Origin of the sequence: Klebsiella sp. C239, assembly GCF_048822715.1 — a bacterium.
Classification (GTDB): domain Bacteria; phylum Pseudomonadota; class Gammaproteobacteria; order Enterobacterales; family Enterobacteriaceae; genus Klebsiella; species Klebsiella quasipneumoniae.
This window is the reverse complement of the sequence record NZ_JBMEZK010000001.1, coordinates 742,814-971,316: the sequence shown is the minus strand read 5'-3', so window position 1 is coordinate 971,316 and position 228,503 is coordinate 742,814. Positions and strand designations below refer to the sequence as shown.

General features: G+C 59.0%; 206 protein-coding genes, 2 tRNA genes, 3 other RNA genes, 11 pseudogenes and 1 other annotated feature (2 of these 223 running past the window's edge). Of the genes and pseudogenes, 74 read left to right on the top strand and 148 right to left on the bottom strand.

Features of this window, described 5'->3' with window-relative positions:
* Positions 1–68 carry the final stretch of a winged helix-turn-helix transcriptional regulator gene (locus tag ACOI6Z_RS04590; RefSeq protein ID WP_023290003.1) on the top strand. Its footprint begins 394 nt before the window's first position, so the window shows 68 of its 462 coding nt (coding positions 395–462); its start codon lies off the left edge, out of view; the stop codon is at positions 66–68.
* A 253-nt stretch (positions 69–321) separates the two neighbouring features.
* Positions 322–1,539: an MFS transporter gene (locus ACOI6Z_RS04585; protein ID WP_065812957.1), complete on the top strand. Its 1,218-nt coding sequence runs from the start codon at positions 322–324 to the stop codon at positions 1,537–1,539.
* Between the two features lie 59 nt (positions 1,540–1,598).
* Here ACOI6Z_RS04585 and ACOI6Z_RS04580 read toward each other — a convergent pair whose 3' ends face one another.
* Entirely contained in the window at positions 1,599–2,507 is a 909-nt protein-coding gene (locus ACOI6Z_RS04580; protein WP_044523663.1) for a DUF535 family protein, read from the bottom strand.
* Between the two features lie 289 nt (positions 2,508–2,796).
* On the opposite strand from ACOI6Z_RS04580, the gene ACOI6Z_RS04575 reads away from it, so the two are divergent.
* On the top strand, positions 2,797–2,937 hold the full coding sequence (locus ACOI6Z_RS04575) for a hypothetical protein (RefSeq protein WP_002908189.1): 141 nt from the start codon (positions 2,797–2,799) through the stop codon (positions 2,935–2,937).
* Positions 2,938–2,982: 45 nt separating this feature from the next.
* On the opposite strand, the gene ACOI6Z_RS04570 is transcribed toward ACOI6Z_RS04575, so the two are convergent.
* Entirely contained in the window at positions 2,983–3,873 is an 891-nt protein-coding gene (locus tag ACOI6Z_RS04570) for a LysR family transcriptional regulator (protein WP_023290006.1), read from the bottom strand.
* Between the two features lie 140 nt (positions 3,874–4,013).
* On the opposite strand from ACOI6Z_RS04570, the gene ACOI6Z_RS04565 reads away from it, so the two are divergent.
* From ACOI6Z_RS04565 to ACOI6Z_RS04540, 6 genes are read left to right on the top strand one after another with little or no spacing between them, the layout of a single operon-like run.
* Entirely contained in the window at positions 4,014–4,721 is a 708-nt protein-coding gene (locus ACOI6Z_RS04565) for a CoA transferase subunit A (RefSeq protein ID WP_023290007.1), read from the top strand.
* A gap of 1 nt (position 4,722) precedes the next feature.
* On the top strand, positions 4,723–5,379 hold the full coding sequence (locus ACOI6Z_RS04560; protein WP_021312467.1) for a CoA transferase subunit B: 657 nt from the start codon (positions 4,723–4,725) through the stop codon (positions 5,377–5,379).
* 9 nt (positions 5,380–5,388) lie between these two features.
* The gene (locus ACOI6Z_RS04555) at positions 5,389–6,570 is read left to right on the top strand and encodes an acetyl-CoA C-acetyltransferase (protein WP_065805060.1); all 1,182 of its coding nucleotides are present in this window, start codon (positions 5,389–5,391) and stop codon (positions 6,568–6,570) included.
* 11 nt (positions 6,571–6,581) lie between these two features.
* Complete coding sequence (locus tag ACOI6Z_RS04550) at positions 6,582–7,505, top strand: 3-hydroxyacyl-CoA dehydrogenase family protein (RefSeq protein ID WP_049014245.1); 924 nt, start codon at positions 6,582–6,584, stop codon at positions 7,503–7,505.
* 44 nt (positions 7,506–7,549) lie between these two features.
* Entirely contained in the window at positions 7,550–8,944 is a 1,395-nt protein-coding gene (locus ACOI6Z_RS04545) for a GntP family permease (RefSeq protein WP_197743183.1), read from the top strand.
* 23 nt (positions 8,945–8,967) lie between these two features.
* Entirely contained in the window at positions 8,968–9,738 is a 771-nt protein-coding gene (locus tag ACOI6Z_RS04540; protein ID WP_023290011.1) for a 3-hydroxybutyrate dehydrogenase, read from the top strand.
* A gap of 19 nt (positions 9,739–9,757) precedes the next feature.
* Here ACOI6Z_RS04540 and ACOI6Z_RS04535 read toward each other — a convergent pair whose 3' ends face one another.
* The gene (locus tag ACOI6Z_RS04535; RefSeq protein WP_004145376.1) at positions 9,758–10,630 is read right to left on the bottom strand and encodes a LysR family transcriptional regulator; all 873 of its coding nucleotides are present in this window, start codon (positions 10,628–10,630) and stop codon (positions 9,758–9,760) included.
* Between the two features lie 106 nt (positions 10,631–10,736).
* Between ACOI6Z_RS04535 and budA the strand changes: the two genes are divergently transcribed.
* Genes budA through ACOI6Z_RS04520 form a run of 3 tightly spaced genes read left to right on the top strand, consistent with a single transcriptional unit; the run spans position 10,737 to position 13,999 of the window.
* A complete protein-coding gene (gene budA, locus ACOI6Z_RS04530; RefSeq protein WP_420686992.1) occupies positions 10,737–11,516 on the top strand; it encodes an acetolactate decarboxylase in 780 nt (259 codons plus the stop codon).
* 9 nt (positions 11,517–11,525) lie between these two features.
* Positions 11,526–13,205 (top strand): acetolactate synthase AlsS, encoded by a 1,680-nt coding sequence (gene alsS, locus ACOI6Z_RS04525; protein ID WP_023290012.1) that lies wholly within the window; start codon positions 11,526–11,528, stop codon positions 13,203–13,205.
* Between the two features lie 23 nt (positions 13,206–13,228).
* Positions 13,229–13,999: a (S)-acetoin forming diacetyl reductase gene (locus ACOI6Z_RS04520; protein WP_004151179.1), complete on the top strand. Its 771-nt coding sequence runs from the start codon at positions 13,229–13,231 to the stop codon at positions 13,997–13,999.
* 173 nt (positions 14,000–14,172) lie between these two features.
* Here the strand turns inward: ACOI6Z_RS04520 and ACOI6Z_RS04515 are convergent, their stop codons facing one another.
* The 15 genes from ACOI6Z_RS04515 to ACOI6Z_RS04445 form a co-directional block, all read right to left on the bottom strand.
* Entirely contained in the window at positions 14,173–14,535 is a 363-nt protein-coding gene (locus tag ACOI6Z_RS04515) for a TonB family protein (RefSeq protein WP_074423654.1), read from the bottom strand.
* Positions 14,536–15,314: 779 nt separating this feature from the next.
* Positions 15,315–15,704 carry a hypothetical protein gene (locus tag ACOI6Z_RS04510; protein WP_049013568.1) on the bottom strand — a complete coding sequence of 130 codons (390 nt, stop codon included), beginning with the start codon at positions 15,702–15,704 and terminating at the stop codon, positions 15,315–15,317.
* Positions 15,705–16,043: 339 nt separating this feature from the next.
* A complete protein-coding gene (locus ACOI6Z_RS04505; RefSeq protein ID WP_048297685.1) occupies positions 16,044–16,517 on the bottom strand; it encodes a GNAT family N-acetyltransferase in 474 nt (157 codons plus the stop codon).
* A 1,336-nt stretch (positions 16,518–17,853) separates the two neighbouring features.
* Positions 17,854–18,696, bottom strand: a complete 843-nt coding sequence (ccmI, locus tag ACOI6Z_RS04500) for a c-type cytochrome biogenesis protein CcmI (protein WP_065812956.1) — start codon at positions 18,694–18,696, stop codon at positions 17,854–17,856.
* On the bottom strand, positions 18,693–19,139 hold the full coding sequence (locus tag ACOI6Z_RS04495; RefSeq protein WP_072096566.1) for a cytochrome c-type biogenesis protein: 447 nt from the start codon (positions 19,137–19,139) through the stop codon (positions 18,693–18,695). The genes ccmI and ACOI6Z_RS04495 overlap by 4 nt, the downstream gene beginning before the upstream one ends.
* An 11-nt stretch (positions 19,140–19,150) precedes the next feature.
* On the bottom strand, positions 19,151–19,705 hold the full coding sequence (locus ACOI6Z_RS04490) for a DsbE family thiol:disulfide interchange protein (RefSeq protein ID WP_032453183.1): 555 nt from the start codon (positions 19,703–19,705) through the stop codon (positions 19,151–19,153).
* A complete protein-coding gene (locus ACOI6Z_RS04485; RefSeq protein WP_065812955.1) occupies positions 19,702–21,654 on the bottom strand; it encodes a heme lyase CcmF/NrfE family subunit in 1,953 nt (650 codons plus the stop codon). The genes ACOI6Z_RS04490 and ACOI6Z_RS04485 overlap by 4 nt, the downstream gene beginning before the upstream one ends.
* On the bottom strand, positions 21,651–22,109 hold the full coding sequence (gene ccmE, locus ACOI6Z_RS04480) for a cytochrome c maturation protein CcmE (RefSeq protein ID WP_032453185.1): 459 nt from the start codon (positions 22,107–22,109) through the stop codon (positions 21,651–21,653). Before ccmE ends, ACOI6Z_RS04485 begins: the two co-directional genes overlap by 4 nt.
* A complete protein-coding gene (gene ccmD / locus ACOI6Z_RS04475) occupies positions 22,093–22,323 on the bottom strand; it encodes a heme exporter protein CcmD (RefSeq protein ID WP_048297689.1) in 231 nt (76 codons plus the stop codon). Before ccmD ends, ccmE begins: the two co-directional genes overlap by 17 nt.
* Complete coding sequence (locus tag ACOI6Z_RS04470; protein ID WP_032453186.1) at positions 22,320–23,057, bottom strand: heme ABC transporter permease; 738 nt, start codon at positions 23,055–23,057, stop codon at positions 22,320–22,322. The genes ccmD and ACOI6Z_RS04470 overlap by 4 nt, the downstream gene beginning before the upstream one ends.
* Before the next feature lie 49 nt (positions 23,058–23,106).
* On the bottom strand, positions 23,107–23,766 hold the full coding sequence (gene ccmB / locus ACOI6Z_RS04465) for a heme exporter protein CcmB (RefSeq protein WP_065812954.1): 660 nt from the start codon (positions 23,764–23,766) through the stop codon (positions 23,107–23,109).
* The gene (gene ccmA / locus ACOI6Z_RS04460) at positions 23,763–24,386 is read right to left on the bottom strand and encodes a cytochrome c biogenesis heme-transporting ATPase CcmA (RefSeq protein WP_023290027.1); all 624 of its coding nucleotides are present in this window, start codon (positions 24,384–24,386) and stop codon (positions 23,763–23,765) included. The genes ccmB and ccmA overlap by 4 nt, the downstream gene beginning before the upstream one ends.
* Positions 24,387–24,469: 83 nt before the next feature.
* A complete protein-coding gene (locus ACOI6Z_RS04455) occupies positions 24,470–25,810 on the bottom strand; it encodes a c-type cytochrome (RefSeq protein WP_072096551.1) in 1,341 nt (446 codons plus the stop codon).
* Between the two features lie 10 nt (positions 25,811–25,820).
* Positions 25,821–27,605 (bottom strand): GMC family oxidoreductase, encoded by a 1,785-nt coding sequence (locus tag ACOI6Z_RS04450; protein ID WP_002908285.1) that lies wholly within the window; start codon positions 27,603–27,605, stop codon positions 25,821–25,823.
* A gap of 2 nt (positions 27,606–27,607) precedes the next feature.
* The gene (locus ACOI6Z_RS04445; RefSeq protein WP_004175724.1) at positions 27,608–28,363 is read right to left on the bottom strand and encodes a gluconate 2-dehydrogenase subunit 3 family protein; all 756 of its coding nucleotides are present in this window, start codon (positions 28,361–28,363) and stop codon (positions 27,608–27,610) included.
* Positions 28,364–28,864: 501 nt separating this feature from the next.
* Here ACOI6Z_RS04445 and ACOI6Z_RS04440 point away from each other — a divergent pair.
* Positions 28,865–29,236 (top strand): VOC family protein, encoded by a 372-nt coding sequence (locus ACOI6Z_RS04440; RefSeq protein ID WP_044523731.1) that lies wholly within the window; start codon positions 28,865–28,867, stop codon positions 29,234–29,236.
* Between the two features lie 7 nt (positions 29,237–29,243).
* On the opposite strand, the gene ACOI6Z_RS04435 is transcribed toward ACOI6Z_RS04440, so the two are convergent.
* The 3 genes from ACOI6Z_RS04435 to ACOI6Z_RS04425 all read right to left on the bottom strand — a co-directional run bounded on the left by ACOI6Z_RS04435 (position 29,244) and on the right by ACOI6Z_RS04425 (position 33,239).
* On the bottom strand, positions 29,244–30,314 hold the full coding sequence (locus tag ACOI6Z_RS04435) for an ABC transporter ATP-binding protein (protein ID WP_002908292.1): 1,071 nt from the start codon (positions 30,312–30,314) through the stop codon (positions 29,244–29,246).
* Complete coding sequence (locus ACOI6Z_RS04430) at positions 30,307–32,076, bottom strand: ABC transporter permease (protein ID WP_065812953.1); 1,770 nt, start codon at positions 32,074–32,076, stop codon at positions 30,307–30,309. Before ACOI6Z_RS04430 ends, ACOI6Z_RS04435 begins: the two co-directional genes overlap by 8 nt.
* Before the next feature lie 74 nt (positions 32,077–32,150).
* Entirely contained in the window at positions 32,151–33,239 is a 1,089-nt protein-coding gene (locus ACOI6Z_RS04425; RefSeq protein ID WP_023290032.1) for an ABC transporter substrate-binding protein, read from the bottom strand.
* Positions 33,240–33,542: 303 nt separating this feature from the next.
* On the opposite strand from ACOI6Z_RS04425, the gene ACOI6Z_RS04420 reads away from it, so the two are divergent.
* The gene (locus ACOI6Z_RS04420; protein ID WP_065812952.1) at positions 33,543–34,622 is read left to right on the top strand and encodes a malate/lactate/ureidoglycolate dehydrogenase; all 1,080 of its coding nucleotides are present in this window, start codon (positions 33,543–33,545) and stop codon (positions 34,620–34,622) included.
* A gap of 246 nt (positions 34,623–34,868) precedes the next feature.
* Positions 34,869–37,019 (top strand): formate dehydrogenase subunit alpha, encoded by a 2,151-nt coding sequence (fdhF, locus tag ACOI6Z_RS04415; protein WP_023290034.1) that lies wholly within the window; start codon positions 34,869–34,871, stop codon positions 37,017–37,019.
* Between the two features lie 47 nt (positions 37,020–37,066).
* Here the strand turns inward: fdhF and ACOI6Z_RS04410 are convergent, their stop codons facing one another.
* Entirely contained in the window at positions 37,067–38,224 is a 1,158-nt protein-coding gene (locus tag ACOI6Z_RS04410; protein WP_065812951.1) for a M20 aminoacylase family protein, read from the bottom strand.
* Between the two features lie 296 nt (positions 38,225–38,520).
* On the opposite strand from ACOI6Z_RS04410, the gene ACOI6Z_RS04405 reads away from it, so the two are divergent.
* The 3 genes from ACOI6Z_RS04405 (at position 38,521) to ACOI6Z_RS04395 (ending at position 40,703) form a co-directional block, all read left to right on the top strand.
* Complete coding sequence (locus ACOI6Z_RS04405; protein WP_044523748.1) at positions 38,521–39,720, top strand: MFS transporter; 1,200 nt, start codon at positions 38,521–38,523, stop codon at positions 39,718–39,720.
* Positions 39,721–39,834: 114 nt separating this feature from the next.
* Positions 39,835–40,269 (top strand): VOC family protein, encoded by a 435-nt coding sequence (locus tag ACOI6Z_RS04400; protein ID WP_065812950.1) that lies wholly within the window; start codon positions 39,835–39,837, stop codon positions 40,267–40,269.
* Positions 40,270–40,310: 41 nt separating this feature from the next.
* On the top strand, positions 40,311–40,703 hold the full coding sequence (locus tag ACOI6Z_RS04395; RefSeq protein WP_032453198.1) for a VOC family protein: 393 nt from the start codon (positions 40,311–40,313) through the stop codon (positions 40,701–40,703).
* 129 nt (positions 40,704–40,832) lie between these two features.
* Here ACOI6Z_RS04395 and ACOI6Z_RS04390 read toward each other — a convergent pair whose 3' ends face one another.
* From ACOI6Z_RS04390 to ACOI6Z_RS04350, 9 genes and pseudogenes are all read right to left on the bottom strand, one after another.
* Positions 40,833–41,420, bottom strand: a complete 588-nt coding sequence (locus ACOI6Z_RS04390) for a DUF1062 domain-containing protein (RefSeq protein ID WP_072421789.1) — start codon at positions 41,418–41,420, stop codon at positions 40,833–40,835.
* A gap of 299 nt (positions 41,421–41,719) precedes the next feature.
* Positions 41,720–42,442, bottom strand: coding sequence for an amino acid ABC transporter ATP-binding protein (locus tag ACOI6Z_RS04385; RefSeq protein ID WP_004189541.1), 723 nt, complete (start codon positions 42,440–42,442; stop codon positions 41,720–41,722).
* Positions 42,429–43,193, bottom strand: a complete 765-nt coding sequence (locus ACOI6Z_RS04380; protein ID WP_004151161.1) for an amino acid ABC transporter permease — start codon at positions 43,191–43,193, stop codon at positions 42,429–42,431. Before ACOI6Z_RS04380 ends, ACOI6Z_RS04385 begins: the two co-directional genes overlap by 14 nt.
* 63 nt (positions 43,194–43,256) lie before the next feature.
* Positions 43,257–44,024, bottom strand: a complete 768-nt coding sequence (locus tag ACOI6Z_RS04375; RefSeq protein ID WP_008804504.1) for a basic amino acid ABC transporter substrate-binding protein — start codon at positions 44,022–44,024, stop codon at positions 43,257–43,259.
* Positions 44,025–44,116: 92 nt separating this feature from the next.
* A pseudogene (locus tag ACOI6Z_RS04370) lies at positions 44,117–45,050 on the bottom strand (MurR/RpiR family transcriptional regulator).
* Positions 45,016–45,993 carry an ABC transporter substrate-binding protein gene (locus ACOI6Z_RS04365; RefSeq protein ID WP_072413321.1) on the bottom strand — a complete coding sequence of 326 codons (978 nt, stop codon included), beginning with the start codon at positions 45,991–45,993 and terminating at the stop codon, positions 45,016–45,018. The pseudogene ACOI6Z_RS04370 and the gene ACOI6Z_RS04365 overlap by 35 nt, the downstream one beginning before the upstream one ends.
* Positions 45,983–47,035 (bottom strand): FecCD family ABC transporter permease, encoded by a 1,053-nt coding sequence (locus ACOI6Z_RS04360; RefSeq protein WP_065812947.1) that lies wholly within the window; start codon positions 47,033–47,035, stop codon positions 45,983–45,985. The genes ACOI6Z_RS04365 and ACOI6Z_RS04360 overlap by 11 nt, the downstream gene beginning before the upstream one ends.
* The gene (locus ACOI6Z_RS04355) at positions 47,032–48,057 is read right to left on the bottom strand and encodes a FecCD family ABC transporter permease (protein ID WP_232554062.1); all 1,026 of its coding nucleotides are present in this window, start codon (positions 48,055–48,057) and stop codon (positions 47,032–47,034) included. The genes ACOI6Z_RS04360 and ACOI6Z_RS04355 overlap by 4 nt, the downstream gene beginning before the upstream one ends.
* Entirely contained in the window at positions 48,054–48,875 is an 822-nt protein-coding gene (locus ACOI6Z_RS04350; RefSeq protein ID WP_232554061.1) for an ABC transporter ATP-binding protein, read from the bottom strand. Before ACOI6Z_RS04350 ends, ACOI6Z_RS04355 begins: the two co-directional genes overlap by 4 nt.
* A gap of 505 nt (positions 48,876–49,380) precedes the next feature.
* On the opposite strand from ACOI6Z_RS04350, the gene ACOI6Z_RS04345 reads away from it, so the two are divergent.
* Entirely contained in the window at positions 49,381–51,453 is a 2,073-nt protein-coding gene (locus tag ACOI6Z_RS04345; RefSeq protein ID WP_072421557.1) for a TonB-dependent siderophore receptor, read from the top strand.
* A 257-nt stretch (positions 51,454–51,710) separates the two neighbouring features.
* On the opposite strand, the gene ACOI6Z_RS04340 is transcribed toward ACOI6Z_RS04345, so the two are convergent.
* The 7 genes and pseudogenes from ACOI6Z_RS04340 to ACOI6Z_RS04310 form a co-directional block, all read right to left on the bottom strand.
* The gene (locus ACOI6Z_RS04340; RefSeq protein ID WP_050533327.1) at positions 51,711–52,499 is read right to left on the bottom strand and encodes an ABC transporter ATP-binding protein; all 789 of its coding nucleotides are present in this window, start codon (positions 52,497–52,499) and stop codon (positions 51,711–51,713) included.
* Positions 52,493–53,488: an ABC transporter permease gene (locus tag ACOI6Z_RS04335; RefSeq protein ID WP_023290053.1), complete on the bottom strand. Its 996-nt coding sequence runs from the start codon at positions 53,486–53,488 to the stop codon at positions 52,493–52,495. The genes ACOI6Z_RS04340 and ACOI6Z_RS04335 overlap by 7 nt, the downstream gene beginning before the upstream one ends.
* Complete coding sequence (locus tag ACOI6Z_RS04330; RefSeq protein WP_023290054.1) at positions 53,469–54,506, bottom strand: ABC transporter substrate-binding protein; 1,038 nt, start codon at positions 54,504–54,506, stop codon at positions 53,469–53,471. The genes ACOI6Z_RS04335 and ACOI6Z_RS04330 overlap by 20 nt, the downstream gene beginning before the upstream one ends.
* Entirely contained in the window at positions 54,503–55,477 is a 975-nt protein-coding gene (locus tag ACOI6Z_RS04325) for an ABC transporter substrate-binding protein (RefSeq protein WP_101867056.1), read from the bottom strand. The genes ACOI6Z_RS04330 and ACOI6Z_RS04325 overlap by 4 nt, the downstream gene beginning before the upstream one ends.
* Before the next feature lie 5 nt (positions 55,478–55,482).
* Complete coding sequence (locus ACOI6Z_RS04320) at positions 55,483–56,634, bottom strand: acyl-CoA dehydrogenase family protein (protein WP_065881363.1); 1,152 nt, start codon at positions 56,632–56,634, stop codon at positions 55,483–55,485.
* A pseudogene (locus tag ACOI6Z_RS04315) lies at positions 56,621–57,716 on the bottom strand (LLM class flavin-dependent oxidoreductase). Before ACOI6Z_RS04315 ends, ACOI6Z_RS04320 begins: the two are co-directional and overlap by 14 nt.
* Before the next feature lie 144 nt (positions 57,717–57,860).
* On the bottom strand, positions 57,861–58,754 hold the full coding sequence (locus ACOI6Z_RS04310) for a LysR family transcriptional regulator (RefSeq protein WP_050533322.1): 894 nt from the start codon (positions 58,752–58,754) through the stop codon (positions 57,861–57,863).
* A gap of 106 nt (positions 58,755–58,860) precedes the next feature.
* Here ACOI6Z_RS04310 and ACOI6Z_RS04305 point away from each other — a divergent pair, with 106 nt between their 5' ends.
* Both ACOI6Z_RS04305 and ACOI6Z_RS04300 read left to right on the top strand, forming a co-directional pair.
* Positions 58,861–59,463: a cysteine dioxygenase gene (locus ACOI6Z_RS04305; protein ID WP_232554060.1), complete on the top strand. Its 603-nt coding sequence runs from the start codon at positions 58,861–58,863 to the stop codon at positions 59,461–59,463.
* 5 nt (positions 59,464–59,468) lie between these two features.
* A complete protein-coding gene (locus tag ACOI6Z_RS04300; protein WP_232554059.1) occupies positions 59,469–61,049 on the top strand; it encodes a rhodanese homology domain-containing protein in 1,581 nt (526 codons plus the stop codon).
* Between the two features lie 12 nt (positions 61,050–61,061).
* Here ACOI6Z_RS04300 and ACOI6Z_RS04295 read toward each other — a convergent pair whose 3' ends face one another.
* The 8 genes from ACOI6Z_RS04295 to ACOI6Z_RS04260 all read right to left on the bottom strand — a co-directional run bounded on the left by ACOI6Z_RS04295 (position 61,062) and on the right by ACOI6Z_RS04260 (position 69,424).
* Positions 61,062–61,787 carry a polyphenol oxidase family protein gene (locus ACOI6Z_RS04295; protein WP_023290058.1) on the bottom strand — a complete coding sequence of 242 codons (726 nt, stop codon included), beginning with the start codon at positions 61,785–61,787 and terminating at the stop codon, positions 61,062–61,064.
* Positions 61,788–61,889: 102 nt separating this feature from the next.
* On the bottom strand, positions 61,890–63,086 hold the full coding sequence (mhpT, locus tag ACOI6Z_RS04290; RefSeq protein WP_232554058.1) for a 3-(3-hydroxy-phenyl)propionate transporter MhpT: 1,197 nt from the start codon (positions 63,084–63,086) through the stop codon (positions 61,890–61,892).
* A 71-nt stretch (positions 63,087–63,157) separates the two neighbouring features.
* Positions 63,158–64,174, bottom strand: a complete 1,017-nt coding sequence (gene mhpE, locus ACOI6Z_RS04285; protein WP_072419996.1) for a 4-hydroxy-2-oxovalerate aldolase — start codon at positions 64,172–64,174, stop codon at positions 63,158–63,160.
* Positions 64,171–65,121, bottom strand: a complete 951-nt coding sequence (gene mhpF, locus ACOI6Z_RS04280) for an acetaldehyde dehydrogenase (protein WP_232554057.1) — start codon at positions 65,119–65,121, stop codon at positions 64,171–64,173. Before mhpF ends, mhpE begins: the two co-directional genes overlap by 4 nt.
* Positions 65,114–65,920 carry a 2-keto-4-pentenoate hydratase gene (gene mhpD, locus ACOI6Z_RS04275; RefSeq protein WP_101989400.1) on the bottom strand — a complete coding sequence of 269 codons (807 nt, stop codon included), beginning with the start codon at positions 65,918–65,920 and terminating at the stop codon, positions 65,114–65,116. Before mhpD ends, mhpF begins: the two co-directional genes overlap by 8 nt.
* 9 nt (positions 65,921–65,929) lie before the next feature.
* The gene (gene mhpC / locus ACOI6Z_RS04270) at positions 65,930–66,796 is read right to left on the bottom strand and encodes a 2-hydroxy-6-oxonona-2,4-dienedioate hydrolase (RefSeq protein WP_217220007.1); all 867 of its coding nucleotides are present in this window, start codon (positions 66,794–66,796) and stop codon (positions 65,930–65,932) included.
* Positions 66,797–66,813: 17 nt separating this feature from the next.
* Positions 66,814–67,758, bottom strand: a complete 945-nt coding sequence (mhpB, locus tag ACOI6Z_RS04265; RefSeq protein ID WP_023290064.1) for a 2,3-dihydroxyphenylpropionate/2,3-dihydroxicinnamic acid 1,2-dioxygenase — start codon at positions 67,756–67,758, stop codon at positions 66,814–66,816.
* Between the two features lies 1 nt (position 67,759).
* Positions 67,760–69,424: a bifunctional 3-(3-hydroxy-phenyl)propionate/3-hydroxycinnamic acid hydroxylase gene (locus tag ACOI6Z_RS04260; protein WP_104467213.1), complete on the bottom strand. Its 1,665-nt coding sequence runs from the start codon at positions 69,422–69,424 to the stop codon at positions 67,760–67,762.
* Between the two features lie 177 nt (positions 69,425–69,601).
* On the opposite strand from ACOI6Z_RS04260, the gene ACOI6Z_RS04255 reads away from it, so the two are divergent.
* The gene (locus ACOI6Z_RS04255; protein WP_048297725.1) at positions 69,602–70,414 is read left to right on the top strand and encodes a DNA-binding transcriptional regulator; all 813 of its coding nucleotides are present in this window, start codon (positions 69,602–69,604) and stop codon (positions 70,412–70,414) included.
* Positions 70,415–70,501: 87 nt separating this feature from the next.
* Here ACOI6Z_RS04255 and ACOI6Z_RS04250 read toward each other — a convergent pair whose 3' ends face one another.
* From ACOI6Z_RS04250 to ACOI6Z_RS04240, 3 genes are all read right to left on the bottom strand, one after another.
* The gene (locus tag ACOI6Z_RS04250) at positions 70,502–71,338 is read right to left on the bottom strand and encodes a shikimate dehydrogenase family protein (RefSeq protein WP_032453232.1); all 837 of its coding nucleotides are present in this window, start codon (positions 71,336–71,338) and stop codon (positions 70,502–70,504) included.
* Between the two features lie 15 nt (positions 71,339–71,353).
* Positions 71,354–72,676 (bottom strand): MFS transporter, encoded by a 1,323-nt coding sequence (locus tag ACOI6Z_RS04245; protein ID WP_232554056.1) that lies wholly within the window; start codon positions 72,674–72,676, stop codon positions 71,354–71,356.
* Between the two features lie 71 nt (positions 72,677–72,747).
* On the bottom strand, positions 72,748–74,601 hold the full coding sequence (locus ACOI6Z_RS04240; RefSeq protein WP_420686981.1) for a bifunctional sugar phosphate isomerase/epimerase/4-hydroxyphenylpyruvate dioxygenase family protein: 1,854 nt from the start codon (positions 74,599–74,601) through the stop codon (positions 72,748–72,750).
* Between the two features lie 126 nt (positions 74,602–74,727).
* Between ACOI6Z_RS04240 and ACOI6Z_RS04235 the strand changes: the two genes are divergently transcribed.
* Positions 74,728–75,366 (top strand): TetR/AcrR family transcriptional regulator, encoded by a 639-nt coding sequence (locus ACOI6Z_RS04235; RefSeq protein ID WP_023290070.1) that lies wholly within the window; start codon positions 74,728–74,730, stop codon positions 75,364–75,366.
* Positions 75,367–75,383: 17 nt separating this feature from the next.
* Here the strand turns inward: ACOI6Z_RS04235 and fumD are convergent, their stop codons facing one another.
* Both fumD and ACOI6Z_RS04225 read right to left on the bottom strand, forming a co-directional pair.
* Positions 75,384–75,596, bottom strand: a complete 213-nt coding sequence (fumD, locus tag ACOI6Z_RS04230) for a fumarate hydratase FumD (protein WP_004203074.1) — start codon at positions 75,594–75,596, stop codon at positions 75,384–75,386.
* Positions 75,597–75,832: 236 nt separating this feature from the next.
* Entirely contained in the window at positions 75,833–75,964 is a 132-nt protein-coding gene (locus tag ACOI6Z_RS04225; RefSeq protein WP_032428887.1) for a hypothetical protein, read from the bottom strand.
* Here ACOI6Z_RS04225 and ACOI6Z_RS04220 point away from each other — a divergent pair.
* The 3 genes from ACOI6Z_RS04220 to ACOI6Z_RS04210 all read left to right on the top strand — a co-directional run bounded on the left by ACOI6Z_RS04220 (position 75,909) and on the right by ACOI6Z_RS04210 (position 78,063).
* Positions 75,909–76,094: a hypothetical protein gene (locus tag ACOI6Z_RS04220; protein ID WP_418133804.1), complete on the top strand. Its 186-nt coding sequence runs from the start codon at positions 75,909–75,911 to the stop codon at positions 76,092–76,094. The genes ACOI6Z_RS04225 and ACOI6Z_RS04220 overlap by 56 nt on opposite strands.
* Before the next feature lie 7 nt (positions 76,095–76,101).
* Positions 76,102–77,514, top strand: coding sequence for a pyruvate kinase PykF (gene pykF, locus ACOI6Z_RS04215; RefSeq protein ID WP_023290071.1), 1,413 nt, complete (start codon positions 76,102–76,104; stop codon positions 77,512–77,514).
* 312 nt (positions 77,515–77,826) lie between these two features.
* The gene (locus ACOI6Z_RS04210; RefSeq protein ID WP_002908860.1) at positions 77,827–78,063 is read left to right on the top strand and encodes a major outer membrane lipoprotein; all 237 of its coding nucleotides are present in this window, start codon (positions 77,827–77,829) and stop codon (positions 78,061–78,063) included.
* A gap of 61 nt (positions 78,064–78,124) precedes the next feature.
* On the opposite strand, the gene ldtE is transcribed toward ACOI6Z_RS04210, so the two are convergent.
* The 7 genes from ldtE to sufA all read right to left on the bottom strand — a co-directional run bounded on the left by ldtE (position 78,125) and on the right by sufA (position 84,735).
* Positions 78,125–79,111, bottom strand: a complete 987-nt coding sequence (gene ldtE, locus ACOI6Z_RS04205) for a L,D-transpeptidase LdtE (protein ID WP_023290072.1) — start codon at positions 79,109–79,111, stop codon at positions 78,125–78,127.
* A 99-nt stretch (positions 79,112–79,210) separates the two neighbouring features.
* Positions 79,211–79,627: a cysteine desulfuration protein SufE gene (sufE, locus tag ACOI6Z_RS04200; RefSeq protein WP_023290073.1), complete on the bottom strand. Its 417-nt coding sequence runs from the start codon at positions 79,625–79,627 to the stop codon at positions 79,211–79,213.
* Positions 79,628–79,638: 11 nt separating this feature from the next.
* Positions 79,639–80,859, bottom strand: coding sequence for a cysteine desulfurase SufS (gene sufS, locus ACOI6Z_RS04195; protein WP_023290074.1), 1,221 nt, complete (start codon positions 80,857–80,859; stop codon positions 79,639–79,641).
* The gene (gene sufD, locus ACOI6Z_RS04190) at positions 80,856–82,130 is read right to left on the bottom strand and encodes a Fe-S cluster assembly protein SufD (RefSeq protein ID WP_065812938.1); all 1,275 of its coding nucleotides are present in this window, start codon (positions 82,128–82,130) and stop codon (positions 80,856–80,858) included. Before sufD ends, sufS begins: the two co-directional genes overlap by 4 nt.
* Positions 82,105–82,851 carry a Fe-S cluster assembly ATPase SufC gene (gene sufC, locus ACOI6Z_RS04185; protein ID WP_048335957.1) on the bottom strand — a complete coding sequence of 249 codons (747 nt, stop codon included), beginning with the start codon at positions 82,849–82,851 and terminating at the stop codon, positions 82,105–82,107. The genes sufD and sufC overlap by 26 nt, the downstream gene beginning before the upstream one ends.
* A gap of 16 nt (positions 82,852–82,867) precedes the next feature.
* A complete protein-coding gene (gene sufB, locus ACOI6Z_RS04180; RefSeq protein WP_002908877.1) occupies positions 82,868–84,355 on the bottom strand; it encodes a Fe-S cluster assembly protein SufB in 1,488 nt (495 codons plus the stop codon).
* Positions 84,356–84,357: 2 nt separating this feature from the next.
* Positions 84,358–84,735, bottom strand: a complete 378-nt coding sequence (gene sufA / locus ACOI6Z_RS04175) for a Fe-S cluster assembly scaffold SufA (RefSeq protein ID WP_004143232.1) — start codon at positions 84,733–84,735, stop codon at positions 84,358–84,360.
* A gap of 515 nt (positions 84,736–85,250) precedes the next feature.
* On the opposite strand from sufA, the pseudogene ACOI6Z_RS04170 reads away from it, so the two are divergent.
* Positions 85,251–85,450: pseudogene (locus ACOI6Z_RS04170) on the top strand (SOS response-associated peptidase family protein); the annotation flags it as partial.
* 286 nt (positions 85,451–85,736) lie between these two features.
* Here the strand turns inward: ACOI6Z_RS04170 and iolE are convergent.
* From iolE to ACOI6Z_RS04150, 4 genes are all read right to left on the bottom strand, one after another.
* Positions 85,737–86,633 (bottom strand): myo-inosose-2 dehydratase, encoded by an 897-nt coding sequence (gene iolE, locus ACOI6Z_RS04165; protein ID WP_044523822.1) that lies wholly within the window; start codon positions 86,631–86,633, stop codon positions 85,737–85,739.
* Between the two features lie 78 nt (positions 86,634–86,711).
* The gene (locus ACOI6Z_RS04160; protein ID WP_420686978.1) at positions 86,712–87,491 is read right to left on the bottom strand and encodes a TIM barrel protein; all 780 of its coding nucleotides are present in this window, start codon (positions 87,489–87,491) and stop codon (positions 86,712–86,714) included.
* 10 nt (positions 87,492–87,501) lie between these two features.
* Positions 87,502–88,509, bottom strand: a complete 1,008-nt coding sequence (locus ACOI6Z_RS04155) for a Gfo/Idh/MocA family oxidoreductase (RefSeq protein ID WP_023290082.1) — start codon at positions 88,507–88,509, stop codon at positions 87,502–87,504.
* 32 nt (positions 88,510–88,541) lie between these two features.
* Positions 88,542–89,993, bottom strand: a complete 1,452-nt coding sequence (locus ACOI6Z_RS04150) for a sugar porter family MFS transporter (protein WP_044523823.1) — start codon at positions 89,991–89,993, stop codon at positions 88,542–88,544.
* A 203-nt stretch (positions 89,994–90,196) separates the two neighbouring features.
* Here ACOI6Z_RS04150 and ACOI6Z_RS04145 point away from each other — a divergent pair, with 203 nt between their 5' ends.
* Positions 90,197–92,185 carry a sigma-54-dependent Fis family transcriptional regulator gene (locus ACOI6Z_RS04145; RefSeq protein ID WP_064158382.1) on the top strand — a complete coding sequence of 663 codons (1,989 nt, stop codon included), beginning with the start codon at positions 90,197–90,199 and terminating at the stop codon, positions 92,183–92,185.
* 32 nt (positions 92,186–92,217) lie between these two features.
* Here the strand turns inward: ACOI6Z_RS04145 and ACOI6Z_RS04140 are convergent.
* A pseudogene (locus ACOI6Z_RS04140) lies at positions 92,218–92,535 on the bottom strand (DUF4113 domain-containing protein); the annotation flags it as partial.
* 327 nt (positions 92,536–92,862) lie between these two features.
* A complete protein-coding gene (locus ACOI6Z_RS04135; protein WP_004203090.1) occupies positions 92,863–93,060 on the bottom strand; it encodes a hypothetical protein in 198 nt (65 codons plus the stop codon).
* Here ACOI6Z_RS04135 and ACOI6Z_RS04130 point away from each other — a divergent pair.
* Positions 93,059–93,148: pseudogene (locus ACOI6Z_RS04130) on the top strand (hypothetical protein); the annotation flags it as partial. The gene ACOI6Z_RS04135 and the pseudogene ACOI6Z_RS04130 overlap by 2 nt on opposite strands.
* Positions 93,149–93,438: 290 nt before the next feature.
* Positions 93,439–94,623 (top strand): FMN-dependent L-lactate dehydrogenase LldD, encoded by a 1,185-nt coding sequence (gene lldD, locus ACOI6Z_RS04125; protein ID WP_072413334.1) that lies wholly within the window; start codon positions 93,439–93,441, stop codon positions 94,621–94,623.
* A 49-nt stretch (positions 94,624–94,672) separates the two neighbouring features.
* Here lldD and ACOI6Z_RS04120 read toward each other — a convergent pair whose 3' ends face one another.
* The 4 genes from ACOI6Z_RS04120 to ACOI6Z_RS04105 all read right to left on the bottom strand — a co-directional run bounded on the left by ACOI6Z_RS04120 (position 94,673) and on the right by ACOI6Z_RS04105 (position 100,662).
* On the bottom strand, positions 94,673–97,774 hold the full coding sequence (locus ACOI6Z_RS04120) for an efflux RND transporter permease subunit (RefSeq protein WP_072413335.1): 3,102 nt from the start codon (positions 97,772–97,774) through the stop codon (positions 94,673–94,675).
* Complete coding sequence (locus ACOI6Z_RS04115; RefSeq protein WP_044523828.1) at positions 97,771–98,880, bottom strand: efflux RND transporter periplasmic adaptor subunit; 1,110 nt, start codon at positions 98,878–98,880, stop codon at positions 97,771–97,773. Before ACOI6Z_RS04115 ends, ACOI6Z_RS04120 begins: the two co-directional genes overlap by 4 nt.
* Positions 98,881–98,954: 74 nt before the next feature.
* A complete protein-coding gene (locus ACOI6Z_RS04110) occupies positions 98,955–99,569 on the bottom strand; it encodes a TetR/AcrR family transcriptional regulator (RefSeq protein WP_032453245.1) in 615 nt (204 codons plus the stop codon).
* Between the two features lie 97 nt (positions 99,570–99,666).
* Entirely contained in the window at positions 99,667–100,662 is a 996-nt protein-coding gene (locus ACOI6Z_RS04105) for an NAD-dependent epimerase/dehydratase family protein (RefSeq protein ID WP_420686975.1), read from the bottom strand.
* A gap of 96 nt (positions 100,663–100,758) precedes the next feature.
* Between ACOI6Z_RS04105 and ACOI6Z_RS04100 the strand changes: the two genes are divergently transcribed.
* The 5 genes from ACOI6Z_RS04100 (at position 100,759) to ACOI6Z_RS04080 (ending at position 105,868) form a co-directional block, all read left to right on the top strand.
* Complete coding sequence (locus tag ACOI6Z_RS04100; RefSeq protein ID WP_023290091.1) at positions 100,759–101,670, top strand: LysR family transcriptional regulator; 912 nt, start codon at positions 100,759–100,761, stop codon at positions 101,668–101,670.
* Positions 101,671–101,827: 157 nt separating this feature from the next.
* Entirely contained in the window at positions 101,828–102,826 is a 999-nt protein-coding gene (locus tag ACOI6Z_RS04095) for an ABC transporter substrate-binding protein (protein WP_044523833.1), read from the top strand.
* Positions 102,826–103,863, top strand: coding sequence for a FecCD family ABC transporter permease (locus tag ACOI6Z_RS04090; protein WP_023290093.1), 1,038 nt, complete (start codon positions 102,826–102,828; stop codon positions 103,861–103,863). Before ACOI6Z_RS04095 ends, ACOI6Z_RS04090 begins: the two co-directional genes overlap by 1 nt.
* A complete protein-coding gene (locus ACOI6Z_RS04085; protein ID WP_023290094.1) occupies positions 103,863–104,624 on the top strand; it encodes an ABC transporter ATP-binding protein in 762 nt (253 codons plus the stop codon). The genes ACOI6Z_RS04090 and ACOI6Z_RS04085 overlap by 1 nt, the downstream gene beginning before the upstream one ends.
* Before the next feature lie 11 nt (positions 104,625–104,635).
* Positions 104,636–105,868, top strand: a complete 1,233-nt coding sequence (locus ACOI6Z_RS04080; protein ID WP_044524068.1) for an MFS transporter — start codon at positions 104,636–104,638, stop codon at positions 105,866–105,868.
* A gap of 64 nt (positions 105,869–105,932) precedes the next feature.
* On the opposite strand, the gene ACOI6Z_RS04075 is transcribed toward ACOI6Z_RS04080, so the two are convergent.
* The gene (locus ACOI6Z_RS04075; protein ID WP_023290096.1) at positions 105,933–106,964 is read right to left on the bottom strand and encodes a methionine synthase; all 1,032 of its coding nucleotides are present in this window, start codon (positions 106,962–106,964) and stop codon (positions 105,933–105,935) included.
* Between the two features lie 23 nt (positions 106,965–106,987).
* Positions 106,988–107,968 carry a DUF1852 domain-containing protein gene (locus ACOI6Z_RS04070; RefSeq protein ID WP_032453251.1) on the bottom strand — a complete coding sequence of 327 codons (981 nt, stop codon included), beginning with the start codon at positions 107,966–107,968 and terminating at the stop codon, positions 106,988–106,990.
* Between the two features lie 598 nt (positions 107,969–108,566).
* Here ACOI6Z_RS04070 and ACOI6Z_RS04065 point away from each other — a divergent pair.
* Positions 108,567–108,887 carry a hypothetical protein gene (locus ACOI6Z_RS04065; protein ID WP_072419985.1) on the top strand — a complete coding sequence of 107 codons (321 nt, stop codon included), beginning with the start codon at positions 108,567–108,569 and terminating at the stop codon, positions 108,885–108,887.
* A gap of 98 nt (positions 108,888–108,985) precedes the next feature.
* Here the strand turns inward: ACOI6Z_RS04065 and ACOI6Z_RS04060 are convergent, their stop codons facing one another.
* The 3 genes from ACOI6Z_RS04060 to ACOI6Z_RS04050 form a co-directional block, all read right to left on the bottom strand.
* Positions 108,986–109,234 (bottom strand): GlsB/YeaQ/YmgE family stress response membrane protein, encoded by a 249-nt coding sequence (locus tag ACOI6Z_RS04060; protein WP_004203110.1) that lies wholly within the window; start codon positions 109,232–109,234, stop codon positions 108,986–108,988.
* Between the two features lie 203 nt (positions 109,235–109,437).
* Positions 109,438–109,848, bottom strand: coding sequence for a 1,4-dihydroxy-2-naphthoyl-CoA hydrolase (gene menI / locus ACOI6Z_RS04055; protein ID WP_023290099.1), 411 nt, complete (start codon positions 109,846–109,848; stop codon positions 109,438–109,440).
* Positions 109,845–112,901: an FAD-binding and (Fe-S)-binding domain-containing protein gene (locus tag ACOI6Z_RS04050; RefSeq protein ID WP_348852963.1), complete on the bottom strand. Its 3,057-nt coding sequence runs from the start codon at positions 112,899–112,901 to the stop codon at positions 109,845–109,847. The genes menI and ACOI6Z_RS04050 overlap by 4 nt, the downstream gene beginning before the upstream one ends.
* A gap of 218 nt (positions 112,902–113,119) precedes the next feature.
* Between ACOI6Z_RS04050 and ydiK the strand changes: the two genes are divergently transcribed.
* Complete coding sequence (gene ydiK, locus ACOI6Z_RS04045; RefSeq protein ID WP_072421547.1) at positions 113,120–114,232, top strand: AI-2E family transporter YdiK; 1,113 nt, start codon at positions 113,120–113,122, stop codon at positions 114,230–114,232.
* A gap of 190 nt (positions 114,233–114,422) precedes the next feature.
* Positions 114,423–114,530: antisense sRNA RprA (rprA, locus tag ACOI6Z_RS04040), an RNA gene on the top strand.
* Positions 114,531–114,615: 85 nt separating this feature from the next.
* On the opposite strand, the gene ppsA is transcribed toward rprA, so the two are convergent.
* A complete protein-coding gene (gene ppsA, locus ACOI6Z_RS04035; protein ID WP_004203115.1) occupies positions 114,616–116,994 on the bottom strand; it encodes a phosphoenolpyruvate synthase in 2,379 nt (792 codons plus the stop codon).
* A 75-nt stretch (positions 116,995–117,069) separates the two neighbouring features.
* Here ppsA and ACOI6Z_RS04030 point away from each other — a divergent pair.
* From ACOI6Z_RS04030 to hemP, 4 genes and pseudogenes are all read left to right on the top strand, one after another.
* A pseudogene (locus ACOI6Z_RS04030) lies at positions 117,070–117,186 on the top strand (hypothetical protein); the annotation flags it as partial.
* Positions 117,187–117,333: 147 nt separating this feature from the next.
* The gene (ppsR, locus tag ACOI6Z_RS04025) at positions 117,334–118,167 is read left to right on the top strand and encodes a pyruvate, water dikinase regulatory protein (RefSeq protein ID WP_002909061.1); all 834 of its coding nucleotides are present in this window, start codon (positions 117,334–117,336) and stop codon (positions 118,165–118,167) included.
* Between the two features lie 154 nt (positions 118,168–118,321).
* Positions 118,322–119,368 (top strand): 3-deoxy-7-phosphoheptulonate synthase AroH, encoded by a 1,047-nt coding sequence (gene aroH / locus ACOI6Z_RS04020; protein ID WP_032453261.1) that lies wholly within the window; start codon positions 118,322–118,324, stop codon positions 119,366–119,368.
* A gap of 155 nt (positions 119,369–119,523) precedes the next feature.
* Positions 119,524–119,703 carry a hemin uptake protein HemP gene (hemP, locus tag ACOI6Z_RS04015; protein ID WP_086076121.1) on the top strand — a complete coding sequence of 60 codons (180 nt, stop codon included), beginning with the start codon at positions 119,524–119,526 and terminating at the stop codon, positions 119,701–119,703.
* A gap of 29 nt (positions 119,704–119,732) precedes the next feature.
* Here the strand turns inward: hemP and selO are convergent, their stop codons facing one another.
* The 4 genes from selO to ACOI6Z_RS03995 all read right to left on the bottom strand — a co-directional run bounded on the left by selO (position 119,733) and on the right by ACOI6Z_RS03995 (position 123,135).
* A complete protein-coding gene (gene selO / locus ACOI6Z_RS04010; RefSeq protein WP_044523837.1) occupies positions 119,733–121,175 on the bottom strand; it encodes a protein adenylyltransferase SelO in 1,443 nt (480 codons plus the stop codon).
* Between the two features lie 113 nt (positions 121,176–121,288).
* A complete protein-coding gene (locus ACOI6Z_RS04005; protein ID WP_002909082.1) occupies positions 121,289–121,753 on the bottom strand; it encodes an NlpC/P60 family protein in 465 nt (154 codons plus the stop codon).
* An 81-nt stretch (positions 121,754–121,834) separates the two neighbouring features.
* Positions 121,835–122,584, bottom strand: coding sequence for a vitamin B12 ABC transporter ATP-binding protein BtuD (gene btuD / locus ACOI6Z_RS04000; RefSeq protein ID WP_023290105.1), 750 nt, complete (start codon positions 122,582–122,584; stop codon positions 121,835–121,837).
* Positions 122,584–123,135 (bottom strand): glutathione peroxidase, encoded by a 552-nt coding sequence (locus ACOI6Z_RS03995; protein WP_004203124.1) that lies wholly within the window; start codon positions 123,133–123,135, stop codon positions 122,584–122,586. The genes btuD and ACOI6Z_RS03995 overlap by 1 nt, the downstream gene beginning before the upstream one ends.
* Before the next feature lie 236 nt (positions 123,136–123,371).
* Between ACOI6Z_RS03995 and ACOI6Z_RS03990 the strand changes: the two genes are divergently transcribed.
* Positions 123,372–124,172, top strand: coding sequence for a MetQ/NlpA family ABC transporter substrate-binding protein (locus ACOI6Z_RS03990; RefSeq protein WP_065812933.1), 801 nt, complete (start codon positions 123,372–123,374; stop codon positions 124,170–124,172).
* Positions 124,173–124,217: 45 nt separating this feature from the next.
* Here ACOI6Z_RS03990 and btuC read toward each other — a convergent pair whose 3' ends face one another.
* Together btuC and ACOI6Z_RS03980 are read right to left on the bottom strand one after the other, a co-directional pair.
* The gene (gene btuC / locus ACOI6Z_RS03985) at positions 124,218–125,195 is read right to left on the bottom strand and encodes a vitamin B12 ABC transporter permease BtuC (protein ID WP_023290108.1); all 978 of its coding nucleotides are present in this window, start codon (positions 125,193–125,195) and stop codon (positions 124,218–124,220) included.
* Positions 125,196–125,316: 121 nt separating this feature from the next.
* On the bottom strand, positions 125,317–126,750 hold the full coding sequence (locus ACOI6Z_RS03980; protein ID WP_023290109.1) for a H+/gluconate symporter: 1,434 nt from the start codon (positions 126,748–126,750) through the stop codon (positions 125,317–125,319).
* A gap of 276 nt (positions 126,751–127,026) precedes the next feature.
* On the opposite strand from ACOI6Z_RS03980, the gene ACOI6Z_RS03975 reads away from it, so the two are divergent.
* From ACOI6Z_RS03975 to ACOI6Z_RS03965, 3 genes are read left to right on the top strand one after another with little or no spacing between them, the layout of a single operon-like run.
* A complete protein-coding gene (locus ACOI6Z_RS03975; protein ID WP_049014384.1) occupies positions 127,027–127,941 on the top strand; it encodes a LysR family transcriptional regulator in 915 nt (304 codons plus the stop codon).
* A gap of 37 nt (positions 127,942–127,978) precedes the next feature.
* The gene (locus ACOI6Z_RS03970) at positions 127,979–129,244 is read left to right on the top strand and encodes a D-amino acid dehydrogenase (RefSeq protein ID WP_373863380.1); all 1,266 of its coding nucleotides are present in this window, start codon (positions 127,979–127,981) and stop codon (positions 129,242–129,244) included.
* Positions 129,241–129,594, top strand: coding sequence for a RidA family protein (locus ACOI6Z_RS03965; RefSeq protein ID WP_072419980.1), 354 nt, complete (start codon positions 129,241–129,243; stop codon positions 129,592–129,594). Before ACOI6Z_RS03970 ends, ACOI6Z_RS03965 begins: the two co-directional genes overlap by 4 nt.
* Positions 129,595–129,646: 52 nt before the next feature.
* On the opposite strand, the gene ihfA is transcribed toward ACOI6Z_RS03965, so the two are convergent.
* The 10 genes from ihfA to ACOI6Z_RS03915 all read right to left on the bottom strand — a co-directional run bounded on the left by ihfA (position 129,647) and on the right by ACOI6Z_RS03915 (position 138,508).
* Positions 129,647–129,946, bottom strand: coding sequence for an integration host factor subunit alpha (gene ihfA, locus ACOI6Z_RS03960; RefSeq protein ID WP_002909098.1), 300 nt, complete (start codon positions 129,944–129,946; stop codon positions 129,647–129,649).
* A 4-nt stretch (positions 129,947–129,950) separates the two neighbouring features.
* Positions 129,951–132,338 carry a phenylalanine--tRNA ligase subunit beta gene (gene pheT / locus ACOI6Z_RS03955; RefSeq protein ID WP_023290113.1) on the bottom strand — a complete coding sequence of 796 codons (2,388 nt, stop codon included), beginning with the start codon at positions 132,336–132,338 and terminating at the stop codon, positions 129,951–129,953.
* A gap of 15 nt (positions 132,339–132,353) precedes the next feature.
* Positions 132,354–133,337 (bottom strand): phenylalanine--tRNA ligase subunit alpha, encoded by a 984-nt coding sequence (pheS, locus tag ACOI6Z_RS03950; RefSeq protein ID WP_002909105.1) that lies wholly within the window; start codon positions 133,335–133,337, stop codon positions 132,354–132,356.
* 63 nt (positions 133,338–133,400) lie between these two features.
* Positions 133,401–133,525 (bottom strand) — a sequence feature (Phe leader region).
* Positions 133,476–133,520, bottom strand: a complete 45-nt coding sequence (gene pheM / locus ACOI6Z_RS03945) for a pheST operon leader peptide PheM (RefSeq protein WP_001386830.1) — start codon at positions 133,518–133,520, stop codon at positions 133,476–133,478. Its footprint overlaps the feature before it by 45 nt.
* Positions 133,526–133,643: 118 nt before the next feature.
* Positions 133,644–134,000, bottom strand: coding sequence for a 50S ribosomal protein L20 (gene rplT, locus ACOI6Z_RS03940; RefSeq protein ID WP_000124850.1), 357 nt, complete (start codon positions 133,998–134,000; stop codon positions 133,644–133,646).
* A 50-nt stretch (positions 134,001–134,050) separates the two neighbouring features.
* Positions 134,051–134,248 carry a 50S ribosomal protein L35 gene (gene rpmI / locus ACOI6Z_RS03935; protein WP_001124225.1) on the bottom strand — a complete coding sequence of 66 codons (198 nt, stop codon included), beginning with the start codon at positions 134,246–134,248 and terminating at the stop codon, positions 134,051–134,053.
* A 92-nt stretch (positions 134,249–134,340) separates the two neighbouring features.
* Positions 134,341–134,883, bottom strand: coding sequence for a translation initiation factor IF-3 (infC, locus tag ACOI6Z_RS03930; protein ID WP_004189469.1), 543 nt, complete (start codon positions 134,881–134,883; stop codon positions 134,341–134,343).
* A gap of 3 nt (positions 134,884–134,886) precedes the next feature.
* Positions 134,887–136,815 carry a threonine--tRNA ligase gene (thrS, locus tag ACOI6Z_RS03925; protein ID WP_017900777.1) on the bottom strand — a complete coding sequence of 643 codons (1,929 nt, stop codon included), beginning with the start codon at positions 136,813–136,815 and terminating at the stop codon, positions 134,887–134,889.
* A gap of 431 nt (positions 136,816–137,246) precedes the next feature.
* Positions 137,247–137,480: a hypothetical protein gene (locus tag ACOI6Z_RS03920; protein ID WP_023290114.1), complete on the bottom strand. Its 234-nt coding sequence runs from the start codon at positions 137,478–137,480 to the stop codon at positions 137,247–137,249.
* Between the two features lie 269 nt (positions 137,481–137,749).
* The gene (locus ACOI6Z_RS03915; RefSeq protein WP_004203142.1) at positions 137,750–138,508 is read right to left on the bottom strand and encodes a DUF481 domain-containing protein; all 759 of its coding nucleotides are present in this window, start codon (positions 138,506–138,508) and stop codon (positions 137,750–137,752) included.
* 355 nt (positions 138,509–138,863) lie between these two features.
* Between ACOI6Z_RS03915 and pfkB the strand changes: the two genes are divergently transcribed.
* From pfkB to ACOI6Z_RS03900, 3 genes are all read left to right on the top strand, one after another.
* Entirely contained in the window at positions 138,864–139,796 is a 933-nt protein-coding gene (gene pfkB, locus ACOI6Z_RS03910; RefSeq protein ID WP_023290115.1) for a 6-phosphofructokinase II, read from the top strand.
* Between the two features lie 93 nt (positions 139,797–139,889).
* Entirely contained in the window at positions 139,890–140,174 is a 285-nt protein-coding gene (gene ghoS, locus ACOI6Z_RS03905) for a type V toxin-antitoxin system endoribonuclease antitoxin GhoS (protein ID WP_101977403.1), read from the top strand.
* Positions 140,175–140,279: 105 nt separating this feature from the next.
* Positions 140,280–141,152 (top strand): fructosamine kinase family protein, encoded by an 873-nt coding sequence (locus ACOI6Z_RS03900; RefSeq protein ID WP_069602893.1) that lies wholly within the window; start codon positions 140,280–140,282, stop codon positions 141,150–141,152.
* Positions 141,153–141,195: 43 nt separating this feature from the next.
* Here ACOI6Z_RS03900 and tonB read toward each other — a convergent pair whose 3' ends face one another.
* Positions 141,196–141,936: a TonB system transport protein TonB gene (gene tonB / locus ACOI6Z_RS03895; protein WP_117133768.1), complete on the bottom strand. Its 741-nt coding sequence runs from the start codon at positions 141,934–141,936 to the stop codon at positions 141,196–141,198.
* A 210-nt stretch (positions 141,937–142,146) separates the two neighbouring features.
* Here tonB and ACOI6Z_RS03890 point away from each other — a divergent pair, with 210 nt between their 5' ends.
* The gene (locus ACOI6Z_RS03890) at positions 142,147–142,443 is read left to right on the top strand and encodes a YciI family protein (protein WP_002910042.1); all 297 of its coding nucleotides are present in this window, start codon (positions 142,147–142,149) and stop codon (positions 142,441–142,443) included.
* A 684-nt stretch (positions 142,444–143,127) separates the two neighbouring features.
* Positions 143,128–143,775, top strand: a complete 648-nt coding sequence (locus ACOI6Z_RS03885; RefSeq protein ID WP_074442545.1) for a YceI family protein — start codon at positions 143,128–143,130, stop codon at positions 143,773–143,775.
* Positions 143,776–144,051: 276 nt separating this feature from the next.
* Here ACOI6Z_RS03885 and ACOI6Z_RS03880 read toward each other — a convergent pair whose 3' ends face one another.
* On the bottom strand, positions 144,052–144,225 hold the full coding sequence (locus ACOI6Z_RS03880) for a YciY family protein (protein WP_023290120.1): 174 nt from the start codon (positions 144,223–144,225) through the stop codon (positions 144,052–144,054).
* 143 nt (positions 144,226–144,368) lie between these two features.
* On the opposite strand from ACOI6Z_RS03880, the gene cls reads away from it, so the two are divergent.
* Positions 144,369–145,829, top strand: a complete 1,461-nt coding sequence (gene cls, locus ACOI6Z_RS03875; protein WP_023290121.1) for a cardiolipin synthase — start codon at positions 144,369–144,371, stop codon at positions 145,827–145,829.
* A 34-nt stretch (positions 145,830–145,863) separates the two neighbouring features.
* Complete coding sequence (locus ACOI6Z_RS03870; protein WP_002910079.1) at positions 145,864–146,193, top strand: HI1450 family dsDNA-mimic protein; 330 nt, start codon at positions 145,864–145,866, stop codon at positions 146,191–146,193.
* 63 nt (positions 146,194–146,256) lie between these two features.
* On the opposite strand, the gene ACOI6Z_RS03865 is transcribed toward ACOI6Z_RS03870, so the two are convergent.
* From ACOI6Z_RS03865 to ACOI6Z_RS03830, 8 genes are all read right to left on the bottom strand, one after another.
* A complete protein-coding gene (locus ACOI6Z_RS03865; protein WP_048297756.1) occupies positions 146,257–147,084 on the bottom strand; it encodes an ion transporter in 828 nt (275 codons plus the stop codon).
* Positions 147,085–147,138: 54 nt separating this feature from the next.
* Positions 147,139–148,143, bottom strand: a complete 1,005-nt coding sequence (oppF, locus tag ACOI6Z_RS03860) for a murein tripeptide/oligopeptide ABC transporter ATP-binding protein OppF (protein ID WP_002910083.1) — start codon at positions 148,141–148,143, stop codon at positions 147,139–147,141.
* A complete protein-coding gene (locus ACOI6Z_RS03855; protein ID WP_241515438.1) occupies positions 148,140–149,153 on the bottom strand; it encodes an ABC transporter ATP-binding protein in 1,014 nt (337 codons plus the stop codon). The genes oppF and ACOI6Z_RS03855 overlap by 4 nt, the downstream gene beginning before the upstream one ends.
* 11 nt (positions 149,154–149,164) lie before the next feature.
* Positions 149,165–150,073, bottom strand: coding sequence for an oligopeptide ABC transporter permease OppC (gene oppC, locus ACOI6Z_RS03850; protein ID WP_004145396.1), 909 nt, complete (start codon positions 150,071–150,073; stop codon positions 149,165–149,167).
* 14 nt (positions 150,074–150,087) lie between these two features.
* Positions 150,088–151,008 carry an oligopeptide ABC transporter permease OppB gene (gene oppB / locus ACOI6Z_RS03845; RefSeq protein WP_002910089.1) on the bottom strand — a complete coding sequence of 307 codons (921 nt, stop codon included), beginning with the start codon at positions 151,006–151,008 and terminating at the stop codon, positions 150,088–150,090.
* An 85-nt stretch (positions 151,009–151,093) separates the two neighbouring features.
* Positions 151,094–152,728 carry an oligopeptide ABC transporter substrate-binding protein OppA gene (oppA, locus tag ACOI6Z_RS03840; protein WP_023290124.1) on the bottom strand — a complete coding sequence of 545 codons (1,635 nt, stop codon included), beginning with the start codon at positions 152,726–152,728 and terminating at the stop codon, positions 151,094–151,096.
* A gap of 744 nt (positions 152,729–153,472) precedes the next feature.
* Positions 153,473–154,120 carry a YchE family NAAT transporter gene (locus ACOI6Z_RS03835; RefSeq protein ID WP_002910095.1) on the bottom strand — a complete coding sequence of 216 codons (648 nt, stop codon included), beginning with the start codon at positions 154,118–154,120 and terminating at the stop codon, positions 153,473–153,475.
* A 183-nt stretch (positions 154,121–154,303) separates the two neighbouring features.
* Entirely contained in the window at positions 154,304–154,519 is a 216-nt protein-coding gene (locus ACOI6Z_RS03830; protein ID WP_032428896.1) for a hypothetical protein, read from the bottom strand.
* Positions 154,520–154,596: 77 nt separating this feature from the next.
* On the opposite strand from ACOI6Z_RS03830, the gene adhE reads away from it, so the two are divergent.
* Complete coding sequence (gene adhE, locus ACOI6Z_RS03825; RefSeq protein ID WP_023290125.1) at positions 154,597–157,272, top strand: bifunctional acetaldehyde-CoA/alcohol dehydrogenase; 2,676 nt, start codon at positions 154,597–154,599, stop codon at positions 157,270–157,272.
* Between the two features lie 146 nt (positions 157,273–157,418).
* Here adhE and tdk read toward each other — a convergent pair whose 3' ends face one another.
* Complete coding sequence (gene tdk / locus ACOI6Z_RS03820) at positions 157,419–158,036, bottom strand: thymidine kinase (RefSeq protein ID WP_032429180.1); 618 nt, start codon at positions 158,034–158,036, stop codon at positions 157,419–157,421.
* Positions 158,037–158,043: 7 nt separating this feature from the next.
* On the opposite strand from tdk, the gene ACOI6Z_RS03815 reads away from it, so the two are divergent.
* Together ACOI6Z_RS03815 and hns are read left to right on the top strand one after the other, a co-directional pair.
* Positions 158,044–158,175 carry a hypothetical protein gene (locus tag ACOI6Z_RS03815; protein ID WP_032428897.1) on the top strand — a complete coding sequence of 44 codons (132 nt, stop codon included), beginning with the start codon at positions 158,044–158,046 and terminating at the stop codon, positions 158,173–158,175.
* A gap of 422 nt (positions 158,176–158,597) precedes the next feature.
* Entirely contained in the window at positions 158,598–159,005 is a 408-nt protein-coding gene (gene hns / locus ACOI6Z_RS03810) for a histone-like nucleoid-structuring protein H-NS (RefSeq protein ID WP_002910103.1), read from the top strand.
* Positions 159,006–159,127: 122 nt separating this feature from the next.
* On the opposite strand, the gene galU is transcribed toward hns, so the two are convergent.
* From galU to rssA, 3 genes are all read right to left on the bottom strand, one after another.
* Positions 159,128–160,030 (bottom strand): UTP--glucose-1-phosphate uridylyltransferase GalU, encoded by a 903-nt coding sequence (galU, locus tag ACOI6Z_RS03805; protein ID WP_048297758.1) that lies wholly within the window; start codon positions 160,028–160,030, stop codon positions 159,128–159,130.
* A 197-nt stretch (positions 160,031–160,227) separates the two neighbouring features.
* Positions 160,228–161,241, bottom strand: a complete 1,014-nt coding sequence (gene rssB / locus ACOI6Z_RS03800) for a two-component system response regulator RssB (protein ID WP_032453277.1) — start codon at positions 161,239–161,241, stop codon at positions 160,228–160,230.
* Between the two features lie 89 nt (positions 161,242–161,330).
* The gene (gene rssA, locus ACOI6Z_RS03795) at positions 161,331–162,233 is read right to left on the bottom strand and encodes a patatin-like phospholipase RssA (RefSeq protein ID WP_004203175.1); all 903 of its coding nucleotides are present in this window, start codon (positions 162,231–162,233) and stop codon (positions 161,331–161,333) included.
* Between the two features lie 112 nt (positions 162,234–162,345).
* Between rssA and ACOI6Z_RS03790 the strand changes: the two genes are divergently transcribed.
* The 6 genes from ACOI6Z_RS03790 (at position 162,346) to ACOI6Z_RS03765 (ending at position 164,408) form a co-directional block, all read left to right on the top strand.
* Positions 162,346–162,804 carry a YchJ family protein gene (locus ACOI6Z_RS03790; RefSeq protein ID WP_032428898.1) on the top strand — a complete coding sequence of 153 codons (459 nt, stop codon included), beginning with the start codon at positions 162,346–162,348 and terminating at the stop codon, positions 162,802–162,804.
* A gap of 42 nt (positions 162,805–162,846) precedes the next feature.
* Positions 162,847–163,689 carry a formyltetrahydrofolate deformylase gene (purU, locus tag ACOI6Z_RS03785; protein ID WP_004203178.1) on the top strand — a complete coding sequence of 281 codons (843 nt, stop codon included), beginning with the start codon at positions 162,847–162,849 and terminating at the stop codon, positions 163,687–163,689.
* 159 nt (positions 163,690–163,848) lie between these two features.
* Positions 163,849–163,933, top strand: a tRNA-Tyr gene (locus ACOI6Z_RS03780).
* A gap of 39 nt (positions 163,934–163,972) precedes the next feature.
* A tRNA-Tyr gene (locus ACOI6Z_RS03775) sits at positions 163,973–164,057 on the top strand.
* A 44-nt stretch (positions 164,058–164,101) separates the two neighbouring features.
* Positions 164,102–164,233, top strand: a non-coding RNA gene (locus ACOI6Z_RS03770) — RtT sRNA.
* Between the two features lie 43 nt (positions 164,234–164,276).
* A non-coding RNA gene (locus ACOI6Z_RS03765) (RtT sRNA) lies at positions 164,277–164,408 on the top strand.
* A 116-nt stretch (positions 164,409–164,524) separates the two neighbouring features.
* Here the strand turns inward: ACOI6Z_RS03765 and ACOI6Z_RS03760 are convergent.
* A complete protein-coding gene (locus ACOI6Z_RS03760) occupies positions 164,525–164,968 on the bottom strand; it encodes an Lrp/AsnC family transcriptional regulator (protein ID WP_023290130.1) in 444 nt (147 codons plus the stop codon).
* Positions 164,969–165,075: 107 nt separating this feature from the next.
* Between ACOI6Z_RS03760 and ACOI6Z_RS03755 the strand changes: the two genes are divergently transcribed.
* Positions 165,076–165,972, top strand: a complete 897-nt coding sequence (locus tag ACOI6Z_RS03755) for a DMT family transporter (RefSeq protein ID WP_072421535.1) — start codon at positions 165,076–165,078, stop codon at positions 165,970–165,972.
* Here the strand turns inward: ACOI6Z_RS03755 and narI are convergent.
* The 5 genes from narI to ACOI6Z_RS03730 form a co-directional block, all read right to left on the bottom strand.
* Complete coding sequence (gene narI / locus ACOI6Z_RS03750; RefSeq protein WP_002910189.1) at positions 165,969–166,646, bottom strand: respiratory nitrate reductase subunit gamma; 678 nt, start codon at positions 166,644–166,646, stop codon at positions 165,969–165,971. The genes ACOI6Z_RS03755 and narI overlap by 4 nt on opposite strands.
* Positions 166,646–167,356, bottom strand: coding sequence for a nitrate reductase molybdenum cofactor assembly chaperone (gene narJ / locus ACOI6Z_RS03745; RefSeq protein WP_348852818.1), 711 nt, complete (start codon positions 167,354–167,356; stop codon positions 166,646–166,648). The genes narI and narJ overlap by 1 nt, the downstream gene beginning before the upstream one ends.
* Positions 167,353–168,888: a nitrate reductase subunit beta gene (gene narH, locus ACOI6Z_RS03740; RefSeq protein WP_023290133.1), complete on the bottom strand. Its 1,536-nt coding sequence runs from the start codon at positions 168,886–168,888 to the stop codon at positions 167,353–167,355. Before narH ends, narJ begins: the two co-directional genes overlap by 4 nt.
* The gene (locus ACOI6Z_RS03735) at positions 168,885–172,628 is read right to left on the bottom strand and encodes a nitrate reductase subunit alpha (protein ID WP_348852816.1); all 3,744 of its coding nucleotides are present in this window, start codon (positions 172,626–172,628) and stop codon (positions 168,885–168,887) included. Before ACOI6Z_RS03735 ends, narH begins: the two co-directional genes overlap by 4 nt.
* A 405-nt stretch (positions 172,629–173,033) precedes the next feature.
* Positions 173,034–174,422, bottom strand: a complete 1,389-nt coding sequence (locus ACOI6Z_RS03730) for a NarK family nitrate/nitrite MFS transporter (RefSeq protein ID WP_023290135.1) — start codon at positions 174,420–174,422, stop codon at positions 173,034–173,036.
* A 311-nt stretch (positions 174,423–174,733) separates the two neighbouring features.
* Between ACOI6Z_RS03730 and narX the strand changes: the two genes are divergently transcribed.
* Together narX and narL are read left to right on the top strand one after the other, a co-directional pair.
* Entirely contained in the window at positions 174,734–176,512 is a 1,779-nt protein-coding gene (gene narX, locus ACOI6Z_RS03725; RefSeq protein WP_050533294.1) for a nitrate/nitrite two-component system sensor histidine kinase NarX, read from the top strand.
* A gap of 10 nt (positions 176,513–176,522) precedes the next feature.
* Positions 176,523–177,173, top strand: a complete 651-nt coding sequence (narL, locus tag ACOI6Z_RS03720; protein WP_002910198.1) for a two-component system response regulator NarL — start codon at positions 176,523–176,525, stop codon at positions 177,171–177,173.
* Here the strand turns inward: narL and ACOI6Z_RS03715 are convergent.
* The 7 genes from ACOI6Z_RS03715 to nasR form a co-directional block, all read right to left on the bottom strand.
* Positions 177,170–178,552, bottom strand: coding sequence for a YchO/YchP family invasin (locus ACOI6Z_RS03715; RefSeq protein ID WP_110243403.1), 1,383 nt, complete (start codon positions 178,550–178,552; stop codon positions 177,170–177,172). The two genes, narL and ACOI6Z_RS03715, sit on opposite strands and share 4 nt — an antisense overlap.
* A gap of 153 nt (positions 178,553–178,705) precedes the next feature.
* Positions 178,706–181,312 (bottom strand): nitrate reductase, encoded by a 2,607-nt coding sequence (locus ACOI6Z_RS03710; protein WP_243816892.1) that lies wholly within the window; start codon positions 181,310–181,312, stop codon positions 178,706–178,708.
* A complete protein-coding gene (gene nirB / locus ACOI6Z_RS03705; protein ID WP_348802418.1) occupies positions 181,312–185,379 on the bottom strand; it encodes a nitrite reductase large subunit NirB in 4,068 nt (1,355 codons plus the stop codon). Before nirB ends, ACOI6Z_RS03710 begins: the two co-directional genes overlap by 1 nt.
* A 10-nt stretch (positions 185,380–185,389) precedes the next feature.
* Positions 185,390–186,178, bottom strand: coding sequence for an ABC transporter ATP-binding protein (locus tag ACOI6Z_RS03700; protein ID WP_032453294.1), 789 nt, complete (start codon positions 186,176–186,178; stop codon positions 185,390–185,392).
* A 9-nt stretch (positions 186,179–186,187) separates the two neighbouring features.
* Complete coding sequence (gene ntrB, locus ACOI6Z_RS03695; protein ID WP_023290141.1) at positions 186,188–187,072, bottom strand: nitrate ABC transporter permease; 885 nt, start codon at positions 187,070–187,072, stop codon at positions 186,188–186,190.
* Position 187,073: 1 nt separating this feature from the next.
* Positions 187,074–188,330, bottom strand: a complete 1,257-nt coding sequence (locus ACOI6Z_RS03690) for a CmpA/NrtA family ABC transporter substrate-binding protein (protein WP_032453296.1) — start codon at positions 188,328–188,330, stop codon at positions 187,074–187,076.
* 243 nt (positions 188,331–188,573) lie between these two features.
* Positions 188,574–189,755 (bottom strand): nitrate regulatory protein NasR, encoded by a 1,182-nt coding sequence (gene nasR / locus ACOI6Z_RS03685; protein WP_044523872.1) that lies wholly within the window; start codon positions 189,753–189,755, stop codon positions 188,574–188,576.
* Positions 189,756–189,823: 68 nt separating this feature from the next.
* Between nasR and ACOI6Z_RS03680 the strand changes: the two genes are divergently transcribed.
* Together ACOI6Z_RS03680 and ACOI6Z_RS03675 are read left to right on the top strand one after the other, a co-directional pair.
* A complete protein-coding gene (locus tag ACOI6Z_RS03680; protein ID WP_002910380.1) occupies positions 189,824–190,177 on the top strand; it encodes a DsrE/DsrF/TusD sulfur relay family protein in 354 nt (117 codons plus the stop codon).
* Between the two features lie 238 nt (positions 190,178–190,415).
* Positions 190,416–190,658: a DUF1883 domain-containing protein gene (locus ACOI6Z_RS03675; protein WP_002910387.1), complete on the top strand. Its 243-nt coding sequence runs from the start codon at positions 190,416–190,418 to the stop codon at positions 190,656–190,658.
* A gap of 56 nt (positions 190,659–190,714) precedes the next feature.
* Here the strand turns inward: ACOI6Z_RS03675 and ACOI6Z_RS03670 are convergent, their stop codons facing one another.
* Positions 190,715–191,395, bottom strand: coding sequence for a gamma-glutamylcyclotransferase (locus ACOI6Z_RS03670; RefSeq protein ID WP_023290144.1), 681 nt, complete (start codon positions 191,393–191,395; stop codon positions 190,715–190,717).
* Between the two features lie 136 nt (positions 191,396–191,531).
* A complete protein-coding gene (gene chaB, locus ACOI6Z_RS03665; protein WP_064154432.1) occupies positions 191,532–191,762 on the bottom strand; it encodes a putative cation transport regulator ChaB in 231 nt (76 codons plus the stop codon).
* Positions 191,763–192,025: 263 nt separating this feature from the next.
* On the opposite strand from chaB, the gene chaA reads away from it, so the two are divergent.
* Positions 192,026–193,126: a sodium-potassium/proton antiporter ChaA gene (gene chaA, locus ACOI6Z_RS03660; protein ID WP_004203207.1), complete on the top strand. Its 1,101-nt coding sequence runs from the start codon at positions 192,026–192,028 to the stop codon at positions 193,124–193,126.
* 87 nt (positions 193,127–193,213) lie between these two features.
* On the opposite strand, the gene kdsA is transcribed toward chaA, so the two are convergent.
* Genes kdsA through hemA form a run of 6 tightly spaced genes read right to left on the bottom strand, consistent with a single transcriptional unit; the run spans position 193,214 to position 198,545 of the window.
* Positions 193,214–194,068, bottom strand: coding sequence for a 3-deoxy-8-phosphooctulonate synthase (kdsA, locus tag ACOI6Z_RS03655; protein ID WP_002910393.1), 855 nt, complete (start codon positions 194,066–194,068; stop codon positions 193,214–193,216).
* A gap of 39 nt (positions 194,069–194,107) precedes the next feature.
* A complete protein-coding gene (gene sirB1, locus ACOI6Z_RS03650) occupies positions 194,108–194,920 on the bottom strand; it encodes an invasion regulator SirB1 (RefSeq protein ID WP_017899847.1) in 813 nt (270 codons plus the stop codon).
* Positions 194,921–194,923: 3 nt separating this feature from the next.
* On the bottom strand, positions 194,924–195,316 hold the full coding sequence (gene sirB2 / locus ACOI6Z_RS03645; protein ID WP_008804389.1) for an invasion regulator SirB2: 393 nt from the start codon (positions 195,314–195,316) through the stop codon (positions 194,924–194,926).
* The gene (gene prmC, locus ACOI6Z_RS03640) at positions 195,316–196,164 is read right to left on the bottom strand and encodes a peptide chain release factor N(5)-glutamine methyltransferase (RefSeq protein ID WP_101976569.1); all 849 of its coding nucleotides are present in this window, start codon (positions 196,162–196,164) and stop codon (positions 195,316–195,318) included. Before prmC ends, sirB2 begins: the two co-directional genes overlap by 1 nt.
* A complete protein-coding gene (gene prfA, locus ACOI6Z_RS03635) occupies positions 196,164–197,246 on the bottom strand; it encodes a peptide chain release factor 1 (RefSeq protein ID WP_004203214.1) in 1,083 nt (360 codons plus the stop codon). Before prfA ends, prmC begins: the two co-directional genes overlap by 1 nt.
* 42 nt (positions 197,247–197,288) lie before the next feature.
* Entirely contained in the window at positions 197,289–198,545 is a 1,257-nt protein-coding gene (hemA, locus tag ACOI6Z_RS03630; RefSeq protein WP_023290148.1) for a glutamyl-tRNA reductase, read from the bottom strand.
* A 271-nt stretch (positions 198,546–198,816) separates the two neighbouring features.
* Here hemA and lolB point away from each other — a divergent pair, with 271 nt between their 5' ends.
* The 4 genes from lolB to dauA all read left to right on the top strand — a co-directional run bounded on the left by lolB (position 198,817) and on the right by dauA (position 203,337).
* Positions 198,817–199,428 carry a lipoprotein insertase outer membrane protein LolB gene (lolB, locus tag ACOI6Z_RS03625; RefSeq protein WP_023290149.1) on the top strand — a complete coding sequence of 204 codons (612 nt, stop codon included), beginning with the start codon at positions 198,817–198,819 and terminating at the stop codon, positions 199,426–199,428.
* Entirely contained in the window at positions 199,428–200,276 is an 849-nt protein-coding gene (ispE, locus tag ACOI6Z_RS03620) for a 4-(cytidine 5'-diphospho)-2-C-methyl-D-erythritol kinase (RefSeq protein ID WP_072413462.1), read from the top strand. Before lolB ends, ispE begins: the two co-directional genes overlap by 1 nt.
* A gap of 183 nt (positions 200,277–200,459) precedes the next feature.
* Entirely contained in the window at positions 200,460–201,407 is a 948-nt protein-coding gene (prs, locus tag ACOI6Z_RS03615; protein ID WP_002910407.1) for a ribose-phosphate diphosphokinase, read from the top strand.
* A 250-nt stretch (positions 201,408–201,657) separates the two neighbouring features.
* Entirely contained in the window at positions 201,658–203,337 is a 1,680-nt protein-coding gene (gene dauA / locus ACOI6Z_RS03610; protein WP_064157472.1) for a C4-dicarboxylic acid transporter DauA, read from the top strand.
* Here the strand turns inward: dauA and ACOI6Z_RS03605 are convergent, their stop codons facing one another.
* Positions 203,338–204,384: a MerR family transcriptional regulator gene (locus ACOI6Z_RS03605; RefSeq protein WP_048297769.1), complete on the bottom strand. Its 1,047-nt coding sequence runs from the start codon at positions 204,382–204,384 to the stop codon at positions 203,338–203,340.
* A gap of 221 nt (positions 204,385–204,605) precedes the next feature.
* The gene (gene ychH, locus ACOI6Z_RS03600; protein ID WP_002910437.1) at positions 204,606–204,881 is read right to left on the bottom strand and encodes a stress-induced protein YchH; all 276 of its coding nucleotides are present in this window, start codon (positions 204,879–204,881) and stop codon (positions 204,606–204,608) included.
* 272 nt (positions 204,882–205,153) lie between these two features.
* Here ychH and pth point away from each other — a divergent pair, with 272 nt between their 5' ends.
* The gene (pth, locus tag ACOI6Z_RS03595) at positions 205,154–205,738 is read left to right on the top strand and encodes an aminoacyl-tRNA hydrolase (RefSeq protein WP_004180389.1); all 585 of its coding nucleotides are present in this window, start codon (positions 205,154–205,156) and stop codon (positions 205,736–205,738) included.
* Between the two features lie 117 nt (positions 205,739–205,855).
* Positions 205,856–206,947 (top strand): redox-regulated ATPase YchF, encoded by a 1,092-nt coding sequence (gene ychF, locus ACOI6Z_RS03590; RefSeq protein WP_002910443.1) that lies wholly within the window; start codon positions 205,856–205,858, stop codon positions 206,945–206,947.
* 87 nt (positions 206,948–207,034) lie between these two features.
* Here ychF and ACOI6Z_RS03585 read toward each other — a convergent pair whose 3' ends face one another.
* The 21 genes and pseudogenes from ACOI6Z_RS03585 to ACOI6Z_RS03485 all read right to left on the bottom strand — a co-directional run.
* The gene (locus tag ACOI6Z_RS03585; RefSeq protein WP_044523884.1) at positions 207,035–207,364 is read right to left on the bottom strand and encodes a DUF1869 domain-containing protein; all 330 of its coding nucleotides are present in this window, start codon (positions 207,362–207,364) and stop codon (positions 207,035–207,037) included.
* 83 nt (positions 207,365–207,447) lie between these two features.
* Positions 207,448–208,362, bottom strand: coding sequence for a sugar ABC transporter substrate-binding protein (locus ACOI6Z_RS03580; protein ID WP_023290154.1), 915 nt, complete (start codon positions 208,360–208,362; stop codon positions 207,448–207,450).
* Between the two features lie 131 nt (positions 208,363–208,493).
* Positions 208,494–209,909 carry a VasL domain-containing protein gene (locus ACOI6Z_RS03575; RefSeq protein WP_087824111.1) on the bottom strand — a complete coding sequence of 472 codons (1,416 nt, stop codon included), beginning with the start codon at positions 209,907–209,909 and terminating at the stop codon, positions 208,494–208,496.
* A gap of 19 nt (positions 209,910–209,928) precedes the next feature.
* Positions 209,929–210,372, bottom strand: a complete 444-nt coding sequence (tssE, locus tag ACOI6Z_RS03570; protein ID WP_044523886.1) for a type VI secretion system baseplate subunit TssE — start codon at positions 210,370–210,372, stop codon at positions 209,929–209,931.
* 1 nt (position 210,373) lies between these two features.
* A complete protein-coding gene (gene tssJ / locus ACOI6Z_RS03565) occupies positions 210,374–210,910 on the bottom strand; it encodes a type VI secretion system lipoprotein TssJ (RefSeq protein ID WP_086075653.1) in 537 nt (178 codons plus the stop codon).
* Positions 210,891–211,907 carry a type VI secretion system baseplate subunit TssG gene (gene tssG / locus ACOI6Z_RS03560; RefSeq protein WP_072096561.1) on the bottom strand — a complete coding sequence of 339 codons (1,017 nt, stop codon included), beginning with the start codon at positions 211,905–211,907 and terminating at the stop codon, positions 210,891–210,893. The genes tssJ and tssG overlap by 20 nt, the downstream gene beginning before the upstream one ends.
* A gap of 29 nt (positions 211,908–211,936) precedes the next feature.
* The gene (tssF, locus tag ACOI6Z_RS03555; RefSeq protein ID WP_420686955.1) at positions 211,937–213,700 is read right to left on the bottom strand and encodes a type VI secretion system baseplate subunit TssF; all 1,764 of its coding nucleotides are present in this window, start codon (positions 213,698–213,700) and stop codon (positions 211,937–211,939) included.
* 134 nt (positions 213,701–213,834) lie between these two features.
* Positions 213,835–217,245 (bottom strand): ImcF-related family protein, encoded by a 3,411-nt coding sequence (locus ACOI6Z_RS03550; protein ID WP_420686953.1) that lies wholly within the window; start codon positions 217,243–217,245, stop codon positions 213,835–213,837.
* Complete coding sequence (locus ACOI6Z_RS03545; protein WP_104467196.1) at positions 217,229–218,386, bottom strand: type VI secretion protein; 1,158 nt, start codon at positions 218,384–218,386, stop codon at positions 217,229–217,231. The genes ACOI6Z_RS03550 and ACOI6Z_RS03545 overlap by 17 nt, the downstream gene beginning before the upstream one ends.
* Before the next feature lie 3 nt (positions 218,387–218,389).
* On the bottom strand, positions 218,390–218,656 hold the full coding sequence (locus tag ACOI6Z_RS03540) for a PAAR domain-containing protein (protein ID WP_004175522.1): 267 nt from the start codon (positions 218,654–218,656) through the stop codon (positions 218,390–218,392).
* Between the two features lie 297 nt (positions 218,657–218,953).
* Entirely contained in the window at positions 218,954–219,196 is a 243-nt protein-coding gene (locus tag ACOI6Z_RS03535; protein ID WP_101867042.1) for a DUF6392 family protein, read from the bottom strand.
* 65 nt (positions 219,197–219,261) lie between these two features.
* Positions 219,262–219,399, bottom strand: a pseudogene (locus ACOI6Z_RS03530) (DUF6392 family protein).
* A gap of 114 nt (positions 219,400–219,513) precedes the next feature.
* Positions 219,514–219,742: pseudogene (locus ACOI6Z_RS03525) on the bottom strand (DUF6392 family protein).
* A gap of 133 nt (positions 219,743–219,875) precedes the next feature.
* Positions 219,876–220,769, bottom strand: a complete 894-nt coding sequence (locus tag ACOI6Z_RS03520) for a formylglycine-generating enzyme family protein (protein ID WP_420686950.1) — start codon at positions 220,767–220,769, stop codon at positions 219,876–219,878.
* 21 nt (positions 220,770–220,790) lie between these two features.
* On the bottom strand, positions 220,791–220,907 hold the full coding sequence (locus ACOI6Z_RS03515; RefSeq protein WP_004217423.1) for a hypothetical protein: 117 nt from the start codon (positions 220,905–220,907) through the stop codon (positions 220,791–220,793).
* A 45-nt stretch (positions 220,908–220,952) separates the two neighbouring features.
* The gene (locus tag ACOI6Z_RS03510) at positions 220,953–221,843 is read right to left on the bottom strand and encodes a formylglycine-generating enzyme family protein (protein WP_104467194.1); all 891 of its coding nucleotides are present in this window, start codon (positions 221,841–221,843) and stop codon (positions 220,953–220,955) included.
* Between the two features lie 21 nt (positions 221,844–221,864).
* Positions 221,865–221,945, bottom strand: a pseudogene (locus ACOI6Z_RS03505) (hypothetical protein); the annotation flags it as partial.
* A gap of 248 nt (positions 221,946–222,193) precedes the next feature.
* A pseudogene (locus ACOI6Z_RS03500) lies at positions 222,194–223,223 on the bottom strand (hypothetical protein).
* Positions 223,224–224,144: 921 nt separating this feature from the next.
* Positions 224,145–226,631: a DUF2345 domain-containing protein gene (locus ACOI6Z_RS03495; RefSeq protein ID WP_104467193.1), complete on the bottom strand. Its 2,487-nt coding sequence runs from the start codon at positions 226,629–226,631 to the stop codon at positions 224,145–224,147.
* 150 nt (positions 226,632–226,781) lie between these two features.
* A pseudogene (locus tag ACOI6Z_RS03490) lies at positions 226,782–226,906 on the bottom strand (hypothetical protein).
* 186 nt (positions 226,907–227,092) lie between these two features.
* Positions 227,093–228,503, bottom strand: the 3' portion of a protein-coding gene (locus tag ACOI6Z_RS03485; RefSeq protein WP_087824117.1) for an OmpA family protein. The gene runs 287 nt beyond the window's last position; only the last 1,411 of its 1,698 coding nucleotides appear in the window; the start codon falls outside the window, past its right edge — the gene reads right to left on this strand; its stop codon occupies positions 227,093–227,095.

Below are 228,503 nucleotides of genomic sequence, written 5' to 3'. Positions count from 1 at the left end.
TCGTCACCGCCAGCGGCAGCGTGGCGAATCCCGCCGCGCTGCAGATCGTTAAAGCAGACGAACGCTGATAGCCCCGCGGCGCAGGCTGCGGCGCGGTTGCCCCGTTACAGAACTTTCGTAGACCTCTGGCGGAAGCCGCGACGAGCAGGTATGTTGCATTGCCACGTTACCCGAAGACAGCGGGATATTTTGCTTTCATCGAACGGTGCGATAAAGGATGACGCTCTCTGCCGGGTCCGATCCCGACCATTATCCGTGGCGCACGCCATGACCGCCCTGGTCCGCCGCTGATCCGCGGATCGCTCATGCTAAAGGTAGAAAATGTCGCTTCGTTCACTGCGGGCTTTATGTTTGACCAGCTTCTTTATCGCCGACGTTCGCGACGGCCTCGGGCCGTTTCTGGGGATCTTTCTCACCCAGCGTCACTGGCAGGCGGAGGATATCGGCCTGTTGATGACCATCGGCGGCGTTGCTGGCCTGCTGGCGACCCTGCCCGCCGGCTTCATCACCGACACCTCGCGGCATAAGCGCGTGCTGCTGGCCGTGGTCTGCCTGGTGATAACCCTGACCACCCTGCTGCTTTGGTTCAGTCAGAAGACCAGCGTGGTGGCGCTTTCGCAAGTCGCCAGCGGGATCTGCGCGGCCTTTGTCGGACCATTAATCGCTGGGATCACCCTTGGGCTGACCCGACAGCGCGGCTTTAGCGCCCAGATGGGCAAAAACGAAGCCTTCAACCACGCGGGGAACTTCTTCACCGCGCTGATTGCCGGGGCCATCGCCTGGTACTGGGGCATCGGCGGCATTTTCATTCTGATGGCCGGTACCACCCTGTTCACCCTCATCGCCCTGCTGGCGATCCGCGGCAGCGATATCGACGATGACGCCGCCCGCGGCCTCGAGTCGGCCGTCCCGCCCTCTCTGCCTGGGTTTGCCATCCTGTTCCGCCATACGCCGCTGCTGATCGCCGGGGTGACCCTGATGCTGTTCCATCTCGCCAACGCCGCGCTGTTGCCGATGCTGAGCATGCGGATCGCCGCCGCGCCGGGACACCTCAATCCGGGGCTGTTTGCCGCCGCCACGGTGATTATTTCGCAGGTGGTGATGATCCCGGTGGCCATTCTGGTCGCCGGCAGCATCGACAAATATGGTTACTGGCGATGCATTCTGCTGGCGCTGCTGATCATGCCCATCCGCGCGGCGCTGGCGGCCTCCAGCGACGCCCCGGCGATGATGGTCCCGGTGCAAATTCTTGATGGTCTGGCGGCAGGGATTTTGGGGGTGGCGGTGCCCAGCTTTATCGTCTCGCTGCTGCGCGGCAGCGGGCACGTCAACGCCGGACAGAGCGTGGTGATGCTGATGCAGGGGGCCGGGGCGGCAATGAGTCCGGCGTTAACCGGCGCTATCGCCGGACGCTACTCCTTTGCCACCGCCTTCGGGGTGCTGAGCGTTATCGCGCTGGTCGCGCTGATGGTGTGGTGGCGCAGCGCCCCGCTGCTCGCCGCCTCCGCGTCGCCGCCGGTCGGCGAAAGCGGCCAGTAAAGAAAGGATTTCGTCAGGCGGACAACAGCCCCTGCTGTCCGCTTGACGTATAAGAGGCGTTAATTCACCCGCGAACGCAAGGTGATTTGCCGCAGGGCGTTGGCCATATCGAGCTGAATCAGCTCTTTAATGCCTTCGCGCTTAATAAACTGGCTGCGGTGTTTACTTTTCACCTCTTCAATACTTTTTTTGATCTCTTGCGCCGGCAGTTTATACCAGCCGCGAGCCTGTTTCTCACCGCCCATTTCCAGCCACAGCGATGAGTAACTGGCTTTCACCAGATCGCTTTTCACGTGGTAATCGGAATCGATCGCGTAGACCGTGGTGATGTTGAAATAGCCTAAGAAACCATACAGCACGCTCATGATGATATTTTTCGGCCGCGCGCCATGCAGCTCTTTGGTCAGCGCCTTCACCTCTTCGTTGGTGATATCTTTTCCGCCCTGAATACCGCCGATATAGGCGCGGCCATCGTCGGTACAGGAAAAACAGACGCTATAGACGCGACGGTCGCCGAGAAACAGCTGCAGCATCAGTTCACCCTCCTCCTGAAACGGCGACGCCAGCAGCTTAACGTCAAGCTTATCGCCATTTTTCAAAGGAATAGCAAACATCGCCCGGCCAAAATCCGCCACGTTATAGAGCTGCGGCAGCACATCCGGCTGAAATGTTTTCTCGATAAAATTCAGCGAACCGTGGGCAATATCCAGCTTGCGCCGTTTTGACATCCGTTTATTAAGATAGGCCTTAAAGGGTTTATCCTCGAAAGGCACCAGCCCCTGGGTTACGGCGGTCAACCGCGCGCACTGATATTTGGCGCAAAGTCCTTGATATTCTCTGTACTTACCTCCTGCGAGCGAGAGCTCTCTGCATTTTCGTAAAATTTTTTTATAGTTTATTTTGACCTGACCGATCACTTTATTATGTTTACGCCATTCTTTGATGGCGCCTGCAACAGTATGTCCCATTGATTAAGATCCATAGATTCATCCATAATCGCGGCCATATTAACATAAAAGATATTCGTCAACGCTTAATTACACCTTCGTTGTCCTTTCATTTAATATTGCGGCAGGAAATTGTTCTGCCGACGATAATTAAAATTAACGCCATCCTGTCAACGGTTAATTATGGTAGGTGACGCCCGCCGCCCAGCGACTTAACGCTCTGTGCGTTCGGCGCGAAGCGCGGGTACATCCGCGGGCGGTTTTACCCTATACTTGACGCTGATCCAAAACCAGCAACGATAGGTAACTTATGGAAATTGATCTCGACAACCTGGTCTTCAGCGGCCTGGATGAAGCGGAAGAGCGCAACGCGGAGCGTCTGGAAGAAGCGGACAAAAAAGCCCAGGCGATCGTTGCCGATGACGATTGCGGCGACGCCTGCAAAATCTGATTATCAAACCGGCCCGCGGGCCGGTTTTTTTTGCCTCCCGCTCCCTCAGCTGGGTAAAAACCCTTTCAGCGTATCCAGCAGCGCCTGCGCCGCCTTCGACAGCGGCAGATGTCCGGCATAAATCGCCCCAACGCACTTTTCAATCGGCGGATCGCTAAGCGGAATGCACACCGCCCCCAGCGAGGCCATCTGCGTTTTGCATAGCGCTGGCACCGCGCTGCCCCCCAGCCCGCTGGCCACCATTCTCCCCACCGTCACCAGCTGATGGCTCTCCAGGGCCACGTCCAGCTGACGCCCGCTGCGCGCCAGCGCCTCCTCCAGCATCAGGCGCACCGCCGAAGGGCGCTGGAGGGTAATAAAGTCGAGGGTTAACAGCTCCTGCCAGGTGAGCTTTTTTTTCTTCGCCAGCGGCGATTGCCGGGGAACGATCGCCACGAAGCGGTCCACCGCCAGCGGGGTAAACAGCAGGTTGTGGCTGGGCGATGGCTCGAAAGCGATACCCATTTCCACCCGCCCCTCGCGCACCATCTCGATCACCTGCTCATTTATCACGTCATGTACCGTGACGTTCACCCCGGCATAGCGGTCGCGGAAGGCTTTCAGCGCCTCCGGCAGAACGTTGGCGGCGAACGACGGCATCGCGGCGACCGAGATTTTGCCCCGCTGCAGGGTAAAGCTCTGACGCATCGCCTCCTCGACGTTATCCCAGTCGGCCAGCAGCTGACGGGCCATCGGCAGAAAGAGTTCCCCCTCCTGGGTGAGGGTCACTTTGCGGGTGCTGCGCTGCAGCAGCGCGCCCCCCAGCGCCTCCTCCAACCCTTTGATGGTCAGGCTGAGAGCTGGCTGCGACAGATTCAGCCTTTCGCTGGCGTGGGCGAAATTGAGAGTGTGAGCTACCGCTAAAAACGCGCGTAACTGTTTGACACTCATTCTCATTTTTCATCCTGTTAACTAATTGAAAGAAATTAGTTAACAGGAAATTAATAAGATTTCCAAATGAGTGGGTCACAAATTCAAAATTATCAAATCAGTCGCCAGCGCCAATGATAAGGCTATCGCAAGGCAGGAGAGACAAGATGGCAGGACTGGATAAACGCGTCGCCAGCTACGAAGCGGCGCTGGAAGGGTTAACGGACGGCATGACGCTGCTCGCCGGCGGCTTCGGCCTGTGCGGTATACCCGAAAATTTGATCGCCGAAGTGAAGCGCCGCCAGGTGCAGGGGTTGACGGTGGTTTCCAACAACTGCGGCGTCGACGGCTTCGGTCTCGGCATGCTGCTGGAATCGCGCCAGGTCAGCAAAGTGGTGGCCTCTTACGTCGGGGAAAACGCGCTTTTTGAACAGCTGGTGCTGAGCGGCGAGCTGGCGGTAGAGCTCACCCCGCAGGGAACGCTGGCGGAAAAAATCCGCGCCGGCGGCGCCGGGATCCCCGGCTTTTACACCGCTACCGGCTATGGCACCCCTGTCGCCGAAGGCAAAGAGGTGCGCCAGTTCGACGGTAAAAATTACATTCTCGAACAGGCCATTCGCGGCGATTTCGCCCTCGTGAAGGGCTGGAAAGCTGACTGGTACGGCAACGTGGTTTACCGCCACACCGCGCAGAATTTCAACCCGCTGATGGCCACCGCCGGGCGCATTACGGTGGTGGAGGTGGAAGAGATCGTGCCGCCGGGCGAACTGCCGCCCTCCGCCATTCACACCCCGGGGATCTATGTCGACCGGCTGATCGTCGGGCAATTCGAAAAACGTATTGAACAGCGCACCCTTCGCGCCGGAGGGCACTGAGATGCTAACCCGTGAACAAATGGCGATGCGCGTCGCCCAGGAGCTGCGCGACGGCGACTACGTTAACCTCGGGATCGGTATCCCGACGCTGGTGGCCAACTATATCCCCGCCGGTATTGAAGTGATGCTCCAGTCGGAGAACGGCCTGCTGGGGATGGGCGAATTTCCCGATGAGGAAACCATCGACGCCGACATGATTAACGCCGGCAAACAGACCGTCACCGCGCAAACCGGGGCGGCGATCTTCGATTCCGCCCAGTCGTTCGCCATGATCCGCGGCGGCCACGTCGATCTTACGGTTCTTGGCGCCTTTGAGGTCGACGTCGCGGGGAATATCGCCTCATGGATGATCCCCGGGAAAATGGTTAAGGGGATGGGCGGCGCCATGGACCTGGTGGCCGGCGCGCAGAACATCATCGTGGTGATGACCCACGCCTCAAAGAACGGCGAATCCAAACTGCTGCCGCAGTGCACCCTGCCGCTCACCGGCGTGGGCTGCATTCGCCGGGTGCTCACCGACCTGGCCCTGCTGGACATTGTCGACGGGGCGTTTGTCCTGCGCGAAGTGGCTCCGGGGGTCAGCCCCGACGAGGTGATGCGTAAAACGGCGGGACGGCTGATCGTCGCCGACGACGTACGCGAAATGCGTTTCAGCTAAGGAGAGACCATGACCGATATTGCCATTGTTGCTGCAGTACGCACCCCGGTCGGCAGCTTTCGCGGCGCCTTCGCCCCGCTTTCCGCCGTCGACCTCGGCGCGACGGTGGTGCGCAGCCTGCTTGAACGCTGCCAGCTGCCCGCCGCGGCGGTCGATGAACTGATTTTCGGCCAGGTGCTCACCGCCGGCTGCGGGCAGAACCCGGCGCGCCAGACCGCGCTGCGGGCCGGCCTGCCGGTGGACACCCCGGCGGTCACCGTCAATCTGGTGTGCGGCTCCGGGTTGAAAGCGGTTCAGCAGGCGGTGCAGGCGATCCGCTGCGGCGACGCCGGGATCGTTATCGCCGGCGGCCAGGAGAGCATGAGCAATGCTCCCTATTTGATGCACGGCGCCCGCGACGGCCTGCGTTTCGGCCACGCCAGCCTGCAGGACAGCATGATCCAGGACGGCCTGTGGGACGCCTTTAACGACTACCACATGGGCATTACCGCCGAGAACCTCGCCGATGCCTTCGATATCAGCCGCGAGCGCCAGGACGCCTTCGCCGCCAGCTCCCAGCGCAAAGCGGCGGCCGCTATCGCCGCCGGACGCTTTCGCGAGGAGATCGTCCCGGTCAGCGTTCCGCAGGGCAAAAAGCCGCCGCGTGTCGTGACCGACGATGAACAACCGCGCCCGGAGACCAGCGAGCAGCAGCTGGCCCAGCTGCGCCCGGCGTTTCGCCCGGCTGACGGCAGCGTCACCGCCGGGAATGCCTCATCCCTGAACGACGGCGCCGCGGCGGTCCTGCTGATGAGCGTCGATAAAGCGCGCGAGCTTGGGCTGCCGGTGCTGGCGCGCATCGTCAGCGCGGCGGTCGCCGGGGTCGACCCGTCGGTGATGGGCATCGGCCCGGTGAGCGCCTGCCGCAAAGCGCTGCAGCGCGCCGGCTGGACGCTGGACGAGGTGGATCTTATCGAAGCCAACGAGGCCTTTGCCGTCCAGGCGCTGGCCGTCGGTCAGCTGCTCGAATGGGACAGCGAGAAGGTCAACGTCAACGGCGGCGCCATCGCCCTGGGCCATCCCATCGGCGCCTCCGGCTGCCGGATCCTCGTCAGCCTAGTGCATGAGATGCAGCGCCGGGGCGCCAGCAAAGGGCTGGCCACCCTGTGCGTCGGCGGCGGCCAGGGCATCGCCATGACCCTTCAACGTTAACAGGAGCCACTATGTTTACACCACGTCTGGCGGTACTCGGCGCGGGACTGATGGGCGTCGGCATCGCCTGTCATTTCGCCCGTCACGGTCACGCCGTCCGCCTGTATGACACCGATCCGCAACGTCTTGCCGAGGTGCCCACTGTGGCCGGGGCGATCCTGCGCGAGCTGGAGGCGAGCGGTCAGCAGGATCCCGCCGACCGCGACGCCGTGCTGAGCCGTTTAACCCCCACCCCGGCGCTGCAGGCGCTGGCCGACGCCACGCTGCTGATTGAAGCGATCCCCGAACGGCTGGCGCTGAAGCACGCCCTGTATGCCGAACTGGAAACGCTGATCGCCGACGAGGCGATTATCGCCAGCAACACCAGCGGCCTGCCGCCGGATCGGCTGGCGCAGGGCATGCGCCTTCCGGAACGCCTGCTGATCGCCCATTTCTGGCATCCGCCGCACCTGATCCCGCTGGTGGAAGTGGTGCCCGGGAGCGCCACGCTGCCCCATCTGGCGCGCCAGGTAAGCGACTTTTGCGCCGGCTGCGCGCTGGAAGCGGTGGTGCTCAACCGCGCCGCGCCGGGCTTTGTCGGCAACCGACTGCAGTTCGCCCTGCTGCGCGAAGCGCTGCACATCGTCCACAGCGGCATCGCTTCCCCGGAGGTGGTGGACCAGGTGATGCGCGCCTCGCTGGGCCGTCGCTATGCGATGGTCGGCCCGCTGGAGGCGGCGGACATGACCGGCCTGGCGACGGTCCAGGATATCTGCCAGCACCTGCTGCCGGAGCTGGCCAGCGGTACGGAGATGATGTCGCTGGTGGCGGAGAAAGTGGCGCAAGGCGACACCGGCGCCCGCAGCGGGCAAGGCTTTTACCGCTGGGACGAGGCGCGGCGCCAGCGCATCCAGTCGCGCCGGGAACACCAGCTGCGCTTCGCCCTGAAACCCTAGTATCGCGTTCTGTACCCCTACAATAACAATGAGAGTGAGACGTCGTGATGAGTGTGATAATAGCCCTGGCCGCGCTGGCGTTACTGATGCTGGCAGCCTACCGTGGATACAGCGTGATCCTCTTTGCGCCGATCGCCGCCCTCGGCGCGGTGCTGCTCACCGACCCGGGCGCGGTCGGCCCGGCCTTTACCGGCCTGTTTATGGAAAAAATGGTCGGCTTTGTGAAGCTCTATTTCCCGGTGTTTCTGCTGGGCGCCGTGTTCGGCAAGCTGATTGAGCTGTCGGGATTCTCACGGTCGATTGTCGCCGCCGCCATCCGCATCCTCGGCCGCCGCCACGCGATCCCGGTGATCGTGCTGGTGTGCGCCCTGCTGACCTACGGCGGGGTGTCGCTGTTTGTGGTGGCCTTTGCCGTTTACCCTTTCGCCGCCGAGCTGTTTCGCCAGAGCGGGATCCCCAAGCGGCTGATCCCCGCCACCGTCGCCCTCGGCGCGTTCTCGTTTACCATGGACGCCCTGCCCGGCACGCCGCAGATCCAGAATATTATTCCCACCAGCTTCTTCGGCACCAACGCCTGGGCGGCCCCGTGGCTGGGGCTTATCGGCTCGCTGTTCATTATCCTCTTCGGTTTGCTGTGGCTGGAGCGCCAGCGCCGCAAAGCGCAGGCCAGCGGCGAAGGCTATGGGACCGATCTGCAAAATGAGCCGGAGACCCCGGATGACATCGACCTGCCGCATCCGCTGATCGCAATCGCCCCGCTGCTGCTGGTGGGGGTGCTGAATCTGCTGTTTACCCACTGGATCCCGCAATGGTACGGCGCCAGCCATGAGCTCACCCTGCCGGGTCTGGCGAAGCCTGTCGTCACCGAGGTGGGGAAAATCACCGCCATCTGGGCGGTGCAGGCGGCGCTGCTCTCCGGCATTGTGTTGGTGCTGGTCTGCGGCTATCGCAATATTCGCGGCCGGCTGGCGGAGGGGAGCCGGACGGCGGTGGGCGGGGCGATTCTCGCGGCAATGAACACCGCCTCTGAGTATGGCTTCGGCGCGGTTATCGCCGCCCTGCCGGGTTTCCTGGTGCTGTCGAAAGCCCTCGCGGCCATTCCCAATCCGCTGTTAAACGAGGCGATCAGCGTCACGGTGCTGGCCGGGATCACCGGCTCGGCCTCCGGGGGAATGAGCATCGCCCTGGCGGCGATGTCCGAAACCTTTGTCGCCGCCGCCCACGCCGCCAATATTCCGCTGGAGGTCCTGCACCGCGTCGCCGCCATGGCCAGCGGCGGCATGGACACCCTGCCGCATAACGGGGCGGTGATCACCCTGCTGGCGATCACCGGCCTGAGCCATCGCCAGGCCTACGGCGGCATTTTCGCCATCACGGTGATCAAAAGCCTCGCGGTGCTGTTTGTCATTGCCACGTTCTATGTGACCGGCATTGTCTGAGACCCGATTGAAGGAGTAATAAAATGAATTTAGACGGTAAAACGGCGCTGGTCACCGGCTCCACCAGCGGCATCGGCTTAGGGATCGCCAAAGTGCTGGCGCAGGCAGGCGCCCAGCTGGTGCTCAATGGCTTCGGCGACAGCAGCCACGCCCGGGCTGAAGTCGCCGCGCTGGGCAAGATCCCCGGCTATCACGACGCCGACCTGCGCGACGTCGGGCAGATCGAGGCGATGATGCGCTATGCCGAAAGCACCTTCGGCGGCGTCGATATCGTGATCAATAACGCCGGTATCCAGCACGTCGCCCCGGTGGAGCAGTTCCCGGTGGACAAATGGAACGACATCATCGCGATCAATCTCTCCAGCGTCTTCCACACCACCCGCCTGGCGCTGCCAGGCATGCGTCAGCGCGACTGGGGGCGCATCATCAACATTGCCTCAGTGCATGGCCTGGTGGCGTCGAAAGAGAAATCGGCCTATGTCGCCGCCAAGCACGCGGTGGTCGGCCTGACCAAAACCGTGGCCCTGGAAACCGCGCGCAGCGGCATCACCTGCAACGCCATCTGCCCCGGCTGGGTGCTGACCCCGCTGGTGCAGCAGCAGATCGATAAGCGCATCGCCGAAGGGGTCGACCCGCAGCAGGCCAGCGCGCAGCTGCTGGCGGAAAAACAGCCCTCCGGGGAGTTCGTCACCCCGCAGCAGCTGGGCGAAATGGCGCTGTTTCTGTGCAGCGACGCCGCCGCCCAGGTGCGCGGCGCGGCGTGGAACATGGACGGCGGCTGGGTGGCGCAGTAAACCGCAGGCGTCGCGACGATCAGAACATCGCCAGAAAGCGTTTCACCGTGCGCGAGCGCTCGAAGCGCCGCCAGGCGATGGCGATATCGGTCTTCAGCGGCGCCCCGCTGAGCGGGTGATAGCTGACGTTCGGCTGTTGAATGCAGGTCATCGACTGCGGGACCAGCGCGAAGCCGAACCCGGCATTGACCATGCTCAGCGATGACGAAATCTGCGACGACTGCCAGGCGCGCTCCATATCGATGCCGGCGCGCAGGCAGCTGTTGTACACCAGCTCATACAGCCCCGGGGCCACCTCCCGCGGGAAGAGGATCGGCGCCACGTCGCGCAGCTGCTCCAGGGCCAGGGTCGGCTGCGTCGCCAGCGGGTTATCGCGCGGCAGCGCGATAACCATCGGCTCCTCATCGATAATCCGCAGATTAAAGGCTTTACTGCTCTCGCACGGCAGACGGACAAAGGCGATGTCCAGCTCGGCCTCGCTCAGGGCGGTCATCAGATTGGCCATATTGTCTTCCATCTGGTGCAGGGTCACCCCGGGGTGATCGAGCTGAAAACGGTGCAGCAGCGTGAAGATTTGCGGGTGGAAAGCATCAGAACTGGTAATGCCTAGCGACAGGCTGCCGTTCATCCCGCGGGCAATGCCCTTGGCCTTCTCCAGCGCCGCATCGCTCATGGCGAGGATCTGGCGGGCATCCTCATAGAACGACTCACCGGCCTCGGTGAGCTCCACTCCGCGGGTCAAACGCCGAAACAGCGGGGTCCCCACCTCGCGCTCAAGCCGCTGAATTTGCTGACTTAACGGAGGCTGTGAAATACCCAGTTCCTTGGCGGCCTGGGTGAAGTGCCGCGTCCTGGCGACGGCGACAAAATAGCGAAGATAACGAAGTTCCATATCGAAAACGTCTCAAACCAGCATGGTTTCTATATTGGAACTGTGAGCTGAATCGGGTCAACATTTATTTAACCTTTCTTATATTTGTTGAACGAGGAAGTGGTATATGAATCATTCTGCTGAATGCACCTGCGAAGAGAGTCTGTGCGAAACCCTGCGGGCGTTTTCCGCGCAGCATCCCGAGAGCGTGCTCTATCAGACATCGCTCATGAGCGCCCTGCTGAGCGGGGTTTACGAAGGCAGCACCACCATCGCGGACCTGCTGAAGCACGGCGATTTCGGTCTCGGCACCTTTAATGAGCTGGACGGGGAGCTGATCGCCTTCAGCAGTCAGGTCTATCAGCTGCGGGCCGACGGCAGCGCGCGCAAAGCCCAGCCGGAGCAGAAAACGCCGTTCGCGGTGATGACCTGGTTCCAGCCGCAGTACCGGAAAACCTTCGACCATCCGGTGAGCCGCCAGCAGTTGCACGAGGTGATCGACCAGCAAATCCCCTCTGACAACCTGTTCAGCGCCCTGCGCATCGACGGCCATTTCCGCCATGCCCATACCCGCACCGTGCCGCGCCAGACGCCGCCGTACCGGGCGATGACCGACGTCCTCGACGATCAGCCGGTGTTCCGCTTTAACCAGCGCGAAGGGGTGCTGGTCGGCTTCCGTACCCCGCAGCATATGCAGGGGATCAACGTCGCCGGGTATCACGAGCACTTTATAACCGATGACCGCAAAGGCGGCGGTCACCTGCTGGATTACCAGCTCGACCACGGGGTATTGACCTTCGGCGAAATTCACAAGCTGATGATCGACCTGCCCGCAGACAGCGCGTTCCTGCAGGCCAATCTGCATCCCGATAATCTCGATGCCGCCATCCGTTCCGTAGAAAGTTAAGGGGGTCACATGGACAAACAGTATCCGGTACGCCAGTGGGCGCACGGCGCCGATCTCGTCGTCAGCCAGCTGGAAGCCCAGGGGGTACGTCAGGTGTTCGGCATCCCTGGCGCCAAAATCGACAAGGTATTCGACTCACTGCTGGATTCCTCCATTCGCATTATTCCGGTACGCCACGAAGCCAACGCCGCCTTTATGGCCGCCGCCGTCGGGCGCATTACCGGTAAAGCGGGCGTGGCGCTGGTCACCTCCGGTCCGGGCTGTTCCAACCTGATCACCGGTATGGCCACCGCCAACAGCGAAGGCGACCCGGTGGTGGCCCTGGGCGGCGCGGTGAAACGCGCCGATAAGGCCAAACAGGTCCACCAGAGTATGGATACGGTGGCGATGTTCAGCCCGGTGACGAAATACGCCGTCGAGGTGACCGCGCCGGACGCGCTGGCGGAAGTGGTCTCCAACGCCTTCCGCGCCGCCGAGCAGGGCCGGCCGGGCAGCGCTTTCGTCAGCCTGCCGCAGGATGTGGTCGATGGCCCGGTCAGCGGTAAAGTGCTGCCGGCCAGCGGGGCCCCGCAGATGGGCGCCGCGCCGGATGCCGCCATCGACCAGGTGGCGAAGCTTATCGCTCAGGCGAAGAACCCGATCTTCCTGCTCGGCCTGATGGCCAGCCAGCCGGAAAACAGCGCGGCGCTACGCCGTTTGCTGGAGGCCAGCCATATTCCGGTCACCAGCACCTATCAGGCCGCCGGGGCGGTGAATCAGGATAACTTCTCTCGCTTCGCCGGCCGGGTCGGGCTGTTTAACAACCAGGCCGGGGACCGTCTGCTGCAGCTCGCCGACCTGGTGATCTGCATCGGCTACAGCCCGGTGGAATATGAACCGGCGATGTGGAACAGCGGCAACGCGACGCTGGTGCATATCGACGTCCTGCCCGCCTATGAAGAACGCAACTATACCCCGGACGTCGAGCTGGTGGGCGATATCGCCGGCACCCTCAGCAAGCTGGCGCAAAATATCGATCGCCGGCTGGTGCTCTCTCCGCAGGCGGCGGAGATCCTCCGCGACCGCCAGCACCAGCGCGAACTGCTGGACCGCCGCGGCGCGCAGCTGAATCAGTTTGCCCTGCATCCGCTGCGTATCGTTCGCGCGATGCAGGATATCGTCAACAGCGACGTCACGCTGACCGTGGACATGGGCAGCTTCCATATCTGGATCGCCCGCTACCTTTACAGCTTCCGCGCCCGTCAGGTGATGATCTCCAACGGCCAGCAGACCATGGGCGTCGCCCTGCCCTGGGCCATCGGCGCCTGGCTGGTCAATCCTGAGCGCAAAGTGGTCTCCGTCTCCGGCGACGGCGGTTTCCTGCAGTCGAGCATGGAGCTGGAGACCGCCGTCCGCCTGAAAGCCAACGTGCTGCACCTGATCTGGGTCGATAACGGTTACAACATGGTGGCCATCCAGGAAGAGAAAAAATATCAGCGCCTGTCCGGCGTCGAGTTCGGGCCGATGGATTTTAAAGCCTATGCCGAGTCCTTCGGCGCCAAAGGGTTTGCCGTGGAAAGCGCCGAGGCGCTGGAGCCGACCCTGCGCGCGGCGATGGACGTCGACGGCCCGGCGGTAGTGGCCATCCCGGTGGATTATCGCGATAACCCGCTGCTGATGGGTCAGCTGCATCTGAGTCAGATTCTGTAAGTCATCACAATAAGGAAAGGAAAATGAAAAAAGTCGCACTTGTTACCGGCGCCGGCCAGGGGATTGGTAAAGCTATCGCCCTTCGTCTGGTGAAGGATGGATTTGCCGTGGCCATTGCCGATTATAACGACGCCACCGCCAAAGCGGTCGCCTCCGAAATCAACCAGGCCGGCGGCCGCGCCATGGCGGTGAAAGTGGATGTCTCCGACCGCGATCAGGTGTTTGCCGCTGTCGAACAGGCGCGCAAAACGCTGGGCGGCTTCGACGTCATCGTCAACAACGCCGGCGTGGCGCCGTCCACGCCGATCGAGTCCATTACCCCGGAGATTGTCGATAAAGTCTACAACATCAACGTCAAAGGGGTGATCTGGGGCATTCAGGCGGCGGTCGAGGCCTTTAAGAAAGAGGGTCACGGCGGGAAAATCATTAACGCCTGTTCCCAGGCCGGCCACGTCGGCAACCCGGAGCTGGCGGTGTATAGCTCCAGTAAATTCGCCGTACGCGGCTTAACCCAGACCGCCGCTCGCGACCTCGCGCCGCTGGGCATCACGGTCAACGGCTACTGCCCGGGGATCGTCAAAACGCCGATGTGGGCCGAAATTGACCGCCAGGTGTCCGAAGCTGCCGGTAAACCGCTGGGCTACGGTACCGCCGAGTTCGCCAAACGCATCACCCTTGGTCGTCTGTCCGAACCGGAAGATGTCGCCGCCTGCGTCTCCTATCTTGCCAGCCCGGATTCTGATTATATGACCGGTCAGTCATTGCTGATCGACGGCGGGATGGTATTTAACTAATAAATAATAAGCTCTGACATGGCTTGCCCCTGCTGATATGCAGGGGCTTTTTTTGTTTGAGAGTAAGCATTACGGTAAAACGAACCCTCTATTGATAGGTAGAGTCCGCTCCAGGCGCCCAGGGGATGTTAACGGCGTAGACGTTGCGTCAGGCGACTAGTCATTAAAAGTGCTTACTGCTTATTTGCGGGACCGCCGTCTGATTTGGGTGGGATCTTGACGACTAATCTTTGAGCTATTCCCGGTTTGCCCTTTTCAAAGCGCCATTTTTTAAGCATTTTATCAATGACTTGATGTTCCAACTCCGGAGTCGTTGTCGATTCAAGTATCTTTACATTCTGAACTCTGCCATCTGAATCAACATCGTACTGAATCCGCAGGAAACTCGGCAGTAGGTTTCCGTTCTTATCACGAGTGGTAATTGATGTGTTTGCTGAGGAAATGCTGCCTGAAGGTGTGCTGGCGCTGGCCTCTGTGCTGGCGCAGAGTGTCAGTAACAATGGCAAAATTAAAGTGAATAGTCTGCTAGTTTTCATTAATCGTCTGAGTTCCAAAGTTAACCATGAATATTCACGTTACCAACGGCGCGAGTGACAGGTTACCAGATGAGATGATCCGTGAACACCGCGTCTTCAGTGGCAATCACGTTGACCCCCTGACCCGGCGCTTCGTACTACATCCTTTCCCGAGGACGTTTGGCTATTAGGACAAGTGGGCGCTGAGCGACTATATCAACGACTCTTTTGCCAGCTGTCGGCAGCGCGATCCGGTTCGTCGGGGAACATGGGCGAGCTAAAACCCTCAAGTGATTAGCATGGATTCGCGTCCCGCGCTGAAGACCTTTAGCTAATCCTTTTTAACTCCGGTGCCGGGGATCTACCGCGCTTGCAGCGTTAAGGGAGGGATCTCCGGGGCCTAAGCGGCAGCCTGCTGCTGATGCTAAGGGGGATGTACTTCAGTGATTCATGCGACACCTGAAACTTAACACGGAAGCGGCTGAGCATAGCGCCAGCAGGGAGAATCCCGGAGAGCGATGCGTGACGCCTTGTCCCGGCTACGCTGTTGGGCCGTATTTGTGCCGTATTTTTGCCAGGTGGCGGCTGCGCCTTACCCGGCCTACAAAAACTCGCTAGCTAACTGACTGGCTTGCGCCGCGTTGAGTGGTACCTGGTGATGTCAGCGCTTTCCGCTCCTGGCATCAAGCGGACAAACCAGGTGAACCCAGGTCCGCCATGAGCGAGGAGCGGAAGTTTGCAACTCCCACAACTACGTTACTAACATTGAGGTGTCGTAATCAACGGAGAGCAGGTCAAAGTCATTTTAGCTGCTTCAAGGGATAAGAGTTCGTGGTACTGGAACCGTCACTATAGAGCTCGGTAATAATTATTTTTTTACCATCAATAGAATATTTGACTGTACTGTCCGCAGGATCATCCCGCCAGCGACCGGTGCTGTCAGGGTTATCAGATGCCCACATAACCTGATCACCTATAAGTTTGCACTTTATTGCCCAACGGGTGCCATCGTTCTGTCGGATATAATGTACGTAGGCAATACCTGATTCAACTTTATCCAGTTTCATGATCTTATGGTCACGGCCAAACATCGCAGCAGAAGTAGCCTTGCAAATCTGACCTACCGTGACTTCAGAAGCCTGTACCGGCGCAGTAAACACCAGCGGAAAAAGAAGTAAAAGTTTTTTCATACGGCTCAATCCATTTTGTTTATTTTCAGGGATTACGTTAAATGTATATGTCGGCAATCTAAAGCGTTTCTTGAGGCTAATTTAGTGTTGCGATGGCAGGACTGATTTTAGTCCCTAGCGAAATCTCAAGCTCTGCCTGATTGCCAGCTTGACTCCTTTGACACGCTCCCCGTTGCACCACACAGAATGTTGTAACCACTTCCGCACTTGGACACAGAAGAAATTCATGCTAAGCAAGGTCCGGACGGTGCAAAGTACGGATGTTAATTTTTGAAGCTTTTAAGAACTATCTGCAGTGGTTACTGGCTATAGTGATCATTGCGATTAGACAGCGAACTACTATCCCAGGAGATTTATAGACATTTCCATGCAGCGCAGTTCAGCCTGCGCCAAGGCAGAGGGATACATGCTTTCCTGCATAAGTTTGAAACCATGCTTCTCATAAAAAGTCTGGGCATTAGGTGTTGAGGACAAAGTCAATTGCTCAAATCCACGTTCACGAGCTTCACTTTTGATGGCTTCAATAATCTGACTACCTAACCCTTTACCTGTATATCGAGGTAACGTAAATACAGCCTCAATACTTCCTGTAGATAGATCAAGATAGCCTGTAGCTAATAGTCTGCCATCAGCCGCAACAACGAAAAAAGGATTCGCTACAATGACATTCCTGTAGCTTTCAGGCATTTTTTCCGGTGTCCAGGCTGCAATAACCGCATCATCATAACTATTCTTACATCCGTAACGTATAGCCTGATTTCGAATGTTCCAGCATTCTTCTGCCTCTACAGGCACAGCTAGTCTGATCTTCATAGCTTTTCCTTGTACGTTTTATTCTGCGAGCTATTTACATCTACCATAAAAGTTCTAAAGCATCCCCATCAAATTTGAGTGAGGCGACAATGTCCGCTCCTGGCACACAGCAGACGTGAAATTCTGCAATAGCATTCGTACCCTTACAATATCAAGTAGCTTCTGGATACCGCGTCAGCGGCATGACAGCGCCAGATGATGTCCATGTGGCTGTTCCAGCCAAATGGTGCCGAAGGCCCGGTGTAGCCGGTTGTTGGATTATAAATTCTGCCGGTTCCCCTGCCCTGATTAGCCTTAACTCGCGTTCCGCGCTGAAGCCCCTTTTAACCTCGTTGATCGAGTTCTACCGCGCATGCAACCTTAAGATAGTGTTCTCCGGGGCCTAAGCGGCAGCCTGCTGCTGATGCTAAGGGGGAGATTCTTCAGTCATTCCTGCGACACCAGGGAGCTTAACACGGAAGCGGCTGCGCATAGCGCCAGCAGGGAACCCCGGAAAGCGATGCGTGACGCCTTATCCCGGCTACGCTGTTGGGCCGTATTTGTGCCGCTCTTGTGCCGTTTTTTTGCCGGGTGACAGCTACACCTTACCCGGCCCGCGATTTGGTGCTCTATTCGCGCCCTTCGTAGGCCCGCGCAAGCGTAGCGCCGCCGGGCAAGGACAGCGGGCACGGAGCCGATTTTGTGCCGGGTGGCGGCTGCGCCTTACCCGGCCTACAGGGTTCGTGCGACCTGTCGTTAATATATTCACCATGGTTGCTGAAACTGCCGGTGCTGGCGGCCTCAAAATCGCTGAGACGTTCCCGGAAGGCCGGGGCAGCCCGCATGGATGCGGGCTGAGGGCCGTGTTTTGCACGGACGCTGCCTCGGCCCGACCCGAAGCCTGCAGGGATAAGTCGAAGGGACCACGCAGTGGCGATTTTGCTGGCCGGAGCCCGGGGGTACAGGGGGCGGCGGCGACTGGCCGCCCCCTGTGCGCTCCCTGCGCCATGCCAGACATAACGCAGACGATTAACCGGGAGCGCAAACTACGCTGAAGTCACGCGTGATAAACGCTTTCCCCGGGCTGAGAACCTGTAAAACCGATAACAGCCTCCCCCGCCGCCGGGCAAGATATCGCTCCGTGCCCGCCATGTTGCCGGGTGGCGCTTCGCTTACCCGGCCTACAAAGGCCTCCCGTCAGCTCATATCCCCAGGCCCACGCTAACACAGCGCCGCCGGGAAGGTATCAGGCTCCGAGCTCAACATGTTGCCGGGTGGCGCTTCGCTTACCCGGCCTACAAAGACCTCCCGTCAGCTCATATCCCCAGGCCCACGCTAACGCAGCGCCGCCGGGCAGTTACTGCGCCTGCTGCTGCGCCTGCGCCAGCTGGCGGACAATCGCCTCGCGCCGCGCATCCCCTTCCGGCAGCCGGGCCAGCAACGCCTGCAGGGCCGCCACGGCTTCGGGGTAATCTTCATTACGTACCGCGCTCAGGGCTAGCATCTCCAGCACCGGCAGGCTGGTCGGCTGTCGCTGATGCAGGTCGCGCAGCAGCAGCTCGCCCATCCGGACCTGACCGCTATCCCCCGCCCGCACCAGCGCGCTGGCATAATCGAAAGCCGCCGCCGGGTCGTCCGCCGCCAGCGCATGCGCCCGGCCAAAGGCGCCGATCGCCGTCTCGCCATCGTTCAACAACAGGCCCAGCCGCCCAAGCAGCTGCCAGCCGGCGAGGTCGTGCGGAGTATTCTGCAGATGGCTGCGCAGGCCAAGCCGCAGCTCCGCCAGCTCATCCATACGCAGCGGCGGCGCGGTCGGGTCCTTAACCTGCTGCAACAGCGCAGGATAATGCCGCTCCGCCTGCTGCCAGAGCAGCACCTGGCCAATATCGCTGGTTTTCAGATACAGGCCCAGGCTCAGGACCACCAGCAGCAGCGCGCCCGGAAACAGCGCCCAGCGGCTTAGCGGCCGTTCGCCAGGCTGTACCTGGGGCGGGATATCCGTCAGCAGCGTGCGCTGCAGCTCGACGACCAGCGCCGGGTTGTCCTCGCCGCGCTCCTGCGCCAGCTCCTGCAGGCGCGACTGATACAGGGCGCGGTTGAGGGTATCGCGGTCCACCGCCCCTTTGCCCGACCACGGGAAGTACAGCAGCCCCAGCGCGCCAGCCAGCAACAGCCCGGCGATAACCACCAACAGGCTCATCGTTCTTTTCCTTCTTTCAATAATGCCGCCAGCCGCTGGCGCTCTTCGACGCTGAGCGCCGCGTCAGGAATATCGCGACGACGCGCGCGGGCGATAATCACCCCCGCGCCCGCCAGGACGAACAGCCCCGGCCCCAGCCACAGAAGCACCGTGCCCGCGGTCAGCGGCGGCTCGTAGCTGACAAAATTGCCGTAGCGGGCCACCATATAGTCAACGATCTGCCCTTTCGTTTTCCCCTGCTGCATCAGCTCGTACACCTTCTGCCGCATATCGGCGGCAATCATCGCGTTCGAGTCGGCGATGCTGTTGTTCTGGCATTTCGGGCAGCGCAGCCGGGAGGTGATCTCGCGGAACGCCTGCTCCTGGGCCTCGTCTTTAAACTGCCAGGTGTCGATGGCGGCCCACGCCTGGCCGGTCAGCATCAGCGCCAGCAGAATGCCTATGACACCTCTCATCAGCCCGCCCCCCGGTTGTATTGATTCCACAGCGGCTGGAGCTCCTCGCGCCACACCCGGTCGTTCAGGTCGCCGGCGTGCCGCCAGCGGATGATGCCCTGACCGTCGATGAGAAACGTCTCCGGCGCGCCATAAACCCCCAGATCCAGGCCGAGCATGCCGTTGCCGTCGTACAGGCTCAGCCTGTACGGATTACCCAGGCGCTGCAGCCAGCTGATCGCCTTCTGCCGATCGTCTTTGTAGTTCATCCCCACCACCCGCACGCCCTGCTGCGCCAGGCCGTTGAGAAACTGATGCTCGGCGCGACAGGTTGGGCACCAGGTGGCCCAGACGTTAAGCAGCAGCGGCTTGCCGTCAATCAGCGTCCGTCGGTCCAGCGTCTGGCCGGGGGTATCCAGCGCTTCAAGGCGAAATTCCGGCAGCGGTTTGCCAATCAGCGCCGACTCGAGGGTCGTCGGGTCGTCGCCATCGGCGTTACGCATCAGCTGCCAGAACAGCGCGGCGGCCAGCGCCAGAAACAGCACCAGCGGGATAAACAGCAGCTTCCGGTTCATGAGGCCTCCTGCAGTTTCTTACGCATCCGGTAGCGCGGGTCGAGCATGCAGCACAGACCGCCGAGGGCCATCAGCACCCCGCCGTACCAGATCCAGCGAACGAACGGTTTGTAGTACAGACGCACCGCCCAGCTGCCGTCGCTCAGTTCTTCCCCCAGCGCGGCGTACAGATCGCGGGTAAGCCCGCCGCTGATCGCCGCCTCGGTCATCATCATCCGGCTGGCGGTGTAAAAGCGTTTCTCGGCATACAGCGTCGCTTCCGGGCGGCCGTTGCGGGTCACGGCAATAATGCCTTCCCCGCCGGTCCAGTTGGGGCCGACGATATTGCGCACGCCGTTAAACACGAAGTGATAGCGGTGGATATCGATACTGTCGCCGGGGCGCATCCGTACATCGCGCTCCACGCTGTAGTTCTGGCTAAAGGTGATGCCGATAACGGTCACCGCCACGCCGACGTGACCGAGCACCATCCCCCACTGGCTGCGGGTCAGCGTCCGCAGGCCGCGCCAGAAGCCGTGGCGATGGGTGGCCCGTTCGTGAACCTCCATCAGGGCGAAGATCAGCACCCACAGGGCCATCATCAGACCAATGACCGCCATCGCGGTGATACGATCCTGCAGCAACCACGGCAGCGCCAGAGAAAGTGACAACGTCACCACCAGGGCGACCACCAGGTGCTTAATCTGCCTGGCGACGTCATCGCGCCGCCAGCGGATCAGCGGTCCCAGCCCCAGCAGCAGCGCAAACGGCGCCATCAGGGCGGTGAACATGGTGTTAAAGAACGGCTCGCCGATGGAGATGCTGCCGAGGCCCAGCTCTTTATGCACCAGCGGCAGCAGCGTTCCGAGGAGCACCACCAGCATCGCGGCCATCAGCAAAATATTGTTGCCCAGCAGGAACGACTCGCGCGACCACAGGGTATGTTCCACCCGCGCGCGCACCCGGCCGCCCTTCAGGGCGTACAGCAGCAGCGACCCGCCGATGGCGACAATCAGCAGCGCCAGAATGAACAGCCCGCGCGACGGATCCGAGGCGAAGGCATGCACCGAGACCAGCACCCCGGAGCGCACCAGGAAGGTGCCCAGCAGGCACAGGGAGAAGGCGGCGATGGCCAGCAGCACCGTCCAGGCGCGGAAGCTGCCGCGCTTCTCGGTCACCGCCAGGGAGTGCAGCAGCGCGGTCCCTACCAGCCACGGCATAAACGAGGCGTTTTCCACCGGGTCCCAGAACCACCAGCCGCCCCAGCCCAGTTCGTAATAGGCCCACGCCGAGCCCAGCACGATGCCGAGAGTGAGGAACATCCACGCCGCCTGGGTCCAGGGACGCGACCAGCGCGCCCACGCGGTGTCCAGCCGCCCCGCCAGCAGCGAGGCGATGGCGAAGGCGAAAGCCACCGAGAAGCCGACGTACCCCATATAGAGGATCGGCGGATGAAAAATCATGCCTATATCCTGCAGCAGCGGATTAAGGTCGCGGCCGTCAATGGGGTACTGCGGCAGGCCGCGGCTGAACGGGTTGGAGGTAAAGAGGATGAACAGCAGGAACCCAAAGGCGATCATCCCCATCACCGCCAGCACCCGGGCGACGGCGTCGAGCGGCATCCGGCGGCTGAAGAGGGCGACGGCGAAGGTCCAGACGCTGAGCAGCAGGACCCACAGCAGCAGCGAGCCCTCGTGCGCCCCCCAGGTCGCCGCGACCCGATACCACACCGGCAGCGCGCTATTGGAGTTTTCCGCCACGTAGCGGACGGTAAAATCGTTGACCACGAAGGCGTGCACCAGCAGCAGGAAGGCGCCGCCGATGCAGGCGAACAGCCCACAGGCCAGCGGCCGGGCCAGGGCCATCAGCCGCCGGTCCTGCCGCGCCGCGCCCCACAGGGGATAGACGCTCAGGAGCAGCGCCAGCCCCGCCGCCAGACACAATAAAAAGTTGCCCAGCTCCGGCATCATGGCTGCGCCTCCGCTTTCGCCGGCGTCATGGCGTTTTTCACCTCCGGCGGGGTGTAATTTTCATCATGCTTGGCCAGCACCTGCTGAGCGGTGATATGCCGCTCGCCGTCCAGAACGCCCTGGGCCACCACGCCCTGTCCTTCACGGAACAGGTCCGGCAGAATGCCCTTATAGCTGACGTCCACGACCCCGCGGGCGTCATACAGCTTAAAGCGCACGTCGAGGGTTTGCGGGTCGCGCTGCAGGGAGCCGGGCTGAACGTAGCCCCCTACCCGCAGGCGCTGCCCGGTATGGGGCAGCGCCCGGGTTTCCGTTTTACCGTAGATAATTTCCCCCGGGGTGTAGAACAGATCGATATTGCTGCTCAAGGCGTACAGCGTCAGGCTGACGGTCAGCCCAAGGCCGGCGAGCACCGCCAGCACGATATACAGCCGGGTTTTACGACGCGCTTGCATCCGCGGCCTCCTTGTCATGTTCGCGAGCGGCCGCGATCCGCCGCTCGCGCGCCTGCTGGCGTCGCACCTCATGGAATAGCGCCCGCCGCGCCCACAGGGTATGAACCGTCAGCAGGCCAAAGGCGGCGATGGCCACGGCCACCGCCAGCCAGACGTACAGGGCATAGCCGCCCATATTCAGGAAGGCGGCGAACGAAGAAAAAGCGGGGCTCATCGGGCGGCTCCTTTGTTAGCCAGCGCCATCACCCACGGCCGACGACGTTCCAGCTGGAGGATCAGGTTACGCAGGCGCATCAGGGTCAGGGTGACCGACAGCGCGAGGAAAGCAAAAATGCAGATCCGCAGCGGCAGACGCATGCTCGGGTCGATGGTTTGCTGCAGGTTGGTCGAGCCCTGGTGCAGGGTGTTCCACCAGTAAACCGAGTAATGAATGATGGGCAGATTGACCACCCCGACCAGGACGAGGATCCCCGCCGCGCGCCCGGCCAGGCGGCGGTCGTCAAAGGCGTGCCACAGGGCGATGACGCCGGCATACAGAAACAGCAGCACCAGCTCCGAGGTCAGGCGGGCGTCCCAGATCCACCAGGTCCCCCACATCGGCTTGCCCCACGCCGCGCCGCTGACCAGCGCCACCAGGGTGCAGACCGCCCCCACCGGCGCCAGGGCGGCGATCGCCAGGTCGGCCATTTTGATCTGCCAGACCACCCCGACGAAGGCCGCGACGGCCATCGCCAGGTACAGCCCCATCGACCACATCGCCGCCGGGACGTGAAGATACATGATCCGGTAGCTTTCCCCCTGCTGATAGTCCGCCGGGGCGAAGCCAAATCCCCACCCCAGGCCGATGACCAGCAACAGCGCGCTCAACGCCGCCAGCCAGGGGATCCAGCATCCGCACAGGCGGTACAGCCGCTCGGGGATCGCCAGTTGATGTAACGCTTTCCACATAGACGCTTACTCACACGGTTATGATGGCCGCGCCCGCAGGCGCAGCGAATTATTGCACGGTCAGCCGCAGCGCGGCGGCGGTGGCGAACGGACACAGGGTGGCGCTGGCGGTTAAGAACGCCGCCAGCATCGCCAGATAGCCGCTGACCGGGAGCCCGGCGGCCGCCGCCTGGCAGGCCGCGGTGGCGAAAATCAGCAGCGGCACCGCCAGCGGCAGCAACAGCAGGCTCAGCAGGACGCCGCCGCGCTTCAGGCCGACGGTCAGGCCAACCCCCACCGCGCCAAGAAAACTGAGCGTCGGCGTGCCAAGCAGCAAGGTCAGCGCCAGCACGCCGGCGTCGTGCAGATTCATCCCCAGCAGCAGCGCCGCCAGCGGCGAGACGATCAGCAGCGGCAGGCCGCTCATCATCCAGTGAGCGACCACCTTCACCAGCACCACCGCCACCAGCGGCGTCGGCAGAAGCATCAGCTGCTCCAGGGAACCGTCCTGCCAGTCGTCGCGAAACAACCGATCCATCACCAGCAGCGCCGCCAGCAGCGCGGCGACCCACACCACGCCCGGCGCAATCTGCGCCAGCAGTTGCGGCGCGGCGCCAACGCCGAACGGAAACAGGGTGATGACGATCAGAAAGAACCATAGCGGATTGAGGATCTCTGCCCCGCTGCGCCACGCCAGGCGCAGTTCCCGGGCCAACAGCGCTCTCATCATTGCCGCCTCCCGCCGTCGTCGCCGAGGCGCAGGGTGCGCAACGGGCAGCCCAGCGGCCGCAGCGGCTGATGGGTGGTGAGGATCGCGCTTCCCCCCTGCCGGGCGTGCTGCTCCAGGCGACGGGTCAGGGTTTCTATCGCCGTGGCGTCGAGGGCGGTGAACGGCTCATCGAGGATCCACAGCGGCGCGTCGGTTAACCACAGGCGGGTCAGCGCCACCCGGCGCTGCTGCCCGGCGGAGAGCTGGCTTAAGGGGAGATCTTCATAGCCCGCCAGGCCGACGGCGGCGAGGGCGCTTTCCCGCTGCTGAAGGCGGCTGGCCGGAAAGAAGAAACGCAGGTTTTCATCGGCGGTCAGCGCCGCGTTGACGCCGGGCTTATGGCCCAGCCACAGCAGCTGCCGGTGAAATGACTCCCGCACCTGGGCCAGCGGCTGGCCCTGCCAGCTCACCACCCCGCTTTCCGGGCGCGCCAGGCCGCAAAGGATCCGCAGCAGCGAGGTTTTCCCCGCGCCGTTATCACCGGCGACCTGCAGCAGCTCGCCGGCAGCAAGGGATAGCGTCAGCTCCGCAAACAGCGGTCGATCGTCAACGATGCAGGTCAGTCGCTCTGCATGCAGCATGAAGGCAAACTCCTTGATTCAGACAGTATTTTACGTCCTGGCTAAGTCAGGGTTGCGCCGCGCGGGCGACGCAACCCTGACGGTTACTGTCCGGCCCCCGGCAGCTTCGAGATATCGGCGTTGCCTAACGCCTTCTCATCGTGCGCCGCGGTCTCCTTACGCACCTTCGCCACATCGCTGGCGCTGACCGCCGGCGCGTTGTTGCCCCAGCTGGTGCGGATGAAGTTGACCACATCCGCCACCTGCTGGTCGTCCAGACGCCAGCCAAATGACGGCATGGTCAGGTTGGAGACCGCATCTTTCACCGCCGGCGTGGTGCTCCCGGTCAGAACGATGTGGATAAGCGAAGTGGCATCTTCGGTCTGTACCACCGGGTTGCCCTTCAGCGACGGGAAGGCGCGCTGGTAGCCCGCGCCGTCGGTGCGGTGGCAGGCGGCGCAGTTATCGACATACAGCGCGGCGCCGGTTTTGCTGTCGTTACCCTTCCACAGATCTTTCGCCACGCTGTCTTCCACCGGGGCTGGGGTCTGTTTGCCGCCGCGCGGCGGGAGCGACTTCAGATAGCGGGCGATGGCGGTGATGTCGTCATCAGAGAGATACTGCAGACTGTGCTCCACCACATCGCTCATGCCGCCGAAGACCACCGATTTATCGTTACGTCCGGTTTTCAGGAACTCAGCCAGCTCGGCTTCGCTCCAGGTCCCCAGACCGTCGCGATTTTCGCCGCGCAGGCTGGAGGCGACCCAGCCGTCAATCGGCGCATTGCTGCCCGCCAGGTAATCATCGCCTTCGCTTTCGCTGAGCGCTTTTTCCTGCATCGTCAGGCTACGCGGGGTATGACAGGCGCCGCAGTGGCCCAGGCCTTCCACCAGATAGCGACCGCGCTCCAGCACCGGGTCAACCTGCGGGTTGGCGACAAAGTCGCTCGGCGTCGGGGCGAAGATGCCGCGCCAGAACGCCAGCGGCCAGCGCATCGACAGCGGCCACGGGATGTCGGTGTCCTTGTTGGCGACATTCACCGGCTCCACGCCATGCATAAAGTAGGCGTACATGGCGCGCATGTCCGCTTCACTGATCCGCGCGAATGAGGGATACGGCATTGCCGGATAGAGCGTGGAACCGTCTTTCCGCACACCCTTGCGCACCGCGTCGTCGAACTCTTCGAAGGTGTACCCGCCGATGCCGTGTTCTTTATCCGGCGTGATATTGGTGGAGTAGATGGTGCCGATCGGCGTCTCCATCGGCAGACCGCCGGCGAAAGGTTTGCCCGCTTTGCCGTTGGTGTGGCAGGCGACACAGTCCCCCGCCCGCGCCAGATACTCCCCTTGCTTAATCAGATTGCTGTCCGCAGGCGCCTCTTCGGCGAAGGCCGCGCAGCTCAATGCCCCAAGCACCAGGGCCGATAACCATTGCATTTTCATCATCTGCCTTCCTTTATGCCTGCACCAGGGGACCCGGATTTTTCAGATACTGCTCGCGGATCGCCTTCGCTGACCAGTACGCCAGCGCGGCCACCGTGCCGGTTGGGTTATAGCCCAGCCCCTGCGGGAAAGCGGAGGCGCCGATGACGAAGACGTTATGCACGTCCCAGCTTTGCAGATAACGGTTAACGGCGCTGGTTTTCGGATCCTCCCCCATCACCGCCCCGCCGTTCATATGGGTGGTCTGGTAGGTGGTGGTATCAAAGTGGCTGTTGGCGTTTTTCGGGCTGCCGAGGATATATTTCGGCTTCATCGCTTTGGCGATCGGCGCCATCTTATCGAACATAAACTGCGCCATCTTGATGTCGTTTTCCTGCCAGTCAAAGGTCATGCGCAGCAGCGGCTGGCCAAAGACGTTTTTGTAGTTCGGATCAAGATCGAGGTAGTTCTGCCGATAGGACTGGTGCGCGCCGTGAGCATCCATCGACAGGTGATGGGTGTAGGTATCGGCCACCGCCGCTTTCCATTTGCTGCCCCACGCCGGGGTGCCAGGCGGTACCGGGAAACCGGAGATGGGCTTGGTCCCGGCCTGGTTGACCCAGAACGGCGAACCGCCGACAAAGCCCGCCGCGCCGTGGTCGAAGTTGTCGGCGTTGAAGTCGTCGACGCCGACGCCGTTGCCGCCCGCGCCGATAAACGGGTTGGTGTAGGTGTCTTTGTCGAAAATGGCCTTAATGGTGGTCATGTTCTGGTAGGCGAAGTTACGCCCCACCACCCCTTCGCCGGTCTCCGGATTGTAGGGTTTGCCGATCCCGGAGAGCAGCATCAGGTGCACGTTATGGAACTGGAAGGCGCCGATGATCACCAGGTCCGCCGGCTGCTCCATTTCGCGCCCCTGGCCGTCGACGTAGGTCACGCCGGTGGCACGGGATTTGTCGTCGGTCAGGTTGACCTTCAGCACGTTGGCGTTGGTCCGCAGCTCAAAGCGTTTTTCCTGGCGCAGCGCCGGCAGAATGTTCACGTTCGGCGAGGCTTTGGAGTACATGTAGCAGGCGTAGCCGCTGCAGAAACCGCAGAAGTTGCACGGGCCCATCTGCGCGCCGTACGGGTTGGTATAGGAGTCGGAAGTGTTGGCCGACGGCAGGTTGTAGGGATGGTAGCCCACCTCGAGCGCCGCTTTTTCAAACAGCTGCGCCGACCAGGTGTTTTTCTGCGCCGGCAGCGGGAAGTCATCTGAACGGTCCGGGGCGAAGGCGTTGCCGCCGCGGCCTTTACCGACGACCTTGCCTTTGATCGACCAGGCGGTCCCGGAGGTGCCGAACACTTTCTCCGCTTTATCGAAGAACGGTTCCAGCTCGTCGTAAGTGACGCCGAAATCCTGGATGATCATATCCTGGGGGATGAAGTTTTTGCCGTAGCGCTCTTCATAGTGGCTGCGCATCCGCAGTTCGATGGGATCGACGCGGAAATGGACGCCGGACCAGTGCAGCCCGGCGCCGCCCACGCCGGTACCCGGCAGGAAGGCCGCCAGCTGGCGATACGGCACCGCCTGCTGGCTGGTGTTATGCCGGATGGTGACGGTGCTTTTCGACAGGTCCTGGAACAGCTTGCGGCGGATGTTGTAGGTCAGCTCATCAATCACCTGCGGATAGGCGCCGTCCGGCCAGGTGTCGCGCATCGGGCCGCGCTCCAGCGCCACGACGTTGAGCCCGGCTTCGGTCAGCTCTTTGGCCATGATCGCCCCAACCCAGCCGAAGCCGACGATCGCGACATCGGTTTTTTTCAATACGGTGGCCATGATTACGCCCTCTCCCCATTAATTGATACCGGTGGGAAGGGGTAGCGTTCGCCCCGTTCAACCCAATCCATAAAGTCGGCGCGCGCGCCGGGAAAATTAATCAGCGTCCAGCCGACCATGCCTTTGTTACCGCCATGGATCGGGTCGCTGAAGAAGCCTTCGCGGGTGTTCTGCAGCAGATAGGTGAAGAACAGCGAAGCCGGTAGCTGTTTGAACTCGGCTTTGCCCGATTCCCACAGGCCGAGCGCCTCGTCCTGCTGCTCGCTGCTCAGTTCAGCAAAAGTCTTGTGATACTTGTCCTGACACCAGGCCTCGGCATCGGCGATCCCGAGGTTATAGATCTGTTTGGGCACCAGCGGCAGCTGATAGCCCATCTCTTTCGGCACGTCGGGGTTGAAGGGCCCCTGCATATACCAGATGGAGCCGGTGGCGTAAGGGGTATTGAGCTGGCGGTCGATAAACTCCGGCACGCCGGCCTCTTTAGCGCCGGGGCCAAGTTCATCCGCCGGGATTAAGCGAGCGACGGCGGCGTTGATAAACGCCCACTCACGATCGTTGAAGAACTGCGGCTTCCAGTCGCTGGCCGCCGCCGTGTTCCCGGAGGCTGGCTCTGAAGCGGGGGCCGCCTGCGCGGTCGCGCTGGTGGCCACGCCAATGGCCCCTGCTCCCGCGCCGCCGATCACCACCGTCGGGATCAGCGCCATCGATTTCACCAGGAAATCACGCCTGGAATTGTTAGTTTTCTCGCTCGACATCATCACATTCCTGTCATTGAAAATTACTGTTTTTGTCGCTGACAAAACCAGTGAATGTCGTGCTGGAACCGATACCATTGCGCTTTTAAACCGCTTAGCGTCTGGCCCGGACCGGCAAGTCGGATAAAACATCGCCAGAGGCGATATCATTTATAGGGTTATCGTTTGGATAGTAGACGATTCTCAACGAAACGCGGGAAATCGGAGAGAAATTCACCGGAATGTCATCGTGAGAAGGGTGCTGCCATAACCTTGAGGCGGTAAACCGGCGGCGTTCACACCGCGCTGAGCTTACCCATGCGCCAAAAAAGAGTGACTTGTATCACAAATGTTATTTTTTGTTTATGGTACATGGCAGATTAAACGTCTGTAAATACTCGTATTAGGAATAATTAAACATTTTGAGCTGTTAAAAAAGTTACTACCCGTTGTTAACTATTTTGCATCTATTTCCCGGCTAACGCGTTCGGCTGGCGATACCCCGTCCACAGGAGAAGAGAAGAGATGTTCGATCATGTGAAATTCGGCGTCAGTGACTATGCCGCCAGCAAAGCGTTCTTTTTACAAGCCCTTGCACCGCTGGGCGTAACGCTGGTCGGCGAAGGCGATCCGACCTACGGCGCAGAGCTGGCCGGCTGCGGGGATGTCTCTTTGTGTCTCTATCAAAGTGCGGACAACCCTGCGCCGCTGCATATCGCCTTTCGCGCCGACAGCCGCGAGCAGGTAGACGCCTTCTGGCAGGCAGCGCTGGCCGCCGGAGGAAAGGACAACGGCGCGCCGGGGTTACGGCCCAACTACCACGCCGGGTACTACGCCGCCTTTGTGATCGCGCCAGACGGGCACAATATTGAAGCCGTGTGCCATCTGGCGTCTTAACAAACGGTTACCGCTGCGGAAAAATCCACACATCCTCCGCCGGAAGCGTCAGATGGCAGTGTTCAGCATCGCGCAGCGCGGTTCCGTAGGCGCGTAGCGGAAAGTCGTCGCCCTCGGTGCGGAACAGGTACTCCCAGCGGTCGCCGAGGTACATGCTGGTCAGCAGCGGTAGCTGGAGACTGTTATCCTGCGCCGCGCCGTCAAGACGCAGACGCTCGACGCGGATCACCGCCGTCGCCGGCTCGCCGACGCTGACCCCCTCGCCCGCTCGCCCCCACAGGCTCCAGCTGGCGCCTTCGATGCGCGCCCTGCCGTTCTCCAGCGCCATCACCTTGCCGTGCAGGCGGTTATTGCTGCCCATAAACTCGGCGGCGAACAGCGTCGCCGGGCTGCCGTACATCTCCTGCGGCGTCCCCTGCTGCTCGATGACGCCATTGTTCAGCAGCAGAATACGATCGGAGATGGCCATCGCTTCATTTTGATCGTGGGTGACCATCAGCGCCGAGAGGCCCAGCTTGATGATCAGCTCGCGCAGAAACACCCGCGCCTCCTCGCGCAGCTTGGCGTCGAGGTTAGAGAGCGGCTCATCCAGCAGGATCACCGGCGGGTTGTAGACCAGCGCCCGGCCAATGGCCACCCGCTGCTGTTGGCCGCCGGAGAGCTGGTGCGGATGGCGGTTGCCAAGATGCCCCAGCCCCAGCTGATCCAGCACGCGCTGCACCCGCTCTTTTATCTCCCCGGCGGCGACTTTACGCAGCTTCAGCGGATAGGCCACGTTGTCGAACACCGTTTTGTGCGGCCACAGGGCATAGGACTGGAACACCAGGCCGAGGTTACGCTCTTCGGCCGGGATTTCGCTGCGCGGCGTGCCGTCGTACACCGTGCGGTTGCCGATGGCGATCCGCCCGCTCGTCGGTTTTTCCAGCCCAGCCACCGCCCGCAGCAGCGTGGTTTTGCCGCTTCCCGAAGGCCCCAGCAGCGACACCACCTCTCCCCGGCCGAGCGTCATCGACACCCCTTTCAGCACCGGGTTGTCGCCATAGGTGAGATGCAGATTTTCTACCGATAACTCAATCATGTAATTTCACTCCAAAGCGCAGGGCGATGCCAAGGCCAATCACCACCAGCAGAATATTGATAAAGGAGAGCGCCGCGACGATATCGATGGCCCCCGCCGCCCACAGCGACACCAGCATCGAGCCGATGGTTTCGGTACCCGGCGACAGCAGATAGACGCCGGTGGAATATTCGCGCTCAAAGATCAGAAACATCAGCAGCCAGGAGCCAATCAGCCCATAGCGCGACAGCGGGACGGTGACGTGGCGGGTGATCTGCCCCCGCGAGGCGCCGGTGCTGCGCGCCGCCTCCTCCAGCTCCGGTCCCACCTGCAGCAGCGTCGAGGAGATGAGCCGCAGGCCATAGGCCATCCATACCACGGTGTAGGCCAGCCAGACGCTGAAGATGGTATTGCGCAGCGCGCGCAGCTGCACGATAAGGTGCTCCCGCAGCCAGTCCGCCACCGGCAGCGCCGAGAGCCAGCCATGCTTCAGCGACTGATCGAGCCACATCGGCACAAACAGGAACACCCACAGGAAGGCCAGACCGGCCAGCAGCCCCGGCACCGCGCGCGGGACCAGCACGCTGTAGTCAAGAAAGCGGGTGACGTTGTCCGCTTTGCGGTGCATGGCGATGCCGACAAACAGATAGCAGATCACCGCCAGCGCGCCGCCGACGATGCCGATAGCCATCGAGTTGACGATCGCCCGCAGCAGGTTGGGCTGCTGCCAGATATTGTGGAACGTCGTCAGCGACAGCTCATCCCACAGCGACACGCCGACGCCCCAGTTGGAGATAAAGGCGCGCAGCGCCACGCCGAGCAGCGGCACGCCGATGGTCACCGTCAGCCAGGCCACCACCACCGCCCCGGCCACCCAGCGCCATTTGCCCAGCGGCAGCGCCCGCGCCTGCGACGCCTTGCCCTTCATAGTGACAAAGCGGTTGGCGGTGCGCATCAGCCGACGCTGGAGCATGACCAGCGGGATGGTGATGCAGATCAGCACCACCGCCACCGCCGCCATCAGATGGTAGGAGGGGGTGCCAAGCTTATTGGTCAGCTTGTAGAGATAGGTCGCCAGCACCATGTTGCCCTCGGGGTCGCCCAGCACCAGCATCAGACCGAAGACTTCCAGACCAAGGAAAAAGAGCAGCACGCAGGCGTAAAGAATGGAGGGCCGCACCATTGGCAGACTCACCGAAGTCATCACCTGCAGCGGCGTGGCGCCGACGGTGCGCGCCGCCTCTTCCACATCCGAGCCGACGCTGCGCAGCGCCGAGGAGATATAGAGATAGGCGTGCGGCACGTGGGTTAAGCCGGCGATGACCACAATGCTGAACATCGAGTAGATATTCCACGGCACAAAGCCGATCAGCTGCTGCGCCCACTGGGAAAAGAAGCCTACCGGCCCGGCAGCCACAACGTAGCCAAAGCCCAGCACCATCGGCGAGACGAAGATCGGCACCAGGATCAGCGGCTCAATGAACCGCCTGCCGGGTAAATCGGTGCGTACCATCAGAAAGGCCAAAATACCGCCCAGCGGAATGGCGATCATCACCAGGCCAAAGGCCAGAATAAACCCTGACCTTAACGCCAGATAAAAATCCGGGTCGGTAAAAATAAAGGCGAAGGCTTCCAGACTCCAGGATTTGGAGCGGGAAAAGAACGGCGCGGAGAGAAAACTCTGCACCACAATAAATAACAGCGGGACGTAAATCACCAGCGCCGTGATGCACACCACCACGCCGCGCGGCAGCCCCTGCCACTTTCTGCGTAATACATTCATGGTTCATCCCTTTGGTCAGGTGAATAAACCCGCCGGGTGTGAATAAGGGGCATCGGCGATGCCCCGGGGGAGGATTATTTCGCGGCGGCGCTGCGCCATTGTTTAATAAACTGCAGACGTTTTTGCGGCTGTAAATAATCCAGCAGCGTTTCGTTGACCGGGATCGGTTTTAACGCTTTGCCCAGCAGCGTGGTCATGCCGTCGATATCATTTTTGCCTTCAATATCGCGACGAAGAGAGGGAATATCCGCCTGGCTGGCGAGGATCTGTTGGCCTTTTTCCGACAGGACATAATCCAGCCACAATTTCGCCGCATTGGGATGTTCGCTCTCCTGGCTAATAAACGAGACGCGGGAGAGCACCAGCACGTAATCTTTCGGATAGGCGATGCCTAAAGAGGGATCGTTTTTCGCCCGCGCTTCGGCATAGGAGCCAAGAATGTTATAGCCGATCAGGTTTTCGCCAGAGGAGACGCGCTCCATCATCGTGCCGGTGGAAGACTGCACCGTCAGGCCGCCTTTAGCGATATTCGCCAGATCGGTAAAATAGTTCGCGTCGGCCTGGCTGTCCTGGACCGCCAGCATAAAGCCGAGGCCCGATTTTTCGATATCGTAGGTGGTGACTTTGCCTTTAAATTTATCGGCCTGGCTGGCGATCAATTTGGCCAGCGCGGTGTGCGAGTCCGGCACCTCATTCTGCGGGATCAGCCGTTTGTTATAGATAAATACCACCGGCTCGTAGGTGGTGCCATAGGCTTTCTGCTGCCACACCGCCCAGTCGGGTAATTGCTTCACCTCCGGCGAGGCATATTGTTCCGCGTACTCGGTGGCTAATTTCAGCGCGGTATCCATCGATGAGCTCCACACCACGTCCCCGCTGCCGCCCCCGGCGGCCTGCTCGCTGATATAGCGGTTATACAGCTCGGTGCTGTTCATGTCGTTATATTCGACTTTTACGCCCGGATATTGCGCTTCAAATCCTTTAATTAACGGCCCGGCCGCTTTGGTATCGGTTGTGGAATAGATCACCACCTTGCCCTCTTTGACGGCGGCATCAACCGTTTTTTGATAATCCGCCGGATAGCCCGCAGGCACCTCCGCCCAGGCGGCACAGGCGAAAACGGCCGTCAGTGAAACCACTAAACCACTTATTTTCTTATACATGATACCAACCTTTAATCATCAATTAATAAACACAAATTTAACATATAGTGGTATCAGCTCCCCTTGCAACGCCGGGGCTGGCTTTTTTCTGGCTTTTGTGACAGTGGCAGAATTTAAAAATGTGGTGTTTATGACGTTAATTAAAACGCGATCCCGGACCGGTTTTTTATCGTCTGTCGTATAACCCAGGCGCTGGCGCAGTGGCCTGTCGCCGGGAGAGTCCGCCCTTGACCTTCTGCGCCGGGCGGCGCAGCATAAAACGGCAAACATAACAAAATAACAACAGACTACAGGAGAGAATCAGTGCCAACAGGACACCGCTTTCTGGCGACGGATCTGCATCAGTTTGTCGTCTCACTGTTTACCCATCTCGGCAGCCGCTCAGAAGAAGCGACGCTGGTCGCCGACCATCTGATCGCCGCCAACCTGGCCGGGCATGACTCCCATGGCGTCGGGATGATCCCAAGCTATGTCAAATCCCACGCCGGCGGCTTTCTGCAGCTCAACCGCCACGCCACGGTCACCAAAGACGCCGGCGCCGTGGTCACCCTCGACGGCAACGCCGGCTTCGGCCAGGTGGTCGCCCACGAAGCGATGCAGTTAGGCATCGAAAAGGCGAAGCAGCACGGCATGGCGGCTATCGCCCTGCGCAATGCGCATCACGTCGGACGCATCGGCTACTGGGCGGAGCAGTGCGCCGCCGCCGGGCTGATCTCCATTCACTTCGTCAGCGTGATCGGCGACCCGATGGTCGCCCCGTTCCGCGGAAAAGACAGCCGCTTCGGCACTAACCCGCTGTGCGTGGTGTTTCCCCGCGCGGGCCATCCGCCGCTGCTGCTGGACTACGCCACCAGCGCCATCGCCTTTGGTAAAACCCGTGTCGCCTGGCACAAAGGGGAAGCCGTGGCGCCCGGTTGCCTGATCGACGCCGAGGGGCTGCCCACCACCGACCCGGCGGTGATGCAGACCTCGCCGCTGGGCGCCCTGCTCACCTTCGCCCAGCACAAAGGCTATGCCCTGGCGACACTGTGCGAAGTGCTCGGCGGCGCGCTCTCCGGGGGGCAAACCACCCATCAGGAAAGCCTGCAGACCAGCGTCGACGCCATCTTTAACTGCATGACCACCGTGATCCTGCGCCCGGACGCGTTCGATGCCCCGGACAGCCAGGCGCAGACGGAGGCCTTTATCGCATGGTGTAAACAGTCGCCGCACGATCCCGATGCCCCGGTGCTGGCCCCCGGCGAATGGGAGGCCGCCAACCGCGAAGCGCGCCTGGCCGAGGGGATCCCGCTGGATGCGGGCAGCTGGCAGGCAATCTGTGCCGCCGCGCGCGACGTCGGCCTGAGCGAGTCGCATATCGCCCGCTGCCGCCCTCTCGCGTAGCGGCATTATCCCCTGCAGAGCGTCTGACGTCGGCGCTCTGCGTCATCGTCATTAGTGACGAGGTTACGCTCCCGTCATCCTTCCCCTGTTATTTTTCATTGTAAATCAATAAATTAAATTCTGGCACGAGACCTGCATAGCGCAGCGGGCCTGCGTCCGCATCACCACCAGGCGATACCGCGATCGTTGCCCGTCGGGCCCGGCGCGACAGCGATCCTCTGTTCACTGTTAACAGGTCTGTTACTGATGAAAAAAATCACGAGCGTGTGCCCCTACTGCGGGGCGGGTTGCAAACTTAAACTGGTTGTCGACAACAATAAAATCATTCGCGCGGAAGCCGCCGACGGCGTCACCAACCAGAACCAGCTGTGCCTGAAAGGCTATTACGGCTGGGATTTTCTTAACGACACGCAGCTCCTGACGCCCCGTCTTAAACAACCGATGATCCGCTACCAGAAAGGCGGCGCTTTCACGCCGGTCAGCTGGCAGGAGGCGATTCGCTATACCGCCAGCAAGCTCAGGGAGATCAAAGAGAAACATGGCCCGCGCGCCATCATGACCACCGGCTCCTCGCGCGGCACCGGCAACGAAACCAACTATGTGATGCAAAAGTTCGCCCGCGCGGTGCTGAACACCAACAACGTCGATTGCTGCGCCCGCGTCTGCCATGGCCCTTCCGTCGCCGGGCTGCAGCAGGCGCTGGGCAACGGGGCGATGAGCAACTCGATAAGCGACATCGAAAACTCGAAGTGCCTGTTGGTCTTTGGCTACAACTGCGCCGACTCCCATCCCATCGTCGCCCGCCGGGTGATCAAAGCCCGGGAAAACGGCGCCAAAATCATCGTCTGCGATCCGCGACGCATTGAAACCGCACGCATAGCCGACCGTCATCTGCAGCTTAACAACGGCAGCAACATGGCGCTGGTGAACGCCTTCGGCTATGTATTGCTGGAAGAAGAGCTGTACAACAAAGCCTATGTCGAACGCTATACCGAAGGGCTGGACGCCTACCGCGAGGCGGTGAAAGATTACGCCCCGGAAGCAGTGGAAGGGATTGTCGGGGTCAGCGCGCAGGCGATCCGCGAGGCAATGCGCATGTTTGCCGCCGCCCCTTCCGCCACCATTATGTGGGGCATGGGGGTCACCCAGTTTGGCCAGGCGGTGGACGTGGTGCGCGGCCTGGCAAGCCTGGCGCTGCTCACCGGCAACCTGGGACGGGCGAACGTCGGCGTGGGCCCGGTCCGTGGGCAAAACAATGTACAGGGCGCCTGCGATATGGGCGTGCTGCCGAACCTGTTCCCCGGCTATCAGGAGGTCACCGACCCGGCCGTGCGGGCGAAATTCGCCGCCGCCTGGGGGATCGACCCGGCGCAGATGGATGACCAGGTCGGCACCCGCATCACCGAGGTGCCGCATAAGGCGCTGACGGGCGAGATCAAAGCCTACTACATCATGGGCGAAGATCCGCTGCAGACCGAAGCCGACCTCGGCCTGGTGCGCAAAGGCATCGAGGCGCTGGACTTCGTGGTGGTGCAGGATATCTTCATGACCAAAACGGCGGAGATTGCCGATGTCCTGCTGCCGGCCACCTCCTGGGGCGAGCACGGCGGCGTCTTCACCTGCGCCGACCGCGGGTTTCAGCGGTTTGAACAGGCGATCCCGCCGGCGGGGAATGTGAAGCGCGACTGGGAGATCATCAGTCTGCTGGCCAGCGAAATGGGCTATCCGATGCACTATGAGAGCAACCAGCAGATCTGGGACGAGATGCGCGAGCTCTGCCCGCTGTTCTACGGCGTGACCTGGGAGAAAATGGGCGATATGGGCCATGTTCAGTGGCCATGCCCGACCCTCGACCACCCCGGCACGCCGTGGCTGTATAAAGACAACCGCTTCGACACCCCATCAGGTAAAGGGCAGCTGTTCGCCACCGCCTGGCGCGCGCCGGCGGAGCGTCCGGATGATGAATGGCCGCTGGTGCTCTGCACGGTGCGGGAGGTGGGGCACTACTCCTGCCGCTCGATGACCGGCAACTGCGCCGCGCTGCAGTCGCTGGCCGACGAGCCGGGACGGGTGCAGATGAATCCCGTGGATGCGCAACGGCTGGGGATCGCCGACAAACAGCTGGTGTGGGTAAGCTCCCGGCGCGGAAAGGTCATCACCCGCGCCGACCTCAGCGATCGCATCAACCCGGGCGCGGTCTATATGACCTATCAGTGGTGGGTGGGCGCCTGTAATGAGCTGACCCAGGATAACCTGGATCCGATCTCCAAAACGCCGGAGACCAAATACTGTGCGGTGAAAGTGGAAGCGATTGCCGACCAGCAGTGGGCGGAGCGCTATGCCTGGACTGCCTACAGCGACATGAAGGCGCGACTGAAAGCCGCCGCCGACGTCTGACCTCAGGGAGCGCGCGCGCTCCCTTCCCTCCTGCCGCTGCCGGCGGGTTACGCCGCCGGCAGCTGTTTCTCCACCAGCGCCACCCACATCGCCACCCCGTGGCGAATCAGCGCGTCGTTAAAGTCATAGCTGGCGTTATGCAACGGCTTCGACGGCGTTTCGCCATCGGTGCCGATCCAGAAATAGGCCCCCGGACAGACCTCCAGCATGCAGGCAAAATCCTCAGAGGCCATCGACGGCGCCTGGTTCCAGCGCACCGCCTCCGCGCCGAGGGTGGCGACCGCCACCTCGCGCAGCAGCTGCGCCTGCGGCGCATGGTTTTTGGTCACCGGATACCCGGGAAACCAGCTAATCTCGCCCCGGACATCGGACACCTGCGGCTGGGTGGCCACATAGCTTTCGATAAGCTCCCGCACGCGGGCGCGAACGCGATTGCTCAGGCAGCGGAAGGTGCCACGCAGCACCACGGTGTCCGGCAGGACGTTTATCGCCTCGCCGCCGTTTATCTGGGTGATGCTGACCACTGCGGAATCCTGTGGCGACAGGCGACGGGAGGGGATGGTCTGCAGCGCCATAATCAGCTGCGCCGCGGCGACGATGGGATCGGCCCCGCTCTCCGGCATCGCCGCATGGCAACTTTTGCCGCGCAGGGTGATCTCGAAGGCGTCGAGGGAAGCCATCATCGCGCCATCGCTGAGCGCCACTTCGCCGAGGGGGATCCCCGGCCAGTTATGCAGTGCGTAAATCGCATCCATCGGGAAGCGTTCGAATAACCCCTCTTCCACCATTTTGCGCGCGCCGCCAAGGTTCTCTTCCGCCGGCTGGAAGACAAAGTGGACGGTACCGCTGAACTGGCGGGTCTGCGCCAGATGGGCCGCGGCCGCCAGCAGCATCGCGGTGTGGCCATCGTGGCCGCAGGCGTGCATTACCCCGGCGCGGCGCGAACGGTAGCTGACGCTCCCCAGCTCGGTGATCGGCAGGGCGTCCATATCGGCGCGCAGGCCGATAACCGGCCCGGGGCCGTTTTCCAGCGTCGCCACGACGCCGGTGCCGGCCAGCCCGCGATGAACCTGCAGGCCAAACGAGACCAGCAGCTCGGCGACGCGGCGCGAGGTCTCCTGCTCCTGATATCCGAGCTCAGGCGCGGCGTGAAACTCACGTCGCCAGCCTGTGGCTTCGGCGATCAGTGACGGCGATACGGCCATGTATTACTCCTTTCCTGCATAGCGTAATGCTGAATAATTGGGTCATGCGCTGCGTTTTTCCCCGTCGCTCACCGGCGCCGGGTCGCTGCCGCTCCCTCCGTTATATCCTGTCGTTAACACGCTGACAACGTCACGAAATGCGGCGGCGGCGCGGCGTACACGCCAGCCGCCGCCGGGCGGACCTTTTTTGGTAGTGATTTCAACGGTGACAACGGCCAGGCGATTAATTATTATGCAACTCAGGACGGCAATTTGCCGAAGGATCCACTACTGACCTCTCCGTCATCGGAAATAAAATGTTTAACCCAGACCAGAATCGTCTTGCCCCCACGCTGGCGATGATCATGGCCGCGTCGCTCGTGGGATTTATCACCGGCTATACGGTGCCGTTAATCAGTCTTGAGCTGGCGCAGCAGCAGGTTGCGCCGCTGTACGTCGGCCTGCTGGCCGCCCTGCCGCCCGCCGGTATGATGATCTCCTCTTTCCTCTCTCCTGCGCTGTGCCGGCGCGTTGAGATGGGCGTACTGCTGAGCGGCAGTCTGATCCTGCTGGCGCTGGCGACCATCGCCTCATGCATGACCACCGATATGACGCTGCTTCTGCTGCCGCGCCTGCTGACCGGCCTGGCCTCCGGGGTCATTATCGTACTGGGCGAAAGCTGGATCACCGGCGGCGCGGCGGGCAGCCAGCGCGCCACCCTCACCGGCATCTACGCCTCGGCCTTTACCGGCTGCCAGCTGGCCGGACCGCTGCTGATCTCCGTCGGCCCCGCCTGGCAGGCCTCGGCGCTGATGGCGATCGTCGCGGTCACCGCCGTCTGCCTGCTGATGCTGCGCCATCTGCCCACCGGCACCCGCGAAAGCCTTGGGGAGCGCGCCAGCTGGCGCAGCCTCGGCGCCTTCCTGCCGGTACTGGCCTCCGGGGTCTTCTGCTTCGCCTTCTTCGACGCCAGCATCCTCGCCCTGCTGCCGCTGTACGGCATGGACAAGGGGCTTAATGAAGGAATGGCGGTGCTGCTGGTGACCGTGGTGCTTACCGGGGATGCGATGTTCCAGACCCCGCTCGGCTGGCTGGCCGACCGGGTCGGCATTCGCCGCGTGCATCTGGCCTGCGCGGTGGTCTTCAGCCTGTCGCTGCTGGCCCTGCCGCTGATGCTCGGCTCACGCATTCAGCTGATGGCCATTTGTCTGCTGCTGGGCGCCGCGGCGGGGGCGCTGTATACCCTGTCGCTGGTGCGGGCGGGGAAAACCTTTAGCGGACAGAAGCTAATTATGATTAACGCCCTGTTCGGCTTTTTCTGGTCCGCCGGCAGCGTCGCCGGACCGGTAGTCAGCGGCATGCTGATCGGCATCACCGGCTACGATGGCCTGATCGCCACCCTGGTGGCCAGCGGCGGGCTGTTCCTGCTGATCCAGTGTCTGTGTAAAAACGAGAAAACCCTGCTCGCCAGCGAGCAGGAAGAGGACATGGACGAAGCGACGGAGTCCGCGCAGTAGTCCTGACGGCTGGCCTGGCGCCAGCCTTTTTTATGGCCCTTACCGGAGGGCATCCTGTTTTTGCTGGCTCACTGCTGTTAACCATTGCCGGCCCCCCTGCCAGGAGGAAATCATATGGAAAGTAATACGTTACATCGTGGCAGATTGATCGATCATATTCTGCTGGTTGTCGAAGACTTTGCGGCAAGCAAAAACTTCTATACCGCCGTACTGTCGGCGCTGGAGATCCCGGCGATCGCCACCGCCAATGAATACTTGCTGGCTGACGAACTGGTGGTGGCCTCACGCCACAGCCAGGAGGCCGCCGGGAAACTGACAGGGCGCCACCATCTGGCGTTCCAGGCCAGAGATCGCCACATGGTGGACGCTTTTTACCATGCAGCGCTGACCCATGGCGGCCGCGATAACGGCGCGCCTGGCGAACGACACTATCATTCTGGTTACTATGCCGCTTTTGTGCTGGATCCGCAGGGGAATAATATTGAGGCGGTGTACCATGGCGAGGCTGAGCGCAGCGCCGGGTCTGTTGCCATCCGCTTCACGCAGTAAGCGGGCGAAAGTCACCTTTTTGCCCGCAACAGGAGGACACTATGTTTTCATACATTATGCTGGGAACGAACGATCTACCACGCGCCATCGAGTTCTATGACCCGTTAATGGCATTGCTGGGGCACGCCAAAGCCGGCCGTAACGAACAAGGCGCCTCATGGGGCACCTTCAACGGAAACCAGACCTGCGGGCTGTGCGTGGGCGTCCCCTTTGATCAGCAGCCTGCCGGGGTGGGCAATGGAACGATGGTGGCGCTTAACGCCCGCTCCGTCGAACATATTGCGGAACTGCATGCCCTCGCCCTGCAACTCGGCGGACGTGACGAAGGCGCGCCCGGTCACCGTCCGCAGTATGGCGACGGCTTTCACAGCGCCTACGTCCGCGATCCCGACGGCAATAAGCTGGCGTTTGTTTATTATGCGTCGGCAGCTTGAATGGCTGCTGCGGTAGTGCCTTTTTCAGGCAGTAATGAGTAATTCAGGACGGCCGACTTCGCCGTCCTGATTTCATTGAGAATAACGAAAAACCGCGGTTAAAGCGCTACGGCTTATCTTCCCGACGAGTTATCTACGGCGAAGTGATAACGTAATCCGGCGTCGCGCATACAGCGTTTCCGCCGCCAGCTGAAAATGATATTCCATCGCCTTCAGCTTTTTCGTCTTGAGCTGTTTTAGTGGGATACCTTTGATCTGCCCTGTCGCGACCAACCACCGGATATCAGCCGTACTCAGCTTGAGCTGCTTTTTCAGTATTGATAGCAGGCTGACGCGAAAAGGCTGAAGGACCCGAACGCGCACCATTATTTGCGGGCAAGCCATCAACCTGACCGACCAATGCTCCTGAATACGAAAATCAGGTTGCCCCGACGGCTCGGCGCCGTTGCGCTTCAGCGTCGCGAGGTCAGCGGCATAATAGCGAACCATGGCAGCATCGTTCTGCCTCAGGCGCTGAAGCTGTTCGCGGTTAATCTTGCTGACGTGCAGCCTGGAAAACAGGGCGATATTCCAGGTGTAATCGCAGTGCGTGCATTTATAGATGCTCCAGATATCCAGCAACTTCTTTTGCGAATTCACCCGGATGGCGCCGGAAGGCGCGAAGTCGCGTTTTACATTGCAGGAGGGGCAGCGTTTGGCAATGTGCTGATACCCCACGGGCGTGACCGTCCATGTAACTGTCATAACATACCTTTTTTAACCCATACGAAACCGAGTCCGTCATTAACGGACCATGATTTTTGGCGTATGAAAAATAGTTAGTCGCTATTTTTCAGTGGGTTAAAAAAAGATTTCCAACGTTATATTCCTGGTGAAGCCCAAAGCGATACCCGGAGATTAACAAAGGAGTCGTCGCGGGATTTATGAGTTCAGTCAATGTTTATACTGATGATGAAAAATATCATCAATATATCTGACAACACTCAGCGGGCTGGCCTGGCGCCAGCCCGCCCGGTTTACAGCACCTTGCTGAGGAACGCGGCGGTGCGTGGGTTGGTCGGCGCGCTAAAGATCTGCCCCGGCTTGCCCTCTTCCTGAATCACGCCCTGGTCGATGAAGATCACCCGGTCGGCCACTTCGCGGGCAAAGCCCATTTCGTGGGTCACGATCACCATGGTCATCCCCTCGCTGGCGAGGTTTTTCATCACCTCCAGCACGTCGCCCACCAGCTCCGGATCCAGCGCCGAGGTGGGCTCATCGAACAGCATTATCGACGGCTTCATCGCCAGCGCGCGGGCAATCGCGACGCGCTGCTGCTGGCCGCCGGACAGGCTCGAGGGCCAGGCGTCGCGCTTATCGCTTAAGCCCACCTTCGCCAGCAAGGCTTCCGCCAGGTCGACCGCCTGCTGGCGCGGCATATTGCGCAGATTCATCGGCGCCATAATCAGGTTTTCCAGCACCGTCATGTGCGGGAACAGGTTAAAGCGCTGGAACACCATGCCGACGCTTTCGCGCATCTTGTTGAGGTCGGTAGTGCGGTCGTGGGCGGCAAAGCCGTTGACCACCACCTCGCCTTCGCTGACCGTCTCGAGGGCGTTCATACAGCGCAGAAAGGTACTTTTCCCCGAGCCGGAGGGGCCGATGATGCACACCACTTCCTGCGGTTTAATGTCGCAGCTGATGCCGCGCAGCACGTGGCTGTCGCCGAAGCGCTTATGTAAGTTATTAATGTGAATCACTTTTGCCAAACCTCTTTTCCAGACGGTTAACCAGCTGCGCCAGCAGGAAGGTGATCACCCAGTAGACCAGGGAGATGGTCAGGTAGGGTTCCCAGTAGGTGGCGTAGGCGCCGGAGACGGTGCGCGCGGCGTAGGCCAGATCGGCCAGGCCTATCGCCGAGGCCAGCGACGAGTCTTTGACTATGGCGATGGCGTTGTTGCCCAGCGGCGGCAGAATGCGGCGAAACGCCTGGGGCAGGATCACCTTGCGCATGGTTTTCCACCACGGCATGCCCAGCGCGCGGGAGGCCTCCATCTGCCCTTTGTCGATCGACTGGATGCCGGCGCGGAAAATCTCCGACACATAGGCGCCAGCGTTAAGGGTGATCGCCACAATGCACGAGAGGAACGCCCCGTAGCTGGCGCGCAGCTCGCGGGCAAAGTCGGCGCTCATCAGGCCGCTGGTCACCAGCAGGCCGTCGCGCGGGTTAATAAACAGCGGCACCAGCGCAAAGTGCACCACCATGATCTGCACGAACAGCGGCGTACCGCGGAAGGCGCTAACGTAAAAGCGCACCGGAAACTGCACCAGGTAGCGGAGAATATATTTCCATGGCCCGTGCTCGGCCTTCGCCATCCGTCCGAGACCGAGGGTTAACCCCCACAGCGTCCCGAGGATCACGCAGATAATGGTACATTTAATCGTCATCAGGGCGCCGTCCACAAACAGCGGGCCGTACTCCTCGATGATCTCCCAACGGAATCCCGTCATAGTCCTTCCCTAAAAAATACGGCTATCGCCTGGGCGATAGCCGTGGTCACTGAAAAAGGTGGGTTATTGCGCTGGCAGCGTCGGCACGTTGTCGTCGAACCAGGTTTTATAGATTTTGGCGTAAGTTCCGTCGGCAACAATCTTCTGCAGACCGGCGTTGATTTTGCCCAGCAGTTCGCTGTTGCCTTTCGCCACTGCGATACCGAAATACTGGCGTTCAAATTTGGCATCCGGCACCAGCTTGAACTGCTTCTCCGGGTGCTGTTTGATGTAGTACTTCACCACCCCGACGTCACCCACCGCGGCGCTGACGCCGTCCTCGAACAGCTCCTGGAGCATCAGCGGGGTATTGTCGAAGCGCTTGATCGCCGTGCTGTTTTTGCCCAGTACCTCAGAGACCACGATATCGCCGGTGCTGGAGTTCACCACCCCGACCTTCTCGTTTTTCAGGGCCGCGAGGGAATCGACCTGCGAATCCTGGGCGACGACGATAGACTGCTCGGCCGGGAAGTACGGCGCGGAGAAATCGACCATCTGTTTGCGTTTATCGGTGATGGTGATCCCGGAGATGATGATGTCGCGGTCGCCGGTGTTCAGCGTGGCGAAGATACCTTCCCATGGGGTATTGACCAGTTTGACGTCAAAGCCTTCGGCTTTGGCGATGGCTTTGATGATGTCGATATCAAAACCTTCCAGCTGTTTCTGGCTGTTTTCAAATTCAAATGGCCGGTAGGTGCCGCCGGAGCCGACGGTATAGGTTTCCGCAGCCGCCTGTCCGGCTGCCGTCAGCGCGGCCATCATGAAACACGCTTTGAGCAAATTCTTAACCATGAGATATCCTTTTTATGCATTTATTTTGCATAAAAATACACACACTTACTTTTGTATGCAACCGGAAACCTTCCCGCTGGTGAATTATCTTATCAACTGGCCCGTTTACCGCCGGATTTACCGATGGCCCGGTGCAGGTCGTTGATTCGCTTCAGGGATTTCACCGTTTTTTGTGGCGTGGTCGAGGCCACCGACAGGACAATCATCTCCAGACAGACCAGCACCGTGCCGTGCAGCGGCATCCGGCTACTGTCCCCGCCGCGCGGGACGTCGATCACCACCTGCGCCTCCTGGCTGAAGCGCGAGTCCACCGCCTGGGTCAGCAGGATAGTCGGAATTCCCAGCCGCTTCGCCTCGCGCAGGGTGGTCATCCCTTCGCGATGGGGGGATTTTTGCCCCATCATGATCAGCACATCGCCGCGCTGCAGGCCGATAAGCTGCTCGGCGAGGCTAAAGCCCGTGCGGTTCATCACGTAAGCCGGCAGGCCAATGCGGCTGAACAGCCGGGCGGTGTACTCGGCGAGGATCCCCGAGGCGCCGATGCCGAAGATCCCCACCTGGCGCGCGTCGCTGAGCAACGCCACCGCCTGGGCCACCGCCGCGCGGTTGTCGGCCCGCGACAGGACCTCGCAGACCCGCTGGTGCCCTTCAAGCACAAAATCAATACTGGAATTGACGTCGCTGGCGAGTGCGGTGACTGTCGAGCGCATCTTTTCCGCCGAGGTGACCGAGGTGCCGAACCAGCGCTCCATAGTCTGCTTAAGCTCGCGCAGCCCGGCGAAGCCCAGCGCCTGGATGGCGCGCACCACCGTGGCGTCAGAGGTCTGGGTCGCGGTGGCGATCTCCATCGCCGTCTGCTCCAGCACCACCTCGCGGTTGTCGTTGATATAGCTGACCACGGCCCGCAGGCGGGGAGAGAGCTGATGCGCCCGGGCGCGATAGCGTTCGCCGAACAGGTCGACCCGCCCCTTCTCTTTTTTTACCGCGCTTTTCATTTGGCCACCGCCGGGATCGGCCTGCCGGCAATATGCGACTGCACCTGGGCCACCATCAGAGAGAGCGCGGCGTAGGAGTTGGAGATCACCTCCTCCCGCGGCAGCAAAATATAGCGCCCGGTGCGGCAGGCGCGCATAAAGTCGCACCAGCCGGGCATCACCCCTTCCATCGCCTGCAGCTCATCCTGCGGCTTACCGCCGGTATCCGACCGCCAGGTGGCGAAGACAAAATCGGCGTCCAGCTCCGGCAGCTGTTCCGCGCTGACGTCAATTCGCTGGCCGTCGGGGATCCGCTCAATCAACGGCGGAAAGCGGAACCCGGCGTCGCGCAGCACCCGGCCCAGCGCGTGGTAAGAATGATGCACCGTGACCTTGCCGTTGTTCGCCTGGATCACCGAGACGCTGTACTGCGACGGGTTAACCATCGCTTTCAGCTGCTTGATTTGCTCCTGATAGCGGCGCTCGAGGATCGCCAGCCGCGGCTGGGTGCCGGTCAGCTGCGCCAGCTTGCGGTAAATCTCCGGGGCGCTGCCCTGCAGATGGTCGATGCTCACCGTCGGGGCAATCTTCTCCAGCTGCTCCACCGACACGTGACGGCTGGGCTCGGTGATGATCAGATCCGGCCTGGCGGCGGCCACCGCTTCCAGATCGATATCGGCGGTGCCAATAAAGCGGATATCGCTATTGTCGAAATCGACGCCGGTGAGCTGGGCGCTGGAGCGCAGATAGTGGCTGCCGTCCGGCCGCGTCCGGCCGTGGCTGGCGATGGGCGGCGCCCCGAGCTCAATCAGCGGAATGGTAATGTCGAGATCGTGCATCGAAACGATACGCTGCGGATGGAGCGGGACGGTGACCGTGCGGCCTAAATCATCGGTAAAAGTCTGAGTTTGTGGGTCGGCGGCGCTGACGGCCCCCGTCAGCAACAGCAGCAATGAGACGAACCAACGCATAATACCTTCCTGGTTAAAGGGCATCGCGGCGACGCCAGAGTAAGACAACAAAAAACGGGCAGCCCACCAGGGCAATAACAATCCCCGCCGGGATCTGCAGCGGCGCAAACGCCAGCCGGCCAAGGGTATCGGTCACCAGCACCAGCAAGGCGCCAATCAGCGCGCTTCCGCTCAGCAGCGATACCTGGCCGCCGCGCAGCACAAAACGCGCCATATGCGGCGCCATCAGGCCAACAAAGCCCAGGCTGCCGACGCAGGAGACACTGGCCGAGGTCAGCAGCACCGGGGCGAAAAAGCGCAGCAGCGTGAGCTGCTGCAGACGCACCCCAAGGCCGATGGCGGTCCGGTCGCCCAGCAGCGCCGCGTCCGCCGCCCGGGCGGTACAGAACAGGATGATGGCTCCGGGCAGCGCCCAGCAAAAGGCCACCGCCAGCAGCGACCAGGTGGCGGCCTGCAGGCTGCCCGCCAGCCAGATCATCGCCGTCTGCACGTCGCGAACGTCGGCGGTGGTCATAAAGATGCCGACCGCCGCCGCCAGGGTCCAGGAGACGCCGACGCCAATTAAAATAAAGCGCGGTCGCGAGCAATCGCGCGCCAGCGTCAGGACCAGCAGGGCCACCGCCACGCCGCCGACCATTCCCGCCAGCGGCCGCCAGACCAGGCCTACCGCCGGGAAAAACAGCACCAGCGCCAGGACCACGATGCTGGCCCCCTCTTTGACGCCGATCAGCCCCGGGTCGGCCAGCCCGTTGCGGGTGATGCTCTGCATCGCCGCGCCGGCCAGCCCCAGCATAGCCCCGCACAGCAGCGCCATCAGGATCCGCGGCAGGCGGATATCAAACAGAATAAAGCGCGGCTGCTCGCCAATCTCCTGCGGCGCCAGCAGGGCCCGCGCCAGCGTCGACGCGGGCAGCGGATAGCTGCCGCGACTGAGGCTGTACAGCCCCAGCGCCAGCAGCATCAGCAGCATTAAGGCGGCAATGTTAAGCGCCGCCGGGCGCAGCAGCAGCTGGCGGGAAGCGAAAACCAGCGGCCGAAAACCGGCCCGATGGACGGCGCGCATCATTTAAAAAACCTCGCGGCGATAAAGATAAACAGCGGCGCGCCCACCAGGGCGGTCATCGCCCCGGTGGCCAGCTCCTGAGGGGCGACCAGCGTCCGGGCGGCGATATCCGCCAGGAGCAGCACCAGCGCCCCCACCGGCGCCGCCAGGGGCAGCGCCAGGCGGATATCTTCCGTCACCAGACGGCGCACCACGTGCGGCACCACCAGCCCGACGAAGCCGATCGGCCCGGCCACCGCCACCGCCGCGCCGCAGAGCAGCGCAATCGCCAGCAGGCCCAGGAGCCGGGTCTGGACGAGGTTCACGCCGAGGCCCAGCGCTACCTTATCCCCCAGCGCCAGCACGTTGAGGCGCGGGGCAAGGAACAGCGCAACGCCAAGGCCGATCAGCGCCGGGACCAGCGCCGTCCGCAGCGTGCTCCAGTTCAGCCCGGCCAGATCGCCCGCCAGCCAGGTGCGCATCGCCAGCAGCGTTTGTTCATCGAGAATTAATATCGCCGCCGTCACCGCCGACGCAAACGCCGACAGCGCTACCCCGCACAGCGTGATGCGCAGCGGCGTCGCTCCGCCGCGACCGGCAGAGGCCAGCGCCATCACCCCGCCGAACAGCAGCGCCGCGCCGCAGGCGGCGGTCAGCGGCCGCGCGGCGGGGAAAGCGCCGAAGGAGAGCCCCAGCGCAGAGGTCGCCACCACCGCCAGCAACGCGCCGGCGTTAAGGCCGAGGATATGCGGCTCGCCCAGCGGGTTGCGGATCACCGTCTGCAGCAGCAGCCCGGCGACGCCGAGCGCCGCGCCGGTCAGCAGCGCCGCCGCCAGCCGCACCAGGCGCAGTTCGACGATTATCCGCTGATCGAAGTTACGCGGGTTGTACTCCAGCAGCGCCTGCAGCACCGTCTGCGGGGCGATCCAGCGGGCGCCCAGGCCAAGATGCACCAGCGAGCCGGCAATAAGCAGCAGCGTAAGCAGGAGCAGCGCCAGCCGGGGACGGGCGCGCCGCCGCGCGGGATGCAGGGTAACCACGCTCATTGTGCCGCCGCCTGGCGGGCGCGAAACGGCATAAAGAACGGTTTGCCGGTTTGCGGGTTAATCGACATCTGCACGTCAACGTCAAACACGCGTTTAATCAGCTCAGGGCTACAGACTTCAACGTCGCTAATCGTCCCGGCGATGCGCCCCTGTTTAAGGAATACCAGCAGATCGGCATAGTTGACGGCAAAGTTAAGGTCATGGAGCACCGTCACCACCGTACGGCCATGCTCGCGGGTCAGGGTCTGGAGCAGTTCGAGAATATCGACCTGATAGCGCAGGTCGAGCCAGGTGGTCGGTTCATCAAGCAGAATCGTGGCCGTTTGCTGGGCCAGCGCCATGGCGATCCAGCAGCGCTGACGCTGGCCGCCGGAGAGGCTGTCCACCGGCAGATGAGCGAACTCGCGGGTGCCCGTTAAGCGCAGCGCCTCTTCCACCGCCAGCTCATCGGCGTCGGACCACTGGCGCATCAGCCCCTGCCACGGGAAGCGACCGCGCGAGACCAGTTCGAAAACCGTTAACCCTTCCGGCGTCAGCGGCGATTGCGGCAGGATGCCGAGCTGGCGCGAGACGGCCTTCGTCGGCATCTGATGAATGGCTTGCCCTTCCAGACGCACGCAGCCGCCGAGCGGTTTCAGCATCCTGGCGATGGTCGACAGCAGCGTGGATTTGCCGGAGCCGTTCGCCCCGGCCAGCACCGTCATTTTGCCGGTGGGGATGGTCAGGTTGATGTCGTCAACGATCAGGGTCTGGCCGTAGCCGGCCGACAGGGCATCCAGTACGATCCCCTGCTCTGCAGGTGTCACCCGCTGTGGCATAACTCGCTCCTGCGCCGCAGCGTTCCAGGCGATGGCTGGACATTCTGCAGTCAAATCAAAATAAATCTCATTCTCTTTTGATCATGACGGGGATGAATGTAGTAGTCAATAGTCGCCATCGTCTTCAGGCGCGGACGATGACTACAGCGAGGCCGCGCCAATGCAATAGAATTAAAATAAAATAATATCAAATAGATAACCACAGGATATTCCCTGATGGAGGTGTTTAAAACGCCCTGTTCCCCGCCGCTGATTTTTTATCTTGTATAACGTTTACTACTACATTCCTTCATGATTGAATGATTCTCAATTACACGTAGAAAGGCGCGTTCAGACGCTAAATCGCGTGTTTTTATTATTCAGGGCAATGATTTTATTGGCTTTATCTGACCGCAAAGGCAGATTCGTTCACGAGAAAAAGATAATGACTCAACCCCATGTCGCCTTAACCTCATTGCAAGGGCGGGCGCTTTTTTCGCTTCTTTTTTTAGCCTCACCGGGATTAATGGCCGCGGAAAATAACGCGGCGAAAGGTAACAACGACGCGGAAGAGACCATCACCGTGGTGGCCGATGGCGCCCAGCAGAGCGCCACCAGCGGCTATCAACCGCTCAGCTCCTCTACCGCGACGCTGACCGCGATGCCGCTGCTGGATATTCCGCAGGTGGTGAATACCGTCAGCGACCGGGTTCTCGAAGATCAGCACGCCACCTCGCTCGACGAGGCGCTGTATAACGTCGCCAACGTGGTGCAAACCAACACCCTCGGCGGCACCCAGGACGCCTTTACCCGCCGCGGCTTCGGCGCTAACCGCGACGGCTCGATCATGACCAACGGTCTGCGCACCGTTCTGCCGCGCAGCTTTAACGCCGCCACCGAACGGGTGGAAGTCCTGAAGGGACCCGCCTCGACGCTGTACGGTATTCTCGACCCCGGCGGGCTGATCAACGTCATCACCAAACGTCCGGAGCGGCAGTTCTCCGGTTCGGTTTCCGCGACGTCCTCCAGCTTTGGCGGCGGTACCGGCAGCGTCGACGTCACCGGCCCCATCGAAGGCACGAATCTGGCGTACCGGCTGATTGGGGACTATCAGAATGAAGATTACTGGCGCAATTTCGGTAAAAACAAAAGCAGCTTTTTCGCCCCTTCCCTGACCTGGTTTGGCGACCGGGCGACGGTGACCGCGTCCTATTCGCACCGCGACTACAGCGCGCCCTTTGACCGCGGCACTATTTTCGATCTGAATACCGGCCATGCGGTGAACGTCGATCGCAAAACCCGCTTCGATGAAGCGTTTAATATTACCGATGGCTATTCCGACCTCGCCCAGCTCAACGCCGAGTATCGCCTTAACGAGGCCTGGACCGCGCGCTTCGATTACAGCTACAGCCAGGATCACTATAACGATAACCAGGCGCGAGTAATGGCTTATGATTCGGCGACCGGCAACCTGACCCGCCGGGTCGATGGTACCCATGGTTCCACGCAGAAGATGCACTCGACCCGCGCCGACCTGCAGGGCAACGTGGTGGTGGGCGGCTTTTATAACGAACTGCTGACCGGCGTCGCCTATGAGAATTACGATCTGCTGCGCACCGATATGCTGCGCTGCAAGAACGTGAAAGGCTTTAATATCTATCATCCGGTCTACGGCACCCTCGACACCTGCAATACCGTCTCCGCGTCCGACAGCGATCAGCGGATCCAGCAGGAGAGCTATGCCGCTTACGTGCAGGACGCGCTGTATCTGACCGACAACTGGATCGCCGTCGCCGGCGTGCGCTACCAGTATTACACCCAGTACGCCGGTAAAGGCCGACCGTTTAACGTCAATACCGACAGCCGCGATGAGAAATGGACGCCGAAAGCCGGCCTGGTCTACAAAGTGACGCCGAACGTGTCGCTGTTCGCCAACGTCGCCCAGTCGTTTATGCCGCAGTCGTCGATCGCCAGCTATATCGGCGAGCTGCCGCCGGAAGAGTCCACCTCCTACGAAGTGGGCGCCAAATTCGACCTGCTGGAGGGCATTACCGCCAATATCGCGCTGTTTGATATTCATAAGCGCAATGTGCTGTACACCGAGAGCATTGGCGATGAGACGGTGGCCAAAACCGCGGGCAAGGTGCGTTCCCAGGGCGTGGAAGTGGATCTGGCGGGGTCCATCACCGATAACCTCAGCGTGATCGCCAGCTACGGCTACACCGACGCCAAAGTGCTGGAAGATCCGGATTACGCCGGGAAACCGCTGCCGAACGTACCGAAACACACCGGTTCGCTGTTCCTGACCTATGACATTCATAACGTCTACAACAGCAACACCCTGACGGTGGGCGGCGGCGGCCATGCGCTCAGCAAGCGCTCCGGCACCAACGGCGCGGATTATTATCTACCGGGCTATGCGGTGGCGGACGTGTTCGCCGCCTATAAGATGAAGCTGCAGTATCCGGTGACGCTGCAGGTGAATGTGAAGAATCTGTTTGATAAGACCTATTACACCTCTTCCATCGGCACCAATAACCTCGGCAATCAGATTGGCGATCCGCGTGAGGTACAGTTCACGGTGAAGATGGATTTTTAAGCCGTACATGGCGTCGCGCCGGATGCTCATTGCCGGGCGGCGCTGCGCTTGCACCGGCCTACGTTCTACGGTCCTTCCCCTTCCTGTCGAGTTCGCAGGCCCGGTAAGGCGCAGCCGCCACCGGGCAAAATCGTGGCGCATGGCGCCGGATGTCCATTGCCGGGCGGCGCTGCGCTTGCACCGGCCTGCGGTCCTTCCCCTTCCCCTCGAGTTCGCAGGCCGGTAAGTCGCAGCCGCCACCGGGGAGTGCGTTTACCCTACCAGTCCTCCTCCTGGCCGAGGATGCGCAATATATCCTGACGATGCTGCAGCAGCTGCGGGTTATCGCGGTGGCGGGGAAAGGCCAGCGGCAGCGCGAACTCGGCGATAATCCGCCCCGGACGCGGCGACATCACCAGCACCCGCTCGCACAGCAGCAGCGCCTCTTCGATATCGTGGGTCACCAGCAGGCTGGTATACCCCTGCTGCTGCCAGAGGGCGATCAGCTCCCGCTGCATGCTGATGCGGGTCAGCGAGTCAAGCTTGCCCAGCGGCTCGTCGAGCAGCAGCAGGCGCGGCTCGTTCAACAACGCGCGCGCCAGCGCGGCGCGCTGCGCCATCCCCCCTGACAGCTGCCTCGGCCACGCTTCGCTGAAGGCCTGCAGACCGATGCGGTCAATCAGCGCGTCGGCCTTTGCTTCCAGCCCCCTTTTGCCCTGCGCCTGCGGGCCCAGCAGCACGTTCTGCCGCACCGTCAGCCACGGATAGAGCGTCGGGTCCTGAAACACCAGTATGCGCTCCGGCCCCGGAGCACCGAGCGGCGCGCCGTCGAACTGCATCTGTCCGCTCTGCGGCGCTTCCAGCCCGGCCAGCAGCCGCAGCAGGGTGGATTTACCGCAGCCGGAAGGGCCCAGCAGCGCCACGCTTTCCCCTGGCCGCAGCTGCAGGCTGATATTCTCCAGCACTGGCACCGCCTGTTTGCCGAGCGTAAACGCGTGATGAAGATGGCTTATCGATACCGCCGCGCCGCGCACTATCGTCTGCGAACCTGACGTCGCGGTTACCATTGCATCCCTCCCCGCTGCCAGCTCAGCAGCTTATCGCGCAGCATAAATAATCCGCTGATCAGGCCGGAGCACAGCAAGGCCATCACCAGCAGCGCGGCGTACATATTGGGATAGGCCGCCCAGCCCTGGGCCCACTGGAGGTAAAAGCCGATCCCCGACTTCACCCCCACCATTTCAGCCACAATCAGCACCGAAAACGACGCGCCAAGCCCCATAAACAGGCCGACAAAGACGTTCGGCAGCGCGGCGGGGATCGCTACCCGCAGGATCAGGAAACGCTGGCTGGCGCCGAGGGTCCGCGCCACGTCGTACCACGCCCTGTCAATGCCGATGACCCCGGACCAGGTCAGCACCGTGACCGGGAACCAGGTGCTCAGCGCAATCAAAAACACGCTGGCGCCGAAGCTTGACGGAAAGATAAACAGGCACAGCGGCAGCAGCGCGGTGGACGGCACCGGCCCCAGCAGGCGTAACACCGGATGGACCCAGTAGCCTATCCGTTGCGACCAGCCAATGGCCAGACCGGTGACGAACCCGCTGCTGGTGCCGAGCAGCACCCCAAGCCCCAGCAGCCCCAGGGAGTGCAGCAGGCTGTCGAGCAGACGCGGCCAGTCGTCGTGCAGCACCTCAATCAGCGCCTGCGGCGGCGCGAAAAACGGCACCGGCAGCACGCCGCTCTTGGCGGTCAGCCCTTCCCAGGCAGCGAACAGCACCGGCAGCAGCGCCAGCCACTTGCCGGCATGCAGCACGCGCGCGCCGCGCGCTCGCCAGTAGCGATAGCTCAGCGCCAGCAGCAGCAAGCCGCCGCCGAAGGCGAACTGCGCCAGCGCCCAGCCCTCGCTAAACGGCCAGCGCCGCCCGGCATCGGGCCAGGCCAGGGTGAACAGACCGCCCATCAGCCACAGCGCGGCGGCCAGCAGCCCTTCTCCCCACAGCGGCGCGCGGCCGGTTGGGCGCGCCAGCGCCTGCTCAGGCGAATACGTTGGCATAGATACTCTCCGCAAACTGATGGGGATCGGTGCCCGGTTTGATCACCTGCACCCGCTGCAGGTCGACCGCATACTGCGTCAGCTCTTTCACGAACGCCTCCCCCACCGCGTGGTGGCCGTGCCCCTGTCCGTGCAGAATGCCGCTTACCTCCGCTTCACTGGTGTTGAGCGCATGGGCGAGGAAAGATTGCGCCACGCTTTCCGGGTGTTCGGCGGCATAGCTGTGCGCTTCAAGGATTGCCTGGGTGAGCGCCGCGGCGGCCGGTTTATGATCCCGCGCCAGGCTCCCGCTCACCCCCAGCACGCAGCAGCTCAGATTGGCATAGTCCCCGGTCATATTGCTGGCGATCAGCTGATACTTGCCGGTCTCCAGCAGCCGATAGCTGAACGGCTCGCTGCCGCTGATGGCGGCGATCTCGCGCTTATCCAGCGCCACGCTGAGCAGATCCGCCGGGTAGACTTTCCACTGCACGTCGCTTATCGGATCGATACCGTGGCGCTTAAGCAGGATGGCGAAGAAGTTTTTATCCGGTCCGGCCATGTCGGTGACGCCGATGGTTTGCCCTTTCAGGCTCTCAAGGCCGTTGAACGGAGACGCTTTGGCCGTCAGCAGGTTCAGACAGCCGCCATGGGTCCCGGCGGTGAGCTTGACGTCAAAGCCCTGCTCCAGCGCCTTCAGCCAGCGCAGCGCCATCCCCACCCCGGCGTCGGCCTTGCCGGTGGCGATCGCCTCCAGCAGCACATCGGTGGAGTTGCCGAAGTTAACAAACTCAACGTCGAGGTTATATTTACTGAAAATCTTCTGCTGCTCGGCGACGGCGACCGGCGCGAGGCAAACCGCGCTTTTGTTGATCGCCAGCTTGATCTTGTACGGCTGCGGCAGGCGCAGCGCCGGATGAGCATCGCCGCTGGCCATCTCCGCCATATCGTGAGCCCACAGCGGCAGGGAAACCCCGGCCAGCGCCAGGCCACCGCTGAGCTGTAAAAAACGTCGACGGGAAAAAGCGGACGGGGTCATGGCGTTACCTCCGCGTGGGCCGGCCCGGCGGGCACGCTAAAGCTGGAGTCAAAGGTCGGCTTCACGTCCAGCCGGGTGCGGATCAGGCCGTTGGCGAGATAAAAGTCCGCCGTCGCCTGCTGCTGGGTCACCGTTTCCTCCGCCAGCGACTGCCACTGCGACTGGCGGTTGGCAAACTGCGCGCGGGCGATCTCCGCCGGGAAGCGGATGATCTCCCCCAGCGTTTTGCCGTAGCTGTCGAGATTGGCGTAGGCCCAGCGTTCGGCGCCGGCCAGGCGCTGGAGATAATCCTGCAGCGCGGCGCGCTTTTTCGGGTCGTTAAGCGCTGAATCCGTTGCCGCAAGGAAGGTATTCCCCGGCAGCAGCCCTTTGCCGCTCACCAGGATCTGCCCCTCGTTGGTCTTCACCATCTGGGTGGTGTAGGGCTCCCAGGTCGCCCAGGCATCCACCGAACCGTTAAGCAGCGCCACTTTGGCGTCCACCGGACCGAGGAACACCCACTGCACCTCCTTCGGTGAAATCCCCGCCTGCTCGAGGGCTTTCAGCGCCACGAAATGGCCAATCGACCCTTTACCCGTGGCAATGCGCTTGCCTTTTAACCCGGCGGCGGTTTTTATCGCGCTGCCGGGAGAAACCAGCACCGCGGTCCCCGCCGGGTTGCTTTTGTCCACGGCGATCGCTTTTACCGGCGCGCCGTTAGCCAGGGCGAAGAGCAGCGGCGCATCGCCGATGATCCCCGCGTCCACCGCGCCAGCGTTAAGGGCTTCCGCCAGCGGCGCGGCGGCCGGAAATTCGGCCCACTTAATGTCGTAGGGGAGGTTTTGCAGGGCGTTGGCCGCCTCCAGCTGCGAACGCATGCCGCCTTTTTGATCGGCGATGCGCAGGGTAAGCCGCTCCTGCGCCGTCGCGTAACCGCCCAGCGCCAGCAGCATCAGCGCTGCCGCCACCCGGCCTGAGAATGATAGACGCATCGTGATTATCCTTGTGATTGAAAGACGAAGTGGCCGGCTGCCAGCCAGGCGCTGTCGCTCTGCGGGGTATGCACCCGGCCGCAGAGCACATTGCGGTAGTGGCGTTCCAGCGGGTTTTGTCGGCTGAGGCCATGATTGCCGGTCAGCTCGAGCGCGATATTCACCGCCTGAATGGCGTTGTCGGTGATAGTGACTTTCGCCAGGTTGGCCTCAATGGCGGAAAAGCGCAGCGCAGCGGCCTGCTCCAGCAGGCTGCGGTTAACCAACAGCAGTTCGGCGATCTGCCCGACCTTCTCCTGCACCCGCGGCAGGCGGGAAAGCGGATGGCCGAGACCCGCGGGCACCCGCCCCGCCAGCCACCTCACCAGCCAGTCGTGAGCGGCGCGGGCGATGCTGTCATAGATCGCCGCCAGCAATGCCGTCTGTCGGTTGGCGAACAGGCGCAACGGTTCCGCCTGAGCGGCGGGTGGCGCATCGACCGGCCAGACATCCACCGCATGCTCTGCCGCCACCCGCACGTGGCGAAAAATCACCTCATGGCTGCCGGTAGCCCGCATCCCGGCGTGATCCCAGCTTTTCACCACGCTAATCCCCGGGCTGTCGCCAGGCACCAGCCAGGTGCCCACCCGCGGCGGGTTCTCATCGCTTCTCGCCCAAACCGCCAGCCAGCGCAGCCCTTCAATGCCGGTGGTATAGATTTTATGGCCGTTGATGTCCCAGCCGTCCGCGCGGCGGCTCGCCACGGTGTCCGGCAGGCCGCCGCGCGCCGGGGAGCCCAGATCCGGCTCAACGCGCAGACTGTTGATCAGGCCGCCGTGTTCGACGGCATCATGAAAAACCTGCTGGCGCAGCGGCGCGTGCCAGGCGTCGTTTTCCGCCAGCCGCAAATGGTGCAGATACTGCATGCAGACGATCAGCGCCGTCGCCGGCTCACCCCAGGCGATGGCGGCGATGGCCTGCTGCAGCTGGGCCAGGCTGGCGCCCGCCCCGCCGTAAGCACGCGGCACGGCGAGGCTTAACCAGCCCCCCGCGCGCAGCGGGTCGATATTGCGCCAGGGAAAGTCGCCGCTGGCGTCAAGACTGGCCGCCTGCTCCGCCATCTGTTGGCGTACCGCCGTCAGCTGCTGCGCCCAGTCGTCGCGCTCAGGATGGATCACGATGCGCGCTCCGCCACCGCACGACGCGCGGCTTTTTCACGAGCGATCGGCAGCAGCGCCCGGCCGTAGTCTGCCGCATCGTTCAGCGGGTCGAATCCGCGGATCAGGAAGTTGCGCACCCCGAGGTCGTAGTAGTCGAGCAGCGCATCGGCCACCTGCTCCGGGGTGCCTACCAGCGCGGTGGAGTTATGCCCGCCGCCCACCAGCTGGGCGATGCCGGTCCACAGGCGTTTGTCCACCACTCTGCCCTGCGCGGCGGTGGCCCGCAGCCGCTGGGCGCCGATGCTGTCCGGTTTGGCCTTGAACCCGCCCCCGCGCTGCGCCGCCTGCTCGGTGGCGACGTGCAAGATATGCTCGGCTTTCTCCCAGGCCTCGGCTTCGCTGTCGGCGATAATCGGCCGGAACGAGACGCTGAAGCCAATATCACGCTGGTGTTTCGCCGCTTCGGCGCGCACGCGCTGGATGGTCTCGCCGGTTTGCGCCAGCGACTCGCCCCACAGGGCGAAGACGTCGGCGTGTTTGCCGGCGACAGCGATGGCCGCTTCCGACGAACCGCCGAAGTAGATGGGAAGATGCGGCTTTTGCAGCGGACGAATGGCTGACCAGGCCTGTTCGGCCTGATAAAAATCGTTGTGAATATCTACCGGCTGCTCACTGGTCCACACCCGGCGTACGACGTCAAGGAAGGCGTCGGTGCGGGCATAGCGCTGGTCGTGATCGAGGTAATCGCCGTCCCGGCGCTGCTCGGCGTCATTGCCGCCGCTGATGATATGCACCGCCAGCCGGCCCCCCAGCAGATGCTCAAGGGTGGCGAATTTGCGCGCGGCAAGGGTCGGCGAGACAAAACCGGGGCGATGGGCCAGCAGGTACTGAATTTTCTGCGTCGACAGTCCGGCCAGGGCGGTCACCAGAAAGCCGTCGGGTTGATCGGACCAGTGACCCACCAGCAGGCGATCGAACCCGGCGGCTTCATGGGTTTGCGCAAAGCGAACGATATAGTCGCGGTCAAAGATCGGCCCCACCGGGGCAATCGTTTCGGAAGAGAGGCGATGGCCAATCATGCCGAGAAACTGAATGCTCATGAACAACTCCTTGCGTCAGGGTAATGGAGTGGCCGCGACGGCGGCGCTGGTCATTACCCTATACAGGGTGTGTTAATGAACAAAATGCATTTTTATCATATCTTAATATGCAAGACTGGCATTAAACAAAAATACATAATGCTTTCAGTCGGATACTGTCAGCTGCTGCACCACTTTGCTGGCGAAAAAGGTCAGCGGCGACTGCAAGTTTGCCAGATACCGGGCGTGGATCAGCCACAGCGACACCGCAGGCTGAAAGTCGCTGAGGTTGACGACCTCGAGCTCGTCACGCCACGGGCTGGCCGCCAGCGCCGCCCGCGGCACCAGCCCCAGCCCCAGTCCCTGCGCCACCAGCGCCATCTGCAGCTGGGCGCCCGCGCTCTCAACGTTAAGCTTCAGGCGCAGACCCTGGCTTTGCAGCTCGCGGATGAGCCCGGCGCGTAGTCCACAGCCATCGGGGTTAAGGATCCAGCCCTGTTCGACGCACTCCCGCAGCGACGACGCCCGCAGATTCAGACGCCGGGCGGCAATCGGCACCACCTCCAGGGGACACAGCAGCCGCCCGCTGTAGCCCTCGGCGAGGGTCTGCTGGGCGGGGCCCATCGCCAGCATGCCATCCAGTTCGCCGTTTTCCAGCCGACGCTGCAGCTCTCCGCTCCAGCCGCAGGCGACCTGCGGGGACAGTGCGGGAAACTGCTGGCTCAGCGCCGCCAGCGCCGCCGGCAGCGCGATCTCGCTGATACTCTGCGGTACACCGAGACGCAGCGCGCCGCGCGGCTCGCCTTCCGGATCCAACAGGCTGTAAAGCTTTTTCGTCTCGCGCTTAATGCTCAGGCACTGCTCGTACACCCGCTGACCGGCGGCGGTCAGGGTCAGCGGGCGGGTCTGACGCGCCAACAGCGTGACGTTCAGCTCCTGCTCCAGACGCTGCAGGCGCCGGGTGATAGCCGACTGGGTGATCCCCAGATAGTCCGCCGCCTGATTAAGGGAAGAAAACTGCACCGTGGCCAGCAGAGCGTCAATATCGTCGATGCGCATAGGATCCTTATGTGTAATTTGCATATTAATATATGCGTAAATTGCATTTAAATAATATTAACGCCTCTGTTAGCGTTTTGACCAGTCCCTCTGACAGGAACCGCACATGACTGGACCACGACTGGAAAAATTACGCCATTTTATTCATGAGGTTGATCGCCTGCACCGTGAACACCACCAGACCGCGCCGCTGCTTGACGCCGTGGCCCAACGGCTGGCGGCGCTGGTACGTCACGACGACTGGCTGCCAGAAGAGTACACCCTGCCGCACCCGCACCATTACCAGCAGTATCTGCTGCATGCCGACTCCGGGGAGCGCTTCTCGATCGTCAGCTTCGTCTGGGGGCCGGGACAGGCGACGCCGATCCATGACCACCGGGTATGGGGGGCCATTGGTATGCTGCGCGGCGCAGAGGAGAATCAACGCTACCAGCTGGAAGCAGACGGCATACCGCGGCCGCTGGGCGCCGCGACGCTCCTGCAGGCAGGCCAGGTGGAGAAAGTCTCCGTTGACGATGGCGATATTCATCGCGTCAGCAATGCGCTGGCGGATCGCGTCTCCATCAGCATTCATGTTTACGGCGGCAACATCGGCGCGGTGAAGCGCGCGGTGTATACCCCGGAAGGCCAGCAAAAACCGTTTATCTCCGGCTACGCCAACCGCCATGTGCCCAACATCTGGGATCCCTCCCGCGAACACCAAGGATAACCATTATGTCCACTTACGCTTACCGACAGGCCGCCGGGATCCGCCAGGCGCTGCTCGACCGTCGTGAACTGGCGCTCATCGACGTCCGTGAAGAGGCCGATTTCGCCACCGCTCATCCGCTGTTTGCCGTCAATGTGCCGCTCAGCAAACTGGAGCTGGAGGTGCGCCGGCGGATACCGCGCTTCACCACCCCGATCACCGTCTACGACAATGGCGAAGGGCTGGCGGAGATCGCCGTCGAACGACTGCGGACCTGGGGCTATCAGGATGTGGCCCTGCTGGCCGAGGGTCTCGCCGGCTGGCGCCGCAGCGGCGGCGAGCTGTTTCAGGACGTCAACTCCGCCAGTAAAGCCTTTGGCGAGCTGGTGGAAAGCGTGCGTCACACGCCGTCGCTCAGCGCCCGGGAGGTTCAGGCGCTCATCGACAGCCGACAGGAGGTGGTGATCGTCGACGCCCGGCGCTTCGACGAGTACCAGACCATGAGCATCCCCGGCAGCATCAGCGTGCCCGGCGGCGAGCTGGCCCTGCGGGTGGAGAGCCTGACGCCCTCCCCGCAAACGCCGGTGATCGTCAACTGCGCCGGACGCACCCGCAGCATCATCGGCACCCAGTCGCTGATCAACGCCGGCGTGCCGAACCCGGTCCATGCCCTGCGCAATGGCACTATCGGCTGGACGCTGGCCGGCCAGACGCTGGCGCACCAGCAGCAGCGGCAATACGATCCCTCCGCCCGCGCCTCTGGCGCCCGGGCCGCCGAGGTGGCGCATCTCGCCGAACGGGCCGGGGTGGCGGTCATCGATGAGGCGACCCTGCAACGCTGGCTGCAGCAGAGCGACCGCACCACCTTCCTGTTTGATGTGCGCAGCCCTGAGGAGTACGCGGCGGGCCACTATCCCGGCAGCCTGAGCGCGCCAGGCGGCCAGCTGGTGCAGGAGACCGATCACTTCGCCAGCGTACGAGGGGCGCGAATCGTGCTACTGGATGACGATGGCGTCCGGGCGGCGATAACCGGCTCGTGGCTGGCGCAGATGGGCTGGGAGACGGCGCGGCTGAACGCCCTGTCGGCCAGCCAGCTGAGCGAGCGCGGGGTACCAGCCGCCGAAGTGCCCCCCGCCCCGCAGGCGGAGGAGATAAGCCCGGCGCAGCTGGCGCAACAGCTGGACGACCCCGGTACGGTGGTGCTCGATTTCACCACCAGCGCCAACTTTGTCGCCCGCCATATCCCCGGCGCGTGGTGGCTGACGCGCTCGCAGCTGCGCCAGGCCCTGGAAGCGATCCCTCCCGCTCAACGTTACGTGGTGACCTGCGGCAGCAGCCTGCTGGCCCGCTACGCGGTGCCCGAGGTGGCGGCCTTAACCGGTAAGCCGGTACAGGTATTGCGCGGCGGGACGCTGGCGTGGATCGCCGCCGATCTGCCGCTGGCCCATGGCGACGCCGGCCTCGCTGTCGAGCGCCGGGACCGCTATCGCCGTCCCTATGAAGGGACCGATAATTCCGCAGAGGCCATGCAGGCCTATCTGGAGTGGGAGTACGGCCTGGTGGATCAGCTGGCCCGCGACGGCACCCACGGTTTTCAGGTGATCTAACGCCAGCGCGACTCAGGCCTCACGCATGATCCACGAGTACTGAAAGCTCTTCGGCGCCGGAAAATGGGTCCGGCGCCGGTAGGAGCCCAGCGACTGCGGCGTGCAATAGGTGCAGCTCCCCAGCCATTCAACGCTCGTTGACGCCACCCCCGCCTCTGCGAAGATCGCCTCAGCGAAAGCGCGCAGATCAAACCACAGATTATCGCTGCCGCGCGCCGCGGCTTTGAGCGGATCGCTGACCGGGCCAGAACGGGAATGGAACAGCCGCTGGCGGTGCCGGGCCACCCGGTCACCGCCGGGCTGGTCCAGCAGTTGCTGATAAAATCCGGCGGAGACTTCGTAACAGCAAGGGTGAATATGCGGCCCCACGGCGATGACCAGATCGGCCAGCGCCGCCCCCTGCTGGCGAAAAGTCGCCAGACTGTTGTCGATAATGCCGCTGGCCAGCCCCTGCCAGCCGGCATGCACGCTGCAGATGAAGCGACCGTCGCGCGAGGCGATCAGTATCGGCAGGCAGTCGGCGGTTACCACCCCCACCTTTTGCCCGGCGACGGCGGTAAACACCGCGTCGGCATGCGGGCGCGTCGGCAGCGGCTGCTGATAATGATGAACCTCATTGCCATGGACCAGCTTCACCGGCGCCATTTCGGCATAGGGAAAGGCGGCGGTTTCGTGGACATCGAGAAACGCGTGGCGGATGCCAGGGATAGCGTCGAGTAAGCGGGAGCGGTAAGCCATAGAGACGATAAGCGACAGAGAATGATGTCTTACCTTAGGCCAGGGCACGCGCAGAGGCAAGGCGGCGGCCCGGCATTTTTTCGCCGGACCGCCGGACAGGCTTCAGACAATGGCCGCGCGCTGCTGGCGATGCATCAGCCAGAATACCGCCACGCCGGCCAGCACAATGCCCGGCGCTGAGGCCGCCATCACCCCGACGGTGCCGGTGCCGAGGGCCAGCATCTTGCCGGCCAGCAGCGGACCGCTCATCGCCCCCAGGCGTCCCACCGCCACGGCGGTGCCGACCCCGGTGGCGCGGATCGCCGCGGGATAGAAGAGCGGCGCCAGCGCGTAGAGCACGCTCTGGCCGCCGGTGGCGAACAGCCCGGCGACAAACCCCGCCAGCAGCATCCCGCTCAGCGACGATGCGCTGCCCAGCGCCAGCAGCGACGCCAGAATGCCGCTGTATATCAGCAGCGACATGCGCAACGGAGTAAGCTTATCCATCAGCGCCCCCAGCAGCAGGGTGCCGCAGGCGGCGCCGATCTGCAGAGAGAACATCACCCCCGCCGCCTGGCTGGCGCTGAATCCCTGGCCTACCAGCAGCATCGGCAGCCAGTTGATCAGCATATAGACCACCAGCAGAGTGAAGAAATAGCCCAGCCACAGCAGCAGCGTGGGGGCGGCATGCCCCGGGGCAAACAGGGTGCGCAGCGGCACGCTGGCCTCCACGCGTTGAAACGCCTGCGATTCCGGCAGCCAGCGCATCAGCAGCGGGATCAGCAGCAGCGGAACCACGCCGCCAATCCAGAAGATGGTCTGCCAGGCCGCGACGAGGCCAAAGAACCCCAGCGCCGCCGCCAGCGCGGCGCCAATGGGCACCCCGCAGTACATCAGGCTCACCGCCCGGCCGCGAAAACGCGGGCCAGCGGCTTCCGAGGTTAAGGCAATCAGGTTCGGCAATGCCGCCCCCAGCCCGACGCCGGTGAGCAGGCGCGCCAGCAGCAGCGTCGGGAAGCTCCAGGCCACCGCGGTGGCCAGCGAGAACAGGCCAAACAGCAGCACCGAGCCCAGCAGGATGCGTTTGCGCCCGTGGCGGTCCGCCAGCATGCCGCCCACCAGCGCGCCGGGCAGCAGGCCGAGGATCCCGGCGCTGAAGATCCAGCCCATCTGCATTTTATCCAGCGCAAAGGCCTGCGCCATGCCGACGGCGGCGATCCCCGCCGCCTGCAGATCCAGCCCCTCCATCAGGGCCACCATAAAACAGAGCCCGATGGTGACCACCAGGCGCGAGGAGTTTGCGGTCGTTATCTTGGTCATAGGGTACCTTTGCGATATCCGGACAAACGGAGCAGGTGATGGGCGGCTGATGCATGGTCAGCCGCCCGTTGTTATTTTTGGCGGTTAAGCAGATCCAGCGCGACGTCGACGATCATATCCTCCTGGCCGCCGACCATCCGCCGTTTGCCCAGCTCGACGAGAATATCCACCGCGCTGAGGCCATAGCGCGCCGCCGCCGCTTCGCTGTGGCGCAGGAAGCTGGAGTAGACCCCGGCGTAGCCCAGCGCCAGCGTTTCGCGGTCGACGCGCACCGGGCGGTCCTGCAGCGGCCGCACCAGCTCGTCGGCGGCATTCATCAGCGCGTAGAGGTCGGTGCCATGCCGCCAGCCGAGCTTGTCGGCGGCGGCAATAAACACCTCCAGCGGCGCATTGCCCGCCCCCGCCCCCATCCCGGCCAGGCTGGCGTCGATCCGGTCGCAGCCCTCTTCCACCGCGGCGATAGAGTTAGCCACCCCGAGGCTCAGGTTATGGTGGGCATGCATCCCGGTGGCGGTCTCCGGCTTCAGCACCGCCTTCAGCGCGCGGAAGCGATCGCGAATGTCGTTCATGTTCATCGCCCCGCCGGAATCCACCACGTAGATGCAGGTCGCCCCATAGGATTCCATCTTCAGCGCTTGCTGCGCCAGCGCCTGCGGGGAGATCATATGGCTCATCATCAGAAAACCGACGGTGTCCATCCCCAGCTCGCGGGCAAAGGCAATATGCTGCGCCGCGACGTCCGCTTCGCTGCAGTGGGTGGCGACCCGCACCACCCGCGCCCCGGCCTGATATGCGGCTTTCAGGTCGTGCAGGGTGCCGATGCCCGGCAGCAGCAAGGTGGCGATTTTCGCCTGGCTGACCACCTCCGCCGCCGCTTCAATCCAGGCGATATCGCTGTGGGCGCCAAAGCCGTAGTTGAAGCTCGATCCCTGTAGCCCATCGCCGTGGGCGACTTCGATGGAGTCCACCCCCGCCTTATCCAGCGCGCCGGCAATCTGCTGCACCTGCGCCAGGGAATACTGGTGACGAATCGCATGCATACCATCGCGCAGCGTCACATCCGAAATGTAGAGTTTTTTACCGTTCATGCTGTCGCTCCCGCCGCGCTGTTCATTGCCCCGGCCATTTGCTCCGCCGTCGCCAGCGCCGCCGAGGTCATAATATCGAGGTTGCCGGCGTACGCCGGCAGATAGTGCGCCGCCCCTTCCACTTCGAGGTAAACCTCGGTTTTCAGTCCGGAAAAACGGCCCACGCCGGGCAGGTTGACCGGATTATCCTCGGGGATAACCTCAAACTGCACCTGCTGCTTCAGCCGGTAGCCAGGCACGTAAGCCTGCACCGCCGCCGCCATCTCGGCGATCGAGGCGGCAATCGCCTCCTGGGACGCCATCTCGCTCAGCACATACACGGTATCGCGCATCATCAGCGGCGGCTCCGCCGGGTTCAGCACGATAATCGCCTTGCCCTTGCCCGCGCCGCCGACCTTTTCAATCGCCTGCGAGGTGGTTTCAGTGAATTCGTCAATATTCGCTCGCGTCCCCGGCCCGGCGGATTGACTGGCGATGGAGGCCACGATCTCCGCGTAATGCACCTTCGCCACCCGCGAGACCGCGGCGACCATCGGGATAGTGGCCTGCCCGCCGCAGGTCACCATATTGACGTTTCCCTGGTGGAGATTGGCCGCAAGGTTGACCACCGGCACGCAGTACGGGCCAATCGCCGCCGGCGTCAGGTCGATGACGCGGATCCCTGGCTTCGCTTCGCGCAGCGCGGCATCGTTTTTGACGTGCGCGCCGGCGCTGGTGGCGTCGAAGACAAAGTCGATATCGGCAAACTCCGCCATCTGCATCAGGCCGCCCACCCCTTCGTGGGTGGTCGCGACGCCCATGCGCCGGGCGCGGGCCAGGCCATCCGACTGCGGGTCGATGCCGACCATCACCGCCATCTCCAGATGCTGGCCGTGGCGCAGAATTTTAATCATTAAATCGGTGCCGATATTCCCGGAGCCGATAATGGCGACTTTACGTTTACGCATCACGATGTCCTTCTCCAGCGGCGACGAAGCGTGCCGCGACTGAGCCAATACCTTCAATATGGGCGACAAAGCTGTCCCCCTCGTTAATCGCCACCATCGGGCCTAACGCCCCGGTCAGCACGATATCCCCCGCCCGCAGCGGTTCGCCGAGGCTGGCCATCTTGCGCGCCAGCCACACCGCGGCGTTCAGCGGATGCCCCAGGCACTCGCTGCCCCGGCCGCTGGAGACCAGCTCCTGGTTGCGGGTCATCTGCATGGCGCACGCTTTCAGATCCAGACCCGCCGGTCGCTGCGCCGGGCCGCCGATGACGTACAGGCCGCAGGAGGCGTTATCGGCGACAGTGTCGACAAAGCCGATTGACCAGTCGCGAATGCGGCTGCCCACCACCTCCAGCGCCGGCAGCACCCATTCGATGGCGTTATACAGTTCATCAAAAGTGGTATCGGCATGGGGCAGATCATGTTTCAGCACCAGGGCGATCTCGGCCTCCACCTTCGGCTGCAGCACGCGGCCAAACGGCACGTCGGCGTTGTCGCCGTAGCACATGTCGGCAAACAGGGTGCCGAAATCCGGCTGGTTGACCCCCAGCTGCTGCTGCACTTTGGGATGGGTCAGGCCCACCTTGCGGCCCACTACCCGCCGGCCATGGGCCACGTGGTGCTGAACGTTCAGGCGCTGGATGGCGTAGGCGGCGTCGGCGTTGTCGACGCCGAGGATATCGCGCAGCGGGGCGATCGCCTGGCCGGTCCGTTCGGCGTCGCGCAGCTGCTGCGCTAGCGCGTCAAGAGAAAAAGTCATCATCACTCCTTAGGCTCGTGCGAGGAAATTGAGCACCAGCTGATTAAAACTGTCGGCATGTTCCCACTGCGCCCAGTGGCCGCAGTCGCGGTAAATATGCAGCTCAGAGTCGGCGATCCCGGCGAGCAGGCGCAGCCCGGCGTCCATCGGCACGAAGCGGTCGTTACGTCCCCAGACGATCAGAGTTGGCGCAGCGATCTCGCCGAGCCGCGGGCCAAAGTCAGGGAATTGTTTCGGGTTGGCTTCGAGGCTCTTGACGAAGTTGTCCAGATGGTCGCGGCGCGACAGCATATTGTTCAGCCGCGCCTCGAACAGCGCGTCGGTGAGGTCACGGGTGTCGAAGACGAAAATGCTCATCATCTTCTTCAGGTTTTCAATGGTCGGCTCGCGGTACAGGGCGTTCAGCAGTTTGATGCCTTCCGTCGGCATCGGCGTGAACAGGCTCATGCCGCCGGTTCCCCCGCCCATCAGCACCAGCTTCGCCACCCGCTCCGGCCAGCTCAGGGTGAAGGCCACCGCGCTGTGACCGCCCATCGAGTTGCCCAGCAGATGGACTTTATCGATCCCCAGCTGATCGACCACGCTTTTCAAAATGCGGGCGTTGAGATCCGAACGCGAACCGCTGTTGACGATCGAATCGCTCTTCCCCCACCCCGGACAGTCCAGGAGCAGCACGCGATAGCCCGCCTCGACCAGCGGGTCAATGTTGCGGCTGAAATTGGCCCAGCCGGTGGCCCCCGGCCCGGAGCCGTGCAGCATCACCACGGTCTCTTTCCCGTCGCCGCAGTCATTGATATGGATGCGCAGCGTGCGGCCTCCCTCGTCGACGTTGAGGAATCGGCTGGTGGCGTCTTCGGTTTGCGGTTGATAGCTCATGTTAGTCTCCCGGTTAATCAAATCTCGGTGGTGGCGCTCAGCGAGCCGAATCCGGCGATCCACTCGGGGATCGGCCGGTAATAGCGGCCTTCGCTGCGCCAGCGGCCAAAAGCGGATAGCGCGGCAAAGGCGGCCACCCAGGTCTTAATTTCGTGCGTCGATTTGCCGGCCATCGCCGACAGCTCGTCGTTGCCGATCGCGTCCAGTTCGCTCAGCCGCCCCTGCTCCAGCAGGCTCATAAAGCGGTTGTCCCAGACCGGGTTGAGGGGATGGAGCGAGCGCTGGTCTTCGGTAAACCGTCGGGCGGCGCTGATCACCCGCTGCTGGCGCAGCTCGCGTTCGTCCGGCGGCAGCTGTTTGCCGCTGCCGAGCAGGCGGTCGCGCAGATGGGCGTCCGCCTTCGCCAGCTCCGGCACCGGCGGCTGGTGCGAAAGCCCGCCAGAGCCGAGGATCAGCACCCGCTTATTGAGGGTGTTGAGGAAGCGGCCCATCGCCTCGCCCAGCAGCCGGGTGCGTTGAAAGCCCGGCAGCGGCGCGGCGACGCCGTTAATAAACACCGGCAGCACCGGCAGGCGATCCAGCCCACCCAGCAAAAACTCCAGCGGCTGGGCGAAGCCATGGTCCACCTGCATGTTGTACGACACCGCCAGGTCGATACCGCTGTTGATCACGGCGTGGGCGCAGGCTTCCGCCAGCTCGGTGGGCACCGGCAGGTCGCCGGCGGCGCTGGCGAAGTCGCCGATGGCGGTGGCGCCGACGCCCAGGCAGAACGGCGGCATCACGTCATAGAAAAAACCGTTGTAGTGATCGGGGGCGAAGAGCACCACCAGCTCGGGATCGAATTCAGCGATCCGCCGCCGGGCGTCGGCAATCACCCCGTTCACCTCATCGAGGACCGCCTGCTCCGGGTCAACGAATCCCACCAGCGGGGTGTGCGACAGACAGTGTAAATAGGCATGCATATCAGGCCACCTTCTCTTCAGCGTGGCCGGTATCCCCGGCCGCAAGGGTCATTTTTTCCGCCAGGGCGGTCAGCTGCGCGCCGAGGGTTTGCGGGATAGCGAGAGCGGCGACAAAGCGGTCCGGCCTGACCACGGCGATGGCGGTGTTATGTTGCGCAAACCAGCTCTTCAGACGGTTTTGCTTATCCCCCACCCGCAGCGTGCCCGGGGCGTTATCCTGCTCGCGATGGATCTGCACCTCCGGCACGACCTGGATAAAGCGCACCCCTGTCGCGCGCCAGCGGGCGATCTGCCCGGCGTCGAGCCCCCACTGCGGGTTGCAGCCCCAGCCGATAATGGCGAAATTCGCCCCGATAACCTCATCGAGCAGGAGACTCTCGCCGTTCTCCAGCGTCACCTGCGGTTGAATAAACATTTTGCCCACCGGCGAGGCTTTGCCTGCGCCGTCGGTCAGCAGCGCCCCCTCGCGATACTGCGGCATCGGCTTAAAGCGCATTTCGAGGAAGTAACGTTTCACCGGCGGCAGGTAGTTCAGCAGCCAGGAGAGGCCATCGCGCGCCGCGCCCTGCCAGCGCTTCGGCGGCGCCAGCACGTGACCGGCGGTGACCGACAGATCAATCATCGCCTTCGCGTGGTCGCGACGCTCCTGCTGGTAGCTGTCAAGCAGCGCCTCTCCCGCTTTGCCGTTGACCACCAGCGCCAGCTTCCACGCCAGGTTGAAGGCGTCACGCATGCCGCTGTTGTATCCCTGGCCCTGCCAGACCGGCATGATATGCGCGGCGTCGCCGGCCAGCAGCACCCGGTCAATGCGAAAGCGCTCGGCAAGGCGCGCGTTATGGGTGTAGACCCGCTGGCGGATCAGCTCGACGCGATCCGGGTCCGGCAGCACTTTGCTCAGCAGACGGCGCATATTGTGCGGCTCGCTGAGCTGGGCTTCGGTTTCCCCGGGCATCACCATAAATTCAAAGCGGCGCACGCCGTGGGGCAGCGCGGCGGAAACGTAGGGCCGCACCGGGTCGCAGCACAGGTAGACGTGCGGGGTGGCCAGCGGATCGTTGGCGATATCGATGACGATCCACTGGTTCGGCGCGGTCTTGCCTTCGAAAGGGACGTTCAGCGTGCGGCGAATAAAGCTGGCGCCGCCGTCGCAGGCCACCAGCCAGTCAGCGCGCACCGTCTCCCGCTCGCCGTCCGGTCCTTTGATATTTAACGTGACACCGTCACTGCTCTGGCTAAAGGCTTCCACCTCGCGGGAGAAGAGGCAACGGACCTGCGGGAAACGCTGCAGGCCGTGATACATCACCGCATCCACCTGCGGCTGAATAAAGGCATTGCGCCGCGACCAGCCAAACTCATCGGTCATCGGCTGGATGTCGGCAAAGCAGCGGCCCTTCGGGGTCAGAAAGCGCATGGCGTGCCACGGGGTGGTGTGCGGCAGCACGTCATCCACCAGCCCCACCGCCTGCATCGCCCGCAGCGATTCATCGTCAATACCGATGGCCCGCGGGTAATCGATCAGTTTGTCGAGCTTTTCCACCAGCAGCACGCTGATGCCCATCTGGCCAAGGTAGTTGGCCATCATCAGGCCTACCGGACCGGCGCCGGCGATGGCGACCTGGGCGGTATGTTGCACGGCGGGTTGAATATCGGGTGTAGATGTTGTCATTCTCAGCGACCTCACGACTCGGAAACTGCCCGGCTGACAGGCAATTTGTTAATCATGTGTAAACGTATTTTTATAATGGGCTGAGTATAGGGCGGGTGTTTTCGGCTACAATCAAAACATCGCTGAATGTGCACCAGGTGCACATCGCTGTTTATAAAGCATTTTAAGGAAGGATTTATGCGTGATGATGGGGCCACTGAGTACAAAACGGTGCGCGGATTAAGCCGGGGTTTATTGTTATTAAAATTGTTAAATAAATTCGACGGCGGCGCGACGCCCGGCCTGCTGGCGGAGTTTAGCGGCCTGCATCGCACCACCGTGCGCCGGCTGCTGGAGACGCTGCAGGAGGAAGGTTTTGTCCGCCGCAGCCGCTCCGATGACAGCTTTCGTCTGACCATTAACGTCCGCCAGCTGAGCGACGGATTTCGTGACGAACATTGGATTTCTGCCCTCGCCACGCCGCTGCTCGGGGAGCTGCTGCGCGAGGTCCAGTGGCCGACGGATATCACCACCCTCGACGTCGACGCCATGGTGGTGCGCGAAACCACCCACCGCTTCAGTCGGCTGTCGTTTCACAGGGCGATGGTCGGACGGCGGCTGCCGCTGCTGCTCACCGCCTCCGGTCTGACGTGGCTGGCCTTTGCCCCCGACGCGGAGCGCGACGCCATTCTCAGCATGCTCGCCGCCCGTCCGGAAGCGGAGTATCAGCTGGCTCGCGAACCGGAACGGCTGGCGGCGATCCTCGCCCGCACCCGCCAGAACGGCTATGGCGAAAATTTCCGCGGCTGGCGGCAGGAGGAGAAAATCGCCTCTATCGCCGTGCCGGTCTGCAGCCAGCAGCGGGTCATCGGCTGCCTCAACCTGGTCTATATCGCCAGCGCCATGACCATTGAGCAGGCGGCGCTGAAGCATCTCTCCGCGCTGCAGAGGGTGGCGGGTCAGATAGAAGCCCGCATGGAGGATGAAGAAGTGTGGTACGAAATGCCCTGAACGTCCGCTGGCGTGTGAGAAACCGCCTGCAGATAACGTGATGATAAACCCGGCCACACTGCGCGGTGCGGCCGGAGGGGCGTCGCGTCAGTAGCGAATTTCCGCCAGCGCCCGCAGCTGTTCTGGGGTGGCTACCGGCAGGTCGAAAAAGCGCAGATAGGCAGGGATCATTTCAAACAGCATGTCGGTCCCGCGCTGGATGTGGCACTGTCGCGCCTGGGCGGCTCTCAGCAGCGGAGTATACTCCTGGGTCATCACCACCTCCCCCACCCAGGTGCCTGGCGCCAGACGGTCAACGTCCAGCGGTAGCGGATCGCTGACCTTCATCCCCAGCGGCGTGGCGTTGACCACCAGCTCGTGTCCGGCAGGATCGTGCTGCATCAGAGTGATATCGAGCTGTGGATAGTGCTGATGCAGCCGTCCAGCGAGAGCGTGCGCCACCTCGGGACGGGTATCGTACAGGGTCAGGGCGCTGACCCCTGCCGCCGCAAGGGAGGCGGCGATAGCCGACCCCACCCCGCCACTGCCGACCACCAGCGCCCGCGTCCCCTCAGGCTGAAATCCCTTACGGCGCAGGCCCAGCACAAAGCCGTCGCCATCGAACATGTCCCCGGAGAGGCTGCCGTCCGCCTCGCGACGGATGGCGTTGCAGGCGCCGGCGATAGCCGCCGTCGGGCTCAGGCGTTGCACCAGATCGCAGGTGGCGATTTTATGCGGCATCGTCACCAGCGCGCCGATGATATTGGTCATCGTAAACAGCGGCGGAATAAACGCGGCATAGTCCTCCGGCCTGACGCCCATTGGCACCACCTTCACGTCCACCTGCTGGTCGACAAACCACGGGTTGTAGATCATCGGCGCCTTAAAACTGGCGGTCGGATAGCCAAGATGCGCTATCAGCCGCGTATTCCCACTAATCACCATGCCTTGCTCCTTTGCTTACTGCGATAACTCGATACGTTTGACGTCGCCGAGGATAAACAGATAGGCCGCCACGCCCAGCAGCGCGGCGCCGCCGATGTAGATCAACGCGTAGAAGAAATTGCCGAACCCGGCGACGATAAAGCCGATCACCAGCGGGGTGAGGATCCCCGCGAGGTTGGCGCAAAAGTTGAACAGGCCGCCGGTGAGCCCGCCCAGCCCCTTCGGGGCGATGTCGGAGATCAGCGTCCAGCCGAGGCCCACCATCCCCTGGCCAAAAAAGGCAAACGACATCACCAGGATCACCGACAGGTCGCTCTGCAGCCAGTTGGCGGAGATGATGCAGCTGGCCATCAGCAGGCCGGCGACGATCGGCAGCTTACGCCCCAGGTTGGCCGACCCGGTGGCTTTAAGCAGCTTGTCGGAGATCCAGCCGCCAAACATCACCCCGCCGGCGGCGGCGACAAACGGCAGGATGGAAAAGAAACCGACCTTCAGCCACGGCATATGGCGTTCGGTGGCCAGCCAGGTGGGAAACCAGGTAAGAAAGAATACCAGCACCGTGTTGCCGGCAAACTGGCCGATACTGGCGCCGATGATCTGACGTTTGCTCAGCAGCTGGCGGACCAGCGGCCAGCTGAACGCCACCTGCTGGTCGGCTGGGGCGCTCAGGCCGCCGCCGTTTTCGATATGCTCGCGCTCCTGCTGGCTGAGACGAGGGTCTTCATGCGGTTCGCGGTAGCAGCGCCACCACACCAGGGCGAACAGAATGCCGACCACGCCGACGCTGACGAACAGCACCCGCCAGCCGAAGCCGTCCATGATCCAGAACAGCAGCGGGGCAAAGCAGGCCAGCCCGAGGTATTCCCCCACGGTGTACACCGCCGTGGCCTTCGCGCGCTCCTGCTGCGGGAACCAGGCGCTGACCACCCGGCTGTTCACCGGAAAGCACGGCGCTTCGCTGACGCCAAGCCCGAAACGGCACAGCAGCAGCGTCTTCAGCCCCACCGCCATGCCGTGGAACAGGGTAAACAGCGACCACAGGGTCAGCGACAGAAAATAGGTCACTTTGTTGCCAAAACGGTCGAGAAACAGCCCGCCGGGGATCTGCGCCAGAGCGTAGGTCCAGGCGAAAGCGGAGAAGAGGATCCCCATGAGCGCAGGGTCGATCCCCAGCTCACCGGTCAGCTTTGGGGCGGCGATCCCCAGCACGGTGCGATCGAGGTAGTTGATCATGGTGCCGATGGCCAGCAGCGCAAGAATGCCGATGCGCCGCCGGGAGCGGCGCGCGGTGACGGCTGGCTGGGCGGCGGCCGTCGGGTTAGGGCTATATGAGCTCATAGTCGGTTCCTGTCTCGGGTACAGAGGGTGTTGTTATTGTGTTTCAGGCATAATGAACCATTTGATTCAGGCTAACAATACTGCATCGCCGCCAGACGGACGGCCGCATTCGCCGCGCCATAGAGCGCGTAGCCTGCCCGTCGTTCGGTTAATTCAAAGAAGAAGCGCCCGGCGATGAAGGGCCGGGTATACAGATGCAGGAACGCTCCGCCCTGCGGATCGCGGTCGTAGAGGAGCTGCCGCCGCTGGAGCTGCCCGACGTCCAACTCGCCGCCAAAGCGCGCCAGCAGATCGTCATAGTAATTGGCCGGGATCGGCAGCGCATGATCGGCAACCGCGGCGAGCTGGTCGCAGGTGGCCGGCAGATCGCGGCAGGCAAAGGCGGCATGCTGCAGCCCCGCCCCCTGGTAGCAGGCGACCGAGCGGGCGATCTGCGTCGCCCGGCTCTGGGAGATATTCAGCGCCAGGCGGATCTCCCCCTGCGGGCTGCGCACCACCAGACTACGCACCAGCCCATAGGGATCCGGCAGCGTCTGCTCATGTTCGAGCGTAAAACCAAACACCGTGCGGAAGAACATCACCCAGTTGTCGCGGCTGTCGGCTTCCATCCCCAGCGCCAGATGGTCGATGCCGAGGTAATCTTCGCGCACCGTCACGCCATCGCGCAGGAGAAAGTCGCGCTCGTAGATCGCCTCCCCGGCATCGATGAGATAGACCAGGCTGCCGTCAGGGGCGCAGATCGCCGGGATCGGCGTTTCGTTCGGCCCGGCGTCGCCCTGCCAGGTGGCATACCCCAGCGCGCGGGCGCGAGCGACAATCGGCGCGCTGCTGTCGACCCGCAGCGCCATCGCGCAGAGCGATACCCCGTGGCGTTGATAAAAGTGATCGGCCCAGCTGTGCGGCTGATGGTTAATCACGATCCGCGCCCCGCCGTTGCGCCACAGCGTGACCTGTTTGGAGCGGTGGCTTCCCTCGTGCTGAAAACCCAGCGCCTGCAGGTGCTGCCCCAGGCGCTGCGCCTCGGCGACGCTGGCGGCGAATTCGATAAACTCCAGCCCGTGACAGACCGGCGGTGGCGGCGGTGAAAACAGATCGGCATCGCACGCCGGGAGCCGGCGACGAGTCTGCTCCTCCAGCCACAGCAACGAACGATAGCCATCTTTGGCCGTCGCGCCGTTCGGCGAGGCGCGAAAACCGTCATTAAAGATCTCCAGCGACCAGGGGCCGCGATAGCCGCAGCGGGTGATCTGCTCGGCAAACGCCTCCAGCGGCAGCTCCCCCTGCCCGGGGAAGCAGCGGAAATGGCGACTCCACTCCAGAAGATCCATTTTCATATACGGCGCATCGGCGAGCTGAACGAAGGTGATTTTCTCCACCGGCACCGATGGCAGCGCGTCGAGGGTGTCGCCCCGGGCCAGGATATGGAAGCTGTCGAGCACCAGGCCCAGCGCCGGGCTGTCCACCCGCTGCACCCGCTCCCAGGCCTGCTGCCAGCGGTTCACATGGGTTCCCCAGGCCAGCGCCTCATAGCCGATAGCGATCCCCTCCTCTTCCGCCAGCGTGGCCAGCGCCCGCAGGTCCGCCACCTGCAGTTCGCTATCCGCCAAGCAGTCCGGCTGCACATTGCTGCACAGCAGCAGCGTGTCGCAGCCCAGCTCGCGCATCAGCGCAAATTTGCGTCTGGCGCGGGCCATATTGGCCGCAAACTGCGCCCGGCTGGCGCCTTCAAAATCGCGAAAGGGTTGAAAAAGCGTGATTTTTAACCCTAAATCGGCGGCCAGCTGGCGGATTTCCGCCGGCGTCCCCGTATAATAGAGCAGATCGTTCTCGAAAATTTCCACACCCTGATACCCCGCCGCCGCAATAGCGTGCAGCTTCTCTGGCAGGGTGCCGGAAATCGAAACGGTGGCGATAGAGCGCAGCATAAGGTCCTCGGGTCAACAGCTGACGTGAGCCTTGAATATGTATCATTTGGTTCATTTGCGCCATACCAGGTTGCTAAATTGTGATCATTATGTGTATTTTTTGTCACCCAAGAAAAAGGAGTTGCCATGACCGCCGTTGCTCATGATGAAGCACAATCTCTGAAGGAGCGGATCTTCAGCGCCGCTATCGCCGTCTTTGCCGAACACGGGCTGTCAGGCGCCCGCATGGAGCAGATCGCCACCGAGGCGCAGACCACCAAGCGCATGGTGGTCTACTACTTCAAAAGCAAAGAGCAGCTCTATCAGGAGGTGCTGCAGCATGTGTATGCGCGGATCCGCGAAACCGAGCAGCAGCTGGGGCTGGAGAATGTGCCGCCGGTAGAGGCGCTGGTGCGGCTGGTGCGCTGGAGCGTGCGCTATCACGCCACCCACGCGGACTATATGCGGGTGATTTGCATGGAGAACATGCAGCGCGGCAAGTGGCTGAAGACCTCGGGAGAGCTGAAGCCGCTGAATCGTACCGCCCTGTCGATTCTGGAAGACATTTTGCAGCGCGGCCAGCAGCAGGGGGTCTTTCAGGCGGGGCTGGAAGCGCGCGATGTGCACCGGTTAATCAGCAGCTTTAGCTTTTATCAGGTGTCGAATTTCTACACCTTCAGCAGTCTGTACCTTGACGATCCTCTGCCCGCCATTGACGATGAAGCGATGGTGGCCCACCACTGCGACATTGCCGTCCGGGCGGTGGTCCGCTTCGTGATTTCCTGACCCGCCGGCGAAAGGCGTCAGTGTCCGGAGAGGGCGTGAATGACCTTCGCCATTGCCTCCTCGGTGAGCGGTGAACGCTGGATTTTGCTGTTCGCCAGCGAGGTGCGCAGCACGCCGGCGATGACAATGTGTTTCGGCTCCTGGCCAAGGTCACGCATCTCCAGCACCACTTTGCCCACCACGCGGCACATTTCCTGGTACAGCTCGTCGTCTTTCGCTTTATTTCCCATTGAGTCTGGCTCGCATTTTCTCATTATCAATCAAATCATTATTGATAGATTTTTCCGGCAACGCAAATCATCCTCCCGTTACCGGGTCAATGGCGCATTTTACCGCCTCATGACGGGAGAAAATTCCCTTTCCGCCGCCCCTTTTCATCCCGCCTGATGAAAAAATGTGTTGCATAGTTTTATGCATAACGTGCCGGTTTTGTTACGCGTTTTGTCCATAATTTGAAACGAGGTTTTTATTTTCCTTTTTGATTTCGCCAGCGTATAATGCGCTTCGATTCTTTCTTGAATGGTTTCAGCGCATTGGACTGCATGATAAAACGCATAACACCTTGCCACATTTCATGGGCTGAACCGCCAGCACACATTCTTCTGCACGCTTCGGGGTTGTCACCTATCCTTAGGGCGTGGCTTAGCAACTTTCGTAATACAGGTTTGGCTCCCCGGCAGTGCGCCCGCGGAGCGAGAATTCCATATCCTTCACAACTTAAAGACTAAAACTGTCATGAAAAAGACCAAAATTGTTTGCACCATCGGTCCGAAAACCGAATCTGAAGAGATGCTGACCAAAATGCTGGAAGCCGGCATGAACGTGATGCGTCTGAACTTCTCCCACGGTGACTATGCGGAACACGGTCAGCGCATCCAGAACCTGCGCAATGTGATGAGCAAAACCGGTAAGAAAGCCGCTATTCTGCTGGACACCAAAGGACCGGAAATTCGTACCATCAAGCTGGAAGGCGGCAACGACGTCTCCCTGAAAGCGGGCCAGACTTTCACTTTCACCACCGATAAATCGGTCATCGGCAACAGCGAAATCGTTGCGGTAACCTATGAAGGCTTCACCTCCGACCTGAGCGTCGGCAACACCGTTCTGGTGGACGATGGCCTGATCGGCATGGAAGTGACCGCTATCGAAGGCAACAAAGTTATCTGTAAAGTGCTGAACAACGGCGACCTTGGCGAGAACAAAGGCGTGAACCTGCCGGGCGTCTCTATCGCCCTGCCGGCGCTGGCGGAAAAAGACAAACAGGACCTGATCTTCGGTTGCGAACAGGGCGTGGACTTCGTCGCGGCCTCCTTCATCCGTAAGCGTTCCGACGTCGTCGAGATCCGTGAGCACCTGAAAGCCCACGGCGGCGAAAACATCCAGATCATCTCCAAAATCGAAAACCAGGAAGGCCTGAACAACTTCGACGAAATCCTCGAAGCCTCTGACGGCATCATGGTTGCTCGTGGCGACATGGGCGTTGAGATCCCGGTTGAAGAAGTTATCTTCGCGCAGAAAATGATCATCGAAAAATGTATCCGCGCGCGCAAAGTGGTTATCACCGCGACCCAGATGCTGGACTCCATGATCAAAAACCCGCGTCCGACCCGCGCTGAAGCCGGCGACGTGGCCAACGCCATCCTCGACGGCACCGATGCGGTAATGCTGTCCGGCGAATCGGCGAAAGGTAAATACCCGCTGGAAGCGGTCACCATCATGGCGACCATTTGCGAACGTACCGACCGCGTCATGACCAGCCGTCTGGATTTCAACAACGACAACCGTAAACTGCGCATCACCGAAGCGGTGTGCCGCGGCGCGGTAGAAACCGCTGAGAAACTGGAAGCGCCGCTGATCGTGGTCGCCACCCAGGGCGGTAAATCCGCACGCGCTGTGCGCAAATACTTCCCGGATGCCACCATCCTGGCGCTGACCACCAACGAAACCACTGCTCGCCAGCTGGTGCTGAGCAAGGGCGTTGTGCCGCAGCTGGTGGAAGAGATTGCCTCTACGGATGATTTCTATCACCTGGGTAAAGATCTGGCGCTGAAGAGCGGCCTCGCGCGCAAAGGCGACGTGGTGGTGATGGTCTCTGGCGCATTAGTCCCGAGCGGCACCACTAATACCGCTTCCGTGCACGTGCTGTAATAATTTACAGGTTAATTGGTTTTTTTTAATAAAGCGCCTCTCGGGGCGCTTTTTTTTATTCATCGACTAGCTCTTCCTATTAAAAATGCAAATCGGAATTTACTATTTAATAAGAGATTATCTAAGATGAATCCGATGGAAGCGCGCTGTTTTCACTCGCCTTTTTCAGCGATTTTGACCAATTCGATGCTTCTTTGAGCGAACGATCAAAAATAAGTGCGTTCAGGTAAAAAAAATATTCTCATCCCAAAAAAGTTTGTGTAATACTTGTAACGCTACATGGAGATTAACTCAATCTAGAGGGTATTAATAATGAATCGTACTAAACTGGTACTGGGCGCGGTAATCCTGGGTTCTACTCTGCTGGCTGGTTGCTCCAGCAATGCTAAAATCGATCAGCTGTCTTCTGACGTTCAGACTCTGAACGCTAAAGTTGACCAGCTGAGCAACGACGTGAACGCAATGCGTTCCGACGTTCAGGCTGCTAAAGACGACGCAGCTCGCGCTAACCAGCGTCTGGACAACCAGGCTCACTCTTACCGTAAGTAAGAGTTCTGGTAATAAAAATGGCGCACTCTGTGCGCCATTTTTTTTGCCCTCGCGCTGAGGGCTACTGGGTGAGCAGGCCGTTGTCAGACGAACTGTTCTGCGCCGACAGCGACGTCGCCGCGCTACCCGCCCCCGTCGATACCACCACCGGATAGCCCGCCCTTCTCGACATCGCTTTTTTCAGCTGCAGGTCATCCACCGCTTTATCCTCAGCGAAGGCGTGAAACGCCGCTGGCAGCGTGTAAGCGATGGTCCGGGTGTTTTCCCCTTCCGTCTGCGACAGCGGCCTGTGGACCTCTACGTAACGTTTACCATCCGGCTCGACGGCAAACTTCACCGGCTGATTGATGATCCGCACCGGCGTCCCGGTTTTCACCTGACTGAACAGCGCCTTGATGTCATCGGCGTTCATCCGCATACAGCCCGAGCTGACGCGCAGCCCAACGCTGTCCGGCGCGTTAGTCCCGTGGATGAGATATTCGCCGTTACCGTAGGCCAGACGCAGCGCATAGCGGCCCAGCGGGTTATTCGGCCCGGCCGGCACCACCGCCGGGAGCGTCACCCCTTTCTCCAGCGAGCGCGCGCGGATGCCGGCGGTGGGTGTCCAGGTCGGGTTAGGGATCTTCTGCCCGACGCGGGTGGTCATCTCCGGCGTTTCCAACCCTAACTGGCCGATGCCCAGGGGATAAACCTGGACCTGATTCTCTCCCGGCGGGAAGTAGTACAGCCGCAGCTCCGCGAGGTTGACGACAATCCCCTCCCGCGGCACGTCGGGCAGCAGCATCTGAGAAGGGATCAGCACCTGGGTCCCGGGCTTCGGCTGCACCGGCGCGATGGTATCGTTGGCTTCAAGGATCAGCATCGCCGCGGTATCGAAATGGCGGGCAATCGCCTGCAGGTTGCGATCGCTCTCCTGAACCGTCCAGTACTGGTTCTGGCCAATCAGCCGGCTGTTGGCCGGAGGCAGCGGGTAATCGACGGCCCAGGCGGCCGGGGTGGCGCCAAGGGCGCCGAGAAGGGCTAAAGCGATCATCGTTTTGCGTTTCATACTGAGATTCCTTCTTTCGCTGATAAAACGCCAGGAGACTGAACGGCGGCAGGGTCAGCGCCCTGCCGGACGTAACAGAATGAAATCTACCTGTTTATTCTAGCTAATATTTGCGGCTTTCGCGCGTATCGCGCGGATCATGGCTTCGAGGCCCTGCGAGCGGGAGGGGGTAAGATGCTGGGTGAGGGCCATTTTTTCAAACCACGGGCGGACGTCGAACTCGGTGATGTCCTGGGCGGTCATCCGGTCATAAAGGATAAACACCACCGCAATCAGCCCTTTGACAATCGCCGCATCGCTGTCGCCGCGCAGGGTGACAACGCCGGAAGGATCCTGCGCCATCACGATCCACACCTGGCTTTGACAGCCCTGAATAATGTTCTGCGGGCTGTGCTCCTCGGCGCTCAGCGGCGGCAGCCGCTGGCCCAGCTCAATGATATAGAGATACTTCTCTTCCCAGTTGGCGCAACGGCTAAAATTGCGCAACAGTTTGTCTTTGTCCGGTAATGCCGCCATCGTCACGTCCTTTACCCTAATAGTTTGTGGATCCGCTGGAGGCCGGCCACCAGGCGGTCCACCTCTTCCGTGGTATTGTACATCGCCAGCGACGCCCGACACATGGCCGGTACCTGATAGCGGGCCATCAGCGGCATGGCGCAGTGATGCCCGGTCCGCACGGCGATCCCGTAGTTATCGAGGAAGCTGCCGACGTCATAGGCGTGATGCTGGCCGAGGTTAAAGGCAATCACCCCTTTGCGCTGCGCCGGACCGTAGAGGATCAGATCCGGCACCGCGCGCAGGGCCTCCAGCGCGTAGCGCATCAGCGTCTGCTCATATTCGGCGATCTGGGTCAGTCCGAGTTGGCTGACGTAGCTCAGCGCCGCGCCGAGGCCAATGATCCCCCCGGTATTCGGCGTGCCGGCCTCAAAGCGCCACGGCGCCAGGTTCCAGGTGGTGCCCTCCGTCAGGCTGACGGTGGCGATCATCGACCCGCCCCCTTCCCATGGCGCCATCGTCTGCAGCAGCTCGGCCCGGGCGTAGAGCACGCCGATCCCGGTCGGGCCGTACAGTTTATGGCCGGAGAAGACATAAAAATCGCAGCCCAGCGCCTGAACGTCCACCGGGTGGTGCATCACCGCCTGGGCGCCGTCCACCAGCACTTTCGCGCCATGCTGATGCGCAAGGGCAATCAGCGCCGACAGCGGGTTTTCCGTCCCCAGCACGTTGGAGACTTCGGTTATCGCCAGCAGGCGGGTACGCTGGTCAAACAGCCCGGGAACTACGTCCAGCTGCAGGGTGCCGTCCGGGTTGAGGGGGATCACCCGCAGCTCAGCCCCTACCCTGGCGCAGAGCATCTGCCACGGTACGATGTTGGCGTGGTGCTCCATCTCGCTGATGATGATGTTATCCCCGGCGCCGACGTTGGCATTTCCCCAGCTGTTGGCCACCAGGTTAATGCCCTCGGTGGTGCCGCGCACGAATACCAGCTCCTCCGCCGAGCCGGCGTTAAGGAAGATGGCCGCCTGCTGGCGCACCGCCTCCATCCGCGCGGTGGCTTCCGCGCTGAGGGTATGGATCCCACGATGCACCGCCGCGTAGCCGTGGCGATAGAATTCCGCTTCGGCGCCAATCACTGCCTCCGGTTTCTGGGCGCTGGCGGCGCTGTCAAGATAGACCAGCGGCTGGCCGTTGACCTCCCGGCTCAGTACCGGAAAATCAGCGCGAACCCGTTCTACTGAAAATGTCATGCTGTGCCTCCCGGCAAACGCTCTCCAATCCGCGCCAGCACCTGCTCTCTGAGCGCGTCGCTGCGGATAGCTTCGGTAAGCTCGGCGGCGAAGGCGTAGAGGATCATCTGCTGCGCCGCCTGCTGTTCAATCCCGCGCGAGCGCAGATAGAACAGCTGTTCTTCGTCAATACGCCCTACCGTCGCCCCGTGGCTGCATTTCACGTCATCGGCGTAAATCTCCAGCTGCGGTTTGGTGTCGACCTCCGCCAGCCGCCCGAGCAGCAGATTGTTGTTGGTCATCTGGCCGTCGGTTTTCAGCGCATGCGGCGCGACGTTGATCAGCCCGTTAAACACCGCCCGGCCCTTATCGCTGACAATGGTTTTGTGCAGCTGGCGGCTGGTACAGTACCCCACCTGGTGGTCCAGCCAGGTGCGGCTGTCGCAGACCTCATTTTTCACCGGCATCGCCAGCGAGTTAAGACGCAGGTCGCTGTTTTCGCCGCCCAGACGCGTGCTGGTGTGATGACGCAGCACCTGACCGCCGAGCAGGAAACTGCTGCTGAAAGCCGAGGCGTCGCGGCCCAGCAGCAGGTCGTTATGGGCGAAGTGGTAGCTGTGCGCGTTCTCGAACGCCAGCTTGATGTGCTGCAGGCGCGCGTTGTCCGCCACCGTCATGGTCAGCCGCCCGCCGGTGAAGTGCGGTTGCTCATCAAAGCTAAGATAGTGCTCGATAATCGTCGCCTCCGCCCCGCTCTCCAGCGCCAGGTGGTGACGATAGTGAGCGGTATTCAGCGCATCGCCGGCCAGGCCGCGGGTGATATGCATCAGCAGCAGCGGCTTATCCAGGCGGCGGTTGCGCGGCACGCGCAGGCGGGTCACCGTCTGCGCCAGGCTTTCGGTCAGATGGAGAAACACCTCCGGCTGGAGGGCATCCGGCAGATGCTGGCGCTGGTTATCGACGCTGACCTCCACGCCGCTGGCGGCGAGATCGTCGCTCAGCTCAGGATGATAGCGACCGTCGATAAACACCAGTCGCCAGGCGTCCAGCGGCAGCGCCAGCGCGTCACGCTGTTCGGCGCTGATCGACGCTCCCTCATCGGCGACGAAGCGGCCGTTAATCAGCGCGTCCAGCGGGGTGTATTTCCAGTCCTCCTGCTTGCGCGTCGGCAGACCCAGGCGCAACAGCTGCTGCAGATGCTGGCTGGCCTCCGGCGTACGCTGGTCGCCCTGCGCTTCAAACAGATGGTGCCACTGCTGCAGCGCATTACTGCTGTTCGGTAAGCCAGCCATAGCCCTGCTCCTCCAGCTGTTTGACGAGAGTGAAATCCCCCGACTTCACAATCCGCCCCTGATACAGCACATGGACATAGTCCGGCTTGATATAGTCAAGGATGCGCTGATAGTGAGTGACGATGATGAAGGCGCGTTTGCCGTCGCGCAGCGCGTTCACGCCCTGGGAGACGATTTTCAGGGCATCGATGTCGAGCCCGGAATCCGATTCATCGAGAATGCACAACTCCGGCTCAAGCACCGCCATCTGCAGAATGTCGTTACGCTTTTTCTCGCCGCCGGAGAAACCCACGTTCACCGAACGGGTCAGCAGATCTTCCGGCATCTGCAGCAACCTGATTTTCTCTTCCATTAAATCCTGAAAGTCGAAGCGATCCAGCGGCTCCTGGCCGCGATAGCTGCGCACGGCATTCAGCGCGGTCTGCAGGAAGAACTGGTTGCTGACGCCGGGGATCTCCACCGGATACTGGAAGGCCATAAAGATGCCTTCCCCGGCGCGATCTTCCGGGGCGAGCTCCAGCAGGTTTTTGCCCTTAAACTCGACGCTGCCGCCAGTGACCTCGTAATCTTCGCGCCCGGCCAGGGTGGCCGAAAGCGTACTTTTCCCCGAGCCGTTCGGCCCCATAATGGCGTGGACCTCCCCCGGACGCACCGCAAGGTTCAGCCCGCGCAGGATCGCTTTATCTTCGACGGCGACGTGTAAATCTTGAATACTTAACATCTTTTTTCCTTAATTATCAGCCGACGCTATGCTCAAGGCTAATGGCCAGCAATTTTTGCGCCTCTACGGCGAACTCCAGCGGCAGTTCGGAGAAGACGTCTTTACAGAAGCCGTTGACGATCATCGAGATGGCATCGTCTTCGCTGATCCCGCGCTGCAGGCAGTAGAACAGCTGGTCCTCACCGATCCGCGAGGTGGTCGCTTCGTGTTCCAGCTGAGCGCTGTTGTTGCGGCATTCGACATACGGGAAGGTATGCGCCCCGCAGTCCGGGCCAATCAGCATCGAATCGCACTGGGTGTAGTTGCGGGCGTTGGTGGCGGTCGGCATGATTTTGACCAGCCCGCGATAGCTGTTCTGGCTGTGTCCGGCGGAGATCCCTTTCGAGATGATGGTCGAGCGGGTGTTCTTGCCGATATGGATCATTTTGGTGCCGGTGTCCGCCTGCTGATGGCCGCTGGTCAGCGCCACCGAAAAGAATTCGCCGATCGAGTTATCGCCGCGCAGGATGCAGCTGGGGTATTTCCAGGTGATGGCCGAGCCGGTTTCCGACTGGGTCCATGACATTTTGCTGTTCTCCCCTTCGCACAGGGCGCGCTTGGTGACAAAGTTGAGGATCCCGCCGGTGTTGTTATCCCCCGGGAACCAGTTCTGCACCGTGGAGTATTTCACTTCCGCGTCTTTATGGATGATGACTTCCACCACCGCGGCGTGCAGCTGATAGCTGTCGCGCACCGGCGCCGAGCAGCCCTCAATGTAGCTGACGTAGCTGCCTTCATCGGCCACCAGAATGGTACGTTCGAACTGGCCGGTCTTTTCGGCGTTGATGCGGAAATAGGTCGACAGCTCCATCGGACAGCGGACGCCCTTCGGCACATAGATAAAGGTGCCATCCGAAGCCACCGCGGCGTTCAGCGCGGCAAAGAAGTTGTCATTGCCCGGCACCACGGTCCCCAGATACTTTTTCACCAGTTCCGGATGGTCGTGGATCGCCTCGCCGAAAGAGCAGAAGATGATCCCCTGCTCCGCCAGCTTTTCACGGTAGGTGGTCGCCACCGACACCGAGTCGAATATCGCGTCCACCGCCACCTCGCGCCCTTCGCGCACCGGCACGCCCAGCTGGTTAAAGGCTTCTTCCACCTCGCTGGTAAGGAAGGTGTTGGCCCCGGTCTGCTGCACCGCGCCGGGCTCGGAGGCGCAGGTCTCATCGCAGTTGCCGCAGGAGGGGGCGGAATAGTAGCTGTAATCCTGATAATTCAGCTTATCGTAATGCGCCTTCAGCCAGTGCGGCTCTTCCATCTCCAGCCACGCCCGGTAGGCATTGAGCCGGAACTCCAGCATCCACTGCGGCTCATTGCGGCGGGCGGAGATGGCGCGAACCACCTCTTCATTAATGCCTTTGGCCAGCTCATCGGTCTGCAGGCGAGTGAAAAAGCCCTCTTTATAATTGAGCGGGCCGCCGGTCCAGGTTTTGACATCGTCTGTTGCTTCAGTATTACGCGACATAGTTACTCCGCCTGCACCCCAAAACTTTCGCCGCAGCCGCACTCGTGCTGCGCTTTCGGGTTATGAAATTTAAAGATTTCATTTAAACCTTCCCGGACGTAATCCAGCTCCGTGCCGTCAATGAACGGCATCGCCTGCAGCGGCGCAAACAGCTTCGCCCCGTCAGATTCAAAGAGCAGATCGTCGGGCGCCGGCTCGGCAATCATTTCGAGCACATAGCCAAAACCGGCGCAGCCGCTGGTTTTGATACCCAGCCGTAGCCCCTTTTTGTCCGGCTGCTTGCGCATCAGATCGCGAATATGCGCGGCAGCGGCCGGCGTCATGGTCAGTCCCTGCCAGCTGAAATCGGCGGGATTAAAGGTTCCTGCTTGTACTTCCATCGATAGACCTCCAGGTTGGCGCCATCAAGGCATACCGCCATGTTAGTGATAATGATTATCACTTCAACCCTTCTCCAGCAGGGGTATTGCCTCATTTAGCGCTTTTTATAAGCATAGACCCTTGCCCGGGGATTATCAGGGTACGCAAGTCGAACCTAATCATATGATTTATAATATGTTATTCTGATATTGTTCTGTTACCGCACGCAATGGCAAAGATGTATCGAAAATACCGATTTATGAGATAGGAGATGAAAATAACCGCCTTTCAGTGACTTAGCGGATATTCAATGAGTTACACTATTACACAGACGGACGATCAAGGCCGTGAATGGACATTCTGGTGTCCCCAAATGTGTCCCCATCAACTCTGCTGCCCCCGTTATGCCCCGAAAAACAGCCTGATTGACGCCCACTTTTTTTCTACCGGGGATGTGATTCCGTCATAAACCACTGCTGTACTGTCCGACTCTATTCCAACATCTATACTTTCAGTCTGAAGACTGGAGGTAACCATGCGCGGACGCTTTGCTCAATCACAAACCCGTGAAGAATATCTTGCATACCTGGCGGATGAAGCCGAGCGCGACATTGCATACGACCTGAGCCGATTGGGCGTTACAACGTGGTGCCGGGGACTAAAGTTTTGCTCGTGAACGAACGCGATGAACAGCTGCACCTCGATCTGGTCCAATGGGGTTACGCGCCAGGATGGTAGGATAAAGAGCCCACTAACCCAGCCTGGAAAGAGAACGTAGAGATTGTTAGCGCCCTCAGGGATCAGGAAACAGATAAAGCGGCAGCATTACTTTCCCGAGATCTGAGCGACAGTCGTAAGCGTTTTCTGGAATCAATTAATTCAACCCGTCGCAGCCTCCGGGCCAGTGGGATCGTTATTACAAACTAGTCGGTTCAACATAATGAAATACGGGTGGGTGTGGCCAAAGGTCAAAAAAGGCGCTCAACGAGCGCCAAAAACCTACAGCAAACCTGTTCAAATGCTAAATACCCAGCTCGCTTTTAACCCATGCGCGCGCTTTTTTTACTGTCTCTAAAGGTGGTGCTTTTTCAGGATCCTGTTCGGCTTCTATGATAATCCAGCCTTCGTAGATTGAGTTTTTAAGAAAATGAATAACCGGAGCGTAATTAACTATCCCCTCGCCTGGCACAGTAAAAAGACCGGCTCTTACTGCATCATTGAAGCTCAGGTTATTGTTAATGACGTTATCGAGTACTTCACCACGTACATCTTTTAGATGGACATGTGCCACACGGTTGCCATACTTTTCAAGTACCCATTCGATATCTACGCCTGCCGCGGTTGCATGCCCACAGTCCAGGACGATGCCGACTAAGTCATGAGTCGCTTTCAGGAAGGCTTTCAGCTCATCGTCGGTTTCAACAACCATCATCAAATGGTGATGATAAGCCAGACGTAAACCATAGTTCTTCAATAAAGAGACGGCCAACTTATTCACTTTTTCTGCGTACTGAGGCAGATTAATATGTCCTAAGGCAGGAGATTTCGACAGGGGCTCATCGAGTGGCGTGAGTCCGGGCATTGCGCCGCACTCACCATATACCATGACTTTTGCACCCAGTGATTTCAATAACATGGCATGATCGTGTACCGCTGCTAACTCATCCTCAAAACTTCGTTCAGCCATCAGGCCATTATACCAACCAGAGGCAAGCTTCAGCTTAGCTTGATTCAGTAATGGCTCAAGTGTGTCGATGGATCGCGGAAACTTTCGGCCAAGTTCAATTCCTTTGTAGCCAGCCACCGCCGCTTCTGCCAGACAGGTTTCCAGTGGGATGTCGCCACCGAGATCTTCGAGTACATCGTTAGTCCAGGAGAGCGGGCTAACGCCAACATGAATACGTGTTGATACGTTCATCATTCTATCCTTTACAATAAATGCATCGCTTCCTTAGCTTAGAAACGATGCAAAATGAGCGCTTAAGGATGTTAACTCTTATAGCGTGAACGCTTCGCGGAAGGCTTCAAGTGCGACGACGGAATCACCCGATGCCCAACCTTCCATCGCGACCACGCCTTGATAGTTAATCTCTTTCAATGCGCGGGCTACAGCCTTATAGTTGATCTCACCGGTACCCGGCTCTTTACGGCCCGGAACATCGGCAACCTGAATTTCACCGATATGTTTCTCGCATTTGCGGATAAGCTCGACCAGGTTACCTTCACCGATCTGCGCGTGATAAATATCCAGATTCATTTTCAGGTATGGGCTGTTCACTGCGCTAACCAGGGCCATAGTATCCTCTGCTTTAGCGAAAGGTGTTCCCGGATGATCAACCGCGGTATTCAGGTTTTCCAAAGTGAATACCTTGCCTGTTTTCTCCCCCATAGCTGCAAGGGCATCCAGCGTCTTTTTCGCTTTCAGCCACATTTCACCCGTTACAATTTCAACTGGTTTCACCGGGAGACCAACATTGTTCAGTCCTGTGCCGTGCAAGTTGAGAGACGGGCAGCTAAGGCGGCGAGCGGCCTCGAGTGACTGACTGGCGCTGGAAAGCAGGTGATCAATTGCTTCATCATCGGTCAGGTTGCCAGAGATGTAGCCTGTCATTGAGGTAAAGCGGGCACCGGTTTTCACCAGCGCATCAATATCTTTTTGGGTCCAGTCCCAAATCTCCACGCCAAATCCCATAGCGTGAATGCGTTCAACGCGCTCAATGAATGGCAGATCAAGGAATACCATTTCAGCGCAGACCGACAGTGAGTAAGTAGACATATTTTAATCCTTAGAGCTTAATCGGCTGAGACTGTTGAACAGATGCGATACATGCCAGCGCGACTTCCAATGCATTACGTGCATCTTCACCGGATGCTTTCGGCGTGGCGCCCGTTGCAACGCAATGTACGAAGTCGGTCACTTCTGCAACATAGGCATCATGAAGTAGGTCAGTATCACGACGTGCTGTGTCAATAGAGATACCGTCAGCGGTGTAACGCACGCAGTTGTTCACATTGATATTTCCTGCCTGTAACATACCTTTACTACCGAAAACCTCACCACGAACGTCATAGCCATACACTGCCTGGAAGTTAGCTTCAGCAGTGGCGAACGCACCATTGTCGAAGCAAATATTCACGACTGCGGTGTCCAGCAGGCCACGATCTTTAAAATCGGGCCGCACTAATGCATCGGCAACCGCATAAACACGGGTGGGTTTCGCGCCCGGATTAAGGTGCAGCAGGATGTCAAAATCGTGGATCAGTGTTTCAAGGAAAATGGTCCAGTGCGGGATTGGCGTTGGATCCCCCAGACCGGGGTCGCGAGTCGTTGAACGCAACAGTTGTGGTACGCCAATTTTACCCGCTTTTATCTCTTCATACGCTGTAGCAAAACCACTAGCAAATCGACGGTTGAAACCTACCTGTAGAGCAACTCCGGCTGTTTTAGCCGCATTAATGGCTTTATCTGCATCTTCCAGGGTGACTGCCATTGGCTTCTCACAAAATACACCTTTACCCGCTTTGGCTGCGGCGACGACCAGTTCAGCGTGGGTACGTGCCGGAGAAGCGATCACAACGGCATCGATTTCAGGATCGTTCAGCAGATCTTGCGGATCCGTATACGATTTTTTTGCTCCCAGTCTGGCGGCTAATTTTTCTGCTGCGCCCGGAACCGGATCGGCAACGGCAATCAGAGTTGCGCCTGGTACACGTTGAGCAACAGTTTCACCATGAAAACTGCCCATACGACCTGCGCCAATAAGACCGATGCGTACAATGTTTTTAACTGACATCTCATTCTCCTTAGATATAGGGTATTGGTTAATTATTTTTGCGAAACAGATTTTGGCGTGACGAGCATCTCCTGCTCGCCGCCAAACCGACGGGATTTTGAAAGCATTAACGGTTCGATATGTTCCAGCGAAACACCCTTGGTTTCCGGCAGAAAACGGCCAACAAACCAGAAAGCGATAATGCTGAATCCGCTGCATAACAGCAGAGGGAATGCCCCATGGAAATGCTCCATTAATACAGGATTGCGGTTCATCATCGGGAAGCTCTGAGTAACGATGAAGTTCGAAATCCACAGGGAGCAAAACGCATAACCCATGGCAACGGCCCGCATGCGATTAGGGAAGATCTCAGATATCAGTAACCAGGCTCCGAGGCTCCAGGACATACCAAACACAAAAATAAATCCGACTAAGCCGACGACCGGGAGATACCCTTTTGCTTCACTCATAAAGGCCCATGAGGTGAATAACAGGAAGGCAGCACAGCCCAATGCCCCCCAGCGTAGCAACGGGATTCGTCCGACGCGGTCAAAGGCCACCAGCGCAATGCTCACTCCAGCCAATAGTGCGAGGCCAAGGAAAATACTCTGAAAGAGGGAATCCTGTGTGTTTCCGGTAACGTTTTGTAGAAGTGAAGGCGCAAAGTACATCAGGATATTGATGCCGGAGACCTGCTGTAAGACGGCGATAGCGCAGCCTATCCACAGGATGTAAGACGATTTTTTATCCCGCAGAATGCCATGAGATGTTGGTGTACTCTGCAAAGCAGAATCGGTGGCGATGGAGATGCGAATATCAGCATATAAACGCTCGGCATGTCCTGGGTTGGACAGCGAGGTCAGTACCTTCAGTGACTTTTCTCTCTGGTTGCGCATCGCATACCAGCGTGGCGATTCTGGCATAAAGAAAGCCATCACAAGGAATAGCACGCAGGGAATGAGTGCAGATGCCAGCATCCAACGCCAGCCCATAGACACGACCCATTCATGCGCCATTCCTCTGGCAATCAGGTAATTTACGATGTAAACAACTAATTGACCGCCTACCATCAGCATCTGCTGCATTCCCAGCATCCGACCACGAAGGTCTTTCGGGGATACTTCCGCGATATAGAGAGGGGTAACAGCTGATGCCATACCCACGGCCAATCCGCCAATCATACGGTAGATAACAAACCAGGTGAGATCATTGGCTAATGCCGACCCGATAGCGGAAATGGTGAACAGAATAGCTGTGACGATCAAGGTTACTTTGCGGCCAAAACGGTCTGTGAAGCGTCCGACCCCCCAGGCACCCGCAATACAACCCAGAATGACGTTTGAAACTGCCCATCCGCTTTCCGCTGGTGAGAGTGACAAATGTTCAGTAAGCGGATCTATGACGCCAGAAATAACGGAAGCATCGTAACCGAGTATGATCCCGCTAATAGATGCAATGGCACATATGAATATGAGGTAAGGCACGTTGTGCTTTCGTGTAGACATTTCATTTTACTCCATATTGATTTTTCTAGTTTATGTCTTTGTAGGGAGACACTGTTCTAATAGCAACAGATGTGCCAAATCGCATCTCGATGTTTCATAAAGAAATAAAAATAGATAACGATCACAATATGTTCATAAAAAAGACACAATGACACAACATGTATATAGAATGAACATATTAAAATTTACAGAGAATGAAATAGATGAGCCAAAGCATCAGTGATATCTGGGATGAAGAATGCGAGCGGATTGCCCGGCTTAACCATGAACAAGATTTTGCTCAATACACCGATGAACTGGATAGAGCCTGGGCAGAGTTCGAAAAGGGGGAAAAACCTAAAGGATTACGCTCTGTTGTTCATGCATCATGGCTACGAAGCCATACCAATGGCATAGATGCGCATCACTTCGAATATCAATTTTGCGAACAGGGGGAACTGCGCCGAATCATGGCGAGAAATTCACTACTGATTTCCATCGCTCGTGAAATCATGCGTAACTTGCTGGCCTACAACCCTGATGGACATATCAACCTGACAGATGCTAACGGAGTGACCCTACATTATTGCGGCCAGGACTTGACGCCGATCGGTAGTATTCTTTGCGAAACGGTACAAGGTACAAACTGTACTGGACGTTGTCTCAAAGAGAACCGGCTGGTCTATTTGCTGAGCGCTGAGAACTATAAAGAAGCGCTACGCGTACGAGGTAAACATTGCGCGGCAGCTCCCATCAGAGATGAAAACGGTGGAATGCTTGGCATTCTGACCCTTACTGCTGATCCTGGTTGTTTCCATTACCATACGTTAGGCACAGTTCAGGCTGCCGCAGAAGCGATATCTCAGCAACTTATTCTGCGTCGGTTGGTAAACGAGCAGGAGTCGGTGATGGAGTCACTTAATGAAGGGGTTTTGGTTATCAGCGAGTTGGGGGTGATTCGTCAGTTAAATTGTTATGCCCGTAAGGTATTAGGTATTCAGGAAGATGTCCTTTTTCGCGATGTTGACGAAGTATTATGCCCAGATGGCTGTTCAGTTAAAGCATTACCAGCCAGTAAAGACCGTAATATTACGTTCTGCCCCGTATCTGATTCTCGTATTTCATGTGTGATCTCTGTAGTCATCACGCCTGAAGGTGGTCGAGTGATTTCGATGCGTGACAACCGACGCGTACGCGACATGGCTCATCGTGTTATTGGTAGTACCGCCATCTACAACTTCGATATGATCCTCGGTGAGTCACGTGTGATGCAGGATACACGCAATAAGGCCCGAAGCGTCGGGCGAAGCGATAGTACTGTTCTCCTGACTGGAGAAAGCGGAACAGGAAAAGAGCTTTTTGCTCAGTCAATTCATAACGGTAGTCATCGTAATTCAGGACCTTTTCTCGCGGTTAACTGTGGTGCTATTCCTCGAGATCTCGTGCAGAGTGAATTATTTGGCTATGAGGATGGTGCATATACTGGTTCAAAGCGAGGTGGTGCAGCGGGGAAATTCGAGCTTGCTGATGGTGGTACACTATTTCTGGACGAAATAGGCGATATGCCACTTGAAGCGCAGGCTAGCCTTTTGAGAGTATTGCAAGAAGGTGAAGTGATGCGTATAGGCGGCAAGCGTCCGATGAAGGTTAACGTCAGAATTATTGCTGCAACCAATCGGGATCTAAAAAAAGATATCGAACATGGTTCCTTCCGCCGTGACCTCTATTTTCGTCTTAATGTTATTAGCTTGCCTATTCCACCATTAAGAGCAAGAAAAGAAGATCTTAGAGAACTAGTAGAATGGTTTTGCGAAAAAATCAGTCGAGCATTCAATCGAAACTGCGTGAAATTTTCAGATTCAGCCCTTAGTCATATGGAAAACTACGACTGGCCAGGTAATGTTAGAGAACTGGAGAACATCGTCGAACGAACAATAAACCTCACAGAAGCTGAGGTAATAAATGATAAAGACTTACCCGATGAATTACAGAATTCTGTCTGTAATGCTTTGGCTGTTCATGATGGACGCACAAAAAACTATAATCTTAAGGATAGTGAAAAAATGATCATTGAACGCTGTCTGATAGAGAAAAAAGGTAATCTGCGACAGGTTGCTATCGCACTTAATCTTTCACGTGGAGCACTTTACAATAAATTAAAGCGCTACGATATTGAGGCAAATGAATATCGAAAACTCAATCCTGAGTGCTAAATAATAATTCTAATTTTAGAGGGCATATTAACTCATCTCACTTTAAGTAAATCGGCAAATCTTGTCGTATATCGAGGCGAGAGCATTTCTCGCTTCATCTGCCAGGCAGCCTGGATCCCCTGTTCTGCAAAATACAGCGTTCCCCTTCCGTCCTTTGCGTTGAGTTGGGCGAGAACTTTCATCAGTTTCTCGCTGTTCCTCCGTGGAGCGTTATCATCGAAGAGGTTAAGTTGCGCTACGCCCTGGCTGTAGAATTCCCCAAGCATAACGCCTGCTTTCTGATAGCGATGCCCGTCTCGCCAGACTGCATCGAGGCATTTCGTCGCCGCGGTAATTATGTCCCGGCTATCCATATCGCATGCGCTATCGATTAATCCTGAAGCTTTTCATTCACCGTTGCCATTTGCACCACCCGGGTTACTCAGTCCGCCGGCCAGCGCGACTTGCTGATTTCGCAGCTCGTCGATTACCTCTTCGGGCTTCGCATCTGGTGACGGCGTCACTAAGCGGCCATGCGCGCTGAACAGGCGCTGGCCTGCGGAATGAGAAAGCGTGAGAAGAAAGCGTCAAGGCGCGACGCTTTCGGCAGGGACGGTCGCGGCCTGGCGGAGACGTGGCCGCGATCGGGGGGGATGTAAACCGCGATGAAACGGGTAGTCAGGAAGGCTATCGGTTGGCTAGGTCCCTTTTCTCACCAGGCGGGCGGCCTGGACAAAGACCTCATCCTCCACCCCATCTCCCTTCTGTCTGCCCAGCCGCACCAGCTCATCCACGATACTCCCCTGATTAATCTGCTTTTGGGTCGCCACTAAGCTAATGACCGCCGCGCCGATAGCCATGCCAATCAATGCCGTTTGTTCATCTTTATCTTTCATGGTGTCGCTCCGTCTGTCCTCATCAGAAAGGCTAGCAAAAGATAGCCACTGCTCCATTTCAAATTCACTTTCTTTACGCCTGCTGGAAAAGGCAGGCGCCGCGCTGACCACGCTTCCTTGCTATGGCGATAGCGCATAACGCTGTCGCACCACGCCGGGTCTTTTATTTGGCCGAATTCACGCGTCGCGGAAATAAATAAAAATAACGCGCGTGCCTGAGGCAAAAAAAAGAAATAACTCTTTAAGCGACAAAACCAGATTATTCCATTAGGGAATGGCTGAGATGCTAATATTTCATTTCCCCAACGATTTTAAGAAGCCTATAGTTTTTTTGCCTGCAGAACATCCACTTAGGTTAAAAGACATAAGGATATAATTATGATTGTTTCAGCCCCCAGCGATTATCGCGAAGCCGCTCGTCGCCGTCTGCCCCGTTTCCTTTTTGACTATATTGACGGTGGCGCGGTGGCGGAAAATACCATGAACGCCAATGCCGCCGAGCTCGCCTCGGTCGCCCTTCGCCAGCGCGTGCTGTGCGGGGCGGGTGAACCGACGCTGGCCACCACCATCCTTGATGCCCCATGGGCGATGCCCGTGGCGCTGGGGCCGGTCGGCGCCACCGGCATGTATGCCCGCCGCGGCGAAGTCCAGGCGGCCCGCGCCGCCTCCCGCGCCGGGATCCCTTACACGCTGTCCACCGTGTCGGTCTGCTCCATTGAGGAGGTGGCGAGCCACGCCAGCGGCGCGCTCTGGTCCCAGCTGTACGTCCTGAAAGATCGCGGCTACATGCGTAACGCGCTGGAGCGCGCCTGGGCCGCCGGCATGAAAACCCTGGTATTCACTGTCGATATGCCGATCCCCGGCTCACGGTATCGGGACAACCGCTCAGGAATGTCCGGGCCGTACGCCACCTTGCGACAGTATCTTCAGGCCTGCACCCACCCGCGCTGGGCAATGAACGTCGGCCTGGCGGGCAGGCCTCTGTCGTTCGGTAATATCGAAGCCTATACCGGCCACAAAATGACCATGGACGACTATATGGGGTTTATCAGCAACAACTTCGACCCGTCCATCGCCTGGCACGATCTGGAGTGGATCCGCGACAGCTGGCCAGGAAAGCTGATCATCAAAGGGATCCTTGATGCCGAGGATGCGCGCAATGCCGTGCGGCTGGGCGCCGACGGCATTGTGGTCTCCAATCACGGCGGCAGACAGCTCGATGGCGCCATCCCCACCGCCCGGGCGCTGCCGCGGGTGGCGGAGGCAGTCGGCGACGATCTGACGGTCCTTGCCGACTCCGGAGTGCGCTCCGGCGTGGACGTTATTCGCCTGCTCGCCCTCGGCGCGAAGGGGGTCCTGCTTGGTCGGGCCTATATTTATGCCCTGGCCGCCGCGGGCGAAGCGGGCGTGGCGCACCTGCTGCGCTTATTTGCCGAGGATATGAAGGTCACCATGACCCTCACCGGCGCCACCTCCCCCTCGGCCATCAGCCTCGATTGCCTCGACCGGCTGGAAAAAGATCACCAGCGCAGCCGTGCGGTCCCGGTATCCTTATCTGCCTGACGCAGCCCGGGGCCGGGCCTGACCGCGTGCCTTGACCCGGCAACCGAAATTACCCCTGCGGGTCCAGCGCCGGCCGTTGCGCTGCGTCAGCCGGGCGCTCCGGGCGGATGCGGAACCAGATCGCATACATGGCCGGCAGGAAGATAAGGGTCATGATGGTTCCACCCAGCGTCCCGCCAATCAGCGTATAGGCGAGCGTCCCCCAGAAAACCGAATGCGTCAGCGGAATGAACGCCAGGATCGCCGCCAGCGCGGTCAGCAGAACCGGACGGGCTCGCTGCACCGTCGCCTCCACCACCGCGTGGAACGGATCGAGCCCCGCCTGCTGGTTATGGTGGATTTGACCAATCAGGATCAGCGTATTTCGCATCAGGATCCCCGACAGGGCGATCAGGCCCACAAGGGCATTGATGCCAAACGGCTGATTGAACAGCAGCAGCGTCGGCACCACACCAATCAGCCCCAGCGGGGCGGTCAGGAAGACCATGACCATCGCCGACAGGGAGCGCACCTGCAGGATAATGATCAGCAGCGTGAGGGCGATCATGATCGGAAATAACGGCACCATCGCCCGGGTGGCTTTGCCGGACTCCTCGATTGACCCCGCCGTCTCGATGCGATACCCCGGCGGCAGGGAGTCGATAATGGGCTGCAGCGACGTCATCAGCGCGGTGGAGACATCCGGCGGCTGCAGGTTATCCGCGACATCGCCCCGGACGGTAATGGTCGGCGTGCGGTCGCGACGACGGAGCAGGGGTTCTTCCATCCTGATCTCGACTTCACCGATCTGCGACAAGGGAACTCGCTGCCCGTCGCTGCCCACCAGGGTGAAATCGGCGATTTTCGCCGGATCCAGACGGATATCCCCCGCCGCGCGGCCGATGACCTGCACGGCGCGAATATCTTCCCGGACGGTGGTGATGGGGATCCCTGACAGCAGGAACTGCAGCTGCCGGGCGACGGCCTGGGAGCTGAGCCCACTCGCCTGCAGCCGGTCCTGATTGAGGCTGAAATGCATCACCGGCACGCGCGAACCCCAGTCGCTATTGACGGTGCGCATCAGCGGACTGGCCTGCAGCACCGATTTCACCCGATCGGCGATGTCGCGCAGGGTATGCGGATCGGGCCCCATTACCCGCCAGGCGACCGGATACGGCGAATAAGGACCAAAAACCAGCTGCGTGACGCGCACCCGCGCCTGCGGCGCCAGGCCATTGGCCACCGCCTCCCGCAGCCGCAGCTTAAGCGCCTCGCGAGAGGCCGGGCCGTCGGTCAATACCACCAGTTTGGCAAAGGAGGGGTCCGGCAACTCCGGGGCCATCGCCAGGTAAAAGCGCGGCGCGCCCTGGCCGATATAGCTGGTGACAATCTTCGCTTCCGGCTGCTGCTGCAGCCAGCGCTCAATATTCGCCGTCGCGGCGCTGGTCTGAATAATCGACGACCCGTAAGGCATCTGCACCTCAACCAGCACTTCCGGGCGATCGGAGGTGGGGAAAAACTGCTTTTTCACCACGCTCATTCCCAGTAACGCCACCATAAACAGCACCACCACCCCGGCGGCCACGCGCCATTTGCGGGCAATAACCCGGGTCAGCAGCCGGCGAAAGCGCTGATAGCGTGGGGTGTCGTACAGCGCGGCGTGGCCCGCCGCCGCGGACTTCCTCTCCGGCAGCAGGTGCACGCCCAGCCAGGGGGTAAAAATCACCGCCACAATCCAGGAGGCAATCAGCGCGATACCGACGATCCAGAACACATTGCTGGCATACTCCCCGGCGGTGGATTGCGCAAACCCGTTGGGCATAAAGCCCACCGCCGTCACCAGGGTGCCGGCCAGCATCGGCGCCGCGGTATGGCTCCAGGCATAAGCCGAGGCTTTGAGGCGGTCGTACCCCTCCTCCATTTTGACCACCATCATTTCGATGGCGATAATGGCATCATCCACCAGCAGCCCCAGGGCGAGGATCAGTGACCCGAGGGTGATGCGGTCGAAGTTTTTGCCGGTGGCCGCCATCACCACAAACACTACGGCCAGGGTGAGCGGCACCGCCGCCGCGACCACCACCCCCACGCGCCATCCCATGCTGACAAAGCACACCGCCATCACCACCAGCAGGGCGACAAAGAATTTGATCATGAACTCATCGACCGCGGCGCTGATATTCACCGACTGATCGGTCACTTTCGTCAACGACATGCCGAGCGGCAGGCTCTGATTGATGCTGGCCGTTTCGGCGTCCAGCGCTTTCCCCAGCGCCAGTCCATTCCAGCCCTCGCGCATCACCACGCCGAGCAGCAGCGCCGGTTCGCCCTGATTGCGGATCAGGAAGGTGGCGGGATCTTCATACCCCCGCTCAACCGTGGCGACATCGGCGAGCTTCAGCGTTCTGCCTCCGGCAATTATCGGCGTGTCGCGGATCTGCTGCAGGCGGTCGAACGCCCCGTCGAGGCGGATAAAGATCTGCCCGCCGCGGGTCTCGATAGCCCCGGCCGCGGTCAGCACATTCTGACTGTTCAGCGCGGCAAAAATCGCCTCCGGCGAGAGCCCCAGGGTGGCAAGACGGTCATGAGAAAACGCGAGATAAATGCGCTCCGCCTGTTCGCCGAGAATATTCACTTTTTTCACCCCGGGAACATGCAGCAGCTGCTGGCGCAGGGCTTCGGCATCACGCACCAGCTGCCGGGGCGGCTCTCCCCGCGCTTTCAGCGCAAAAAGGGCAAAGGTGACATCGGCGAATTCGTCATTCATCATCGGACCGGAGACGCCGGCAGGCAGGTTTTTCGCCTCATCGCCCAGCTTCTTGCGCGCCTGATAAAACTGCTCCGGCACCTCGGAAGGTGGGGTCTGATCCTGCAGCGATAAGGTGATCAACGCCATCCCGGGGCGGGTATAGGTCTCGGTGCGATCGTACCACTTCAGCTCCTGGAGCCGTTTCTCCAGCGGCTCGGCGACCTGATCCTGCATCTCCTGCGCGGTGGCGCCCGGCCAGACGGCGATGACCGTCATTTGCTTGACAGTGAAGGGCGGATCTTCCGCCCGCCCGAGCCCGAAGAAGGCCACCAGCCCGGCGACCGAAATAAGGATAATCAAAAACAGGGTCACCGACCGCTCGCGGACGGCCAGCGCGGAGAGATTAAAACGTCCGTCGCTCATGGCTGGCTCCCGGCGGCAGTATGCTCGCGTCGTTCCGCCAGCCGCACCGCCTCGCCCTGGTGCAGAAGATGGGCGCCCAGAGCGACGATCGGCTCCCCGGGCTTCAGCGGACCGGTCACTCGCGCCGTTTCATCATTCAGGCCGACCACCGTCACCGGTTGCCAGGAGACGGTGGCCGGGCGGGAGGCAACGCGCCAGACGCCAGGGCCGTTGCCCGGATCGTAGACTGACGCCAGGGGCACCTCCAGCACCTCGCCTGGCCCCTGGTCGTTGCCGATGCGCAGGGTTACGGTAGACCCCAGCGGGGCGTTCGCCAGCGCGCCGTTCAGCACATAGCGCGCTTCAAAGGTGCGGGTGGCGGCGTCAGCTGCGTCCGAAAGCAGGCGCATGGTTGCGGTGACCGGCTGAGATTCGCTGCCATAGCGTGTCGCCAGCGCCTCGCTGCCGACCGCCGGGCGCAGCGTCTCCGGAAGCTGCACCCGCGCTTCGCGCTGCCCCGCTCGCGCCAGGCGGATCACCACCTGCCCGGCGCTGACCACCTGCCCCGGCTCGGCGAGCGTTTCCACCACCACGCCGTCAGCATCCGCCAGCAGTCCGGCATAGCCGGTGGCGTTTTGCGCCACGTTTGCCTGCGCCTGGGCCGCGCTGAGGTCGGCTCTCGCCGCCTCTGCCGCCGCGTTGATCTGATCGAACTCCGCCGCCGAGACGGCGCCGCTGGCCACCAGGCCGCGATAGCGGGCAAGATCGTTAGCCGCCTTTTTGGCTCGTGCCCGCGCGGCGTCGACCGCCCGCTGTTGGGACTGCGCCTGCAGGGCAAGATCAGCCGGATCCAGGCGCAACAGCAGTTGACCGCGCCGGACGCTCTGCCCGGTCTCTACCAGCCGTTCAAGGACTTTTCCCGCCACCCTGAAGCCGAGGTCGCTTTGGGTACGAGCCACCACCACGCCGGTAAAGACTCGCGAGCTGGCCTCCGCGCGCTCGACGGTGGCCACCCGCACCAGCGGCGGCCGCGTGCGGGGATCGTCATGGTCGGCAGGTTCGCCGCAGCCCGTGAGGGCCAACGGCAGGAGGCAGACGGCAAAATGGACGGCGTTGAGCCTGAGCATGGGTCACCTTAATGAAAAGACCGGTTGGTGAGCGCATTCTCAGACGAGTGACCAATAAAGTCAATAGTCACTAATCAGGGGGAGAGACTTCTCAGGATGAGGGAGGCAAGCAGCACCGCCGCGGTAGGCGCGGTGTCGAGATTGTATTGCAGCTGCACCGGGTTGATGAAAGGACACATCACCATATAGACCGCCAGGGTCGCCTCATCCAGCGGAGTTTTGCGCTCGAACTCGCCCGCCTGGCGGCCTTCGACAAGAATTTGACCAATCAGCTGCTGCAGATGACCGGCATACTGCTCCGTTGAGGGCCATTTATCGCGCGCCGCGACGGCGGCGATGTCGTACAGTTTGCGATCCTCGAAAAACAGTTCACTGCCGGCCTCGGTCAGCGCCCGGAAGAGGCGGCGCAGCTTTTCGCTGGCGGAGGGGGCATCGGCGATGGCCTCGCTGACCGCCACCATGATCTTCTCCAGCCGGCTGGCGCAGATTGCCTCGCCAATCGCCTGCTTGGAGTCGAAAAACTTGTAGATATAGGCTTTGGAAAAGCCTATTGCTTTGGCGAGATCGGTGACCGTGGTCTTTTCATAGCCATAGCGACTAAAGTGCGCCATGGCCGCGTCAAGAATCTGGTCGCGAACGCTGTGGTCAAGGGGACCACGGCTTGCTGGGGTGGGGGTATTTTTCGTCATTTGTTTAGCTTAATGCGATCGCTATCGTTTGACAACGAGTGACGCTTTTATGATTTGGTCACAATAACGCCCCGCTCTGATCCTCTCTCTCGCCGCGTTACGCCTCACGCGCCTCATTATTTATCGCGCCGGCGGGCAGACAGCCCAGGCCTTGCAGCGTCATATGTACGGCACGATCGAGCGGGGTATGCGGCTCCGCGCCTAAAAAGGCCACCAGCTTATCGTTGCGCAGGCGTACCGGCATACGCCAGAGATAGTGCATCTCGACCATTTCGCGCAGGGTGGCGTTGAAGGGCGCCGCCAGCTTCACCAGCCACCAGGGAAAGGACTTCACTACCGCTCTGCCGCCATAGTGGGCGACCACCCGCTGGATCGCCTGGCTCATTTCGCTGCCGTCCGGGTCCCAGTGGCCCTGCATATGGAAGCGGGCAAACGGCTCAAGCTCATGCCTGCGCGCCAGCAGCGCGGCGATGGTGGCGGCGACGTCGGGCAGCCAGGCCCACTGGTGCCCCACGCCGATCGCCCCCGGGCGGCGAATGACGCCGGGAAGCTGACCGGGCCTGATCAGCCCCTGGGAAAACCAGCTATTCCCGGCGCGCGGACCAAAAAAATCCCCCGCCCGGACAATCAACGCCCGGCCGCCGCGCTGCACATAATCCTCCAGCGCCTGCTCCATCTCCACCCGGATGGCGCCTTTGCGGGTCACCGGCTGTTGTGCGGCCTCTTCCGCAATCAGCGGAAAGGCATCCGGTCCATAGTTATAGACCGTGCCGGGCAGGACAACTAACGCCCGCTGCTGTTCGGCGGCCTGCAGGGTGTTGCGCAGCATAGGCAGTACCTGTTGCCGCCAGTGCCTGTAGCCCGGCGGATTGACCGCATGGACGATCACGTCGCAACCGGCAGCCGCCGCCGCCACCTGCCCAGCATTCAGCGCGTCGCCGGCTATCCACTGCATCCCCTCTCCGGGATCGCGCACCTGGGCGCCGCGCTTCAGCGCCCGAACCTGCCAATTGTCCGCCGCCAGCCGGCGGGCCACTTCCCCGCCTATGCCCCCGCTTGCTCCCAGAATAAGGACCTTGCCGCTGCTGTTCATCGTCTTTCCCCGTTCGCTAATGGATGCTTGACAGCCTACCTGCGGCTCATATCAAATGAAATTGCATATCATCATCGAGCGGCTATACATTTTTGTATGAATACCTCTATTCCCTGGGAGTGGTACCGAACCTTTCTCGCCGTCCTGCAGGAAGGCTCTTTATCGGGCGCATCGCGCACTTTGAACATCACCCAGCCGACGGCGGGACGCCATATCGCCGGGCTGGAAGCCGCCCTCGGCCAGGCCTTATTTACCCGTTCGCAGACCGGCCTGCTGGCGACCGACGCGGCGCTGGCGCTGCGGGTGCACGCCGAGGCGATGGCCAACACCGCCCGGGCGCTGGCACGCACGGCGGCCAACTTTAGTCGCGACAGAACCGATCTGCGTGGCGTGGTGCGCGTGGCCGCCAGCGAGGTGGTCGGCGCCGAGGTGCTGCCGCCGCTGATTGCCCGGCTCAGGCAGGCGTGCCCGAATATCGTCATCGAACTGATGCTCTCCAATCGGTTTCAGGATCTGCTTCACCGGGAGGCGGATATCGCGGTGCGGATGGTCGCTCCGCAGCAGGAGCAGCTTATCGCGCGGCGTCTCGGCAGGATCGAGCTCGGGCTGCATGCCGCCGATGCCTATCTGACCCGCCGGGGTCGGCCCGCTACGCCTGAGGAGCTTGACGGTCACGCGCTGATTGGTTTCGACAGCGCCACGCCCCTCGTTCGCCGGGCGCTTGAGCGCTACCCCCGTTTCCAGCGCGAGGCCTTCGCGATGCGCACCGATAGCGACCTCGCCCAGCTGAGCCTGATCCGCGCCGGGGCGGGGATCGGCATCTGCCAGGCGCCCCTTGCCGACGGCATCATTCCCCTGCGGCGAGTGCTGGCGGCCGACTTTTCTCTGTATCTCGAGACCTGGCTGGTGATGCATGAGGACCTGCGCCATAGCCCCGCCTGTAAGCGAGTATTTGATTTCCTCGCCGAGGGGTTGCAGGCGTATATTCGCGGCCCACTGGCGCGCTGAGCCACCCGCCTCGCGGGTAACTCCTTCCCTGCTGAAATAGTCACTCATTGACACTGTAAATACGGCATTGTATAAAACCCCGCCTCAATAATGAGTTTCATTTGCATTACTTCCATTTGCTGGTCATCCACTCGCCTGTTTACAAGGATAGCGTTTAATGAAGAAGGTCCTCTGCGCGTTAGGCTTGATGTTCACCGCCGTCAGTTCCGCGCTGGCAACAACCTACCCCCTGACGATTGAAAACTGTGGCTATCAGGAGACCTTCACCCGGCCGCCGGAGCGCGTGGTCGCGCTGGGGCAAAATACGGTCGAAATCCTGCTGCTGCTTGGGCTGCAAAAGCAGGTGGTGGCCAGCGCCTTCTGGCCGACCAGGGTATTACCGCAGCTGGCTGAGCAAAACGCGAAGATTAAAACCCTGACGGTGGAAATCCCGAGCCTGGAATCCGTACTGGCGCAAAATCCCGATTTCGTTCCCGCCCAGTTGCCGCTGCTGCTGGGGCCAGAAAGCAAAGTCGCCAAGCGTGAAGATCTCGCGACCGTCGGCGTGAACAGCTACGTGTCGCCGGGGATGTGCGCCACCCAAAAGGCTACCGGCGATATGTACGGCAGCCGGCAGAAGCTGTGGGACATGACCTGGCTGTATCAGGAAATTAGCGATTTTGCCCGCATTTTCAACGTGGAAGATCGTGGCCAGGCGCTGATCGCCGATTTCAAAAAACGTGAAGCCGACCTGCGTCAGGAGTTCGGTAAAAGCAAAAAAGATCTCTCCTTCGTCTTCTGGTTCTCCAGCGCCTCGCCGTCGGCCGATGCCTATGTCGGCGGCAAAAACAGCGCCTCCGGCTTTATCGCCAGCGTGCTGGGCGGACATAACGCCATTACCGCCGAGACCGAATGGCCCACGGTGAGCTGGGAGAGCATCATTGCCGCCAACCCGGACGTGATCGTGGTCTCAAGCCTGGATCGTAACCGCTGGGCGCTGGATAAGGCCGAGGAGAAGATCAAATTCCTCAAAAGCGATCCCGCCGTCAGCCAGCTGGAGGCAGTGAAAAAAGGCCATATCGTGGTGATGGACGGCCAGGCGATGAATCCGACCATCCGCACCCTCTACGGCGCGGAACAGGTGGGCGAACAGCTGAGAAAAATGGGGCTTAACTGATGAGCGTCGCCGTGCTTCAGACGCGCCGCAGCATGCTGCTCACCGGCTGGTGCGTCGTGGCAGTGTTCGCGCTGGCGCTGGTGATAGCGGTAGGCGTCAGCGTTGGCGAACTGCCCATCCCGCTGCACAACGTCTTTTACGCTATCAGCAATAAAACCGGCTTAACCGCGGTGCCTCTCAATCGTATCTACGAGAGCGTCATCTGGGACTTCCGCCTCAGCCGCGCCCTGGTCGCCGCCTGCTGCGGCGCCGGCCTGGCTATCTGCGGCGCCGTGCTGCAAAGCCTCCTGAAGAACGCCCTCGCGGAGCCCTACGTCCTCGGCGTCTCCGCCGGGGCCTCCACCGGCGCGGTATCAATCGTGGTGCTGGGCCTTGGCGCCGGGGCGATCTCCCTCTCCGCCGGGGCGTTTGCCGGAGCCTTCGCCGCCTTCGCCTTTGTCGCCTTTCTGACCAACGGCGCGCGCGGCGGCAATGAGCGCACCATCCTGGCGGGCGTCGCCGCCTCGCAGTTATTTAACGCTCTCACGGCCTACACCATCAGCACCTCCGCCAGCGCGCAGCAGGCGCGCGATGTGATGTTCTGGCTGCTGGGCAGCTTCAGCGGCGTCCGCTGGCCCGAATTCCAGCTGGTCCTGGTGGTGGTTCTCGCGGGCCTGGCGGTCTGCCTGTGGTATGCCCGGGCGCTGGACGCGTTCACCTTCGGCGACGATGCCGCCGCTTCGCTGGGCATTGCCGTGCCGCGCGTGCGCCTGATCCTCTTCACTACTGCGGCGGTGATCACCGCCACCATCGTCAGCATGGCCGGCTCGATCGGCTTTGTCGGCCTGGTGGTGCCCCACGTGATGCGCTTCTTCTTTGGCCCGTTGCACCGGACGTTGCTGATCGCCAGCGCGCTGGCGGGGGCGATCCTGATGGTGCTGGCGGACATTGCCTCGCGCCTGCTGATTGCCCCGCAAAGTCTGCCGGTCGGGGTGGTGACCGCTCTGGTTGGGGTGCCTTTCTTCGCCGTGATTATCTACCGCTCAAGGAATAAGTGATGAGTATTTGCGCTGAAAATATCACCTGGAAGGCAGGCAAAAAGGTCATCGTCAACACGGTCTCGCTGCGGGTGTCGCGCGGCGAAACGGTGGGACTGCTGGGGCCCAACGGCTGCGGCAAATCCTCGCTGCTGCGGGTTCTGGCGGGCCTGCGCCGCCCGGATGCGGGTCGCGTCACCCTCGACGGCCAGGACATCGCCAGGATGGCGAAAAAGCAGCTCGCCCGCCGGGTGGCGTTCGTCGAGCAACACGGCATGACCGAGGCCAATATGCGGGTGCGCGACGTCGTGCGCCTGGGGCGTATTCCGCATCACTCGCCGTTCTCAAACTGGAGCGCTCAGGATGACGAGGCGGTCACCGCCGCGCTGCAGCGGGTGGCGATGCTGGAGAAAAGCGACCAGGGATGGCTGAGCCTCTCCGGCGGCGAGCGGCAGCGGGTGCATATCGCCCGCGCCCTGGCGCAGAACCCGAGCGAGATCCTGCTGGATGAACCCACCAACCATCTGGATATTCACCATCAAATGCAGCTGATGCAGTTGATCAGCGAGCTGCCGGTGACCAGCATTGTGGCCATTCACGATCTTAATCATGCCGCGATGTTCTGCGATTCGCTGATCGTGATGCAGCAGGGGCAGATCCTCGCCAGCGGGACGCCGGAGGAGATTTTGTCCGAAGCGCTGCTGTGGGACGTTTTCCGGGTGAAAACCAAAATCGAGATCTCCCCGTACCACGGTAAAAAGCACATTCATTTCATCGTTTAGGTTTGGCGTATATGCCTCTCTTCTCCCTGCGCCCTGCGGCGACCCTCTGGCCTCCCGTTTTACTGGGAAGCCAGTTCGTTTTTAATATTGGCTTTTATGCGGTCGTCCCTTTCCTTGCCCTCTTCCTGCGCGACGAGATGCTGCTCTCCGGCGGGCTTATCGGCCTGATCCTCGGGCTGCGCACCTTCTCCCAGCAGGGCATGTTTATCATCGGCGGGACGCTGGCCGACCGCTATGGCGCTAAGGCGATCATCCTCGCCGGCTGCGTGGTTCGCGTCGCCGGCTATCTGCTGCTGGCGTGCGGCACAACGCTGGAGTCTATTATCCTCGGCGCCTGCCTGACCGGCGTCGGCGGAGCGCTGTTTTCCCCGTCGATCGAGGCCCTGCTGGCGCGGACCGGTACCCACAGCCAGGCCAACGGAAAACGCAGCCGCGCCGAGTGGTTTGCGCTGTTTGCAGTGTGCGGTGAACTGGGGGCGGTTATCGGCCCGGTGGCCGGAGGGCTGCTGAGCGGGATCGGCTTTCGGCATATCGCCCTCGCCGGCGCGGGGCTATTTCTTCTGGCGCTGCTGGTGCTCTTTTTCTGTCTGCCCGCCGACGGGCAGCGGACACAAACGCGCAGCCGGGTGCCGTGGTGGACACCTTTGCGTCAGCCGCGCTTTGTCGCGTTTATTATCGCCTACAGCTCATGGCTGTTGAGCTATAACCAGCTTTACCTCGCCCTGCCGGTGGAGATCCAACGCGCCGGCGGCCGTGAGCAGGATCTGGCGCCGCTTTTTATGCTGGCCTCGCTATTGATTATTACCCTGCAGCTTCCTCTCGCCCGTTTCGCCCGACGTATTGGCGCCGTGCGCATTCTGCCGGTGGGCTTTCTGCTGCTGTCGGCTTCTTTTGTCAGCGTGGCGTTATTCGCCGCCTCGTCGCCCGCCGAAGGCTGGCTGCGATTATTGCCGTCGGCCTGCTTTGTCACGCTGCTCACCCTCGGCCAGATGCTGCTGGTGCCCTCAGCCAAGGATCTGATCCCGCTGTTCGCCGAGGAGTCGACGCTGGGCGCCCACTACGGGGCGCTCGCCACGGCGGGGGGTTGCGCGGTGTTAGCCGGGAATTTGCTGCTCGGCCCTATGCTGGACCAGGCGCTCACCCCCTCGCCGCAGGCGGTCTATCCCTGGCTTCTGCTGGCGCTGTTTCCGTTGTGCAGCGCCGTGGCCCTGCGGGCGATCTGCCGCCCACTGGCGGCAACCTGACGCTGTGCGGGCAACGGCCCGCTCAGGAAGTTAACCGGGAGAAGCGCACGGAGGCCAGCCCGCCTTATTGTGCCGCCAGCTCGCGGCGAACGATCTCGGCGCCGGCGCTTAAGGCGTGAAGTTTGCCGGTCGCAACCTGGCGCGGCAGCGGCGCCATACCGCAGTTGGTGGACGGATAGAGCTTGTCGGCATCGACGAACGCCAGCGCCTTGCGCAGGGTAGCGGCCACCTCTTCCGGGGTTTCGATAGCATGGCTGGCCACATCGATGGCTCCGACCATCACCTTTTTACCGCGGATCAGTTCCAGCAGATCCATCGGCACCCGCGAGTTGTGGCACTCGAGAGAGATAATATCGAGGGACGATTTCTGCAGCTGTGGGAAGGCCTCCTCATACTGACGCCACTCAGAGCCCAACGTTTTTTTCCAGTCGGTATTGGCTTTGATGCCGTAGCCGTAGCAGATATGCACCGCCGTCTCGCACTTCAGCCCTTCCGTGGCTCGTTCCAGCGCGGCGATCCCCCAGTCGTTCACCTCATCGAAGAAGACGTTGAAGGCCGGTTCATCGAACTGAATAATATCGACCCCGGCGGCCTCTAACTCTTTCGCTTCCTGATTGAGGATTTTGGCGAACTCCCAGGCCAGCTTTTCCCGGCTTTTATAGTGGTTGTCATACAGCGTGTCGATCATGGTCATTGGGCCCGGCAGCGCCCATTTAATCGGCTGACTGGTGAGCTGACGCAGATAGCGCGCGTCCTCAACGAAGACCGGTTTCTGGCGCTCCACGGCGCCCACCACGGTTGGAACACTGGCCTCATAGCGGTTACGAATTTTCACGATCTCGCGTTTGGCAAAATCAACGCCGCTGAGGTGCTCAATAAAGGTGGTGACAAAGTGCTGCCGCGTTTGCTCGCCGTCGCTGACAATATCGATCCCGGCCCGCAGCTGGTCGTCGAGGGACAAACGCAGGGCGTCGCGCTTGCCGGCCAGTAATTCTTCGCTGGACAGTTTCCAGGGCGACCACAGGGTCTCTGGCTGCGCCAGCCAGGAAGGTTTCGGTAAACTGCCGGCGGTCGATGTCGGAAGCCATGTTTTCATAATCAGTAGCCTTTTATTTTGGTTTAGCAAAGCGCGAAGTTAGCAGACCATTGCTCAAGCAACGTCTTGTGCGGGTTGATAAAATGTTGTTGTGTAAATTTACCCTGCTCTATCGCCAACAGGCTGCGCTCTTCCCGGTCATAAACAATTTTGGTGACGGAATGATCCAGGTGATTGAGATTGGGCTGATAGTATTGCCCCGCCGCAGAATTCGCGTTGTAGATCTCCGGTCGGTATATTTTCTGAAACGTCTCCATCGTGCTGATGGTCGCGATCAGCTCCAGGCTGGTGTAATCGCTGAGCAGATCGCCGGAAAAATAGAAGGCCAACGGCGCGACGCTATGTTTTGGCATAAAATAGCGCACCTGCAGCCCCATTTTGCTGAAATAGCGCTCGGTCAGCGAAACGCCTTCCTGGGCATATTCAATGCCGAGGACCGGATGTTCGTTGCCAGTGCGACGGTATACATCTTTGCTGGATACGCTCAGACAAATCACCGGCGCCTTGCTGAAGCTGGTCTTATAGGCGCTGGATTGCACGAAATCCTTAAAGATATTGCCGTGCAGCTCGCCAAAGTTTTCGGGCACGCTGAAGCGGTTCTGGTCTTTATTATGCTCCAGCAGCAGCACGCTAAAATCATAATCCCGCACATACGAAGAGAAGTTATTGCCGACGATACCGGCATGGCGCTCACCGGTTTTTTTATCGACAATATGCGTTTGCAGGATCTCTATCACCGGAAAACTGGCGGCATCCTGAGCAATATTCATCTCGACAGAAATAATATCCAGTTCCACCGCATAGCGATCGTTGTAGGGATTATCCCAGTGCGCCAGGGTATTAAACCGGTTATTCATCATGATTAACGTATTGCGCAGATTGTCCTGACGGCTCTCCCCTCTGGCCAAATTGGCAAAGTTGGTGGTAATACGCGTATTTTCCGCAGGGTTATAATTTTCATCAAACCGGCTGCGCTTAATCGTATAGGTAAATTCGTTATTCATGGCGATTGTCCATCCTGGTGTCGGGCATAAAGCGGAATAAGCGGAGTATTTTCCACAGGCGACGCAGAGTCAGACCTGGCGCGCTTCAACCGGTAAATGTTGTTGATTCGTTAATGGGTCTATTTTTGCCAGAGTCGGTGATGGAGGGAAAGCGACTTAAATTCATTGCAACATGAGCTATCCTCATGTTGCTCCGCTAAGCGCCAGGTGTACTCGAGGTATCGTCATGATGCCATGGTCAGGGGCGGCAGTTCAGGCCACGTCAGGCTAATAAACGTTTGTGGTGTGAATGTATGCCAGGGTACAATCTTTAACCACTATAATACGTGCTTTAACATAGCCGTCGTACCCGTTTAGCTGGAGCTTTTGTCGTACAGAATGATTGTTGATATCAGTATTATGTCGATGTGCATGGCCGTGCTGCTGATTATGAGCGTACTGCTGAATTAAGAGGCTCCCGAACACAATGACACCCGCTCTCATCTGACCTTCACATTCGCGAGGAATAAAGGAGATTCAGAGGATTCGCGCCGCACGGGATTGTCCCGCCTGCCGCTGCCCTCTACTCTTTTGGTACTTGTTAATCGAGGAATACCAGATGAAAAAAGCTCTCCTTGCCCTGTTCGCTATCGCCGCCGTGGCCGCCGCCAGCGCGTTTGCAGCCGATAAAACCGACGCCCCGACGCCCGCTGTCGACAACGGCGGTCGTCCTCCGCTGGAGATGGGTCATGGCCCCCAACCGCCGTTCCCGCCACCGTTTCCGCCGCGCAAGCCGGTGCTGTTTTCAGCAACGGTCGCGACCGATACGCCGGCGGAAACCATTAACAAACTGACCGCCCTGATCCCCACCGGTCAGGCGAAGCACTACGAAGTTCACGTTGAGGTGGTGCCGGTTGCGGAGGATGCCGACGGGAAATAGCCCTGGCGTGGGCGCTCTGCCTGAGTCCTGAGATAATAAAAAAGCTGCCGCTTATCGCGGCAGCTTTTGTTAGCTTGAATAAAACAGAATGCTGAAAATTAGCTGCGCACTTTACGGTAGATAAACAGCACGACCAGCGCACCGATTACCGCCACCACGAAGCTGCCGAAATTAAACCCGTCGACTTTGCCAAAACCAAAGAAGGTACTGATCCAGCCGCCGACCACGGCGCCGATGATCCCCAGAATAATGGTTACAATAAACCCGCCGCCGTCTTTCCCCGGCATAATCCACTTGGCTAAAATACCGGCAATAAGTCCAAAAATGATCCAGGAAAGAATACCCATGGTTAACCGTCCTCTTGTTACCTTTAAGCATTTCGTATTGAAAAGAGTAGCATATATAACGAGATTGGATCGGTAATAATCTATTTATTAGATAATTTCTTGCCGCCGCGCGGTAGCGCTGCTGGCCTGATGTTTCGCGCTGACGGCCCCGCCCCCGCTTATTCCCCTGAAAAAAGGGAGGCTATTCGCCCCCCGGTCATGACTTATATTACCGCGGTGGTTAGCCGCGATGAACAGCATAATCGCGACTGTTCGTCGAAGATTTCAATTTGCCAGACCTGGTGGCGAGTCCCGACGTGCAGCGCTTTGCACACGCCCCGCACCCGGCCCCCGCGCGCCGAACGAATGTGGTTGGCGTTAACCTCCAGCCCCACCACCTTCTGTTCGCCTTCGCTGCACAGATAACCCGCCACCGACCCCAGCGTCTCCGCCAGCACCACCGACGCCCCGCCGTGCAGCAGGCCAAACGGCTGCTGTGTGCGGCCATCCACCGGCATGGTGGCCTCCAGCGTATCGTCGGTAAAGGTCTCAAAGCGAATATCCAACAGCCCTACCATGTTTCCCTCACCGAGCCGGTTGAGCTGCTCCAGCGTGGCCTGACGTTTCCAAATCATCCGATTATCTCCAGTAACGCCTGCAGCGGATGGCGAACGCCGCTGCCTTCAATGCGCTTCACCTGGCTGCGGCAGGAGTAGCCCGTCACCAGACAGCGGTTACGCGGCAGCCGCTGCATCGCCTGCTGCCAGGAGAGCGCGTAAATAGCCAGCGAGTTGGCATGGTTTTTCACTTCATGACCATAGGTGCCTGCCATCCCGCAGCACCCGACGCTGACGTTTTCCAGCTTCGCGCCGAAGTGGGCAAAAATCTCTGCCCACTGCTTCGTCGCCGCCGGCAGCGCGGTCACTTCCGTACAGTGACCGAACAGGTACCAGGGCTCGCCGCCCGGATCGGGACGGGCGTCGGCGGTCAGGACCTTCGGCAACCACTCATGGACTAACAGCACCTGAAAATCGCCGCGCTTGTCGCCAAGCGTTTGCTTGTATTCATCGCGGTAGCAGAGCACCAGCGCCGGATCGACGCCGACCAGCGGCATACCCAGCTGCGCCACGCGGTTAAGGAAGTCTGCCGTTTTCTGCGCGGTGCGCACGAAGCGGGTCAGGAATCCTTTAATATGCTGCGCCTTGCCGTTCGGCGAGAACGGCAGCAGCACCGGCTGATAGCCTAAGGCCTCAACCAGACGGATAAAGTCAGCCACCACCTGGGCGTCGTAATAGCTGGTAAAGGGATCCTGTACCACCAGCACCATCTTCGCTTTCTGCTCGGCGCTCAGCGCTTCGAGCTGCTCAAGGGTCATGTTGGCGGAGCGGTGGCCGGCCATCTGCTGCTTCAGCGACGGCGCCGAGAGCAGCGGCAGATCGACCATCCCGATATGCTTCTCCGACAGCTTTTTCAGCCACGGCTGGTTCATGAAGAAGTTAAAAGTCTTCGGCGCCTGGGCCATCAGCGGCGCATAGGATTCCACCGACGCCACCAGATGATCGCGCACCGGCCGCAGATAGCGGCTGTGGTATAGCTGCAGGAAGCGTGAGCGGAACTCCGGGACATCGATTTTGATCGGGCACTGGGTCGAACAGGCTTTGCAGGCCAGACAGCCGGACATCGCCTCTTTGACCTCGTGCGAGAAATCATATTCCCCTTTGCGCGCATGCCAGCTGTTGCGCGTGCGCGCCACCAGCGAGCGCAGGCTAACGCCCTGCTCCGGCAGCGCCTTCTCCAGCTGATTGGGATCGACGCCGCGATCCGCCAGCAGACGCAGCCATTCGCGGACCAACGTCGCCCGCCCTTTCGGCGAATGGATGCGCTGGTTGCTCACCTTCATCGACGGACACATCGGGCTTTTTACGTCAAAGTTGAAGCACAGCCCGTTGCCATTACACTCCATCGCCCCGCGCCAGGCGCTGCGCACCGCGATAGGGATCTGCCGATCCCAGGTGCCCCGCTTCACCGCGTCGACTTTCATCATCGGCGCGCCGATCCCTTCCGGCGGACAAATTTTCCCCGGGTTCAGGCGGTTATCCGGATCGAAGACCGCTTTGATCTTCCGCAACTCGCCGTACAGCGCCTCGCCAAAGAATGCCGGGCTGTACTCCGCGCGGAAGCCTTTGCCATGTTCCCCCCACAGCAGACCGCCATACTTCGCCGTCAGCGCTACCACATCGTCGGAGATCTGCTTCATCAGCACCTCCTGCTGCGGATCGCACATGTCCAGCGCCGGGCGCACGTGCAGCACCCCGGCGTCGACGTGGCCAAACATGCCGTAGCTCAGGCCGTGGCTGTCGAGCAGCGCGCGGAACTCGACGATATAATCCGCCAGGTGTTCGGGCGGGACGCAGGTATCCTCGGCAAAGGGGATCGGCTTGGCGGCGCCTTTGGCATTACCCAACAGGCCTACCGCCTTCTTGCGCATGGCGTAGATGCGCTCCACACCATCAAGATCGTGACAGACCTGCCAGCCGATGACCCCCGCCTCGCTGCGGGCCATCAGCTCGTCCAGACGCCGGCACAGGGTGGTGACCTGCTGGTCAATCAGCGCCGCGTCATCCCCGGCGAATTCGACGATATTGAGCCCGAGCATCTCTTTATCCGGTACGTCGGTGATCAGTTCGCTCACCGAGTGCCAGACGATATCCTCGCGCGCCAGATTGAGGACTTTAGAGTCGACGGTCTCCACCGACAGGGCCTTGGCCTCCACCATAAAGGGCGCATTTCGCAGCGCAGAGTCAAAGGAGTCATATTTGACGTTGACCAGCCGGCGTACCTTCGGCAGGCGGGTAATATCCAGCCGCGCTTCGGTGATAAACGCCAACGTCCCTTCCGAACCGGTTAAAATACGCGTCAGGTCGAACTCGCTCATCTCATCGTTAAAGACGTGGCGCAGATCGTATCCGGTGAGGAAGCGGTTGAGTTTGGGAAACTTATCAATGATTAGCTCGCGCTGCGCCTTGCAGCGCTGGTAGACCGTGTTGTAAATCCGCCCTATCGTCGAGGGCGTATTGCCAAGCGTCTCCGCCAGCGCCACCGGCACCGCCTGGGTATCGAGGATATCCCCGCCCATCAGCACCGCCCGCAGGCCAAGCACGTGATCCGACGTTTTACCATACACCAGCGATCCCTGACCGGAGGCGTCGGTGTTTATCATCCCGCCCAGGGTGGCGCGGTTGCTGGTGGAGAGCTCAGGCGCAAAGAAGTAACCATAGGGTTTAAGAAACTGGTTCAGCTGATCTTTGATGACGCCGGCTTCGACGCGCACCCAACCCTCTTCGGGGTTGATTTCAATAATGCGGTTCATATAGCGGGACATATCGACGATAATTCCGCCGTTCAGCGCCTGGCCGTTGGTGCCGGTGCCGCCGCCGCGCGGGGTGAAGATCAGCGATTTAAAGCGTGGTTCGGCGGCGACCCGCGCCAGTAACGCTACGTCTGCCGTGGAACGTGGAAACAGGACCGCATCCGGCAACAGCTGATAGACGCTGTTGTCGGTGGCCATCGTCAGCCTGTCGGCATAGCTGGTGGCGGTATCGCCGGTAAAACCCTGTTGCTCCAGTACCTGCAAAAAATTCAGCACCAGTTGAACTACCCCTGGCGCCTGAGAAATTTGTGGGATCATCACACTTGACCCTGCCTGACTATGTTGTGTTTGAAAATATTGTGTTGGTGCTAACTAAACGTTTGCGTAGCGCATTCAACTTTTTATCACATTTTTTTCATATGCGCCCACGTGTTTTGTGTGCAAAATCAGCCCGGCAAAATTATTGATATTATTATCAGTACATGGATTTACGCGGCGCCAGCTTTTTGGCGCGACTGGAAAGGTAAAAATTCTCTATGATTAACCTCCATCAGCCTCGGGACATACCGCAAATACTGCTGTCGGTGCTGTTCCTGGCCCTGATTATCATATCCTGCCTGTGGGTTGTGCAGCCGTTTATTCTGTCCTTCGCCTGGGCCGGCACCGTGGTGATCGCCACCTGGCCGGTGCTGCTGCGTCTGCAGCGCGTGCTGTTCGGCAAACGGATGCTGGCGGTGCTGGCGATGACCCTGCTGCTGTTTTTGCTATTCGTGATTCCTATCGCTCTGCTGGTCAACAGCCTGGTGGATAACAGCGTTCCGCTGATCAAACTCATCAGCAGCGGAAATGTGACGCTGCCGGATTTCGCCTGGCTCAACAGCGTGCCGCTGGTCGGCGATAAACTCTACGCCGCCTGGCATGGCCTGCTGGATATGGGCGGCTCGGCGATTATGGCCAAGGTTCGCCCCTACATTGGCACCACCACCAGCTGGTTTGTCGGTCAGGCGGCGCACATCGGCAAGCTGCTGGTCTACTGCGGCCTGATGCTGTTGTTCAGCGCGCTGCTTTACTGGCGCGGCGAGCAGGTGGCCTATGGTTTTCGCTATTTCGCCACGCGCCTGGCGGCTAAACGCGGTGACGCCGCCGTGCTGCTGGCCGGCCAGGCCGTGCGCGCCGTGGCGCTGGGCGTGGTGGTGACGGCCCTCACTCAGGCGGTGCTGGGCGGGATCGGCCTTGCCATCTCCGGCGTGCCCTACGCCGCCCTGCTGACCGTGGTGATGATCTTTACCTGTCTGGTCCAGCTCGGGCCTTTGCTGGTTCTGGTGCCGTCGATTATCTGGCTTTACTGGAGCGGGGACACCACCTGGGGCACTGTGCTGCTGGTGTGGAGCTGCGTGGTCGGCACCATGGACAACGTTATCCGTCCGGTGCTTATCCGTATGGGCGCCGACCTGCCGATGATCCTCATTCTTACCGGCGTCATTGGCGGCCTGATCGCCTTCGGCATGATCGGCCTGTTTATCGGTCCGGTGCTGCTGGCCGTCTCCTGGCGCCTGTATGACGCCTGGGTGCACGAAGTGCCGCCGCCGCCGAAAGACCCCGATGTCGTGCTCGAAGAGCTCAGCGAGCTGGAGGCCGGGCGCAAGTAATGCCCTGTCAGGCGGGGGGACCCGCCTGTCTCCTCCCCAGGACAATTGTTAAGCAAAATTAATTGATCGGCGGCAAAACGCCAGCCTTGTACGCCCCTCACCCGCTTTTACCTTCCCGGTCCTTCACAACAATTTAACTATTGAGAGGAATCTGATCGACGGCAAAGGCCCCGCTGCCTACTATTAGCTCACGGTTATAAATCAACACCTTGATTTATAAGCATGGAAATCCCCTGAGTGAAACAACGAATTGCTGTGTGTAGTCTTTGCCCATCTCCCACGATGGGCTTTTTTTTGTCCTGCGCGTCGCGACGCCGGGCGGCCTGACACCGGCAAAAAAATCCCCGGCATCGCTGCCGGGGATCTGTACTGTCAGGGCGAACTTATTTATTCAGTTCCGCCAGACCTAACCAGGTTTGCACCACGGTATCCGGGTTGAGGGACAGGCTATCAATCCCCTCCTCCATCAGCCAGGCGGCGAAATCTTCATGGTCAGACGGCCCCTGGCCGCAGATGCCGACGTATTTACCCTGCTGCTTCGCCGCGCGGATCGCCATCGACAGCAGCGCTTTCACCGCGTCGTTGCGTTCATCAAACAGCTCAGAGACCACGCCGGAGTCGCGGTCCAGACCGAGCGCCAGCTGGGTCATGTCGTTCGAGCCGATGGAGAAGCCGTCGAAGTACTCGAGGAACTGCTCGGCCAGCAACGCGTTCGACGGGATCTCGCACATCATGATGATCTTCAGCCCGTTCTCGCCGCGCTTCAGCCCCTGACGCTCCAGCTCTTCGACCACCGCTTTCGCCTGGGCGACGGTACGGACGAACGGCACCATCACTTCGACGTTGGTCAGCCCCATGTCGTTACGCACGCGCTTCATCGCTTCACATTCCAGCGCGAAGCAGTCGCGGAAGCTTTCGGAAACGTAGCGTCCGGCGCCGCGGAAGCCGAGCATTGGGTTCTCTTCTTCCGGCTCATAGCGCTCGCCGCCCACCAGGTTGGCGTATTCGTTCGACTTGAAGTCAGAGAGGCGCACAATCACCCGTTTCGGATAGAACGCGGCGCCAAGGGTGGCGATCCCTTCGGTCAGGCGGCCAACGTAGAACTCTCTCGGCGAATCGTAGCCTTTCATCAGCTCGCGGATTTCGTTCTGCAGGCCCGGCTCCTGGTCGTCAAACTCCAACAGCGCGCGCGGGTGAACGCCAATCATGCGGTTGATGATAAATTCCAGCCGCGCCAGACCCACGCCTTCGTTCGGCAGGCAGGCGAAGTCGAAGGCGCGATCCGGGTTGCCGACGTTCATCATCACCTTCAGCGGCAGATCCGGCATGTCGCCGACGCTGGAGCTCTTGACGCTGAAGTCCAGCAGCTCGGCGTAGACATAGCCGGTGTCGCCTTCGGCGCAGGAGACGGTCACGTTCTGGTTTTCCTGAATGCGATCGGTGGCATCGCCGCAGCCGACCACCGCCGGAATACCCAGCTCACGAGCGATGATCGCCGCGTGGCAGGTACGTCCGCCGCGGTTGGTGACGATCGCCGAGGCTTTCTTCATGATCGGTTCCCAGTCCGGGTCGGTCATATCGGTAACTAGCACATCGCCTGGCTCAATGCGGTTCATCTCGCTGATATCGTGGATCACCTTCACCGGACCGGCGCCAATGCGGTGGCCGATGGCACGCCCTTCGGCGATGATCTGCCCCTGAGCGTGGAGGGTATAACGCTCCATCACCTGGCCGCGGGAACGCACGGTTTCCGGACGCGCCTGGACGATAAACAGCTTACCGGTGTGGCCATCTTTCGCCCACTCGATATCCATCGGACGGCCGTAGTGCTTCTCGATCTGCACCGCCTGCTTCGCCAGCTCCTGCACCTCCTCGTTGGTTAACGAGAAGATATCGCGCTGCGCCTGCGGCACATCTTCGATACGCACCTGTTTGCCGTGCTCCTGAGTCGGCGCGTAAACCATGCGGATCTTTTTCGACCCCATGGTGCGGCGCACGATCGCCGGGCGGCCAGCGGCCAGCGTCGGTTTGTGGACGTAGAATTCGTCCGGGTTCACCGCGCCCTGCACCACCATCTCGCCCAACCCCCACGCCGAGGTGATAAACACCACCTGGTCAAAGCCGGATTCGGTATCGATGGAGAACATGACGCCGGAGGAGGCCAGATCGGAGCGGACCATCCTCTGCACCCCGGCGGAGAGCGCCACGCCGCGGTGATCGTAACCCTGATGCACGCGATAGGAGATCGCGCGATCGTTAAACAGTGAAGCAAACACGTGCTTCACGGCAACGAGCACGGCGTCAAAGCCCTGCACGTTGAGGAATGTCTCTTGCTGCCCGGCGAAGGAGGCGTCCGGCATATCTTCCGCGGTGGCGGAAGAGCGCACGGCGAATGAGGCCTCGGCGTCATCGGCGGACAGCAGGTCATAAGCATCGCGAATCGCGTTTTCCAGTTCGCTCTGGAAGGGGGTATCGATGATCCACTGTCGGATCTGCGCGCCCGCTTTCGCTAATGCGGAAACGTCGTCAATGTCGGTTTCATCCAGCAGCGCATAAATGCGCTGGTTAACACCGCTTTGGTCCAGGAACTGATTGAAAGCATCAGCGGTGGTGGCAAACCCGTTAGGTACGGACACACCCATACCGGACAGATTCGTAATCATTTCACCAAGGGAGGCATTTTTGCCCCCAACTCTGTCTACATCATTCATGCCGAGTTGGTTATACCAAAGCACCAGCGGTGACGAGCCATTGTTGGACATCGAGACAATCCTTTTGTGATTTAATACCAGTGAAAAAAATTTCACGATCGACTGCAAGATTATCCTGACATATTTATGGTGCTGAAAAAAACGGTGAATCGTTCAAGCAAATTATTTTTTCTTTTTTCGGACTGTTCCCGCGATATAGATAACTCAATGATTTTTAGGAATTATGACGAAAAACGCTGGAAATTACGGCAAAAAAAAGAAAATGAACCACCCTTTTCATAAAAAACAAAAATAGCGTTTCAATTTTAAGAAGAGACAAATCAAACAGGGATATGCTTAAATTTAATATCCGCTTTCAGGCAATTAAACTCATTATACCGGATGGTCAAAATGGAAAGTGCTGTAGATCGCCACGTATTTTATATTTCTGACGGTACCGCCATTACGGCGGAGGTGCTGGGGCATGCCGTCATGTCGCAATTCCCGGTCGCCATCAGCAGCGTGACCCTGCCGTTTGTGGAAAATATCAGTCGCGCGCGGGCGGTGAAAGAGCAGATCGACGCCATTTATCAGCAAACGGGCATCCGCCCGCTGGTGTTCTATTCCATCGTTATTCCGGAGATCCGCGATATCATTCTGCAAAGCGAGGGCTTTTGTCAGGATATCGTTCAGGCGCTGGTGGCCCCGCTGCAGCAGGAGCTCAACCTCGACCCGACGCCAGTGGCCCACCGCACCCACGGCCTGAACCCCGGGAACCTGATCAAATACGATGCGCGCATCGCCGCCATCGATTACACCCTCGCCCATGACGATGGCATCTCGCTGCGCAACCTTGACCAGGCGCAGGTGATCCTCCTCGGCGTGTCGCGCTGCGGCAAGACGCCCACCAGTCTGTACCTCGCTATGCAGTACGGCATTCGCGCCGCCAACTATCCGTTTATCGCCGACGATATGGACAATCTGGTTCTGCCGGCGTCGCTGAAACCCCTGCAGCATAAGATGTTCGGCCTGACCATCAATCCGGAGCGTCTGGCGGCGATCCGCGAGGAGCGCCGGGAGAACAGCCGCTACGCTTCGCTGCGCCAGTGTCGGATGGAAGTGACCGAAGTGGAGGCGCTGTATCGCAAGAATAAAATTCCCTGCCTGAACAGCACCAACTATTCCGTTGAGGAAATAGCGACAAAAATCATGGACATCATGGGGCTGAATCGCAGGATGTACTAATACACTAGTACATTATTGAAAATTTGTTTATGCTATCACCCGTGGCCTATACAGGATCATGCCCTGCTCTTGCAATAAGCAGGGATTGGTTTATCGTGATGCGCATCACTTCCCGGCATTTTCGCTGGCGAAGAAACAGATTTTTGAGACCCCAATGAATAAAACAGACGAATTGCGTACCGCGCGCATTGAAAGCCTGGTAACGCCCGCGGAGCTGGCCCAGCGCCATCCCGTCACCGCCGACGTGGCCGCCCACGTCTCGGCCTCCCGTCGCCGCATTGAAAAAATCCTCAACGGCGAAGACCGCCGCCTGCTGGTGATTATCGGCCCCTGCTCCATTCACGACACCGACGCGGCGATGGAGTATGCCCGCCGCCTGCAGACCATGCGCGAGCGCTACCAGCCGCAGCTGGAGATCGTGATGCGCACCTACTTTGAAAAACCCCGTACCGTGGTGGGCTGGAAAGGCTTAATCTCCGACCCGGACCTCAACGGCAGCTATCGGGTCAACCACGGTATTGAACTGGCACGGCGCCTGCTGCTGCAGGTTAATGAGCTGGGGGTGCCGACGGCCACCGAGTTTCTCGATATGGTGACCGGTCAGTTTATCGCCGATCTCATCAGCTGGGGAGCCATCGGGGCGCGCACCACGGAAAGTCAGATCCACCGTGAAATGGCCTCGGCGCTCTCCTGCCCGGTCGGGTTTAAAAACGGTACCGACGGCAATACGCGCATCGCCGTAGACGCCATCCGCGCCTCCCGCGCCAGCCATATGTTCCTCTCTCCGGACAAGCAGGGGCAGATGACGATTTACCAGACCAGCGGCAACCCGTACGGGCATATCATTATGCGCGGCGGCAAACGGCCGAACTATCACGCCGAGGATATCGCCGCCGCCGGCGAGGCGCTGCGTGAATTCAATCTGCCGGAGCAGCTGGTGGTCGACTTCAGCCATGGCAACTGCCAGAAGCAGCATCGCCGTCAGCTGGAGGTGTGCGCCGATATCTGTCAGCAAATTCGCGCGGGCTCTACCGCCATCGCCGGCATTATGGCGGAGAGCTTCCTGCAGGAAGGGACCCAGAAAGTGGTTCCCGGCCAGCCGCTGGCCTGGGGCCAGTCGATCACCGATCCCTGCCTGAGCTGGGAAGACAGCGAACGTTTATTGAGCGAACTGGCGGCCGCCACGGCCACCCGTCTGTGACCGCTCCGCCCGCCGCGCCTGCGGTGGGCGATCCCCTTCTGCCATTCCCCTACCAAATTCGGTAACACGATAAATAACGCTTGCCGTCAAAAACAACATTATTGATAATGATTATCATTGTTGCTTTGATTTTTATTTTGAGAGCTATGACGCGTATGGATAACACTGCCACAGCTGAAAAACCAAAAGACAATGCCCCCTATCCCATGGCGACGGACAGACAGATCAGCAGTCGGGTTCTGTTAGGCAGCGAAGGACGGGTAGTCATTGAGCATGGCGGCCAGCGCTATCTGCTGCGCCAGACCCACGCCGGGAAGTTGATCCTGACCAAATAATTGCCCCGCAGCAAGCGGGGCGAGGCGAGTTAGCTCGAGCAGCTGACTTCCAGACGTTTCCCCCAGTCCGGCGGCCGGCGGACGTAGTCGTCCTCGCGATCGGTGAAGGGATCGGCCAGCGCGGCATGCAGACGCTCCAGCTCCCCCATATCGCCAGCCTCAGCCTGCTCGATCGCCCGCTGCGCCAGCCAGTTACGTAACACCAGCGCCGGGTTGACACCCTGCATCCGCTGCTGGCGCTGGGCATCCTCCACCTGTTCATCACGAAGCCGCGCGCGATATCCGGCGAACCAGCTGTCGAATGCCGCACGGTCGATAAACTCGTCGCGCAGCGGCGAGGCCGCGCTGAGCTGTTCGCTGTGGCTCAGCAGGCGGAACGTTCGGGTATAGTCGCTTCTCTCGCGGATCATCAGGGCAAACAGACCGTCGAGCAGATCGTTATCCCCTTTCTGCTGAGTGAACAGGCCAAGTTTGTCGCGCATCCGCTGGCCATAGGCGGTCAGCAAGGCGTGCTGATACTCATCCAGCGCCGCGTTCAGCGCTTCGGCGCTGATGAACGGCGACAGCGACTGGGCCAGACGCTGCAGATTCCACAGCCCCACCGCCGGCTGGTTTTCAAAACTGTAGCGCCCCTGGTAATCGGAGTGGTTGCAGATAAAGTCCGGCTGAAAATCGTCAAGGAAGCCATACGGCCCGTAGTCGATGGTCAAACCGAGAATCGACATGTTGTCGGTATTCATCACCCCATGGGCAAAGCCCACGGTTTGCCAGCTGGCGATGGTCTGCGCGGTACGCGTGACAACGTCACGGAACCATAACAGGTACTTGTCCGCTTCATCCTGCAGCTGCGGCCAGTGGTGACGAATGACATAATCGGCCAGCTGCTGAACCTTCTGCGGCTCGCGACGATAGTAAAAATGTTCGAAATGACCAAAGCGGACATGGCTCTCGGCCACCCGCATCAGCATCGCGCCAGGCTCCACGTGCTCGCGGTAGACCGGGGTATCACTGGTGACCATCGCCAGAGCGCGCGTCGTTGGGATCCCCAGGGCGTGCATCGCCTCCGACGCCAGGCTTTCCCGGATCGTCGAGCGCAGCACGGCGCGGCCGTCCCCCATCCGTGAATAGGGTGTCAGGCCGGCGCCTTTCAGATGCCAGTCGTAACGGCGGCCATCCGCCAGCTGCTGCTCACCGAGCAGGATCCCGCGTCCGTCGCCCAGCTGGCCGGCCCAGGCGCCAAACTGATGGCCACTGTAAACCTGCGCCAGCGGCGACATGCCCGGGAGCAGCGCTTCGCCGCCCCAGACGCCGGCCCCGCTTTCCGGCGCAAACAGCGCGTCAGGGACGCCCAGCTGTTGCGCCAGCGGAGCGTTGCGCCAGATGAGTCGGGCGTTATCGAGCGGCGTCGGTGACAGGGAAGTGTAAAAGTCCGGCAGTTCATCCCGCCAGTGGGTGGTAAAAGAAAGGGTCATGGTTCCTCCTCTCTCCAGTGTAGTGCCTGGAACAGCGGATTAACACGGGCGGAGTGCAGGGTTATCGGCATAAAAAAGGGAAGCGCTCGCTTCCCTCCGGCCGCTGAATGACGTCAGATACGCCGCGCCTGCCAGAATTTTTTGTTCCAGTAGACGTTATCCAGCGAGGAACGGGTGACGCCCTGACTGGTGGAGGCATGAATAAACTGGTTATCGGTATCGTAGATGCCGACGTGCAGGCCGCTTTCGCCTGAGCCGGTTTTGAAGAACACCAGATCGCCGGGCAGCAGATCGCGCTTATCAATACGGGTGCCGATTTCCGCCTGCTCGCGGGTTTCGCGCGGCAGCTGGAGGGCAAATTTATCGCGAAACGTGCGCACCACAAAGCCGGAGCAGTCGACGCCGCGCGGCGTCATGCCGCCGTAGCGATACGGTGCGCCGCGCCAGCTGCGCAGCTGCTCGTTCAGATTCGCCACCACCGTAATGGAGTCAGCCAGCCGAGGATTCGGCGGCGGTGCCCGATGGCTGCTGCAGCCGGCTAAAATTAACGCCGCCGCCAACATGAACCAGAAGCGCATTTCAGATGATCCCTCTGTCCCTAGTCTCTTTATCGCAATAATTTAGCTTGTTTATCAATATAGTGACAAGATAACTGCGTGCTACTGTGACGCGATGAGCATAATATGACCGGCCACCTCCACGCGCTGGAACGGGATCGCATAGGCAGCGGTTAAATTTTCCTCGTTCAGCACCTCGGCGGTCTCCCCGCAGGCGATGGCTTCCCCCTGGCAGAGCAGCCAGCTCTGTCCGGCATGGCGCAAAGTGTGGTTGAGATCGTGACTGCTCATCACCACCGCGATTCCCGCCGCGCTCAGCTCGCGTAACAGCCGATCCAGCGCCGCCTGCTGGGCCACATCCAGACTGTTCATCGGCTCATCCAGCAGCAGCAGCTGACCCGCGGGATTGCTTAAGGGATCGATCTGCAGGATCACTGCCGCCAGCCGCACGCGCTGCCACTCGCCGCCCGACAGCTGATTGACCTGACGGCCCAGCTTATTGTCAAGGCCAAGCCTGGCCGCGATATCGTTCACCCGGGCGCTGTCGCCCTGCTGCTGCCTGTGCAGCGCCAGATAGTGCCACACCGGCATGGCGAACGGCGGGGTCTGCTGCTGGCACAGATATCCGCGGCGGCGCGCCAGCTCCGTCGCCGGCCACTCGTCAAGCAACCGTCCGTTAAAATGAATCGCGCCGGGGCCGTCGGACAACCCCGCCATGCGGGCCAGCAGCGTGCTCTTCCCTGCGCCGTTCGGCCCCACCAGGTGAACGATCTCCCCGGCGCGAAAGGCCGCAGAAAACGGGGCCAGACGCCCCGCCGCTTCTACATCCTGTAGCTGCATCAGAAACGACATTATTTCGCCAGCGCTCCTTTAATCGCCGCCACCAGCTGCGGATCGTCCGGCGTCATATCCGGAGAGAAGCGCTGAATGACGTTGCCCTGGCGATCGACGAGGAATTTTTCGAAATTCCACAGAATGTCGTCCACATACAGCGGCGCGCGGCCCTTGCTGGCCATCCGCTCATAAAAACCGCTGCCTTCCGGGGCCACCGCCTTCGGCGCGGCGGCAACCAGCTTTTGATAGAGCGGTGCGCGATGCTCGCCGTTGACGTCAATCTTGCTGAACAGCGGGAAGGTGACGCCGTAGGTGGTGCTGCAGAAGGTCTTAATCTCTTCTTCACTCCCCGGCTCCTGGCCGAGGAACTGGTTGCAGGGGAAGCCCAGCACGCTGAAGCCCTCGCCGGCAAACTGCTTTTGCAGGTCCTCCAGTTGCTCATACTGCGGCGTCAGGCCGCATTTGGAGGCCACATTGACGATCAGCAGTACCTTGCCGGCAAAGGATGCCAGGGTGGTCTTCTCGCCATCAATGGTCGTCACTTCGGTATTCAGAATGTCATGTTGCATAGCCTGTCCTCAATGGATAAACCGGTTTCCGGTGAAGGTGATCCCTATCTACTGTAGCGGATTCAGCGCCCGCCATTCTACTGCCAATCCCCGCGAGTTGTCGCATGATGTAACAGCGCTTCGCTGCCCGTCGGCAACATGAAATCCTCTCAATTGGGCAGGCACCTATTTACGTGTACAGTGTTCCATGAATGTAATATGGTTTCGTTACTTGTTAATTTAAGAGAGTTTTGTTGATGAAGAAGTTGTTTAGCCTGGCGTTAATCGCCGCCTCTGTCGCCCTGCTGAGCGCCTGCTCTCCGGATGAAGATAATAAAGTGAAAGTCGCTATCAATACCGGGCCGGACGAAGCCATCTGGAAAGTGGTGGAGCAAGTGGCGAAGGATAAATATCACCTCGACGTCGAAGTGGTCTCCTTCAATGATTATGTGCTGCCTAACGAAGCGCTGAACAACAAAGATGTGGATGCCAACGCCTTCCAGACCCTGCCGTACCTTGAGGCGCAGTCGAAAGAGCGCGGCTATAAATTCGCGGTGGTCGGTAAAACCTTTGTCTTCCCTATCGCCGCCTATTCACATCGCATCAAAAATATCAGCGAGCTCCCCGAGGGAGCGACGGTGACCATCTCTAATGAAACCACTACCCTGGGCCGCAGCCTGCTGCTGCTTCAGGCGCAGGGGCTGCTCAAGCTGAAACCGGGCGTCGGCTATTTACCCACCACGCTGGATATCATCGACAACCCGAAACAGCTGAAAATTTTGGAGGTGGATACCCCGCAGCTGACCCGCACCCTGGATGACCCGAACGTCAGCCTGTCAATCATTAACACCAACTTCTCCGCCCAGGCGGGCCTGTCGGCCGCCCGCGACGGCCTGTTCATGGAGGGACCAGATTCCCCTTACGTGAATGCGATTGTCGCCCGCGAGGATAACAAGGACAGCAAGAAAATTCAGGAACTGAAAGCCGCCTTCCAGACCAGTGAAGTCGCGGAAAAAGCGAAGGAAGTCTACAAAGGCGACGCGATCAAAGGCTGGTAAGCCCGAGCCGGCGCCGTCCCTGCAGACGGCGTCGCGCTATTCCCGTCACCGCGAGCGCAGCAGCAACCAGATAAAGACCGGCGCGCCCAGCGTCGCCGTCACCACGCCAATCGGCAGCTCAGCGGCGGAAAGCGCCAGCCGGGCGATAATATCCGCCCCCAGCAAGGCGCTTGCCCCTGCCAGCATGCAGGCCGGGAGCAAGACCCGGTGATCGCTCAAGCCGCATAGCCGCAGAATGTGCGGGATCACCAGGCCGATAAAGCCAATCGCCCCCGCCAGCGCCACGCTCACGCCGACCATCCAGCCGGTCGCCACCACCAGCAGCTTACGCCACAGCCACAGCGGCAGGCCGAGCTGACGGGCGGAGACTTCGCCCAGCGCCAGTAAATTCAGGGGTTGCGACTGCAGACAGACCCAGCAGAGCGCTGGCAGGAGGGCTATCATCAGCCACAGCTGCTGCCAGTCGACGCCGCCAAACCCGCCCATCATCCAGTACATCAGCTGACGCAGGTCAAAAGAGGTGGAGAAGTAGACCGCCCAGGTCATCAGGGCGCTGCAGATGATCCCCAGCGCCACCCCCGCCAGCAGCAGACGGCTGGTGGAAAGATGGCGGCGGGCAAAACGCAGCAGAATAAAGGTGATCAGCAGCGCGCCCAGGATCGCGCACAGCCCGAGCGCCCAGCCCGGTAACAGGCCTTTACCCAGCAGGACGGCGGCAATCAGCCCGACGCCCGCGCCGTTGGAGACGCCCAGCAGACCCGGTTCCGCCAGCGGATTTTCAAACAGCGCCTGCATTATCGCCCCGGAGAGCGCCAGCGCCGCCCCCACCAGCAGCACCGCCAGGGTCCGCGGCAGGCGGATCTGCCAGATAAACAGCTGACCTTTGGCGCTGAGCCACTCGCCGGGCGGGATCCATTGATCCCCCGCGCACAGGCTGATCAGCAGGGTGACCAGCAGCAACAGCGTTAAACCAAGGAGCCAACGCCGGCTGCGGCGCTGTTGAAGATGGGCGAGAGTCAGCATAGATTCCATTACGCAGTGGGAACAAGAGGCTGATTTTACGGTGGGTGTCGCGGTGAGAAAAGGAAAACCTCACGACCAAAGGTCGACGCGGAGGACGCTCCCCCCCGTCGACCATCCCGCTTTACACCAGAATCTGAAACAGCAGCGCGAAGAGAATGATGTTCGCCACCACGATTGCCCAGCCGTTATAGAGCATATACTTCAGATGTGTAGACTGCGCCAGCCCCATCTGGCCGAACATGTCCGATGAGGGAAACGGCCCGAACCAGTCCACCTGAGACGAGGCCAGCAGCACCGCGGTGGTCCCCTGCGGCGGCACGCCGGCGGCCATCAGCATTGGGCCAAAGATTTTATGCGTAAAGGTCATCTGGGCTACCGCCGCGCCGGGCACATGGCCGATAATATTGAACGCGAAGATGCTAAAGCACAGCCAGGCCGGGGAGATCCCCTCCAGCAGCGGCTGGGTATACTCCAGCAGCCCCTGATAGGCGTGCAGGCCATCCATCAGCTCAAGGATCGGGTTATACAGCCAGTAGAGAATAAACATCCACACCAGACGACCGCAGCCGTGATACAGCGCCTGCAGGATCTGCGTCGGCCGCAGGCCGCCCACCAGCCCGGTCATCAGCGCCACCAGCAGCATGACGATAATCGCAAAGCTGAAGCCGGCTTTAATCACCACCCCAACCACCGCCATCACGATGATGGTCGCGGCGAAAGCCAGCGCGCTTAATTTACGCCGGCGCTGCTGCGCGGCGCTAAGGTCCTCTTGCGGCTTTTCCGAGAGATCGACCTCATAGCGCAGTTTGCCTTCGGTCATCTTCTGGATCCGTCCGGCCATGATCCAGCCGGCTAACAGGGTGACGGCGCTCATCGGCAGGCCGACATACAGCAGATAATCCGGATAGCTCAGTCCGCCGAGGCTGAGGATCGTCACGGTGCTGGGGGTGAAGGGCCCGGTAAAGAGTCCAACGGAACCGGCGGTCATCATCAGCGCGGCTACCGTCGGCGGCGTTAAGCGTACCGCCGCCGCTACGGGGATAATCACTGCGACAATAATCGCATTGCCGCCGGCCATGGTGCCCAGCGAACCGCAAATTAAAATCGATGACACCACAATGCCGAACTTGACCCGCGTCTGGCTCGACAGCCCAATACGGTGGACCACGAATTTCACCAGTTCAACCGCCGCGCCGGTGCGGGTGGCCACTTCCCCCACGCCGGCGCCGAGCATAATGATAAGCCCGACGGTGGCAATAAATGACCCGGTGGACTTCGCCAGCATCGCGCCCATTTCCGGCAGACCGGTCGAGGTCATGATCATGGCGATAATAATCGAGGAGATGACCGCCAGCACTATATCGACGCCGATCAGCGATAATATCGCTAACGCCACCAGCGGCGTAAATCCCAGCAGGCCAAGCTCGCTGCCCGGTCGACCGTGGCACCACAGCGCAATCAACACGAACAGCAGCAATAACAGACCGGTAATAACGTTTTTTCGCGTGATATTTCGTCTGACAGGCGTATTGCCTGCGAGCGTTGAGTCACTCATAACACTCCTTAATGCCAATCAATCCGACCATGATGGTCAGGTGGTGTATGGGGGCCTGCTCAGAAAATATCCTCCCTCTTTTTCATTATTGGCCGCAGCCTGAGGGTCTGTTGGGGTACAAAGGAAACGATTCTGAGAGCGTTTTATTCCGCCATCAGGCGGGGCCAGCAGCACAATATGTAACCAATGCGCTGATTGGTGATTAAATTTATGTTAACTTAGTGTTAGTAGAAAATGACTTTTTATCGGTAGGCTATAACCCTGAGTTAACTGTTCATGAAACTGCGTCATCTGGAAATCTTCTATGCCGTCATGACCTGCGGCTCTCTGTCACGGGCGGCGGAATCGCTCAATATCTCCCAGCCAGCGGCCAGCAAAGCGTTAAAAAGCGCCGAACTGAAGCTGGGCTTTACCCTGTTTCAGCGGGTGCGCGGCAAGCTGCTGCCGACCAACGAGGCGATCACACTTTTCGAAAAAGCGCAGACTATTTATCAGGACCTTGATAACCTGCGCCTGCTGGCCGATAACCTGGCCCGCGATCCGCGCGCCAAAATCACCTTAGGCTGTCTGCCGAGCCTGGGGTTAAGCCTGGTGCCGGAGCTGGTGACCGATTTTTATCAGCAAAACAGCAACCTGGTGATGACGCTCACCACCGATCACACCGAAACGCTGGTCAGAAAACTGGATTTACGCGAGATAGACTTAGCGCTGACGCTGCAGCCGGTGCAGCAGGGAGAGATCCTTACCACCCTGATTGCCGAAGTGCCGCTGGTCTATATCGACCGTCATTATCGTCAGGGAGCGGTGGATATCAGCCAGATCGACCAGCAGCGCTGGATCTCGCCGGGGCCGCACTCGCTCTCCGCCGCCATCGCCACCCGTCGCGACTTTTCCACTACCCGGCTGAATGTCCAGACCTACTACATGGCCACCGAGTTCGTGAAGCGCGGCATGGGCTGCAGCATTACCGATATCTTTTCCGCCCAGCACAACCTGGCTCCCGAGATGATCCATCCCATTACGCCGCCGATGGCCATTAACCTCTGCCTGCTGCGCCGGGCCGACGTTTCCCTGAGCCCGATGGCGCAAAAATTCGTCGATTTTCTCTGCCAGCGCCTGCGCCAGCAGCTCAAGGAGATTAACCTGCGGTTATACCCTGACCATAAAAAGTCAATTGCGCCGCCAGGGTAAATGCTTTGACATAACCCGATAAATTGAACAGCGGTGGATATATCGGGTTATGAACAAACGCATTGTCATTATCGGCGGCGGCGTGGTCGGTCTGGCCACGGCCTGGGAACTGATTAAGCGCGGCCATCAGGTGCAATTACTGGAGCGCAACGGCGAACCGGCCAGCGCCACCAGTTTTGCCAACGGCGGACAATTAAGTTACCGCTACGTCGCCCCCCTTGCCGACAGCGGCGTTCCCCTGCAGGGGATAAAATGGATGGGCAAAGCCGATTCGCCGCTCAATATGCGTCTCAATATCTCTTTACAGCAGTGGCGCTGGCTGCTGCAGTTCCTGCGCGCCTGTAATAGCCAGACCAATAAAATAAACGGCGATCATATATTGCGTCTGTCGCTGCTCAGCCGGCAGGTCATGCAGTTGTGGCGGGAAGAGGATAATCTTGCCGATTTTCACTGGCGGCGCAGCGGAAAATTAATTATCCATCGCCGGGAATATGATTTTACTAAAGCGGCAAAAGGGATCGATCCTCAGTATCAGCAGGCGCTGAATGCTGAAGCCTGCCTGCAGCTGGAACCGGCGCTAAAACATATCAGCCCTTCGCTGCAGGGCGGAATTTATTCGCCGGGGGATGAAACGGCGGATTGCCATCAGTTTTGCCTTGCGCTGATCGACAAGCTCACCGCCAGCAGCCGCTTCAGCCTGCTGACCTACTGTGAGGTGCAGCGGCTCGCCAGGCGCGGCGGACGCGTCAGCGCCCTGGAGACCAGCCGCGGGACCATCACCGGCGATGAGTACGTCGTCGCCGCCGGCAACGGCAGCGGTCCGCTGCTGGGGCACATGGGCGTTCGCGTGCCGCTCTGCGCCCTGAAGGGGTACAGCCTGACCCTTCCCTATCCGCAGCAGGCGGGCATTGCGCCGGACATCAGCGTCACCGATTACGGGCACAAAATCGTTTATGCCCGCCTGGGCCAGCAGCTGCGCATCGCGGCGATGGTGGACATCGGCTACGACGGCGACACACTGCGCGAGAGCCGCATTCAGGCGCTGAAAAAAATCGTCTCCCGCAGTTTTCCCGAACTCGAGGGGTTGGACCAGGCCGAAGCCTGGACCGGCATGCGCCCCTCAACGCCAGCCGGGCCACCGCTACTGGGACGCGCCGGCTACCCCAACCTGTGGATGAATCTCGGCCAGGGCAGCCTCGGTTTTACCCTCGCCGCCGGCAGCGCGGTGGTGCTGGGCGCGTTAATCGACAATCAGATGCCAGACATTTCTTTAGAAGGTCTCACATGGAAACAAACCGCATGACAATCATTCGCAATCATCCTCAACCTCGTCTTTCCGCCAGCGTTGCGTATGGCAATCTGCTGTTCCTCTCCGGACAGACGCCGAAAAGCAACGAGGAGGACATCGCCTTGCAGACCCGCGAAGTGCTGGAGAAAATCGACGCCCTGCTGGCGGCGGCCGGGAGCGATAAGCGGCACATTCTCTCCGCGCAGATCTGGCTGAAAAATATCGAGCGTGACTTTGCCGCGTTCAATGAAGCGTGGGTGGAGTGGATGCCGGAAGGCCATAGCCCGGCGCGCGCGGCCGTGCAGGCGGAGATGGCGCGACCAGAAATCCTGGTGGAGATCATGCTCACCGCCGTTAAAGCGTAAGATACGACAGAAAAGAAAAAGGCCGCAATGCGGCCTTTTTAATTAGTTCAGATTATTTGTCTTTAGGCGACGCGTTTTCGACACGGCTTTTCAGCTTCTGACCGGGTCTGAAGGTCACCACGCGCCGGGCTGTAATGGGAATATCCTCCCCCGTCTTCGGGTTACGTCCCGGGCGTTGGTTTTTATCCCGCAAATCGAAGTTGCCGAACCCGGAGAGTTTGACCTGTTCTCCGTTTTCCAGAGCACGACGGATCTCTTCGAAAAACAACTCGACCAGTTCTTTGGCATCCCGCTTGCTAAGCCCAAGCTTATCAAACAGATATTCTGACATTTCAGCTTTTGTAAGCGCCATAGGTTCAATCCCTCAATGATGCCTGGAATCGCTCTTTTAATGCCTCTACACATCTGGCAACGGTAGCGGCAATCTCCTCTTCTTCGAGTGTACGGCTGGTATCCTGCAGGATCAGGCTAATCGCAAGGCTCTTATACCCTTCCGCCACACCTTTACCACGGTACACGTCAAATAAGTTTACGCCAACTACCTGATTTACGCCAACTTTCTTACATTCGGCTAAAACATCGGCGGCAGCCACGTTTTCCGCGACCAGCACCGCGATGTCGCGACGGTTCGCCGGGAAGCGGGAAATGTCGCGCGCCTGAGGCACCACGCGGTCTGCGAGCTTGTTCCACTCCAGTTCAAACACCAGAGTGCGACCGTTCAGATCCAGTTTACGTTCCAGCTCAGGATGAACAACCCCAATGAAACCAATGCGTTCACCTTTAAGATAAATCGCTGCGGATTGCCCCGGATGCAGCGCGGTGGTCGCTTCAGCACGGAATTCGATATCCGCTAATTTTCCGGTTAAATCCAGAACGGCTTCCAGATCGCCTTTCAGATCATAGAAATCGACCGTCTCTTTCGCCAGTGTCCAGTGCTCTTCGTAGCGGTTGCCGCAGATCGCCCCGGCCAGCATCACATCCTGACGAATGCCCAGCGGCGCATTGGTGTCCGGCACAAAGCGCAGACCGCTCTCAAAGATGCGAACCCGGCTCTGCTGACGGTTCTGGTTGTAGACCACGGTCCCCAGCAGGCCAGTCCACAGCGACAGGCGCATCGCCGACATTTCGCTGGAGATCGGGCTTGGCAGGATCAGCGCCTCTTCACCGGCGTGGATCAGCTGCTGGACTTTCGGGTCGACGAAGCTGTAGGTGATCACTTCCTGATAGCCTTTGTCATTCAGCAGCGTTTTCACGCGCTTCAGCGACAGGTCGGCTTCACGGTGGGTACCCATGATCAGACCCGCCTGCACCGGCTCATCAGGAATGTTGTTGTAGCCATAAACGCGAGCCACTTCCTCGACCAGATCCTCTTCGATCTCCATGTCGAAACGCCAGCTAGGGGCCACCGCCTGCCATTCGCCCTCGCCCACCGTCACTTCGCAGCCGAGGCGCTGAAGAATATCAGTGACCTGCGCGTCGTCGATATGGTGGCCAATCAGGCGATCCAGTTTGCTACGACGCAGAGTGATGGTGGCGCGTTTTGGCAGGGTCGCTTCGTTAGTCACGTCGATCACCGGGCCGGCTTCGCCGCCGCAGAGGTCGATCAGCAGACGCGTGGCGCGCTCCAGCGCTTTATACTGCAGGGCCGGATCGACGCCGCGCTCATAGCGATGAGAGGCATCGGTGTGCAGGCCGTGACGGCGCGCGCGGCCGGTAATGGACAGCGGGCTGAAGAAGGCACACTCCAGCAGTACGTTCTGGGTTTCGTCGTTAACGCCGGAGTGTTCCCCGCCGAAGATCCCGCCCATTGCCAGCGCTTTGTTGTGGTCAGCAATGACCAGGGTATCGCTGTCGAGCTTCGCTTCGGAGCCATCGAGCAGGACCAGGGTTTCACCCTCTTTCGCCATGCGCACCACGATCCCGCCTTCGATACGGTCGCGGTCAAAGGCGTGCATCGGCTGGCCCAGCTCAAGCAGCACATAGTTGGTCACGTCAACCACCGCGTCGATGGAGCGGATCCCGCAGCGGCGCAGTTTCTCTTTCATCCACAGCGGCGTCGGCGCTTTGACGTTGATGCCTTTTACCACGCGGCCCAGATAGCGCGGGCACGCCTGCGGGGCGTCAACCTGAATCGGCAGCACATCGTCAATGGTGGCGGCTACCGGGGTGATTTCCGGCGCGTTCAGCGGCGCCTTGTTCAGCACGGCCACATCGCGCGCGACGCCGATGATGCCCAGGCAGTCGGCGCGGTTCGGGGTGACGCTGATTTCGATGGTGTTATCGTCAAGCTTCAGATATTCGCGAATATCGGTACCGATCGGCGCATCCGCCGGCAGCTCGATAATTCCGCTATGATCATCGGAAATGCCCAGCTCGGAGAAGGAGCACAGCATCCCCTCTGACGGCTCGCCGCGCAGCTTTGCCGCTTTGATTTTAAAATCGCCCGGCAGCACGGCGCCGATGGTCGCCACGGCGACTTTCAGCCCCTGACGACAGTTTGGCGCGCCGCAGACGATGTCCAGCAGGCGTTCGCCGCCGACGTTGACTTTGGTGACGCGCAGTTTGTCGGCGTTCGGGTGCTGACCGCACTCCACTACTTCACCGACAACGACGCCGTTGAAGCTGCCGGCAACCGGCTCAACGCCGTCCACTTCGAGGCCCGCCATGGTGATCTGATCGGAAAGCGCTTCGCTGTCGATCGCCGGGTTAACCCACTCGCGTAACCACAGTTCACTGAATTTCATTGTTCTGTCCTGCCCTTATTTAAACTGTTTGAGGAAACGCAGATCGTTTTCGAAGAACGCGCGCAGATCGGTGACGCCATAGCGCAGCATGGTCAGACGCTCCATGCCCATGCCGAAGGCGAAGCCGGAGTACACTTCCGGATCGATACCCACGTTGCGCAGCACGTTCGGGTGCACCATCCCGCAGCCCAGCACTTCCAGCCATTTGCCGTTTTTACCCATCACGTCAACTTCCGCGGACGGCTCGGTGAACGGGAAGTAGGACGGACGGAAGCGTACCTGCAGATCTTCTTCAAAGAAGTTGTTCAGGAAGTCGTGCAGGGTTCCTTTCAGATTGGTGAAGCTGATGTTTTTATCAACGATCAGACCTTCCATCTGATGGAACATCGGGGTGTGGGTCTGATCGTAGTCGTTACGATAGACGCGGCCCGGCGCGATAATACGGATGGGCGGCTGCTGGTTTTCCATGGTGCGGATCTGCACGCCGGAGGTCTGGGTGCGCAGCAGGCGAGTGGCATCGAACCAGAAAGTGTCGTGGTCAGCGCGCGCCGGATGGTGGCCCGGGATATTCAGCGCATCGAAGTTGTGGTAATCATCTTCGATTTCCGGGCCCGTCGCCACGGTAAAGCCGAGCTCACCGAAGAAACTTTCAATACGGTCGATGGTGCGGGTGACCGGATGCAGACCGCCATTTTCAATGCGGCGGCCCGGCAGCGAGACGTCGATGGTCTCTGCAGCCAGACGAGCATTCAGCGCCGCGCCTTCCAGTTCGGCTTTGCGCGCGTTCAGCGCCTGCTGTACCTGCTCTTTCGCTTCGTTGATGACCGCACCGGCTGCCGGACGCTCTTCCGGCGGCAACTCACGCAGGGTGGTCATTTGCAGGGTCAGATGCCCTTTCTTACCCAGGTATTCCACGCGGACGTTGTCCAGCGCAGCAACATCTGATGCCTCGTTAATGGCTGCCTTGGCACTGGCAACCAGCTCTGCGAGATGTGACATGGTTTTCCTCATTATGTCGGTGCAGACACCGGTTATAGTGAAATTAATATTCCGAATCCATATACGAAAAAAGCCTCCACAGGGGAGGCTTTCTGGCGCTGTTTTCCGTTTCTTCTTTCACGCGCTAGCCTCCTGAGTTCAGGTGCTAAAGTAAAAAAAGAAGCGGAAAATAGCAGCATTCATGCTTGCATTACCTTGTCTGGTAAGAAACGTCAGACCTGTATTGAAAAGCCTGCGCCGATAAAAGTCAATGTATTGATGGTGTTGAAACGAAAAGAGGGAGACAAGCTCCCTCTTTCAACTGGCTTATGCCAGAGCTGCTTTCGCTTTTTCGACCAGAGCGGTGAACGCTACTTTGTCGAATACGGCGATGTCAGCCAGGATCTTACGGTCGATTTCAACAGAGGCTTTTTTCAGGCCATTGATGAATTTGCTGTAAGAAATACCGTTCTGACGTGCTGCTGCGTTGATACGTGCAATCCACAGTTGACGGAACTGACGTTTACGTTGACGACGGTCACGGTAAGCGTACTGACCAGCTTTGATAACAGCCTGGAAGGCAACGCGGTATACGCGAGAACGCGCACCGTAGTAGCCTTTAGCTTGTTTCAAAATTTTCTTGTGACGTGCACGTGCAATTACACCACGTTTTACGCGAGCCATGTGTGCTCTCCTGTATCTATTCTAAGTTAAAAAAGTTAAACGTTAACGACTTATGCGTACGGCAGGCACGCGATAACCAGGCCCAGATCGCCTTTGGAAACCATGGCTTTCGGACGCAGGTGACGTTTACGCTTGGTAGCTTTTTTAGTCAGAATGTGACGCAGGTTAGCGTGCTTGTGCTTAAAACCACCTTTACCGGTTTTTTTGAAGCGCTTAGCAGCACCGCGTACGGTCTTAATTTTTGGCATTTTAATAACTTCCACTTCGCATTGTTAATAAACGAAACAAAGGCGAACAAAACCAGTGAGCCGAAGCCCACCGGAAATGTTTCTTGATGGCCTTACTGTTTCTTCTTAGGAGCGAGCACCATGATCATCTGGCGGCCTTCGATCTTCGTTGGGAAGGATTCGACTACTGCCAGTTCAACCAGATCGTCTTTCACGCGGTTAAGCACTTCCATACCGATCTGCTGGTGGGCCATCTCACGACCGCGGAAACGCAGCGTGATTTTGGCCTTATCGCCATCTTCGAGAAAGCGAATCAGGCTGCGGAGTTTTACCTGATAGTCACCTTCATCAGTACCAGGGCGGAATTTAATTTCCTTAACCTGGATAACTTTCTGCTTCTTCTTCTGTTCCTTAGAAGACTTACTCTTTTCATAAAGGAACTTGCCGTAGTCCATGATACGACAAACTGGCGGCTCGGCGTTAGGGCTGATTTCAACTAAATCTACTCCAGCCTCTTCAGCCTTTTCGATAGCTTCTCTCAGACTCACAATACCCAGCTGCTCACCTTCCAGACCTGTTAAGCGAACTTCCTGGGCGCGAATCTCGCCATTGATACGATTCGGACGTGCCGTTTGAACTCGTTTTCCGCCTTTAATACCTTATTCCTCCAGTTGTTGAAGACTGCGGCTGCGAATCTCTTGTTGCAGCTTCTCGATCACTTCATTTACGTCCATGCTGCCGAGGTCTTTCCCGCGACGGGTGCGCACGGCCACTTTGCCGGCTTCGACTTCTTTGTCGCCACAGACCAACATATACGGGACACGACGTAAAGTGTGCTCGCGGATTTTAAAGCCAATCTTCTCATTTCTCAAGTCTGCTTTTACACGAATGCCCGCATTTTGTAGTTTACGCGTCAATTCGTTAACGTATTCAGCCTGAGAATCGGTGATATTCATGACCACCACCTGCACTGGTGCAATCCAGGTTGGGAAGAAGCCAGCGAACTCTTCGGTCAGGATGCCAATGAAGCGCTCCAGAGAACCGAGAATCGCACGGTGGATCATGACCGGCACCTGACGCTCGTTGTTTTCGCCCACATAGGAGGCGCTTAAACGCTGCGGCAGAGAGAAGTCCAGCTGTACCGTACCGCACTGCCATGCACGATCGAGACAGTCATACAGGGTAAATTCAATTTTCGGGCCGTAGAACGCCCCTTCACCCAGTTGATATTCAAATGGGATATTATTTTCTTCCAGCGCCACCGCCAGATCCGCTTCCGCGCGATCCCAGGTCTCGTCGCTGCCGATACGTTTTTCCGGGCGAGTCGACAGTTTGACGACGATCTTCTCGAAGCCAAAGGTGCTGTACATATCATAAACCATACGAATACAGGCGTTCACTTCATCGCGAACCTGATCTTCAGTACAGAAGATATGCGCATCATCCTGGGTAAAGCCGCGAACGCGCATCAGACCGTGCAGCGCGCCTGATGGTTCGTTACGGTGGCAGCTACCAAACTCCGCCATACGCAGCGGCAGATCGCGGTAGGATTTCAGCCCCTGGTTGAAGATCTGCACGTGGCCCGGGCAGTTCATCGGCTTAATGCAGTATTCACGGTTCTCAGAAGAGGTGGTGAACATCGCATCTTTGTAGTTGTCCCAGTGGCCGGTTTTTTCCCACAGCACACGGTCCATCATGAACGGACCTTTGACTTCCTGGTACTGATACTCTTTCAGTTTCGAACGGACAAAGGTTTCCAGTTCACGGAAGATAGTCCAGCCGTCGTTGTGCCAGAACACCATCCCAGGCGCCTCTTCCTGCATATGATACAGGTCGAGCTGCTTACCGATTTTACGGTGGTCGCGCTTGGCGGCTTCTTCCAGACGCTGCAGATAAGCATTCAGCGCTTTTTTATCTGCCCACGCGGTGCCGTAGATACGCTGCAACATTTTATTGTTGCTGTCGCCGCGCCAGTAGGCACCGGCGGTTTTCATCAGCTTGAAGTGATGGCAGAAGCGCATGTTCGGCACGTGCGGACCGCGGCACATATCGATATATTCTTCATGATGATACAGGCCAGGCTTGTCATCATGGGCAATGTTTTCGTCAAGAATAGAAACTTTATAGCTTTCGCCGCGCTTCACGAAGGTTTCACGCGCTTCGTGCCAGCTCACTTTCTTCTTGATGACATCGTAGTTTTTCTCGGCGAGCTCATGCATACGTTTTTCGAGCGCGTCGATATCTTCCTGAGTCAGGGTATGGTCGAGGTCTACGTCATAGTAGAAGCCATTATCAACAACCGGACCGATAGCCATTTTGGTGTTGGGCCACAGCTGCTTGATGGCATGACCTAACAGGTGCGCGCAGGAGTGACGAATGATCTCCAGCCCTTCTTCATCTTTAGCCGTGATAATAGAGAGGGTGGAATCAGTTTCAATCGGGTCGCAAGCGTCTACCAGTTCACCGTTTACCCGCCCGGCGATGGTGGCTTTCGCCAGACCCGGGCCGATATCCAGCGCGACGTCCATCGGGCTGACAGCGTGATCAAAATGGCGTTGGCTGCCATCAGGAAGCGTAATTACAGGCATTTTATGTCCTTATTTGCAGTGGTGCCCCGCACGAAAGAGCACATACAAAACTATATAATCATCATTATCATCAGGTTAAGGCGCAGTTCCCGCTTCACTCTGCGAAAAGAGGAGCACGACCGGAGCGATCGTTCCCGCCTGCTGCCGCCTGCTGATAACACCGGGGAGTAGTTTACACATCATTGGTACGTGATTAAAGCCGTAATAGCATAAATGATGGCGGAATGTGGAGAAAACAAGAGCCGCGCGGATAAAAGCAGAATATCCGCCAGGAAGACGCGAAAATAATCACCAGCGAAGCCGGATGATATTATGCGGACAAACTAAAAGAGACGCCTTGATATTGCCTGCGTGATGTTTAGCGCGGGTCGTTAAACCGGTACCACTCTACCCGGCTTAATAGTCCGCCCGTGAAGCAGTAGCCTGCGATATTAAGACCACTCGCCTGCTACCAGCGTATGCACATTAAAGGCATCGCTCATGGATTGTCCGGTACTACGGGAACCGGGGGCAATATTCGAACCGGCCTCAACGTCGGTTGCTTTGGCGATACCTACCTGCGTATGGTCCTGGTTACCCGACGGCGGAACTGGCGTGGCGGCTGATGCGCCAAAGGAAAGCACGCACAGCGCCAGGGCTGCGATGGTAAATTGGCTGTTTTTCATGATGTTTATTCTCTTATTACGGAAGACGGACCGAACAATGTCGCCATTCGGTCAGTAACTCTTAGTATAGATCCAGATCACATATTTGTCCGTCGAATATTTAGCTTTTCGTGTCAAATAGAATGAATATTTGTCAGCAAACGGAGAATAATGGAGAAAAGATGGAGGCCCGTTTCTTTTTATAAAAACTAAAACGAATTGCCAGAAAAAATAATGTCACTTATTGTTAAATCTAAAACGATCAGGCCGGGAAACCCGGCCTGAAAATATTACATCTTATACCCGAGGGAGAGCGAGGTCCGGCGATCGGTATGCTCCGGCGCAGACGCAGGCGGCTCCGAGTTCCAGGTGACGTTGTACGCCACTTTCAGCGCAAAGTGGGCGTTAATCGCCACGTTTAACGCGCTCTCTGAGTTGACCGTGGTGTCCTCGGCGCCAAACACCGATACCCCTTGAGTAAATTTGGCGTTGTCGGTCATCTGCCAGGCCCAGGTTCCGGAGGCGTAACCCAGCGGCTGAGTGTCGGTATCCCCGTCGGTGTATTCGTCATAGCGGACGCCAGGACCAAATTCAAACCGCAGGCTATGCACTGGTCCGTTGAGGATTTGACGACCATAGCCCGCCGTCAGAACATCGCGCTGCTGGTAGCCGTTGTAGCGGTCGGTTAGCCAACTGCCCTGCCCAAAGACGTAGTTCATATCGGTCAGGTTATAGCGGCTACGGCCACCGACAGCATATTTCTCTGAGGAGCGCTCATCGTTGGACGAGGTGTTGCTGGCGTTGCCCCACAGCGACCAGGCGGTGGTATTGCCATACCAGGTCAGGGTGGAATCGGCCGTCATTGAGGAGTTCTTGGTGTTGCCGGACTGCGCCAGGTAACCTGCGTTGACCACTCCTTCGAACGGTTTTTTGGCAGCGGAAGGGTCATCCATGACGGTAAATACAGAATCATCGGCCATTGCGCCAACAGACGCAAAAAGCCCCCCCGCCAGCATGACCGCTGCGGGTACTGTCTTTAAAAGCTTCATTATAACTCTCTAAAATACATTTTTTAGGACAGTACAAATGATGAACAGGCGTCACTTTGCCGGCTCATTGAATTTAGCGTCCGTACAACATAAAAGAGACCTGTGGGTCCCGGAAACTTTCGCGAGGATCGCGGAGTGCAGGTCCTAAGAAAGGTAGCAAATTATAAAAAAGCACGAATAACATAGCAATCACTTACTCTTTCGTTTTTTGAATAAGACAGCTCCGGAAACAATCTTTATTTCATAATGAAAATACAGGCTTCTTTGCAAATCTCTCAGGGACAGCACTTTCCCTCCCTGGATCATCGTGCCATGCTTAAATAAAGTACAGTCGCCGTATTAAGGAGGAGAAGGAATGACCAAAATTTATACGCTCACGCTGGCCCCCTCGCTGGATAGCGCCACCCAAACCCCGCAGATCTACCCGGAAGGGAAACTCCGCTGCAGCGCGCCGGTATTTGAACCCGGCGGCGGTGGGATCAACGTCGCCCGCGCCGTGACCTTTCTCGGCGGGAAAGCCACCGCCATTTTCCCTATTGGCGGCGCCACCGGCGAGCACCTTGCCGCCCTGCTAGCCGATGAGCAAGTGCCGGTCGAGACCGTCGAAACCCGCGACTGGACGCGACAGAACCTGCACGTTCACGTAGCCGCCAGCGGCGAACAGTATCGCTTTGTGATGCCCGGCGCCGCGCTGACAGACGATGAATTCCGCCGCCTGGAAGAGAAAGTCCTGACTATCGATCCCGGCTCTCTGCTGGTGATCAGCGGCAGTCTGCCGCCAGGAATCAGCGTCGAAAATCTGATGCAGCTGGTTAAGCATGCGCAACAGCAGGGCCTGCGCTGCATTATCGACAGCTCCGGCGACGCGCTGGCCGCCGCGCTGGACGTCGGCAATATTGAATTAGTGAAGCCAAACCAGAAAGAGCTCAGCGCCCTCGTGCAGCGCGATCTGAGCCAGCCTGATGACGTCCGCCTTGCTGCTCAGTCGTTGATCCAGTCCGGTAAAGTTCGCCGGGTGGTGGTCTCCCTTGGTCCGCAGGGGGCGTTGGGGGTTGACGCCAGCGGCAGTGTTCAGGTGGTGCCGCCGCCAATGAAAAGCCAGAGCACCGTCGGCGCCGGCGACAGCATGGTGGGCGCCATGACCTTACGTCTGGCGGAGAACGCCAGCCTCGAAGACATGGTACGCTTTGGCGTTGCCGCCGGTAGCGCCGCGACCATCAACCAGGGCACCCGCCTCTGCTCGCAGGCCAATACGCAAAAAATCTACGATTATCTCTGCGGGCGTTGATCTCCCCTGCCCCTCCGCGCTGGCGGAGGGGAACCACGATATTTGCAGGATGGTCTATGCTGGAAAGGCCATGCATAACAACGGGGTGTAGAAATGAGCAATGATATTACCGCCTGGGTCGTCAGCGTGAACTTCCACGAACAGGCGCTAACGGAGATCAATGAGGTCAGCAACCATTTTACCCGGGCAGGGTTTGTACTGACGCTCAATGATGAAGAGGGCACTCCCCATGAGCTGGGCACCAATACCTTTGGCCTGCTGAGCGCCCAGGCAGCCGAGGAAGTGAAGGCCCTTGGCGCCGGACTGGCGGAAGCGGCCCTTGGCCGCCCGGCGGAGATCGCCGTCAGCACATTCGCTGAATGGTTAAAAGCTCAATAAGTGCGTTTAGCGCAACGTAAAGCGTCAGTTGTGCGTCAGTTCCAGGTTTACCCGGTAGTAATGCGCTAACCTTATGATATGGTGGAAAACATGGGGAGAGACAGCATGTGGCAAGCAATCAGTACTCTTTTACGCGATTGGCATACCGAAGACGCTGAAATCGAACTGAAAACCGAGCTGCCCGGCGGAGAGATCCATTCCGCCTGGCATTTGCGTTTCGGCGGCAAAGATTACTTCGTGAAATGCGACGAACGGGAACTCCTGCCTATCTTCACCGCCGAGGCCGATCAGCTGGAGCTGCTGTCGCGAAGCAAAACCGTTCGCGTACCGCAGGTCTTTGCCGTCGGCAGCGATCGCGACTACAGCTTCGTGGTCATGGAATACCTCCCTCCCCGTCCGCTGGATGCGCATAACGCTTTCCTGCTTGGCCAGCAGTTAGCCCACCTGCATCAGTGGAGCGATCAGCCGCAGTTCGGTCTGGATTTTGATAACGATCTTTCCACCACGCCGCAGCCCAACGCCTGGCAACGTCGCTGGTCGGTGTTCTTCGCCGAGCAGCGTATCGGCTGGCAGCTGGAGCTGGCGGCGGAGAAAGGGTTGCACTTTGGCGATATCGATACCTTAGTCGATATGGTACAGCAGCGGCTGGCCAACCATCAGCCGCAACCTTCGCTGCTACACGGGGACCTGTGGTCCGGCAACTGCGCCTTAGGGCCGGATGGCCCCTACATCTTCGACCCGGCCTGCTACTGGGGCGACCGCGAGTGTGATTTAGCTATGCTGCCGATGCACCCGGAACAACCTCCGCAGATCTATGACGGCTATCAGTCCGTCTCACCGCTGCCGGCTGGTTTTCTCGAGCGTCAGCCGATCTACCAGCTTTATACCCTGCTGAACCGGGCGATATTGTTCGGTGGCCAGCACCTGGTGACGGTCCAGCAGGCGCTGGACGATGTCTTGATGGAAAAAACGCGTTAGACAAGGTTTACGGCGGACCTCCCCGGTCCGCCGCCCTGCATTATCAGTTAATCTCGACGCCGTTGAGACGGAATTTAATGGTCATCGTCACGCCGGTTCCCGGTTTTGCCTGCTCGTAACGCCATCTGCGCATCGCGCTTTTCACCTCGCGCTCAAACATATTCGCCGGCTGGGCGGAGAGGATCTGCAGATTATCAATTCGGCCATCAGGCGTGACGTCAAACTTCACCCGCACCGTTCCTTCAATGCGCAGCGCCTGAGCGCGCGCCGGATAGGTCGGCTGAACGCGGCTGATCGCCCGCGGGCCGCTCGGGGCAGTGACGGTGGGTTTGGCCGCTGCGGTGGAGGTGCTCGGCGCGGTGCGCGCTGGCGTCGTATTGTTGTTTTCAAACGGTGAAGCCGGACGCGGCTCCGCGGCCGGTTTGACGTCCCGCTTCGGCTGCTCAACCTTTTTCTCCGGCCTGGGCTTCGGTTTAGGTTTGGGCTTCGGCTTAGGTTCTGGTTTATGGATCACCACCGGCGCCTCTTTCGGCGGCTCCGGGACCACCTCAGGCTCCGGTTCAGGTTCAACAACGGGCTGCACGACGGGTTGCGCCGCCGGGGGCGGCTCAAGATCGGCCGGCGCCACCATCGTGATCTCTATCGGCTGCGTCGGGGAAGGCTGTTCAATAACCTGATGTACCGAGGTATAAAGCAGCCCCGCCACAACGGCACCGTGGATAGCCACGGATAACAGCGTTGGCCACGGGAAGCGGCGAGGTAAATCAAGGGTCATTGCGCTCATAGTCGTTTCTGTTGAAAAATGATGCTCCGATTTTAAATGCAAATAGCAATCATATTCAATAAGCCGTCTTAACCTGAGTCAATTTTTGCCACCATTTGCGGAAAAAAGCCGCGTCGGCGGGGCATTCGACGCCGGGGCGCATCTTTGCATTGCAGTCCATCGTCGTTTAACTTAACGTAATTCGCCTGTTTAATGATAAGGAGCTTTGCCGTGCTTTACGTTATCTACGCTGAAGATATCGCCGATTCTCTGGAAAAGCGGCTCTCGGTTCGCCCCGCGCATCTTGCGCGTCTACAACTTTTACATGATGAAGGTCGGCTGCTTACCGCCGGGCCAATGCCGGCCGTTGACAGCAACGAACCGGGCGCAGCCGGATTCAGCGGCTCAACGGTGATCGCTGAGTTTGAATCGCTGGAAGCGGCTCAGGCCTGGGCTAATGACGATCCGTATATCGCCGCCGGCGTCTACCGCCAGGTCTCTGTTAAACCATATAAGAAGGTATTTTGAAAATACCCTTTTCTTTTTCTGGTTAACGGCAACAACGCACCAGGCCATCAGATGAAAGGGCGCATTTTGCTACATCACATTAAAATGTCGCCCTTTTTAACCGCACGCAAGCGTTGGCTGTTATCCGCCTGAGACGCCAGGAAGATGAGCACATCCCTTCTCCTTCGACAACATCATCGACCCTCACCTCGCCTTTTGCGGCCATTGAAAATGCTGACCAAACGTCGACGCCGGGCATGATTTTGAATTGCTAATGTATTGAATCAGTCTGCAACAGAGGCCTTGCATTGGATTTAGCGCTTGCTTTACAAGCCAGCACATCCTGACATCGCCCGGTAAATCCAAAACACAATTGAAAGAAGATCGTTAAAGAGAGATAGATGCTGATCAACAGATATAAAGGCCTGGAGTAAATAAGCATGCATATCCCGTTCCGCAGGTATGGGACCCCATATCGCCATCTTACTGCATTCAGAAACGCGGTGGCTTGAAAGCGTCTGAAAATAAATGGAGTGCGCTGACACAGGCACATATCAATATGGAATGAACGTATAAAACTACGCAACCAGATTTACGTTGCAGATGATCATTTTTTAAAGTCGATTAATTTCGCTGGGTAAACTTCACGCAGAGTAATTGTAGGGTGATTTTTGGTTGATTAAAAAATTTGAACGGGAATAACAAATGTTTTCAATAAGTGCCGCATTTTTTTGGGCTACCATTTATGTACCTGACGCTTATGAGGATTTTTGTGTGAATACCCTGAAAAAAACCGCATTGCTTTCTCTGCTTGCCTTATATATTCCTGTGTCACAAGCCGCAGCGACAGAATATAGCCTGGATCCGCAGCATACTTCCGTTGTTATTGCCTGGAACCATTTTGGCTTCTCTAACCCTACAGCGTATATCTCTGATGTTTCAGGGAAACTGTCTTTCGACAAAGACAACCCGGAGAAATCCTCTGTGCACGTCACGCTGCCAGTCAAAACCATTGACACTCACGTCAAAGCGTTAACTGATGAGTTTTTAGGCAAAGAGTACTTCGATGTCAACACGTATCCTGAGGCCACTTTTCAGAGCACCCGAGTGGAAAGTAAAGGCGACAATAAATATGATGTTGAAGGTAACCTGACCATTAAGGGCATCACCAAACCGGTTGTATTGCATGCCACTCTGAATAAACAGGATATGCATCCGATGGTGAAAAAACAGGCCATTGGTTTTGATGCCACAGGGGTAATAAAACGTTCAGACTTCAAGCTTGATAAATATGTTCCGGCGGTGAGTGATAACGTGACTATCACGTTATCCACGGAAGCCTATGCCAAATAAATTACCGCCCGCAAAAGCGGTGCGTTTTATTCAGGGTGGGTATCCTGATAGTGAGCATGACATTGAAAAACGATCGACGACCCCACGCCCTGTCCGGACTTCCACTCGGCGGTGAATGCCTGTTGCGGAAAAAGGCGTTCTGTCGATAATCCCGGTCATACCCTGACAGGCATCGCATAGATATTTCAATAGGCGATCTGGCGATGTTAAAAGGGAATGCCGCGCAGAGCGGGAAAACGACAACGGCACCGCGTTCGGTGCCGTTGTTCTGCTCGTTTAACAGTCGGGGAAGATAAACAGCAGAGCATGACGCTGCCGTTTCACCAGTCCCTTCCTGATAGCGAGGATCCGCATATTGCGGCGTGATTGGGCTTCCAGCCAGCGCGCTTTACGGCGATTCACCTGTCTCAGCATGCGCCAGCGCCCTACTTCCGTTCTACTACGCTTCATTGCAACGACTCTACGAGTGAAAACAGTCCCCATTATAAACCTCTGCCGGCGACTGACCACCGCTTTCGCTGCGTTTTTATTTGCCAGAAAAATACTGATGCGTAAACTCATCACATAACGTCATTCAAAAGGATTTTACATCTATGACAACCTTTTACACGGTGGTGAACTGGCTGGTCATTCTGGGGTACTGGCTGTTGATCGCCGGTGTAACATTACGAATTCTAATGAAACGCCGCGCTGTGCCGTCCGCCATGGCATGGTTATTGATCATTTATATCCTGCCGCTGGTGGGGATCATCGCCTATCTCTCCTTTGGCGAGCTGCATCTTGGCAAGCGGCGGGCAGAACGCGCGAGGGCGATGTGGCCTTCCACGGCCAAATGGTTAAACGACCTCAAAGCCTGCAAACATATCTTTGCCGAAGATAACAGCCCGGTGGCCGAGTCCCTGTTCAAGCTTTGCGAACGGCGCCAGGGCATTGGCGGCGTAAAAGGCAACCAGCTGCAGTTGCTGACGGAATCTGACGACGTCATGCAGGCCCTGATCCGCGATATTCAACTGGCTCGCCATAACATAGAGATGGTCTTCTATATCTGGCAGCCAGGCGGTATGGCCGACAGCGTCGCCGAATCGCTAATGGCCGCCGCCCGTCGCGGGGTTCACTGCCGGTTAATGCTCGACTCCGCGGGCAGTGTGGCCTTTTTCCGTAGCCCATGGGCGGCGATGATGCGTAACGCCGGCATTGAAGTGGTCGAGGCTCTCAAGGTCAATCTGATGCGTGTGTTTCTGCGCCGGATGGACCTGCGCCAACATCGTAAAATGGTGATGATCGATAACTATATCGCCTACACCGGCAGCATGAATCTGGTCGATCCCCGCTACTTTAAGCAGGACTCGGGGGTCGGGCAGTGGATTGACCTGATGGCGCGCATGGAAGGCCCGGTGGCGACCTCGATGGGCATCGTTTACTCCTGTGACTGGGAGATCGAGACCGGAAAGCGTATTCTGCCACCGCCGCCGGACGTCAATATCATGCCGTTTGAAGAGGCCAGTGGGCATACCATCCACACGATCGCCTCCGGTCCGGGCTTTCCGGAAGATCTGATCCATCAGGCACTGCTCACCGCCGCCTACGCGGCGAAAGAGCATTTGATCATGACCACGCCCTACTTCGTACCCAGCGACGACCTGCTGCACGCTATCTGTACCGCCGCCCAGCGCGGCGTGGACGTGAGTATTATTTTACCGCGCAAGAACGATTCGCTGCTGGTGGGCTGGGCCAGCCGGGCCTTTTTCACCGAGCTGCTGGCGGCAGGGGTGAAGATTTACCAGTTTGAAGGCGGCCTGTTGCATACCAAAAGCGTGCTGGTCGATGGCGAACTGAGCCTGGTGGGAACCGTGAATCTGGATATGCGCAGCCTGTGGCTCAATTTTGAAATCACGCTGGTCATCGATGACGCCGGCTTCGGCAGCGATCTGGCGGCGGTTCAGGATGACTATATCTCGCGCTCGCGCCTGCTGGACGCCCGTCTCTGGTTAAAACGTCCGCTGTGGCAGCGGATCGCCGAGCGACTGTTTTACTTCTTCAGCCCGTTGCTGTAAAACGTGCCCATCAGATACCGAATGAGTAGCAATCATGGATATGGATTTAAACAACCGCCTGACCGAAGACGAAACGCTTGAGCAGGCATACGACATCTTCCTCGAACTGGCGGCCGATAACCTCGACCCGGCGGACATCATTCTGTTTAACCTGCAGTTTGAGGAGCGCGGCGGCGCCGAGCTGTTCGATCCATCTGCAGACTGGGAAGAGCATGTGGATTACGATCTGAACCCGGATTTCTTCGCCGAAGTGGTAATTGGCCTGGCGGATACCGACGGCGGGGAAATCAATGATATCTTCGCCCGCGTGCTGCTGTGCCGCGAGAAAGATCACAAGCTGTGTCATATTCTGTGGCGTGAATAACGCTGCCCTGCCAGTGAAAAGCCTGCCGCGTTCCACCCGGCAGGCTTTTTTTATGCCGAGAGTTTACTTCGGTAAGACATGACCGCAGGCGTGGCAAAACCGGGCGTTATCGTCATGGTCGCCCTGCTGGCACTGCGGGCATACCCGCTGCTGGCGCCGCCGGTTCAGGGCGCTGGTCATATGGGTGGTGATAAGCCCGGTCGGAATGGCAATAATGGAGTAGCCGATCAGGATGAGAATGGAGGCCAGGATGCGGCCCAGCGGCGTGTGCGGCGTAATATCCCCGTAGCCGACGGTGGTGATGGTCACAATGGCCCAATAGACCGAAGCGTTGAGCGTGGTAAAACCATACTCTGGCCCTTCTATCAGGTACATTAACGAGCCGAAAATCACCATCACAATGGCGATAAACGAATAGAACAGGATCAGCTGATGGCGCGCGCTGACAATCGCCCGCCAGAACACATTAAGCGAAGGCATAAAGCGCAACAGTTTGAGAATACGCAACGCGCGGATCGCCCGCATTGCCCGCCAGGCAAAGACATAATTGAGGCTAATTTCCGGCCACAGCCACATCACGTATAGCGGCAGGATGGTCGCTAAGTCAATAAACCCCCAGAAGCTGAAAATGTAGTGGAGCGGATTGGGCCATGTCGCAATACGCAGCAGATACTCCAGGGTAAAGACCGCGGTCACCATCAGCTCCAGCCAGACGAATAAATGCCATTCATCTAATGTCAGATGATATTGCGTGCCCAGTCCCGATTCGACAAATATCACCACCACGCTGAGCAAGGCGAAAAGTCCGCACAACCCTTCGAAGCGGCGGCCGGAACGTCGGTTTTGATCGAAAAGCAAATGATAAAGCCGCAGGCGAGCGGCAGAAAGCATACCCACTTCGTTAACCTCGCAAAAAAAAGGGCTGACCTGCGTCAGCCCCTGAGATTATAACGGGTCTACCTTAAGGCAGGAAACCGCATGGCGGAAACTGCCCTCCAGCACCGGGCGGGTTTTGGCGCACTCCGGTCCGGCGAGCGGACAGCGGGTGCGGAAGACACAGCCCGACGGCGGATTAATCGGCGAGGGTAATTCGCCCTCCAGCAGCTGGATGGTTTTCGTTTTTTCGAGGTCCGGATCGGGGATCGGCACCGCCGACATCAGCGCTTTGGTATAGGGGTGTAGCGGATTATGGTACACCTCATCGTAGGTTCCCAGCTCCACCGCATGGCCCAGATACATCACCAGTACGCGATCGGAGATGTGCTTAACCACCGCCAGATCGTGGGCGATAAATATCAGCGACAGTCCCATTTCACGCTGCAGCTGCTGCAGCAAGTTGACCACCTGAGCCTGGATGGACACATCAAGCGCGGACACCGGCTCATCGCAGATAATCAGCTTCGGCTCGAGGATCAGCGCCCGCGCAATGCCGATGCGCTGACACTGACCGCCAGAGAACTCGTGCGGATAGCGGTTGATCAGGTTAGGCAGCAGCCCGACTTTCATCATCATCGCCTTCACGCGATCGCGCACTTCCTGACGCGGCATCTTCGGATGATAGGTACGCAACGGCTCAGCGATGATTTCTCCGATGGTCATACGCGGGTTCAACGAGGCCAGCGGATCCTGGAAGATCATCTGGATATCGCTGCGCACGTCGCGCCACTCTTCCTGCTTCATGCCCAGCAGATCTTTACCCAGCCAGGCCACTTTGCCATCGGTAGCCTTCACCAGACCAATGATGGCGCGGGCGAAAGTCGATTTACCGCAGCCGGACTCCCCCACCACGCCGAGGGTCTCACCTTCATAGAGACGCAGCGTCACGCCATCTACGGCTTTCAGCGTTTTCGACGGCTGCCAGAACCACTGTTTGCCATCTTTAATATCGAAATGCACCTTCAGGTCGGCAATTTCGAGCAGGACTTTTCGTTGTTCAGTTACGGCGTTCATAGCAGCTCCCCCACCGGTTTAAAGCAGGCGCGCAGGCGGCCTGGCGCGAACGACTCCAGCGGCGGCGCGCTGCTGCACTGTTCCATTGCGTGCGGACAGCGCGGCTGGAATGGGCAGCCCTTCGGCAAACGCAGCAGGTTTGGCGGGTTGCCCGGAATGGTCAACAACGCATCGCCTTCGGCATCCAGACGAGGAACCGCATTCAACAGCCCAATAGAGTAAGGGTGAGACGGATGATAGAAGACATCGCGCGCCTGACCGTACTCCATGGTGCGGCCCGCATACATCACCAGCACTTTATCGCAGATCCCCGCCACCACTCCGAGGTCATGGGTGATCATAATGATGGCCGTATTAAATTCGCGTTTCAGCTCATTCAGTAACGTCATGATCTGCGCCTGCACGGTGACGTCCAGGGCGGTGGTCGGCTCATCGGCAATCAGCAGCCGGGGCCGGCAGAGCAGCGCCATGGCAATCATCACGCGCTGGCGCATCCCGCCGGAGAACTCGTGTGGGAACATCTTCATGCGCTTGCGCGCTTCCGGCATTTTTACCGCGTCGAGCATCTTCACCGATTCTTCAAACGCTTCGGCTTTGCTCAGCCCTTTATGCAGCATCAGGACTTCCATTAACTGCTCGCCCACCCGCATATACGGGTTCAGAGAGGTCATCGGATCCTGGAAAATCATCGAAATTTGCTCGGCGCGCAGTTTGTTCAGCTCACGCTCAGGCAAATTGAGGATTTGCCGACCGTTAAAGGTGGCGGAACCCCCGATTCGGCCGTTGGCCGCCAGCAGTCCCATCAGGGCGAAGGCGGTCTGCGATTTACCGGAGCCGGACTCCCCGACAATACCGAGCGTCTCCCCCGCCTGCAGGGTGAAGTTCAGATCATTGACGGCGGTGACATCGCCATCCGGCGTTTTAAAGGTGACGCGAAGATCTTTCACGTCCAGCAGCAGGCCGCTGTGGCTCTGCGCTTGCGGCGCTTTTGCCGTTTCAATCATGGTCATGGCAGCGCTCCTTAGCGGTCTTTCGGGTCGAGGGCATCACGCAGACCATCGCCGATAAAGTTGAAACAGAACAGGGTCACCACCAGGAAACCCGCCGGGAACAGCAGCAGCCAGGGCGAGACTTCCATTGAGTTGGCGCCATCGCTGAGTAATGCCCCCCAGCTGCTGAGCGGCTCCTGCGTCCCCAACCCCAGGAAGCTGAGGAAGGATTCAAAGAGGATCATGCTGGGGACCAGCAGCGAGGCGTACACCACCACCACGCCCAGCACATTAGGAACGATATGGCGCAGCACGATGCTCGCTGTGGAGACCCCGCCGACCTGCGCCGCCTCAATAAACTCTTTGCGCTTCAGGCTCAAGGTCTGTCCGCGTACGATACGCGCCATATCCAGCCAGGAGACCATGCCGATAGCGACAAAAATCAACAGGATATTCTGGCCAAAAAAGGTCACCAGCAGGATAACGAAGAACATAAACGGGAAGGAGTTGAGGATCTCCAGCAGACGCATCATCACCGAATCCACTTTGCCGCCGAGATAACCGGAAAGCGAACCGTACAGCGTGCCGAGGATCACCGCCACCAGCGCCGCCGCCACCCCGACCATCAGTGAAATACGCCCGCCGATCGCCACGCGCACCAGCAGATCGCGACCGGAGGAATCGGTCCCGAAGTAGTGGCCAGAGGCCATGTCCGGGGCGTTGGACATCATGCCCCAGTCGGTGTCGAAATAGGAGAATGACGACACCATCGGCGCGAAGGTCACGAACAGCGCAATAAGCACCAGCATAATCAGGCTGGTGACCGCGGCGCGGTTGTGCATAAAGCGGCGACGCGCATCCTGCCAGAGGCTACGCCCCTCCACTTCCAGCTTCTCACTGAAGTTTTCCAGCGCCTCGCTATTTTTCTTACTTAACATCATGGCGAACTCCGGCTTCAGTAGCGAATCTTCGGATCGATAACGGCGTACAGCACGTCAACGATGGCGTTGAACAGGATAGTCAGGGCGCCAACCAGGATCGTCAGGCTGAGCACCAGCGAGTAGTCTCGGTTAAGCGCTCCGTTAACGAACAGCTGGCCAATCCCCGGCAGGCCGTAAATGGTTTCAATGACCATTGAGCCCGTAATGATGCCCACGAAAGCCGGTCCCATATAGGAGAGCACCGGCAGCAGCGCCGGCTTCAGCGCATGGCGCAAAATAATGCGGCGCATCGGCAGCCCCTTCGCCCGCGCGGTGCGGATAAAGTTAGAGTGCAGCACTTCAATCATTGAGCCGCGGGTAATACGCGCGATACTGGCGATATAGGCCAGGGAAAGCGCCACCATCGGCAGGATCATAAATTTCAGCGCCCCGCCGTTCCAGCCTCCGCCCGGCAACCAGTGCAGGGTAATGGCAAAGATCATCACCAGCAGAGGCGCCACCACAAAGCTCGGAATAACCACGCCGGTCATGGCTACCCCCATCACCGCATAGTCCCAGCGGGTATTCTGCTTCAAAGCGGCAATAACGCCCGCAGCGACACCGATCACTACCGCCAGCAAAAAGGCGGCGAAGCCCAGTTTCGCTGAAACCGGGAAGCTGGCCGCCACCAGATCGTTGACCGAATAATCTTTGTATTTAAAGGAGGGACCAAAATCGCCATGCGCCAGCTGCTTCAGGTAATTGAAGTACTGCGTCATGATGGGGTCGTTTAAATGGTATTTTGCTTCAATATTCGCCATGACTTCCGGCGGTAGCGTGCGTTCCCCGGTAAAAGGACTTCCCGGAGCCAAACGCATCATGAAGAATGAGATGGTAATAAGAATAAATAGCGTCGGAATCGCTTCCAGACAGCGACGTAAGATAAATTTTAACATTGCCCGTACCTTCTGGCGTGTGCCTTTGCACTGCTCTCAAATAAGACACGATGGAGCGAGCACAGGCCCGCTCCACGTATTGCCATTAATGTTTGATAACGTAAAGGTCTTTTGTATAGACGTTATCCATCGGGTCTTTACCGGTGTAGCCACCGACCCACGGTTTCACCAGGCGGGCGTTAACATAGTAATAGACCGGTACGATCGCGCTGTCTTTATCCAGCTGCTGCTCTGCTTTCGCATAGGCCGCCGTGCGCTGTGCTTCATCGGATGCTTTTACGGATTCAGCCATAATTTTGTCGAACGCCGGGCTCTTATAGTGCGCAGTGTTCATTGAGCTGTCAGAAAGCATGGTGTTCAGGAAAGAGGTTGGCTCGTTATAGTCAGCGCACCAGCCCGCACGCGCCACGTCATAGGTGCCCTGATGACGGGTATCGAGGAACGTTTTCCACTCCTGGTTGACCAGCTTCACGTCAATGCCCAGGTTTTTACGCCACAGCGAGGCGGCGGCAATCGCCAGCTTCTTGTGCAAATCAGAGGTGTTATACAGCAGGTTGAAGGTCAACGGTTTATCGGCGCTATAGCCGGCTTCGGCCAGCAGTTTTTTCGCTTCTTCATTCCGTTTTTCCTGCGACCAGGTAAACCATTCCGGCTCGGTCAGCTTCGCGCCATCGGTATACGGCGGGGTGTAGCCGTAGGCCGGCAGATCGCCCTGTCCTTTCACCTTATTGGCAATAATATCGCGATCCAGACCCAGCTTCAGCGCGGTACGCACGCGCACGTCGGTGAACGGCGCTTTCTGGTTGTTAATTTCGTAGTAATAAGTACACAGATACGGGTCAACGTGCAGCTCGTTCGGGATCTCTTTTTTCAGTTTCTGGAAGAGCTCGATCGGCAGCTGGTTATAGGTCATATCCAGTTCACCGCTGCGATAACGGTTAACATAGGTTACTTCAGAAGAGGTCGGCAGCCAGGTGACGGTGTTGATAACGGTTTTGGCATTATCCCAGTAATGCGGGTTGCGCTCCATCACGATACGTTCGTTGACCACCCAGTCTTTCAGGGTGTAGGCGCCGTTGGTGACGATATTGCCAGGCTGCGTCCACTTCTCGCCAAACTTTTCAATCGCTGGTTTATAGACAGGAGACATCGCCGGGTTAACCAGCAGTTTGTAAAAATAGGGTACCGGCTCGCTGAGGGTGACTTCCAGCGTATGGTCGTCAATGGCTTTTACGCCCAGCTCGCCTGGGGCTTTCTTGCCGTCAATGATTTCATCAACGTTGAGGATATGACCATACTGCGGGTAGCTGGCATAAGGAGACGCTGTTTTCGGGTCTACCAGACGCTGCCAGCTATAAACGAAATCCTGGGCGGTAACCGGCTCGCCGTTAGACCATTTCGCATCTTTACGCAGATGGAAGGTCCAGACTTTGAAATCTTTATTATCCCAGCTCTCTGCCACACCAGGGATCGGGTGGCCATCTTTCGGCGAGGTATTCAGCAAGCCTTCGAACAGGTCGCGGCTAATATTCGCCTCGGGCACCCCTTCAATTTTATTCGGGTCCAGCGATTGCGGCTCGGCGCCGCTATTTCGCACCAGCGTTTGCTTATCCGAAAGCTGCACACCGGCTGGGACATCCGCTGCCATAGCCATATTGCCAGCCATGAGCGCGGATAGCACTCCTGCGGCGATCAAACGTTTTTTAGTGATGATGGTCATTGTGTTGTAACTCCAGTCATTATAATTACTGGTTTTTTAACCAGCCTGTTTTTTTCCCCGTTTTCGGGATCTGTCCAACGCAGGAGTGTTTGCGATTGGCAGATTGCTATCACCGACTTATTTATTACGACCGCTCGAACGGCAGTCTTAACGTCGATTCGTTCCCCCTCGCTGGAGGGCAGTTCAGGCGCAATGAGACGATTAAAAATGATTCTCATTTACACGCATAATTCAGCAGACGATAACGGCGGAAAGTACCAAAAGGTAAACACCTCCGCCAATGCAATTTGCAAATATGTTACCGGATTCTCTTTTATTGCCGGCTTTGCCAGCGTCACTAGCGGTTGCCACAATATGCCGACAGAAAAATGTTTTTAACAATCATATAGTTACTTAATTTCCATCAGTCATCATACTGCGCAGCGACCGCGAGATGATTTTTTGTACAAAAATTTAACAATAGATTACTTTTTAGCACATTCATCTGCAGCCTTGTTAAAATTACTAATATCATTTCGATGATCCGACAGCAAGCGCCAGAGAATGATGTGAAGAAAATAACATCACAGGAGGGGGAGACGTGAGAGGAATGTTAAGAGAAATATTTCATATCTTAATGAAAAACATGAAATTAATAGCGATATCGCAAAATAGTATTCCTACCGCCGGTTCCGCGCTGGTTGATAGGTTTTGCTAATAATCGCGCAGGCGTGAAGGGAGCCTCCCCGCCTGCGTGGCAACAAACTAACTCAGCAGCCCCGGGAAGAGCGCTTTAATCCCCGTCACAATAAACTCAATGCCGAGAGCCATCAGCAGCAGGCCCATAATACGGGTGATAACGTTAATCCCTGTCTGCCCCAGCAGACGCACCAGCCATGGCGCCATGCGGAAAATCCCCCAGCAGCAGAGGGCAAAGACCGCAATCGCCAGTGAAAAACCGACGAGATGCACCCAGGAGTGATACCGCGTACCCCATACGATAGTGGAACTGATTGCCCCCGGTCCGGCCATTAACGGTAGCGCGAGAGGAACGACGCCGATGCTCTCCCTAACCGCCGTCTCCGACTTCTCCTGCTTGTTCTGCTTATCTTCGCCGAGCTTACCGCTGATCATCGACATCGCGATGGTCACCACCAGGATGCCGCCGGCGATACGGAAGGAATCAATGGAGATACCAAAAATCTGCAGAATGCCATCGCCGAGAAACAGTGACGTCAGGAGGATGATCGCCACCGACAGGTTGGCGGTCAGGTTGGTCTTATTGCGCACTGCTGCCGGCTGGTAGCTGGTCATACTAATGAACACCGGAATAATGCCCACCGGGTTAACCAGGGCAAATAAGCCGATGAAAAACTTGAAATATGCAGAAAAATCGAACAGTGATTGAGTCACAATGGGCTCCGCAGCATCATCAAAATTGGCGGTTGACTGTTAACAGCATAAAATAACTGCGCGAAACATACGCTTTTTGCATGCAATATTCATTATAAATATGCATAACCCGGTGATATGTATCGAATGTTAGCTATTTGTAGTTTTAATGCTAATCGTTTTTTTAATTTCAAAACCCTCCCATTACACTTGATCGAACCGGTCAAAAAGCAGCCAGCTGAAAGGTATCAGCAGTGCCAATACTTGATCTAAATCACGTAATTTGTACTCAGAAGTGAGTAATCTTGATGACACCAACAGAGTGGAAGGCAGCAGTACCTGAAAGTTAAAAAGAGAAAGCTTTTTTAGTAAATCGGTAAAACAGCGTCCTGATTTTCCTACATAAACATTTACATGCAAGCTGTTTACAGCCTGTCTATAATGTCGAATCGAGCGACTGATTTACTAAAAAAGTTTAACATTATCAGGAGAGCATTATGGCTGTTACTAATATCGCTGAACTGAACGCGCTTGTTGAGCGTGTCAAGAAAGCCCAGCGTGAATATGCCAGTTTCACTCAAGAACAAGTCGACAAAATCTTCCGCGCCGCCGCGCTGGCCGCTGCAGATGCTCGAATCCCTCTCGCCAAAATGGCCGTTGCCGAATCCGGCATGGGCATCGTTGAAGACAAAGTGATCAAAAACCACTTCGCTTCCGAATACATTTACAACGCTTATAAAGACGAAAAAACCTGTGGCGTCCTGTCAGAAGACGACACCTTTGGTACCATCACTATCGCTGAACCTATCGGCATCATCTGCGGTATCGTACCGACCACTAACCCGACTTCAACAGCCATCTTCAAATCGCTCATCAGCCTGAAGACGCGTAACGCCATCATTTTCTCTCCGCACCCGCGTGCTAAAGAAGCCACCAACAAAGCGGCTGACATCGTCCTGCAGGCTGCCATCGCTGCCGGCGCGCCGAAAGACCTGATTGGCTGGATCGATCAGCCGTCTGTTGAACTGTCTAACGCCCTGATGCACCACCCGGACATCAACCTGATCCTTGCGACCGGTGGTCCAGGCATGGTGAAAGCAGCATACAGCTCCGGTAAACCTGCTATCGGCGTAGGTGCCGGTAACACCCCGGTGGTGATTGATGAAACGGCTGACATCAAACGCGCCGTTGCTTCCGTTCTGATGTCTAAAACCTTCGATAACGGCGTTATCTGTGCTTCTGAGCAGTCCGTTGTGGTGGTTGATTCCGTTTATGACGCGGTTCGCGAACGTTTCGCCAGCCACGGCGGCTACCTGCTGCAGGGTAAAGAGCTGAAAGCCGTTCAGGACATTATCCTGAAAAATGGCGCGCTGAACGCCGCTATCGTTGGTCAGCCTGCGGCGAAAATCGCTGAACTGGCAGGCTTCACCGTACCGGCCACGACTAAAATTCTGATTGGCGAAGTCACCGACGTTGACGAAAGCGAGCCGTTTGCTCACGAAAAACTGTCTCCGACGCTGGCGATGTACCGTGCGAAAGATTTCGAAGACGCCGTGACCAAAGCTGAAAAACTGGTCGCCATGGGCGGTATCGGTCATACCTCTTGCCTGTACACCGACCAGGATAACCAGCCGGCTCGCGTGGCTTACTTCGGCCAGATGATGAAAACTGCGCGTATCCTGATCAACACCCCGGCTTCTCAGGGTGGTATCGGTGACCTGTACAACTTCAAACTCGCTCCTTCCCTGACTCTGGGTTGTGGTTCCTGGGGTGGTAACTCCATCTCTGAAAACGTTGGTCCGAAACACCTGATCAACAAGAAAACCGTTGCTAAGCGAGCTGAAAACATGTTGTGGCACAAACTTCCGAAATCTATCTACTTCCGTCGTGGCTCCCTGCCTATCGCACTGGATGAAGTGATTACTGATGGTCACAAACGCGCGCTGATCGTGACTGACCGCTTCCTGTTCAACAACGGCTATGCCGATCAGATCACCTCCGTACTGAAAGCAGCGGGTGTTGAAACTGAAGTCTTCTTCGAAGTTGAAGCTGACCCGACGCTGACCATCGTACGTAAAGGCGCCGACCTGGCGAACTCCTTTAAACCAGACGTGATCATCGCGCTGGGCGGCGGTTCCCCGATGGATGCGGCAAAAATCATGTGGGTCATGTACGAACATCCGGAAACCCACTTCGAAGAACTGGCGCTGCGCTTTATGGACATCCGTAAACGTATCTACAAGTTCCCGAAAATGGGTGTTAAAGCCAAGATGGTGGCGATCACTACCACCTCCGGTACCGGTTCTGAAGTTACGCCGTTCGCCGTTGTGACCGATGATGCGACAGGTCAGAAATATCCGCTGGCAGACTACGCGCTGACCCCGGATATGGCCATCGTCGATGCCAACCTGGTGATGGATATGCCGAAATCGCTATGTGCGTTCGGTGGTCTGGATGCCGTGACCCACGCCCTGGAAGCTTACGTTTCCGTGCTGGCTTCTGAGTTCTCTGACGGCCAGGCTCTGCAGGCGCTGAAACTGCTGAAAGAGTACCTGCCGGCTTCCTACCACGAAGGTTCCAAGAACCCGGTTGCCCGCGAGCGCGTACACAGTGCCGCCACCATCGCCGGTATCGCGTTTGCTAACGCCTTCCTCGGCGTGTGTCACTCCATGGCGCACAAACTGGGTTCCCAGTTCCATATTCCGCACGGTCTGGCCAACGCCCTGCTGATCTGCAACGTTATCCGCTACAACGCGAATGACAACCCGACCAAGCAGACCGCGTTCAGCCAGTACGACCGTCCGCAGGCTCGTCGTCGCTACGCTGAAATCGCCGATCACCTGGGTCTCTCCGCACCGGGCGACCGTACCGCAGCGAAAATCGAGAAGCTGCTGGCATGGCTGGAAAGCGTGAAAGCTGAGCTGGGTATTCCGAAATCTATCCGCGAAGCTGGCGTTCAGGAAGCTGACTTCCTGGCCCACGTTGATAAGCTGTCCGAAGATGCATTCGATGACCAGTGCACCGGCGCTAACCCGCGCTACCCGCTGATCTCCGAGCTGAAACAGATCCTGCTGGATACCTACTACGGTCGCGAGTTCGTCGAAGGTGAAGCAGCCGCGAAAGCCGAAGCAGCTCCGGTGAAAGCTGAGAAAAAAGCGAAAAAATCCGCTTAATCGACAAGCATAAACGTACTGCCAGCCCCGTCATCTGACGGGGCTTTTTTTTGCCCACCGACAGCCAAGCTTTAACGCCTGCTGGCCCAACGGAGCGCAGGCAATAAAAAGGCGCCCACAGGCGCCTGGGCGAGCTTCTGCGCGTATTAGCTGGGGCGGTGCTGGTTTTGTACCTGAGTTAACGAGCCGACGCTCAGCGCCTCTTTATAATGCTTACGACAAACTGACACGTACCGCTCATTGCCGCCGATGACGACCTGCTCGCCCTCGTTGTAAGGACGCCCCTCCTGATCGAGGCGCAGCACCATACTGGCCTTCCGGCCGCAGAAACAGATGGTTTTCAGCTCCACCAGCTTATCTGACCAGGCCAGTAAATACTGGCTGCCGGTAAAGAGCTCACCGCGAAAGTCTGTCCGCAAGCCATAGCAAAGCACAGGAATATCCAGCGTATCGACAACTTCAGACAGCTCATGAACCTGCTCGCGCGTCAGAAACTGGCTTTCATCCACCAGCACGCAGTGAATCGGCTTTAGCTTGTGCTCTGCGGCAATATCGTTAAATAGCGACGTCTGTGGATTATACAATCGGGCCGGCGAGGAGAGACCGATACGCGAGCTGACTTTTCCGGCGCCAAAGCGGTCATCAATCTCAGCGGTATAAACGACGGTACGCATCCCCCGCTCCTGGTAATTGTACGAAGATTGCAACAGAGCGGTCGACTTACCTGCATTCATTGCAGAGTAGTAGAAATAAAGTTGTGCCATCGGCTGCGTGACCCCAATCAAAGTGTTTTATCGCGGCGGCGATTGTACCATATTTTATGCGTACAGCCGCCCATTCGGCAGGGGTATTGTATCGCAGCTGAAGAGCCTGCAAAGCCAAAGGATTAAGAGGATGAATTGAATTTTCAGGGCCATTATTTGTACGCCCCGTTACGCTACTGGCGGGGTAACCATTGTCTTTTCGTGCTTATAGGGCGGTTACCTATGGGGCTATAAGCGGCGCCGCGCGTTGTTTTATATTAAGCCTCATAACCAAAAATGCGCTAATACTGACGAGGGTTATTTACCCATGTAAAGGATAATTTTTCTCACCGAACCTCAGAAAAAGCATACCGTCTCAGTGTTTTAGCTTACCTTCTGCTCATCGCTATAAGGATGAAAGATGTGAAGCGGCACGAGAATTTTAACTTAAATTAATTAATTCTCGCGACAAATAACCAGTAATTTTGAATTCCTTACATTCCCCCCTATTGCACAACGCATTTTATCGCTCTATTATTAGTTCAACAAACCACCCCACAATATAAGTTTGAGATTACTACAATGAGCGAAGCACTTAAAATTTTGAACAACATCCGTACTCTTCGTGCGCAGGCAAGAGAATGCACCCTGGAAACGCTCGAAGAAATGCTGGAAAAATTAGAAGTCGTTGTTAACGAGCGCCGTGAAGAAGAAAACGCCGCCGCGGCAGAAATTGAAGAACGTACGCGTAAGCTGCAGCAATACCGTGAAATGCTGATCGCTGACGGTATTGATCCGAATGAACTGCTGAGCACCATGGCAGCCGTTAAAGCCGGTACCAAAACCAAGCGTGCTGCACGTCCGGCTAAATACAGCTATGTCGACGAAAACGGCGAAACCAAAACCTGGACCGGCCAGGGCCGTACCCCGGCGGTGATCAAAAAAGCAATGGATGAGCAAGGTAAATCACTGGACGATTTCCTGATCTAATCTCCGTTGTTACGATATAAAAAATCCCGCTGCGGCGGGATTTTTTTTGCCCCTGGGGCCGATATAAAAAACCGGGAGCGCATCTGCGACTCCCGGTTTTGTGCTTTCAGCAGCGCTGCGGATTACTTCGCAACCGCGGTTTCCAGCCAGGTTTTAAAATCGTCACCCAGCGTTTTGTGGCGAATACCATATTCGACGAACGCCTGCATGTAGCCAAGCTTATTACCGCAGTCATGGCTCTTGCCTTTCATATGATAAGCTTCGACCGTCTCTTTTTCGATCAGCATATCAATCGCGTCAGTCAGCTGAATTTCATCACCGGCACCCGGAGGAGTCTTCGCCAGCAGCGGCCAGATATCGGCGCTGAGGACATAGCGCCCCACCACCGCCAGGTTGGACGGCGCAACGTCAGCTTTTGGCTTCTCGACCACGCCTACCATCGGCACGCTTTCTCCCGGCTTGAGAGATTCACCTTTGCAGTCAACGACACCGTAAGCGGTCACGTCGTCGACAGGCTCAACCATAATCTGGCTGGCGCCGGTCTCATCGAAACGAGAGATCATCTCTGCGAGGTTATCGCGGCTCAGATCGGATTCATATTCATCCAGAATAACGTCTGGCAGAATAACTGCGACCGGCTCATCACCCACCACCGGATGGGCGCAAAGCACCGCGTGTCCCAGACCTTTTGCCAGGCCCTGACGAACTTGCATAATGGTTACGTGCGGCGGACAAATAGACTGCACTTCTTCCAGCAGCTGGCGTTTCACACGTTTTTCCAGCATCGCTTCCAGCTCAAAACTGGTATCGAAATGGTTTTCGATAGAGTTTTTGGACGAGTGCGTTACCAGAACAATTTCAGTAATTCCTGCAGCGATACATTCATTAACAACGTACTGAATTAACGGCTTATCTACCAGCGGCAGCATTTCTTTTGGAATCGCTTTGGTGGCCGGCAGCATCCTGGTGCCTAATCCCGCAACCGGGATAACCGCTTTTCTGACTTTAGAATTAAGGGCAGCCATTGAAATCTCCTGGACTGTTTGTTTTTTAAACTTCTCGTTACAAATAACGTGTCGAGTATATCAGTCAACCGCGTATTCACTGGTCTGAAAAGCTTCCGATAGCCTCGAATTAGGACTTTTACGCATAAAACTGCTCGATGTTACCACTGCTAAAGGACAACGGGTAATCCCGTCTGCTTAGATATAAACGCAATTGCTCACTCCGCAGACAACATTAAGCGTAAACGGCCTCCCGCCCCCCAAATTTGGCACTGCCATGAGGTACAGCGTTGACTAATTTGATTAAGGTAAGCATCACCCAGGGTGCCCAAAGGAACGCCATTGCTAATCTGAATTTGATGCTCACCGGTATTCAGCGTGCCATTAAGTCCCGCCGACACCAGAATTAAATTTTTCAGTCCGCTGTGGTAATACCCCACTAACAAAGGAAACTGGCCGGGAAGGTTTGCCTGACGCAGGAGCTGATTCACCTGTTTTAGCAGACTCCCCATTTCTGGTAGCCGTTGTCCCTGATGCGCCAGCTGCTCCTGTAGCAAGCCATTGAACAACGCGCGCAATAATAAAGCGGCCAGGACGCCATTATCTCCTGCCCGTGTGACATCCAGACAATAGAAGGCCAAATCATTGTCCGAGAGCGGCGCGATATCAAGTACCAGACCGGGTTTATCCGCCGACACCAGCTGGCGATAATGAATGCGGCAGTGCGACATTTCCTGTTGCACCGGCGGCTGTAATTCCTGCAGTAATCGTGAAGCCGCAGTGGGATTACTGACCAGCGCGTCCCAGTCCTCAAATAATCGCTCTTCCTCTTCCACCCGTGAACTGAACATCGCAGGATAGAGGCAGGCATAAACGGTTTCGCGCAGGCGATCGAAATCTTTTACTGGCTTTAACAATACGTCCTGAACGCCAAGCCGCAACGCTTTGGCTATATCGGCCATGTTTTCGGTAGCGGAAATCATCAGGATCGGTAGCTGCTCGCCGCGATTACGCAACGTTTCCACCAGCTCCAGACCGTTCATTCTCGGCATCGAAATGTCGCAAATCATCAGGTCCGGATGCACCTCCGTCATTTTATGCAGGGCATCCTTGCCATCTTCCGCCTGGAAGGTTGTTGCTCCCAGCGAGGTCAGCCATCCATGCAAGAGTGAGCGGAAAACGGGTTCGTCTTCAACTATCAGAATCTGTTTTCCCGCCAATGGCTGCGTCATGATATCTCCCCTGGCTGACGATAATTCAATAGTGGCACGCTATTCTCACTATCGCCTGTCAGAATTTGCTTAAGTCAGGTACTCGTGCGTCAAATCGCGGTACGCACTAAGGGTAATAATTCATCCATTTTCTTTTCTACCGCCAACTGCCCTGCGGTAATCGCCTCGCCGGCGCGATGGAAATCAAGCGTCGAGACTTGCGGACAGTACGGTTGCAACAGGATATCCGGCGGGTCACCCGCCATACGATTGCGTTTAAGACGGTTCTCCAGGACCTGGATAGAGGTGGTCATGATCTCCATCGCCGTCGGCGTCACGGCCGTACGGCGGGAACTCATTTGCGTCAAGCGTGCGCGCAGACGAGTATGCCATGGCCCCTCCTTCGCTTCGGCTTCCCGCCGCGGCGTTTCGAGGGAAAATAAATCCTGCTGCATAAGGTGGGCATCATGTTGCAAATCCACGGCAATCACGATATCCGCCCCCATTGCCCGCGTAAGCGATACGGGAACCGGATTGACCACCGCGCCATCGACCAGCCAGTAACCGTTATGCCTGACCGGCGACATTAACCCCGGCATACTGCAGGAGGCTCGAATCGCTAAGTGCAGATCGCCTTCGGTAAACCACAGCTCCCGGCCAGTGCTTAAATTTGTCGCGACGGCGGCAAATCGCCGTTCGCAGTGTTCGATATCGGTCACGGGCATGATGCGGCGATAATGATTGAACACCTTTTCACCCCGCAGTAGTCCACCGCGGCGCCAGGAGAGGTCCATCAGTTTTAGAACGTCCCAGTTACTGAAAGAGCAGACCCAGGACTCAAGGGCCGGGAGTCGGTTACAGGCATACGCCGCCCCTACCAGCGAACCGATAGAGCAACCGGCCACGATATCAATCTCAATGCCGGCCTGCTGGAGGGCGTTGATGACGCCAATATGCGACCATCCGCGGGCGGCGCCCGCACCTAACGCCAGACCAATTTTAAGCTTTCTCATTAGTACTGATAACTATCCTTCCACTCTGAGCGTGGCAACATTGTCACGGCTCAGTTAACATAAAGCCCTTTGGCGTAGAAGCGCCGTTACTCTTTCTTCCATGGAGGCAATTTTGTCGCAATTATGCCCCTGTGGCAGCGCACTGGAGTATAGCTCATGTTGCCAGCGATATCTGTCCGGCGCTGAGCTTGCGCCAGGCCCGTCACAGCTTATGCGCTCCCGTTACAGCGCGTTCGTCATGAAAGATGCCGACTATCTGATCAAAACCTGGCATCCGTCCTGTCAGGCGCAGCAGTTTCGCGCCGAACTGGAGAAAGGCTTTGCCCACACCGAATGGCTGGGCTTAACCCTGTTCGCCAGCGATGATGGACGAGCCGCCAATGAAGGCTTTGTCAGCTTTATCGCCCGCTTTAATGACAATAACCGCCCGGGCGCCATTATTGAACGTTCCAGATTCTTAAAAGAAAATGGACAGTGGTACTATATCGACGGGACACGGCCGCTGATTGGCCGTAACGACCCCTGCCCTTGCGGTTCAGGTAAAAAATTTAAAAAATGCTGCGGCCAGTAACGCTACCGCAGCGCTTGCAAACACTACAGGATTTTCCTCGCGATGCATTCATTACAACGTAAAGTACTACGCACTATTTGCCCTGATCAGAAAGGCCTCATCGCGCGTATCACCAATATCTGCTACAAGCACGAACTTAACATTGTGCAGAACAACGAATTTGTTGACCACCGTACCGGTCGTTTCTTTATGCGCACCGAACTGGAAGGCATCTTCAACGACGCTATTCTGCTGGCCGATCTGGACAGCGCCCTGCCGGAAGGCTCGATTCGTGAACTCAATCCGGCAGGCCGCCGCCGGGTAGTGATTCTGGTGACGAAAGAGGCGCACTGCCTCGGCGATCTGCTGATGAAAGCCAACTACGGCGGGCTGGATGTCGACATTGCCGCGGTTATTGGCAACCATGACACCCTGCGCCCGCTGGTGGAACGTTTTGGCATCCCGTTTGAACTGGTCAGCCATGAAGGGCTGAGCCGCGAAGAGCATGATAAGCAGATGGGCGACGCGATTGCCGCCCACGAACCGGATTACGTGGTGCTGGCCAAGTATATGCGCGTTCTTACGCCGGAATTTGTCGCTCGTTTCCCGAACAAGATCATTAATATTCACCACTCGTTCCTGCCGGCGTTTATCGGCGCGCGTCCGTATCATCAGGCCTATGAGCGCGGTGTGAAGATCATCGGCGCCACCGCCCACTACGTGAATGATAACCTGGACGAAGGTCCCATCATTATGCAGGACGTCATTCACGTCGATCATACTTATACTGCAGAAGATATGATGCGTGCCGGGCGCGATGTCGAAAAAAACGTATTGAGCCGGGCGCTGTATCAGGTCCTGGCGCAGCGCGTCTTCGTCTACGGTAACCGGACGATTATTCTTTAATCGACTGAGAAATGAATTGGTTAGCTTTCCGGCGTTACGGGTAAAAATCAGGCAACCAGTTTATTTTTGTCAAAGGAATGCTTTACAGGGGCGCATCATTTGGTATGATGCGCCCCGCTTCCCGAGAAGGAAGCAGGCCAGTACTAAGCATTACCCCGTGGTGGGGTTCCCGAGCGGCCAAAGGGAGCAGACTGTAAATCTGCCGTCATCGACTTCGAAGGTTCGAATCCTTCCCCCACCACCATTCACTTTGCTGAATAGCCTACATTTTGATTTTACCCCTGGTGGGGTTCCCGAGCGGCCAAAGGGAGCAGACTGTAAATCTGCCGTCATCGACTTCGAAGGTTCGAATCCTTCCCCCACCACCATCTTCTTAAAAAACTTCCCAATTCGACTACTCGACGATCTTTTATATTCTGCCCTACGGGGAAGGATGAGAAGCTTCGACTAAGGTTCGACTCGAGCGTAGCGAGAGAACGTTGCCGCAGGCAACGGCCCGAAGGGCGAGGCGCGTTAGCGCCGAGTCATCCTTCCCCCACCACCATCTCTTCATGTATTACCCAACTTACTTCACTTGCGATACTCTATATTCTGCCCCACGGGGAAGGATGAGAAGCTTCGACTAAGGTTCGACTCGAGCGTAGCGAGAGAACGTTGCCGCAGGCAACGGCCCGAAGGGCGAGGCGCGTTAGCGCCGAGTCATCCTTCCCCCACCATTCTCGCGCTCTCTGCAACCACCTGTACTGCTACCTCCTCGCTCGCGCTTCGCTTAGCGAGGCTACAGATGGTGCCGTTTGGCAGCCCGGACTGGTGCGCCTCACTGCCTCCGGGAAACTCACAGCGGGGGCAGTCGTCTCTTCACCGGCGAACTCTTCACTACCGAGGTATTGCACTGAGCAAATTCAGCCAGGCCGTCAAGCAGCGTATCCAGTTGGGCAATATCACGCACCACCAGTCGCATCACGAAACAATCCTCTCCGGTCACTTTGTCACTTTCGATGCACTCCGGCATCGCCTGGATATATTTATCCACCTTCTGCAGCAGACCAGGCAGCGGCCGGACCCGCACCAGCGCCTGCAGGCTGTAGCCCAGCGCGGCGAGATTCACCCGCGCCCCATAGCCCTGGATCACCCCCCGCTCCTCCAGGCGCTTCACCCGCTCGGCGGTGCTCGGCGAGGTCAGCCCCACCCGCGCGCTCAATACCTTCAACGAGACTCTGGCGTCCTGAGTCAGGCAAGCGAGGATCGCCCGGTCAATTTCATCAAGTAAGTCATTCATGGTTTTTACCTAATTATGAAAGGAATTTTCCCCTGCTTACCTTAATTCAGCCATGTCAGGCTGTCAGGATTTTTCGCACAATAATGGAAAACTTCTGGAGGTGAAATATGCAACTTACCCGCGGCGTCTGGCAAATGAGCCTGGCGATGATAATTTCTGGCTCGATCGGCGCGTTCGTGCTGCTCTCTGGTTTGCCGGTAATTGATGTGGTGTTCTGGCGCTGCCTGATTGGCGCGCTGACCCTGCTGCTGTTTATCGTTCTCAACCGCCAACCCTTCAGTCGTCTCACGCGCTTCACCCTCGCCCTCGCGGTGCTTGGCGGCATTGCGCTGGTCATCAACTGGCTGCTGCTTTTTGCCGCCTACTCGCGTATTTCAATTGGCATGGCCACGGTGGTCTACAACACCCAGCCGTTTATGCTGGTACTGATGGGCATGGTGCTGGGGGAGCGAGTCAGCGCCGTAAAATGGGGATGGTTACTGCTGGCCTTCGGCGGCGTGGTGATCCTGCTGTCAAGCGAGCTTGCCCCGGCGCACGGCGATAGTCTCGCGACCGGCGTTTTGCTGGCATTAGGCGCAGCATTTTTCTATGCTCTGACCGCCATTATCGCCCGCAAACTGCATCCGCTCCCTGCTCAGCATATCGCCTTTATTCAGGTGCTGGTCGGCGTCGTGATGCTGCTGCCGCTGGTGCAAATGCCCGAGTTTTCTGCCAGCTTTCCCTGGCGCTATCTGCTGATCCTCGGCGTCGTCCATACCGGGATCATGTATCAGCTTTTATATAGCGCGATACAGAAGCTGCCAACGCCCATTACCGGTTCACTCTCCTTTATTTATCCACTGGTGGCGATGGGGGTCGACTATCTGGTCTTCCACCATGCGTTAACCCCTGTGCAGTGGTGCGGCGGGATGCTGATTCTGTTTGCCGCCGCGGGGAATAACCTCGGCTGGGGCGAAAAAAAACCCCGCCAGAGCGGGGTCAGTCAGCAGTCGCGGGCCAGTTAGCGACGGGCGCGAACAATCTGGTATTTGCGCGTCAGGTACTCTACCGGCGCGCTCCAGATATGAACCAGACGGGAGAACGGGAACAGCAGGAACAGGGTCATACCCAGCACCAGGTGGACGCGGAAGATAAACGCCACGCCATCCAGGTGCTGCGACGCACCGCCGTGGAAGGTGACCACCGACTGCGCCCAGCCGACCAGCTTCATCATTTCGCTGCCGTCCATATGCTGGGCTGAGAACGGGATCGTCAGCAGGCCCAACGCACACTGCACCATCAGCAGGGAGAGGATCAGAATATCCGCGCCGGTGGTGGTGGCGCGAACGCGCGGGCTGAGCAGACGACGCTTGAGCAGCAGTAAACCGCCCACCAGGGTCATCACGCCGCAGGCGCCGCCGGCGATCATCGCCATCTTCTGCTTGACGTCGATCGGCAGGAAGGATTCATACATCCAGTGCGGCGTCAGCATGCCGAGGAAGTGGCCGGCGAAAATGCCGAGGATGCCGATATGGAACAGGTTCGACGCCAGATTCATCCCTTTACGGTCCAGCATCTGGCTGGAGGCCGCGCGCCAGGTGTACTGACCGTAATCATAGCGCAGCCAGCTGCCGATCAGAAACACCGAGCCCGCAATGTACGGATAAATGTCAAAGAAGAACATATTAAGGAAGTGCATTATTGCTGTCCTCCGTTAGAGATATTCAGATATTGCGGGGCCACGGCTCCGGCAAAACGACGCTGGTGAGCGGAAATCTCCGACTCGCCGCAGCCCTGGTCGGCAAAGAATTTAACCTGTTCTTCTTCCCAGACTGCGTCCAGCGCCTGCGGCGTATCGTCGCGGGCTTCGTCGGCAATCTTCTCCGCCACCTTCTGGCTGTCGACCTGAGTGTTGGCCAGCTTCAGCAGCAGCTCGAACAGCACCGCATAGCGGCTCTCGCGCTGCTGCAGGCGCGCGCTGAGCAGGCCGAGGATCGGCGCGACGTCCCGCAGGCCGCCAAACGCGTCCTCTTCCGGCAGCTGCGCCAGATACTCCAGATACAGCGGCAGATGATCCGGCAGCTCATGGCTATCGAGCAGCAGACCGTGGCGCTCATACTGTGCCATCAGGTCAACCATCGCCTGGCCGCGATCGCGGGATTCGCCGTGCACGTGTTCAAACAGCAGCAGCGAGGTGGCCCGGCCGCGGTCAAACAGTTCGCTGTAGGCCGCCTGGGCATCCAGCGGATCCTGAGCCAGCAGATCGCGCAGAAAAACGCCCAGCGCGTGAGCATCTTCTTTGCCGAGTTTCTCCGATGACGCGAGCGCCTCGAACATCTCCTGCTGATGCTGCCATAAGGCAGCGTCAGGGTATTCGAGCAAACGCGACACAATCACAAGTTCAATCATGCGTGCGGCTCCGTTTTGCTGGTCACGTCGATGGCGTCGATGCGACGGCTGTTGAACAGGTTGAACTGGCTGTCAGAGCCGTGGCAGCCGTCGCCAAAGCTAAAGCCGCAGCCATTTTTCTCCGGAAACGCTTCCCGCGCCTGTTCCCGATGGCTGCTCGGCACCACGAAACGATCTTCGTAGTTGGCGATCGCCAGGTAGCGGTACATCTCCTGAGCCTGCGCTTCGCTTAAGCCCACCTCTTCCAGCGCGCGGGTATCGACAACGCCGTCAACGGTTTCCGCCCGCTTATAGTGACGCATCGCCAGCATCCGCTTCAGGGCCAACAGGACCGGTTGGGTATCGCCGGCGGTCAGCAGGTTCGCCAGATACTGCACCGGAATACGCAGGCTTTCCACGTCCGGCAGGATCCCGTTGCTGCCCAGTTCGCCGGCATCGGCGGCGGACTGAATCGGCGACAGCGGCGGCACGTACCAAACCATCGGCAGGGTGCGATATTCCGGGTGCAGCGGCAGGGCCAGCTTCCAGTCCATCGCCATTTTCCAGACCGGCGACTGCTGCGCGGCTTCAATCACGCCCTGCGGTACGCCATCTTTCAGCGCCTGCTCAATCACTTTCGGGTCGTTCGGATCGAGGAACACGTCCAGTTGACGCTGATAGAGATCTTTCTCGTTCTCGGTGCTGGCGGCATTTTCGATCGCGTCCGCGTCATACAGCAGGACGCCGAGGTAGCGGATTCGGCCCACGCAGGTTTCGGAGCATACCGTCGGCATTCCGGATTCAATACGCGGGTAGCAGAAGATGCACTTCTCAGATTTCCCGCTCTTCCAGTTGAAGTAGATCTTCTTGTACGGGCAGCCGGTGATGCACATCCGCCAGCCGCGGCACTTGTCCTGGTCGATCAGCACGATGCCGTCTTCTTCACGCTTATAGATGGCGCCGCTCGGGCAGGTTGCGACGCACGCCGGATTCAGGCAGTGCTCGCACAGGCGCGGCAGATACATCATGAAGGTGTTCTCGAACTGGCCGTACATCGCCTTCTGCATGTTGTCGAAGTTCTGGTCTTTGGCGCGCTTTTCAAACTCGCCGCCGAGGATCTCTTCCCAGTTCGGACCGCTGGTGATCTTGTCCATCCGCTGGCCGGTGATCAGCGAGCGCGGACGGGCGATCGGCTGGTGTTTACTCTCCGGGGCGTTATGCAGGTTCTGGTAGTCGTAATCGAACGGCTCGTAGTAATCATCAATGCCCGGCAGATGCGGGTTCGCGAAGATTTTACCTAACAGCATCGCGCGGTTGCCCATGCGCGGCTGCAGCTTGCCGTTGATTTTGCGGATCCAGCCGCCCTTCCATTTCTCCTGGTTTTCCCAGTCGTTCGGAAAACCGACGCCAGGCTTACTCTCCACGTTATTGAACCAGGCGTACTCCATCCCTTCCCGGCTGGTCCAGACGTTTTTACAGGTTACCGAGCAGGTGTGGCAGCCGATGCATTTATCGAGATTCAGCACCATGCCGACTTGTGAACGAATTTTCATTTTACGCTCTCCTGTACCTGGTCATTGCCTTCGCCGTCTAACCAGTTAATGTTCTTCATCTTACGTACCACCACAAACTCATCGCGGTTGGAGCCGACGGTGCCGTAGTAGTTAAAGCCATAGGCCAGATGGCCATAGCCGCCGATCATATGGGTCGGTTTCGGCGTAATACGGGTAACCGAGTTATGGATCCCGCCGCGCTGGCCGGTGACTTCAGAGCCAGGCAGGTTCACGATGCGTTCCTGCGCGTGGTACATCATGGTCATCCCGGCCGGCACGCGCTGGCTCACCACCGCGCGCGCCGTCAGGGCGCCGTTGGCGTTGAACACTTCGATCCAGTCGTTATCTTCGATACCCAGATCTTTCGCATCCGCCTCGCTCATCCAGACGATCGGACCGCCGCGTGACAGGGTCAGCATCAGCAGGTTATCGCTGTAGGTCGAGTGGATACCCCATTTCTGGTGCGGCGTCAGGAAGTTCAGCGCCTTCTCCGGGTTGCCGTTGGACTTCTCGCCCATCACCGCTTTCACCGAGCGGGTGTCAATCGGCGGACGATAAACCAGCAGGCTCTCGCCAAAGTCGCGCATCCACTGGTGATCCTGATACAGCGACTGACGACCGGACAGGGTACGCCATGGGATCAGCTCGTGAACGTTGGTGTATCCGGCGTTATAGGAGACGTGTTCGTCTTCCAGCCCGGACCAGGTCGGGCTGGAGATGATTTTCCGCGGCTGCGCCTGAATATCGCGGAAACGGATCTTCTCGTCTTCTTTGTTCAGCGCCAGGTGCGCGTGCTCGCGGCCGGTGATTTCGCTCAGCGCTTTCCACGCCTTCACCGCCACCTGACCGTTCGTTTCCGGCGCCAGGGTGAGGATCATCTCCGCAGCGTCGATGGCCGTTTCCAGCTTCGGCTGACCTTTCGCCGGGCCTTCGGCCTTGGTGTAGTTGAGCTTACGCAGCAGGTCCATTTCGCTCTGGGTATTCCAGGCGATGCCTTTACCGCCGTTGCCGATTTTCTCCATCAGCGGGCCGATAGAGGTAAAGCGTTCGTATGTCGCCGGATAATCGCGCTCGACGGTCAGAATATGCGGCGCGGTTTTCCCTGGAATCAGGTCGCATTCGCCTTTTTTCCAGTCCTTAACGTCCAGCGGCTGCGCCAGTTCGGCGGCGGAGTCGTGCTGGATAGGCAGCGTTACCACGTCGGTTTCCTGACCCAAATGACCCACGCACACTTCGGAGAACTTTTTCGCGATATCTTTGTAGATATCCCAGTCGCTTTTCGATTCCCAGGCCGGGTCGACGGCGGCAGACAGCGGATGAATAAACGGATGCATATCCGAGGTATTCATGTCGTCTTTTTCATACCAGGTAGCGGTCGGCAGCACGATGTCGGAGTAGAGGCAGGTGCTCGACAGACGGAAGTCGAGGGTCACCACCAGATCCAGCTTGCCGTCGAGACCGTTATCTTTCCACTCCACTTCTTCCGGCTTCACGCCGCCCTGCTTGCCGAGATCTTTGCCCTGAATACCGTTTTCCGTACCCAGCAGGTACTTCAGCATGTACTCGTGGCCTTTACCCGAGGAGCCCAGCAGGTTGGAACGCCAGATAAACAGGTTGCGCGGATGGTTTTTACCGTTTTCCGGCTGCTCTGCCGCAAAGCGAATCGATCCCTCCTTCAGAGATTTGACGGTGTAATCCACCGGCGTCATGCCCGCTTTTTTCGCCTCATCGGCGATGCGCAGCGGGTTTACGCCCAGCTGCGGCGCCGACGGCAGCCAGCCCATCCGCTCGGCGCGGACGTTGAAGTCGATCAGATGGCCGCTGTAGCGGGATTTATCCGCCATCGGCGAGAGCAGCTCCTGCGCGGTCACGCTTTCATAGCGCCACTGGCTGGAGTGGTTATAGAAGTACGAGGTGCTGTTCATATGACGTGCCGGACGTTGCCAGTCAAGGGCGAACGCCAGCGGCTGCCAGCCGGTCTGCGGACGCAGTTTTTCCTGGCCCACATAGTGCGCCCAACCGCCGCCGCTCTGGCCGACGCAACCGCAGAAGATCAGCATGTTGATCAGACCGCGGTAGTTCATGTCGAGGTGGAACCAGTGGTTGAGACCCGCCCCGACGATAATCATCGACCGACCATGGGTTTTATCGGCGTTATCGGCAAACTCGCGGGCGGTACGGATAATATGCGCGCGGGAGACGCCGGTAATTTTCTCCGCCCAGGCCGGAGTGTAGGCTTTCACTTCATCATAGCTGGCGGCGCAGTTGTCATCGTTCAGACCGCGCTCCAGGCCATAGTTGGCCATGGTCAGGTCGTACACGGTGGTCACCAGGGCGGTGGAGCCGTCGGCCAGCTGCAGGCGTTTAACCGGCAGTTTGTGCAGCAGAATGTTTTCCAGCGCGACTTTGTTGAAGTGTTCAGAACCTTCGCCGCCGAAGTACGGGAAGCCGACGTCCGCGACCTCGTCATGGCTGCCCAGCAGGCTCAGACGCAGCTCAATCTCTTCGCCGGTTTTACCGTCGCGCTGTTCGAGGTTCCATTTGCCTTTGTCGCCCCAGCGGAATCCGAGGGAACCGTTCGGCACGGTCAGATCGCCCTTCTCATCAAAGGCGACGGTTTTCCATTCCGGATTCTTCTCCTGACCAAGGGAATCCACGAGGTCGGACGCGCGCAGCGTGCGGCCGGCGGCGTAATAGCCGTCGCGCTCCTCAAGCATCACCAGCATCGGCATGTCGGTGTAGCGACGCACGTAATCGGTGAAGTACTGGCTCGGTTTATCAAGATGGAACTCACGCAGCATCACGTGGCCCATCGCCAGCGCCATCGCGGCATCGGTACCCTGCTTCGGCGCCAGCCACAGATCGCAGAGCTTGGCGATTTCGGCGTAGTCCGGGGTGATGGCGACAGTTTTGGTCCCTTTATAGCGAACTTCGGTAAAGAAGTGCGCATCCGGGGTACGGGTCTGCGGCACGTTGGAGCCCCAGGCGATGATATAGCTGGAGTTGTACCAGTCGGCGGATTCCGGCACGTCGGTCTGCTCGCCCCAGGTCATCGGCGAGGCCGGCGGCAGGTCGCAGTACCAGTCGTAGAAGCTCAGGCAGGTACCGCCGATCAGCGACAGGTAACGAGCGCCGGAGGCGTAGGAGACCATCGACATCGCCGGGATCGGCGAGAAGCCGGCCACGCGATCCGGACCGTAAGTTTTCACGGTATAGACGTTGGAGGCGGCAATCAGCTCATTCACTTCCTGCCAGGAGGAGCGGACAAACCCGCCGCGACCGCGAGCCTGCTTGAAGCTTTTCGCTTTGTCGGCGTCTTCGATAATCGAGGCCCATGCCTCAACCGGATCGCTATGCTGGACCTTCGCTTCCCGCCACATCTTCATCAGGCGTTTGCGCATCAGCGGGTATTTCAGGCGGTTCGCGCTGTACAGATACCAGGAGTAGCTGGCGCCGCGCGGGCAGCCGCGTGGTTCATGGTTTGGCAGGTCCGGACGGGTGCGCGGATAGTCCGTTTGCTGGGTTTCCCAGGTCACCAGTCCGTTTTTGACATAAATCTTCCAGCTGCATGAACCGGTGCAGTTGACACCGTGAGTGGAACGCACAATTTTGTCATGCTGCCAACGTTGACGGTATCCATCCTCCCAGTCCCGGTTGGTGTTTAGAAGCTGGCCGTGCCCATCGGCAAAGGTTTCACCCTTCTGTTTGAAGTAGCGAAACCGGTCCAGGAATTTACTCATCGGGTTTCTCCTGATATGGAGCCTGACGGCTCTCTGATAAATCGACATTGCTGGATTTGCAGCGAAGGTAACGCTATGAAAGCGGACGGGAATTGATAGCGATCAATACGGACTGGCTTGTTATCGCGGCGGAAATTGGCATTTACCACCAAGGTGGTAGTAATCTCGATTTTTTAACTACATGTTTTTTAATGGTTTTTATCGAAAAATGGGTCACCAGGCGCGGAATTGTTCACCAGGGAGGTATTAAGGGGTAGAGCAGTGACGCTGGCAAGCCGTCCCTTCCCGGCTCAGTGGCCAATACGCATACAATCACCCATTAGTATGTTGTAACTAAATAGGCCGGTAAAAAAAGGCGCCTCCTTCGGGAGTACGCCTTTACGAAGCAACATCGACGATGGCGAATTACTGACGCTTACGGCCGTATACCGCCCAGGTGATGATCACGCAGGCGATATAGAAGATCAGGAAGACTTTCATCGCGCCGGCCGGCGAGCCGGTCAGATCCAGCGAGATACCGAACGCCTTCGGAATAAAGAAGCCGCCGATGGCGCCAATGGCGGAGATAAAGCCCAGCGCCGCCGCGGTATCGGTCGCCGCCTCGCGCATCGCCTGGGCTTCGCTGCCGCCCTGGGCCTTCACCCGGTCCATGGTCAGCTTACGGAAGATCACGGAGATCATCTGGAAGGTGGAAGCGCTCCCCAGCCCGGCGGTCAGGAACAGCACCATAAACACCGCGAAGAAGGCGATGAAGTTACCGCCCTGGCCGTTGGTCGGCAGGGTCAGGAACAGCAGCGCACAGAAGACAGCCATCACCACAAAGTTGACCAGCGTCACGCGGGTACCGCCGAGACGGTCGGAGATCGCCCCGCCCATCGAACGCGCCAGCGCGCCAATAAACGGACCGAAGAAGGCGTAGTGCAGGATCTGCACGTCCGGGAACTGGGTCTTTGACAGCATGGCGAAACCGGCGGAGAAACCGATAAAGGAGCCGAAGGTCGCCAGATAGAGCAGCGCCATGATCCACAGGTGCAGGCGTTTGAGCACCGGCAGCTGTTCGCTCAGCGAGGCTTTAGAAGCGGACAGGTCGTTCATAAAGAACCACGCCGCCAGGGTGAAAATAATCAGGAAAGGTACCCAGATCCATGCGGCGTTTTCCAGATACAGCATTGAGCCGTCCGGCTGCTCGCTGCCGGTCCCGCCAAAAATGGCAAACACCGAGACCGACACCACCAGCGGCGCGACCAGCTGCATCACGCTGACGCCCATATTACCAAGGCCGCCGTTGACGCCCAGCGCCCCGCCCTGCTTCGCTTTCGGGAAGAAGAAGCTGATATTGGCCATACTGGAGGCGAAGTTGGCCCCGGCGAAGCCGCACAGCAGAGAGATGATCACGAAGACGCTAAACGGCGTGGAGGTATCCTGGACCGCAAAGCCCAGCCACACGCACGGCACAATCATGATCCCGGTACTGAACGCCGTCCAGCGGCGGCCGCCGAACAGCGGTACCATGAAAGCGTAAGGCACGCGCAACAAAGCGCCTGACAGCGCCGGCAGCGCGGTCAGCATAAACAGCTGATCGGTCGTAAACTGAAAGCCCACTTTGTTGAGGTTAACGGCAACGGCGCTGAACAACATCCACACGCAGAACGCCAGTAACAGACAGGGAACGGAGATCCATAAATTGCGGCTCGCCACATGGTGGCCGCGCTGTTGCCAGAATTCAGGATCTTCAGGCCGCCAGTCGGTAATGACCGAGCGGTTAGCCTTCTCCGGGAGGGAAGATTGACTCATAGATACCTCTGATTATTCATTTTTCCTGCCGCTACCTTAGGGGTTGCCCCGGGCGGTAAGTTGATATAAATCAAAGGAAAAGCGCGCGCTAATTTGTGCGAAAATAAACCATGCTCCGAAGTGAGTAGAGAATGGTGGGAAAAAAAGTGTGGTTTTTCACACGGCTGCCGGGATGCGTCTAACCCCTCTCCCAACGGCGCCTACCACCGACAATTAAGGAGTAACTCTTTGTGGGTATGGGTATACTCCAGGGGATAGCCGAGAATAAGCGCCACTCCCGGGGACACGACCGGTCAGGAGCCACGCATTCCATGTTAAAACGTCTTTTTACCCCGCTGACGCTGGTCAATCAACTGGCGTTGATCGTCCTGCTTGCCACCCTTACTGGCGTCGCCGGTATGGCGATCTCCGCGCGCCTGGTCAACGGCGTGCAGGGCAGCGCGCACGCCATTAACAAAGCCGGGTCATTACGCATGCAGAGCTACCGGCTGCTGGCGGCGATCCCGCTGAATGAACACGACCAAAAGCTGGTCGATGATATGACCGCCACCGTCTTCAGTCCGGAGCTGCAAAACTCCGCCCGCCGCGACGGGCAGGAGCGCCAGCTGCAGGCCCTGCAGCAGTACTGGCAGCTGGCGCTGGCTCCCGGCATGCAGCGCGCGGTCAACCAGGCGGAGGTCGCCCAGGATGTCGCCGACTTTGTCGATCGTATCGACCAGTTGGTCACCGCATTCGACCATACCACCGAGCAGCGTATCGAACGGGTGGTCTGGATCCATCGCCTCCTCGCCATCGGCATGGCGCTGCTGTTGATCTTCACCATCATCTGGCTACGCGCCCGCCTGCTGCGGCCATGGAAACAGCTGCTGAGCATGGCGCGAGCGGTGAGCCAGCGTGATTTCACCCAGCGGGCGCACATCAGCGGACGCAACGAAATGGCGACCCTTGGCATGGCGCTAAATAACATGTCGGAAGAGCTGGCGGAAAGCTACGCCGTGCTTGAGCGCCGGGTGCAGGAGAAGACCGCCGGGCTGGAACAGAAGAACGAGATCCTCGCCTTCTTATGGCAGGCCAACCGCCGGCTGCACGCCAACGCCCCGCTCTGTGAACGCATTTCGCCGGTGCTGAACGGCCTGCAGGGTCTGACGCTGCTGCGCGATATCGAGGTGCGGGTCTACGATCTGGAAGATGAAGACAACCATCAGGAGTTTACCTGCCACTCGGATAATGAATGTGACGACATGGGCTGCTACCTCTGCCCACGCAACCTGCCGCCGCTGCCGGATGGAGGAACGACGCTGAAGTGGCGGCTGTCGGATGCGCATAATCAGTACGGCATCCTGCTGGCGACGCTGCCGGTTGGCCGTCATCTCAGCCACGATCAGCAGCAGCTGGTGGATACTGTGGTTGAACAACTGACCAGCACCCTGGCGCTGGACCGCCATCAGGAGAAACAGCAGCAGCTGATCGTTATGGAAGAGCGGGCCACTATCGCCCGCGAGCTGCATGATTCCATCGCCCAGTCGCTATCCTGTATGAAGATGCAGGTCAGCTGCCTGCAGATGCAGGGCGACGCCTTGCCGGCGGAGAGCCGTCAGCTGCTGGGGCAGATACGTAACGAGCTGAATACCTCCTGGGCCCAGCTGCGTGAGCTGTTGACCACCTTCCGCCTGCAGCTGACCGAGCCGGGCCTGCGCCCGGCGCTGGAGGCCAGCTGTCAGGAGTACAGCGCCCACTTCGGCTTTACGGTGCAGCTTGATTATCAGCTCCCGCCGCGCTTTGTGCCGTCGCATCAGGCCATTCACCTGCTGCAGATCGCCCGCGAAGCGTTAAGCAATGCCCTGAAGCATGCCAGCGCGACGGAAGTGACCGTGACGGTGTCACAACGCGATAATCAGGTCCGTCTGGTGGTGGCGGATAACGGCCGCGGCGTGCCGGACCACGCCGAGCGGAGTAACCATTACGGTTTAATCATTATGCGGGATCGCGCGCAAAGCCTGCGCGGCGACTGTCAGGTTCGGCGCCGGGAAACCGGCGGGACCGAAGTGATCGTCACGTTTATCCCGGAAAAAACGTTTTCCATCCAATAAGGAGACCCCCATGAGTCAACAGGAACGGGCAACCATCCTTCTCATTGACGACCATCCGATGCTGCGCACCGGCGTGAAACAACTGATCAGCATGGCGCCGGACATCCAGGTGATTGGCGAAGCCAGCAATGGCGCGCAAGGTATCGAGCTGGCGGAGTCGCTGGATCCGGACCTGATCCTGCTGGACCTCAATATGCCGGGCATGAACGGTCTGGAGACGCTGGACAAACTGCGTGAGAAATCGCTGTCTGGCCGGGTGGTGGTCTTCAGCGTCTCTAACCATGAAGAGGACGTTGTTACCGCCCTCAAGCGCGGCGCCGATGGCTATCTGCTGAAAGACATGGAGCCGGAAGATCTGCTGAAAGCGCTGCAGCAGGCCGCCGCCGGCGAGATGGTATTAAGCGAAGCGTTAACCCCGGTGCTGGCCGCCAGCCTGCGCGCCAACCGCGCCACCTCCGATCGCGACATCAGCCAGCTGACCCCGCGCGAGCGCGACATCCTCAAGCTGATCGCCCAGGGGCTGCCGAACAAAATGATCGCCCGCCGGCTGGATATCACCGAAAGCACCGTCAAAGTGCACGTCAAGCATATGCTGAAGAAAATGAAGCTCAAATCCCGGGTGGAAGCCGCGGTATGGGTCCATCAGGAGCGAATTTTTTAAGGCGAGTCCGTCCACGAGACGCCAGGCGCGGTGAACTTGACCAGCGGCTCAGTCAGCGCCAGGACGATCTCATTGGAGGAGACGCGCTGCCCCTGTTTATCCTCTACCACCACCGACAGGCGCCAGCGGTTCGCGGCGCCCGGTTCACTGTTCCACACCGGCATAATCACGCTCCAGCCATCGGGGCTGCTGGCATCCACCGGCGGCGTCAGGCTGAGCGCCTGGGTGTCGCCCTGCCAGTGCAGCGACTTGATGCCGTGCAGACTATGGATCTGCAGCTTCAGCTGCACCGTCTCCCCGGACTGTAGATCCCAGGGCGGCGTGGCCAGGTAGACCGTCAGATTTTTGCGCTGCCGATACTCCACCACCGGCAGATTATCCCGCTCCGGGCTGTCGAAGCGGCTGCCGCGCAGCGAGTTGCTGAACGCCACCTCGTCCGCCGCCAGCTGCTGCTTGAGCGGCACGCCAAAGCGGTAGTTGAGCTTCAGGCCAACGTTGTTCTGGCTGACGCCATTTTCCCCTTGCTTATGCTTGGCGGTCACGGTGACCAGCGGGACCGGGGTATAATTGAGCCCGACGGAGACGGCCACCGGGTTATGGTAGCCTGTGCCGGTGTGAAACAGATCGACGCTGTCGCCGAAGTACTGTTCGACGCTGACGCTGGTGTTGATGTGCTCATAAAACGGCAGCCGCGCCTGGGCGGTAACGTCATACCCCGCGGCCATCCGCTGCTCCTGAGTTTGATTCTCCCGCAGCTGCCAGTCGCCCAGCGGATGATAGTAGTTCGCCGACAGGCGGAGATATTCCCCCCACGCCTCGGCGCCGACGCTGCCGCGGGCCAGACTTTCGCTCAGCACCTTGTCATAAAACGAGTTATAGCCCAGCAGCCAGCCGCCGACCCGCCAGCGCTGGCCAAGCCCAATATTGCCCACCAGATCGTTCTCGCGCCGGGTCACCGAATACTGGTTCCACGTCAGGTAGCGCTCGTTATCCTGCAATGGCACGAACCAGCTCCCTTTACTGCCGGTGAACTTCCCCTCTTTATCGACCAGCAGGTCGACATTGGCGTTGCCCCACGGCGAGAGCCAGCTCTCCAGCTGGTGGCTCACTTCATTGCCGAGTTTGTTGATGGCGAACATCTGCGCCTGCTCTCCCGCCGTCAATCCGTTATCGCTCATGCTGGCCTCGCCGAATTTCTTCGCCACTTCGGCAAAGTGTCTGGCGTCGTCATCGACCTGCGGGGCGATCCCCAAATCGGGCAAGGGATCTTCTCCCTGGGGCATAAGAGCGGTGTCGCTGGCGGTCAGCGCCCAGACGGGAGCGCCCGGCAGCAGCAGGAGAAAGATCAGGGATGGCAGCAAACGGTACGACACAGGCATCAACAGGTTTGGCGCGGGCTCGCAGAAAAAATTGGAAGATAGTTTTAGTTTATCGTTTTTTCCCTTCTCCCGCAGCCCTGCGGACAATTCCAGGAATATGCTGAAACCGGTTGGGCACATTGTCGCCCAACCACAGAAGGTGCCGCCGCGCCGTTACGCCCCGACGCGGGCCGGTTGCGCCGTCAGCAGCGCGTTGAGCTCCGGCACGCAGGAGCCGCAGTTGGTCCCGCACTTAAGCCTGGCGCCCAAAGCCCCAACGCTGGCGCAGCCGCTGGCGATGGCCTCGCCGATCGCCCGCTCCCCCACCCCAAAACAGCTGCAGACGATCCGCCCCGGCGGCGCGGCGGCGGCGTCCGGTCGGCCGCTGAGCAACGCATGGCGCCGGGCGGCATCGGACGGCGGCGCGGCGAAGGCGGCGCTTATCCCTGCGCTATCCACCGCCGGCTCGCGCGCATCGCTCCACCAGCCCAGCATCAGCCTCCCCTGATGCCACGCCAGCAGGTTCCACACCGCGCCGCCGTCTGCTATCTGCAGCTGCCAGCCGCGCTGCGCGCACCAGACGCTGAGCCACTGTCGGGCTGACGCCTCCCCGGCCAGCGAGTAGTGCAATACGCCCGCCGCCGCCCGCCGCCGCCAGTGCCAGGCCGCAGGAAACGGCAGCGGTTCGCGACAAAACAGTTCGCTATGCCAGGCAGGCTGCCAGGGGGCGATGGCCACCGCCGCCTGTTTACTCTCCGGCTGGGCGGAATGCGGGTCCGTGACGGCGGGCAGCAGATTATTCACCCGCCCCTGGCGGGCGAACTGATTGTTCCAGTGCATTGGGACAAACAGCGAGCCGGGGCGCTGGCCTTCGCTGATCGCCACTTTCGCCACCATCACCCCATGGCGCGACCAGATCCGCGCCAGCCCGCCGGCGACAAGCTGGTAGCGAACGGCGTCCTGCGGCGCCACCTCCACCACCGGCTCCGCGATATGCTGCATCAGCCGCGGCACGGCGCCGGTGCGGGTCATGGTGTGCCACTGATCGCGGATCCGCCCGCTGTTGAGGATCAGCGGATAAAAGACATCGGTTGCCGCCCGGGTCGGCTGAGGCGTCACTGGCACCATCCGCAGCCTGCCATCGCTATGCCAGCCGCGCGTGACATCCCAGGCGGCGCGGCGGCGGCTGACCGGCCAGCGTACCGGCGCCATAGCGTCCCATGCCTCGCGGCTGAGATCCGCCAGCGCGCCGATATCAAACGCCCGCTGGCCGTCGTTTTCGAAACCGGACAGCGCCGCATGCTCGCGGAAGACGTCATGCGGATGCTGCCAGGCAAACGCCTCGCGATACCCCAGCGCCTGCCCTACTCTGGCGATGATCCACCAGTCCGCTTTCGCCTCCCCCGGCGGCGGCAGGAAGCTACGCTGACGGGAGATGCGCCGCTCCGAGTTGGTGACCGTGCCATTTTTCTCGCCCCAGGCCAGCGCCGGAAAGCGAATGTGGGCGAATTGTCCGGTATCCGTCTCAGCGGCGACATCCGAGACGATCACCAGCGGACAGCCGGCCAGCGCCTGGCTCACCGCGTGGCTGTCGGGGAGCGACACCACCGGGTTGGTGCCCATGATCCACACCGCTTTCACCTCGCCGCGGCCGATGGCGGCAAACAACTCCACGGCGGTCAGCCCCGGGGTCTGCGCCAGCCGCTCGGTTCCCCAAAAGCGGGCCAGACGCTGCAGATCGTCTGGCACAAAATCCATGTGCGCCGCCAGCATCGTCGCTAACCCGCCGACTTCGCGCCCGCCCATGGCGTTGGGTTGACCGGTCAGCGAAAAGGGGCCGCAGCCTCGGCGGCCATACTTTCCGCTGGCCAGATGAACGTTGATGATGGCATTACATTTGTCGCTGCCGCTGGCTGACTGGTTAATTCCCATGGTGTAGAGGGTGATGGCCCGCGGGGCGGCGATAAAATCGCGATAGAAACCCGCCACCTCATCGGCGGGCAGGCCGCAAAAAGCCGCCACTTTCGCCACGTCCCAGCCGCGAGCGGCAGCCAGCGCCTGCGGGCCGTCGCGAAAACCGTCGACGCAGGCCCCGGCCTGCGCCAGGGCGTTAAGCAACCCCACGAACAGCCCGCCGTCGCTTCCCGGCGCCAGCGCCAGATGGCGATCGGCGATCTCGCAGGTGGCGGTGCGCCGGGGGTCGATCGCCACGATCTGCAGCCGGGGATTATCCCGCTTCGCCTGCGCCAGACGCTGGTACAGCACCGGGTGCGCCCAGGCGGCGTTCGAGCCGACCAGCACCACCAGATCGCTGTTTTCCACATCCTCATAGCTACAGGGCACCACGTCGGCGCCAAAGGCCCGCTTGTAGCCGGTCACCGCCGACGACATGCACAGCCGCGAATTGGTGTCGATGTTCGCCGCGCCGATAAATCCCTTCATCAGCTTGTTGGCGGCATAGTAATCCTCCGTCAACAGCTGGCCGGAGGCGTAGAATGCCACCGCCTGCGGACCGTGCTGGTCGATAACCTGTTGCAGGCGGGAAGCGGTCTCCGCCAGCGCCTGAGACCAGGCCACCGGCTGGCCGTCCACCTCCGGCGCCAGCAGCCGCCCCGCCAGACCCATGGTCTCCCCTAGTGCCGCCCCTTTGACGCACAGGCGGCCGAGGTTGGCCGGGTGCTGTTCGTCGCCGCGCACGCTCACCTGACCCGCGTCATCCACGCTCGCCAGCACGCCGCAGCCTACGCCGCAGTAGGGACAGGTCGTTCGGATGGTCTTCATCAGGAGGCCTCCGCTCGCGCCAGCAGCTGCTGGCTGCCCACCCACACTTTGCCGTTTTCCACTTTCACCGGCCAGGCGCGCACTGCCTGTTCACCGCCGTCGCACGGCCAGCCGTCGCGCAGGCGAATCCGCTGTTTGTACAGCGGGGAGATCACCACCGGTTCCCCGCCGACGTCCCCTAACAGCCCCCGCGACAACACGTTGGCCGCGCTGCCCGGCTCGCGGTTGTCCAGGGCATACACCCGATCGCCAAAGCGGAACAGGGCGATCTGCCGCTCCCCTAACCGGGCGCCGATCCCCGCCTGCGCCGGGATGGCGTCAAGGTCGCAAATCGCCTGCCACGGCCGGGATGGGAGTTCGCCTTCAGGCAACGCTTCAGCAGGCAACGGCTGCGGCTGACCGCGCAGATCGTGGCGCTGCACCGCCTCGTCGGGCTGGTCGCTGTTCACGAAGGAGCGGAACAGCGCCAGGCGCTGGGGATCGTTGAGCGTGGTCTGCCACTCGCACTGGTAGCTGTCGACGATGCGGGCCATCTCCTGTTCCAGCTCCTCGCCAATGCCGAGGCTGTCCTCCAGCACCACCTGCCGCAGGTAGGCCACGCCGCCCTCCAGGTTGTCCATCCAGGTGCTGGTCCGCTGCAGGCGATCGGCGGTGCGGATATAGAACATCAGCAGACGATCGATGCTGCGGATCAGCGTCGCTTCGTCGAGGTCGCTGGCAAACAGGTCGGCGTGACGCGGCTTCATTCCGCCGTTGCCGCAGACGTAGAGATTCCAGCCTTTGTCGGTGGCAATCACCCCGATATCTTTGCCCTGGGCTTCGGCGCATTCGCGGGTGCAGCCGGAGACCGCCATCTTGATTTTGTGCGGGGCGCGCAGCCCTTTATAGCGATGCTCGAGCCGCACCGCGAGCCCGGTGGAGTCCTGCACGCCGTAGCGACACCAGGTTGCGCCGACGCAGGACTTCACCGTGCGCAGCGACTTGCCATAGGCGTGGCCGGTTTCAAACCCGGCGTCGGCCAGCTCGCGCCAGATCGCCGGCAGCTGTTCCAGCCGCGCGCCAAACAGGTCGATGCGCTGACCGCCGGTCACTTTGCTGTAGAGCTGGTAACGTTTGGCGATCTGCCCGATGGCGATCAGCCCGTCCGGCGTCACTTCCCCTGCCGCCATCCGCGGCACCACCGAATAGGTGCCGTCCTTCTGAATGTTGGCGAAATAGCGGTCGTTGGTATCCTGTAGCGGCAGGTGCGCCGGCTTCAGCAGGTATTCGTTCCAGCAGGAGGCCAGCACCGAGGCCACCAGCGGTTTACAAACCTCGCAGCCGTGCCCCTGGCCGTAGCGGCTAATCAGCTGCTCGAAGGTATGGATATGGTTGACCCGCACCAGATGGTAGATCTCCTGACGCGACCACGGGAAATGCTCGCAGACGTCTTTTTTCACTTCGACGCCCTGCGCCGCCAGCTGGTGCTCCATCACCTGTTTCACCAGCGCGCTGCAGCCGCCGCAGCCGGTGGCCGCTCTGGTGCAGCTTTTTATCGCCGCCATATCCCCCGCGCCATTGTTCACCGCCTGGCAGATATCGCCTTTGCTGACGCTATGGCAGGAGCAGATCGGCGCGCTGTCGGGCAGCGCCGCCACCCCCAGCGCCTTCGGCGCGGCCCCCTCCAGCGCCGGCAGGATCAGGCTCTCCGGACGCGGCGGCAGCGCCATGCCGTTCAGCATCATCTGCAGCAGCGTGGCATAGTCGCTGGCGTCCCCCACCAGCACGCCGCCAAGCAGGGCTTTGCCGTCCTGACTGACGACGATTTTTTTGTAAACCTGCTGCGGACCGTCGGTCCATTGATAGCTCTGGCAGCCCGGCGTGCGCCCCTGCGCATCGCCAAACGAGGCTACGTCAACCCCCAGCAGCTTCAGTTTGGTGCTCATGTCGGCGCCGCTAAAGCAGGCGTCCTCTCCTGCGAGGGTGGCCGCGGCGATCCGCGCCATCTGATAACCCGGCGCCACCAGGCCGTAAATTTTATTATCCCACAGGGCACATTCGCCTATCGCCAGCACGTCCGGGTCAGTGGTGCGGCACTGGCCGTCGATGCCAATCCCCCCGCGCTCGCCAACCTGCAGCGCGCAGCCGCGGGCCAGCGCGTCCTGCGGGCGGATCCCTGCCGAGAAGACCACCATGTCGGCCGCCAGCGTGCCGCCGTCGGCAAAGTTCAGCCGCAGGCCATCGGCTTCGCGCACGATGGCGGTGGTGGCTTTGCTGGTATGCACCCCCACGCCGAGGGCGACGATCTTCTCCCGCAGCATCGCCGCCCCGCCGTTATCCAACTGGACGGCCATCAGGTTCGGGGCAAACTCCACCACGTGCGTCTCCAGCCCCAGCTGTTTCAGGGCGTTGGCGGCCTCCAGCCCGAGCAGGCCGCCCCCGATCACCACCCCGGTCTTCGCCGCGGCGGCATGGGCGGCGATACGGTCGAGATCGTCAAGGGTACGATAGACAAAGCACCCGTCGAGATCGTTGCCAGGGATCGGCGGAACAAAGGGATAGGAGCCGGTCGCCAGCACCAGTTTATCCCAGTGGGTTTCATGCCCCTCGGCGTCCCGCACCAGCCGCGCGTCGCGGTCGATCGTCGCCACCGCCTTGCCGAGGCGGAGTTCGATGCCGTGCTGGTGAAAGAAATCATCGGCCACCAGCGACAGCGATTCGGCGCTGCGTCCGGCGAAATATTCGGAGAGATGCACCCGATCGTAGGCGGCGTAACGCTCTTTGCCAAACACCACGATACGATATTGCTGATGCAGGTTGCGGCTCACGCATTGTTCGAGAAAATGGTGGCCGACCATGCCATGTCCCACCAGCACTAATACAGGTTTCGTCATCGTCATTATTCCTGCAGCCTGCGGCTGCGTTGAAGAAGGGTCAAAAAGCCAGTCCGCAGTGGCGGGCTCGTCGCTTTCCAGGCGCGCGGTGAGCGCGGCGGCGGTGGTACAGTCGCCCATCAGCAGCACGCCGCGCAGGCGGCCGCCGCGCAGCAGCAGGCGACGATAGTGCCGGTCGATGGGATCCCAGCTGGTATAGATGTCATCCTGTTCGCCGGCCTGCTGTTCGCCGACGCTAAAGAGTTCAATGCCGGTGACCTTCAGGCGGGTCCCGGCGTCCTGCCAGACAAAGCCCGCGCCGGGGGCGCCGCACAGGCGATCCGCCAGCACCTCGGCCTGGCGCAGGCAGGGAGCCACCAGCCCCCAGGTCTGGCCGTCAATTTCGCAACACTCGCCGATGGCGCTGATCCCCGGCAGCGAGGCGGCCATCTGGCGGTCAACCACGATCCCCTGCTGGCACAGCACGCCGGACTGCGCCGCCAGACGGCTGTTGGGCTGCACGCCGGTCGCCAGCACCACTCGGGCGGCGCGGAATACCCGCCCGTCCGCCAGCCGCACGCCGTCAGCGTCGATGGCGGCGATCCGGCACTCCAGCACGCAGCGAATGCCGCGCGCTTCAAGCTGCTGCCTGAGCTCATCGGCGGCAAAGGCGTCGATCAGCGGCGCCATTAAGCCGCTGCCGCGATGCAGGAGTGTGACCTCTCCGCCGCGGCGACGCAGCGCCGCCGCCGCTTCCACGCCCAGAACCCCACCGCCAATCACCACCGCCGGGCCGGGTATCGCCAGAATACGTTCCACGTCCGCCAGGGTGCGGAAGGGCATAACCTGCGGACGATCAATGCCCGGCAGCGGCGGGATAAAGGGCCGCGAGCCGGTGGCGAAAACCAGCTCGTCCCACGGCAGCCAGGCGTCAGCGATGCGCAGCCGCCGTTGCGCAACATCCACTTCATCCACCGCCTCGCCAGACCGCAGACACACCCCGTGCCGGGTGTACCACTCCGCCGGCAGCAACGGGATCTGCGATGCCGTTTTTTCGCCAGCCAGCAGCGGCGAGAGCTGGATGCGGTTATAGGCCGGGTGCGGCTCGTCGCCGACGACGGTAATGGCAAACCGCGCAGGGTCGCGCTCAACCAGCCGCTGCACCAGCCGGGTGGCCGCCATGCCGTTACCGATCACCACCAGTCGCCGCGTCATGACCGTCTCCTTAGGCCGCTTTCGGCTGTTTTTCATACAGGAAATGGAGGATCTGCTGGCGCAGATGGTGATACCGGCTGTCGTCCGCCAGCTGAACGCGATGCCGCGGACGCGGCAGATCGACCGCGAGGATCTCGCCGACCGTCGCCGCCGGGCCGTTGGTCATCATCAGCACCCGGTCGGAGAGCAGCACCGCTTCATCAACGTCGTGGGTGATCATGACGATGGTGGTATTGAGCTCCTGCTGGATATGCATCACCGTGTCCTGGAGGTGAGCGCGGGTCAGCGCGTCCAGGGCGCCGAAGGGCTCATCAAGCAGCAGCACTTTCGGCTTCATTGCCAGCGCCCGGGCGATACCCACCCGCTGCTTCATGCCGCCGGAGATCTCCCCGGGCCGTTTATGCAGCGCATGACCCATCTGCACGCGCGCGAGGTTGTGTTCAATCCACTCCCGACGCTCATGCTTGCTCATGGTGCGACGGAACACCTGATCCACCGCCAGCGCCACATTGTCGAAACAGCTCAGCCACGGCAGCAGCGAGTGGTTCTGGAAAACCACCGCCCGCTCCGGCCCGGGCCCGGCGATTTCCCGGTTATCGCACAGCAGTCCGCCCTCGGTAGGGGTCGTGATCCCGGCGATTAGATTCAGCAGGGTCGATTTTCCACAACCCGAGTGGCCGATCAGGCTAATGGTCTCCCCTTCGACGATATCGAAGGAGACATTCTGCAGCGCCAGAAACTCGCCGCTGGCGGTGTTGAAGCGCTGGCTGACGGCCTGCACCTGAATTAATGGTTTCATGTTGGCTCCTTATTTTTCCTGCCAGCTAAAGCGGCGGGCGAGCAGCATCAGGCCCTGCTCCAGCAGCAGGCCGACGACGCCGATAATGACGATGGCGATGATGATGTTTTCCACATTGAGGTTGTTCCACTCGTTCCAGATCCAGAAGCCGATCCCCAGCCCGCCGGTGAGCATTTCCGCCGCCACGATCACCAGCCAGGCGATGCCGATGGAGAGGCGCACGCCGGTGAGCACCGCCGGCAGCACCGCCGGAAAGAGAATTTTGCGCATCACCGTCCACTCTGAGAGCTGGAGGACGCGGGCGACGTTGAGATAGTCCTGCGGGATCCGCCGCACGCCTTCCGCGGTGTTGATCACCATCGGCCAGATGGAGCAGATAAAAATGGTCCAGCTGGAGGCTGGCTCCGCCTTCTGGAACAGCAGCAGGCCAATCGGCAGCCAGGCCAGCGGGCTGACCGGGCGCAGCAGAGCAATCAGCGGATTAAACATGCGGGCGAAGAACAGCGAGCGGCCGATCAAAAACCCCAGCGGAATGCCCGCCAGCGCCGCCAGGCCGAAGCCCACCGCCACGCGCTGCAGGGAGGCCAGCACGTTCCAGCCGATCCCCATGTCATTCGGCCCGTCCTGATAGAACGGATCGGCGAACAGCGTCAGCGCCGAGTCCAGCGTGCTCAGCGGGGTGGGAAAGCCTTTGCTGTGCATCGCCGCCAGCTGCCAGGCCAGCAGCAGCACCCCCAGCCCCAGCAGCGGGGGCAGCAGGCGCTGGGTGAGCTCACGCAGCCAGCGCGTGACGGTCGGCGTGGTGCGCCGGACCTGCACCGGCGGCAGGATAATGACTTCGCCAGGCGCGTTCTCCACGCTGACGACCGGTTGCTTACGTTGTGCCTGCTTCATCTCATGCCCCCTTACGTTGAATAGCGAAATGGCGGGCGTAGCCTTCCGGGTCAGACCCGTTCCAGACCGTACCGTCCATCAGTGTGCTGCTGCGCATCGTGGCTGCCGGTGTGCTGATCCCGCCGACCGCCTGGGCGGCCGCCTGCCAGACGTCGATGCGGTTAAGACGCGACGCCACCGCGAGGTAATCCGGAGCCTGCTTCAGCAGCCCCCAGCGACGAAACTGGGTGAGGAACCACATCCCGTCCGACAGCCAGGGGAAGCTCACCTCTCCCTCGGCGTAAAAGCGCATCGGATGGGCATCCTGCCAGCGGCGGCCGAGGCCGTTGTCATACTCCCCAAGCATCCGGCCGGTGAGGTACTGCTCTTTGGTATTGAGCCAGCCGCGTCTGGCGAGCAGGCGGGCCGTCTCCCGGGTGTTCTCCGCCGAGGCGGCGATCCAGCGCTGCGCCTCCATCAGGGCCGCCACCAGCGCGCGGGCGGTGTTCGGGTGGCGTTCCACCCAGTCGCGACGGGCGCCCAGCACCTTTTCAGGATGCTCAGGCCAGATATCCTGGGAAGTGGCCGCGGTGAAGCCGATACGGTCGTTAATGGCGCGGGCGTTCCACGGCTCGCCGACGCAAAAGCCGCTCATATTGCCGATGCGCATGTTCATCACCATCTGCGGCGGCGGCACCACGACGGTGCGCACATCGTTAAAGGGATCGATGCCGGCGCTCGCCAGCCAGTAGTAAAGCCACATGGCATGGGTGCCGGTGGGAAAGGTATGGGCGAAGGTGTAGCTGCCCGGCGCGCTGCGGTCGATCAGCCGCTTCAGTCCGCCGAGGTCGGTCACCCCTTTCTCCTGCAGTTCGCTGGAGAGAGTGATGGCCTGACCATTGCGGTTGAGGGTCATCAGATTAGCCATCGCCTGCGGCTTGCTGGCGATCCCCAGTTCAAGACCGTACAGCAGGCCATAGAGAATATGCGCCGCGTCCAGTTCACCGGCCACCAGCTTGTCGCGCACCGCCGCCCAGCTGGCCTCCTTACTCGGCGCCAGGGTAATGCCATATTTTTTGTCAAACCCCTTCGCCGCGGCGATGGCCAGCGGCGCACAGTCGGTCAGCGGAATAAACCCTACCCGCACGGTGGTTTGCTCCGGTCTGTCCGAGCCGCCGGCCCATGCGGCCTGCATCACGCCCGGCAGCAGCATCGCGCCGCCCAGCGCGGCCCCTGCCTGCAGCAAGCGCCGCCGTGAAATTGAAAACTTATCGCTCATATCCGCTCCACACGCGCAAAAAAAAGCGCCCGACAGTGCATATGCACTGCAGGACGCCTTTATCCACGGACACCCGAACCGCCATTGGTTCGTCGCCCGGACTTTTATTCACTCACTAATGCTAATGCAAAGGGGATGCCAGCTTTGGCTATGGCGCGCTGGCGGGCTTTTCCTTTCGCTCTGGTCGGTTTGTCAGGCAAAAGTGCACCGCCGACAGGCAGCGAATGCCCATCGATTGTGCATCTACTCCTTTGGGGTTAATGGCCAGATCGCCTTCACCATCAGCAGCGCGCGAGCTATCTCAACCATCCGCTGATTCTTGTCCATGGCCATCTTGCGCAGCGTCTGCCAGGCCTGCTCCTCCGGCATCCCCTGGTGAGTCATCAGCAGGCTTTTCGCTTTTTCGATCAGCTTGCGTTCCTCGAGCGCGTCTTTCAGCGAAGCCAGCTGGCTGGAGAGCTGTTGCAGCTCATAGGCCTGCTGGCGCACCAGCGGCAGCAGCTGTTTATCCAGCCGCGGCGTCACGCTGTCGCTCTCCTCCCCGGCCAGCCAGCCAGGCGCGTCGTCTTCTAACAGCGCGTCGGTGGCGTCCAGCAGATCGTCGATCAGTTGCTCTTCCACTTCGCGCAGTTGCTCAAGCCGCTGGGTTTGCAGGCCGAACCAGCGCAGCGCCGTTTCCCCGCCGTCCGCCGCCGGCTGGCGGGTGCAGGCGATCCGCCGCAGTTGCTCGATGTCCAGACCGGCCTGGCACTCGGTCGTAAACAGCTGGACCGTCGCCGGACTGCCCAGCGCCTGGAAGCTGTCAAAGCAGGGCTGCTGACCATCAATACGGTCCACCAGCTGCTGGCGCAGGCTGTCGCTGAACTCGCCGCGGGTAAAGCCCAATGCTCCCAGCGCGCGCTCCTGGCCCACCAGCTCTTTTCCCTGCATAAAGCTGTACAGGGCGACCATACGCCCGGCTACCGACGGGTCGTCAATGCTGTCATTGAGCTGCGGGACGATATTCAGCAGATGGCGGATAATACGGCTGAACTGCTCCGTCGCGGCTTCAGCGGCGACCTGCCGACGGCTGACCTGCTCACGCAGCGCCGGGAGCTGCGCCAGATCGCCGACCGCCCGGGCGATGCGCCAGCACAGCGCGCTGCCGGCGACCGCGCGCGCCCGTTCGAGGGCGGCATAGAACAAGGCCAGCCGCTCATCAACCAGCGCCCCACCCGCCCGACACTCCGCCGCGTACAGCTGACCGCCCGAGCAAAGAAAAATATTCGACGCCCCGCGCTCGCACTGCAGCATATGCACCAGCGCGCTGAGCTGACTTGCCAGCTCGCCCAGCCGGGCAAGTTGCTGAAGCTGTTGTTTTTGCAGGCGGCGCGCCAGCTGCAGCCAGGCCGTCGCCTCGTCCGCGTGACCAGTCGTATTATTCATACCCCTCCTCCGGGTTAACGCTTTATACTGCGGTAAAGCAATAACCGTGCCTTTAAGAAGGAGTTTGTATGCAACGTATTGTGATTATCGCCAACGGCGCCGCCTACGGCAGTGAATCCCTGTTCAACAGCCTGCGCCTGGCCATTGCCCTGCGCGAACAGCAGTCCGACCTCGATCTCAAGCTGTTTTTGATGTCCGACGCCGTCACCGCCGGGCTGCGCGGGCAGAAGCCGGCGGAAGGGTATAATGTGCAGCAGATGCTGGAGATCCTCACCGCCCAGCAGGTTCCCGTGAAGCTGTGCAAGACCTGCGCGGACGGCCGCGGGGTCAGCGCACTGCCGCTGGTTGATGGGGTGGAGGTTGGCACTCTCGTTGAGCTGGCTCAGTGGACCCTGGCGGCAGATAAAGTGCTGACCTTCTAAATCTGCGCCGCCGAACGGGAGGAAATATCAGGTTTCGCCGCCTGAAGAGGTGAAAAAAACGTTAGCTGAATGCTTTCAGGAACAACGTCATTTTTGTTTAATCTTTATCCCTTTTTTTGATCAAAATCAGCATCCCGACCCGCGCCGTTTGGTGTGATGCACAGAGCAAAGTGTGAACAATATCACGCTAGGACTGGGTGGGCAGGATGCTGTAGCGGGACAGAAACGGGGTACAAAAATGGCGATGGTAAAAGCAAGTTTGACGTTGTTTGGCGGTGACACGCTGGTGGTGCGGTGCTCAGAGCGCTGCCATATTCATCTGATGAGCGCAAAGGTTCCTGGCGACAGCCATGCGGATATTCTGAGCGTGCAGGATCGGGACAGCGCCTATCTGACGGTGCCCTACAGCGGCACCTGGAACGTGCTTATCGACAGTCACAGCCAGTCACTGGAGCACTCCATCAGCTACGTTCCGGCCTGACAGTCACTGCCTTAACACACGCCCGGCCATGCCGGGCGTTTTTCTTTTCCGCGCGCTCAGGCCAGGCCCGGCGTCGGGCTGTCGCCCAACAGCGCGCGGACGCTGGCCACCAGATCATCAAGACTGGCGTCGTGCATCCCGAGCTTACTCAACGCCTGCTCCAGCGAAAACAGGTACTGGGCGTTGGTGCCGAGCGGCCCGCTGGCCCGGGCGATCAGCGGAGCAATGACCTGGGCGCTGGTATCCGGCTCAAACAGCGGATGACGCGGATCCATAATAAACACCAGCGCATTTACCGTCCGCCCGTCGTCCAGCTCCAGCTTGCACCAGGTCGGCAGATAGCAGCCGGTAATCATCTCCCGTTTCCACAGCAGCGTCAGCTCTTCTTCCAGCGTGTCGTCCGGCAGACGATAAGCGACGCCGGTGGTTCGACCGCCCTCTTTCAGGGCCAGCATCCGTCCCGGCTGGCAGGCGCTCCCGCGCCCGGCGGTCAACCGCAGGCAAAACGCGCGGTGCCAGCCCGGCAGCGTGCCAGTGCAGGACTCGCGATAATTGAGCGCCGGGTTCCAGATAAGCGAACCGTAGCCAAAGATCCATACTGAGCCATCATCCGGGCGGCAGGCCAGCGTCGCCGCCAGCGAGGCTGCGCGTTGTTCTGCCGACCAGAGTAGCGATTCCTCAATAGCGCCAAACGCTGTCTTACAATCCGCATTCATCAAGAAATCACGAGTTAACACTGTTTACTACCTCCGCCACTGCCCGCTTCCCGGCGTTCGTCTCATGCATCCGTCAATATTGCTGAAATATTATCCAGCTTTATCTTTCAATAAGCAATGAGCGGGGCGCTGGCAAGCATAAAAGCGGCGTCAGCAATTATTTTTTCTTATGCCACTTATCGTCATCGCCTTTCTCGTAACTGTTTTTCACCGCCGCCCAGGCGACTTTGTGCGCCGTCTCTTCACGGCTGGCGTCATCGCGCCGCTCCTCTTTATCTTTATATTGATCCCAGGCGCTGTTAAACGCTTCTTTATAAATTTCCTGCGCATGGGCAGGCAGAACATGCTGAACGCTGTCGGGGAGCTCTTGTTTACTGTTATAGGGCATAATGACCTCCTGTTTGAGCATAAAATTTAAGTCTGGAACGCAGGCGGCAGGCTATCAAGCCGATGATGAGTTAAAAATGAATTTTAGTAATTATCTGAATAGTAAGTATAAAAATAGCGTAATCGCAAATTATAATAAACTAATCAAGATATCTATCGATACCCGTAAACTTAAGTAAAAATACAGCAGAAATTTAGCAAAATCTGTTACTTTATCGCCCTGCGTTTTTATAATTATAACACCTGCATAAATGGAGATGGTTCATGACCCATGCACATGAGGCGGTAAAAACCCGCCATAAGGAGTCTTCCCTCGTCTTTCCGGTGCTGGCGCTGGCGGTGCTGTTTTTCTGGGGCAGCAGCCAGTCACTGCCAGTGGTTATCGCGATTAATATCCTCGCGCTGGTCGGTATTTTAAGCAGCGCCTTCAGCGTGGTCCGCCACGCCGACGTCCTCGCCCACCGCCTGGGCGAACCCTACGGCTCCCTGATTCTCAGCCTGTCGGTGGTTATCCTTGAGGTCAGTCTGATCTCCGCGTTGATGGCCACCGGCGACGCCGCGCCGACCCTGATGCGTGATACGCTCTACTCCATCATTATGATCGTCACCGGCGGTCTGGTCGGTTTCTCCCTGCTGCTGGGCGGGCGTAAATTCGCCACCCAATATATGAATCTGTTCGGCATTAAGCAGTACCTTATCGCCCTGTTTCCGCTGGCGATTATCGTGCTGGTGTTTCCCATGGCGCTGCCGGGCGCGAACTTCAGCACCGGGCAATCGCTGCTGGTGGCGGTGATTTCGGCGGCCATGTACGGCGTTTTCCTGCTTATTCAGACCAAAACCCATCAGAGTCTGTTTGTTTACGAGCATGAAGACGACGGCGATGATGACGACCCGCACCACGGTAAACCGTCCGCCCACAGCAGCGGGTGGCATACCGCCTGGCTGCTGGTGCACCTGGTGGCGGTGATCGCCGTCACTAAAATGAACGCCAACCCGTTGGAAACGCTGTTGACCAGCATGAATGCCCCGGTGGCCTTCACCGGCTTCCTCGTGGCCTTGCTGATCCTGTCGCCGGAAGGCCTTGGCGCGCTCAAAGCGGTGCTCAACAATCAGGTACAGCGGGCGATGAACCTGTTCTTCGGCTCCGTGCTGGCCACCATCTCGCTGACGGTCCCGGTGGTCACCCTCATCGCCTTCCTGACCGGCAATGAGCTGCGCTTTGGCCTTGGCGCGCCGGAGATGGTGGTGATGGTCGCCTCGCTGGTGCTGTGCCATATCTCCTTCTCCACCGGACGCACCAATGTGCTGAACGGCGCGGCCCATCTGGCGCTGTTCGCCGCCTACCTGATGACCATTTTCGCCTGACCCCGCTTGCCCGTCCGGCGGAGCCCGGGCGAAAAAAAAGCCTGCCGGTTTTGACGCCGGCAGGCTTTTTCAGTGATGCGGTCAGGCTTACTTGCTGGTATCCAGCTCGTCGAAGCTTTTCACCAGATCGTCAATCGCTTTCATCTGCTTGAGGAACGGCTCCAGTTTATCCAGCGGCAGCGCGGACGGGCCGTCGCATTTCGCGTGGTCCGGATCCGGATGCGCTTCGATAAACAGACCGGCGATACCCACCGCCATACCGGCGCGGGCCAGTTCGCTCACCTGCGCGCGGCGACCGCCGGAGGCTGCGCCAAACGGGTCGCGGCACTGCAGCGCGTGGGTGACGTCGAAGATAACCGGCGAGTTGTTGGAGGCTTTCTTCATCACGCCAAAGCCGAGCATATCCACCACCAGGTTGTCGTAACCGAAGTTAGCGCCGCGGTCGCAGAGGATCACTTTGTCGTTACCACCTTCGATGAATTTATCGACGATGTTGCCCATCTGGCCCGGGCTGACGAACTGCGGTTTCTTGACGTTGATCACCGCTCCGGTTTTGGCCATCGCTTCCACCAGGTCAGTCTGGCGCGCGAGGAAGGCGGGAAGCTGGATCACGTCCACGACGTCAGCCACCGGCTGCGCCTGGCTGGCTTCATGAACGTCGGTAATGATTTTCACGCCAAAGGTCTGCTTCAGCTCCTGGAAAATCTTCATCCCTTCTTCCAGACCCGGCCCACGATAGGAGTGAATGGAGGAACGGTTGGCTTTATCAAAGGAGGCTTTGAAGACGTAGGGGATGCCAAGCTTCTGCGTAACGGTGACGTAATGTTCGCAGATGCGCATCGCCAGATCGCGTGACTCCAGCACGTTCATCCCGCCGAACAGCACGAACGGCAGGTCGTTCGCTACGTTGATATCACCAATGCTAACCACTTTTTGTTTCATAAATTCGCCTTATCAGGGTGTAACCGGAATGGTTCCAGACTAATGCAATGTAATTTGTTTGTGCGAAATCGTGTTGATTTGTGCGCGGATCATCTCGCTGATCGGATCCTCCGGACACTGCTCGACAAAATAGCTCAGGTCCAGCAGCGCCACGTGATCGCAATCCAGCTGGGCGTATATCAGCCCGCGGTCGCGGATCTCATACGGATCTTCCGGGTTAAACTGCAGCAGCGCTTCGCTGGCGCGCAGGGCCAGCTCCATCTGCCGCTCTTCCATCAGCGCCGACTTCAGGGTGTCCAGCAGCTTGCGGATCACCTCGGCGTTATCCGCTTCGTCGAGATCTTCATTAAACAGTTCCGCCACCGGCCCGATGTTGCCCTTCAGCCATACCTCCAGGGTATGTTCGTCGAGGGTTTCGCCGTTGAACGGATTAATCAGCCACATCTCTTCGCTGGTTTCCGGGTCCGCGCGCAGCAGCATCTGGGTCGGGAAGATCACCGGCACCACCGGCAGCCCCAGGCGCTGGGCGATCCACAGCAGGATCGCGCCTAATGACACCGCGCTCCCCTGGCGGTTGACCAGCACTTTATCGAGCCATAGCGCGTCGGATAGACGATAAACGCCCTGCGAGGCGCCAAAGCCCCACTCCTCGTAAAACAGCGCCAGCAGGCGTTCTATCTGGCGTTCCTGGTCCCACGAAGGCGCAATCTCCTCCTGCGCGAGGCGCAGCAGCCGCTGCAGCTCTTCCTCGACAAAACGCGTCGGAAAATCGTCGCGGACCTGTTCAGAAATGAGGACCATGCCATCACACAATGGCGCTTTGTTAAATTCGAAATCCGCTAATGACCCCATGACCTACCCCAGTATCGGTATTCTTGTGATGGCGAGTTGAATAATGATAAACAACACCACCAGCGCCAGCAGGAACGCGATAAAGCGGCTCTGCTGGCTGCGCGGACGACGACGGCCCAGCGCGATAAAACCTAATGCGATGTAAATGATAACGCCAAACAGCTTTTCAGTCAGCCATGCGCCGTCTTCTGTGAACGGCAGGTAGTGCGTTATCGCCATTAATCCCGCACCGCTGAGAAACAGCAGCGTATCGCTGCAGTGCGGCGCAATTCGCACCCACCGCTGGTTCAGCAGCGGGCTCTGGTGATACATCCACCAGTAACGTAAAACGAACAATCCTACCGACACCACCACGCTGGCGATGTGCAGGTAGAGGACAGCCGTGAATAAGTTCATCAGCCAACGTTCTCCATGTCGGGTAAACGTCCGAGGGTCAGACGCTCATTGTCGCCATAGTCGCGGCAGGTCGCGACATCCAGATAGCCCGCCTCGCGAAACAGGGCGCGTACCGCTTCGCCCTGGGTCCAGCCATGCTCCAGCAGCATCCAGCCGCCGGGCTGCAGATACTGCCGCCCCTCGCGGATAATCTGCGCCAGATCGGCCAGCCCCTGGTCGCCTGCCACCAGCGCCGTCAACGGCTCAAAACGCACATCGCCTTCGGCAAGATGCGGGTCGGCGGCGTCGATATAGGGGGGATTGCTGACGATCATGGCGAAGCGCTGCCCGGCCAGCGCACTGAACCAGTCGCTTTGCCGTATCGTCACGTTAGCAATGCCCAGATGGGCGGCATTACGCAACGCCAGCGCCACGGCGTCCGGCATCAAGTCCACCGCGATCACTTCACAGTCAGGACGTTCGCTGGCCAGCGCCAGGGCAATGGCGCCGGTCCCGGTGCCGAGGTCGAGAATACGGCACGGCGCGACGGGCAGACGCGCCAGCGCCTGCTCCACCAGACATTCGGTATCCGGGCGGGGGATCAGCGTCGCCGGGGAGACAAACAGCGGCAGCGACCAGAACTCCCGCTGCCCGACCAGATGGGCGATGGGCTCCCCGCGCTGGCGTCGCTGCAGGAGCGCCTCCAGCGTCGTCGCCTCGTCGGCGGACAGCGTCGTTTCGCCGAAGGCCAGGATCCAGGTGCGCGCCCGACCGGTGACGTGTCCCAGCAGGATCTCGGCGTCGCGTCGCGGACTGTCGCTCTCCGCCAGGCGGGCGATTGCCTGCTGCAGCCAGGCCTGAAAGGTCATCATTCCTGCTCGGACAGCGCCGCCAGCTGATCGGCCTGGTGTTCCTGGACAATCGGCTCAATCAGCATGTCGAGTTTGCCCTCCATCGCCTCATCGAGACGGTAAAGGGTCAGGTTGATGCGGTGGTCGGTCACGCGGCCCTGCGGGAAGTTGTAGGTACGGTTGCGATCGCTGCGGTCGCCGCTGCCCAGCAGGTTGCGGCGCGTGGAGGCTTCCGCCTGCTGACGCTTGGCCACTTCGGCGGCGCGGATCCGCGCCCCCAGCACCGACAGCGCCTTGGCTTTGTTTTTATGCTGGGAACGTTCGTCCTGACACTCCACCACGATGCCGGTGGGCAGGTGGGTAATACGGATCGCCGAGTCGGTGGTGTTAACGTGCTGACCGCCCGCGCCGGAGGAACGGAACGTATCGATGCGCAGATCCGCCGGGTTGATATCCGGCATTTCCGCCTCCGGCAGCTCCGGCATCACCGCCACCGTACAGGCGGAGGTGTGGATACGCCCCTGCGACTCGGTGGCCGGCACGCGCTGCACGCGATGGCCGCCGGATTCAAATTTGAGCCGGCCATAGACGCCGTCGCCGCTGATCTTGGCGATCACCTCTTTAAAGCCGCCGTGTTCACCTTCGTTGGCGCTGAGGATCTCCACCTGCCAGCGGCGCGATTCCGCGTAACGGGTGTACATGCGGAACAGGTCGCCGGCAAACAGCGCCGCTTCGTCGCCGCCGGTCCCGGCGCGCACTTCCACGAAGGCGTTACGCTCGTCATCAGGATCTTTCGGCAGGAGCAGGACCTGTAGCTGTTGCTCCAGCTGTTCGCCTTTATCTTTGGCGTCCCGCAGCTCTTCCTGCGCCATTTCGCGCATTTCCGGATCGTCGAGCATCATCTGCGCGGTTTCAATATCCTCCTGCACCTGACGCCAGTCGGTATAGCAGCGCGCCACATCGCTTAGTTGAGCATACTCCCGCGACAGCGCGCGGAATTTATCCTGATCGGCAATCGTCGCGGCATCGCCGAGCAGCGCCTGCACTTCTTCGTGGCGCTCGTACAACGCTTCCAGTTTGGCAACAATAGAAGACTTCATAGGCGTGAATTCACCCTGTCCTGAAAATAAGAGAAAGGTGCGCTATTCCAGCCCGAGGCTGTTGCGCAGAATATGCAGGCGTTCGTCGTCCCCGTCACGGGCGGCCTGCTGAAGTGATTTGGTTGGCGCGTGGATCAGGCGGTTGGTGAGCTTACGCGCCAGATCCTGCATAATTTCCTGGGCATCACCGCCCTGCTCCAGCGCGGCCAGCGCCTTCGCCGTCAGCTCCTCACGGACCTGCTCGGACTGAGAACGGTATTCGCGAATGGTCTCGCTGGCGCTCTGCGCGCGCAGCCAAGCCATAAATTCGCTGGTCTCCTGCTCGACGATCGATTCCGCCTGCACCGCCGCGGCCTTACGCTGCGCCAGGTTATGCTGAATGATGTTTTGCAGATCGTCGACGCTGTAGAGGTAAGCGTTAGCCAGTTTGCCGACCTCCGGTTCGACGTCGCGCGGGACGGCGATATCCACCAGCAGCATCGGCTGGTTGCGCCGCGCCTTGAGCGCACGCTCCACCATGCCTTTGCCGATGATCGGCAGCGGGCTGGCGGTGGAGCTGATAATGATGTCGGCCTCTTTCAGCCGTTCGTCGATATCGCTGAGGGCAATCACCTCGGCGCCCACTTCTTCCGCCAGCGCCTGGGCGCGTTCACGAGTGCGGTTGGCGATCACCATTTTGCGCACGTGATGTTCGCGAAGATGGCGCGCCACCAGTTCGATGGTTTCACCGGCGCCGACCAGCAGCACCGTCACGCTCGACAGGGATTCAAAGATTTGCCGCGCCAGGGTACAGGCGGCGAACGCGACGGAAACGGCGCTGGCGCCGATATCGGTTTCGGTACGCACGCGCTTGGCCACCGAAAACGATTTCTGGAACATCCGCTCCAGTTCGCTGACGTTAAGATGGCCGCGGCTGGAATCGGCGAAGGCTTTTTTCACCTGACCGAGGATCTGCGGTTCGCCCAGCACCAGCGAATCAAGGCCGCTGGCGACGCGCATCAGATGGCTGACGGCGTCGTTATCCTGGTGCCAGTAGAGGCTTTTACGCAGGTCTTCTTCATTGAGGCCGTGGTAATCGCACAGCCAGCGGATCAGCGCTTCCTGCAGGTTATCCTGCTCTTCGACGCTGAGATAGAGTTCCGTGCGGTTGCAGGTCGACAGCACCACCCCACCCTGCACCATCGGCTGAGCCAGCAAGCTCTCCAGCGCCTTATCGAGCGTTTCCGGCGAAAACGCGACGCGTTCTCGCAGGGCGACCGGAGCTGTTTTGTGATTGATGCCAAGAGCTAAAAGGGTCATTGTGAGGGAGTAGTACCAGCGTTGCTAAGGTTAGTCTGAGTGCATCATACAGGATGCGCGTAATCAATAAAAGAGAGGCTCCCCTTTTGGAGTAATAGCCAAAGCAAGACCGCCATTAAGGTTAATTTTTTGATTTCAGACAACTTGAACGTAGACGCTATCGCCCGGCGACGCTAGCATTAAGGATTATAAATGTAACCTGCTACACAAATCGGCCCGCTGTTCCCCTGCCGCCGGATTTCACTGTAGACATCAAGGATTTGTCATCATTATGAATCGACTGTTCCGCCTGCTGCCGCTGGCCAGCCTCGTCCTGACCGCTTGTTCTGTTCATACCCCCGAGGGGCCTGGCAAAAGCCCGGATTCGCCGCAGTGGCGCCAGCACCAGCAGGCTGTTCGCAGCCTCAACCAGTTCCAGACCCGCGGGGCGTTTGCCTATCTCTCCGATGAGCAAAAAGTCTATGCCCGCTTCTTCTGGCAGCAGACCGGCCAGGACCGCTATCGCCTGCTGTTGACCAACCCGCTGGGCAGCACCGAGCTGTCGCTGACCGCGCAGCCTGGCAGCGTGCAGTTGATCGACAACAAAGGCCAGACCTACACCGCCACCGATGCCGAAGAGATGATTGGCCGCCTGACCGGGATGCCGATCCCGCTGAACAGCCTGCGCCAGTGGATCATCGGCCTGCCGGGCGACGCCACCGACTATTCGCTGGACGATCGGTACCGTTTGCGTGAACTGAACTACACGCAAAACGGCAAAACCTGGCACGTCACCTACGGCGGCTACACCAGCGATACCCAGCCCGCCCTGCCGTCTAATGTCGAGCTGAACAATGGCGCCCAGCGCATCAAGCTGAAGATGGATAACTGGATCGTGAAATGATGAGCCGCTGGCCCTCACCTGCAAAACTGAATCTGTTTTTATATATCACCGGCCAGCGGGCCGATGGTTACCACACCCTGCAGACGCTGTTTCAGTTCCTCGACTACGGCGATACGCTGACCATCGAACCGCGCGCTGACGGCGAACTGCGCCTGCTGACGCCGGTGGCCGGGGTGCCGGACGAAGAGAATCTGATCGTTCGCGCCGCGCGTCTGCTGATGCGCGCCGCCGGCGAAAGCGGCCGCCTGCCGGCGGGCAGCGGCGCCGATATCAGTATCGATAAGCGCCTGCCGATGGGCGGCGGCCTGGGGGGCGGCTCGTCCAATGCCGCCACCGTGCTGGTGGCGCTCAACCATCTCTGGGGCTGCGGACTCTCGGAAGATGAGCTGGCGACCCTTGGCCTGCAGCTGGGGGCCGATGTGCCGGTCTTCGTGCGCGGCCATGCCGCCTTTGCCGAGGGGGTAGGTGAAATTCTGACGCCGGTGGAGCCTGAGGAAAAATGGTACCTGGTGGCCCATCCGGGCGTCAGTATTCCGACGCCGATCATTTTTCGCGACCCGGAGCTACCACGAAATACCCCGCGCCGGTCAATTAATACGTTATTAAATTGTGAATTCAGCAACGATTGCGAGCTTATCGCAAGAAAACGTTTTCGCGAGGTTGATGCCGCGCTTTCCTGGCTGTTAGAATATGCGCCGTCACGCCTGACCGGCACAGGGGCCTGTGTGTTTGCTGAATTTAACACCGAATCCGCTGCCCGTCAGGTGCTGGACACTGCCCCGGCATGGCTAAATGGCTTTGTGGCGCGCGGAGTAAATCTCTCGCCGCTCAAGCAGGCCCTGCTCTGAATCCTGCGCCGTGAGGGCGCATCGTTCATGAGTCAGCCGGGGAAATTGAGTTACGGTGACAACGTCACCCTGTTCCAGACGTTGCATCGTGCTCTTTAAATACACCGACTGGATCGAATGGCGCCAGCCCGCACATTATTGGCCCATTCATCCACCACTGGACGCATGCCTGAGGTTCTTCTCGTGCCTGATATGAAGCTTTTTGCTGGTAACGCCACCCCGGAACTAGCACAACGTATTGCCAACCGCCTGTACACTTCTCTTGGCGACGCCGCTGTAGGTCGTTTTAGCGACGGCGAAGTCAGCGTACAAATCAATGAAAACGTACGCGGTGGTGATATTTTCATCATCCAGTCCACTTGTGCTCCCACCAATGACAACCTGATGGAACTGGTTGTTATGGTTGATGCTCTGCGTCGTGCTTCGGCAGGTCGTATCACCGCCGTTATCCCTTACTTCGGTTATGCTCGTCAGGACCGTCGTGTTCGTTCTGCTCGTGTGCCAATCACCGCGAAAGTGGTGGCAGATTTCCTGTCCAGCGTCGGCGTTGACCGCGTGCTGACCGTTGACCTGCACGCAGAACAGATCCAGGGCTTCTTCGATGTGCCAGTTGATAACGTGTTCGGCAGCCCAATCCTGCTGGAAGATATGCTGCAGCTGAACCTGGACAACCCGATCGTGGTTTCTCCGGACATCGGCGGCGTGGTTCGTGCTCGCGCTATCGCTAAACTGCTGAACGATACCGATATGGCTATCATCGACAAGCGCCGTCCGCGCGCCAACGTCTCCCAGGTGATGCATATCATCGGCGACGTCGCGGGTCGTGACTGCGTGATGGTCGACGATATGATCGACACCGGCGGCACCCTGTGTAAAGCGGCAGAAGCGCTGAAAGAGCGCGGCGCGAAACGCGTATTCGCTTACGCGACGCACCCGATCTTCTCCGGCAACGCCATCCAGAACATTAAAAACTCTGTGATCGATGAATTTGTCGTCTGCGATACCATTCCGCTGGCGCCAGAAATTAAAGCGCTGGATAAAGTGCGTACTCTGACGCTCTCCGGTATGCTGGCTGAAGCTATTCGCCGTATCAGCAATGAAGAATCAATCTCTGCTATGTTCGAACATTAATCGAGCCGAGCACAAAAACCCGCTGCGGCGGGTTTTTTTGTCTCTGAATTATTAATTCTTCCACAAAATCATTCGGCATGCGTCAAGGCGGCAAGTGAATGAATCCCCGGGAGCGTACAGGCAGTACGTGACCGGGGTAAATGAACGCAGCCAACACAGAGGCATCCCGAAGGATGATGTGGCAATGACCGATGCCTCCTTCACCTGCCATTCAGTTGACAGATGATGCGCTCATGGATGAAACATTATTGTGAACAGATTATTTTCCTCACATGTGATGCCTTTCCGCGCCCTCATCGACGCTTGCTGGAAAGAAAAGTACACCACTGCCCGCTTTACCCGCGACCTGATCGCCGGGATCACCGTCGGGATCATTGCGATTCCGCTGGCGATGGCGCTGGCGATTGGCAGCGGTGTGCCGCCGCAGTACGGCCTCTATACCTCAGCGGTGGCAGGGATTGTGATCGCCTTAACCGGCGGATCGCGCTTTAGCGTTTCCGGACCGACCGCCGCCTTTGTGGTGATCCTCTATCCGGTTTCCCAGCAGTTCGGCCTGGCGGGGCTGCTGGTGGCGACGCTGATGTCGGGGATCTTTTTAATGCTTTTCGGCCTGGCGCGCTTTGGCCGCCTGATCGAATATATCCCGCTGTCGGTCACCCTCGGCTTCACCTCCGGGATCGGTATCACCATCGGTACCATGCAGATTAAAGATTTCCTCGGCCTGCAGATGCCCCATGTGCCGGAACATTATCTGCAGAAAGTGGCGGCGCTGGCGATGGCCCTGCCGACCATTAACGTTGGGGACGCCGCCATCGGCGTCGTCACCCTCGGCACCCTGATCCTCTGGCCGCGGCTGGGTATCCGTCTGCCGGGCCACCTCCCGGCGCTGCTGGCCGGCTGTGGGGTGATGCTGGTCGTCAACTTGCTCGGCGGCGATGTGGCGACGATCGGCTCGCAGTTCCACTATCAGCTGGCGGACGGCACTCAGGGCAACGGCATTCCGCAGCTGCTGCCGCAGCTGGTGCTGCCCTGGGATATGCCGGGTTCCAACTTTACCCTGAGCTGGGCTTCGCTGCAGGCGCTGCTGCCCGCGGCTTTCTCCATGGCGATGCTGGGCGCTATTGAATCTCTGCTGTGCGCGGTGGTGCTCGACGGCATGACCGGTACCAAACATAAAGCCAACAGCGAGCTGATTGGCCAGGGGCTGGGCAACATCGTTGCGCCGTTCTTCGGCGGGATCACCGCCACCGCGGCGATTGCCCGCTCGGCGGCGAACGTCCGCGCCGGCGCCACATCGCCGATCGCCGCCGTGATCCACGCCCTGCTGGTGATCATGGCGCTGCTGATCCTCGCCCCGCTGCTCTCCTGGCTGCCGCTGTCGGCGATGGCCGCCCTGCTGCTGATGGTGGCATGGAACATGAGCGAGGCGCATAAAGTCATCAATCTGCTGCGCCACGCGCCGAAGGACGACATCGTGGTGATGCTGATGTGCATGTCGCTGACGGTGTTGTTTGATATGGTGATCGCCATCAGCGTCGGGATTGTGCTGGCTTCGCTGTTATTTATGCGCCGTATCGCGCGCATGACCCATCTGGCGCCGGTCAACGTCGAAGTGCCAGACGACGTGCTGGTGCTGCGGGTGATCGGTCCGCTGTTCTTTGCCGCCGCCGAAGGTCTATTCAACGACCTGGAGACCCGGATCGCCGGCAAGCGCATCGTGGTGCTGAAGTGGGACGCGGTGCCGGTTCTCGACGCCGGCGGTCTGGATGCCTTCCAGCGCTTTGTGAACAAGCTGCCGGAAGGCTGTGAATTACGCGTATCTAACCTCGAATTTCAGCCGCTACGCACGTTAGCGCGCGCCGGCGTCAAGCCGCTGCCCGGACGCCTGAGCTTCTACCCCGATCGTCAGGCCGCGCTGGCTGACCTGTGATCACCCGGCGGCAGGCCCCTGCGCCTGCCGCATCAAGGCTCCGGTCGCCTGCTGCAGCCAGCTCAGCACCGCCGGCGTCATCCAGGTGCCCTTCATCAAATGCGGCTCCTGTTCCATTGCCTGACGAAACTTCTGCAACGTCTGCGGCCGGGTGCCGGCGTAGGACTGAAACAGCTCAAGCCACGCCCGGGCCAGCGCCTGACCCGACGCCGAATCCGGCGCTACGCCCTCACGGCACGCCTGATGCAGCTTCGCCACCAGCGCTGGCCACTCCTGTAGCCGGTCGAAGTAGTGCCGGCGGGTGAACGCCATCTCCTCGTCGTCGAGATACCGCGCCCAGATGGCCAGTTTGCTTTCGGCAAAGGCTTCGGTGATAAAGGCAATGATGGCCGGGGTGACGCCGGTCTGTTCAACCATTTGCGGCTCGGCGGCATGCATCTCGTTCAGGCGGGTCAGAAACTCCGGGCGCCCGGCCGTATCCTGCTCCAGGCGCTCCATCCAGCGCGTCGCCAGACTCATCGCCTGCGGACTGTCCGTCGGGCAGCCGCTCGCCATCAGCGTCTGCACCTCCTCTGTTAGCTCGCGCCACGCCTGCGCGCGCTGTTCATCCTGTGCCGCAAACGGCAGCACGGCTAACTCCTGTTGACTAAACCAACGATCGTACATTTTCATTAACTCCAGCGTCTGTAGCCAGGACTCCAGATCGGGTTCATTGCCGCTCGCCAGCGCCTCGCGCAGCGCCAACAGCCGGTCGCGCAGCCTGCCGACATCGCGCAGTTGGTCATTAAGCGTCTCTATCTGCTGCGTCAGCAGTTCGGGTAGCGACAGCGTTCGCCGATCGAGATAGTCCTTGATGGTGGCGAGCGTCAGCCCGGTCTGCGCCAGCGCCTTGATCATATGCAGGCGCTGAACCGCGGACAGGTTATAGAGCCGATAGCCCGCCTCGCTTCTGGCCGAAGGCGTTAACAGCCCCGTCTGTTCATAATGATGCAGCGTACGCACCGTCAGCCCGGCGCGCTTCGCCAGCTCTCCCACCTGAATTAACATGACTGCTCCTCTCTGTGGCCAGGACCGCTACTCTGCTGCCTGACGTAACGTCAGGGTCAAGCGAAAAACGCGCTTGATATTCACTTTTGGCGGCAACCATAGCATCCCGAAGCTCAGGTCGGAACGGGGGTCGTCAAATGGCGGGAAAAAGAAGAAGAGATAACGAGAGGCACAGTAAAACGCATCGGTCTTCAGGGACCGATGCGGGAATCATGCTACGGTTAGCTGTGGCGATGCTGATTACGACGGCAGCGTTTATCGTAGTGGCGCACCCACCAGTAGCGGTCGCTGACCTGCTCGTGGCCGCCAATACGGGCACCGGCCAGCCAGAGCACCGCACCAACGAAGATGCTTAAGATTGCGCCATGCGCAAAGAATTGTGGCAGGTTAAGCTGCGGAAGCTGGTTCAGAATGGAGTAACCCACCCCCACAACCATCACCACCAACCCTAACCCCATGAGTACGTTACCGAGTAACGAAGCGTTTTTGCGTTTCATGTGTCACCTCCGGACTTTGGGTTGCCAGGGAATGTCCCCAAATCTTATAGGTGTAGTATAGACAAGGTCTCTTCTGTGGAGTGCGCCCACGATCACATTAGTGAACAGCAAATAGACAAAAATTTACAAATAAGCCTATGAACAATATCAAATTCTAATGATTTAGAGAGTAAATCATCAATGCTGGTATTGTCTCGAGGCCAGAACTTTGTCAAGCGCGCCCGCAGACAGTACACTACGCGGCAGAGAATGCCCCATGCAGGAAAGAAAACGTGACCATTAAACTGATTGTCGGCCTGGCCAACCCCGGTGCGGAATATGCCGCCACCCGGCACAACGCTGGCGCCTGGTATGTGGATTTACTGGCGGATCGCCATCGCGCGCCGCTGCGCGAAGAGAGCAAATTCTTCGGCTATACCTCGCGCATCAACCTGGCGGGCGAGGATGTTCGCTTGCTGGTGCCCACCACCTTTATGAACCTTAGCGGTAAAGCCGTGGCCGCGATGGCGACCTTTTATCGCATCAACCCGGACGAAATTCTGGTTGCCCATGATGAGCTGGATTTACCGCCGGGCGTGGCGAAATTTAAGCTTGGCGGCGGCCATGGCGGCCACAACGGCCTGAAAGACATCATCAGCAAGCTCGGCAATAACCCGAACTTTCACCGCTTACGCGTCGGGATCGGCCATCCGGGCGACAAAAACAAGGTTGTCGGCTTTGTCCTCGGCAAACCACCGGCCAGCGAGCAGAAACTGATTGATGATGCCGTCGACGAAGCGGCGCGCTGTACGGAAATCTGGTTAAAGGATGGTCTCACTAAAGCGACCAACCGTTTACACGCCTTTAAGGCGCAATAAGCCGTTGTCGTGCGGCATTTTTGCCGCGCACCGTGTATAATAGGCAAAGCTATTCAATTTTCTGCAATCTGTTCCTGATAACAGATTGATTATCCAAAGATTAAGGTGATTTAAATCATGGGATTCAAATGCGGTATCGTCGGTTTGCCCAACGTCGGCAAATCCACCCTGTTCAATGCGCTCACCAAAGCGGGTATTGAAGCGGCCAACTTCCCCTTCTGTACCATTGAGCCGAACACCGGTGTCGTACCGATGCCCGATCCGCGTCTGGACAAGCTGGCTGAAATCGTCAAACCGCAGCGTATCCTGCCGACCACCATGGAGTTCGTTGATATCGCGGGCCTGGTGAAAGGCGCGTCCAAAGGCGAAGGTCTCGGCAACCAGTTCCTGACCAACATCCGCGAAACCGAAGCTATCGGCCATGTGGTTCGCTGCTTTGAAAACGACAATATCATTCACGTGGCAGGTAAAGTGAACCCGGCGGAAGATATCGACGTTATCAACACCGAACTGGCGCTGTCTGACCTTGATACCTGCGAGCGCGCGATTCACCGCGTCTCCAAAAAAGCCAAAGGCGGCGATAAAGACGCGAAAGTTGAGCTGGCCGCGCTGGAGAAATGCCTGCCGCAGCTGGAAAACGCCGGTATGCTGCGCGCGCTGGATCTGACCAAAGAAGAGAAAGAGGCCATCCGCTATCTGAGCTTCCTGACCCTCAAGCCGACCATGTACATCGCGAACGTCAACGAAGACGGTTTCGAGAACAACCCATACCTCGATCAGGTTCGCGCTATCGCCGAGCAGGAAGGGTCTGTAGTGGTGCCGGTGTGCGCCGCGGTTGAAGCGGACATCGCCGAACTGGACGATGAAGAGCGTGATGAGTTTATGGCTGAGCTGGGTCTCGAAGAACCGGGCCTGAACCGCGTGATCCGCGCTGGCTACGCCCTGCTGAACCTGCAGACCTACTTCACCGCTGGGGTGAAAGAAGTTCGCGCCTGGACCATCCCGGTCGGGGCGACCGCGCCGCAGGCAGCCGGTAAGATCCACACCGACTTCGAAAAAGGCTTTATCCGCGCGCAGACCATCGCTTATGAAGACTTTATCGCCTACAAAGGCGAACAGGGCGCGAAAGAAGCCGGTAAAATGCGCGCTGAAGGTAAAGACTACATCGTGAAAGATGGCGATGTGATGAACTTCCTGTTCAACGTCTAATACCGCTGGCTGGCGTTTCTGCCGCCATCGAGTAAAAAAAATCCACGCTCCGGCGTGGATTTTTTTTCCTGTGCGCAAGGCGGCGCGCTACTCCACGATATGGGTCTCTTCTGCCGCCTCGTAGCCATCAACGATCTGCACAATCTTTTTTAACTCGTCCTCAATAAAAGCCGGGGTGGCGCTTTCCCCTGAGGCCGGGTGATGAAGCTCCACCGAGATGCCGCTGGCGGCATTGGTCAGCGACAGGCTGATCTCCTGCGGATCCGCCGCAGACGAGGGTCGCCCGATATGCTGCGCGATGGTCGCCGCCGCCACGCGCGTATCAACTTCCGCGAGATGCCCCCACCTCATTTCAACATGCCCCTGCTGCCCTGCCTTTATCACCTGCAGCGTATAGCCGCTTTTTGCCGTTGCCATCTCTTTTCCTCCGGTTTCGTTGCCCGGGCGTCATATTCTCAGCCCGGTTTTATCAGCAAAGTTCGAACATTTCTGCCTTGCCGTTAATGACTCTTTTCCACATAGGTCTGCATGTTTTCTTTGGTCACTAACTCAAACGGGATCCAGACATGGGACTCGACTTTTTCTCCTTTAATCAGCTTCAACGCCACCGCTAAGGCCGTTTTGCCCTGACCAACGGCATCCTGGAAAACCGTTACCTGGATCTTATCGCTGGCCAACGCTTTCAGCCCATCCGGCGTGGCGTCGATGCCGCCGATCAGCAGCTTCTTCTGGCTCTTCTCCAGCGCCATCGCCGCGCCAATCGCCATCTCGTCGTTGTTCGCCGCCACAATATCAATCGCTTCCCCGTTGCCTGTCCAGTTCTGCATCAGATCCATTCCCTCGCTGCGGGAATAGTTGGCCGGCTGTTTCTGCACCACTTTCATCGCCGGATATTTGGCCACCACCTGCTCTACGTCCCTGGTGCGCTGCAGCGCGCCGGCATCGGTGAGATTGCCGATCATGATGGCGACGTTGCCTTTGTAGTTCGCCAGCTTCGCCAGCGCTTCCATCTGCAATGTGCCGGACTCCCGCTCGTCCGAACCGACAAACACCACGCCAGGGGGTAACGTTTTGTCCCCCGGCGTCCGGTTCACATACACCAGCGGCATCCTGGCCTGCTGCGCCATCTTCGTCAGCTGCGGGGTGCTGGCGGAGTCCACGGGATCAACGATGATCGCGTCCACGCCGGAGGCAATGAAGCTCTGCACCTGATCGGCCTGGCGCCCGGTGTCGCCGCGGGCGTCTTCGAACTGCACCTCGACCTGGCGGGCATGAGCTTCTTTCTCAATGGACTGACGAATAATGGTGAGAAAGTTTTGATCGAAGTAAGCCATCGAGACGCCGATCTTCTCCGCCAATGCCGAAGCGGAACTGGCCAGAAGGCCAACTAACAGGATGATTTTACAGTGCTTCATAGCATGCCCTCAGAGTTTGAAATAAAATTTTCAATATAAAATGAAACGGTATATTTAAATCATTTTCAGACTACGAAGGGCGTAGAGTTCTTGCAATCATGATGTAAAGAAAATGTTGCCATGCGCACACTTTATTTCACCGCCTCACTCACCGAGGGCCCACCGGTTGCGGGTCGCGCAGCGGGCGGTGGCGCCGGCTGTTTTCGCTTCAGCAGGGCATACTCCACGATCAGCTGTTGCAGATGCAGTTCGGCGAGACTGCCGCGGGCGGCTGGCCAGGGTTGACCTGCGGGGAGCGCGGCCAGCTCACGCAGCTGCTCTTCCAGCGGAACGGCGCGGTTAAGCGACTGCATGATGGCAAACACCGCCGTTTTCAGTTCGCTCACCGTCAGGTACTTCCCCTTCTGCTCGTCGAGGGCATTGAGCTGACCGGCAAGCCGTTGCAGCTGACGCATGCCCTCCGCCCAGCCGGTGAGGTTTTCCGCGGGCAATGCCGCAGCGCTTAGCTGCCGCTGCCACTGCTGCGCCAGGGGCTTTGCCTGTTCCGGCCAGCGGCTCAGGGCCAGCTGGACCAGCCGGTCGCCGTAGCTTATCGCCCAGTCCGGCGCCAGCTGGGCGAGATCGTCAAGCTGGCGCTGCGCCTGGCGCAGATCGACCGGCGCGTGGGGAGATGCCCCCGGGAGGTCCGCTAGCGGCCCGGCCTGTTGCGTCATCACAGTTGGCGGCAAATCGGTCTGGCGCAGCGCCAGCCATCCACCGACGGCGATGCCCGACACCGCCAGCATGGTGACCATTCCGGCGATAAATGGCTTCCAGCGCGCCGCGGCGACCGGAGTCGATGCCATCCCTGGCGCGGGCCGCTTTGCTGGTGAAGACGGAGCCAGCGGCTCAGCCTCTGGTCTACGTTGTCGTTCTGGCGCTGGCTCAGCCTTCGCAGCATCCTCTTCGCTGACCAGAGCGTCGGGAAGTGCCGCCTCAGACATCGCCACCGGCGGCGCGACGGGAGGCGCTGGCGCAGGGTCGAGGTTCTCGAAGCGGGTTGCCGTGCTGCGCAGCAGCGCCTGCAGGTCACTCAGCGGGTTTTCAGGCGCGATCTCAAGGCGCTGGAGCACCGCGTCGAAGGTTTGCAGCGAACACTCAGCCTGGCTAAGCGACGCAAGATCGTCCGGGGTGAGGTTCAGGGTGCGGATCACCTGCCGCAGCCGCTTGCTCAGGGTGCGGAAGATTTCGGTGCGGGCCGGGAGCGCCTGCGGCCACAGGTTTTTACCCTGGTGGGCCAGCAGCGTTTCCAGCAGCGATAGCCCCTCGTTGATCCCTGCCAGGCCGTCCAGCCGGGCGCGGGCCAGCGTATACCAGGCGACAGTCTGCAGATCCGCGCCGTGATGCTCCAGCAGCGCACGGGCAAGCTGCTCGGCATACGGCCAGTTAATATCCGGCCGCGCCGGGTGGCTGAGCTTGTTCATTTCCGCACGCAGGGCAATAAAATCAGCCAGCGTGCGTGGGTCGCCACCGGTTTTATAGCGGCGGTCTTTATGTGTTGTCATCATGATGTCTTTCAGCGAGAGATTAGAGGGCGGAGCGGGCGTCAAGGTACTGCTGACGTTTAAGGTGGCGGATCAACACCCTGCCTTCAGGCATAAACTCTGTACCGTAACGTACCAGACCGATATCCTTCAGCTCAGCATCAATGGCATAGCGCAGTTCGCCGGGCGCATCCTGATCGAGCATCACCACCGCGATCCGCTGCAGGCGCGGTTCGTATTTCAGCAACACCGCCGACAGCGTGCTCATCAGCTGATGCGCCGACGCCGGCATGCCCTGGAGGATAGCGGTCATATCCGGCAGGCCGTAGTCCGGCAAATGGGCCAGCGTTCCGGCCCGACAGTTGAGGATGCGCTGCATGTTATCGAGCACCGACAGGATGACCTGATCCGTTTCGCTGACGTTGTTCAGCTCCAGCCCGCCGGCGAAATTGCCGTAGAGGATGTCGTACAGGGAGGGTCGAGGCATTTCACTTCTCCTTAAGCGGGTGCAGCGTCAGTTGATTTTGGCTGGCTTCGATAATGCGCGGTCTCGCCGGGTCGAGATCGTCCCGGGTGAGTACCAGCCGCCAGCTATTTAGCGTCAGGTCTGGATCGATAAACATGGCCGCCACAGCGACAAACTGCGCGCTGGTTTCCATGGGCATATCAACGGTCACCGATTCGCCCGGACGCAGGCGAATATCTTTTTCCGCCACCCGGTCCGCCTGCAGCGCCTGGCCATCGCCGGCAAACAGCGACGGGTAGTCAGTATTGTCAAATGCCTGCCGGTCCTTCAGCTGGTAAATACGCACCACCGTCGCCAGGGAGGCGCCTTTGGCGTTGTTATTCACGCCTTCCCGGGCGCGAAGATCCAGATGAAGCGTTTTCACCTGGGGGTAAAAAATGGACTGGGTCACGGAAACGGCGCCGTCTTTTACGGTCTGCGTCAGGCCGCAGCCGGTTAAGAGGGTGACCATGAAGAATGCCAGTAACGTGGCAGAGGGTTTAACTACGGTAATCGCCATCTTCATCGCTCTCCCTGCGGTGGAGGTTTTCCCGGACGCGCTGATAGCGCCCCAGATAAATCGTGATCCTGTCGTCAGCCTGCTTCTGCGCATCCAGCGGTTGCAGCACAGCCGTTCTCCCGAGCTGGACGGCATGCGCCTGCTGGCAGCAAAGTTGCGCATTCGGCAGTAAATGGCGGGCGACGCAAAGCTGCAGCCGCACGTCGAGATGAGATCCGAGCCAGACGTGCAGGAGCGCCATCAGGTCGCTGAACAGTTCGCCGCCGGGCAGCCAGCCGCGGACCTCATCAGGCTTTTCCGTCGCCAGCTGCAGCAACACCTGACCGTTCACATCCGTAGCGTGAGTTCCCATCACTGGCCTGTGTTGCAGGCTAACTGGCTGGCGGATGCTCATCGTTAACGGCTGCGACAAGGGGATCCGGCAGGGATCGTGGTGGTACACCGTCGCCCGGGTCCCCGGAGCCAGGAGCGCCACCAGCGCCTCCATGCCTTCCCCGGATCTCCCCGGCAACATCATCCCCGGCAGCAGCGCCAGAAATCGCGACAGCGGCGCTGCGGCGACAGCGGCACATCCCGGTATGCCCAGCCCCGCCAGGCCCAGCAGATACTGCGAGGTGTTGTCCGTGCCACCTACCCGAAAGGTTGCCGGGTAGGAATATTTGCGCCAGATACGGTAATACTGGGCGATTAGTCGATGGTTGAAGATATCGAGAAAATCCTCGGTAGCCTCGACGCCTTCCCGCCGTTGCGCAATATCATCGCTATAGTGGGTCGGCAGCGGGGATTCCACGCCGTAGAGACCCATAAAAGCAACGCGAACCGCCGGCGGCCGGGGCGGGTCAGGATCGTCCATTCCACGGATTTCGCCGGCCGGGAAACCCATCCCCGGATGCGGGCGAAAGCGTATGGGTTCATCACCCACCAGCCAGCCGCTGCCGATGATCGGCGCCTTCGGATGGTTCTCCTCCAGCAACTGGCAGAAGCGGTAAAAATTCATGTACGGCAACTGAGGCCGGAGCTGCGCCATCAGCCGGGCAGGCGCAGACTGTGATTCTCTTTCCACCGGATACATTTCCCTTCAGGTTGAACAATGAGCGTCAGCTGGATGAACTGATTCATATCGGCATACAGCGCGAAAAAGCGGTTGAGCATGTCGCCAAACAAATGGACATCCCCCATGCCAGTAAATCCACTGCTGTCGAGCGTCACTTCGATATCCAGCCCGCGCAGCAGGAAGCCCTGCTCGAAACGCTGAATTCGGTGATGACTTACCGCCAGAATGGCGTCCAGACGGCGGTTATTGAGCTCATCTTCCCGCCAGTTGTAGAGCGACAGCGTACCGCGCAGTACCTCGGCGCTGCTCATCATGTTGAGAAAACGGGTGCCCAGATGGCTCATGACCCGCCAGTGGTAGCGGTCTTCCGCCGGGGGATATGCCGGCAGCGTGGGTTTACAGAGATTACGGACGGTAAGCGGCGTGGCTGATATCGACTCACAGCGATCCAGCAACGTGCTCTGTAGCGCCCGGCGCGGCAGCTGGCCGTTAGTGCCGGTGATGCGCAAGGAGACCGTTTCCCGCGCCAGCGCCCGGTCAGCCTCCCATTGCTGTCCGCCGAGGATAAGCCAGGTATCGTGCATGCCGGTGACGCCCCGTTTGACGCGGGTGTGGTAGTAGCGCTCCGGCGCATGGCGACGCATCATTCCCCCCTGGTGACGAAAGCGGGTGAAAGGCACATAGCGCGCCTCCCCGGTGCGCCCGGAGCCGGTCACGCTGTCGACAGAATAGATTTCGGTATGCCCGTCCTGCAGGCGCTTCGGACGCAGGAGGTATTCGCTCTCCAGCCCGCTGATGGTCAACGGATCGGCCTCGAGGGTAAACAGGTTAATCACCGGCACACAGTGCAGGCGCAGGCTGCTTGCGCTGACGGGTAAATCGCTTTGCCAGACCTCGCTGAACACCACCTCAAGCGTGAAATGCGCTATCCCCGCCGGCAGGGTGATGTTTTCCAGGCCATTTAGCTGCACGAACATAAATTTTTCGCGAAAGGTGAAATACTCGAGCAGCAACTGATAGCCGCTGAAAGCGCTCTCCCCCTTCGGCCATAAACGATCCTCCTCGCTGAATCCCCCCGGCGAAAAATAGCCGTCCAGACTTACCCGCTCCGCCTGCCCTGGCAGACGCAGGTACATCGCGGCCTGGCGTCGGGTCAGCCACAGATGAAGAGCGCTGCCGGTAACGGCGTCTTCCCCCAGGTACAGCGGCAGGCGGCGGAGATCGGTCTGCGACCAGTCTGCCAGCTCGCTACAGGTGAAGCGTAGCCGCAGGACCGAACGTCCGTCCGGCTCCGCCGTCATCACCGCCTCCTCTATCGCCAGCGGATTAAGCGTCAGATCGCGGGTGGTTCGGTACCGGCACACGGTATTTTTCGGCCCCAGTGGGCGGGAGCTTATCTCAAACCCGGCGGGCACCGTTTCCACCATCTTCATCGCCGGCAGCGTTGGGGTCAGCGCCACGATCGATAGCGATGGAATGGTGCGCAGGTAGTGCGGCCACAGCATGCTGACCAGCCCCTCGGTCAGCTCCGGCAGATCATCATCAATTTTTTCGCGCAAGCGACCTACGGAAAAGGCAAAGCCTTCAAACAGGCGCTCAACGTAAGGGTCCGGCGTGCCGGCTTTATCGAGATCCAGCATCGCCGCCCGGTCGGGGTGAGCCTGCGCGAACGCTTTTGCCGCCTCACGCAGGTAGCGCATTTCAGCGTCAAAATATCGCAGGGTTAAATCGTCCATTATGACTATTCCATTATTCGTCTTCAGGGAGACACGCAGCATGGCTGCGCGGGCAGATTAGTTGGCCGCCGGGCGGCCATGAGCAGAGGAGGCCCGGCGTCGCAGGTCAACGCCAATCAGTGAGGGAGGCGGTTTCAGTATCCCTCTTCGCCGGGTATATCGTCGGTCAGCGGAACACGCTCAGCAGGCGCGCGCACGCTGAATATCGTCTCCGGTAGCGTAAAGTTTCGCAGGGCCAGCAGCGCCAGCGGTCCTTCCCCCGACTCGGTGCGCAGGGTGTAGTTCAGCGACAGACCATCCGGCGCTTTCCAGCTCAGGCTCCAGCTGCTGCTCGTTCCGGGGTAAGCGCTGACCACCGCCTTATCCAGCAGGCGGATCCAGCCCCAGGCCCCCTGAAGATCTGCATACTGGCGGGTGCCCGCCCGGGTGCTGATCCAGCTCAGACTGGCGCCCGGCGCTTCGGTATCGGCGGGCCAGCTGAACCGCCGCCAGGCCGGCATCTGGTTCATGTAGACAAGTTTCTGGCTGTCGATGACCAGCTCCGTCTGCATCACGCCATCCGCGGTGCCGGGGCGTAGCGCAAAATGCAATCCCGCTTCGCCGTTGGCGAACGCGACGTCGGAGAGATGGCTCAGGGTATTCATCGCCTGCAGAAAGGCCGGGTTAAACGTCAGCCCCTGGGCATTGATACTGTCCGCCATCCAGCGGCTCCCCTCTTTATGCAGTACGCCGTTCAGCCGGGTCTGCAGAAAGCGGGCGATGCGTCCGGTCTCGCTATTGAGATATTTTGCCAGCAGCGGGAGAGAGACTTCACTGCTGGTATTTTTAAAGGGGTAGCGGCCGCCAAAAGCGCGATTCCAGTCCTCCACCACCGCGCTGCGCCACTGGGCGTTGAGACTTTCCGCCGCCGGCGTCAGCACCTGCTGCCAGGCCTGCTCCATCGGGCGAACAAACAGCGTCTGTCCAAAACCACTCCACTGCTGGCCCAGTCCCGCCGCCACCAGGCTGCCGTAGTCGCGCGTTTCGGTTAGATCCACAGCCTTGCCCTGGAACACCGTCTGCGCAAGCAGGCGGGTCATCGCCTGCGGGTCGGTGGCGTTGGTGACCTGCTGCAGGCGCAGACGCACCTGAGTGACGCGAGTCAGGAAGGTCTGCAGGCTAAGGCGGCTGGTGGGCGTCCCGCCGTCGCGATTGTCCAGCAGCGCCAGCACGGGCCCGAAGGTGGCATCCAGAGGACCGCGCACGCCACCCTGCTGGTCGATGGCGGGCTGCCCGTCGCGGTTAAACAGATTTTTCGCTGATTTGACAAGCGAATCGGCGATGACTTCCCCGGTCTGGCCGGTTCGCCCCTGCACGCTCAGGGTGTTCATCAGCGCCACCAGCGGCGACTGGCGCACATCGGCCATCAGGGTCAGCTGGTCGATGGCATCGGAGAGGGTCTCCACGCGCTGCCAGCGTAAGCTGTTGAGAAAATCCAGCCAGGCGCCGCTGAAATCAGCGAAATAACGCTCCGCCAGCCGGACTCGCAAGGCTTCCGGCGACGCCGACTGCGCGGCAGGCTGCTTCGCGTCGCTCAGCACCCAGTCCATTTCATCGCGGCGTTCCGCGACCACTTTCTCAATGGCGGGCTGCACCGTCTCTTCCCAGGCTTTCCGGCTGAACATCCCCGGCACCACCTCATCGGTGGTGAACAGGCGCGACGCGTCGGTGCCGCCGGTCATGTCCGCCAGGTGCAAGTCCGCATACTGGTTCGCCACCTGCGCGAGCATCTTCTGATAAAGCGTGGACTCACTGTTGCGCTGGCCCAGCTGGCGAATTAACCGTGTGCGCGCCTGGCTGACCAGACCGTCGTCGACAGGCAGACGCCACTGCGGATGCGACGCCAGGCTGGCAGCGTAAAATGCCAGTAACGAAGGGCCGCTGCCCTGCCAGACGGCGTCGGCGATGCCTGAGCGCTGCGACCAGTCCTGCATCAGCGTGGTGGCAAACCAGGACGCGTCCATCCTCTCAGGGCGCGAGAGCATCAGGTACAGTTTTAACTGATCGTAAGCCGTTTTTGCCCTCTTCTCGCGAAGCGGACTGTCCGGCGGAAGCTGCGCAAAGGCGTTCAGCTGCCCTTCCAGATGGCGCGCCGCCGCATCACGCAGCAGCGGTAAGGCGCTTTCGCCATAGCGCGGCAGAAGCGCCGCCAGCAGGTCATCATTCTGGCTCAGGCCAGCGCGGAGGTACCAGGGTGCTCCGTGCTGTGAGCGGTATTCCAGTTTAGAAAGCGTTTTCTGTAACGCGGAGAGCGCATGCAGGCGTACGGCCAGAGGCTGTTTTCCCGCCGAGGCCTGCTGCACCTGCTCCTGTGCGGTCGCAACCAGCTCGCGGTTGGCGATAAAAGAGACTGACATTGAGACGGCCCAGAATAACATCAGGGCGGCAGTTGCCACGCTCATCCCACGCATCCAGTTGACGCCCTGTTTGCGCGGACGTAGACCGGCTGGCAACCACAGCACAGAGTCTGGTATCGTTTCCCAGCGGTTATCCCGTCCCCAGTGATGACTGACGCTGCGACCAGCCTCTACTGATGCCTCACTAAATACCACCCCGGCCAGCGGCAATGGTCGGTATGGATTAAGCAGTATCGATAACGGTTCCACCACCGCTTCCGCTTCCCGAGTCAACTGGTCGGCCAGCGCGAGTAAAAAATTGTGCTGTGGTTGCCCGCATATCTGCTGGATGCCCTGCTCTATCAGTAACGGCGCCAGGGCAGTGAACTGTTCGGCAACTATTTGCGGCGTACAACCTGCGGGTAACAGGCAGCCTACAGGCTGAGTGATACGTCCATTTTTTTCGTTGCCCTCCTCATACAGCGACCAGACGTATAGGGGAAGTTTCCATCCAAGAGCTTCGTAGCGTAGCTTTAGAGAGTGAGACACACTATCCATTTCATCTGGCGTGAGCCTGGGCTTCGTTCTGTTCATCGTTGTCAAAACGCCGTCAAAGCCCGATGTTACCCACACCATACCATCAGCCGGGCGATAACGCAGTTTACGCAGCGCTGTGAACCAGGCGTTATCTACCGCTGCCCCAGGGTCTCCACCCCACAGCAATAATGTACCCTGATCTTCCTGCCAGAGTTCCTGCGTGAGCTTTGGGGTCAGTTGTTCTACGTCTCTGACTGAGCCAATTATCAGCAGAATACGGACTTTGCGGGACCAGTCGCGTCCATACTGATAGCGTAGAGTCTGGCGAATTTCCCCCACCGTAATATGATGGGGAGGTGTCAGCGCCACGCGCCCTTCTTCGCCGGGTAAGACGCTGGCCTGCTGCGACTGCCGGCGATATAAACTCTCCTTCACACGGCGGGACATTGCAGGAAGGTAAAAAATAAATACCAACGCCAGACAGACCAGGACAAACGCCAGTACCTGCTCGCCCCGCGTATTGATATTCAGCATGCCGCCATAGCGGGTAATCCCCCACCATATTGCAGCCATCCCGGCCAACGTAAGACCGGCCAGGCCAAACCGGCCAAGGCCATTACCCGGTATATTCATCTTCACTCCCTGGGGTGATGGTACTGATAAAATGTTCCTGTTCGCTGGAAAATAACGCCAGCAGGAGCTGTTTACGGAGGCTGACCAGATCGGCTGCCAGCGCGGTCAGGAGCCAGGGCGCTGCGGGTCCCGGAATACCGCACCATTTTTCCAGCAGCGCGATATCTTCAGCTTTCCATGGGGTATGCATTTTGCCGCCCTGCGTGATAAGCGCGGCGCTTCTTTCCGTCCATTTTTTTGCGTCCCCGATAACGGAGGGCGTCTGGCAGGCGACAGTCTGGGTTTCCAGAAACAGGGTGATATCGTCTTCAAAGTTCGTCATATCTAAGGGCATAGGACGTAACAGCCGTGATGAGTGCGGCAGATGGTATTTTTGCGCCACATCATCGCTGGTCAGCAGCAACACGGCCAGCCCGTCGGAGTATGCTGTACCACCGTTGAGCTGGATGACCAGGAGTAGATTGACCGTCAGTACAGGCTGCTTCAGGCGCTCCTCCACTTCCGACAGTGAGAATGAGCCGGTAACGGTAATATCATCAGGCACGGCGCGGCCAGGAATGTGTTCTTTCCAGAGATTACTGAAACTGCTGGTCAGCTCAGGCGAGGGATTATCCGTGATCAGGGTGACATACAGCGGTAGCTCTTCCGGCAGGCACTGCACGCGCTCTTCTATACTGGTCAGCAGCGCATGCATCGCACTCAACTGCACGGGCTCTACTGCCGGAAGGTAATTAATCCTGCGGGTAAGTCCGTATTGCTGAGGCCGCTCACTCCCCCAATGCGCCGCAGAAATATGATCCGGCAACAGCACTGCACTGCCCAGAACGGCCAGCCAGCGCCCGGCCCAGTCTTCCCACCTCTGCTGTCCGTATTCCGCCTCTTTCAGCAAGAACTGATGCGCTTTCAGATCCCTGTCCCACAGGTAGCAACGCAGACAAAAAATCAGCAACCAGCATCCTGCAGGCATCAGGGATACCCACCAGATATTTACCACTGAGAGAATTTTTACGGTGCCGGAAGCATGGAGGATAAAGAGCAGGACACCGATAATCGCCATCAGTACACCGGCAAACAGCCATCGGGTCAGTGAAGGAGCCGATGGCTGCTCCATGGTCAATGCTTTTGTTCGTACCCAGCCCATTTTTTATCCTATCGCGCATTCCGGCGCGCCGGAAATCACCTGGCAACCGCACTGACATTTGCAGCCATCGACCACGATGGCTTTACCATCGGAAGACCATTCCGGCGCTCCCTCAATAATGGCATTAGTGCCATGTCCCGGAATCGGGCAGCTGACTTTATCCCCCACCAGCGCTACGGGCTTTCCATTTACAATCATGGTGGAGGATGCGGAAATAACAGCACCGCCGTGCGTGGTTTTATCGCCGAGTAATACAAAACCTTTGGACATTGAATTTCCTTTTATATATCAGCGATACAGTAATTATTAATTAGAATACTCAATCGCATCTATTTCAACCTAAAGAGTGAGGCAATAACATTTAATAACAGACAAAAACCGGCTACTCCTATCAAAGAAAGAATAATAAACATAAAATAATATCTTGAATATCTGCACGCCTCTCTTTACTTAATATATACTTCTCCCCCCAGGTGGTATCCCCTACATTAATAACTTTTCACTTCGAACGCCAATTGCCAGACGACCTTATATTCGCGAGATCCGCCTTAATTTCTATTGCATGCTCTATACAATAAAAAATACACTAGCAACAAAATAATCAGAATTATAAGAAAATAAAACAGACATTTTCTGATTAGGTGGCAACAGTGGGTATACCTCGCTAATACGACGACTATAGCTCTCTATCGTTTTACGTTCGCCATAACCTATGGGAAATCCGAAGCGTTCGCGCATCCATCGCTGCGTCATTACTGATTCAAGACTAAATGGCAGCGGATTAGGAAATAACCAAGCCGTTTTTTTCATCTTCTAACCGCAAAGTCACTTCCTCAAGATTTTTTCTGGTTATTGATAAAAGATAAAAATATTCCTTATCGCCTCATATCCAGCCTGAAAATATCATCACTAACAGTACCTGTTGGTTTTTTGCAGGGAATTAAACGTTGATCATAAATATTCTAACAAGGTTTACCTAGTTGCTTCACAAGTGTTTCGATATCAATATTCATTTGCCACAAAGTCGCTTTTTCTCTAACGCAATCTGAATCTCCTTTGCTCGCTTCAGTGGATAAAAAGTCACGGTTTCTGCAAATAAATCATTGTCATAGGTAAATACGACAGAACTATTTTGATGAGGAACAGGTAAGGTATATATCTCTTTCCCCCCCTATAAACAGTCATAACAATTTTTGCTTCAACGTAAACCATCGGAAATCCTAGATAAGCCCGCACCCACTGCTGAGTCATAACTCGTTCCAGACCAAACGGCATAGGATTAGGAAACAGCCAGTCAGTTTTGGCTTCATCTTCAAACCTTAACATTTCTTCTTTCAGATTTTTAATGAGCACCACTTTTTTCCGTTGACAATCATCGTTGATGACGATGAATTAATTTCACTACTGTACATGATTTTACCATCCATTAGAAAAAAACCTTATATGTTGAACGCCACCGATTTTTTAAAATAAGATATAGCATCACACATTATTTATTAACGACACAACGAAATACATACTGCGGACCAACACCATATTTTTCATAGTCATCGTCTTTATCGATCTTCGGAACTGGCAATTTTGATTGCCTGAACATGGTTAAAGCGTACTGTCTGTCGCCGCCAATATATCCGCGCAGGACTTTTTTAGTACCCTGCGCAGGTCCCTGGGGATCGTTTACCGGAGAATGAGAGTAATAATCTGCTGCATACCAGTCATTAGTCCATTCAGAGCCACTGAGCCCCGTATCATACAGACCCAGGGGGTTTGGAGGATATTTGCCTACTGGGTAAAATGGGAAACCAAAACCATCTGTATATTTATCTAATTCATCTTTACCCGGAACATTTTTTCCAGGTAAATACTCACCATTATTTGTTGGAAACTGAAAGTATTGACATCTGGATCTTGCTGCATATTCCCATTGCGCCTCTGTTGGTAAATCAATCGTTTTACCAGACCCCTTACCTAACCACTGACAATAGTCTTTTGCCTGTTGCCAGGTAACACCAACAGAATAATCTCCTTTTTGCAAGGATGGATAATTTTTTAAAAAAATATGGATGGGTGGTTTTTTTACCCCTGTTATTTGCAGATATTTATTATAATCATCGTTGGTAACTTTAAACTTTGATATCGAAAAATCACTTAATACAACCTTATGTAATACCTTATCATCCTGGTTTATGCTGAAAGGTAGTTTTTGACCGACTAATGGTCCAAAATCCCCCATTAAAAACTCGCCGCCCTGAACGGGGACCATGTCAGAAAGCGACTTAGCAACAAGCGTTTCAGACAGGGTTTCACGCTTGTCAGTACTCTTCTGGTCACACCCGAGCAGTAAACTGGCGGCAACAGAAGCAACTACGATTAATTTTCTCATCTTATCACCTCAGCCTTTGCATCAGGCAGTCATTGTCCCCGTCGGGTGCTGGTCGTCGATCATGGCAAGATATTCTGACATCAGGCTATCCGGGACAGGTTTAAATAGTCTCTCCGGTTTATTGGAACATTCATTCAACGCTGTTGCTCCGGTTAAAATGATATATGTCACCACCAAACGACATTATTTATTGATGACGCAACGGAAAACATACTGCGGACCAACACCATATTTTTCATAGTCACCATCAACTTCTTCTGGGAGTGGTGAAGCAGATTGTCTAAACATAGTCAATGCGTACTGTCTGTCGCCGCCAACATTCCCACGCAACACTTTCTCGGTCCCTTGCTCTGGTCCCTGAGGATTCTTTACCGGAGAGTTGGAGTAATAATCTGCTGCATACCAGTCATTGGTCCATTCTGAACCACTCAATCCCATATCATACAGCCCTAAGGGATTTGATGGGTATTTACCTACTGGATAAATGGGAAGCCCCATCCCGTCAGTGTATTTATTCAGTTCATCCTGGCTTGGGACATTTTTTCCTGGTGTAAACTCACCATTGTTAGTAGCAAACGGAAGATACTGACCTCTGGATCTTGCTGCAAACTCCCATTGTGCCTCTGTCGGCAAATCAATTTTTTTACCGGATTTTTTACCTAACCACTGACAATAATCTTTTGCCTGTTGCCAGATAACACCTGCAGGATAATCCCCCTTTAGCAGAGAAGGATGACGTTGTGCCAGTATATCCACAGGTGGATTTTTTTTATCTGTTACTTTCAAATAAACATTAAAATCATCGTTAGTGACTTTATATTTTGATATCGAAAAATCACTTAAAATAACCTTATGTAAAGTTTTATCATCCTGTTGTATGCTGAAAGGTAATTTTTCACCAACTAATGGACCAAAATCACCCATTAAAAACTCACCACCCTGAACGGGGACCATATTAGAGACCGATTTATCCACAAGTGCTTTAGCTGCTTTTTCACTCCCGGTGGTATTTCCCTGATCGCACCCTGTCAGTAAACCGGGAGCAACGGAAGCAACTACGATTAATTTTCTCATCTTATCACCTCAGCCATTGCATCAGGCAGTCATTGTACCCGTCGGGTGCTGGTCGTCGATCATGGCAAGATATTCTGACATCAGGATGTCAGGTATGGGTTTAAATGGCTCATCCGGGTCAACAAAAACCGGGAGGTTATTATGCAGTAAGGTGAGCTTTTCGCCATAATTGGTGTAAAAAATCAATTTTTGTTCCCCGATACCTAAAAAGTTAATCACATCTTTTTCATTCAGTTCTTTATTACCTTTTTTCTCCCCTGGCGACAACGTCAAATGCTGCATGACATTGTTATAATCTGCCTGACTTTGTATCCACTTCAGCGCCATAAACACCGCTTGTTTTCGCCTCTTTAGAGGACCGAGCTTCCAGCTGTTAACGGAAAAAAAATCATTATTCTGATTGCGAGGGTCAAGCCAGTCCACCCAGTTCTGATCAATTAATGTGGCAATCACTGCCCCTTTTGTTTCCGGAGGGGTATATTTAAGCTGGTCGGGGTTTGACAAAATACTATTCATCAGATGAACGCGCTTATTTTCATCTTCAAGATCGGTTTCAATTCGTCGTAATATTATTCCCATATTCTTTAGCATGGCCTCACCCGCCTGTATCCCTTGTGCCGCCATAATAATAGGAATTGCACATAAAGAACGGAAGGCATCTCTTGCCATCATCTGCTCAAGCTTCTGATAATCCACATTTCTCAGCATATAAAGAAAGCTCTTCATAAAAGCCGCAAAGCTGCTGCCATCAACTTCAAAACCGACTTCCCCTTTGGCTCCAACTCCCCAACATAAAGCCGCTTTACAGTAAATACGAAAACGTCCCTGAATATAGGTGATATAAAAAACCCCACTTCCCCCTGCGCCTGCCTGCACCGTCATCCCCGCTTCCAGTTTGGCTATCGCGGCAAACTTCTTCTCTTTATTGACAATGGGTTTGTTATCTTTCTCAACACCTATAGCTACTGGCGTATCATCAGGATGCGGGTCAAACCACTCAATGGCACCACTGATATTACCTCCCGCCTGAGCACCAACAAAAACACCAATTTCACCTCCCCCCTGTGCTTCAGGTATTGTTGAGGTCTTTAAATTCACCTGCTGCTGTCCTGGTAACGGTTGGGCAGTCAGGGTTGCAGGACGGCCTTTAATGCCATAGCCCTTTCCCATTTCTCCACTCCAGTCTACTGTCACCCCTAATTCAATTGCAGCACTGGCACCTACGCTACCTGACAATACCACTTTCATGGCAAAACGCAGCGCTCCCATATTACAGACACCATCCGGTGTCTGTGGAGTCACTTTTTTCGCCGGAAATAAAAGGCTGACACCTAACCTGTCCGGCAGGTACAGGGCCGTTTCGGCCTTCGCCTCCCCCAGTGCAAAACTGGCATGACCTTCTATTTTGCCCTCCAGTTTTTTTTCTGACGGATTATATTCCGCTGATGCACCCGCTCCATGGCTGTAGCGCATCAGTTGAGCCTGCGCGCTGATATCAACATACTGGTGATAAACAGATTCGTCGACTTTACCATCCCCCTTTGGCCAGGTCAGAGATTTGTTCATTTCCTCTGCCCAGTGACTGACAATAACATTCGTATCGTCAACAAGATCGAATTTCAGTGAAACAGGTACGTTACTTAGTTGTTTTTTTAGTTCCGCTGTATCTATTTTTCCCTGACGTATGGTTTTATTCACCGGATTACCATTCGCATCCTGAGAAACAATAGTTTTGTTTTTATATTTTATGAAACTGGCTTCACCACTTTCTTTATCAACTTCGCTGAGCTTATATGTTCGCCACTGTTGTTTTATTTTATCGGAACGCACATAAGTTTTCTTGAATCCTTTCACTGTGTTGTTTTTAAGCGGAATAAGTTCCATTATACCAATGGCAGTATCTTTCATTTTATCATTAAGCAATTCCCCCTCCGGAGGATTCGCTGTTAGTGACATAAGCTCTTTCCGCAAAGCCTGATTTGCTTTGTTTAAGGCTTCATAGGCTTTAGTGATTTCACTTTCAAATTTTCTTGCTGGCACTCTGCCTGCCTGAGTGATTGCTTCAAAATTAATATCATCAAGATTTTTTTGCGCCTGTTTCTGAGTTTCAAGCAAGCCAGACAGAAAATCATGCTCCTGTTCGATAATTTTAGTATCTGAAGCCGCCAGAAAAAGCAATGTTGCGCTACCTGGGTGAAAATAACATTCTGGGCCATATTTTCCTTTTACAACCGTTCCCGTCCCTTGTACCGATGTTTTACTTTTCTCTTCTCCGGTAGCCATATGCTATTCCTTCATTCTTTAAAGTAATTCTATATGCAGGGCATCAGGCAGGGCAGTATAAACTGCAACAGTTTTACCTTCCGCATCGGTCCTGCCTTCAAATACTTTACCTTCACCGGTTGTTATCCTGTACCGGGTAAAAGGTAAAATCTCCCCGGACTCTTCATCTTTTGCAGTAAAAAACTCACTGAAACCGACGGGAAGCTCAGGTTTGTTTGCATCATAATCAGCTGCGCCCATTTTCTGCACATTGGCCGATTTCAGCAGAATATTCCCCGGGCAGCCCAGCTCGATATTGCCACCACTTAGCCTGATATACGCTCCCGCACAGTTCACCACCAGTTCCTTCGCCGCCGTGATTTCCACTCGCCCTTCCACGCTGGTCACGGTGATATCCTTTTTCGCCGTCGCCTCCAGCGCATCATCCTGCGCCTGGATTTCCATCTTTCCCTTCGCCGCAAACAGCTTAATCCCCGCCTTTCGTGCCAGCAGGCTGACGGCTTCTCCCGCCGCTACCGTAAAACGTTTCAGCGCACTGATGTCCGTATTCTGCTGTGACACAATCCCCACGCTGGCGCTACCCGAAGACAACCGTACCGCCTGCGGACTGCTGATGCTCACGCCCTGCGGCGCATTCAGCACTATCCCCGGCTGTGCCAGCTCTTTCAGCGCATCGTTCAGTGTCTGCTGGTTGCCGGTATCCGATGGCAGGGCCTGAGCCGATTCCGCTGCCGACGCCAGGCTTTTCGCAATACCCAGGGCATTTTCAAGCTGCGCAATCGCCTCCTCCATTGCCAGCATCCTGTCGCCTGCCGAAGGCTGTTTATCCGCACTAATCAACACCCCCGCACCGCCGCGGATACTCACCCATTTATCCGTTCTCAGCTCTGCCCCTTCCCCCCGCAACTCCCTCTGCGCATCCACGTTATGCCCCAGGTTCAGCTGCGTCTTGCCGCCGTAATCGGTGCTGAGCTTGATATGCTCCTCGCCGCGCTTATCCTCCATTCGCAGCTTATTGTTGGTCGGAGTACGAATCACATTTCGGGTGCTGTTCTTTTCCGTCACAGGGTCAACATGCCGCGAGTCGTGCAGCGCATGAGCGATATACGGCCGGTCGGGATCGCCTTCGTGGAACGCTATCGCCACTTCCGTTCCCTGAATCAGCGGGAAGTGAAAGCCGTACACGTCGCCGCCATAGGGTTTGGCGAGACGCACCGGCATGCTTTCCTGACCCTGCCCTTTATCATCTCTGTCAGCGTCAAATTTCACCCGGTACAGGCCGGACGCATCCTGCCAGGCGTAGATATCATTCGCCTTCGCGCTGGTCACCCGCGCCGTCATGGTGCCAGTCACCTTCGGGCGCGGCAGCAGCGGCGGACGCCAGCACAATGTTTCGCTGTAGGGCACCGCCAGCAGGGTCACCCGCAGCGCCTCCCGGCGGCTGGCGGTAAAACCGGTGCCGGTGATTAACAGTGGGTCCTGCACGGGCGCAGGCAGGGTCGACGGCAGGCTGTCGGTGAGGGTCAGCACCTGGGCCGGCGCCAGCCAGGCTGCCGTAGTGCTCGCGGTAATCAGCGTCTGGCGAGCGAGAAAACGCTCATGGTCGAGACGGGCATAGAAGTTGGCGGTCTCCGCCTGCGGGTCGATTTTATCGCCCCGCTCCCGGTGGCGAAGCTTATAGTGGTATACCTCTCCGTAAGTGATGCCTTCACCATTTCCCCGGGTCATATCCGCTGTTGCCGACTGGAGAACGCTCTGCGCATCGCGGGGGTTATAATCCCGGGTAGTGACGTTCGCCTCTACGACGTTGTGCGTGATGTTCAGACCCCATATCGATTCCGCACCGCTGTCGCTCATCCCGGACGGGCTGTTAACCGGCAGTGTCTTATCGAACATCAGCGCCCGCTGCGCGTCGGCGAAGTGGACCACTTCGCTCTGGGCCTCTTCCTGCAGGGTGAAGAAATAAAATATCCCCACCTCTGCCAGCAGGCGCTGGATAAACGCCAGGTCACTCTCCTGATACTGATTAATTTGCTCGCGCCGCGGATAGTGTTGCTTGAGATTAAACTCATACTCCCAGTCATGCAGGTGATGTTCCTGCAATACCTGCTCCACCACTTCCGGCACCGATTTATTGACGAAGAAACGATGGGTGCGGAACTGTTTGTCCAGCAGCGAGAGGAAGGGTTCGAGGGTTATCATGTACTCTGCCTGGTCGGCAGAGCCACTGATACGCTCAAAATGCGTGACCACGCCATGCACCCGTTTGCATTCGGTCAGGCTCTGTAATATGCCGCCGCCCATCGTCAGCGTCGCCGGTTTGCTCAGTAACTGGCTGGCGTCGATATTTTTATCCGTGCTGGTGAAATAAATTGTCCAGAGATACGTTTCACTGAGTTTTTCTTCACCGCTGAATTCTTCCACATCCAGCGATGCAGTACATGACGGAATATCCAGCTGGTAACGGTTGAGGGTGGTGCCGGTAATTATTGAAGAGGTATCCATTATATTCCTGTTTTACTCCGCTGTAATGACTATCAAAAATCAATTCACAGGACGCCCTGTTTAATTTTGTTTAATGATAATCATCTCATTCATCATAAATATATTTATGTGCATATCGATATCTCAGATACCCCACCAGGAACTTCATTACTAAAAGGCAACCCCAGGGATATTTATATTCACTGACTGAGAAATAAAAAGAGCAGCCAGAAACCGGAACCTTCAACGTTTATCGCCGCCAGCATTTCTCTGGCACTGTCCTTAGCGCTATCCATGCTGATCTCCTTTATCCATCCCCCTGTCCCGCACTTCACCCCCGCAGAGGCCTCACTTGCCGACAAGATTGTTTGGCTGCAGGCACGCTACCGCCCATCGCTATTTCCTGTTTATCAGGGACCCGTAGCGCACAGGGTCAGGCAGGCAGATTGTTGTTGTTCAACGTCCTCGTTCGGGGTCGCGGATTACTCGGTTTCGTTTTTTAATGCGGCAGCCCCGGCTCCTGAGGTATTAGCCGTGCCCGGCGTCAGACAGGCGTCCTTCTGCGGGACCAGACTGATCTCCACCCGGCGATTTTGCGCCCGCCCGTCTGGCGTCTCGTTGCTGGCGACAGGACGACTTGCGCCGTAGCCCTGCACCGCAAAACAGCTCTCCGGCACATCGCCGGTATCGCGCATCCAGTCGCGGACCGCCTCGGCACGCTTCAGGGAGAGTTGTTGATTAGATCTATCGTTGCCGATGCTGTCGGTATGGCCTGCCACCACGATCAGCCAGCCGGGTTTCGCCTTAATGCCCAGCAGCGAGTTCACCAGCAGCTTTGTCGAACCCGGTTTCAGCGTCGATTTGCCGGTATCGAACAGCGCCATGCTATCGAGGCGGATCGTCTGCGGCCCCTGCACAACCTGCTTAATGACCGGACGCGGCGGCGGGGGCGGCGCCCAGTCATTGATCGCGGCTTCCACGAAGGGGATCAGCCGCAATCCCTGATACAACCCCAGCCGGTAACGCAGCGGCTCTCCCCGGCGCAGCCAGTCATCCAGCAGGCGGCTGTCGGCACGCAGACGCTGCTGCGCCTGCAGCTTCGGCGTCGGCGGCGCGCCGCTAAGGCGGTGGTAGACCGCCAGATGATCGCCGACGCTGCGCACGAGGCGCTGGTTGTTGATAAAGGAAGCCAGCATCGCCAGCGCCAGAAAGAGGAAGCCCATGCCAGCGGCAAGACCGGCAGCGCGCATCCGGCGGCTGACCCCGTGGCGGTGCGGCAGTGTTGACAGAAGAAGATCCGGCAGCGGGTGAGGACCTGGCGCCGCGGCGTTGCCCGGGGAGAGCGTGGTGATCCCGGCGATTTGCCGCTGCCAGAGGTTATTTGCCACCGCCGTCACCGGCGTCAGGCAGATGCCCATGGCGCACAGGTCCAACGGCGAAAGTTCCGCCTGGCGAGTGCTTAGTGGCCGGAAAAGAACGTTTTCTGCCAACGCCAGAATGCTCTCCAGCCACAGCGTATGATGCAGGCGTGAGGCAGAGCTGCCCTCTCGCTGCCAGTCGGCAATCGACTGGGGCGCTTGTCCCTTCTGCCGCACCTGGAGACCAGGCCGATCCGGCGTGACGGTAAACCAGCGGCTTTCCGCTGCCTGGCCGCCTGGCGGCGTCACCCAGAACACGCTCCACACCGGCGGAGTATCGTTCAGCCAGGTTCGGCACTGAACGATACTCCGCCGCCAGTCGCGTAGCGACTGCGCCAGTTGCTCCCCGGAGGGGTGGTGCTCCGGTACCACCGCCAGCAGCACGGAAACCTGCGATACCAGCGCCGGACGCGCCGCCGCCAGGTACTGCGCCAGCCGTGGCAACTGCTCCGCGCTTTCCCCCCGTAGATACCAG

Coding starts and splice junctions, on each gene's coding strand:
- ACOI6Z_RS04585 (WP_065812957.1), top strand. CDS start 322: ATGTCGCTTCGTTCACTGCGGGCTTTATGTTTGACCAGCTTCTTTATC.
- ACOI6Z_RS04580 (WP_044523663.1), bottom strand. CDS start 2,507: ATGGGACATACTGTTGCAGGCGCCATCAAAGAATGGCGTAAACATAAT.
- ACOI6Z_RS04575 (WP_002908189.1), top strand. CDS start 2,797: ATGGAAATTGATCTCGACAACCTGGTCTTCAGCGGCCTGGATGAAGCG.
- ACOI6Z_RS04570 (WP_023290006.1), bottom strand. CDS start 3,873: ATGAGAATGAGTGTCAAACAGTTACGCGCGTTTTTAGCGGTAGCTCAC.
- ACOI6Z_RS04565 (WP_023290007.1), top strand. CDS start 4,014: ATGGCAGGACTGGATAAACGCGTCGCCAGCTACGAAGCGGCGCTGGAA.
- ACOI6Z_RS04560 (WP_021312467.1), top strand. CDS start 4,723: ATGCTAACCCGTGAACAAATGGCGATGCGCGTCGCCCAGGAGCTGCGC.
- ACOI6Z_RS04555 (WP_065805060.1), top strand. CDS start 5,389: ATGACCGATATTGCCATTGTTGCTGCAGTACGCACCCCGGTCGGCAGC.
- ACOI6Z_RS04550 (WP_049014245.1), top strand. CDS start 6,582: ATGTTTACACCACGTCTGGCGGTACTCGGCGCGGGACTGATGGGCGTC.
- ACOI6Z_RS04540 (WP_023290011.1), top strand. CDS start 8,968: ATGAATTTAGACGGTAAAACGGCGCTGGTCACCGGCTCCACCAGCGGC.
- ACOI6Z_RS04535 (WP_004145376.1), bottom strand. CDS start 10,630: ATGGAACTTCGTTATCTTCGCTATTTTGTCGCCGTCGCCAGGACGCGG.
- budA (WP_420686992.1), top strand. CDS start 10,737: ATGAATCATTCTGCTGAATGCACCTGCGAAGAGAGTCTGTGCGAAACC.
- alsS (WP_023290012.1), top strand. CDS start 11,526: ATGGACAAACAGTATCCGGTACGCCAGTGGGCGCACGGCGCCGATCTC.
- ACOI6Z_RS04520 (WP_004151179.1), top strand. CDS start 13,229: ATGAAAAAAGTCGCACTTGTTACCGGCGCCGGCCAGGGGATTGGTAAA.
- ACOI6Z_RS04515 (WP_074423654.1), bottom strand. CDS start 14,535: ATGAAAACTAGCAGACTATTCACTTTAATTTTGCCATTGTTACTGACA.
- ACOI6Z_RS04510 (WP_049013568.1), bottom strand. CDS start 15,704: ATGAAAAAACTTTTACTTCTTTTTCCGCTGGTGTTTACTGCGCCGGTA.
- ACOI6Z_RS04505 (WP_048297685.1), bottom strand. CDS start 16,517: ATGAAGATCAGACTAGCTGTGCCTGTAGAGGCAGAAGAATGCTGGAAC.
- ccmI (WP_065812956.1), bottom strand. CDS start 18,696: ATGAGCCTGTTGGTGGTTATCGCCGGGCTGTTGCTGGCTGGCGCGCTG.
- ACOI6Z_RS04490 (WP_032453183.1), bottom strand. CDS start 19,705: ATGAACCGGAAGCTGCTGTTTATCCCGCTGGTGCTGTTTCTGGCGCTG.
- ACOI6Z_RS04485 (WP_065812955.1), bottom strand. CDS start 21,654: ATGATGCCGGAGCTGGGCAACTTTTTATTGTGTCTGGCGGCGGGGCTG.
- ccmE (WP_032453185.1), bottom strand. CDS start 22,109: ATGCAAGCGCGTCGTAAAACCCGGCTGTATATCGTGCTGGCGGTGCTC.
- ccmD (WP_048297689.1), bottom strand. CDS start 22,323: ATGAGCCCCGCTTTTTCTTCGTTCGCCGCCTTCCTGAATATGGGCGGC.
- ACOI6Z_RS04470 (WP_032453186.1), bottom strand. CDS start 23,057: ATGTGGAAAGCGTTACATCAACTGGCGATCCCCGAGCGGCTGTACCGC.
- ccmB (WP_065812954.1), bottom strand. CDS start 23,766: ATGATGAGAGCGCTGTTGGCCCGGGAACTGCGCCTGGCGTGGCGCAGC.
- ccmA (WP_023290027.1), bottom strand. CDS start 24,386: ATGCTGCATGCAGAGCGACTGACCTGCATCGTTGACGATCGACCGCTG.
- ACOI6Z_RS04455 (WP_072096551.1), bottom strand. CDS start 25,810: ATGATGAAAATGCAATGGTTATCGGCCCTGGTGCTTGGGGCATTGAGC.
- ACOI6Z_RS04450 (WP_002908285.1), bottom strand. CDS start 27,605: ATGGCCACCGTATTGAAAAAAACCGATGTCGCGATCGTCGGCTTCGGC.
- ACOI6Z_RS04445 (WP_004175724.1), bottom strand. CDS start 28,363: ATGATGTCGAGCGAGAAAACTAACAATTCCAGGCGTGATTTCCTGGTG.
- ACOI6Z_RS04440 (WP_044523731.1), top strand. CDS start 28,865: ATGTTCGATCATGTGAAATTCGGCGTCAGTGACTATGCCGCCAGCAAA.
- ACOI6Z_RS04435 (WP_002908292.1), bottom strand. CDS start 30,314: ATGATTGAGTTATCGGTAGAAAATCTGCATCTCACCTATGGCGACAAC.
- ACOI6Z_RS04430 (WP_065812953.1), bottom strand. CDS start 32,076: ATGAATGTATTACGCAGAAAGTGGCAGGGGCTGCCGCGCGGCGTGGTG.
- ACOI6Z_RS04425 (WP_023290032.1), bottom strand. CDS start 33,239: ATGTATAAGAAAATAAGTGGTTTAGTGGTTTCACTGACGGCCGTTTTC.
- fdhF (WP_023290034.1), top strand. CDS start 34,869: ATGAAAAAAATCACGAGCGTGTGCCCCTACTGCGGGGCGGGTTGCAAA.
- ACOI6Z_RS04410 (WP_065812951.1), bottom strand. CDS start 38,224: ATGGCCGTATCGCCGTCACTGATCGCCGAAGCCACAGGCTGGCGACGT.
- ACOI6Z_RS04405 (WP_044523748.1), top strand. CDS start 38,521: ATGTTTAACCCAGACCAGAATCGTCTTGCCCCCACGCTGGCGATGATC.
- ACOI6Z_RS04400 (WP_065812950.1), top strand. CDS start 39,835: ATGGAAAGTAATACGTTACATCGTGGCAGATTGATCGATCATATTCTG.
- ACOI6Z_RS04395 (WP_032453198.1), top strand. CDS start 40,311: ATGTTTTCATACATTATGCTGGGAACGAACGATCTACCACGCGCCATC.
- ACOI6Z_RS04380 (WP_004151161.1), bottom strand. CDS start 43,193: ATGACGGGATTCCGTTGGGAGATCATCGAGGAGTACGGCCCGCTGTTT.
- ACOI6Z_RS04375 (WP_008804504.1), bottom strand. CDS start 44,024: ATGGTTAAGAATTTGCTCAAAGCGTGTTTCATGATGGCCGCGCTGACG.
- ACOI6Z_RS04365 (WP_072413321.1), bottom strand. CDS start 45,993: ATGCCCTTTAACCAGGAAGGTATTATGCGTTGGTTCGTCTCATTGCTG.
- ACOI6Z_RS04360 (WP_065812947.1), bottom strand. CDS start 47,035: ATGATGCGCGCCGTCCATCGGGCCGGTTTTCGGCCGCTGGTTTTCGCT.
- ACOI6Z_RS04355 (WP_232554062.1), bottom strand. CDS start 48,057: ATGAGCGTGGTTACCCTGCATCCCGCGCGGCGGCGCGCCCGTCCCCGG.
- ACOI6Z_RS04350 (WP_232554061.1), bottom strand. CDS start 48,875: ATGCCACAGCGGGTGACACCTGCAGAGCAGGGGATCGTACTGGATGCC.
- ACOI6Z_RS04345 (WP_072421557.1), top strand. CDS start 49,381: ATGGCCGCGGAAAATAACGCGGCGAAAGGTAACAACGACGCGGAAGAG.
- ACOI6Z_RS04340 (WP_050533327.1), bottom strand. CDS start 52,499: ATGGTAACCGCGACGTCAGGTTCGCAGACGATAGTGCGCGGCGCGGCG.
- ACOI6Z_RS04335 (WP_023290053.1), bottom strand. CDS start 53,488: ATGCCAACGTATTCGCCTGAGCAGGCGCTGGCGCGCCCAACCGGCCGC.
- ACOI6Z_RS04330 (WP_023290054.1), bottom strand. CDS start 54,506: ATGACCCCGTCCGCTTTTTCCCGTCGACGTTTTTTACAGCTCAGCGGT.
- ACOI6Z_RS04325 (WP_101867056.1), bottom strand. CDS start 55,477: ATGCGTCTATCATTCTCAGGCCGGGTGGCGGCAGCGCTGATGCTGCTG.
- ACOI6Z_RS04310 (WP_050533322.1), bottom strand. CDS start 58,754: ATGCGCATCGACGATATTGACGCTCTGCTGGCCACGGTGCAGTTTTCT.
- ACOI6Z_RS04305 (WP_232554060.1), top strand. CDS start 58,861: ATGACTGGACCACGACTGGAAAAATTACGCCATTTTATTCATGAGGTT.
- ACOI6Z_RS04300 (WP_232554059.1), top strand. CDS start 59,469: ATGTCCACTTACGCTTACCGACAGGCCGCCGGGATCCGCCAGGCGCTG.
- ACOI6Z_RS04295 (WP_023290058.1), bottom strand. CDS start 61,787: ATGGCTTACCGCTCCCGCTTACTCGACGCTATCCCTGGCATCCGCCAC.
- mhpT (WP_232554058.1), bottom strand. CDS start 63,086: ATGACCAAGATAACGACCGCAAACTCCTCGCGCCTGGTGGTCACCATC.
- mhpE (WP_072419996.1), bottom strand. CDS start 64,174: ATGAACGGTAAAAAACTCTACATTTCGGATGTGACGCTGCGCGATGGT.
- mhpF (WP_232554057.1), bottom strand. CDS start 65,121: ATGCGTAAACGTAAAGTCGCCATTATCGGCTCCGGGAATATCGGCACC.
- mhpD (WP_101989400.1), bottom strand. CDS start 65,920: ATGACTTTTTCTCTTGACGCGCTAGCGCAGCAGCTGCGCGACGCCGAA.
- mhpC (WP_217220007.1), bottom strand. CDS start 66,796: ATGAGCTATCAACCGCAAACCGAAGACGCCACCAGCCGATTCCTCAAC.
- mhpB (WP_023290064.1), bottom strand. CDS start 67,758: ATGCATGCCTATTTACACTGTCTGTCGCACACCCCGCTGGTGGGATTC.
- ACOI6Z_RS04260 (WP_104467213.1), bottom strand. CDS start 69,424: ATGACAACATCTACACCCGATATTCAACCCGCCGTGCAACATACCGCC.
- ACOI6Z_RS04255 (WP_048297725.1), top strand. CDS start 69,602: ATGCGTGATGATGGGGCCACTGAGTACAAAACGGTGCGCGGATTAAGC.
- ACOI6Z_RS04250 (WP_032453232.1), bottom strand. CDS start 71,338: ATGGTGATTAGTGGGAATACGCGGCTGATAGCGCATCTTGGCTATCCG.
- ACOI6Z_RS04245 (WP_232554056.1), bottom strand. CDS start 72,676: ATGAGCTCATATAGCCCTAACCCGACGGCCGCCGCCCAGCCAGCCGTC.
- ACOI6Z_RS04240 (WP_420686981.1), bottom strand. CDS start 74,601: ATGCTGCGCTCTATCGCCACCGTTTCGATTTCCGGCACCCTGCCAGAG.
- ACOI6Z_RS04235 (WP_023290070.1), top strand. CDS start 74,728: ATGACCGCCGTTGCTCATGATGAAGCACAATCTCTGAAGGAGCGGATC.
- fumD (WP_004203074.1), bottom strand. CDS start 75,596: ATGGGAAATAAAGCGAAAGACGACGAGCTGTACCAGGAAATGTGCCGC.
- ACOI6Z_RS04220 (WP_418133804.1), top strand. CDS start 75,909: ATGATAAAACGCATAACACCTTGCCACATTTCATGGGCTGAACCGCCA.
- ACOI6Z_RS04225 (WP_032428887.1), bottom strand. CDS start 75,964: ATGTGTGCTGGCGGTTCAGCCCATGAAATGTGGCAAGGTGTTATGCGT.
- pykF (WP_023290071.1), top strand. CDS start 76,102: ATGAAAAAGACCAAAATTGTTTGCACCATCGGTCCGAAAACCGAATCT.
- ACOI6Z_RS04210 (WP_002908860.1), top strand. CDS start 77,827: ATGAATCGTACTAAACTGGTACTGGGCGCGGTAATCCTGGGTTCTACT.
- ldtE (WP_023290072.1), bottom strand. CDS start 79,111: ATGAAACGCAAAACGATGATCGCTTTAGCCCTTCTCGGCGCCCTTGGC.
- sufE (WP_023290073.1), bottom strand. CDS start 79,627: ATGGCGGCATTACCGGACAAAGACAAACTGTTGCGCAATTTTAGCCGT.
- sufS (WP_023290074.1), bottom strand. CDS start 80,859: ATGACATTTTCAGTAGAACGGGTTCGCGCTGATTTTCCGGTACTGAGC.
- sufD (WP_065812938.1), bottom strand. CDS start 82,130: ATGGCTGGCTTACCGAACAGCAGTAATGCGCTGCAGCAGTGGCACCAT.
- sufC (WP_048335957.1), bottom strand. CDS start 82,851: ATGTTAAGTATTCAAGATTTACACGTCGCCGTCGAAGATAAAGCGATC.
- sufB (WP_002908877.1), bottom strand. CDS start 84,355: ATGTCGCGTAATACTGAAGCAACAGACGATGTCAAAACCTGGACCGGC.
- sufA (WP_004143232.1), bottom strand. CDS start 84,735: ATGGAAGTACAAGCAGGAACCTTTAATCCCGCCGATTTCAGCTGGCAG.
- iolE (WP_044523822.1), bottom strand. CDS start 86,633: ATGAACGTATCAACACGTATTCATGTTGGCGTTAGCCCGCTCTCCTGG.
- ACOI6Z_RS04160 (WP_420686978.1), bottom strand. CDS start 87,491: ATGTCTACTTACTCACTGTCGGTCTGCGCTGAAATGGTATTCCTTGAT.
- ACOI6Z_RS04155 (WP_023290082.1), bottom strand. CDS start 88,509: ATGTCAGTTAAAAACATTGTACGCATCGGTCTTATTGGCGCAGGTCGT.
- ACOI6Z_RS04150 (WP_044523823.1), bottom strand. CDS start 89,993: ATGTCTACACGAAAGCACAACGTGCCTTACCTCATATTCATATGTGCC.
- ACOI6Z_RS04145 (WP_064158382.1), top strand. CDS start 90,197: ATGAGCCAAAGCATCAGTGATATCTGGGATGAAGAATGCGAGCGGATT.
- ACOI6Z_RS04135 (WP_004203090.1), bottom strand. CDS start 93,060: ATGAAAGATAAAGATGAACAAACGGCATTGATTGGCATGGCTATCGGC.
- lldD (WP_072413334.1), top strand. CDS start 93,439: ATGATTGTTTCAGCCCCCAGCGATTATCGCGAAGCCGCTCGTCGCCGT.
- ACOI6Z_RS04120 (WP_072413335.1), bottom strand. CDS start 97,774: ATGAGCGACGGACGTTTTAATCTCTCCGCGCTGGCCGTCCGCGAGCGG.
- ACOI6Z_RS04115 (WP_044523828.1), bottom strand. CDS start 98,880: ATGCTCAGGCTCAACGCCGTCCATTTTGCCGTCTGCCTCCTGCCGTTG.
- ACOI6Z_RS04110 (WP_032453245.1), bottom strand. CDS start 99,569: ATGACGAAAAATACCCCCACCCCAGCAAGCCGTGGTCCCCTTGACCAC.
- ACOI6Z_RS04105 (WP_420686975.1), bottom strand. CDS start 100,662: ATGAACAGCAGCGGCAAGGTCCTTATTCTGGGAGCAAGCGGGGGCATA.
- ACOI6Z_RS04100 (WP_023290091.1), top strand. CDS start 100,759: ATGAATACCTCTATTCCCTGGGAGTGGTACCGAACCTTTCTCGCCGTC.
- ACOI6Z_RS04095 (WP_044523833.1), top strand. CDS start 101,828: ATGAAGAAGGTCCTCTGCGCGTTAGGCTTGATGTTCACCGCCGTCAGT.
- ACOI6Z_RS04090 (WP_023290093.1), top strand. CDS start 102,826: ATGAGCGTCGCCGTGCTTCAGACGCGCCGCAGCATGCTGCTCACCGGC.
- ACOI6Z_RS04085 (WP_023290094.1), top strand. CDS start 103,863: ATGAGTATTTGCGCTGAAAATATCACCTGGAAGGCAGGCAAAAAGGTC.
- ACOI6Z_RS04080 (WP_044524068.1), top strand. CDS start 104,636: ATGCCTCTCTTCTCCCTGCGCCCTGCGGCGACCCTCTGGCCTCCCGTT.
- ACOI6Z_RS04075 (WP_023290096.1), bottom strand. CDS start 106,964: ATGAAAACATGGCTTCCGACATCGACCGCCGGCAGTTTACCGAAACCT.
- ACOI6Z_RS04070 (WP_032453251.1), bottom strand. CDS start 107,968: ATGAATAACGAATTTACCTATACGATTAAGCGCAGCCGGTTTGATGAA.
- ACOI6Z_RS04065 (WP_072419985.1), top strand. CDS start 108,567: ATGAAAAAAGCTCTCCTTGCCCTGTTCGCTATCGCCGCCGTGGCCGCC.
- ACOI6Z_RS04060 (WP_004203110.1), bottom strand. CDS start 109,234: ATGGGTATTCTTTCCTGGATCATTTTTGGACTTATTGCCGGTATTTTA.
- menI (WP_023290099.1), bottom strand. CDS start 109,848: ATGATTTGGAAACGTCAGGCCACGCTGGAGCAGCTCAACCGGCTCGGT.
- ACOI6Z_RS04050 (WP_348852963.1), bottom strand. CDS start 112,901: ATGATCCCACAAATTTCTCAGGCGCCAGGGGTAGTTCAACTGGTGCTG.
- ydiK (WP_072421547.1), top strand. CDS start 113,120: ATGATTAACCTCCATCAGCCTCGGGACATACCGCAAATACTGCTGTCG.
- ppsA (WP_004203115.1), bottom strand. CDS start 116,994: ATGTCCAACAATGGCTCGTCACCGCTGGTGCTTTGGTATAACCAACTC.
- ppsR (WP_002909061.1), top strand. CDS start 117,334: ATGGAAAGTGCTGTAGATCGCCACGTATTTTATATTTCTGACGGTACC.
- aroH (WP_032453261.1), top strand. CDS start 118,322: ATGAATAAAACAGACGAATTGCGTACCGCGCGCATTGAAAGCCTGGTA.
- hemP (WP_086076121.1), top strand. CDS start 119,524: ATGGATAACACTGCCACAGCTGAAAAACCAAAAGACAATGCCCCCTAT.
- selO (WP_044523837.1), bottom strand. CDS start 121,175: ATGACCCTTTCTTTTACCACCCACTGGCGGGATGAACTGCCGGACTTT.
- ACOI6Z_RS04005 (WP_002909082.1), bottom strand. CDS start 121,753: ATGCGCTTCTGGTTCATGTTGGCGGCGGCGTTAATTTTAGCCGGCTGC.
- btuD (WP_023290105.1), bottom strand. CDS start 122,584: ATGTCGTTTCTGATGCAGCTACAGGATGTAGAAGCGGCGGGGCGTCTG.
- ACOI6Z_RS03995 (WP_004203124.1), bottom strand. CDS start 123,135: ATGCAACATGACATTCTGAATACCGAAGTGACGACCATTGATGGCGAG.
- ACOI6Z_RS03990 (WP_065812933.1), top strand. CDS start 123,372: ATGAAGAAGTTGTTTAGCCTGGCGTTAATCGCCGCCTCTGTCGCCCTG.
- btuC (WP_023290108.1), bottom strand. CDS start 125,195: ATGCTGACTCTCGCCCATCTTCAACAGCGCCGCAGCCGGCGTTGGCTC.
- ACOI6Z_RS03980 (WP_023290109.1), bottom strand. CDS start 126,750: ATGAGTGACTCAACGCTCGCAGGCAATACGCCTGTCAGACGAAATATC.
- ACOI6Z_RS03975 (WP_049014384.1), top strand. CDS start 127,027: ATGAAACTGCGTCATCTGGAAATCTTCTATGCCGTCATGACCTGCGGC.
- ACOI6Z_RS03965 (WP_072419980.1), top strand. CDS start 129,241: ATGACAATCATTCGCAATCATCCTCAACCTCGTCTTTCCGCCAGCGTT.
- ihfA (WP_002909098.1), bottom strand. CDS start 129,946: ATGGCGCTTACAAAAGCTGAAATGTCAGAATATCTGTTTGATAAGCTT.
- pheT (WP_023290113.1), bottom strand. CDS start 132,338: ATGAAATTCAGTGAACTGTGGTTACGCGAGTGGGTTAACCCGGCGATC.
- pheS (WP_002909105.1), bottom strand. CDS start 133,337: ATGTCACATCTCGCAGAGCTGGTTGCCAGTGCCAAGGCAGCCATTAAC.
- rplT (WP_000124850.1), bottom strand. CDS start 134,000: ATGGCTCGCGTAAAACGTGGTGTAATTGCACGTGCACGTCACAAGAAA.
- rpmI (WP_001124225.1), bottom strand. CDS start 134,248: ATGCCAAAAATTAAGACCGTACGCGGTGCTGCTAAGCGCTTCAAAAAA.
- thrS (WP_017900777.1), bottom strand. CDS start 136,815: ATGCCTGTAATTACGCTTCCTGATGGCAGCCAACGCCATTTTGATCAC.
- ACOI6Z_RS03920 (WP_023290114.1), bottom strand. CDS start 137,480: ATGAAAAACAGCCAATTTACCATCGCAGCCCTGGCGCTGTGCGTGCTT.
- ACOI6Z_RS03915 (WP_004203142.1), bottom strand. CDS start 138,508: ATGAAGCTTTTAAAGACAGTACCCGCAGCGGTCATGCTGGCGGGGGGG.
- pfkB (WP_023290115.1), top strand. CDS start 138,864: ATGACCAAAATTTATACGCTCACGCTGGCCCCCTCGCTGGATAGCGCC.
- ghoS (WP_101977403.1), top strand. CDS start 139,890: ATGAGCAATGATATTACCGCCTGGGTCGTCAGCGTGAACTTCCACGAA.
- ACOI6Z_RS03900 (WP_069602893.1), top strand. CDS start 140,280: ATGTGGCAAGCAATCAGTACTCTTTTACGCGATTGGCATACCGAAGAC.
- tonB (WP_117133768.1), bottom strand. CDS start 141,936: ATGAGCGCAATGACCCTTGATTTACCTCGCCGCTTCCCGTGGCCAACG.
- ACOI6Z_RS03885 (WP_074442545.1), top strand. CDS start 143,128: ATGTTTTCAATAAGTGCCGCATTTTTTTGGGCTACCATTTATGTACCT.
- ACOI6Z_RS03880 (WP_023290120.1), bottom strand. CDS start 144,225: ATGAAGCGTAGTAGAACGGAAGTAGGGCGCTGGCGCATGCTGAGACAG.
- cls (WP_023290121.1), top strand. CDS start 144,369: ATGACAACCTTTTACACGGTGGTGAACTGGCTGGTCATTCTGGGGTAC.
- ACOI6Z_RS03870 (WP_002910079.1), top strand. CDS start 145,864: ATGGATATGGATTTAAACAACCGCCTGACCGAAGACGAAACGCTTGAG.
- ACOI6Z_RS03865 (WP_048297756.1), bottom strand. CDS start 147,084: ATGCTTTCTGCCGCTCGCCTGCGGCTTTATCATTTGCTTTTCGATCAA.
- oppF (WP_002910083.1), bottom strand. CDS start 148,143: ATGAACGCCGTAACTGAACAACGAAAAGTCCTGCTCGAAATTGCCGAC.
- ACOI6Z_RS03855 (WP_241515438.1), bottom strand. CDS start 149,153: ATGACCATGATTGAAACGGCAAAAGCGCCGCAAGCGCAGAGCCACAGC.
- oppC (WP_004145396.1), bottom strand. CDS start 150,073: ATGATGTTAAGTAAGAAAAATAGCGAGGCGCTGGAAAACTTCAGTGAG.
- oppB (WP_002910089.1), bottom strand. CDS start 151,008: ATGTTAAAATTTATCTTACGTCGCTGTCTGGAAGCGATTCCGACGCTA.
- oppA (WP_023290124.1), bottom strand. CDS start 152,728: ATGACCATCATCACTAAAAAACGTTTGATCGCCGCAGGAGTGCTATCC.
- adhE (WP_023290125.1), top strand. CDS start 154,597: ATGGCTGTTACTAATATCGCTGAACTGAACGCGCTTGTTGAGCGTGTC.
- tdk (WP_032429180.1), bottom strand. CDS start 158,036: ATGGCACAACTTTATTTCTACTACTCTGCAATGAATGCAGGTAAGTCG.
- hns (WP_002910103.1), top strand. CDS start 158,598: ATGAGCGAAGCACTTAAAATTTTGAACAACATCCGTACTCTTCGTGCG.
- galU (WP_048297758.1), bottom strand. CDS start 160,030: ATGGCTGCCCTTAATTCTAAAGTCAGAAAAGCGGTTATCCCGGTTGCG.
- rssB (WP_032453277.1), bottom strand. CDS start 161,241: ATGACGCAGCCATTGGCGGGAAAACAGATTCTGATAGTTGAAGACGAA.
- rssA (WP_004203175.1), bottom strand. CDS start 162,233: ATGAGAAAGCTTAAAATTGGTCTGGCGTTAGGTGCGGGCGCCGCCCGC.
- purU (WP_004203178.1), top strand. CDS start 162,847: ATGCATTCATTACAACGTAAAGTACTACGCACTATTTGCCCTGATCAG.
- ACOI6Z_RS03760 (WP_023290130.1), bottom strand. CDS start 164,968: ATGAATGACTTACTTGATGAAATTGACCGGGCGATCCTCGCTTGCCTG.
- ACOI6Z_RS03755 (WP_072421535.1), top strand. CDS start 165,076: ATGCAACTTACCCGCGGCGTCTGGCAAATGAGCCTGGCGATGATAATT.
- narI (WP_002910189.1), bottom strand. CDS start 166,646: ATGCACTTCCTTAATATGTTCTTCTTTGACATTTATCCGTACATTGCG.
- narJ (WP_348852818.1), bottom strand. CDS start 167,356: ATGATTGAACTTGTGATTGTGTCGCGTTTGCTCGAATACCCTGACGCT.
- narH (WP_023290133.1), bottom strand. CDS start 168,888: ATGAAAATTCGTTCACAAGTCGGCATGGTGCTGAATCTCGATAAATGC.
- ACOI6Z_RS03735 (WP_348852816.1), bottom strand. CDS start 172,628: ATGAGTAAATTCCTGGACCGGTTTCGCTACTTCAAACAGAAGGGTGAA.
- ACOI6Z_RS03730 (WP_023290135.1), bottom strand. CDS start 174,422: ATGAGTCAATCTTCCCTCCCGGAGAAGGCTAACCGCTCGGTCATTACC.
- narX (WP_050533294.1), top strand. CDS start 174,734: ATGTTAAAACGTCTTTTTACCCCGCTGACGCTGGTCAATCAACTGGCG.
- narL (WP_002910198.1), top strand. CDS start 176,523: ATGAGTCAACAGGAACGGGCAACCATCCTTCTCATTGACGACCATCCG.
- ACOI6Z_RS03715 (WP_110243403.1), bottom strand. CDS start 178,552: ATGCCTGTGTCGTACCGTTTGCTGCCATCCCTGATCTTTCTCCTGCTG.
- ACOI6Z_RS03710 (WP_243816892.1), bottom strand. CDS start 181,312: ATGAAGACCATCCGAACGACCTGTCCCTACTGCGGCGTAGGCTGCGGC.
- nirB (WP_348802418.1), bottom strand. CDS start 185,379: ATGACGCGGCGACTGGTGGTGATCGGTAACGGCATGGCGGCCACCCGG.
- ACOI6Z_RS03700 (WP_032453294.1), bottom strand. CDS start 186,178: ATGAAACCATTAATTCAGGTGCAGGCCGTCAGCCAGCGCTTCAACACC.
- ntrB (WP_023290141.1), bottom strand. CDS start 187,072: ATGAAGCAGGCACAACGTAAGCAACCGGTCGTCAGCGTGGAGAACGCG.
- ACOI6Z_RS03690 (WP_032453296.1), bottom strand. CDS start 188,330: ATGAGCGATAAGTTTTCAATTTCACGGCGGCGCTTGCTGCAGGCAGGG.
- nasR (WP_044523872.1), bottom strand. CDS start 189,755: ATGAATAATACGACTGGTCACGCGGACGAGGCGACGGCCTGGCTGCAG.
- ACOI6Z_RS03680 (WP_002910380.1), top strand. CDS start 189,824: ATGCAACGTATTGTGATTATCGCCAACGGCGCCGCCTACGGCAGTGAA.
- ACOI6Z_RS03675 (WP_002910387.1), top strand. CDS start 190,416: ATGGCGATGGTAAAAGCAAGTTTGACGTTGTTTGGCGGTGACACGCTG.
- chaB (WP_064154432.1), bottom strand. CDS start 191,762: ATGCCCTATAACAGTAAACAAGAGCTCCCCGACAGCGTTCAGCATGTT.
- chaA (WP_004203207.1), top strand. CDS start 192,026: ATGACCCATGCACATGAGGCGGTAAAAACCCGCCATAAGGAGTCTTCC.
- kdsA (WP_002910393.1), bottom strand. CDS start 194,068: ATGAAACAAAAAGTGGTTAGCATTGGTGATATCAACGTAGCGAACGAC.
- sirB1 (WP_017899847.1), bottom strand. CDS start 194,920: ATGGGGTCATTAGCGGATTTCGAATTTAACAAAGCGCCATTGTGTGAT.
- sirB2 (WP_008804389.1), bottom strand. CDS start 195,316: ATGAACTTATTCACGGCTGTCCTCTACCTGCACATCGCCAGCGTGGTG.
- prmC (WP_101976569.1), bottom strand. CDS start 196,164: ATGACCTTTCAGGCCTGGCTGCAGCAGGCAATCGCCCGCCTGGCGGAG.
- prfA (WP_004203214.1), bottom strand. CDS start 197,246: ATGAAGTCTTCTATTGTTGCCAAACTGGAAGCGTTGTACGAGCGCCAC.
- hemA (WP_023290148.1), bottom strand. CDS start 198,545: ATGACCCTTTTAGCTCTTGGCATCAATCACAAAACAGCTCCGGTCGCC.
- lolB (WP_023290149.1), top strand. CDS start 198,817: ATGAATCGACTGTTCCGCCTGCTGCCGCTGGCCAGCCTCGTCCTGACC.
- ispE (WP_072413462.1), top strand. CDS start 199,428: ATGAGCCGCTGGCCCTCACCTGCAAAACTGAATCTGTTTTTATATATC.
- ACOI6Z_RS03605 (WP_048297769.1), bottom strand. CDS start 204,384: ATGTTAATTCAGGTGGGAGAGCTGGCGAAGCGCGCCGGGCTGACGGTG.
- ychH (WP_002910437.1), bottom strand. CDS start 204,881: ATGAAACGCAAAAACGCTTCGTTACTCGGTAACGTACTCATGGGGTTA.
- ychF (WP_002910443.1), top strand. CDS start 205,856: ATGGGATTCAAATGCGGTATCGTCGGTTTGCCCAACGTCGGCAAATCC.
- ACOI6Z_RS03585 (WP_044523884.1), bottom strand. CDS start 207,364: ATGGCAACGGCAAAAAGCGGCTATACGCTGCAGGTGATAAAGGCAGGG.
- ACOI6Z_RS03580 (WP_023290154.1), bottom strand. CDS start 208,362: ATGAAGCACTGTAAAATCATCCTGTTAGTTGGCCTTCTGGCCAGTTCC.
- ACOI6Z_RS03575 (WP_087824111.1), bottom strand. CDS start 209,909: ATGATGACAACACATAAAGACCGCCGCTATAAAACCGGTGGCGACCCA.
- tssE (WP_044523886.1), bottom strand. CDS start 210,372: ATGCCTCGACCCTCCCTGTACGACATCCTCTACGGCAATTTCGCCGGC.
- tssJ (WP_086075653.1), bottom strand. CDS start 210,910: ATGGCGATTACCGTAGTTAAACCCTCTGCCACGTTACTGGCATTCTTC.
- tssG (WP_072096561.1), bottom strand. CDS start 211,907: ATGAATTTTTACCGCTTCTGCCAGTTGCTGGAGGAGAACCATCCGAAG.
- tssF (WP_420686955.1), bottom strand. CDS start 213,700: ATGGACGATTTAACCCTGCGATATTTTGACGCTGAAATGCGCTACCTG.
- ACOI6Z_RS03550 (WP_420686953.1), bottom strand. CDS start 217,245: ATGAATATACCGGGTAATGGCCTTGGCCGGTTTGGCCTGGCCGGTCTT.
- ACOI6Z_RS03545 (WP_104467196.1), bottom strand. CDS start 218,386: ATGGGCTGGGTACGAACAAAAGCATTGACCATGGAGCAGCCATCGGCT.
- ACOI6Z_RS03540 (WP_004175522.1), bottom strand. CDS start 218,656: ATGTCCAAAGGTTTTGTATTACTCGGCGATAAAACCACGCACGGCGGT.
- ACOI6Z_RS03535 (WP_101867042.1), bottom strand. CDS start 219,196: ATGAAAAAAACGGCTTGGTTATTTCCTAATCCGCTGCCATTTAGTCTT.
- ACOI6Z_RS03520 (WP_420686950.1), bottom strand. CDS start 220,769: ATGAGAAAATTAATCGTAGTTGCTTCTGTTGCCGCCAGTTTACTGCTC.
- ACOI6Z_RS03510 (WP_104467194.1), bottom strand. CDS start 221,843: ATGAGAAAATTAATCGTAGTTGCTTCCGTTGCTCCCGGTTTACTGACA.
- ACOI6Z_RS03495 (WP_104467193.1), bottom strand. CDS start 226,631: ATGGATACCTCTTCAATAATTACCGGCACCACCCTCAACCGTTACCAG.